Source organism: Thiomonas intermedia (genome assembly GCF_002028405.1).
Taxonomy (GTDB): domain Bacteria; phylum Pseudomonadota; class Gammaproteobacteria; order Burkholderiales; family Burkholderiaceae_C; genus Thiomonas; species Thiomonas intermedia.
Genome location: NZ_CP020046.1, coordinates 2,375,713 through 2,603,192, shown reverse-complemented (window position 1 = coordinate 2,603,192; position 227,480 = coordinate 2,375,713). Strand labels below are relative to the sequence as shown.

Below are 227,480 nucleotides of genomic sequence, written 5' to 3'. Positions count from 1 at the left end.
ACGCCCACGGCGACGTGGTGCCCCCGGGGGAAGGATGGACCCACGCCCCCTACGGCGGCGGGGTCGTGGACGGCAAGCTCTACGGCCGGGCCGCCGCCGTCAGCAAATGCGACTTCACCACCTTCACCTTTGCCGTGCGTGCGCTTGAGGCCCTGGGCGTGCCGCTCAGGGGCGGCATCGAACTGCACTTCACCTACGACGAAGAGTTCGGCGGCACCCTCGGCCCCGGATGGCTGCTTGAGCACGGCCTGACCCACCCCGATCTGGAAATCGCCGCCGGCTTCAGCTATCAGGTCGTCAACGCCCACAACGGCTGCCTGCAACTCGAAGTGACGGTGCACGGCGTCATGGCCCATGCCGCCATTCCGCACACTGGGGTGGACGCGCTGCAGGGCGCCGTGGCCATCCTGAACGCCCTCTACGCCCAGAATGCGATCTATCGCCATCTGCACTCGGCAGTGCAAGGCATCGACCATCCTTACCTCAACGTCGGACTGATCGAAGGCGGCACCAACACCAACGTGGTGCCGGGCAAGGTCATCCTCAAACTCGACCGCCGCATGATTCCCGAGGAAGACCCGGCTGCGGTCGAAGCCGAACTGCGTCGCGTCATCGAACAGGCCGCCGCCAGCGTGCCCGGCATCTCCGTGGACATCCGCCGCATGCTGCTCGCACGCGCACTCACCCCGCTGGCCGGTCACGAGAAACTCGCCGTGCCGTTGCAGCGCCACGCGCAAGCCCTGTTCCAGGAGGACATCCCCATCGTCGGCACACCGCTCTACACCGATGTACGCCTCTATGCCGAACACGGCATCCCCGCGGTCATCTACGGTGCCGGCCCCCGCACCGTGCGCGAAAGCAATGCCAAGCGCGCCGACGAACACATCGTCCTCGAAGACCTCCGCCGCGCCACCCAAGTCATCGCCCGCACCCTGCTCGACCTGCTCGACGACGCCTGACGCTGATGAACCCGGCTGGTGCATGGCGCACCACGCTCACCCCCGGACGCCCCGCGCCGCAGCATCCGCTGCGGCGTTTTCATTTTCGGTGTTTTCCCTAGGGTCAAATATGGATTTTTTGTAGACTATTTGAATAATTTTGTATACAACGTATTCCGTCGCTTATCGCAAAACTTGATTTTTTATTTTCTCAGATGAAGTGTCGGCATTTTCAGATGATTGGTTGAGATGCTTGCCGAACTGGCAGCGGTCAATGAAGTCAGGCCCTCATTGACCGCTGCCTGAGCCCCGCAGCACAGGCACAGATATTGCATACAAAATGGATTGACTCGTTACCCAACTGACGTTGTCAAACCCGAAGAGCCGCCGACCCTCAAGCAGAAAACGGCGGCCTTAACTTTGCGACACACTCGACTGGAGGTGCTTTCTGTGAATGCTTCAACCGACGCCCTGGATGCCGGAGCCCCCACCCCGCCTCACGCATCCTCAACCGACATCCTCATCAAACCCGGCTACAACCCACGCTTGGTCAATGCCGAACTGGCCCCTTTGAAAACTCAGCGTTGGGGTGCCTACAACATCTTCGCGTTCTGGATGTCCGACGTGCACAGCGTCGGTGGCTACATCACGGCGGGAAGTCTGTTCGCCCTGGGCTTGGCAAGCTGGCAGGTGCTGGTCTGTTTGCTGGTGGGCATCGTCATCGTGCAGATACTGGCCAATCTGGTCGCCAAACCCAGCCAGGTGTGCGGGGTACCCTATGCCGTCATAAGCCGCGCATCCTTCGGCGTGCTGGGCGCCAACATTCCGGCCATCATCCGGGGCCTCATCGCCTTCGCCTGGTTTGGCATCCAGACCTATCTGGCTTCGAGTGCCCTGATTGTGGTCATCCTGAAATTTCTGCCGGACCTGGCGCCCTATGCCGATGTCGGACGCTATGGCTTCGTCGGCCTGTCCGCACTGGGCTGGGCGGCCTATATGGTGCTATGGGTGCTGCAGGCCCTGGTGTTCTGGAAGGGCATGGAGGCGGTTCGGGTGTTCATCGACTGGGCAGGTCCTGCGGTCTATGTCGTGATGGCCGCGCTGACTGTTTACCTGGTCGCCAAGGCGGGTTGGGCGCACATCGACCTGAATCTCGGCTCGGTGAAGTTCACCGGTCTGCAGGCACTGCCCGTGATGATCAATGCCATTGCACTCGTGGTCTCGTATTTCTCCGGGCCTCTGCTGAACTTCGGAGACTTCGCCCGCTACAACAAAAGCATGAAAGCGGTGAAGAAAGGCAATTTCTGGGGCTTGCCGGTCAACTTTCTTGGCTTCTCCATCCTGACCGTGATCACCACGGCGGCCACACTGCCGGTGTTCGGCAAACTCATCACCGACCCGGTCGAGACGGTGAGCCACATCGACAGCACCTTTGCCGTGGTCCTGGGCGCGATGACCTTTACGCTGGCCACCATGGGCATCAACATCGTGGCCAACTTCGTGCCGCCCGCGTTTGACTTCTGCAATGTCGCTCCGCAGAAAATCAGTTGGCGCATGGGCGGCATGATCGCTGCGGTCGGCTCGATCTTCATCACGCCGTGGAACATCTTCAACAACCCGACGATGATCCATTACACCCTCGACATTTTGGGCGCCTTCATTGGGCCGCTGTTCGGCATTCTCATCGCCGACTACTACCTGATCAAAAAGCAGCGCATCGACATCGACTCGCTCTACAGCATGGAGCCCGAAGGCCGATACTGGTATGCGGGCGGAGTCAACCTCAAGGCCGTTGCCGCGCTCATTCCAGCGGCCTTGATCGCCGTGCTCATGGTGCTGATCCCTGCGTTCTCCAGCTTCGCCAACTTCACCTGGTTCATCGGTTGCGGGCTTGGGATGCTGCTTTATGTCGTGATCCACGGCACCTCAAAACCTATTCCGCACTGATGAAAATCCTGATCGTCAATCCCAATTCCACGGCCAGCATGACGGCCAAGATCGGCGCCGTCGCCACCGAGGTCGCGGCGCCCGGCACCACGGTCACTGCCGTCAACCCGACGGACTCTCCAGCCTCCATCGAGTGCCATACCGAGGAGGCGCTGTGTGTGCCTGGCCTGTTGCGCTGCATTCAGGATGGGGAAGCGCAAGGCTATGACGCCTACGTCATAGCCTGCTTTGGTGATCCGGGCCTTGAAGCCGCGCGAGAACTCGCCAAGGGTACGGTGATCGGCATCGCGGAAGCCGCCATGCATGCGGCCAGTCTGGTGGCGCCTTCCTTCAGCGTGGTCACCACACTGGCGCGTACCACGGGCATGGCATGGCATCTGGCCGAACGCTATGGCATGCAGCGCTTTTGCAAGAACGTGCGCGCCGCCGACGTTCCCGTCCTCGACCTGGAAGACCCGTCCAAGAACGCCCGGACACTGATTCGCGACGAATGCCTGCGGGCCTTGCAGGAAGACCGCAGCGAGGCCATCGTGCTGGGCTGTGCCGGCATGACCGACCTGTGCCGCTGGCTTTCGGCCGAACTCGACGTGCCGGTCATCGACGGCGTGTCTGTGGCTGTCAAATTCGCCGAATCTCTGGCCACGCTCGGACTGAAAACCAGCAAGCTGGGGCCATGGGCCCCACCGCCCGTGAAGCCGCTATGCGGTCTGGCCCGTATCGCAAGGTAGCCGCCAGGACACTGCCCACCCACTCTCGCGAGGTCGTCGCCATGCCCTCCATCACGCCCGAACCGTCTCCTGCATCGCCCACCGTTTCCGCCGTCGACACGGTACCGCCACCGCCCAAACTGCTCGCCCTCGGCCTGCAGCATGTGCTGGTGATGTATGCCGGCGCGGTGGCCGTACCCCTGATCGTCGGCGCAGCGCTCAAACTGTCCCCCGAGCATCTGGCGCTGCTCATCAGTGCCGACCTGTTCTGTTGCGGTCTGGTGAGCATCATCCAGTCAGCCGGCATGACACGCTGGTTCGGCATCCGCATGCCAGTGATGATGGGCGTGACCTTCGCCTCGGTCGGCCCGATGATCGCCATCGGCACCACACCCGGCATGGGCCTGCCGGACATCTTCGGCGCGGTCATCGCCGCGAGCCTATTCGGCATGCTGATGGCTCCGCTGGCCTGTCGGCTGCTCGGGCTCTTTCCGCCCGTGGTCACGGGCACGGTCATCACCATCATCGGCGTCTCGCTGATGAAAGTCGGCATCGAATGGGCCGTGGGCGGCGCCTGGCTCAAGCCGATGATTCCCGACACCACACCGGGCGCTGCCGCTGGCGCGATGACGGCCAATCCGGCCTATGCGTCGCTGCAAGGGCTGGGCATTGCGCTGTTCGTGCTGATCGTCATTCTGCTCATCAGCAAGTACGGACGCGGCTTTCTGGGCAATGTTGCCGTCTTGCTGGGGCTGGTGGCCGGCTGCGCGCTCGCGGCCTCGCTCGGGCAGATGCATTTCGGCGACGTGGCGCGGGCCGATGCCTTTCATCTCGTCCTGCCCTTCCAGTTCGGCCTGCCGCAGTTCGCACTCGTGCCCGTGTTGACCATGTGTACCGTGCTGCTGGTGGTGTTCGTCGAGTCCACCGGCATGTTCTTCGCCCTGGGCGAGATGACCGGCCGCACCATTGACCGCGCCGCCCTGGCCCGTGGCCTGCGTACGGACGGCCTGGGTACCGTGCTCGGCGGCGTCTTCAACACCTTTCCCTACACCTCCTTCTCGCAGAACGTCGGGCTGGTCGGCGTGACCGGCGTGCGCAGTCGCTGGGTTACGGTGACCGGAGGGCTCATCATGCTGGTGCTCGGGCTCATCCCCAAACTGGGCGCGCTGGTTGCCGCCGTGCCCCAGGCTGTGCTGGGCGGAGCTGGGCTGGCCATGTTCGGCATGGTGGCGGCCACGGGCATTCGCATTCTCGGCGGGGTGGACTTCAAGACGAATCGGCACAATCTGCTGATCGTGGCCTTCGGGATTGGTTTTGGCATGATTCCCCTGGTGGCGCCGCAGTTCTTTCTTCATTTCCCTGCCGCACTTTCCCCACTGTTGCACAGCGGTATTCTGCTGAGCACTATCGTTGCCGCAGGGTTGAATCTGTTTTTCAATGGCTATGTTGCAGACACGGGAGCCTCGCGGCGCGCCGCAGAAGGCGCGGGCAGCCTGCACTGAACCCTTCGCCTCTGTTCCGGCCCAGCCGATCCTCTTGTACGGCCCGCTGCCAGCCACGCATCGACTCCTCTACACTCGACGCATCGTTCTCGGCCATGAGCGCGACAGCTCGCTTTGGCAAGCGCCATTCGGCCATAAAGCAGATCATCGATGAGTCCAGACATCCTCTACTTCAAGACCGAGCTGGGACAGCGCGAAATCGCGAAGCAGAATCTGCTGCACTCGCGGCCCCTGCGCAATGTGTTGCTGATGGTGGACGGCAAGCGCGACGTCATCGCGTTGCAGGCTTTGATCGGTTCGATTTCCGCGCCGCAAGACGCATTGCAGCAACTGCTCGCCCTGGGCCTGATCGCGGCACCCGCGGCCCCGCCGCCCCCGCCTGCGCCGACGCCGGTCGAAGCGAGCGATTCCTTCCTGCATGACGACGACGAGCTGCCGTCGGAACTGAATCTCGATACCCGCACGGCACCCGAGCACACCGACGTCACGGCCGATTTTTCCCGCCTTTACCAACAGCTCAACGGTCTGGTGAGTGCGAATCTGGGAATGATCAAGGCTTACAGCATGCAGCTCAAAATCGAACAATGCCAGACGCCCGATCAGTTGATTGCCCTGCTCCCCGAAATCAAGGCCGCGCTGGTGGCCAAACACGGCGAGGTCAAGGCCGTTGCACTGCTGCGCCAACTGCGTCAGTGATACACCCTCAGCGCGGAGCGAAGAACCAGGCGCAGACCACGATCGAGGCCACCACACCCGCCAGATCGGCCACCAGCGCGCAACCAACGGTGTGGCGCACCCGGCGTATGCCCACCGCCCCGAAATACACCGCCACTACGTAGAAGGTGGTCTCGGTACTGCCCTGCATCGTCGCCGCAAGCAGCGCCGGGTAGCTGTCCACACCGTAGTGCTGCATGGTCTCGATCAGCATGGCGCGCGCGGCACTGCCTGAGAAGGGCTTGACCAGGGCCGTGGGCAGTGCAGCCACGAAGTCGGTGTTCATCCCGAGCCCGTGCACCGCCCAGCGAATGCCTTCGAGCGCATAGCCCAGCGCGCCCGAGGCACGCAGCACTCCCACGGCGCACAACATGGCTACCAGATAGGGCAGCAGGTCGCGGGCCACGCCGAAACCGTCTTTTGCGCCTTCGATGAAGGCCTCGTACACCGGTACCCGCTTGACCGCCCCTGCCAGCAGAAAGGCGAGGATGACGCCGAACAGCACCAGATTGCCAACCAGCGCCGAGACGCTGGCGAGCGCCGCCGCGCTGAGCGTGGCCAGCCCCGCGAGCAGCGCGCCCAGCAGCAGCGCGCCGCCGCCCAAGTAGGCCAGCGCCACAGGATCCCACAGTTTGAGTCGCTGCATCCAGGCCACGCTGAGCAGGCCCGCCAGCGTGGATGCGCTGGTGGCGATGAGGATGGGGAGAAACACCAGCGTGGGGTCGGGCGCTCCCTGCTGTGCGCGGTACATGAAAATGCTCACCGGCAGCAGCGTCAACGACGAGGCGTTGAGCACCAGGAACAGGATCTGCGCGTTGCTGGCCGTGTCCTGACTGGGGTTGAGCGTCTGCAACTCGCGCATGGCGCGCAGGCCGATGGGCGTGGCGGCGTTGTCCAGGCCCAGCACATTCGCGGCGAAATTCAGTGTGATGAGCCCGATGGCCGGATGCCCCTGCGGCACCTCCGGCATCAGCCGCCTGAACAGGGGCCCCAGCGCACGCGCCAGCAGTTCGACCAAGCCCGCGCGCTCGGCGATGCGAAGCAAGCCCAGCCACAGGGTGAGGGTACCGAACAGCAGCACCATGACCTCGACCGAGAGCTTGGCCATGGCGAACAGGCTCTCGGTCATGGCGGCGAACACCGCCGCATCCCCCAGAGCCCAGCGAGCCAGCGCCGCCCCGGCCGACACCAGAAAGAAGCCAAGCCAGAGACGGTTGAGCATCCGTTCAGCCGACGAAGCGCCTTAGGCCCCTGCGTCGCCCAGTCGCGTCAAGGCTTGCGCTTGAACGACTTGCCGCCGGGCATCGGCGCGGCGCGGCGCTTGGGCGCAGTCGACGCATCGCCCGAGTCGAAACGCCGCGCGGGCGCTCGCGTCGCCGGACGCTCCCGGCCGCCCGTATCGCGCACCGGCTCCGCCTTGCTGAGCTGCAATTGCCGTCCGCCCACCCAGGTCTTCTGCAGGGTGCGGAACACATCCTTGGGCATGCCTTCGGGCAGTTCGACGAAGCTGTGGTCGCCGCGAATGGCGATATTGCCGATGTGCTTGTTCTCCAACCCGGCCTCGTTGGCGATGGCGCCGACCAGATTGCGCACCTCCACACCGTGATCGCGACCGACTTCCACACGATAGGTTTCGAAGCGCAGATCGCCCGAGCCATGCGGACCACGCGCCGTGCGCTCGGCGCGCGGCGCGGTCTCCGCAGGCGCCTCATGCGGCGCGGCATCAGCCGCCTCACGCGCCTGCATCAGAGTCTGGGTGAAATCGTCGAGATCGCGGGCTTTGGCGCGCTCACGCGGAGCGCGTGCCGCCGACGTCTCCTCACGTGAGGGCCGCGCGGGACGAGCCGTGCGCGGCTCGCGGGTTTCGCGCGGCTCGCGCTCGCGGCGAGGTGGCGACGATTCTGCACTGTAGGCGGGCTCACTGCCCGGGCGCATCAGCAAAGGCTTGTTGCCCTGCACCATGCGCGCCAGCGCGGCGGCAATCTCGATGGCCGGAATGTCGAACGCCTGCTCGTAACGCTCGACCAGCCGCTGATAATCCTCCAGTCCCTCCTGCTCCCGCGCTTCGGTGATGCGGTCCATGAAGCGGTTGATGCGGCTGTCGTTGACCGCTTCGGTGCTGGGCAGTTGCATCTGCGTGATGGGCTGGCGCGTGGCCCGCTCGATGGCGCGCAGCAAATGCCGCTCGCGCGGGGTGACGAACAGAATGGCATCGCCACTGCGCCCCGCACGGCCGGTGCGGCCGATGCGGTGCACATAGCTTTCGGTATCGGTCGGGATGTCGTAGTTCACCACATGGCTGATGCGCTCGACGTCCAGCCCCCGCGCCGCCACATCGGTGGCCACGAGGATGTCGAGCTGACCGTCCTTGAGCCGCTGCACCATGCGCTCGCGCAACGCCTGCGGCACGTCGCCATTGAGCGCGGCCGCGGTGAACCCGCGCGCCGCGAGCTTTTCCGCCAATTCCTCGGTCGCCTGCTTGGTGCGGGCGAAGATGATCATGCCGTCGAAAGGCTCGACCTCCAGGATGCGGGTGAGCGCGTCGAGCTTGTGCAGACCGCTGACCATCCAGTAGCGCTGCTGAATGTGCGTGGCCGTGGTCGTGGCCGCCTTGATGGTGATCTCCTGCGGATCGCGCAGATAGGTTTGCGCAATCCGGCGGATGGCCGCAGGCATGGTCGCCGAAAACAGCGCCACCTGCCGCTGCGGCGGCGTCTTCTGCAGGATGGACTCGACGTCGTCGATGAAGCCCATGCGCAACATCTCGTCGGCCTCGTCGAGCACCATGTGCGCCAGTTGATCGAGCTTGAGCGTGCCGCGCTCCAGGTGATCGATGATGCGCCCCGGCGTACCGACCACCACATGCGCGCCTCGCTTGAGCGAGGCGAGCTGCGGAATGTAGCTTTGCCCGCCATAGATCGGCAGTACGTTGAAACCCGGCAGATGAGTGGCATAGCGCGCAAAGGCCTCGGCCACCTGAATGGCCAGTTCACGCGTGGGCGCCAGCACCAGCGCCTGGGTATGCCGGGCGCTGCAATCGATCTTCGCCAGGATGGGCAGCGCAAACGCTGCCGTCTTGCCCGTTCCGGTCTGGGCCTGACCCAGGACGTCGCGCCCGTCCAGCAACGGCGGAATAGTGGCCGCCTGAATGGGCGACGGAGTTTCATACCCCACATCGCGCAGGGCTTGCAACAGCGGTTCAGGCAAGCCGAGTTCGGCAAAGGGGGAGTTTTCTTGGGAAGTCATGATGTTGGCCTTGAAGACGGCTAAACCTCCATTGTGCGCGCGAAGGCGGCCCCGATAAGAATCCGGACGAAGGAGCGCAGGCTCCAAAGCCATCGGTACAGCTCCTTTCCACCACCTGCGATGCGGGGTCCTATCGTGAGTAACACGTTGGTTCTGGCAGCAAAAAACAGTGACAAACCGGCGTCTGCCCTGCCGACTCGCGGCGGCATCGGACCCACCCCCATCTTTTATACTCCGCCCCAGTTTGAGATGCACACCCAACGCTGTGCCACCGCCTGCTTGCCTCCATGTCCGTGTCTGATTTCCCCTCACAATCCGCCGATCCTGCCTTCATCCACGAGATTTCGCAGCTCATCGTGACCTCTCTTGGCCTCGACGTCGAAGCCGACCGGATCGATCCGGACGCTCCGATCTATGGCGAAGGGCTGGGGTTGGACTCCATCGACATCCTTGAGATCGCCTTGGTGATTTCCAAACGATTCGGCGTGCAATTGCGGGCAGACGACGCCGACAATCAGCGCATCTTCAGTTCGCTGCGGCATCTCGCCGATCACATTGCTGCCATGAGAGGGGCGTAATGAACCCCGCTGCGCGCGCTGGGTGGCTGCCCCGCGCCTTGATCGGGATCCTGCTTGCCGCCTTTCCGGTCCTGTCCTTCATCGGAGCACGTCTGCCCGAGCCCAACGCATTCGGCGCGGCGGCTGCGACGGCGCCCACCCTGTTGATGGTGACATGGATGGCTTGGCAGGCCGAACGGCGCGCTGTGGCGCTGTTCCTTCTGGTCTTGCTGCTCGGCGCGATGTGGTCTCAGCGCGCTTTGCTGCTACGCCATTACAACCTGGCCTTTCTGGCCGAGTATGCGGGCATGATGGGGCTGCTCGCCTGGGTCTTCGGACGAACCCTGCTTGAAGGACAAACGCCGCTGGTCAGCCGGTTCGCGCTGATGGCCCATGGAACCCTTTCACCCCTGGTGCGTCACTACACACGGGGCGTCACCTGGGCCTGGACTCTGTTTTTCTGTCTTATGGCGTTCACCTCGATTCTGGTGTTCGTCATCACCCCGTTGTCGCTCTGGGCCGTCTTCGCCAATGTCGTGAGTCCTTTGCTCATGCTGGCGATGTTTGTGGGGGAATACCTAGTGCGCCGCATTTTGGTACCGGCACACGAGCGATCAGGGCCCATTGCGGCGATCCGCGCTTATTGGCACTACAACCAGCACCGGCACGCTGCGAAAGTGCAACCGGCGCGCGCGCGAACAAGCGAACTTCGCTGAAGCCCCACGACCAGGCCGCCCATGCCCACCCTGCCCCTGCTCGCCGACTTCAAATCGCCCGATGACCTTTTCGCCTGGCGTCAGGGGCGCCCTGTGCGAGTCAGAGAGTTTCTGTGCGAAGTCGAGCAGCTCGCCGCCGCCATGCCCGAAGGGAGGCACGTTCTCAATACCTGTTCAGACCGCTACGAATTTTGTGTCGGTTTTGCTGCGGCCGTCAGCAGTGGGCGCGTCAGTCTGCTGCCCTCGACACGTACGCCCGATACGGTGGCGCAACTGCGTGAGCTCGCCCCCGACCTGTTTCACCTCGGCGACGCGCCCGGAGGGCTCGATCTGCCGTTCATGCGTTTTCCCGAGCACATCGCTGGCGCCGGTGCCGCGATGCCGGCGATGCCGGCGATGCCGGCGATGCCGGCGATGCCGACGATGCCGGTGGATCAGTGCGTCGCCAAGGTATTTACTTCAGGTTCCACCGGCGCGCCGCAGGCCCATGCCAAGACCTGGGGGGCGCTGTCGCACTGCGTTCAGGCCGGCGCGACAAGAATCCGCGAAGAAGCGCAATGTGGTCCGCTGCAGATCGTAGGCACGGTGCCACCGCAGCACATGTACGGCTTCGAGTCCACCCTGCTGCTGGCGCTGCAGGGCGGCGCGGTGCTCAGCGCCGCCCATCCGTTCTACCCGGCAGACATCGCAACCGCCCTGGCCGATGTGCCCTCGCCGCGCCTGCTGGTGTCCACCCCGGTGCATCTGCGCGCCCTGATGGATTCCGGGGTCAGTCTGCCGCCCATCGCCATGGTCCTCTGTGCCACCGCACCGCTGGACAGTCCACTGGCCACCGCACTGGAACAACATCTCGGCGCGCCCCTGCTGGAAATCTACGGCTCAACCGAAACCGGACAGATCGCCACGCGTCGCACCGCCAGAACGGAACTCTGGACGCTTTTCCCCGAGGTGACCCTTCAGGAAACGGCCCAAGGTCAGATCTGGGCGCTTGGCGGCCATCTGTCCGAGCCGACTGCACTGAGCGACCACATCGACCAGCGCGATGCCCAGCGGTTCCGGCTGCTGGGACGCCATGCCGATATGGTCAACATCGCCGGCAAGCGCAGCTCGATCGCCCATCTCAATCACCAGCTGCTCGACATACCCGGCGTGAAGGACGGCGCGTTTCACATGCCCGACGACGACACTGCCGCAGGCGTCCAGCGACTCATGGCCTTTGTCGTGGCGCCCGGCCTGCCGCAAGACGAAGTGATGGCCGCGCTGCGCCTGCGCATCGAGCCGACATTCCTGCCGCGGCCGCTGATCATGATGGATGCTCTGCCTCGCAACCCGACTGGCAAGCTGCCCCGCACCGTACTGCAGGCCCTGGCGACGGAGTTCGCTCACAGGACGACCGCTCAGCCATGACCTGCACCGAGATTCTGCCCACCTACGGCGCGGATCACCCCGCCTTCCCGGGACACTTCCCGGGGCGCCCCATCGTGCCTGGCGTCCTGCTCCTCGATGCGGTGCTGCAGCGGCTCTGCCTCGTCCGGGGCCTGGACGAAGGTCATTGCCGCATCGTCAACACCAAGTTCATCAGCCCGGTCGAACCGGGGCAATCCCTTCAGCTCAGCCACAGCACCGATGCCACCGGGCAGTGGCATTTTCGCCTGCACACGGTCGATGGCGCGCGTCTGGTCGCCTCCGGCCAGGTGCACAGCATGACCGAGCCCCCACGGCGCGTCGCCAGTCCATGAACGAGCCGGGCGCATCCCCCATGGTCCCTTCGCAAGAGGATGCCCGCAACCCTGGGGGCGATACCTCCTGGATGCAGGAACACGAGCGAAGCAACCGCCACATGCTGCGTCTGATGACCTGGATTTCACTGCGCCTCGGACGCCGCATTGCGCGCGTCGTGCTCAGGGGCATCGCCGTGTATTTCGTGCTTTTCGCGCCGGGTGCCCGGCGCGCCTCGCGCCAGTACCTCAAACGCGTCCTGGGACGTGATGCCAACTGGGCCGACGGCTATCGGCATGTACTAAGCTTCGCCTCGACCATCCACGATCGCGTCTACCTGCTCAATGACCGTCGGGACCTGTTCGACCTGAAGGTCCACGGCGCCGAGGTGATGGAGTCGGTACTCTCCCAAGGAAGAGGCGCTTTCCTCATGGGAGCCCATTTCGGCAGCTTCGAAGTGCTGCGCGCCATCGCAAAGCACGTTGCCGCACCGCCGGTGTCGCTGTTGATGTACCCCGACAACGCCCGCAAGATCAACGCTGCCCTGCATGCCATCAACCCCGCCGCCGCGCAGGACATCATTCCCCTCGGGCGTTTCGATGCCATGCTTCGCCTTCAGGCTCGGCTCGACGCGGGCGGCATGGTGGGCATCCTGGCCGACCGTTCCCTGCATGACGACAGCACAACCACCCTTCCTTTCTTGGGACAGGCGGCGCCCTGGCCCCGAGGCCCCATGCGTATTGCCGCTCTCCTCAAGCGGCCCGTCGTGCTGATGTTCGGCATCTATCGAGGTGGCAACCGTTATGAGGTGCACTTCGAGCGATTGGCGGATTTCTCGGAACACGACCGCAGCGAACGCTCCGACGCCATCGATCGCGCCCTGCAAACGTACGTGCAGCGTCTCGAAGACCGTTGCCGCGAGGCCCCCTACAACTGGTTCAATTTCTATGATTTCTGGAGGGGCCCCGAGGCAGAAGCCGCCGGCCCCGCCGAGCCATGACGAAACGCCCCCTTTCACGCTCAAACCGCTTTGCGCCAGGTGCGCTTCTTCGCGCCGCGTTGATGAGCAGCCTGCTGTGCCTATCGTCCTGGTCGATGGCTGCGGACTGGACGCTCGATACCCTGATGCAAGCCCTGGCCAGCCATCCGGCCAACCGCGCCAGCTTCGTGGAGACCAAGACGCTTGCCATGCTCGATGCCCCGGTCGAATCGTCGGGCGAGCTGCGTTTTGCTGCACCTGACTTTCTTGAAATGCGCACCCTCAAGCCCAAGGCCCAGACCTTGATCCTGCAGGCCAATCAAGTGACGGTCGAAATGGACGGGCGCAGCCATCAGTTCGACCTGCGAGACCATCCCGACATCGCCGTATTGATCAACAGCATCCGCGCGACACTCAATGGCGACCGCAGGGCACTGCAACGCGACTACACCACCACGCTTAAGGGTCCCGCGACTCACTGGAAACTCACCTTGGTGCCGGTCGATGCGAAGGCGCGCACCCGTGTGCGCAGCATCCAGATCGCAGGCCGACAGGGGCAGGTGCAGACCATCGCCGTGCAGCAGGCTGACGGCGACAGCTCGCTGATGACCCTGCGCGAGCAGCCTGTGCCATGACCTCCGCCGCCGTGCAGCCCTGGCCTCCTGCCCCATGATGCCGCGTCGTTTCATCCCGCTGCTGTGCTGGCTGGCGGCATGGGCAGCCGGGCTTGCCGTCATCGTGCAAAGCCGCTACACGGCAGACATGTCGGCCTTTCTTCCGAGCAAGCCCACGGCGCAGGAACAGGTGCTGGTCGATCAATTGCGCGACGGGCTGATTTCACGCCTTCTGCTGGTGGGCATCGACGGCGGTGACGCAAGCACCCGTGCCGCGCTCTCGCGGGCACTCGCCGCCCGGTTACGCCACAACCCGGCTTTCGTCTCCGTGAACAACGGCGAGTCGAACCCTGCGCAGCCCGACGAGACCCTGCTGTTTCAATACCGCTATCTGCTCAGCCCCGAGACCACGCCGCAGGCCTTCTCCGAAGCCGGACTGCACCGTGCCATCTCCAGCAGCATCGATCAGCTTGCCTCGCCCATGGGCGGCAGCCTCAAGGCCCTTTTCCCCGCAGACCCCACGGGCACTCTGCTTCAGCTGCTTGGCACTATGGCCAACGGTACGCAGCCTCACAAGGTGGATGGCGTCTGGGCCGCCAAGGACATGTCTCGCGCCCTGCTGCTGTTGCAGACTCGTGCCGCCGGGACTGATACCGACGGCCAGCAGGCGGCGCTCACGGCGGTGCAAGACGCCTTTGCCGAAGCGCAGCGACAACTCACCCCACAGCAAACGAGGGCCGACTCTTCGGCATCGACCCACGGCCCGACCTCGGTTCGTCCCACTACGTTGGTGATCAGCGGCACCGCCGTTTTCGCCGTGCAATCACGCAGCACCATCAGGGGCGCGGTCGAGCGGGTCTCTTGGATCGGGGGCGTTCTCATCGTTGTCCTGCTGCTCTTGGTCTATCGATCCATATCCGTGTTGCTGCTGGGGCTGCTTCCGGTGCTTACCGGCGTGGTCGCCGGCATCACCGCCGTCAGCCTGGGGTTCGGCGTGGTCCAGGGCATCACTCTCGGGTTCGGCACCACGCTCATCGGCGAGGCTGTGGATTACTCCATCTATTTGTTTGTTCAGTCGGGCCAGCAGAACGCCACGGCCCGCCGCGACTGGCTGCAGCGCTTCTGGCCGACCATCCGCCTGGGCATGCTCACCTCCGTCGTCGGTTTCGCCACGTTGTTGTTGTCCGATTTCCCGGGCCTCGCGCAACTCGGGGCCTACTCCATTGCCGGGCTGCTGGCCGCAGCCCTGGTCACCCGCTTCGTGCTGCCGCTGCTTCTGCCCGCGAACTTCGCCGTGCGCGACCTTCGCCGCACCGGACAGGCGCTCCGTCAGGGAGTGGCGCATCTGCGACGCGCACGCTGGGCGGTGGTCCTGCTGGCCTTGGCTGCGATCATCGTCATCGCACGTCATCGCGATGACGTCTGGAATACGCGTCTATCCGCGCTCAGCCCGATCAGCGCCTCATCGCTGGCGCTCAACGCCGAGTTGCGTTCACAGCTCGGCGCGCCCGACGCCGTGGATCTGGTCACCGTTCATGCGCCCCATCTCGACGCCGCGCTGGCCGCGGCCGAGCGCATCAGCCCGCATCTGCAAGAGCTTCAGACGCAGGGTGTGATTGCGGGCTTCGACAGTCCCGCCCGCTATTTGCCGAGTCAGGCTGCGCAGCGAGCCCGGCAGCAGGCCTTGCCCGATGCGCCACAGCTTCAGGGCCGGCTGGATGCCGCCCTGAAGAACCTGCCGGTCCAACCCTCGGTGCTGGCCCCCTTCGTGCGAGACGTGGCGGCTGCCCGGCATCTGCCACTGCTCACCCGGGCCGATCTGGCGCACACCTCGTTCGCCATGGCACTCGATGGACTGCTGCTGCATCCGCCGACGGGCGGCTGGGTGGCCCTGATGCCGCTGCGCGCGCCCGTCAACGGTTCCATTGACGAAACCCGCGTGCAGGCCGCGCTCGCCGGCACTGGCGCGCAAGTCATCAATCTGGGGGCGGCCAGCACGCGCCTGTATGACGGATATCTGCATACGGCGGCCTGGCTCTCGCTGGCCGGCATCGCAGCCATTGCCCTCTTGCTGCTGATCGCCCTGCGCTCGCCGCGGCGCACCGCCCGCGTCCTGGCCCCGTTGTTGGCCGCCGTGCTGGTCGTGGTGGCGGGGCTGCTGCTGGCCGGCGTGCAACTCACCCTGCTGCATCTGGTGGGCATGATGCTGATCGTCGCAGTCGGTTCGAACTACGCCTTGTTTTTCAACCGGAGCCAGCAGGAGGGAGACGGACCGGAGCCGACCACTCTGGCGTCGTTGCTGTTCGCCAATCTGACGACCGTGGCGGGTTTTGGCCCCTTATTGCTGTCGGGTGTCCCGGTGCTGCAGGCCCTGGGTGCGACCGTAGCCCCCGGGGCCCTGCTGGCCCTGTTGTTCTCGGCCATGCTGTCGGCGCCTGATCGACCGTCAGAGGCAGGGCACAATCCGCCATGACCATGTTCGACAATGCCGCCCCCTCCCTGCCGCCTGTGCCGGCCTGGCGCCCACCGCCCCTGGTGACGGCCTCGGTGCTCCTGCATCTGGGCGCACTGATCGCCATCGCCTGGCGGCCTGGCCTGTGGCCCTGGCTTCTCGCCCTGCTCGCGCTCAATCATCTGGTGCTGACGCTTGCGGGTCTGTGGCCGCGCTGTCACGCCCTGGGCGCCAATCTCAGCCGACTGCCCAGAGAGGCAGCTCTGCGCGGTGAAGTGGCGCTGACCATAGACGACGGGCCGGACCCGGAAGTCACGCCCGAAGTCCTCGACTTGCTCGATCGCCACGATGTGCGTGCCACCTTTTTCTGCATCGGCGAGCGCGTGCAGGCCCATCCGGCGCTGAGCCGGGCCATCGCACGGCGCGGCCATGCGATCGAGAATCACAGCGCACATCACCGTCACCACTTTTCGCTGCTCGGGCCGCGCGGCTTCGCCCGGGAACTGCAGCAGGCTCAGCAAATGATCCAGACCTGCACGGGCGTGAGACCACGCTTCTTCCGCGCGCCCGCTGGGCTGCGCAACCTGTTTCTTTCCCCCGTACTGGCCCAACACGACCTCCGGCTAACGAGCTGGACACGCCGCGGCTTCGATACCCGCGAAACCCGCCCGGCCGTGGTGCTGCGGCGGCTCTTGCGTCATTTGAAGGCGGGCGACATCCTGCTGCTTCACGATGGCCATGCCGCGCGCACGGCGCAGGGCCGGCCCGTCATCCTGGAGGTTCTTCCCGAATTGCTGCAGGCTCTGCGCCAAGCCGGGCTTCAACCCGTGACCTTAAAGGCTGCGTGCGCCGATCGCCCGGCAGACCAGAACGCCCGATCCCGACCTGCCGTGTTGCCGTGAACCATCAGCCGGGTCGATATCCCCTCAAATGAACCGAGTCTCAAAGTCGTCCCCCTGGACATGCAACCCCCAGCCTCTCCCTCGCCTCCATTGCAGTTCGCCGCCGCCACCGTCACCAGCTGCCTGGGTACGGGCCTGGAGCTTCATCGGCTGGCCTTGCGCCAGGGCAGCAGCGGGCTTGCGCCTTGCCGCTTCGAAACCGTCGACCTGCCCACATGGATCGGCGAAGTCGCGGGCGTGGACGAGGTGCGTCTGCCGCGGCAATGGGCCGACTACGACTGCCGCAACAACCGTCTGGCCGAACTCGCCTTGCAGCAGGACGGCTTTGCCGCAGCCGTGCAGGCCGCTGCGGCCCGCCACGGCAGCCACCGGGTCGGCGTCTTCCTCGGCACCAGCACTTCGGGCATTCTGCAAACCGAACTGGCCTACCGGGAGCGCGACGCGCAAGGCGCATTCACCACCGATCTGCACTACGCACAGACGCACAACACCTACTCCCTCGCCGCGTATGTCAGCGCCCGGTTCGGGCTTCGTGGCCCCGCCATGGTGGTCTCGTCCGCCTGCTCGTCCAGTGCCAAAGTGTTCGCGACCGCGCAGCGCATGATTGCGGCGAACATGATCGACTGCGCCGTGGTGGGCGGCGTGGACAGTCTGTGCCTGACCACGTTGTACGGGTTCAACGCCCTGGAACTGCTGGCCCCCGACCCCTGTCGCCCCTTCGATGCCCGGCGAATGGGTCTTTCCATTGGCGAAGCCGCCGCGTTTGTGCTGCTCGAAGCCGCGCCAGCACAAGCCGCCGACGAGGCCGTGCTTCTGCTGGGCGCAGGCGAGTCCAGCGACGCCCATCACATGTCCTCGCCCCACCCCGAGGGACTGGGCGCGCGTCTGGCCATGCAGGCTGCGCTTGCCCAGGCGGGACTGCAGCCCTCGGCCATCGACTACATCAACCTACACGGCACCGCCACCCCCAGCAATGACCGTGCGGAAGGCCGGGCCGTGGCGTCCCTGTTCGGCCCCACCACGCCCTGCAGTTCGACCAAGGGCGCGACCGGCCACACCCTGGGTGCAGCGGGCGGTGTGGAAGCGGTCTTCTGCATGTTGGCGTTGCGTCACGGCTTCCTGCCGGGAGGCACGGGAGCCGACATGCTCGACCCAGCCTTCACGCGCGACACCCCGCTGAACTATCTGTTGCAGCCCGTCGAGACGGCGCCACGGCATGTGATGAGCAACTCCTTTGGTTTTGGCGGAACCAATTGCAGCCTGGTTCTGGCACGAGGAGGTTAGCGATGAGCGTCATGACCCGTCTGACCGCCTCGCTGGACGGCATCGGCCTGCTGGGGCCGGGCCTGCAGAATTGGCCCCAGACCCGATCGATCCTGCGCGGCGAAGCGATATATCTGTCGTGCCGCACGCAGCTGCCCGCCCCCCAGACCCTGCCTGCGGCCGAGCGAAGGCGCGCCACCGCGGCCGTCAAGCTCACCCTCGCGACCGGTCTGGAGGCTGTGGCTGCCGCCGGGATGCAAGCAGCTCATCTGGCCACGGTGTTCACCTCATCGGGAAGTGACGGCCTCAACTGCCATGAGATCTGTGCGGCACTCGCCTGCAGTGATCGCATGATCTCGCCCACACGGTTCCACAATTCGGTACACAACGCAGCCTCCGGCTACTGGGGCATCGCCACCGGGGCGATGGCGCCCTCGACCGTGTTGTGCGCACTCGATGCCAGCTTCGGCGTCGGCCTGCTGGAAGCACTGGTTCAGGTCGCCGTGCTGCAGCAGCCCGTCCTGCTGCTGGCCTATGACACGGGCTACCCCGAGCCGCTGCACAGCGTTCGCCCCATTCCGGACAGCTTCGGCCTGGCGCTGGCCTTGACTCCCAAACGCAGCGACCGCAGCCTGGCCCGGCTCAGCATCCGGGCCGCAGCTCCCTTCACGGACGACCCCGCCAACACCCTGACGAATGCAGACCTCGACGCGCTGCGCCGCTCGATTCCCGCGGCCCGTGCCTTGCCCTTGCTTGAGGCGTTGAGTCGGGGCGAATCAGGCACGGTGGTACTCGATCACCTGCCTGGTCAGGGCCTCGCCGTGACGATCGATCCAAGCTGACCCGCCCCCACGCCATGGTCGCCGCCCTCGATCACACCTGGATCGCCGCTCACATCCCGCATCAGGGTCGGATGTGCCTGCTCGAAAGCGTTCTCACCTGGGATGGAGAGCGCATCGCATGCGTCGCCATCAACCATCGCCTTCCGGATCATCCTTTGTGTCAGCACGGCCGGCTGGGTGCGGCCTGCGGCATCGAATATGCCGCACAAGCCATGGCCATCCATGGGGCGCTGGTCAGCGATCAGGATGCGCCGCCCCGGCCTGGCATGCTGATCAGCGTGCGTGCGGTCGATCTCCATGTGAACCGGCTCGATGACATCCCCCACGATCTTGTCGTCGAGGCGGAGCGCATCAGTGGCGATCTCGGTCTGTTGCTCTATCAATTCAAGGTCTGCGGGGCGGATCGCTGCCTGCTCGAAGGCCGCGCCTCGGTCCTCCTCGACCGCGGCACAACCGTCCCAACAAACGCATCGTTCCTCCATGACTGACTCGACCCCTGTCACACGCCGCGCCCTGGTCACCGGCGGCAGCGGCGGCATCGGCGCCGCCATCTGCCGTCGCCTCGCGGCCGACGGCTATGCCGTCATCGTCCACGCCAACAGCGGACTTGCCCGCGCCCAGGCACTTGCGACGGAACTGCGCGGTCGGGGTTGTGCCGCACAGGCGGTGGCATTCGATGTCACCGACGCCACGGCCACGGCCACGGCCGTCGAAACGATGTTGGCCGACGGGCCAGTGCAAGTCCTGGTCAACAATGCCGGCCTGCATGACGACGCCGTGTTTCCCGGCATGCGCGCCGATCAGTGGCAACGGGTCATCGACGTCAATCTCCATGGCTTTTTTCACCTGACGCAGCCGTTGCTGTTGCCCATGATCCGAACCCGCTGGGGCCGGATCATCAACATCACCTCGGTGGCGGCCATCGCGGGCAATCGTGGCCAGGTGAACTATGCCGCCGCAAAGGGGGCGCTGCATGCGGCCACCAAATCCCTGGCGCTGGAGGTGGCCAGCCGGGGCATCACGGTGAATGCCGTCGCCCCAGGCATCATCGCCACCCCGATGAGCGCCGACCATTTCAATGCCGAGGCTGTGGCCCGTCTGGTACCGATGAAGCGCGCCGGACAACCCGAGGAGGTTGCCGACCTTGTGGGATTCCTCGCTTCCGAGCGCTCTGCCTATATCAGCGGACAGATCATCTCCATCAATGGCGGGATGATCTGACTCGCGCGGCTCTTCCACGCCAGCCATGAGTACCCACACGCCTTTGCCCGTCCACGCGACCGAAACCCTGCTGTTCTTCACCCTGCTGCAACTCACGGTCATCGTGCTTGCGGGTCGGGTTGGTGGCGTGGTGGCCTTGCGTTTGGGGCAGACGGCCGCGGTCGGTGAAATCGTGATCGGCATCCTGTTGGGGCCCTCGCTCCTGGGCCTGCTGGCCCCGAACCTGTTTGCCTTCGTCTTTCACTCCACATCCGGAACGCCGTTGCAGATCCTGTCACAGATCGGGCTGATTCTGCTGATGTTCCAGATCGGCCTGGAGTTCGACTTTGCTCACCTCGGCCATCGAGAGAATCGTCGCGCGGTCCTTTGGATCGGCGTGGCCAGCATGACGGCCCCTTTCGCGCTCGGTCTGGGGTTCGGCGCCGCCAGCGCGTCAACGCTGTCACCTGACGCCCGTTTCGGCATCAGCGCCCTGTTCGTCGCGACGGCGTTTTCCATCACGGCCCTGCCCATTCTCGGACGCATCCTCGTGGACTTCGACCTGCATCGCACGCCACTAGGGGTCATCGCCATCAGCGCGGCAGCTTTCAACGACGTGGTGGGCTGGCTGCTGCTGGCCCTGGTCACCATGCTGGCGGTGAGTGGGTTCCAGCCCGCGGCGTTCGGCCTCAAGGTAGCCCTGGTCGTCGGGTTTGCGCTCATCTGGGTTCTCGCGGTTCGCCCGCTGATGCGCAGAATCATCCGCCGCTTGCAGTCGGACGGCGACGATCTGTCGCCCAATTTGCTGGGCGTGGTGCTGGCCGCCATCTTCGTCTCTGGCATGACGACCTATCAAATAGGCATCTTCGCCATCTTCGGCGGCTTCATGATGGGCGTCATCCTGCACGATCAGGCCCGCCTTGTGCAGGCCTGGAAGACTCAGATCAGTCCTTTCGTCCTGGTGTTTTTCCTACCCATTTTCTTCACCTATACCGGACTGCGCACCGATCTGGGGGGACTGTCCAGCGCGCCGCTCTGGGGCTGGTGTTTGCTGCTCATCGCATTGGCCACCTTGGGCAAGTTCGGCGGCGCCTACCTGGCGGCACGCCGATGCGGCATGAGTCGTGCGCAATCGGGCGTGATGGGTGCGTTGATGAACACCCGCGCGCTCATGGAGCTCATCGTCATCAACGTGGGCTATGACCTCGGCGTACTGTCGCACAACGTGTTCACCATGCTGGTGCTGATGGCGATTTTCAGCACCGTGATCACCGCTCCGTTGCTGCGACTCTGGCTTCCGCACGCGGCGCTTCAGTCGCGCCCGGCGCAGACGATCGGCACCGATCACGGATCAGCCTGAGACCCGGTGCCTCATCCGGCGCGCCACCAACAACGGCAGACGCATCACAAAGCCGAGAAACAGACGGGTGTGCATCCAGGTCAACAGCAGGTTGTCGCGCAAGTAGTTGAAGTGCGACACACCGCCCTCGTCGGCCCGCAGGTAGCGCACCGGGGCGGGCAGGTTGATGGCGGGCACACCGCGCCAACTCAGACGCACCACGGCTTCGGGATCGAAGTCGAACCGACGCATCCAGTGCTGGCGACGCATCACCGCGCGCAGCTCTGCAATGGGGTAGATCCGAAAGCCGTACAGCGAATCGCCGATACCCGCCCAGAGCGTTTCGAGGTTGGCCCAACCGTTGGAAATCTTGCGCCCCTGAACCCGAAGATTGGGTGCGCTGGCGTCGAAGACCGGCACACCCAGCACCATCGCCGGAGGCTGTCGCTGCGACGCGGCCATGAATTCGGGAATGCGTTCGGCGGGATGCTGCCCATCGGAATCCATCGTGAGCGCGTGACTGAATCCGGCTGCGGCTGCGGCCTCCAACCCATGCAGCACGGCGGCACCCTTGCCGTGATTGGTCGGGAGCACGAACACGCGCAACTGCGGATCACCCGCCGCCAGTTCGCGAAGCCCCTGGGCCGTGCCGTCCGTGCTGCCATCGACCACGACCCAGACCGGCGCCCATTGCGCCCGGGCCGCACGCACGGTCTCGTAGACCTTGGCGCCGGGGTTGTAGCTGGGAATGAGCACGAGATGACTTGCACTCGGCGTCGGCCCGCCATAAAGGAGAGTGCAATCACTCATCCGATGGCTCGGGCATGGGCTCGGGCAGCATGGCCCCGGCCAGGCCTTCGCGAAAGTAGGCATCGAGTTCGGCCAGGAAAGCCTGTGCATCGTGCGGCGGGTCGAAACGACGCCCCAGTCTGATGCGATAGGTAATAGGCAGTTGCGGACGACGCCTCAATGGCCAGCCCTTGGCGAGAAAGGGCGAGTCGGTCTCGATGAACACCGTCTGAACCGGCACGCGCGCCTGCTTGGCGATGAGCGCCACGCTGCCACGCAGGGGGCCGATCGGTCGTCGCGCCGTTCGCGTGCCTTCCGGAAAGAGCAGCAAGTGATGCCCGGCACGCAAGTCGGCCACGGCCAGATGAATCATGCTGCGCAGCGCATCGTTGCGGATGTACCGTGCCAGCCTTGCACCCGCACCCAGCGACGGGTTGTCGACGATGCTGGATTTCATGATGCAGGACAACCCCGGCAGGCGCGAGATCACCAGCACCGCATCGATCAGCGAGGGATGATTGGGCGCGACGATCATGGCTGGCTGGCCGCGCAGTTCATCAAGTGCGCCGAGGTCGAAGCGGCAGGCGCCGATCAGCGATAGCGTGCGCAGATAGACGCGAAACGCCGAGTGGATCAGCCAGCGTCCGAACACCAGACCCGTCTTGCGGGGCAACAGGTAGTACAACGGCACGGCCAGCAGGGACCACAGCAGCCCCATCCCTCCCAACAGTCCAAGGCCGAAGAAGACCCGCGACATGTCCCAGACGCCGCGTACCCTCGAATGTGGGCGTGCTTCGTGCGTCATCACGTCCTCATTCATCGCGATTCCCTGGGCAGATCGGCCCGGGCATGCAGCGTATGCCGCTTGCCTCGATTTCCACCAGCAAGTCCTGCCGGCACACGTCGGCCTGAAGCGCGATGGCGCGCACATTCGCCCCCACGGCCCGCCGAAGCTCGGCACGTATCACCGGCCAGTCCGATCCGTGGCGTACATAGACCTTGAAGTGCAGATCAGCCAGAGAGATGCCCGCAGCCCCATGTTCATGCGCCTGTTTCAGTACAGCGTCGATGTTGCGCAGGGTCTCTCGAGTCTGTTCGGCCACATCATGCGCATGCAGGGTGCGATGGCCAACGATGCTGGCGGTCCCCGAGATGAAGAGCAGATGCTGCGAGCCCAAACGCGCCAGACTGGCCCGCGAAAACGTGGGGCTGCGCGGACCATAGTCCCGCGGGTAGTCATAGGCGCTGACCTGGCGGGGGTTCTCGATTGCCGTGGGCGCCTGCCGCGCCGCAATGCCATACACCAGCAACGGTGCACCTGTCGCGGCCCCCAAGGCGCTGGCCGCGGGCACGCTGCCTCCGTCGACCGTGCGTCCGTGTGCCAGGAAGGCATCCTGTCGCCCGATGTTGAACAGACGATAGCGTTCCAGGCCGTGGCTCGTGCCGTTGATGTCGGGAACATGGTTCCAGACTCGCAGCAGATACGGGTAGCCCAGCACGTCCAGCGTGCCGAACAAGGCCGCATAGGCCTCCCGCGCGGCCGCTTGCAGGGGCGGCGTGGAATCCGGCAGCTCGGGCCGGGCATGCTCGGCAATCTCCACCACGCCAAACACCAGATCGGCATTGCCGCTCCACCGCATCGGCCCGGCTCGTCCGTGCTGCAGGGGCCCGCGAGTCAGCCAGGCCTCGCAGACTTCGGGCTGATCCGCGAGCGGCTCAACCCGCACATGTGCCAGACACAGAGCGGCATCGTCGCTGCTGGCGCGCCCGCCCGCCCCGAAACATGCCGCACCCATGCAGGCGTAGGGTGCGGCGGCCGAGGTCTGGGCAAGGCCGTCAGCCGACAGATGGTGCAGTTGCAGCATGGGGATACAGGCTCAGCCCTGACGCATCTCGGTCTGAAGATCATCATGCACCTGAATCTGGCGCTTGCGCAGCGCGCGTGCCGCCAAGGTGCGACCGAGGTGTTTGAGCGAAGCGGCGTAGAAGATCGCCTTCAGCACGGCAATCGAGGGCCAGATCGGCGTCCTGCCAAAAATATCTCCCGCCAGGACAGAAAGAAGAGCCTCCTTCACGCGCAGAACATTGCGTGGCCCCATGAACAGATCGCGCATGGTCGGGTGGTTGACCCGGTAGATGAACCAGGAGAACGCCCGCGGGCCATGACGCATCTGTCGATCGAACAGGGCCAGCGCCTGGCTCGCCTTGGCCGGCTGACGCAGGCAAGTCTCCAGGGCGTCGGCCGCGAAAAAGCCGCCCTGCATCGCAAGCATCACACCCGAGGAGAACACCGGATCGATGAACGCAAAGGCATCGCCAATCAGCACGTAATTCGGCCCATGCGTCTGGCTGCAGCTGTAGGAAAAATTGCCCGTGGCCTCGACCGCGGAGACCCGGGTGGCATCGGCGAGCCGCGCACTCAGCGCGGGCGACATCGCCAGGGTATCGGCAAAGAAAGCCTCAAGCGGCTTGTCCCGCCGCTTGAGGTAGTACGGCCAGACCACGGCACCTACGCTGGTTGTGCCGTCGGCCAGGGGAATGAACCAGAACCAGCCATGCTCGAACCAGAAAATGCTGATATTGCCCTGCGCCTTACCGTCGAGCCGCCGGGCGCCGCTGAAATGGGCGTAGAGGGCCGCGCTGTTGTGTCTGGGATTGCGCGTCTTGGTCCTGAAGCGGCTTCCCAGCACGGTGTCTCTGCCGGAGGCATCGACAACCTGGCGCGCTTGCCACGTGGAATGGCGGCCGTCCTCGTGGGTGGCCGAGACGATCGCCCCCTCGCCGCCAGGCAGGAACTCCACCGCATCCACTTTGCAGCCTTCTCTGACGTCCACGCCCTTACTGCGCGTGTTGCGCATCAGAATCTCGTCGAACTCCGAGCGGCGAACCTGATAGGCCATGGGCATGGACTTATCCCAGGCTTCGGCAAAGGCAAACGTCTGCGTCTCCTGCGCGTGCCACGGAGAAACAAACTCCGCTCCCCATTTCTCCATCGCAATCGCCTTCACGTCATCAGCGACGCCGAGTTTTTCCAGCAGAGGCAGATTGGCCGGCAGCAGTGACTCGCCGATGTGAAAGCGAGGGTGGTGGTCCTTCTCGAGCAAGGCAACTCTAAACCCGCGTGTTTGCAACTGCGTGGCCGCGGTCGTGCCCGCCGGACCGCCGCCGATGACCAGCACATCCACCTGGTGGCGCGCCTCAGAATCGCCCGCAGCGATCAGTTGTTCTTTCATGGTTCCCGTATCGTTTCAAGGACAGTCCGCTGGCCACCACCGAAGGCGCCCTCTCTGACCCGCGGTGGCTGACGGATCGTGCGTGAATTGTAGGGATCGCCTCTACCTCCCAGGACGAGCCCTGCGCTTTCTTGAGACAACCCGGTCGGCAGAAGTTCGCCCGGGCACCGACACCACACCGCAGCCCCCCGCACAGCCAGCCGACATGCGGGATTCGCGATATAACGCACGCTGCAGAAGCACCCTCGTCGTGCGCTGCACCTTCGACGGACGACACAACAACACCCTTGGAGACATCATGTCCGAAGCTCTTGCCACAATCCGCAGCCATACCGGACTGCTCGTGCGTGAACGCACGGTCGCAGGTCCCCGCTTCAACCGCTGGCTGGTTCCACCCGCGGCGCTGGCCATTCATCTGTGCATTGGCATGGCGTATGGCTTTTCCGTGTTCTGGCTGCCCATGAGCAAGCTGCTCGAAGGGACCGATCCCGCCATCTGTGGCTCGATGGGTTTCTGGGCCCAGCTCACCACCTCGACCTGCAACTGGGGAGTTCCTTCCGTAACGCACATCTTCGAAGTGTTCATCGCCTTTCTGGGCATTTCGGCCGCGATCTGGGGTGCATGGCTGGAACATGCGGGCCCGCGCAAGGCCGGTTTGATCGCCGCGCTTTGCTGGGGCGGCGGGCTGGTGCTGGGAGGCATCGGCGTGTCCATCCACCAGCTTTGGCTGGTCATTCTGGGCATCGGAGTTCTCGGTGGCATTGGCCTGGGATTGGGCTATATCACGCCGGTTTCCACGCTGATCAAATGGTTCCCCGACCGACGTGGACTGGCGACCGGCTTTGCCATCATGGGCTTCGGCGGCGGGGCGATGATCGGCGCACCGCTGGCCGTGGCGTTGATGAAGCACTTCGGCGCCAGTGGCACGCAAGGCGTGGCGCCCACGCTGATGGTCATGGGGGTGATTTACTTCGCGGTCATGACGGCCGGGGCGTTTGGCTTTCGCGTACCGCCCGCCGGGTGGAGACCACGGGGCTGGACCCCCAAGGCCCAGGGTGGCAACACCATGATCACCGACCACGAAGTGCACCTGAACAAGGCCTGGAAGACGCCGCAGTTCTGGCTGGTGTGGTGGATTCTGTGCCTGAACGTGACCGCGGGTATCGGTGTGATCGCCATGGCCAGCCCCATGCTGCAGGATGTGTTCGGCGGGCGTCTCATCGGCCTGGATGGTGCCGCAACCCTGGATGCCACGCAAAAGGCCGCGCTGGTGGCCGCGGCCGGAGGGCTGGTCGGCCTGATCAGTCTGTTCAACAGCGGTGGACGGCTGTTCTGGGCCGCGCTGTCCGATTACATCGGCCGCAAGGCGACCTATGCCGTGTTCTTTGCGCTCGGCGTGGTGCTGTATGCCAGCCTGCCCGCGCTGGGGCATACCGGCGCGGCGGGGCTGTTCATCCTGGCGGTCTGCGTGATCATGACCATGTACGGCGGCGGTTTCGCCACGGTGCCGGCCTATCTGGCCGATCTGTTTGGCACGCAGATGGTCGGCGCCATTCATGGCCGCCTGCTCACGGCGTGGTCGGTCGCCGGCGTTGCCGGTCCCTTCCTGATTGCTGCCATCCGACAGACGCAGATCGATGCCGGCGTGCCGAAAAACCTGGTCTATGACCGCACGCTCTACATCCTGGCCGGTCTGCTACTGGTGGGTTTTGTCCTGAATCTGCTGGTCCGTCCTGTTCATGCCAGGCACCGCATGACGGCCGAGGAGCTTGCGCGCGAACGCGCCCTCAAGCACGAGGACCGCCTCACCGGCGACGCCGAACATGCAGCGCGCGGCGGCTTTGGCCTCGGTGGCATCCTGGCCTGGGCTGCGGTCGGCATTCCCTTTCTCATCGGCGTTTACATCGCCCTGCAGAAGGCGGCCGTGCTGCTTTGATGAACTCACGGACGCGGGCGGCGCGGCGACGCTGACGCGGCGCTGGAGCTATCGCGGCGTTTGCAGCCCGGCGCCGCGAACTTCCAGCGCGATGCTGTCGAGAACTTGTCCATGGGCGTCGACCAGCGCGATGCGGTGACGGCCAGGCTGGGGAAACCAGGGCAGCCGGGCACCGCGTCCTAGGTCGCGGCCATCGAGCTGCCAGCGCGCATCGGCCACGACTGCGACGAGCTCGACGCGTTGATGTCGCGGCGGAATGTCGGGATCGAGCGCGAGGATGGTGCCATCCACTGGGGCCATGATGCGCTGGCGTCCTGAGGCGCCGGCCTCCGGCCCGCCGTCAGGTCGCAGGTCGGCACTGAGCGAGGGGGTGTGGGCCCTCGGGCCGAGCACAAAGCGGGGCTGGGCCGTGCCGGGCAGAAACCACTCGCGGCGCGGCGCTTCGCCGTTCGGGTCGAAGTGCACCTGGGCACGCAGCAAGCCCGGCGGCGGCAGGGATTGGCGGCTCGGCGAGGCTGCGTGGAGAGCCCGCATCACTTCCGCCCATATGGGCGCCGCGCCGCTGACTCCGCTGACGTCGTGCATGGGCGCCCCTGCGGCGTTGCCCACCCACACGCCGACGGTATAGCGCCGCGACCAACCCACCGCCCAGTTGTCACGCATGTCCTTGCTGGTGCCGGTTTTGACCGCCGTCCAGAACCGGGTGGCCAACAGACTGTCGGTGCCGAAGGTCGGCGCACGCGCATTGGGATCGGAGAGGATGTCGCCGATGATCCACGCCGCCCCCGGATCGAGCACGCTCCGGGGACGGCTCTGGCGTCCTGGCAGCAGCACGACGGGCGACACCCTGCCGCCATTGGCCAGTGCACGATAGGCGTTGGTGAGGTCGCGCAGCGACACTTCGGCCGCACCGAGCGCCAGGCTGTAGCCGTAGTAGTCACCGGGTTGGGCCAGGGACACGCCCAGCGCCTTGAGTTCGCGGGCAAAGGCCTCCGGCGTCACCATCACCAGGGTGCGTACCGCCGGGATATTGAGCGACGACGCCAGCGCCGTGCGCACGCTGACCCATCCTTTGAAGCGATGGTCGTAGTTCTGCGGCATGTAGAGCCCTGACGCTGTGGGAATTTGCGTGGGGGTGTCGTCGAGCAGCGATGCGGCGGTGAGCCGGTGCTCGGCGAGAGCCTGGGCATAAAGCAGCGGCTTGAGGGTGGAGCCGGGCTGGCGGCGGGCGGTCACGCCATCAACCTCCGTCGCCGTACTGAAGTCGCCCGAGGAACCGACCCAGGCGAGCACCTCGCCGCTGGCATTGTCGAGCACGAGCACGGCGCCGTCCTGCACATTGCGGCCGGACAGCTCGCCCAGGGCCTGCAGCAGCGCCGCCTGTGCCACGCGCTGGATGCGGGCGTCGAGCGTGGACTGAATCTGCGCGGGCGCGCGGCTGCCGGGCTGCACGGCCAGCGCCACCAGCCGACGCCCCAGATGCGGCGCGATGCCCTCGCTCGCCGGAAATGCGCGCCGCTGCAGCGCCGCTGCGGTTTCCGGCACCAGTCCTGCGCACGGATCGTGGCGAGCGTCGGACAACCGCTCCCGTGGCTGCATATCCTGCAGCACGCCGCAGGCCCGTTGCGCCACCTTGGCTGCGGAAGCGTTGGGGGCGCGCACCAGCGCCGCGGTGATCGCGGCCTCGCGTGCGTCCAGCCCCTGGGGGGCCTTGCCGAACAGGGTACGGGAGAGCGCGTCGATGCCCACGATGTCGCCGCGGAACGGCACCAGGTTGAGATAGGCCTCCAGAATCTCATCCTTGCGCCACTGCCGCTCCAACGCGGTCGCGGTCAAGGTCTGGCCTAGTTTCTGGCCCCAGTCTCGTCCGCCGCCGCGCACGCGCAAGTTGGCATCGAGCAGGCCTGCCAGTTGCATGGTGAGGGTCGAAGCCCCCCGCGTGCGGCCATGAAATAGATGCCCCCAGACCGCGGCCGACACGGCCTGCCAGTCAACCCCGCTGTGCTGATAGAAGCGGCGGTCTTCGCTCAGGACCAGCGCCGCACGCAGCGCGGGCGACACCTCGGTGAGCGCAACCCACTGGCCGCGCCGCACGGCGGGATCGGTACGCAGGCGCTGGACCACGACGCCGTGACGGTCGAGGATCAGGGTGTCCGAAGGCCGGAAGTCGCGCTGGACCTCGGCGAAGGACGGCACGGCGGCAGCGGCCGCTGGCTCCGCCAGAAACGGCAGCAGCGCCCAAGCCGCGAACAACGGTGCAAGCCGCAGCGCACGCGGCAGCGGCCGCCTTGCGCCGTTCAAGGCCGCGCCTCCACGCTGAAGCTCGCATGGGGCAACTCTCCGAACATCTCGGGCGCGTACATCGCCTCCACCCGTGTGGGCGGAAGGGCGAAGCGGCCCACGGTGTTCAGTCGCAGGGTGTATTGCAGCCTGAACTTACCCTTGGGCAGATAAGCGTAGTAGCTGCGGAACGCGCTGAAGCTGCGTTCTTCGTAGGCGTTCCAGGCACCGCCTGCAACCTGCCCGCCGCGGGTGGCGATTTCCGAATCGCGCCCCATGCCGCCTCCCAGGATGGACGCACCTCCCGGAATGGGGTCGGAGACGACCACCCAGCTCATGTCGCTGCTGGCGTTGATCTCCAGAGTGACGCGCAGCACATCGCCGCGCGTCCATTTGCCGGGCACGGCCTGCTCGACCGGGTCGATGGTCTTTTTGATGCCGTAGCCCGCATCGAACGCGGCTTTCAGTGGCACCGCCGCCCACGACTGGATCGTGACCCAGGGTTTGCCGCTGCCTTGCTGCTGTAGCTGAAGGGTTTGCGCCGCGCTTGAAGTCCACGAGAGAAACACCGTGTTGCGTGACCCGTTCTGCGCCGCGTTCGGCACGCCGATGCCGCCCGCCGCATGGATCGCGCCGCTGGCCGATGCGGCCGTCGGCCGTGCGACCTGCCTCCAATCCACCACGCCGGTCTCCTGGCCCAGACGGACGCGGGTGATGCCCGCCACCGGCTGCGACTCGAAGGTGCGGGCAAACTGCTGCAATGCCAGCGAACCCCACAGATTGGCCGTGGTGGTGGACCACGCGCCGCGCTGCTGCCGGGTGATGAAGCCGCTCGCCAGCCGCGGCAGCTCGTCGCGCCACGCCGGGTTGTGCATCACCAGCAGCATCAGCCGCGCGGTGTTCACATCGCCGCCGGTCATCAACCACCACCAGTCATCATCTCGCTCGGTGCTGAACACCAGCCGGGTGCCCTGCCAGCTCAGCCGTGCCTTGAGAATGCTCTCGGCCTGCGCCTGGCGCTGCGCGCGCTGCGGCACGTCGGGCATTCGCTGCAGGACGGACAGCCAGTCGATCACGGCGCTGGTCGGCCACTGATTGGGGGCGAGGGTGATGCTCTCCAGCATGCGCGGCTGCGCCTTGCCTGCTCGCGCCAGCGCCTCGATGGCGGCGAGTTTGCGCACCTCGAGATCGGCGCGCGGCGCCCAGAACTTGCGCTCGAGTCGGCCGGCCACGAAGGCGGCCAACCCGGCCTGCATCTGCGCCCTGAGGTGGTCTGGGATGGCGAAGGCAGGGTCGAGCTTGACCGCCTCGTCGGACGCCGCCAGCAGATAAGCGGTGAGCACATCGCTGCCGGTATTTCCATCGCCCTCGCGCACCGGGAAGTAGTTCGCCAGACCGTCGGCGTCGAGATAACTGGGCAGCGACGCCATGACCGCCTGCCAGCGCGCCGCATCCATCAGACCCAAGGCGACGCTGGACTTCTGCTCCAGACAGCCGTAGGGATAGCGGCGCAGCCAATCGCGTACGCCGTCGAGTCCGACCACCAGCGTGGGCTGCAAGGCCAGCTTGACCCCGCCGCGAGGTCGTCCGTGGGCAGTCTGCAGGCCATCGGGCGGCGGTGCCACTTGCAGGTTGAAGCTGCCGTCCAACTGCGTCAGCGTGGCCTGCTGCACGGACAGCGGCACCGCGGCAAGCACCTGCTGCTGCACCTTCAGGGCATCACGCGCGCCGTGCAGGGCGTCGCGGGCGTCGATCTGCCAGGCCAGCGTGTGTGCACCATCGGGCGTGTCGGACAGCGGCACGTCCACCGTCCAGGCCACGTCTCGCGCGGCCTCGGCCGGAATATCCACGGCCTGGGCTTGCAGCCGCAGACCCGCAACCTGCGGGGTGAGGGTCACCCGCATCGGCCGCTGGGTGGTGTTGCGCAGGGTGAAGGGCGCGGTGAAACGGTCGCCTTCGCGGATGAGCGGCGGCAGGCCCGAAAGGATCTGCAAGTCCTGCGTGCTGCGAAGGGTAACCTCGCCGGTGCCGAACTGGCTCAGGCCCCGCTCGGCCACCGCCACGATGCGAAACGTGGTGAGGCTGTCGTTGAGCGGCACGTCCACCACGGCCCTGCCCTGCGCGTCGAGCACGACATCGGGCTTCCACAGCAGCAGGGTATCGAACAGCTCTCGGGTTTCGGTCTTGCCGCCACCGCCTCCGGCGGGCACGGCCTTGAGCCCGTAGTGGCGACGGCCGATGATCTCGGACTGCGCCGTAGCGGTCGCCACACCCCAGTCGCGGCGACGGAGCATGGCCTGCAGCAAGTCCCAGCTCGGGTTGGGCATGAGTTCGAGCAAGGCTTGATCGACCCCCGCGAGCGCCACGTCGGCCCCGGCCGCCGGTTTGCCATCGGGCAGGGTCGCCGTGATGGTGACGCGCGCCTTGCCGCGCACCGGGTAGCTCGGCTTGTCGCTCTGCACCGTGACCTTGAGGGCATGTTCGGCGGTGCCGACGCGGATCTCCGCCATGCCGAAGCGGAAGGCCGGTTTGCTCAAGTCCACCAGGGCGGTGGGCGGGACGTCTTCCTTGCTGTCGCCCCAGAACATGCGCCACCACGTCACCGGCGTTTTGTAGCCCCAGGTGAACAAGCTGTACCAGGGCACGTCGTACAGGCGCCCGCGCAATGCCAGAACACTCACATAGACGTTCGGCCCCCATTCCGGCCGCACTTTCAGGCGCACGGTGGGATCGCGCCCGTCGAGCTGAATCACTTCGGTGTGCATCACGCCTTCACGCTCCACCGCCACCAGCGCGGTGGAGCGGCGGAAAGGCATGCGCACCTGGAACTGCGCCGTCTCACCGGGCTGGTAGGTTGTTTTCTCGGGCAGCACATCCATGCGGTCGTGGTTCTCCCCGCCAAACCACAACTCGCCCTGCCGCGTCACCCAGACGTTGGTGGCCGCTTGCGCATCGCGCCCCTTCGCGTCGGTGGCCGTGGCGATCAGCTCGATCTCGCCCGCTTGGTTCAGCGGCACATTGCAGCGCAGCAGCCCGTGCGCGTCACTCTTGCCACGGCACAGCGTGCCCAGGTCTTTCGTCGAGGTTTGGTTGTCGTACGCGTAGAAGCCGCCCACCATGCGCTTGCGGCTGGTGGTGGTGATGTGCGCCACTCCCTTGACAGCAAGCGCCACGTCCGCCTGCGGCCGGCCTTGCAGGTTCAGCGCCAGCGCCTCCAGCTTGACCTGCTTGCCCGCCGAGACCCAGCGCTCGGTCTTGATTCCCGCGACAACTGCGGCAGGCCAGACCGTCTGGGTGCTGCGCAGGGTCTGGATTTCGCCATTGGGGTCGGCATAGCTGGCTTCGAGCAGCAGCTCGCTGGCCTGGCTGGAGGCTGGGACCTGTTCGATCGTCACTCGTCCCAGCCCCTGGCGGTCTAGAGTGACGGCGAGCTTGTCGGCGACGAGGCGTTCGCTCATGTGCTGCGGCAGAGAAAAGTCGAATGCCTCATAGCCGTTGAACGCGAGATCCCTGCTGCGCAAAAGCGCCGATACCTGCACGGGCAACTGCGCTGCGGGACCGCCCGCGGTGTAGCTCACCTGCACCGAAACGGGCACATCCCCGGGACGGATCAACGGCTTGCTGTCCACCGGGACAACGCGGCCCGTGAACACCGGCAGGCGGAACTCTTCCACGCGGAAGCGGCCGCTTTCCAGCGTCTGGCCTGTATCGCCGCGCTGGAGTCCCACGCTGTACTCCCCAAGCTTGGCCGCCTCCGGCAGGGCGAACTGGCTGCTGGCGCTCTTACCGCCGGTGGGCGTGGGCCGCCATTGCAGCGGCTGTTTGAACGTCTGGCCGCTGCCCACATGGGTGATGGCCAGCGTGTCGGGGAAGGTCTTGGGCAGCACCAACCCTGCCAGGGTTTCAAGGCGCAGGATGTGTTTCATCGACACCGTCTCGCCGGCCCGCAGCAGGGTGCGGTCGAACACGGTGTGGGCGGCGGCGTCTGGCTTGGAGCCCTGGCTGGTGGGCACGTCGAAGCGCCAGGGCTCGAAGCCTTCATTCCAGCGGCTCCAGGCGAACGCCATGTCGGACACGCCATCGTCGCCCGTCGCGCGGGCCGAGACAAAGTAACCCAGCGATTCGCCCTCCTCGTCGTTGCAATAAGGAGCCTCGGGGTCGAGCCCATGCAGGCGCGCGATACCCTGCGCATCGGTGGTCGCCGTGGTGAGCAAGGTGCCTTCGCAGTTGGACACCTGCACTTTGGCGCCCGCTACGGGCCGCCCCTTGTCCAGCGTGGTCACCCAGGCCAGGGCATTCTCGCGGCCGATCTTGACGCTGACATTCAGATTGGTGACCAGCGCCGCCGTGCGCACCACCATCTCGCGATTCGCTCCGTAGCGCGGATCGAGCAGCGCCCGGCCCAGGGTTTTGGAGGCGATCTCGACCACATGGAAGCCGGGGCGCAGCGGAATGCCCACGATCTCGAACGGCCGCGACGCCGCGCCCTCGAGCGCAGGCAGCGCGATCTTGCGCAGGCCAGGCTTGCCGTCCAGCAGCGACACCATGCGGGTCTGCACCCGGTCGGGGTCGATCGCATCGCCATCGCTCTCATGCAACACCGGCGGCAACGGGCCGCTGACCGCCTTGCGCGCCTCCTCGCGTGAAACAAAGAAAGCGCTGAAGCGCTGCACACGTCGGAACCAGGCAAGGGTCTGCGCATCGGTCTGCGGCTGCAAGTCGGACACGGCATAGTCGCGCACCCCCTGCGCCAGTGGCACTTTGCGCAGGGTGACGGGCAGCAAGGCCGGCCCGCGATCCACGCCCTCGGCAAAACGCTCGACGATGCCGAACGGCGACGTGGCAAATTTGGCCAGCGGCGGCATGGCCCCGGTGGCTACCTTGAGCGGAAACTGATCGGCGTTGCACAGCGGCCGTCGATCGACGTCGACGAATTGCGGCGGCAAGACGATCTGCATCGCGACGCTTTCGGCAAAAGGCGGGGCGAAGGTGACGTTATCCACCTCGGCATCGGCTGAGGTCTCGCCTTCCCCGCCCAGCACGGGCGCCACGCTGCGGCCGCCAGCCTGAAGCCGGATGGCTTCGGCCAGCTTGCGCGACACCGGCGCGTTGAAACTCAGGACGAACGGTTTCAGCGGCACGCAACCCGCCTGAACGTTCTCACGCTCACAACTGAAGTTGGCGGCAAACGGCTCGCGCACGCGGTAATCAAACCGCCGCTCCACCTGGTTGGCCACGCCGCCGGGTGTGCGCACGCCTGCGCCGTACACCAGAGTGACGCGCCCCCCGGAAGGAAAGCGGCGGGCACAACGCAAGACGGCCACCTGCCGCGGATGCTGCGCCGCATCGTCGCTCAGCCCAACCGCCTCGAACACGGCCTCGCGTGCCGCACCCGTCACGGTCTCCACGGCAACCTGCTCGCCCAGACCCTCGATGTGGCAGTGCACATGATCGAGCAGACTCTGCAGAGTGGCATCGCCGCTGAGTCTCAGCGCGAAGGTCTGGGCCTCGTCGATGGTGGCGCCGTCGCCCGGCCAGATGCGCCGCACGAACGGCCCGCCGATGTTGAACGTCCAGCGACTGCGACCGCTGATCGACTCGCCCTCGGGGCTGAGGAACCCCGGGACGGCCTGCACCGTGCAGCGCGTGCCGGTGGGCAGATCATCCGCGAACTGAAACGCCCACTCCTTGGCGCTGATCCAGCGGCCACGGCCCTGAGCAGCCTGGGCGTCGTTGCAGCTCACGAGGAGCGGCGCAGCGGACTTGGCATCGCCGAAGTTCACCGCCGGGGCGTCAAACCTGGCCACTACCTGGCGGACCTGCGCCACCTCGCCTTGCGGGCTGAGGCTACTGACCTGCAGCGCGGCGGCTCCCTGGGCTGCACCCAGCAGCAGGCCGAGACCCAGCCAGCATCGACTCCACCGCAGCCTCAAACGCATGACTTGCCTCCGGCCTTCGCAAAGCCATTACTGTATGCGAATGTGGCGACAAAATGTAACCGGATAGACTCCTTACAAGCCGCTGAAAAGCCGAGGCAGCTCGGCCCGCTGCCAGAACTTCCAGCTTTGCGGGCGGCGGATCTGCAAGGTGCGCCAGCGTTGTTCGCCCGCGATTGTCAGGCGTGCTGCCCCCTCTTGCTCAAGCGCCTGCTGGAGAGCCGCTGCGAGTTGCGCATCGAGCTGGCGCAGGCCCTCGACGGGGTCACCGACCAGCCGGGCAGGGGCGTCGAGAATGTGCAGGCGGTCCAGGGCACCCGTGCGTGGCCGCAGGGCCAGGCCACGCAGCGCCGCTTCCAGCGCGGGGTCGCTCAAGACCTGGTCGGGTTCGGCAAGACGCATGGGGCTGCGCCAGTCGGGCGGAAGCGGCCCGCATCCGTGGATCCACAGGGTGTTGACATCCGGAAGGCCGCGTTGCTCGCGCGATTCGTTGACGTCGTGGTGCTGCCAGGTCATCTGCACTTCGGTGAGCAATTGCCGCCAGGGCCGGGCCGCCGGACCGCCGGGCATCCACGCCGCCACGCTTCGTCCTTGTGCCCGCGCCACGCCCGCCGTGACGACCTCGCGCAAGCTGGGGTGCGCGGCATACCAGCGCAGCGGCGTGACCCAGCGGAGCCGCCAGCCAGCGCTGGCAAACAACGGCTCGACCGCAGCGAACAGTTGTTGCGCTTCGTCTACCGTGAGGTCGAGCGCATTGGGGTCGGTGAGCGAAAGACTGTCGCGCCCCAGGCGCAGATGAGCCGGGGTGAGCAGACCGAGCGGCTGATCTTCGGCAAAGTCGTCCGGCACGCCATCGGCCAGCGCGGCCAGGCGTGCCCATGGTGCCTGCTCGGCGTCGGCGCCATCGAGTTGCAAGGCGTGCAGCAGCCAGCGTTCGGACGGCGTCAGCCAGGCAGCCTGGGCGTCGTCGCGCGGCGCTTCCTGCCCCAACACCACGGCCTGGCGACAAAGCGCGGCGGTCGCCGACAGGCCCGGCTCGATCAGCAGCCGACCGAAGGCCGGGGCAGACAGGGGCACATCGGCGAGCAGCAGGTGGAGCATCGGTTCAGGGCCTCACTCGTACCGCAGCGCCTGCGCCGGTTGCACCCGGGAGGCGCTCCAGCTGGGATAGAGCGTGGCCAGCAAGGACAGCACGAGCGAGGCCACGGTGATGGTGGCGATGTCGCCAAACCGCGGATCGCTGGGCATGGTGTGGATCAGGTACACGCTGCGCGGCAGAAACTGGGTATGCAGCACGGCTTCGAGGAAGGAGACGATGGGATCGAGGTTGAACGCGATCAGACAACCCAGCGCAACGCCAGCGAAGGTGCCGAGAAAACCCGTCACCGCGCCCTGCAGCAGGAAGATGGACATGATGGATGCAGGACTTGCGCCCTGCGTGCGCAGAATGGCGATATCCGCCAGCTTGTCCGTGACCGTCATGACCAGCGTGGACACCAGATTGAACGCCGCCACCGCCACGATCATCGTGAGGATGATGAACATCATGCGTTTCTCGATCACCACCGCCTCGAACCAGGTGCGGTTCTGCTCGGTCCAGGGCTGCGCCACGAGGTCTGCAGGCAGTACCCGCTGCAAGTCCTGGGCGATCTGCGGCGCGTCATTCATATTGCGCGTCTGTACCCGCAGCCCGGTAGGGCCACCCGTGCGGAACAGCGCGCTGGCATCCTGCAGATTCACCAGCGCCAGAGTGCTGTCGTACTCGTAGTGGCCGACATTGAAAATACCCACCACGCGCAGGGTGCGCAGGCGGGGAATCATGCCGGCCGGCGTGATCGAGCCGCTGGGAACCACCATGGTGACCTGGTCGCCCAGCGTGACCCCCAGGGCATTGGCCAGTTCATTGCCCAGCACCACCCCGAAGTCGCCCGGCTTGAGCGCAGCCAGACTGCCCGCGACCATGTGCTCGGGAATCTGCGACACCTGCGTCTCCTCGGCCGGTTCGACGCCCCAGACCAGCACGCCCTGCAGCTGGCTGCCCTGCGCCACCAAGGCCTGGCCCTGCACGAACGGCGCCACGCCGGTCACGGCCGCATTGCGCTTGACCTGCTGCGCCACACCGCGCCAGTCGGGCAGCGCCTGACCGTTGACGCTGAAGATCTGGATATGCGGAATGACATTCAGCATCCGGTCGCGCACCTCTTTTTGAAACCCGTTCATCACCGAGATGACCACGATCAGCGCGGCCACCCCGAGCGCGATGCCGCCCACGGAGACGGCGGAGATGAAGGAGATGAAGCCGTTGCGCCGACTGCGCCGCCCACTGCGGGTATAGCGCCAGCCGATGAGCAGTTCGTAAGGCCATGAGAAGGATGCAGACATGGGCAGCAGTGTAGGCGACGGCTGGTTGCAGTATGGCGTGTGTGCCATCGGCGGGAACGGCCCGAGGCCGAGGCACAATGAGGCCTTCTCGCGTTTTCCGACCGCACCCATGCTTCACGCCACCGCCCTGTCCGCCCTGCTCTGCTGGCTGGGCTGTGCCGTCCTCATCGTGCTGGGACGGCGCAGGCACTTCGGTCTGGACGAGACCCAGGGCATACAGAAGTGGCACAAGCACCCGACCCCTCGCACCGGCGGTTTTGCCATGGCGCTGGGCATGGCAGGCGGCATGATGTGGCTCATGCACCTCAACTATGTCAGTGCGCCTTACACCGCTCGTCTGGCCGTCGCCATCGCGCCGGTGTTGCTCGCCGGCATGGTGGAAGATCTGCGCCGCCATGTGCCGCCAGTCTGGCGGGCGCTGGCCACGGTTCTCGCCGCGGGCCTGTCGGTCGGGCTGCTTGGCGCCACCGTCACCCGACTGGGGCTTTGGCCGGTGGATGCATGGCTGCTGGCCTGGCCGGTGCTGGGCTGGCTCATCGCGCTCGTAGCCCTCAGTGCCCTGCCCCATGCGGTCAACATGATCGATGGCTACAACGGACTGGCCGGCATGGTGAGTTTCATGATCTTCGGAGCAATCGGCTACGTAGCATTCAAGGTCAGCGACGTCCTGGTGATGGCGCTGAGCCTCGCTGCCATCGGCGCACTGCTGGGCTTTCTGTTCTGGAACTGGCCGCGCGGCCAGATTTTCCTGGGGGATACCGGCGCGTATCTGCTCGGTTTCTGGATGGCGCTGCTCAGCGTGCTGCTGGTGGCCCGCAACCCGGCGGTCTCTGCCTGGTTTGCGCTGATGGTGCTGATGTACCCGGTGTGGGAGTTGCTCTATTCGCTATGGCGTCGCAAGTTCCGCCAACGCGCCGGCACCGCGCCTGACACGCTGCATCTACATCATCTGGTGTACTGGCGGCTGACGAGGTTGGTCGATCAGGACGATCACCCGGACCCCAGGCTGCGCCGCAATGCCGCAACCTCGCCCTACCTCTGGGCCGTCGCCGCTTTCAGCGTGGGCCCGGCCATGTTGTGGTGGGGACAAACCCATGTGCTCATGATCTGCTGCGTGGTGTTTATCACCCTCTACCTGCTGGCCTACCGTCTGCTGGTGCAGCGGCGGATCTAGGGCAGCTCATACCGCACGCCTCGCGGGTGCGGCCTCAGGGTTGCTCAGGCACTGGGCTGCCAATCGAACGACCAGGCGTTCTGCAACATCTTCTCGAGCCAGAAGGCGCCGATCACGGTCTTGACATCGGTGATCTGGCCACTGCGCACCCATGCAAGCGTATCGTGCGGGCTGGCCTCAAAGACGTCGAGCAGTTCGTTGTCGTCGAGCGCCTGAGCACCGGCCACCAGGCCGCGTGCGAACGCCAGGTGTATGGTTTCGTCGGAATAGGAAATCGCGTTGTTGATCGGGCCGATATAGGCCCACTCGCGTGCGCTGTAGCCGGTTTCCTCGCGAAGTTCACGCTGGGCACAGGCCAGCCAGCTTTCTCCGGCGTCGAGCTTGCCCGCGGGAAACTCGACCATCACCCGCTGCATCGGGGTGCGGAACTGCCGCTCCATCAACACATTGCCGTTGTCGAGTAAAGGGATGATCATCACCGCGCCGGAATGGCGGATGTATTCGCGGGTCACCTGCGCGCCGTTGGCCAGACGCACCAGATCACGGGAGATGTTGAGAAAGGTGCCGCGAAACACCATCTCGCTGTCGAGGGTGTGCTCACGCAGGGCGGCGGCCTGCGGCGCGCGTGCGGGATCGCCGCTCATGGGCGACTCGGCGCGGGGTGGCGCTTGACCATATAGCGCAGCACATAGCCCGGAAAGGCCAGCACCAGGAACATGGCCACGGAGACGGCGTAGAACTCCCAATGCTGCGGATAGTTCTGGCCGATTCGCGCCTCGAGCGCGCGACCGATGAATCCGACCACGAAGAACAGGATCAGCAATTCGAGCAGGCGCAGCCAGATCGATTTGGTCGCTTTCTTCAGCGGAAAAACCAGGAAGAACCGATTGGAGACAAACGGGAGATTCGCGGCGACGAACGCCAGGACGATGACCAGCCAGATGGCGGAATTCTGCATGATGAAACCTTTAGTGCAGGCTGTTGGCGATGGCCTGATAACACAAGGTCATCAGACCGCCAGGCACCAACCCGAGAAACAAGACAGCCAGTCCATTGAGCGACAGCAGAGCCCGCGCGCCGCCCACGCCGTTTGCACGCGTGGCCGACAGCGCCGTGGGCGCATCGAAGTACATCACCTTGACCATGCGGATGTAATAGTAGGCGCCAATGACCGAGAGAATGACCGAATACACCACCAGCCAGACGCGCCCGGTATTGAACAGAATGGTGAGCACTTCGAGCTTGGCATAGAAGCCCGCGAACGGCGGTATACCGGCCAGCGAGAAGAGAAGAAACGTCATGACACCCGCCATCCAGGGGTCGGTCTTGGCCAGACCGGCGAAATCGCGGATGTCCTCGGCTTCGAAACCTTCCCGTGAGAGAAGCAGAATCACGCCAAAAGTTCCCAGCGTCGTGAGCACATAGATCACCATGTAGAACAGTGCCCCGCTGTACGCGGTGGAGGCCGACAGGCCATTGCCGTTGAGCATGCCCGACAGCAGCGCCAACAGCACGAAACCGATCTGGGCAATCGTGGAATAGGCCAGCATGCGCTTGAGATTGGTCTGTGCGATGGCCGCCAGATTGCCCAGGCCGATGGACAGCACGGCCAGCACCACCAGCATGCCTTGCCAGTCCATCGCCAGCGGAAACATCCCTTCCACCAACAGGCGGATGGCCATGGCGAAAGCCGCCAGCTTGGGCGCCGCCCCCACCATGAGCACCACGGCGGTCGGCGCGCCCTGATATACATCGGGGATCCACATGTGGAAGGGCACGGCGCCCAGCTTGAACGCCAGTCCCGCCACGATGAACACCACGCCGAGCACGAGCACGGCGCGGTTGATCGGCTCGACGGCAATCATGCGGAAGATCGTGACCAGATCGAGCGACCCCGTTGCGCCATACAGCATCGACATGCCGTAGAGCAGAAAGCCCGAGGCGAGCGCGCCGAGAATGAAATACTTCATCGCGGCTTCCGTGGACACGGCGTGATCGCGACGCAGGGCCACCAGCGCATACAGCGCCAGCGACAGCAACTCCAGGCCCAGATAAATGGTCAGCAGGTTGTTGCCGGAAATCATGATGAACTGCCCCAGCAGCGACAGCAACACCAGACTGAAGAGTTCGCCGCCCCACATGCCGCGATCAAGGGCATAGCGCCTTGAATAGACCAGGGTCACCGCCGTGGCGATGACCGTGAACAGCTTGAGCAGCATCGCCATCGGATCGACGATGAGCGCGCGCGCCATGGCGAAATCCTGCATGCCCGAGGCGTAGTAAAGGCCGCAGAGCACGCCGAGACCGACCAAGCCCAGCAGGGTCAGCCAGTAGCTCACGCGGTGCTGCGCGTCTTTCACAAACAGGTCGACGAGCATGACCACGCAGGCCAGCACGAGGAGAAGAATTTCCGGATAAATGGCGATCCAGTTCATGGCTGTCGTAGTCACTGCAATTTGGAAGACGCCGCAAACTGCAGCAGATGTTGCACCGAGGCCTGCATCGGGTCGGTGAAGAATTTGGGATACACGCCCATCCAGAGCACCGCGCCGACCAGCACGGCCAACATGAAGAACTCGCGCGCGTTGATGTCTTTCAGCGCGGCAACGTGCTCGTTGGCGACGGGGCCGAAATACACCCGTTTGACCATCCACAGCGTGTAGCTCGCCGCCAGAATCAGCGTGGTCGCGGCAAGCAGACCGATCCAGAAGTTGAACTGCACCGCGGCAAGGATGACCATCCACTCACCCACGAAGCCGCTGGTACCGGGCAGGCCCGCATTGGCCATGCCGAACAGCACGGCCAGGGCCGCGAACTTGGGCATGGTGTTGGTCACGCCACCGTAATCGGCAATTTGTCGGGTGTGCATGCGGTCATACAACACGCCGATGGTCAGGAACATGGCCCCTGAGATGAAGCCGTGCGAAATCATCTGCACCAGCCCCCCCTGCACGCCAAGATCGGAGAACAGGAAAAAGCCCAGGGTGACGAAGCCCATGTGCGCGATGGAGGAATAGGCCACCAGCTTTTTCATGTCGGCCTGCACCAGGGCGACAAAGCCGATGTAGATCACGGCGATCAAGGAGAGCGTGATCATGACGGGTGCCAGCGCATGGCTCGCGTCGGGCAGCATCGGCAGGGAGAAGCGGATGAAGCCATAGGCGCCGAGCTTGAGCATGATGGCCGCCAGAATCACCGATCCGCCCGTGGGCGCTTCGACGTGGGCATCCGGCAACCAGGTGTGCACCGGCCACATCGGGATCTTCACCGCGAAGGCGAAGAAGAACGCGATGAAAATGAAAATCTGGGCCGTCATCGACAAGGGGACGTGGTACCAGTTGGCGATGTCGAAACTGCCGCCCGACTGCAGGTACAGGTAGATCAACGCCACCAGCATGAGCAGCGAACCGAGCAGGGTGTAGAGGAAGAACTTGAAGGCGGCGTAGACACGGCGCGGTCCGCCCCAGATGCCGATGATCAGGTACATCGGGATCAGCGTCGCTTCGAAGAACACATAGAACAGCAAGGCATCGGTTGCGGAAAACACCCCGATCATCAGCCCCGACAGGATGAGGAAGGCGCCCAGGTAAAGATTGACCCGATCCTTGATGACTTCCCAGGCGCTGATCACCACGATCACGGTCATCAGCGCGGTCAGCGGCACGAACCACAGCGAGACGCCGTCGATACCCAGGGCGTAGTTGATGTTGAAGGGTCGGATCCAGGGTACGGACTCGACGAACTGCATGCCCGCCTGCGCGCTGTCGAATCCGCTGATCAGCGGCAGCGTGACGAGAAAGGCGATGAGCGAACCGATCAGCGCCAGCCAACGCGCTGCGTTGGCGCGCTGCTCTCCTTGCACGAAGAGCAAGACGACACCGAAGGCGATGGGAATCCAGATGGACAGACTGAGCAGAGGAAGAGATTGCATTCTTGTATCGCGCTTCGCTGTTATCTGATGAACCAGCCGGACAACAGCTTGCCCGGAACAAAATAGCCCATGAACACCACCACGCCGGCAATCATCGCCAGGGCGTAGTAATAGATGTAGCCGGTCTGCAGAAGCCGCACCAGCCGCGCGCTCCAGCCGACCACGCGGGCCGTGCCGTTGACCAGCAGGCCATCGATCAGTCCGACGTCGCCGCCCTTCCACAGACCGGTTCCCAACAGGCGCGCGGCGGCAGACAGCACATGCTCGTTGAACCAGTCGAAGTAGTAGTTGTGATCGAGAAGGGTGTAGATGGGACCGAGAGCGCGCTGCACGGTACGCGGGAAATTCAGGTTCACCATATAGGCGTAGTACGCGGTGGCGAAGCCGGCGATCGCAAGCCACAGCGGCAGGGTGGTAAAGCCATGCAGCGTCATGGCCAAGGCCCCATGGAAATGCTCGGCCAGATCGGTCATGGCCGGGTGCGCGGCGGCGTTGACGTAGATCGCTCCCTGGAAGAAATGACCGAACAGCAGCGGCTGGATGAGGAAGTAACCCGCCACCGCCGAGGGAATGGCCAGCATGATCAGCGGAAACGTCACGACCCACGGCGACTCGTGCGGCTCGCCACCATGGTGGCCATGCGCGTCATGACCATGGCCGTGGTCATGATGCACCTCGCGGAAGCGCTCCTTGCCATGGAACACCAGGAAGTACAGGCGGAAGCTGTAAAGCGCGGTGACGAATACGCTGGCCACCACGGCGAAATAGGCAAACCCCGAGCCCGCAAGGTCGCTGGCATGCACCGCCTCGATGATGCTGTCCTTCGAGTAGAAACCAGCGAAGAACGGCGTGCCGGTCAGCGCGAGGGTGCCGATCAGGAAAGTGATCCAGGTGATCGGCATGTATTTGCGCAGCCCGCCCATGTGACGGATGTCCTGATCGTGGTGCATGCCCAGAATCACCGAACCGGCCCCGAGGAAGAGCAGCGCCTTGAAGAAGGCATGGGTCATCAGATGGAAGATCGCCACGGAATAGGCCGAAGCACCCAGCGCCACGGTCATGTAGCCGAGCTGCGACAAGGTGGAGTAGGCGATGACGCGCTTGATGTCGTTCTGGATGACGCCGAGAAATCCCATGAAGAGCGCCGTGATGGCGCCGATCACCAGAATGAAGGACAGCGCCGTGTTCGACAGCTCGAACAGCGGCGACATGCGCGCCACCATGAAAATGCCGGCGGTCACCATCGTGGCCGCGTGAATGAGGGCGGAAATCGGTGTCGGGCCTTCCATCGAATCGGGCAGCCAGACATGCAGTGGGAATTGCGCGCTCTTGCCCATCGCGCCAATGAACAAGGCAATGCAGGCCACCGTGATCAGCATCCAGTCGGTGCCCGGCAGGTGCAGCAGCGCCAGCTCCGGTCCCTTAGCGAAAATCTCCGTGTAGTTGAGGCTGCCCGTGTAGGCGGCCAGCAGACCGATGCCCAGGATGAAGCCGAAATCGCCCACGCGGTTGACGATGAAGGCCTTCATATTGGCGAACACCGCCGTGGGCTTGGTGAACCAGAAGCCGATCAGCAGATACGACACCAGACCCACGGCCTCCCAGCCGAAGAACAACTGCAGCATGTTGTTGCTCATCACGAGCATCAGCATGGAGAAGGTGAACAGCGAGATGTAGCTGAAGAAGCGCTGATAACCATCATCGTCGGCCATATAGCCGATGGTGTAGATGTGCACCATGAACGACACGAAGGTCACGACCGTCATCATCAGCGCGGACAGGCCGTCGATCATGAAGCCGATTTCCATAGGCAGCTTGCCCACCATCATCCAGTCGTAAATGGTGGCGTTGAAGCGGGCACCGTGGATCACGTCGTTCAGCACCACGAGCGACAGCACGAACGACAGACCGACCGAGAGCGTGGTCAGCCAGTGCGACGCCGAGCGCCCGATCGTGCGCCCGAACAGCCCGACGATGATGGAGGAAACCAGCGGTGCCAGTGCGATGACCAGCAGCAGGGTGGGGTTCAGCGTGGCTTGCATGGACTCAGCCCTTGAGTTGGTCGAGTTCTTCGACGTCGATGGTGTTGAGGTTGCGGAACAGCACGACCAGGATGGCCAGGCCAATGGCCGATTCCGCCGCGGCGACGGTCAGAATGAAGAACACGAACACCTGCCCGGAAAAATCCTGCAGGTAGTGGGAGAACGCGATGAAATTCAGATTCACCGCCAGCAGCATCAATTCGATCGCCATGAGGATGACGATGAGGTTGCGGCGATTGAGAAAAATACCCACCACCGAAATGGCGAACAGGATGGCGCCAAGCACCAGGTAATGCGCCAGGGTCAATGATCCGAGCATGGCTTACTCCTTGGGTTGGGCAGGCATGGAGACCAGGCGCACGCGGTCGGCGCGGCGGGCCTTGAGCTGTTCGGACACCGGCATGTTCCGCGCATCCTTGCGCTTGCGCAGGGTCAGCGCGATGGCGGCAATGATGGCCACCAGCAGGATGACCGCCGCGATCTCCACCGCGAACAGGTATTGCGAATACAGCACCACGCCCAGCGCACGGGTGTTGGACAGATGCGTGAGCGGATTGTCGGCAGACACCGCTGCGCCGACCTGGGCGGCGCGAGTCATGCCGCCGATCTGAAAGCCCTGCATCAGCACCGCCGCCATCTCCAGCACGATGAGCACGCCGACCAGCGCCGCCACCGGAAAGTAACGCCAGAAACCCTTGCGCAGGCTGTCGAGATTGATGTCGAGCATCATCACGACGAAGAGGAACAGCACCATGACCGCCCCCACATAGACCAGGACCAGCACGATGGCGAGGAACTCGGCTCGCAGCAGCAGCCAGATGGCGGACATCTGGAAAAACGCCAGCACCAGATAGAGCGCGGAGTGCACCGGGTTACGCGCCGTGATCACCCGCAGCGCTGCAAACAGCAGCACGGCGGAGAACACGTAGAACAGGAGGGTTTGAACGTCCATGGTCACAGCAGAGGCTTTGCCGCGGCGAAAACCGCAGGCATTGAAACGGTGGGGAAGTCCGCCAGCGGCCCGCCTTCAACAGCGGCGGGCCTGCGGCGATCAGCGGTATGGGGCGTCGGCCTCCTTGGTGGCGGCGATGTCTTTCTCGTAGCGGTCACCCACGGCCAGCAGCATCTCCTTGGTGAAGTAGAGATCACCGCGCTTCTCGCCGTGGTATTCGAAAATGGGCGTCTCGACGATCGAGTCCACCGGGCAACTCTCTTCGCACAGGCCGCAGAAAATGCACTTGGTCAGATCGATGTCGTAGCGGCTGGTACGGCGCGTGCCATCGTCGCGCTGTTCCGACTCGATGGTGATGGCCAGCGCCGGACAGACGGCCTCGCAGAGTTTGCAGGCAATGCAACGCTCCTCTCCGTTGGGGTAGCGGCGAAGCGCATGCAGACCGCGAAATCGCGGCGACAACGGCGTCTTTTCTTCCGGATACTGCACGGTGATCTTGCTCTTGAAGGCGTACTTGCCCGTCAGCGCCAGACCCTTGAAGAGTTCGACCAGGAAAAAACTGTTGAAGGTGTCACGCAAAGCGGCCATGGGTCTGCCTCACTTCCAGATAGTCCAGGGGGTTTGCATCCAGGCGGCCACAACGACAAGCCAGATGAGGGTGACGGGAATGAAGATCTTCCAGCCCAGGCGCATGATCTGGTCGTAGCGATAGCGCGGGAATGTGGCCCGCAGCCAGAGGAACATGCTGACCACGACAAAGGTCTTGATGCCCAGCCAGATCCACCCCGGAATGAAACCCAGGAAGGCCACCGGCGCATCCCAACCGCCCAGGAACATCACCGTGGTGAGGATGGAGATCAGGATCATGTTGGCGTATTCGGCCAGGAAGAACATGGCAAACGCCATGCCCGAATACTCGACCATGTGGCCGGCGACGATTTCCGATTCGCCTTCCACCACATCGAACGGCGCACGATTGGTCTCGGCCACCCCGGCGATGAAATACACCACAAAGATGGGCAGCAGCGGCAGCCAGTTCCAGGAGAGGAAGTTCAGCCCCATGGACGCAAACGTGCCATGGGTCTGCCCCATCACGATTTCGGTCATGTTCAGACTGCCGGACACCATGAGCACGATGACCATGGCGAAACCCATCGCGATCTCGTAGCTCACCATCTGGGCCGAGGCGCGCATGGCGCCCAGGAAGGCGTACTTGGAGTTGGAAGCCCAGCCGGCGATGATCACGCCGTAGACCTCGAGCGAAGTCAGCGCCAGAAGCAGAAGCAGCCCGGCGTTCACATTGGCCAGGGCGACGTCAGGGCCGAACGGGATGACCGCCCAGGCCGCCAAGGCAGGCATGATGGTCATGACCGGCCCCAGCAGGAACAGCCGCTTGTTCGAGCGGAACGGAATGACGATTTCCTTGAGCAGAAGCTTGAGGCCATCGGCCACCGGCTGCAGCAAGCCGAAGGGCCCCACGCGGTTGGGGCCGATGCGGATCTGAATCCAGCCGATCAGCTTGCGCTCCCAGAGCGTGAGATACGCCACGGCCCCCATCAGCGGCGCGACGATGACGACGATCTTGATCAGATTCCAGACGATCGGCCAGACCATCGGCCCGAGCAGGGAAAGTCCGCCTTGGTTGAAGGATTCGAGCATAGTCAGCAGAATGCGTAGGACCGCGCCAGGCGCGCTTCATCCCCCATGGGAGAGGGAAAACTTGGCGAACTTTGTGAAAACCTCGGATGTTTCATCTCAGACCTTTTCGAGGCTTGCGTTGGCGTCGGCAGGAACGGCAGTCGTCGAACCCACTCGCTCGACCTGTACCGCGCCGAACATCGCGCCCAGCGCGGCGGCCTCGGCCCAGGCGGCAGGAATGCTCAACACGGTAGGTGCCAGCGCAGCATCGCGGCGGGCCGGCAACACCACGGCATTCGCTCCCGACTTCACGCGCACCGAATCACCGTTGTGCAAGCCCAGTTGCTCCCAGAGCGCGGCGGACACACCCACCATGCGCGCGTTGCGCGCATCGCGCGTGCGCTGCAAACTGGGGGCGCGACGCACGATCGCGTCGCTCGAATAGAGGGGTACCGGTGCAAAACGCTCGACGGCAGGAGCGGCGCGGCTCGGCCATTGCGCCGGCAGCGCAAGCGGGCTGGACGCCGACAGGCGCGCCCCGATCTGATCGGCGCCGCCCAGGGCGGCAAACGCCTCGGTGCGAATCTCGGCCGTGCTCTGGTAATCGAAGCCTTGCAGTTCGAACAGATTGCCCAGAACACGCAACACCTTCCAGCCCGGACGGGTTTCGCCCAAAGGCTGCGCGACCGGATTGAAACTCTGCAAGCGGCCTTCGGCGCTCACCAGACTGCCCGCCGTTTCGGTGTAGGGCGCAATCGGCAACATGACATGAGCGTAGCCCTCGGCCGCATTCACGAAAGGGCTGAACGACACGATGAACTCGGCCTGCTTCAACGCCCGGACCAGGACCTCGGGGTTCGCGCAGTCTTCTTCGGGCTCCACCCCGAAGAGCATCATGGCACGCGACGGTTGCGCCGCGATCTGCGCCACATCACGGCCTTGTGCCAAGGGTGAAACCCCCAACAAGGCCGCCCCGACCGTGTTGGCTGCCTCCGTCAAGTCGCCGCAGACACCGCCGACTTCGTGGGCGATCCATTGGGCCAGGGCTCGCAATGCGGCGCCCTGGTCGTGTTGCACGGCGGCATCGCCCAGGAACACGGCCTTGCGCTCGGCGCCAAGCAGGCTTCGCGCGATGGCCTGGGCTTGTTCGCTTGGCGACCCGGCGAACTCGATCGCAGCGGGTGGCGTGATGCCCTTGGCCTGGGCCACGGCGCTGGCCACACCAGCCAGTTCGGCGACCCATTGGCTCGGCGCCGCAGCAATGCGTGTGTGCATGGGCATGAGCCAGTCATCATCGGCCGCGTGCAGCGTGGAAATCTGCGCACCCGCCTTGGCGCCGTGGCGCACCCGTGCCGACAGCAGCGGCTGCTCCTTGCGCAAGGTACTGCCGATGAAGAGCGCTGCCTGCAGCTGCCCGATCTCGGCGATCGGCATGCCAAGCCACGGCACACCGGCACCCTGGGCGTCAGCCGAAAAATCGCTCTGGCGCAAGCGGGTGTCCAGGCCTTTGCTGCCCAGCCCGGTGAGCAGTTTTTTCAGGAGATACAGTTCTTCGACCGTGCTGGTCGGCGCGGCAAGTGCGGCCAGGGCATCACCGCCGTGCTGGGCCAGCACCCGGCGCAGACCCTGCACCGTGAATTCAAGCGCCGTTGGCCAATCGACCGACTTCCACTGCCCGTTCTCGCGGATTTGCGGCGAGGTGAGACGCTCGACGCTGTTGAGCCCTTCGTAGGCAAAACGGTCGCGGTCGGACAGCCAGCATTCGTTGACGGCTTCGTTCTCCTGCGGCAGCACGCGCATGACGCGGTCGCCCTTGACCTGCACGATCAGGTTGGCGCCAACGCTGTCATGCGGGCTGATGGAGGCGCGGCGGGACAGCTCCCACGTGCGGGCGCTGTAGCGGAAGGGCTTGCTCGTCAGCGCACCGACGGGGCAAAGATCGATCATGTTGCCGGAGAGTTCCGAGTCGACCGTACTGCCGACGAAGGCCATGATCTCGGAATGTTCGCCGCGATGGGCCATGCCGAGTTCCATGATGCCCGCAACTTCCTGGCCGAAGCGCACACAACGGGTGCACTGGATGCAGCGGCTCATCTCTTCCATGGCGATGAGCGGGCCGACATCCTTGTGGAAGATGACGCGCTTTTCCTCGGCATATCGCGAGGCGGAGCCGCCATAGCCCACGGCGAGATCCTGCAACTGGCATTCGCCGCCCTGATCGCAGATGGGGCAGTCCAGCGGGTGGTTGATGAGCAGAAACTCCATCACCCCTTTCTGGGCCTGAAGGGCTCTGTCGGAATGCGTGCGCACGATCATGCCCTGAGACACCGGCGTGGCACAGGCCGGCAGAGGCTTGGGCGCCTTCTCCACGTCGACCAGGCACATGCGGCAGTTCGCCGCGATGGTCAGCTTGTGGTGGTAGCAAAAATGCGGCACATAGATGCCGAGCCGGGTGGCCGCGTCCATGACCATGGCGCCATCGGGCACCTGGATTTTTTGACCGTCGATTTCGAGTTCAACCATGATGAAAGCGTCCTGAAGGCGTCCGGTGCGGCGGATCAGACAGAGGCCGGCACGAGGCAGGTCTTGTGCGTGATGTGGTGTTCGAACTCATGGCGAAAATGCTTGACGAACGACTTGACCGGCATGGCCGCGGCGTCCCCCAGGGCACAGATGGTGCGACCGGCAATGTTGTCGGATACCGAGTTCAGCAGATCCAGATCTTCCATCCGGCCCTGGCCGTTTTCGATGCGATGGACCATGCGGTACAGCCATCCAGTGCCCTCGCGGCAGGGCGTGCACTGCCCGCACGATTCATGCTGATAGAAGTAGGACAGACGCATCAGCGACTTGACCATGCAGCGCGTGTCGTTCAGCACGATCACGGCCCCCGATCCCAGCATGGAGCCGGCCTTGGCGATGGAGTCGTAGTCCATGGTGCAGTCCATCATGATGTCGGCTGGCAACACCGGCGCGGACGACCCTCCGGGAATCACGGCCTTGAGCGAGCGTCCCTCGCGCATGCCACCGGCGAGTTCGAGCAGGGCGGAGAACGGTGTGCCCATGGGCACTTCATAGTTGCCTGGCAGCGCCACATCGCCCGAAACCGAGTAGATCTTGGTGCCCCCGTTATTGGGCTTGCCTACTTCGAGGTAGGCCTGGCCGCCGTTGCGGATGATCCAGGGCACTGCTGCAAAGGTCTCGGTATTGTTGATCGTCGTGGGCTTGCCATACAGCCCGAAGCTGGCCGGGAAAGGTGGCTTGAAGCGCGGTTGGCCCTTCTTGCCTTCGAGCGATTCGAGCAGCGCGGTTTCTTCGCCGCAGATATAGGCGCCAAAGCCGTGCGAGGCGTGCAGCTGGAAGCTGAAGCTGCTGCCGCAAATATGGTCGCCCAGATACCCGGCATCGCGCGCCTGCCGCAGCGCTTCTTCGAAACGGTCGTAATCCTCGAAAATCTCGCCGTGGATGTAGTTGTAGCCCACGGAGATGCCCATGGCGAAGGCGGCAATGGCCATGCCTTCAATCACGGCGTGCGGGTTGAAGCGCAGGATGTCTCGATCCTTGAACGTGCCCGGCTCGCCCTCGTCGGAATTGCAGACCAGATACTTCTGCCCCGGGAACTGCCGCGGCATGAAACTCCACTTCAGCCCGGTGGGAAACCCCGCCCCGCCGCGCCCGCGCAGCGCCGAAGCCTTCACCTCGGCGATGACCTGCTCGGGCGTCCATCCTTCGGTCAGGATTTTGCGCAGGGCCTGGTAACCATCGCGCTGCAGATAGCCCTCCAGCGCCCAGTTGTCGCCGTTCAGCCCGGCGAGAATTTGCGGCTGCAGATGGCGGCCGTGGAAGCAGGTCTCCAGACCCGTGCTTTGTCCGAAGGGGCGATTCATTGGGTGCCTCCCTTGGCCGCCTCGGCGCGCAACTCGTCCACCAGGGCGTCCAGACGCTCGGCGCGCATGAAGCTGCACAGGCGGCGATCATTGACCAGCAGCGCAGGAGCGTCACCACAGGCTCCCAGACATTCCGACTCCTGCAGGGTGAACACGCCGTCCGGCGTGGTCTCGCCCAGCGCGACGCCCAGTTTCTCGCTCAGGTACTGCGCCGCGGTGCCGCCGCCACTCAGGGCGCAGGGCAGATTGGTGCAGACATTGAGCTTGAAACGTCCGACCGGGCGGGTGTTGAACATGTTGTAGAAGGTCACCACCTCGTGCACCGCGATCGGCGGCATACCCAGGTGGTCTGCGACGGCTTGTTGCGCCTCGGGCGACACCCAGCCCTGCTCCTGCTGAACGATGGACAGCGCCGCGATGACGGCAGACTGCTTCTGCTCGGGCGGGTATTTGGCGACCTCCTGGTCGATACGCTGACGCGCGGATTCGGACAGCATCATGCTTTGCATTTCACGAGTGACAGGCGAGCGATCCATCAGCGGTCGATCTCCCCGAAAACGATGTCGAGCGTGCCAATGATGGCCACGACGTCGGCAATCATGTGGCCGCGAGACATTTCGTCAAGCGCGGCCAGGTGGGCGAAGCCGGGTGCGCGGATCTTCAGGCGATAGGGCTTGTTGGCCCCGTCGGACACCAGATAGATGCCGAACTCGCCCTTGGGATGCTCGACGGCGGCATAAGCCTGACCTTCGGGCACGCGCATGCCTTCGCTGAACAGCTTGAAATGATGGATCAGCGCTTCCATGCTGGTCTTCATCTCCTCGCGGCCCGGCGCGGCAACCTTGTGGTTGTCGGTGATCACAGGCCCCGGGTTGGATCGCAGCCAGTCCACGCACTGTTTGATGATGCGGTTGGACTGACGCATTTCTTCCATGCGTACCAGATAGCGGTCGTAGCAGTCGCCGTTCTTGCCAACCGGAATATCGAAGTCGAGGCGGTCGTAGACGTCATACGGCTGGGTCTTGCGCAGATCCCACACCACGCCGGAACCGCGCAACATTGGCCCGGTCATGCCCAGATTCAGCGCGCGCTCGGGCGTGACCACGCCGATGCCCACCGTGCGCTGCTTCCAGATCCGGTTGTCGGTCAGCAGCGTTTCGTATTCATCGACATAGGCTGGGAACCGCTTCGTGAAATCGTCGATGAAGTCCAGCAGCGAGCCCTGGCGCCCTGCATTGCGGGCTTCGACCGCGCGGGCATTGCGAATCTTGGATTCGCCGTACTGCGCCATGCTCTCGGGCAGATCGCGGTACACACCGCCGGGCCGGAAGTACGCAGCGTGCATGCGCGCGCCCGAAACCGCTTCGTACATATCGAAGAGATCTTCGCGTTCGCGGAAGGCGTAAAGGAAGATGGTCATCGCGCCGCAATCCAGACCGTGCGCGCCCAGCCACATGAGGTGGTTGAGCAGACGCGTGATCTCCGCAAACATCACACGGATGTACTGCGCACGAACCGGCACGTCGACGCCCAGCAGCTTCTCGATGGCCAGGCAATAGGCATGCTCGTTGCACATCATCGACACGTAGTCGAGACGGTCCATGTAGGGCAATGCCTGGATATAGGTCTTGTGCTCGGCCAGCTTTTCGGTGGCGCGGTGCAGCAGCCCGATGTGCGGATCGGCACGCTGCACCACCTCGCCGTCGAGTTCGAGCACCAGGCGCAGCACGCCGTGGGCCGCAGGATGCTGCGGGCCGAAGTTGAGGGTGTAGTTCTTGATGTCGGCCATCTCAATGCCCCTGGCCGCTGCGCGCGGCAGCCGCGTCGAAACGCCCCAGGCCACCATATCCCGACTCGCGAATGATGCGAGGTGTGATCTCGCGTGGCTCGATGGTGACGGGCTGATAGATCACGCGCTTGCTGTCGGGGTCGTAACGCATTTCGACCGTACCCGAGAGCGGAAAATCCTTGCGGAAGGGGTGTCCGATGAAGCCATAGTCCGTCAGGATGCGGCGCAAATCAGGGTGGCCCTCGAAGATGATGCCGTACAGATCGAAGGCCTCGCGCTCGAACCAGTTGGCCGCATTCCAAAGATCGTTGATGGAATCCACCACCGGCAGGTCGTCATCGGCGCAGCGCACGCGCAGACGCAGGCGCCAGTTGTGGCGCAGCGACAGCAAGTGCACGACCACCATGAACCGCCCCGACTCATCACGCACCGCATTGCCATACTGCGCGTAATCAACGCCACACAGATCGATCAACTGCTCGAAATGCAGCTCGGCTGCATCGCGCAGCGCAAGACACACGTCACGGTAATGGGTCGGCGCGACATCCAGGGTCAGTTCGCCTACGCTGGCCTGCAAGGCCACGATGCGCTCCCCCAGAGTGGCACGCAATGCGCTGTCGAGTTGTTCGAGCTTGCTGGTCATGGCGTCGATAGTGCGAAGTTGGTGAAGGCCGATCAGCGCGCGATCGTTTCGGTTCTGCGGATCTTGTTCTGCAACTGGATCAGCCCGTAGAGCAGCGCCTCGGCGGTCGGCGGGCAGCCCGGCACGTAGACGTCCACCGGCACGATGCGATCGCAGCCGCGCACCACCGAATAGGAATAGTGGTAATAGCCGCCCCCGTTGGCGCACGACCCCATGGAGAGCACCCAGCGGGGCTCGGCCATCTGGTCGTAGACCTTGCGCAAGGCCGGCGCCATTTTGTTGCAGAGCGTACCGGCCACGATCATCAGATCGGACTGGCGCGGACTCGGGCGAAACACGATGCCGAATCGATCGAGGTCATAACGAGCCGCCCCGGCGTGCATCATCTCCACCGCGCAACAGGCCAGACCAAAGGTCATGGGCCAGAGCGAACCCGTGCGCGTCCAGTTAATTAGCTTGTCCGCGGACGTCGTGATGAAGCCCTCTTGCAATACGCCTTCAATACTCATGATGCATCCCTCCTCATCGATTCAGATCAGCGCTGCAGGGCAAACCCGGCGCACGAGTTCATGCCGCAAGGGCTCATTCCCAATCGAGGGCCCCCTTTTTCCACTCGTAGATGAAGCCGATCGTGAGGATGGCGAGGAAAATCATCATCGCCCAGAAGCCAATCTGGCCAATGTCCTTCAGGGCCACGGCCCACGGAAACAGGAAGGCGATTTCGAGGTCGAAAAGAATGAACAGGATGGCCACAAGGTAGTAGCGCACATCGAATTTCATCCGGGCGTCTTCGAAGGCCTCGAAGCCGCATTCATAGGGGGAGTTTTTCTCGGCGTCAGGGCGACGCGGAGCCATCAGATAACCGAGCAGTTGGGGCGCCACACCAACACCAACGCCCACCAGGATGAACAACAACACCGGCAGATACTGCTCAAGGTTCATCGCACTCCATCTCCTGTTGTTGTCTGGGTCGGGCTGGAGCCCTGCCCTTCGATCTTTTGGTGCCGACGGCGAGACTCGAACTCGCACAGCTTTCGCCACTACCCCCTCAAGATAGCGTGTCTACCAATTCCACCACGTCGGCTCAAAAACCGGATACCGCCCGAACACACAACCGCTTGACCTACGCGGCGAAGGCAGCCCAGCGCAACAAACTTCATCAAAAACAGGCCGCAGCGATCTGGAGGATCTTCGCCGGGGTGCAGAGCCATCAGGAGTTACCCATTCCGGACACACACCTACACTTGTTCGCCACGCGGTTCAAAAGCCACAAAAGCCCTCAGGCAGACTCCCCTTAGGCGGACTCAAGAACACGGTGTTTTTATTGTTTGTTACTGGATTCGCAAAACAAGAGAATCTTACATGCTTCCAAGGCCACGAAGCAACACGTGACCGTCGGATTTTGCTCTAACGCAATGCTCAACCCTAGAACAGATTGACAAGTCGCAGAGCCTGTGTTTGCTGCAATGCACCATCACGGGTTTCCGAGGGCGCATTTCGCGCGAATTTAAGGTTTCGCAGGCACTGCCGAAGCCGCACTTGTGGCGGGCGCCGCTGCCTGAGAAGCCTTGGTGGACGCGCCGGGCACGCCAGGAATTTCACTGATTGGCCCCGCCGGTTTGGCGGGCGCTGCAACAGAAGCCACGGGCGCGGGCGCGGCCAGCTTTTCCATCAGCCCACCCTCACCCGAATTGGCGCGATTGCCGAAGTAGGCCATCATCAGCGTAGCGACGAAAAACAGCGTCGCGGCAACTGCGGTGCTGCGACTCAGGAAGTTGGCCGACCCGGTTGCTCCGAACAGGCTGCCGGATGCGCCGGAGCCAAAGGACGCGCCCATGTCGGCCCCTTTGCCATGCTGCATCAAGACCAGAACGATCATTACCAGTGCAGACAGAATTTGCACCACCAGAGTCAATGTCATCAGAATTTGCATTTGTGCACTCATTCGCGCCAGGGCGCCTTACAACGTTACTTCCCAAGAGCAGGACCAAGCCTGCGAATCCATCAGGCGGCTTCAGCGCGCCGCGGCGATGATCGCCAGAAAATCGGCCGCCTTGAGCGACGCGCCGCCAATGAGCCCGCCGTCAATGTCGTCCTGAGCGAACAGCACCTGCGCATTGTCCGGCTTCACACTGCCGCCGTACAGAATTCGCACAGCGCCAGAGGCCTCACCCAGGGTCGTCAGGTGGGCACGCAGCACCGCGTGAACGGCCTGGGCCTGCTCCGGCGTCGCCGTGCGGCCCGTGCCGATGGCCCAAACGGGTTCGTAAGCGAGAACCATGCGGGAGGTCTGCTCGCCAAGCCGCTCCGTGACGGCCAGCAACTGGCGCAGCACGACCGCATTGGTCTGCCCAGACTCACGCTCGTCCAGTGTTTCGCCGACACAGACGATCGGCGTCATGCCGGCCTCAAGCACGCGCATTGCCTTCTCCGCAACGCACTCGTCCGACTCATGATGATCGGCTCGACGCTCGGAATGACCGACGATGACATAGCGGCAACCAAATTCCTGCAGCATCCCCACGGCGACTTCTCCGGTGTGGGCGCCGCTCAGGTGCACTGAGCAATCCTGCGCCCCAACGGCAACCTTGCCGCCTTGCAGTTGTTGCTGCGCCTGGGCCAGGTAGGGATAGGGCACGCAGACGGCCACGTCGCATCGCGCTTCCGCGGCTCCAGCAAGAACCTCGGCCAGCAGCGCGGCATTGCCTGCCAGGCTGCCATGCATTTTCCAGTTTCCGGCAACGAATTGCTGACGCATGTTCTGCTCCTGTTTGATGTCGTGATAGGGCGCGTGGCTCAGGACCAGCGCAGCACAAGTTTGCCAATGTGCTGTCCCTGCTCCATGCGCTGGTGTGCCAGCACGATGTCCTCGGCCAGCAGCACGGCATCGAGCACTGGCCGCACGCGGCCTTGTTCGATCCAGGGCCACACGGTCTGGCGCAGGGCCTGCGCAAGGGCCGCCTTGAAAGCCACGCTGCGCGCGCGCAGGGTCGAGCCGGTCAGCGTCTGGCGTTTTCGCATGAGAAGACCCGCATCGATCTCAGCCTGCACTCCGCCCTGAACCGCGATGACCACCAGCCGCCCCTCTTCCGCGAGACACTGTTGTTCGCGGGCCAAATAGCTTCCGGCAACCATGTCCAGAATGACGTCGGCGCCACGCTGTGAGGTATGGGCCTGGACGACCTCGACGAAATCCTGCGTCCGATAGGGAATGGCGAGCTCGGCACCGAGTTTGACGCACGCCGCGCACTTCTCCTCCGAACCCGCCGTGGCGATGACCCGCGCGCCGCTGGCCATCGCGAGCTGAATGGCCATGGTGCCGATTCCGCTGCTGCCCCCCTGCACAAGCAAGGTCTCTCCTGGCTGCAGCCGACCACGCTCGAACACGTTGTGCCAGACCGTGAACACCGTCTCGGGCAGAGCAGCCCCTTCTTCGGGGCTCAGCCCTTTGGGCAGGGGCAGACATTGCCCCACGGGCGCGACACAGTACTCGGCATAACCCCCGCCCGCCACCAACGCGCAGACCTCATCGCCAATACGCCAATCCGTGCCCGAGAGATCGCCGGAAACAATCTTGCCGCAGACCTCCAGACCGGGAATGTCGGAAGCGCCTTTCGGCGGCGGATACAGACCCTTGCGCTGAAGCACATCGGGCCGATTGACGCCAAAGGCTACGACGCGCAGCACGACCTCCCCCGCCCCTGCCTGCGGCATGGGCCGCTCGCAGAGGTGAAGGACATCGGGCCCGCCGGGCTGGGTGATCTCGATGGCGCGCATGCAACCCGCTTGAATCAGACGCCCGGCTCAGAGTCTGCAGCCGCCATGACGGGAGCCGCAGGCGGCATCGTCGTCTCAACGGCCGGCTCTTCGCCCAGCAGCGCCTTGATCGACAGACGGAAACGACCCTTGTCATCCGTTTCGATGACCTTGACCCGCACCTTCTGCCCCTCTTGCAGGTAATCGCTGACCTTGTTGATGCGCTCATTGGCGATCTGCGAAATATGCAGCAGACCGTCCTTGCCCGGAAGCACGTTCACCAGAGCGCCGAAATCGAGGATTTTGACCACGGCGCCGTCGTACACCTGGCCCACTTCCACTTCGGCGGTGAGATCCTTGATGCGCTGCTTGGCGATCTCGGCCTTGGCGGCGTCGGTCGAGGCGATGGTGATGGTGCCGTCTTCGCCGATGTCGATCTGGGTACCCGTCTCTTCGGTGAGGGCGCGAATGGTCGCACCGCCCTTGCCGATCACGTCGCGGATGCGCTCGGGATTGATTTTCAGGGTGTAGAGTCGCGGCGCGAACTGGGACACTTCCTCGCGTGCACCGCCCACTTCCTGCTGCATGACGCCCAGAATGTGCATGCGCGCCTCGCGGGCCTGCGCCAGCGCCACCTGCATGATCTCGCGGGTGATGCCCTGAATCTTGATGTCCATCTGCAGCGCGGTCACCCCGGTAGCCGAACCCGCCACCTTGAAGTCCATGTCGCCGAGGTGATCTTCGTCACCCAGGATGTCGGTCAGCACGGCAAAACGGTTGCCTTCCTTGATCAGCCCCATGGCGATACCGGCCACATGCGCCTTCAGCGGCACGCCGGCGTCGAGCAGCGCCAGGCAGCCGCCGCAGACCGACGCCATGGACGACGAACCATTGGACTCGGTCACTTCCGACACCACGCGCATGGTGTAGGCGAAATCTTCCTTCTTCGGCAGCACGGCCAGCAGCGCGCGCTTGGCCAGACGGCCATGGCCGATCTCACGACGCTTGGGGCTGCCCACGCGGCCGGTCTCGCCCGTCGCGAACGGCGGCATGTTGTAGTGCAGCAGGAAGCGATCGCGGTATTCGCCGGTGAGCGCGTCGATGATCTGCGCATCCTGGTCGGTGCCCAGCGTGGCCACGGCCAGCGCCTGCGTTTCGCCGCGGGTGAACAGCGCGCTGCCGTGCGTGCGTGGCAGCACCGAGGTACGAATGTTCAGGGGACGCACCGTCCGCGTGTCGCGACCGTCGATGCGCGGCTCGCCCGCGAGAATCTGGTCGCGCACGATACGGGCTTCCATGTCAAACAGAATGCCGTCCACCTTCGGGCCGTCCGCCCCGACGCCCGCCTCAGCCAGCCCGGCATGCACCTTGGCCGACGCCTCGCGCAGCGCCTGGGTGCGAGCCTGTTTTTGCGTGAGCTTGTACGCCGCGCGCAGATCTTCGCCCGCCAGCGCCTGGATGCGGTCGATCAGCGCCTGATCCTTCTCGGGTGCCGTCCAGTCCCAGGCGGGCTTGCCACCATCGCGCACCAGTTCGTGGATGGCGTTGATCGCTGTCTGGAATTGGGCGTGACCGAACATCACGGCTTCCAGCATGACTTCCTCAGACAGCTGATCGGCCTCGCTCTCGACCATCAGCACGGCCGACTCCGTGCCTGCGACAACCAGCTCCAGCCGACTGTCCGCCAGTTCGGCACGACTCGGATTCAGCACATAGCTGCCGTTGACGTAACCCACGCGGGCCGCGCCGACAGGCCCGTTGAACGGCAGACCCGACACCGCCAGCGCCGCGCTCGAGGCGAGCAAGGCGGGAATATCGGCCTCGACTTCCGGGTTGATGGACAACACATGCACCACCACCTGAACCTCATTGAAGAAGCCCTCAGGGAACAACGGGCGGATGGGGCGGTCGATCAATCGCGACGTCAGTGTCTCGTTCTCGCTGGGACGGCCCTCGCGCTTGAAGAACCCGCCCGGAATGCGACCTGCCGCATAGGTCTTCTCGATGTAATCGACGGTCAGGGGAAAGAAATCCTGCCCCGCCTTGGCCGAACGCGCGCCCACGACGGTGGCCAGCACCACGGTATCGTCCATATTGAGCAGCACCGCACCGCCGGCCTGACGCGCGATCTCGCCCGTTTCCATCGTGACTTGATGGCGTCCCCATTGGAATGATTTGACAACTTTGTTGAACATGGCTTACTCCTTGATCGAGGCGCAACGGCAAGCTTCTTCCGCAGGGTCGAAGACCACGACGCGCGGCGCCTGTTGAAAACCTGGCGGAGTGATGCCATTCCAGCGACGCCCGGCGAGCCGACACGTCGGTGGAATGACACGGGTCACACCGCCCCCTTGAAACACACGACGCTCCGCATCAACGGGACGTCGTTCCAGACCTTGCAAATCACGACACCAATACAAAAAACGCCTGTGCCGACAAACTCACACAGGCGTTCTTGCAAAGCAGGCACTTACTTCCGCAGACTGAGCTTGGCGATCAGGGCGCGATAGCGATCGGCGTCCTTGTCCTTCAAGTAGTCCAGCAACTTGCGGCGACGGCTCACCATCTTGAGCAGGCCGCGGCGACCATGGTGGTCCTTGGCGTGCGTCTTGAAGTGGCCCGTCAACTCGTTGATGCGCGCGGTCAGCAACGCGACCTGCACCTCGGGAGATCCGGTATCGCCCGTACCGCGGGCATTGTCGGCGACGATTTGCGCCTTGTTGATATCTGCAACAGACATGTCAGTTTCCTAATGAGAACTCGCGAACGCGGAAGAAACCATTCCACGCCGTGATGGTGAAAAGCTGCGCATTGTAGCCTGAACCCGCAGGTCGTCGGCGTTCGCGCGAATCGCTCCCCACGCCGCCGCGTGCCGCATGGCCCCAAATGTTTCGCAATTTTTCGACGATCGAGTCGACTGTGGCGAAGGGGTCGATTCGCTGCACGAATTGCTTGACGCTGGTGAACGAGCCGCGGCAGCTACGCGGCCAGCCAGCGCAAGCGAATCGTCTTCGTCGGCGACGAAGGACGGCGTTGCGGATTTGTTCACGTCCTGCCCACTTTGTTGTCTTCACGACGAGGGCAGACATCAGGAACGGGTTTACAGTGCGTTAACAAACTTTGATAACGCAACGACCCACGCGCCATGCGCATTCAACTCCTGTCCGACCTGCATCTGGAAACCGAGACGTTCGCCCCCCAGCCCGCGCCCGGCGCGGATCTGCTCGTTCTCGCAGGCGACATCGACGCCCATCACGCGCAGATCGACCTGTTTCGCGATTGGCCGGTGCCGGTCATTTACATCGCCGGCAACCACGAGCACGACCGAAAGGATTTCGATCACACCATCGATGCGCTGCGAGAGCGATGCGATCGCCTGGGCTTCACCATGCTGCACCGCGAGCAGACACGCCTTACCCATCAGGGCCGAACGATCCGGGTGCTTGGCACCACGCTCTGGAACGATTTCGAGCTGTTCGGTCCCGAAGGCATTGAGCGCAGCATGCGCGCCGCACGCTACTTCGCGGAACAGGTGCAATGCGCCACACGCCACGGCCGCCCCATGGGCGTGCCCGAGCTGCGCGAGGAAGGCCTGCTCTGCCGGGACTGGCTCCGAACTCAACTGACCGACCCCGCGCATCACTCAGATCAAGACGATGCCACCTTGGTCATCACCCACTTCGCCCCCAGCCTGCGCAGCAACGATGCGCGTTATCCCGTCAACGCATCGACCGCGAGTTTCTGCAACGCCTACGACGATCTGATTCCGCATTGCACCCTCTGGATGCACGGTCACCTTCACTGCCGCCACGACTACCGGGTGGACAACGCTCGCGTGGTCTGCAACTCCCGCGGCCTGGCGAGCAAGGGCGAGGACAATGATTTCCAACCGCAAGGCGCTTGGGAAATCTAGACGCCAACAGGCCCCGAGACGTCGCGCTTTCTGACCGCTCAGGCCGAACCGGCCTGCGTCAGATCCCATCTCGGCAGAACGTCGAATGCCCCGGCCGCGCGAGCCGCTTGCGGATGAGCTTTCAGACGCAAGGCGCCGGCCAGCGCGATCATCGCGCCGTTGTCGGTGCACCATTCGAGTTCTGGGAAAAACAAGGCCACACCGCGCGCCGAAAAGACCGCTTCGAGCTTCTCGCGCAACTGCCGGTTGGCCCCCACGCCACCCGCCACGACCACGGAACGCCTTCGTGTCACCTGCTGCGCGCGCGCCGTTTTGTGCACCAACACGTCGGTGATCGCCTCTTGCGCGGCAGCGGCGAGGTCGGCCCTGGCCTGCTCGCACAGATTCGACCCCAGGTTTCTCACCTTGGTCAGCACCGCTGTCTTCAGACCCGCGAACGAAAAATCCAGATCGGGACTGTGCATCTTGGGTCTTGGCAGGTCGAATGCGGCTGGGTTGCCAAAAGCGGCCAGCCGGGCAAGCTCCGGCCCGCCTGGATAGCCCAGGCCCAGCAATTTCGCGGATTTGTCGAAAGCCTCGCCTGCCGCATCATCGACTGTCTCGCCCAGCAAGGTGTATTGGCCGAACGCCTCGACATCGAGCAACATGGTGTGCCCGCCCGACACCAACAAGGCCAGAAAGGGAAACCCGGGCGGTTGCTTCGACAGCAACGGGGACAATAAATGCCCCTCCAGATGATGCACTCCGATCAAGGGCTTGCCCAGCGCCATACCCAGCGCCGAGGCCACCCCCGCACCGACCAGCAGCGCTCCGGCCAGCCCGGGTCCGCGGGTGTAGGCAATCGCGTCCACCCGCTCCAGGCGCACGCCCGCCTGCTTGAGCGCGAGATCCGTCAGGGGGAGTAGGCGGCGGATATGGTCGCGCGAGGCGAGCTCAGGCACCACGCCACCATAGGCCTGGTGCATGTCGACCTGCGAATGCAGGGCGTGACCCAGCAACCCCGCTTCGGTGTCGTACAGTGCGGCGGCGGTTTCGTCGCACGACGTTTCAATTCCAAGAACCAGCATGACCGGCAGTCTAGCCTCCCCCTCCCCGCCCCGCCCCGCGAGCTCGTCGCCGCCATCGCAACGCTTTGATGCCATCGTCATCGGCGCCGGTGCCGCGGGCCTGCTCTGCGCTGCGCTCGCCGGCCAACGCGGGAGGCGCATACTGCTGCTCGATCACTGGCCCAAGGTGGCCGAGAAAATCCGCATCTCGGGTGGAGGCCGTTGCAACTTCACCAACCTCCACACGCAGCCAGAAAATTTTCTCTCCGACAACCCGCACTTCTGCAAATCGGCCCTGTCGCGATACAAGCCGCAAGACATCGTGACGCTGCTGCAGAAACATCGCATCCCCTTTCACGAGAAACACAAGGGGCAATTGTTCTGCGACGACTCGGCGGAACAGCTCATTTCCGCCCTGCTCGACGAATGCGCCGCCGGTCAGGTGACGCATTGGCAACCCTGTGCGGTGGAAGCCGTCGAGGCCGCCGCGCCCGGCTTTCGCGTGCGCACGGTCAAGGGTTGGGTGAGTGCGCAAGCCCTGGTCGTTGCCACTGGAGGCCTATCGATACCGCAAATTGGCGCCAGCCCGTTTGGCTATCGGCTCGCCGAGCAATTCGGCCTGCCGATCGTGCCTCCACGACCCGCCCTGGTGCCGCTGGCGTTCGATCCAGCGCAGTGGGCACCCTTTGCCGATCTGAGCGGCGTCTCGCTCGAAGTTGATATCGAGACGGATCACGAGCATCGCACCGCCCGATTCCGGGAAGACCTGCTGTTCACGCACCGCGGACTCAGCGGCCCGGCGATCCTGCAAACTTCGAGCTACTGGCAACCAGGCAACGCCCTGCGCATCGATCTCATGCGCAGGCTCACCGAGTCTGCATGGATTCAATCCAAACAGGGCAATCGCCGCACCCTCGCTGGAGAACTCGGCCAGCACCTGCCACAACGGCTCGCGCATGCACTGTGCGCACAGACCGGCGACTCGGATCGTCGCATGGCCGATTTCAGCGACAAGGCCTTGCGTGCGCTCTGGCAGCATTGGCACACTTGGCCCGTGCGCCCCAGCGGCACGTTAGGCTGGCGCAAAGCCGAGGTCACCGCCGGCGGCGTCGACACACGGGCCCTCTCGTCCTCCACCCTGATGGCGCTGAACGTCCCCGGGTTGCATTTCATCGGTGAAGTGGTCGACGTGACCGGCTGGCTCGGCGGCTACAACTTTCAATGGGCCTGGAGCTCGGCCGCAGCCTGTGCGCAGGCGCTGTGAGCGCGCTTGACGAGTGGCATTTGTCCGGCTTGAATTTTGCGCATATAATCTTCAGGTTTTACCCCTCGATGCGGCAGGCCGCCCGAGTTTGACCCCTGCAGTCCAGAGTTTTCCCCCTGCAATGCGCGCATGGTGCGCCTGGCTGGCACGAAAACACCGCATGAAATACCGCCTGGCCTGCCTACACTTGATTCAAGTTCATCAATGACCACCATTCGCGTTAAAGAAAACGAGCCGTTCGACGTCGCTCTGCGTCGCTTCAAGCGCACCATCGAAAAACTCGGCCTTCTCACCGAGTTGCGCGCCCGCGAGTTCTACGAAAAGCCGACTGCCGAGCGCAAACGCAAGAAGGCTGCGGCGGTCAAACGCCATTACAAGCGCATTCGCAGCCAGACGCTGCCCGAGCGCAAGTACTGATACACCCTGCGTGGCGCGCTGACTTCACTCCCGTTCAGCGCCCCCTGCGGATCGCGTACCGAACAGCCCGCCATCGCAGCGGGCTTTTTGCATTGGACCGACCATGACAATCAAAGACCGTATTCAGGATGACATGAAGGCCGCCATGCGGGCCAAGGACGCACCGCTGCTGGGCACCATTCGCCTGCTGATGGCAGCGATGAAGCAAAAGGAAGTCGACGAGCGCGTCGTGCTGGACGATGCCGCCATCGTGGCGATCATCGACAAGATGATCAAGCAGCGACGCGACGCCATTGCCCAGTTCGCAACCGCGGGACGCCAGGATCTGGTCGACAAGGAAACCGCCGAGATCGGCGTTCTGGAGCTCTACCTTCCGCAGCGGCTGGATGCCGACGCCATCGATGCCGAAATTCGGATCTTGATGGAACAAACCGGCGCCAAGGGCCCACAGGATCTGGGCAAACTCATGGGGCCGCTCAAGGCGCAGCTCGCAGGCCGCGCCGATATGGCGCTGGCCGCGGCACGCGCCAAAGCTTTGCTCAGCGGCGCCTGAGTCCCGGTACGACGCCGTGAACGCCTCTTCCGACGTCATGCCCCGACCCTTGTTGGTGTTTTCCCACGCCAACGGCTTTCCGGCCCCGGTCTATCGCAAGCTGTTCCAGGCGCTGGACCCGGCGTTTCGCGTTCGGGCCGTGCCACTCTATGGGCACGACATCCGTTATCCCGTACGCGACGGCTGGAAGCCGCTGGCGCAACAACTCATCGATTTCATCAAGCACGACTGTCGCGGCGAGCCTGCCGTGCTGGTGGGGCACTCGCTCGGCGACTACCTCAGCCTCATGGCGGCACACGCACACCCCGAATTGACTCGGCAAGTCATTCTGCTCGACTCTCCTGTGGTGGCCGGTTGGCGTGCGCGCTTGCTCTGGCTGTCCAAGCGGACGGGGCTGGGCGAGCGTTTCTCGCCCGCAGCCGCGGCCAAGCGCCGGCGCACCCAGTGGCCCGATCTTGAGGCTGTGCGCGCGCATTTCGCGTCGAAGGCCGCCTTTCGGCAGTGGGATCCTGACATGCTTGGCGATTATTCGGCCTTTGGCACCTCGGCCGATGCCCAGGGCCGGGCCTTGGCCTTCCAGCGCGAGATCGAATACCGGATCTACAAGACCCTGCCCCACCAGCTTGGCGCCCTTGCGCGCCGGCCGTTTCCCGTCCCGGTGAGTTTCATTGGCGGACGTTCGTCACGCGAAATCCGCATGGCTGGCCTGGGGGCTACGGCGCGGCTGGCGCGCAATCGCCTGCAGTGGATCGACGGTTCCCATCTGTTTCCGTTCGAGTCGCCGCGTGAAACCGCGCGGCTCATCGAACAAGCCTACGAAGGGGTCGCCACCGGCCCCTGTCATTCAAGTCTCAAAACCTGCTCCCTATAATGCACTTTTACCGGCATTCGTCGCGGCTATGACCAAATATGTGTTCGTCACCGGCGGAGTGGTGTCCAGCTTAGGCAAGGGCATCTCGTCCGCATCTCTCGCTGCGATTCTCGAGTCGCGCGGCCTCAAAGTCACCCTCATCAAACTCGATCCCTACATCAACGTCGATCCGGGAACGATGAGCCCCTTCCAGCACGGCGAGGTCTTCGTCACCGAAGACGGCGCCGAGACCGATCTGGATCTGGGACATTACGAGCGTTTCATCACCACCCGCATGCGCCGGGTGAACAACTTCACCACCGGTCAGATCTACGACAGCGTGCTGCGCAAGGAACGTCGCGGCGAGTATCTCGGCAAGACGGTGCAGGTCATTCCGCACATCACCAACGAGATCCAGGACTTCATCCGTCGTGGTGCCGGCGACGGCACGGCCGACGCGGTGGATGTCGCCATGGTCGAGATCGGCGGCACGGTGGGCGACATCGAATCCCTGCCCTTCCTCGAAGCCGCACGGCAGATGAGTCTGCGCATGAAGCGAGGTGACTGTGCTTTCGTGCACCTCACCCTCGTACCCTATATTCCGGCCGCTGGCGAGCTCAAGACCAAGCCCACCCAGCACAGCGTGCAGAAGCTGCGGGAGATCGGCATCTCGCCCGACGCCCTGCTCTGCCGCGCCGACCGCCCGATTCCCGATGACGAGCGCGCCAAGATCTCCATGTTCTCGAACGTGCGTGAAGACGCGGTGATCTCGGTGTGGGACGTGGACACGATCTACAAGATCCCGCAGATGCTGCATCAGCAGCATCTCGACGACATTCTCTGCGACAAGCTGGGCCTGAGTGCGCCTGCGGCCAACCTCAAGGTCTGGGACGATCTGGTGCAGGCGCTCGAGCACCCGCAGCACGCCGTGCGCATCGCCATGGTGGGCAAATACGTCGACCTGTCCGACTCCTACAAATCGCTCAACGAAGCCTTGCGGCACGCGGGCATCAAGACCCGTTCGCGCGTCGAGATCACCTACCTCGACTCGGAAGCTCTCGAGCCGGGCAACATCACCCAGCTCGATGGTTTTGACGCGGTGCTGGTGCCCGGCGGATTCGGCAAACGCGGCATCGAAGGCAAGATTCTTGCCGCCCAATATGCCCGCGAACACCGCATTCCCTACCTGGGCATCTGCCTGGGCATGCAGGTGGCCACCATCGAATTCGCCCGGCACGTCGCCGGGCTGCCGCAAGCCAACAGCACCGAGTTCGATCCGGACACGCCCCAGCCCGTCATCGCGCTGATCGACGAATGGCTCGACCGCGACGGCAGTGTGCAGAAGCGTCACGCCGGGTCCGATCTCGGCGGCACCATGCGACTTGGCGCCCAAAGCTCCGATGTGAAGCCGGACACGCTCGCTCACGGCATCTACGGCAATGTGGTGACCGAGCGCCATCGCCATCGCTACGAGGCCAACGAGCACTATCTGGCCAACCTGCAAAAAGCGGGGCTGGTCATCTCCGCCATCACGCAGCGCGAGCACCTCACCGAAATCGTCGAGTTGCCACAGGCCGTGCACCCCTGGTTCGTCGGCGTGCAGTTCCACCCGGAATTCAAATCGACCCCTTGGGGCGGCCACCCGCTGTTCACCGCCTTTGTCCAGGCCGCCCTGCAGCGCCATTCCGCCCAAGCCTGACCCGAACCTCACGCCATGTCCAACGCTCAGAAACTCTGCGGATTCCCGGTCGGCCTCGATCAGCCGTTCTTCCTCATCAGCGGCCCTTGCGTGGTCGAGTCCGAACAGTTGCAGATGGACGTGGCGGGACAGCTGCGCGACATCTGCCGCTCGCTCGACATTCCGCTGATTTTCAAATCCAGCTACGACAAGGCCAACCGCTCCAGTGGCGCCTCTTTCCGTGGGCCGGGCATGGAGCAGGGACTGGAGATTCTGGCCAAGGTGCGGCGCGACATCGGCGTGCCGGTGATCACCGATGTGCATACCGCCGAAGAGGCCCCGCGCGTAGCCGAAGTGGTCGACGTGCTGCAGACCCCGGCCTTTCTCTGCCGTCAGACCGATTTCATCCACGCGGTCAGCAGCCTGGGCAAACCGGTGAACATCAAGAAGGGCCAGTTTCTTGCGCCGGGCGATATGAAAAACGTCATCGCCAAGGCACGTGCGGCCGCGGCGCAGGCCGGACATCCCGACACCTTGTTCATGGCCTGCGAGCGTGGCGTGAGCTTTGGCTACAACAATCTGGTCTCTGATATGCGCGCGCTGGCCATCATGCGCGAAACGCAGAGCCCGGTGGTGTTCGACGCCACCCATTCGGTGCAGTTGCCCGGCGGGCAAGGCACGAGCTCAGGCGGACAGCGTGAATTCGTGCCCGTGTTGGCCCGCGCCGCGGTGGCCGCGGGCGTCAGCGGGGTGTTCATGGAAACCCACCCCGATCCCTCCAAGGCGCTCAGCGATGGCCCCAACGCCGTGCCGCTGCACCACATGCGCGCCCTGCTCGAAAGCCTCAAGGACCTCGACGCCGCCGTCAAACGCCGCGGCTTCCTCGAAACCCAATTCATCTGAATCCACATGAGCGCCTACATCATCGCCCACGTCGACGTGACCGACCCGCAGCAGTACGAGCAGTACAAGGTGCTGTCGTCCAGAGCCATCGCTGCGCATGGTGCGGAGATCTGCATTCGTGGCGGCGCCGTGGAGGTGCTCGAAGGCGACTGGTCGCCCAGCCGCATCGTGCTGCTCAAGTTTCCCGATAGGGCGGCTGCGCGCGCCTTCTACGACAGCGCCGAGTACCACTTGGCAAGGCAGGCGCGCGAGGGGGCGGCCTCCATGCGCATGATTGCCGTCCAGGGCCTCTAGGCCGTGGCCACGCACAACCCCATCCCGAATTCCCTTCCTCTTCTTTCACACTTCCCCGAACAGGAGCTTTCATGAGTGCCATCGTTGACCTCACCGCCCGCGAAATCCTCGACAGCCGCGGCAATCCCACTGTCGAATGCGACGTGGTGCTGGAGACTGGGTTCATTGGCCGCGCCGCCGTTCCGTCCGGTGCGTCCACCGGCACGCGCGAAGCCATGGAACTGCGCGACGGCGACAAGTCGCGCTTCGGCGGCAAAGGGGTGCTGCGCGCGGTCGAACACATCAACACCGAGATCACCGAAGCGGTGATGGGCCTGGACGCCACGGAGCAGACCTTCCTCGACCAGACCCTGATCGACCTCGACGGCACGCACAACAAATCGCGTCTGGGCGCCAATGCCATCCTGGCCGTCAGCATGGCCGTGGCCAAGGCAGCGGCCGAAGAAGCCGGCATGCCGATCTACCAGTACCTGGGCGGTTTTGCCGCGCGCGAACTGCCAGTGCCGATGATGAACGTGATCAACGGCGGGGCCCACGCCAACAACAGCCTGGACATGCAGGAGTTCATGATCATGCCGGTGGGCGCGCCCAGCTTCCACGAGGCCCTGCGCTACGGCGCCGAGGTGTTCCATGCGCTCAAGGGCATCCTGCATGATCGCGGCCTGCCGACCACGGTGGGCGACGAAGGCGGTTTCGCGCCCAACGTGGCCAACCATGAAGCTGCGTTGCAGCTCATCGTCGAGGCCATCGAAAAGGCGGGCTATCGCCCTGGCGAACAGGTCGCCATCGCCCTCGACCCGGCTTCGAGCGAGTTCTACAAGGACGGCAAGTATCACCTCGAAGGCGAAGGCCTGGTGCTCTCCAGCGAGGAGATGGTCGACTTCTACGACAACTGGCTGGGCAAGTACCCCATCGTGTCCATCGAAGACGGCCTCGCCGAACAAGACTGGGACGGCTGGAAGCTGCTCAACAGCCGCCTGGGCAAGAAGGTTCAGCTGGTGGGCGACGACATTTTCGTCACGAATACCTCCATTCTGAAAAACGGCATTGCCGACAAACTGGCCAATTCCATCCTGATCAAGGTGAACCAGATCGGCACCCTGACCGAGACTTTCGCCGCCATCGAGATGGCCAAGCGTGCGGGCTGGACCGCCGTGGTGTCCCACCGCTCCGGCGAAACCGAAGACAGCATCATCGCCGACATTGCCGTGGCCACCAACTCGGGACAGATCAAGACCGGCTCGCTCTCGCGCAGCGATCGCATCGCCAAGTACAACCAGTTGCTGCGCATCGAGGAAAACCTGGGCGAGACCGCCCGCTTCCTCGGCCGCGACGTGTTCTACAACCTGCGCTGATCGCTTGACGCGCGGCCAATCACCATGCGCTGGGTCACCGTCCTGCTCGTGAGTCTGCTGTTGCTGCTGCAGTGGCCGCTGTGGTTCGGCGAACGGGGGTGGTATGCCGTTCAGCGGCTGGAAAATCAACTGGGTCAGCAGGAACAGGCCAATGCGCTGGCCCAGCAGGACAATGATCGCCTGGCCGGAGAAGTGCAGGATCTGAAGGCCGGACTCGGTGGGGTGCAAGACCAGGCTCGGCGGGAGATGGGCATGGTCAAACCCGATGAAATCTTCGTTCAAATCGTGTCGCCAGCGGGAACTGCGAACGCAGCCCCCCGCCAGTCGGCAACGTCAGCGGGCCCATCGTCGGCCACGCCTGCCGTTTCGGCCCATCAGTGACGCTTTGATGTCACTGGCGGTTGGGCCAGGGTGTTGACGAACACCTGCGCCGCATCGATGACATCGAAGGCGTAACCCTGTCCGCAGAATTCGCAGCGCACATCCACTTCGCCCTGATCGGCGAGAATCGACTCGACCTCGTCGCGCCCCAACATCCGCAGCATGCCCGCAACCCTTTCGCGCGAGCAAGTGCAATGAAAACGCGGAGTCTGCGGTTCGAAAACCCTTGCGTCCTCTTCCCAGAACAGCCGTCTGAGAATCTCCTCGGGTGCATGCTGCAACAACTCATCGGACGACAGGGTCGCGGCCAGATGACGGGCGCGTTGAAAGTCCTCGTCGGCTCGCTCGACGTCCTCCGGACTTTGCGACGTCCCGGGCATGCGCTGCAGCAGCAGGCCGCACACGGCTTGATCGTTGCTGGCCAGCAGAAGCAGCGAGTCGATCTGTTCCGATTGCGCAAGATACTGCTCGAGCATGGCAGCCAGCGTGGGCAAGGTCTGCCCCTGTGCATCGGTCAGGGCCACGATGCCTTGATAGGGCTGCAAACCCGACTCGGGGTTGCGCGGATCGAGCGTGATGGCGCAGCGTCCCTTCCCCTGCCCATTGACCAGCGCGCCCAATTCCTTCGGCAGCGGCGCATCGCCCTGCACATCGTCTGCCATTTTGGCGGTAGCCCGAAGGCCGAAATCGGGCTGGCACTCGGCGACGGCAAGCTTCAGGGGGCCGTCGCCCTGGATCTGCAGAATCAGCGCGCCGTCGAACTTCAGACTGCCCGCCAGCAAAGTGCTGGCCGCCGCCATCTGTCCGACCAGCGCGGCGACTTCGCCGGGATAGGTGCGGCGCTTCTGCAGTTCGGCCCAGGTGGACTCAAGGCGGACAAGGACACCGCGCACATGGCCCGTGCCCAGCATGAATTTGACGAGTTGATCGCTCATGGATGTATCAGTTGAAGGTCTTGGGCAAAGCGCTGCGCGCGCTCGACATAGTGTTGGGCGTTGACTTGCAGGGCGGCGATGGCTTGCGGCGTCAATTCGCGCGCCACGCGCGCGGGCGTACCCAGAATCAGCACACCGTCGGGGAACACCTTCCCTTCGGTCACCAGCGCGCCCGCGCCGACCAGACAATTGCGGCCGATCTCCGCGCCATTCAAGACCACCGCGCCAATCCCGATGAGGCTGCCTTCGCCCAGGGTGCACCCATGCAGCATGGCCTGATGCCCGATGGTCACGCGCGCGCCCACGGTGAGCGGATAGCCCGGGTCGGTGTGGAGTACAGCGCCGTCCTGCACATTGGCCTCCTCGCCGATTTCGATGGGCTCGTTGTCACCACGCAGCACTGCCGCAAACCAGACACTGGCTCGTGACAACAATCGCACCTTGCCCATGACGTGCGCCCCCGGCGCCACATAGGCATCGGCCGCGATTTCGGGCCGCCAAGCGCCATATTGGTAAATTGACATGATGAAAAACTCCAGACATGGGTCATGAACTGGCAAATTGCCCGGCTGGAACCGGGTGACGATTTTCCGCCCGCTGCGCAGGCCCTGCCGTCATTGTCGCCGTTCCCTGGCCTGCTTGCCGCTGGGGGCCGACTCGATGCCGAGACGCTGGAACGCGCCTATCGTCAGGGGATTTTCCCGTGGTCCAGCCCAGGTGAACCCCTGCTGTGGTGGAGCACCGATCCACGCATGGTGCTGCAGCCCGAACAATTGCACGTCACGCGGTCTCTCAAGCAATCGGCCCGGCGATTCGCCCGCGCGCAAGGGTGGCATTTTCGGATCGACTCGGCGTTCGAGCAGGTCATGCGGCAGTGCGGTGCCCTGCGTGCCGCCGAAGGCACCTGGATCACCCCCGAAATGCTGCAGGCCTATGGTGCGCTGCACGCTCGCGGCCTGGCCCACAGCTTCGAGCTATGGGAGAACGACGCCCTGCGCGCCGGTCTGTATGGCGTGAGCATCGGCCGCATGTTCTATGGTGAGTCGATGTTCACTCAGGTCTCCGATGGTTCGAAAACGCTGCTGATGGCGCTTTGCGGGTTTTGCCTGCGCCAGGGCATCGGCCTGATCGACTGCCAGCAGCAGACCGAGTATCTGGCGCAGATGGGCGCGACACCGATCCCGCGCGATGGCTTTTTGCGCCACGTCTCCAAGGCCACCCGCCAACCGCCTGTGCCGGGCTGGCAGTATGATGGATCGACCTTTCTCACCGACTGCGCGCGCTGGCTGTGACCCATCCCAAAGAGCTCCCGCTCACGACCCTGCAGTTCTACGCCACGGCAAGCTACCCGTGCAGCTACCTGCCGGGACGCATGGCACGTTCGCAGGTGGCCACACCAAGCCATCTGATCAACGCCGACGTCTACTCCGACCTGGTGCGTGCCGGGTTTCGCCGCAGCGGCCTGTTCACCTATCGGCCGCAGTGCGAGGATTGCCAGGCCTGCCTGCCCATCCGCATTCTCGCTTCACAGTTTTCGGCCAACCGCACGCAGCAAAGAGTGTGGAAGCGGCATGGTGATCTGACGGTACGCGTGCTCAAACTCGGCTTTATCCCGGAGCACTATCAGCTCTATCTACGCTATCAGGCCGCCCGTCACACCGGCGGCGGCATGGATCATGACAGCATCGACCAATACGCCCAGTTTCTGTTGCAAAGCCGGGTGAACACCCGCCTGGTGGAGTTCCGTGCCCCCGCGCCAGCCGGCGAGGCGCTCGGCGCACTCAAGATGGTTTCGGTGGTGGATGTGCTCTCAGACGGGCTTTCCGCGGTCTACACCTTTTTCGAAACGGCAGACACCGCAAGCAGCTACGGCACCTACAACATCCTCTGGCAGATCGAACAGGCGCGCGCCATGCAGTTGCCCCATGTCTACCTCGGCTACTGGATCGCCCACAGCCGCAAGATGGCTTACAAATCCAATTTCACACCGTTTGAAATTCACAAGGAAGGTCGCTGGTTCAATCCGCTTGAAACCAGCGCCTGAAGCGTCCGGCTTTCATGCCAGAGATCTCTCTTTGGCGCGTTGCGCGAACTGCTGTTTGAACGTCGCCTGAGACGGCGTGGACAGATCACGATACGACGTCCACCCCGAGGCGCCTGCGAGATGATGCACGCGCCCGCGCTCTCCGCCCAGCAAGCGCAGAAGCCGCGAAGCCAGCCGGGCACCGGGCCGGTACAGCCAGGGATGGCGGGCGGCATAGCTCCAGATGCGCAAGGCCCAGCGTTCCAGGCCCGGGCGCATACCGCGCTCCAACTGCTGCTCGCGCATTTTGCGCAGCAGATCGGGCAGCGGAATTTTCATCGGGCACACCACTTCACACTGCCCACACAAAGTGGCCGCCTGAGGCAAATCTTGCGTGCTCTCCAGCCCCTGGTAACTGGGCGTCAGGACCGAACCCATCGGACCCGGGTACACCCAGCCGTAAGTATGACCGCCGATCTTCTGGTAGACAGGGCAATGATTCATGCAAGCCCCGCAGCGAATGCAACGCAACATCTCGGCGAATGCACCACCGACCAGACTCGTGCGCCCGCCATCGAGCAGCACCACATACATATGCTCCGGCCCGTCACGGTCGCCGGGGCGGCGTGGCCCGGTCAGCACGGAGAAGTAATTGCTGATGGTCTGTCCCGTGGCTGAGCGAGGCAGCAGACGCATCACCGCGGCCAGATCCTCCAGGGTCGGCAAGACCTTTTCCACGCCGGTCACCGCGACATGCACCCGAGGCAGAATGGTGCACATGCCCTCATTGCCCTCATTGGTGACCAGGGCGACGGAACCGGTTTCGGCCACCACGAAATTGCCGCCAGTGATCCCCATGTCGGCCGACAGAAACTTCGCCCTCAGCACCTCGCGGGCCTCACGGGTCATCTCGGGAATATCGGTCTTGCGGGCCGTGTGGTGAGTGCGCGCGAACAGATCGGCGATCTCCTCTTTGTCCTTGTGCACCACGGGCGCGATGATGTGCGAGGGAGGTTCGTTGCCGTTGATCTGCAGGATGTACTCGCCCAGATCCGTCTCCGTCACCTGAATCGCAGCAGCCTCAAGTGCCGCATTCAGCCCCATCTCTTCCGAGACCATGGACTTGGATTTGATGGCCTGCTTGCAACCGTGGTGTCGGGCGATCTGTACCACAAGATCGGCAGCGTCCTGCGGGGTTTGCGCCCATAGCACAGTGGTGCCGCGGCGTTGCGCCTCGGCTTCGAACCGCTCCAGCCAGACATCGAGCGTCTTCAAGGCAACATTGCGACGATTGACCGCGGCGTCGCGGATCTGCTCGAAGCCGTCCAGCGCGGCGATCGCGGCCGCCCGGCCCGTCACGAACTTGGTCGAGAGCTTCTTGAGGTTTTGCTGCAAACGCTGATCGGCCAGCTTCTGGCCCGAGCGCGCCTTGAAATGCAGAGTCTGTGATTCCATGCTCAGCGCTTCCCTGTCAGTACTTCAGCGATGTGAAGCACCTGCGTTGTGTTGTCGCCCTGCCGCCGCAACCGCCCTTCAATCTGTAGCATGCAGCCCAGGTCGCCCAGAACCACCGCACGGGCCTGGGTGGCCTTGATGCTGGCACACTTGTCATCGGCAATGGCGGCCGAGATATTGCCATACTTGACGGCGAAGGTGCCGCCGAAACCACAGCATTGCTCGCACTGCGCCATCTCGCTCAGACTGAGCCCGGGCACGAGTGCCAACAATTGCCGCGGCTGTTGCTTGATGCCCAATTCGCGCAGGCCCGAGCACGAATCGTGATAGGTCACGTCGCCCTCGAATCGACCCGGCACCTCGGCCAACTTGGCAATACGCACCAGAAAATCGGTCAGCTCGAACAGCCGAGGCTGAAGAGCGGCGAAACGTCGCAGCAGATCGGGCTGGTCTTTGAGCACATCGGGATAGTGAGTCTTGATGGTGCCCATGCAAGACCCCGAAGGAGCAACCACATAGTCGAACGCCTCGAACTCATCGAGAAACTTCTCTGCAAGCGCCAGGATCGTTCGGCGATCTCCCGAGTTGTAAGCCGGCTGGCCACAGCAGGTCTGCGCCATGGGTGCATGTACCTCGAAGTGAGCGGCCTCCAGCAGTTCCACGGCGGCCATGGGAATGCTGGGCCGCATGACATCGGCAAGACAGGTTATGAAGAGTCCAACGCGCTTTTTCATGGCCGCATTATCAACGGGCTGCCTTGTGGCTGGCTGACGCCCGGTCGGGACAGAACGGTCGGGCCGCACGTTTTTTCCGATATACAAAAGTCGATTCCAACATATAAAATTTCTGCGATGCAGCATTCTTCTGTCTCCCGAAAGTCCGAGCCGCTCACCACGCCAGCCGAGCCCGCCATTCAGGTGCTGGGGCGCGCTTTTGCGCTTCTGGACGTCCTGGCGCAGAACCCCGATCCGATGCAACTCAAGGACATCGGCGCCGCGACTGGGCTGCACCCTTCCACCGCGCATCGCATCCTCAATGATCTGGTCGTGGGCCGCATGGTCGAGCGGGTCGATGCGGGGACATACCGCCTGGGCATGCGCCTGCTCGAATATGGCAATCTGGTCAAAGCCCGTCTGAGCGTGCGAGACGCCGCGCTCGGGCCCATGCGCGAGCTTCACCGCCTGACGCATCAGCCCGTCAATTTGAGCGTGCGGCAGGGCGACGAGATTGTCTACATCGAACGCACCTTCAGCGAACAATCGGGCATGCAGGTGATCCGCTCCGTCGGTGGCCGTGCGCCTTTGCACCTGACTTCTGTGGGCAAACTCTTCCTGGCGGCCGACGATATGACCCGTGTCAAGGCCTACATTCTGCGCACCGGACTCGCCGGTCAGACGCGCAACAGCATCACCCAGCCACAGCAGTTGGAACGCGAATTAGGAAAAGTCCGTCACGATGGGTTTGCTCGCGACAACGAGGAACTCGAGCTGGGCGTACGCTGCATGGCAGCCGGCATCTACGACGACACGGGCGATCTGGTGGCTGGCCTTTCGCTCTCCGCTCCGGCAGACCGCCTGATGGAAGACTGGCTCGAGAAGGTTCAGTTGACCGCCCAACGCATTTCCGCCTCGCTGGGCCATAAGGGTTTACGACGCTAGGAGGGTGATCTGGCGTTGGGGAGTGGTATTGACGTGCCCATCAGTGCTGGGCTTACCGCAAGATCAGTCGTCCCCCCCCCGAAGACGGCCGCCAGACCTCAGAAAATCATTCGCCCAAACTGGCGGGCGAGGCTTTTTCCACGAAGGCGGTGCGCACCAGATTCGGATGGTCCTCGACGCGATCAGCCACGGCCCCGGTACGAACCCCCGGATCGTGCAAGGCGTCAAAGCCTTTGGCTTCCAGCCAGTTGCGGATGCGTTGAGCATCGCCAAAATGTGAGTATTTGCCCCAGGCGTCCAGCAGCACCACGATCACTCGCCGTCCTTCGAACTTGGTTTGCAACACCAGGCAATGTCCGGCCTCGTTGATGTAGCCGGTCTTTTGCAGCAGGATGTCCCAGCCCCGATTGAAGACCAGATGGTCGGTATTGCGGAACTGCAAGGTTCTTTGCCCCACATCCACCTCGCTCTCGGGATGCGTGGAGAAGTCCCGGATCAATGGGTAGTGATAGGCGGCCTTCACCAGCAAAGCGAGGTCATGCGCGGTCGACTCGTTCTGTGGCGATAGACCCGTTGGCTCAACGTAGCGCGTTGCGTTCATTCCCAGAGCACGCGCCTTGGCATTCATGGCAGGAATGAAAGCCGCCAGGCCCCCAGGATAGTTGCGCGCCAGCGCATGCGCGGCGCGATTCTCGGAGGACATGAGCGCCAGCTTGAGCAGTTCTTCCCGCGTGAGTTTTGTGCCCGGGCGCAAACGTGACGAACTCCATTTCAAGGTATCGATGTCGGCATCCGTAATCTCGATGACCTGGTCCATGGGCTGATGCGCGTCGAGAATGACCGCAGCCGTCATCAGTTTGGTGAGCGAAGCGATCGGTCGCGCCGTATCGGCATTTTTGCTGAGGAGCACACGCCCCGTTCCCTCGTCGACGACCAAGGCCGAGCCCGAACGAAGAGCCAGCGGGTCGTCGTTTGCTGCCGTCGAAGCGGCGGAAACCTGCAACTTATCGGTCGCCCGCACCACAGAGGATGCGGCGCCTGAAACGAGTGCGGTCTTCAAAATCTGTGGATCCGGACGCTTTGCCGTCACAGTACGAGAGGTCTCCGCGCTTCTCGCCCCACGGGAAGCCTTGTCGCGCCGAATGGCTACGACCCGTTTCGCGGCCGCCGCCTTTTTCACGACGGCGGGGCGCCCGGCCTTACGCACGGGACGAACCGGCCTGACGATCACCTTCCGCGCCGTGCTTGCTTTGACGTTGGACTTATCGCCTTTGGCCTGACGCGCTTGTCGCGTCGGCTGAGTCGGTTTTTTCTGGGATCGGGTCTGATCCACCGAACGTATTGACTCGGAGCTCGATGCCGCAATCGCCGGCAGGGACGTCATCGAGAACGCAAAAAGTACCGCGAGCAGGAGACCCGACCAGGACAACACAACACGAGAATGGGGCAACTGCATGGCGCCAGCGAGACAAGATAATAAGAATGCGACTAGCCTATCAAAGGCCTCAATAACTAGCAAGATCAAAAACTTGGCTTTTGTTTTTCAAGTGAAGAAGTATGTTGCGAGCGAGGACTGACAAAGGACCGACCAATGCAATCGGCCCGCATGGGAAGCGGGCCGATTGCTGGGGTGGGCAACTGTCTGAGATCAGGCCATCTTGCTGTAATTCGACAGACCCGGATTGCCCTTGACGCCGATGAGCTTGGGCTCGTTCACCTTGAGGGGCTTGATCACCTTCTGGTGCTTCAGGTACTCCTCGACGATGTCCCAGATTGGGGGATTGTCCGGCGTCGCGCTGGCTTGCTGCACGGGCGCCCAACCCGCGACCTTGTAGGTCTTCTTCGGGTCGATCGGCTTGCCGCCCAGGCGCATGTCCTGAATACGGTTACCGATCTTCTCCTTCGGCGCGCAGCTGTACTCGAGCGCGCCAAGGCGCACCATGTCGCCGCCCTGCTGGTAATAGGGATCGGGATTGAACAGGTTGTCGCAGACGTCTTCCATCACGTTCTTGACCGTCTCGCCCGTCATCTCGGACAAGGTGCAGTACGGGTAGGTGATGGCCAGCTGCGTCATCATGTCCTCGCGCGTGATCGGCGCTCCAGGAAGAAGACTTCCGCCCCAACGGAAACCCGGGGAGAACGCCAGATCGCCGCCGCGAACGGCCAGCATGGCATCGACGACCAGCTGATCCCAGGTTCCGTTGAAGTTGCCTCGGCGATACAGCACGCCTTCGGTGTGCGCCAGCACTTCGGTCAGTTTGCTTTCGTACGGTGCGCGCACCTTGGCAATCAAGGCTTCCATGTCGGGATCCGCCGGCAGCAGCTCGGAGAACACGGGCAGCAACTTGTACTTGTAGCCGACCATCTTGCCGCCACGGACGTCAAAGTCCATCACGCCCATGAACTTGCCGTGAGAGCCTGCATTGGTGACCAGGGTCATGCCACCAGACGGACGACGGATCTCTACAGCGACCGCCTCGCCATCGTGCGTATGGCCACCGAAGATGCAGTCAATCCCTTCGACCAAAGTGGCCATCTTGCGGTCGACGTCCATTCCGTTGTGCGAGATGACCACGACCAGCTGAGCGCCCTTCTGCTTGACCTCCTTGACCACCTTCTGCATATGATCGGTGTCGATGCCGAAGGTCCAGTCGGGGATCAGATAGCCAGGATTGGCGATAGGGGTGTAGGGAAAAGCCTGGCCAATGATGGCGACTTGAACGCCATTCATCTGCTTCATCACATAGTTGGGGAACACCGGGTCGCCGAAGTCATTGGTCTTGACGTTCTGAGCGACAAAATCGATCTTGCCCTTGAAATCCTTTTCGATAATCTCTTTCACGCGATCCTGGCCGTAGGTGAACTCCCAGTGGGCTGTCATCACGTCCACACCAAGCTTCAGCTGCGCGTCGACCATGTCCTGACCCTTGGTCCACAGCGACAGAGCCGTACCTTGCCAGGTATCTCCACCATCGAGAAGCAAGGCACCGGGACGCGAAGCCTTCAGCTGCTTGACCAGGGTCGCGATATGAGCGTATCCGCCCATCTTGCCGTACTGTTTGGCCGCGCGCTCGAAATCCAGATAGGTGAAGCCGTATGACTCGCGGGTATTGGGCTTGAAGCCCACGCGCTTGAGGTAGTTCGTACCGACCAGGTGAGGCAGGTGCCCATCCATACCAGCGATTCCGATATTCACATTCGGCTCGCGGAAATAAACAGGGCGCAAATGCGCGTGACTATCCGTCATGTGCAAAAAATGCACATTGCCAGTCTTGGGCGGGTTATACAGGCTTTTGACTTCCGCGGCAGTTGCCTCGCGGGTCATGGGAAAACCAGTGGCCGCAGCAGCCGCCAATACGCCCATAAATTCACGACGGGTCAGGCTCATTCAAATATCCTCTTCAAAAAAATAAAAAGCCCGCCAAATCCATAGCGATCAGGCGGGCGCCACTCAAATTGAAGCTTTTTTATTATTAGTTCGCGTTGACGGGCGACTTCGGATCCATCAGAAGCGCCATGACATCCTTCATCTGCTGCTCGGTCAGGATCTTGTGTGCGCCAAAAGACGGCATCCAGCTGCAGGCATTGAAACCGGCAGAGTCATAGATCCGACCCCAGGTGTACTTCAGGATCGCTTCACTGTTACCGCGCAACTTGCCGTAATCCACCAGCGAGGGACCGATATTGCCCTGAGAAGGATCGTTCTTGACCATCTCATGACAGGCCAGGCAGTTACCACCGCTCGGCTTGGAGGGATCGTCGCTCCACTGCATGCCCTTACCGTCCTGAGCAATCTTCAGGCCAGCCTTCCAGTCACCCAGAAACTTGCCATCCTTCGGATAGACAATGCCTGCCATCGCTTCGGATTCCAGCTTTTTGCTGACATCTGCTGGCACCGGCTTGCCCAGATACTCGTACTTGGAGCACTCGTATTGCTGCTTGGTCTGCACCAGTCGGTCGAGTTTGGCTTGGCCCTTCGGTGCAAAATCGTTTTTCAGGACGCTTTGGAACGATGCGGTTTCGAAAGGATTGCCGCTCGTGGAGGCGGATTGATTCATGCCCGCACAGCCGCCAAGAACTCCGGCTGCTGCCGTCATGAGTACGAACAAAGTGGTTCTTTTCATGTTGTCTCCTCAGGTCTCAGCGCTTGAACGACGGCGTGTGCAAAGTCGCGCCGTTCGAATTCACACCCATGTAGGTGATCAGGTCGATGACCGCATTGGACGTCATCTTCGGCATGGGGAAGCGTTGCTGACGGAAGCAGGCCAACATGCGCCACTCGAGCGTACGGGCAACACCTTGCGAGTTCGGATAGGCCGGCCAGGTCGCGTAAGACACAGCGGCGCCCTTCGGCCCGGTGTCGACGAGATCAGGCAGCGCGGAAATCTTGATCCGCTTGTCTTTCTCGGAGTGGCAGGTCGCACAGGAGAAGCTGAAAGGACCACCTCGGTAGAAGAACAGCTTCTTGCCGTTTTCGTACGCCAGTTTCTCTTCGGCCGTGTTCTGGGGAATGGCGATCTTCATGTTGTCCGATTCGTGGGCAACGTACATCGCCATATTGACCAAGGGCGTTGCATTGCCACTTTCCTTGGCAAACGCATCGTGCTCAGCCTCCTGCTCGGTAAAACCTTGAAGGGTTTCCATGCAGGTGATCAGGCGTGATTCCAGGTCCTGCACCTTGCCCGTGTCGGCAAAATAGCGGGGCAGCTGTGCATAGGCGCCTTTGAGCACGCCCGGGCCAAGACCCAGATTGCACTGCTCCATCGAAGCATTCTTGGGACCGCGTTTCTCGGCCCAAAGTTTTTTGCCGTCATCGATGTTGAAATCAGCAGGATTACCGCCCATTTCATTCATCAGGGCAAGGTATTGGTTGCCTTCATTGGTCAGTGAGGCCGCATTTGCCTGGGTGGCAAATCCTCCGACCCACAGCATGGCGGGTAAGGCAACCCCGGCCAAGATGGCCGTCTTTTTTGTACGGTTTCTCATAGTCTCCTCGCAGCGGTGAATAAATCAGAATGCGCGAAGCCGAAAGGCCTCGCGCACAAGATGCATCAGGACACCGTGGTGTCTGCAGTGGACGTATCGCCCTTGTTATCGATCCAGGACACAGTCACCTTGTCGCCGGATTTGCCACCCTTGAAGCGGAACTCCAGGAACGGGTTCTTGGAGATGGCCGTGCCCCAGTCGCAGGTCAGCACGGTCTTGTCACCGCTCTTGCAGGTCACGGACTGAATGAAGTGGGCGGGAATGATCTGGCCAGCCTTGTCTTTCAGCAGGCCGGTTTCTTCGGGGTGGGTCATCAGAACGCGAACGACCACTGCGTCGCCTTCGACGTTCGCCCGCATACGCATCGGGAAAGCCATAGTGTTACTCCTTTATTTGAGTGGATGCCGTTTGGTCAGCATCGGGAGATTTCAATGCAAACGCTGTGAGGGCGATCAACCGCCGCAGCCGCCGAGCGTGACCTTGATTTCTTTTTTGCTGAACAGCAGCTTGTCACCAACTTTCGCAACGGCGTAGACATTCGAGGTCTGAGCCATCTTGATACGGGTCGCCACGTTGGGCACGGACGCATCGGTCATGTTGAACGTGGCCACCAGCGAGGTGGGGTTCTTCTCGACCACGATGCCGAGCTGTGTCGTGCCAGCCGCGTTGCTCTTGACACCCACGGGCACGACGGCGCCGTTTTCAGCGATATCTGGGCCGATGATGGACACATCGGTGCTCTCGGTCATCGTGCCGCCCCAGATCTTGGCCACGTCGGCAAGCGACTTGGCCTCGAACAGGGGAGCGTTCCAGCCCGGGGCATCAGCAGCCAGGGCAACATTGGGCATGAGACCAGCAGTGGCAGCAACACCCAGGGCGGCTGCGCCTGCACCGATCTGCATGACCTGGCGACGAGTTTGATTCATCAGTCTTCTCCTTAAAGTGAACAGGACGGGTCCTGCATTTTGATAACGTGTTACTGCTTCGCGCCGTCGACAATCCACTGCGCAATCATCTTGGCATCGGCTTCGCTGATGGTCTGCGGCGGCATGGGAATGGAGCCCCAAACACCTGAACCGCCCTTGATGATGCGAGTGGTCAATTCGGCGACCATGTCTTTCTTGCCGCCATACTTGGCAGCGACTTCCTTGTAACCCGGCCCGACGAGCTTGGTATCACCCAGGCTGTGGCAAGCCAAGCAGGACTTGTCTTTCAAAAGAGCGACCACCTTGGCACCGGGATTGTCGGCTGCCGCAGCTTTTTCTTTTGCTTTCTTTTCCTGTTCGGCTGCAGACTCGGTCTGCAAGCCACGGATCGGACCCCAGGTGCGGTACTGATCCGCGAGGTTGCCGTTGTTGTTCAGCGCAAAGTCAGGAATGAAGCTGGTGATTTTGGGAGCTGGAGCACAGTTTTTCATGCAATCCTTGTTGTGGGTATCCGGGATACCCCCATTCCCGATCTCCTTGCCGGGCCACATGCCGTGGTTCCAGATCATGCCATTGCGGTTGGGCAGCATGTCCTGAACCTGCTGCACGTTGTCGCGGGTCAGTACGAAGTTGCCAGGCACCACGTTGGACAGATTCAGCAGGTAGGCAACCAGCGCATAGGTGTCATCCCAGGACAGTGAGCCAGGCTCGTTCCATGGCATGGCGCGATGGATGTAGTCGAACAACGTGGAAACCGTGGACAGCTTCTCAATGGTGGTTGCGCCATCATTTGTGTCGGCCAGCTTGGCGACCCGGCCCGTCTTGATGTCCTGCTTGGTGGCCTGGTAGGCCCCCACAAGAGGCGGGAACACGGCATTGGAATCCGCGAAGTCGCCATGGCAGGATGCGCATTTGGCCTCCCACAGCTTGGTACCCGTCGCTACACTGCCGGACCCTGCGGGCAGGCCCTGGAAGTCGGGACGCACATCAATGTTCCAAGCCTTGATCTCATCGGGCGTGGCCGTACGACCCAGAGCGGCGTCGAGTTTCACGTCCTTTGTAGGGACTTGGGGATGGATGGGCGCGCCTGCGGCCTGCGCCAGAGAGGCGCCTCCGGCAAACACCCCACCCAGAATGACCGCCAGCGCGGCTTTACGAATTCGCGAGTTGGACATTGCGAACATCTCCATTTTCTTCAACTTGCCAGGTTTGGATTGCGTTGTTGTGATAGACGGACCGGGTTCCGCGCACCTTGCGCAGTTCTTCGTAGGTGGGTTGCACCATGCCGGTTTCGTCGATCGCACGGCTCTGCATGAAGGCGACCTGCCCCTTCCAAACCCAGGGCACATTAAAACGGGTGAAGGCCTTGCTCTGAATCGGCCCTTCGAGACGCGCGGGCTGCCAGTTCACGCCGCCATCGAAGGAAACGTCGACGCGCTTGATCTTGCCGCGGCCAGACCATGCCAGGCCCGAGACGTTGTAGAGGCCCTTGTCGAGCAGCACCTGGCCGCCCGACGGCGAGGTGATGACGGACTTGACTTCCATCACCGAGGTGTACTGGCGCAGACGGCCGTCCGGCATCAGATCGACGTAGCCCACGGTTTCGTCCTTGGTGGCGAAAGGCTGGGTGCCGAGCTTGATGCGGCGCAGGTACTTGATGTTGGAAACACCCTCGACACCCGGCACCACCAGACGCAGCGGATAGCCGTTTTCCGGACGGAGCATTTCACCGTTTTGGCCATAGGCCACCAGCACCTCACCCGACAGCACGAGCGACATCGGAATGGTGCGGTTCTCGGTGGAGCCGTCGGCACCTTCGGCCATGATGAAGCGCACGCCCTTCAGATCGGCGCCGCAATCTTCAAGAATGTCGATCAGCGGCACACCGGTGAACTCGGAGCAGGACACCATGCCGTGCGTGTATTGCACGGTGGGCAGGGCCACGTTGCCCCATTCCATCGCGGAGTTGGCGCCGCATTCGATGAAGTGGAAGCGCGACACCGGCTGCATGCGCATGATGTCGCCCACGGTATAGACCTTGGGGTTCTTGATGAGATTCTTCTCACCCATCACCATGAAGCGGAAGTCTTCCGGGTTGATGTCGTACCAGCCTTGGTGTGAACGGTTGAAGTGCAGACCCGCCGGCGTGACGATACCAAACATACCCTGCAGCGGCGCGAACGCCACGTTGGCCTGGTTCACAGCAGCCAGACCCGGGCTGATACGCCGCACCAGGTCTTTTTCATACTTGGAGGGCATGCCGTAAGGCGGCTCGTTCACCGGAGCACCCAGAGTGGTGCGCCACTCTTGCTCTTTCAGAATGAACTTGCTGCCCTTATCGCCCTCCCAGTCCGGGCGATCAGCTGCATAGACGTTCGCGGCGCCACCAGCGGCCATGGTGGCGCTGGCCGTCAGGAACGCTTTACGCAAAAAGTCGCGGCGACCTCCCTGAACCTGGGCGATCTGCTCAGCGCTCAGGAAGTTTTCCGGTGCTTTACGCAGCCGGCCTAGCTTTTTTGTGTAGTCACTCATCCTCTTTCTCGCTTAGTAGGCACGTCGAGCCAGGCGATCCGTCTGCGAAACCGATTCGGGATCATCGAGCTCGATGGCAATTTGAGTACACACGGTCCGGCACAACTGCACTGCCTTCTCGCTCTGCACACGGTAATAAACCAGATTGCCGACGCGGCGCTTGGCGACGACACCGGCTTGATACAACACCTTGAGATGCTGGGACACATTGGGCTGGGTCGAATCGACCGAGTCCATGATTTCTGTCACGCTTTTTTCGCCTGTACAGATGGAATTGAGGATGCGCAAGCGCAGGGGGGTGGCGAGGACGCCGAAGAGCTCTGCGGCGGAATCGAACACCCGGTCCGCATCGACCGAGAGATCATCTGCGGGCGACGTCACCAGTTCCGGGAGCGTGTCATTTTGTGGCATATGGATTTGCTTATAAGCAAGCACTGATATTTTTCAAACCATCGTCTGGCTTGTCCACCCTTGTCGGCTAGGAGACCGTCGGACTTGAGCCCGAGGGGCGGGGGTGGCGGCGGTGAGCCGCGCGGTTTATGCGCGGCCAGGCACGCCGCCAGCGTCTTCATCACTTGCACAGGCTCCTGGGCGGCCCGTTGGGGCGCAGAGCAGGTCGTGCGGGGCGCGATCTGGGCGCACTTTCCCTCTTTGCTCGTCACCCGGCGCGCAGCACATGCATGCGCTTGATGTTCCAGGCCATGGTCACGAGGTTCCACTCGCCTCGCGCCTTGTGCAGCCCCGCGCATGCTCATCTGACGCCAGCCCATGACGTGCTTGATGATGCCGAACACGGGCTCGACGGTCTGCTTGCGCAGTTTGTACAGCGCCCGGCCTGCCTGTGTGCACAGGCGGTGGGCCATGTTGGCGACCGGCTCCGCAGTTCGCGGCGCGTCGGGGTCGGGCCCAAACCGTTCGGCCAGGGGCACGTGATGCGACTCGCGCTTCATCGCCAGCAGCGGCTCGATTCCCGCCTGCACGCAGGCGAGCACGTTCGCCTGGCTGCAAAAACCGTTGTCGGCAACGAGGGTCTGCACGTTGCCAAGCGCCCCGGGCAACGCCGCAATCTGCTCGAGCGTGGACACCACTTCGCGCTTGTCATTGCAGGCCTGCGTGACGTGCGCGGTGACCACCATCATCGTCTCGATGTCCACGCCGGCCTGGGCGTTGTAGCTCTGCTCGAAGCCGCCGCCGGACACCGGCATGATGCGCGACTCCTCGTCCGTCAGGTTGACCTGGTCGCTGTCCTGGGGTCCGGCCTGGGGCGGCTCAGGGTCCCGCCCGCGCGGCTTCTTCCCGGCCTCGCGCTGGGCCCGGCGCTTGGCCTCTTTGGTCTCGAACTCCTGCTGCTCCGCTTTGAATCGTTCGGCGGCGCGTTGCGCAATCTTGGCCTTGGCCTGCGCGATGGCGCTCAGGCGGTCCTCGCGGCGCGCGATCTCGGCGGGCACATCCATGCCATCGGGCGCGCTGGAGCGATCATCCTTCTCCGCCCGCGCCAACAGGTCCTGGACTTCCTGGCGCAACTGCGCCTCGATCTTGTTGGCATGCCCCCACGACAGCGCCTTGTGCTTGCTCGCGCTGGCTCGGATCTTGGTGCCGTCCAGCGCAATGTGCCCGAGCTTGAGCAACTTCATCTCGCGCGCCAGCACCAGCACCTGCACGAACAGCGCCTCGATCTCCTTCAGAAAGCGCCGCCGGAACGCGGCCAGCGTATCGTGGTCCGGATGCGTATTGGCCGCCACAAAGCGGAACGCCACCGAGTCGTAGGTCGCGCGTTCGATCTTGCGGCTCGAATGCACCCCGTTGGCATACCCGTAGATCAGCAGTCCCAGCAGCACCGCAGGGTGATGCGCGGCCGAACCCCGGCCCGCGTACTGCTTGACCAAATCGTCCAGATCGAGCCGATCAATCACTTCGACAACAAAGCGCGCGAGGTGATCACTGGGCAACCACTCGTCCACCGACGGCGGCAGAAGGTAGGCCGTGTCTCGATCAACACAAACAAAGCGACTCATCGCGAGGAACTCCTCAATGGACTGTCGCCATTATCTCGGATCGAACCATCAGGCGAAAGCCTGGAAAGTCCGACAGCCTCCTAGGAGTTTCCCTAGTCAGGCGCGTGCAATTGCATCAGGAATTTGCTGGAGGGCAAGCGGGTCTTCCAGTGTAGTGAGGTCGCCAGGGTCGCGCCCCTCGCAGATTGCCTGGATGGCGCGCCGCAACAATTTGCCTGAGCGCGTCTTGGGCAGCGCCGTGACCAGACAGATGCGCTGGGGCCGCGCAATGGCACCCAGTTGGGCATCGACGTGGGTGGCAATGGCCGCTTGCAGCGTCGCTGCGGGAACATCATCCTGCCCCGGGCGGAGCACCACGAAGGCCCAGGCGGACTGGCCTTTGAGCGCATCCTGCACGCCGACCACGGCCACTTCGGCCACTGCTGGATGCGCGCTGATGCTTTCTTCGATCTCGCGGGTGCCGAGCCGGTGACCGGCCACGTTGATGACGTCGTCGGTACGACCGAGGATGTAGAGATAGCCGTCCGCATCCTGGCGCCCCCAGTCGAAAGTCGAATACACCTGCCTGTTGGGGTATGTACTCCAGTAAGTATGAACATACCGGGCATCATCGCCCCAGATGGTTTGCAGACATCCAGGGGGTAGTGGCCAGTCGATGGCCAGGACGCCTTTCTCGCCGACCTCGACCGGGGCGCCATCGGTTTCGTTGCGCAGGCAGACCTTGTACCCGGGCATCGAGACCCCAGGCGAACCGAGACGCGACGCCACCTCCGGAAACCCCTGCGGGGTCGCCAGAATGGGCCAGCCCGTCTCCGTCTGCCAGTAGTTATCGATCACCGGCTTGCCCAGGGACTCGGCCACCCAGCGCCCGGTGGGCTCGTCCAGCGGCTCCCCCGCCAAGAAGATGGCACGCAGGCTGGAGAGATCGTGCCGATGCAGTAAGGCCGGATCATGACGTTTGAGCACACGCATCGCCGTCGGTGCTGAGAACATCAGGTTGGCCCGATATTGCTCCACCGCCCGCCAGAACACGGCGGCGTCGGGACGGATGGGCGTGCCCTCGTACAGGATGGTGGTCATCCCGCAGAGCAATGGCGCGTAGACGATGTAACTGTGGCCGACGACCCAGCCGATGTCGCTGGTGCAGAAGAAGGTCTCACCCGCCTTTCCGCCAAACACCGTTCGCATCGAAAGATGCAGGGCCACGGCATACCCCCCGGTATCACGCTGCACCCCCTTGGGTTTGCCCGTGGTGCCCGAGGTGTAGAGGATGTAGCTCGGATGGGTGGACTCGACCCAGACGCAGGGCACTTGCGCATCGGCGTGCTGCACCCGCAGATCGGCATAGCTGATGTCGCACAAGGCCTCGCGCGCCCAGCCGACCAGTCCGCGATCGACCATGACGACCTGCGCCGGCGGATGTTGCGACAGACGCAGAGCCTCGTCGAGCAGAGGTTTGTACGCCATGATCTTGCCCGCCCGCGAACCCGCATCGGCACTGATGATGGCCTTGGGACGCGCGTCGTCGATCCGAGCCGCCAGGCTCACCGAGGCGAACCCGCCGAACACCACGGAATGCACCGCGCCCAGGCGCGCACAGGCCAGCATGGCGAAAACCGCCTCGGGAATCATCGGCATATAGATCAGCACGCGATCGCCCTGACCCACATCGAGACTCTGCAGGCTCGCCGCCATGACCTGCACTTCGCGGTGCAGGTCGGCATAGCTGTAGATGCGCTCCTCGCCGGTTTCGGTCGACACGTAGACCAGCGCCGGTTGATCGGCGCGCCCAGCGAGATGCCGATCGACCGCGTTGTGACAGAGATTGGTCAAGCCCCCGGCAAACCATGCAGCGAACGGCGGCTTGCTGCGATCGAGCACTGCATCCCAGGGCCGATGCCAGTCGATGGCCTGCGCCTGCTCGGCCCAGAACAATTCTGGCGAATCGACGCTGCGTCGATAAAAATCGACGTAAGTCCCGTCTGCCATGGCGTTATCTCCTGTCGTTGTTTGCAGAGCCAGCCTAGGAAGGGGCCCTGACGCCGGACTGACGCTGCGCCGCGCTCAGATTTTCACGACGATGCGTCCCCGCACGCGGCCATCCAGCAGGGTCTGCGCAGCCGCCGCGGCCTGATCGAGCGGGACTTCCTGCGTGATCCGGTCAAGCATGGAGCCGTCGAGCCGCTCGCTCAGCCTCTGCCATGCCTGGGTCCGGGCGGCTCGCGGCTGCATCACGCTGTCAATGCCGGCCAACGTGATGCCACGGAGAATGAAGGGCGCCACCGTGGTCGGAAAATCCATGCCGCCCGCCAGCCCGCAGGCGGCCACCACCCCGCCCCAGCAGGTCTGAGCACAGGCATTGGCCAGGGTGTGGCTGCCCACCGTATCCACCACCGCGGCCCACCGTTCCTTCTGCAGCGGCTTGCCCGGAGACGACAGGGTGTTGCGGTCGATGATCTCGGAGGCTCCGAGTGCGCGCAAGTAGGCCTCTTCCTGCAACTTGCCGGTCGAGGCTGCGACCGTCCAGCCCGCTTCAGCCAGTAACGCCACCGCCACGCTGCCCACGCCGCCGCTCGCGCCGGTAACCAGCACGCTGCCCTGGGAGGGCGAGACGCCCTGTCGCTCCAGCGCCAGCACGCACAATGCAGCGGTGTAGCCAGCCGTCCCCAAGGCCATGGCCTGACGCGCCGTGAAAGCCTTGGGCAAGGGAATCAACCAGTCCGCCCGCAAGCGTGCCCGCTGGCTCAGGCACCCCCAATGCGTTTCGCCGACGCCCCAACCGTTGAGCAGCCAGCGGTCGCCCGGATGCCAATCCGGGTGCGTGCTTTCGAGGACGGTTCCCGCCCCGTCGATTCCAGGCACCATCGGCCATCGCCTCACGACTGGCCCGCGGTTGGTCAGCGCCAGGGCATCCTTGTAGTTCAGCGTGGAATACTCCACCGCGACGGTCACGTCCCCGTCGGGCAGCTCGCTGTCTTCGCACGGGCCCAATGCAGCCTTGAAGCCCTGATCGGTTTGATCGAGTCGCCAAGCGGTAAACATGTCGGGGTCTCCTCACGGGCGCCCGTGCTGCGCCGCACAATGATTGACACGGAAGTCCAATTTACCTAAATTCGCGCGCTTATGCGTGTCAATCCCCTGTTCGTCCAGATCGCCTTGGCTTGCTGCCTGCTGGGCAGCGCTTCGGCGTGGGCCGATCCGGCGGCGCTGCCTCAGGTCAACCCCGCCCAGCCCTCGGAGCAGGCGGTGCGCGATGTGCAAAACGCCCAACGGGATGATTCCCCCCTTCGCCAATGGCTCACGCAGAACGGGTTTGTCCAGCAGGTCTCGACCCGCGCCTCCGATCTGGTGGTCAATGCGCTGAGCTTTCTCGGCGTGAAATATCGCTATGGGGGCGACTCAGCGCGCAGCGGCTTCGACTGTTCGGGTTTTGTTCGATACGTCTACGAAGAAACGCTGGGCACGGTGTTGCCGCACAATGCCGCGCAGCAGGCTCGGGAAGGCGAAAAAATTCCGGAGAGTCAGCTCAGGCCCGGCGATCTGGTGTTCTTCAACACCTTGCGGCGGGCGTTCTCGCACGTGGGTATCTATATTGGCAACGGCCAGTTCATTCATGCTCCGCGCTCGGGCCAGACCATCCGGGTGGAGAATCTGGACTCGCCCTACTGGGCCAAACGCTTTGACGGCGCACGCCGCATCGTGACAGGACAGCAGACCGAAGTGGCGCAGGACGACGCCACGAGCCCCTCCGCCAATCCGCCCGGGCCGAGCGGCCAGTAGGTCGCAGGGGTCTCGGTGCGCGGCGGGCAACGCCGCAACCCTACCGACAGCATCTCCCAGGAAAAACGGGCCGGAGCCCGTTTTTTATCGCCTGGACGGCGGCAGATCGGTGCAGCTTCCCTCGGCGACCTCGGCCGCCAAGCCGACGGACTCACCCAGAGTCGGATGGGGATGCACGGTGCGGCCGATGTCCACCGCGTCTGCCCCCATCTCGATCGCCAGGGCGATTTCCCCGATCAGATCGCCCGCGTGGGTGCCGACAATGCCGCCCCCCACGATGCGATGAGTGGCCTTGTCGAACAACAACTTGGTGAAGCCTTCGTCGCGCCCGTTGGCAATGGCCCGGCCGGATGCCGACCACGGAAACAGCCCTTTGGTCACGGCGATGCCTTCGGCCTTGGCCGCCTCTTCAGTCAGGCCGACCCAGGCAATCTCCGGGTCGGTATAGGCCACGCTGGGAATCACCCGCGCCTCGAAGGCAGCCTTCGCCAACGCGTCGTCACCCTTGAGTTCGCCCGCACAGACCTCGGCGGCAACATGCCCTTCGTGCACGGCCTTGTGCGCCAGCATGGGCTGACCGACGATGTCGCCAATGGCATGGATGTGCGGCACATTGGTGCGCAACTGCGCGTCCACGGGAATGAACCCTCGCTCGTTCACCGCCACACCCGCCTTGTCGGCCGCGATCTTGCGGCCATTCGGGGAGCGCCCGACGGCTTGCAGCACCAGGTCGTAGCGCTGCGGCTCACTCGGCGCACCCTCGCCCTCGAAGGTCACCCAGATGCCGTCGGGCCTGGCTTCGGCAGCAATGGTCTTGGTCTTGAGCATGATGCGGTCGAAGCGCTTGGCATTGAGCTTCTGCCAGACCTTCACCAGATCGCGGTCGGCACCGGGCATGAGGCCATCGAGCATTTCCACCACGTCGAGCCGTGCGCCCAGCGTGGAATACACGGTGCCCATCTCCAGCCCGATGATGCCGCCGCCGACGATGAGCATGGTCTTCGGCGCGTGGTCGAGCAAAAGGGCCCCCGTGGAATCGACGATGCGCGGATCGTCGGGCAGGAAGGGCAGACGCACGGCCTGCGAGCCTGCGGCCACGATGGCCCGTTTGAACTGCACCGTCTGCGTGGCGCCGGTCTTGTGCTGGCCTTCGCCCTCGGTGAGTTCGACCTGCACATGATGCGCATCGACAAAAGCGCCGTAGCCGCGCACCACCGTCACTTTGCGCATTTTGGCCATGGCCGCAAGGCCACCGGTGAGCTTGCCAACCACCTTGCCCTTGTGCGCGGCAAGCTTGGCCCGATCGACCTTGGGCGGCTCGAACGTCACGCCAAGATCGGCGAAATGGGCCGCTTCGTCGATCACCGAGGCCACATGCAGCAGCGCCTTGCTGGGGATGCAGCCCACATTGAGACAGACACCGCCCAGCGTGGCGTAGCGCTCGACCAGCACCACGCTCAAACCGAGATCGGCGGCGCGGAAGGCGGCGGAATAGCCCCCGGGACCGGCACCGAGCACGAGCACGTCGCAGGTCAGATCGACCTTGCCGCCGTAGTCGGCCGCAGCCTCTATGAGCGGCGGCGCTTCGGATCTTGCTGCGGGCGCCGCGGAAGCCGAGGCCGTCACCGCTTGCGTGGACGATGCCGCCGCTGCGGGCGGCTCGGCAGCGCCTGCCGCCTGCGCTTCAAGCTCCAGCAAAACCACCCCCTCGTTCACCTTGTCGCCCAGCTTCACCCGCACCGCCTTCACCTTGCCCGCCGCGCTGCTCGGAATCTCCATGCTCGCCTTGTCACTCTCCACCGTGACCAGCGACTGCTCCACCGATATCGTGTCGCCAGCTTTCACCAGCACCTCGATCACTTCCACATCCTTGAAGTCCCCGATGTCGGGAACCTTGACTTCGATCATGGCCATGTCGCGCTCCCGGTCAGATCAGCACACGCCGCAAGTCGGCGAGCAGCTCGCCGAGCACGGTGGTGAAGCGCGCAGCCATCGCCCCGTCGATGACGCGATGGTCGTACGACAGGGACAGCGGCAGCATCAGCCTGGGCTGAAACGCCGTGCCATCCCAGACCGGCCTGATCTGCGACTTGGACAAGCCGAGAATGGCCACTTCCGGTGCATTGATGATGGGCGTGAAGGCCGTGCCGCCCACGCCGCCCAGGCTTGAGATCGTGAAGGTCGCGCCCTGCATGTCCGAAGGCTTGAGCTTGCCTTCCCGCGCCGTCGCGGCCAGCTCGCCCATCTCCTTGGCGATTTGCGCCAGACCCTTCTTGTCCACGTCCTTGAGCACCGGCACGACCAGGCCTTGCGGCGTATCGGCCGCGAAACCGAGGTGGATGTAGTCCTTCAGGATTAGGTTCTCGCCGCTGTCGTCCAGCGAGCTGTTGAACGCCGGCATGGCCTTGAGCGCCGTCACGCAGGCCTTCATCACAAAGGCAAGCATGGTGAGTTTCACGCCCTGCTTAGCCATGCGCTCGTTGCTGCTCTTGCGGAAGTCCTCAAGCTCGGTGATGTCGGCCTCGTCGAACTGGGTGACATGCGGAATCATGGCCCAGTTGCGCGCCAGATTGGGGCCGGAGAGTTTCTTGATGCGCGAGAGCGGCTCGGTGCGAACCGAACCGAACTTGGCGAAATCCACCTTGGGCCAGGGCAGCAGATTGAGGCCTCCCAGGGTGCCTCCACCCTTGCCTGCCGTCGCCACCGCCGACGCCGCGGCCTGAGTGACCGCCTGACCGGCCATCACAGCCTTGACGAAGGTCTGCACATCCTCGGCGGTGATGCGCCCTTTCGTGCCGTGGCCCTTCACCTCGGCCAGCGGCACGCCCAACTCGCGCGCCAACTTGCGCACGCTGGGTGAGGCGTGCGGCAGCTGCGCGGCGGAGGCCGCCGGGGTCGGCGTCGGCAAAGACGCCGTCGGTGGCGTGTGCTGGCGCGGCTCGGAGGCAAATCCAACGCCCGCGGCCGCAGGCGGCACGACCGCCACCGATGCCGCAGGGGCTCCGGGCTCGGCCGGCGCCGCTGGCGTGGGCGATGCTGCCGCTGCGGGCGGCTCGGCAGCGCCTGCCGCCTGCGCTTCAAGCTCCAGCAAAACCACCCCCTCGTTCACCTTGTCGCCCAGCTTCACCCGCACCGCCTTCACCTTGCCCGCCGCGCTGCTCGGAATCTCCATGCTCGCCTTGTCACTCTCCACCGTGACCAGCGACTGCTCCACCGATATCGTGTCGCCAGCTTTCACCAGCACCTCGATCACTTCCACATCCTTGAAGTCCCCGATGTCGGGAACCTTGACTTCGACGACGGCCATCTTGCGTGTCTCCTGTTGTGTGTGCGTGCGGCGGTCGTTCAAGCGTAGAGCGAGAACATCTTTTCCGTGTCGATGCCGTATTTGGCAATGGCCTCGGCGAGCTTGGCCGTCGGCAGCGTGCCCTCATCGACCAAGCCTCGCAGGGCGGCCAGCACGATGTAGTGGCGATCGACCTCGAAGTGACGACGCAGTTCGGTTCGGGTGTCCGAGCGGCCGAAGCCATCGGTGCCGAGCACGCGATAACTCCGCCCCTTGGGCAGGAAGGGGCGGATCTGCTCGGCGAACAGGCGCACATAGTCGGTGCTGGCCACGACGGGGCCGGCATGCTTGTCCAGCTGCTGGGTCACAAAAGGTACGCGAGGGGTCTCGGCGGGGTGAAGCAGGTTCCAGCGCTCCGCCGCCTTGCCGTCACGGGCCAGTTCATTGAAGCTGGGGCAGCTCCATACGTCTGCGGCGACGCCCCAATCCTGCTCCAGCAAGTCCTGCGCGGCCAGACTCTCGCGCAGGATGGAGCCCGAGCCGAGCAACTGCACGCGCTGCTTGACCCGAGCCTTGCCCGGTTTGCACAGATACATGCCCTTGAGAATCTGCTCCTCGGTGCCCTTCTGCAGCCCTGGCTGGGCGTAGTTCTCGTTGAGCAGGGTGAGGTAGTAGAAGACGTCTTCCTGGTTTTCGACCATGCGCTTCATGCCCGCGTGGAGAATGACGGCCACCTCGTGGGCGAAGGTCGGGTCGTAGCTGATGCAGTTGGGCACATTGGCCGCCATGATCTGGCTGTGGCCATCTTCGTGCTGCAGGCCTTCTCCATTCAGCGTGGTGCGTCCTGATGTGCCGCCCAGCAGGAAGCCGCGTGCGAGCATGTCGCCGGCTGCCCAGATCAGGTCGCCGATGCGCTGGAAGCCGAACATCGAATAAAAGATGTAGAAGGGAATGGTGATGCGGTTGCTGTGCGAGTAGCTGGTGGCCGAGGCGATCCAGGAGCACATGCCTCCGGCTTCGTTGATGCCTTCCTGCAGGATCTGTCCCTGCTTGTCTTCGCGGTAATACATCACTTCGCCGCGGTCGACCGGCGTGTACTTCTGCCCTTCCGGGGCGTAGATGCCGATCTGGCGGTACAGGCCCTCCATGCCGAAGGTGCGGGTCTCGTCCACCAGAATGGGCACCACGCGGGACCCGAGCGTCTTGTCGCGCAGCAACTGGTTGAGGCAGCGCACATAGGCCTGGGTGGTGGAAATCTCGCGACCTTCGGCCGTGGCCTCGAGCATGGGCTGGAAGATCTCCTTCAGATCGGGCACCGGCAGATGCTCGTCGGCCTTTTCGCGGCGCTGCGGCAGCGGTCCGCCGAGCGCCTTGCGCCGATCCATCAGATAGCTCATCTCGGGCGTATCGTCGGCCGGCTTGAAGAAGGGGAGCCTGGGCAGATCGCCGTCGGAAACAGGAATGTTGAATCGATCGCGGAACTCGCGAATATCCTCGTCGGTGAGTTTCTTCACCTGGTGGGCCACGTTGCGCGCCTCGGCTGCACGGCCCATGCCATAGCCCTTGATGGTCTTGACCAGCAGCACCGTGGGCTGGCCTTCGTGGTGGGCCGCGGCATGGAAGGCCGCGTAGACCTTCTGCGGATCGTGGCCGCCGCGGTTCAGGCGCCAGATATCCTCGTCGCTCATGTGTTCGACCATCTTCAGCAGCCGGGGGTCGCGTCCGAAGAAGTGTTTGCGCACGAAGGCGCCGTCATTGGCCTTCATGGCCTGGTAGTCGCCGTCGAGCACGTCCATCATGACCTGGCGCAGGATGCCGTCCTTGTCGCGAGCCAGCAGCGGATCCCAATACGAACCCCAGATCAGCTTGAGCACGTTCCAGCCCGAGCCGCGGAACTCGGCTTCGAGCTCCTGGATGATCTTGCCGTTGCCGCGCACCGGACCGTCCAGGCGCTGCAGATTGCAGTTGACGACGAAGATCAGGTTGTCGAGCTTTTCGCGCGCCGCCAGACCGATGGCGCCCAGCGACTCGGGTTCGTCCATCTCACCGTCGCCGCAGAACACCCAGACCTTGCGCTTGGACGTATCGGCAATGCCGCGGGCGTGCAGATATTTGAGATAGCGCGCCTGGTAGATCGCCATGATCGGCCCCAGGCCCATGCTCACCGTGGAAAACTGCCAGAAATCGGGCATCAGCTTGGGGTGGGGATAGCTCGACAGCCCCTTGCCCCCGACCTCCTGGCGGAAATGCGAGAGCTGATCCTCGGTCAAGCGGCCTTCCATATAGGCACGGGCGTAGATGCCGGGCGCGCTGTGGCCCTGGAAGTAGATCAGGTCGCCGCCATGCTCGGCCGTGGGCGCATGCCAGAAGTGATTGAAGCCGGTGCCATACATGGTGGCCAGCGAGGCAAACGACGCCATGTGCCCGCCCAGATCGCCCCCGTCCGCCGGATGCAGGCGGTTGGCGCGCACCACCATCGCCATCGCATTCCAGCGCATATAGGCGCGCAGGCGCTCCTCGATCTCGACGTTGCCCGGGCTGCGCACCTCATCGTCGGTGGCGATGGTGTTGACGTAGGCCGTATTCGCGGAGAACGGCACATCGACCCCGTTCTGCCGCGCCTCGGTGATCAGCGACTCAAGGACGAAATGGGCCCGCCCGGGGCCTTCGGCGGCGATCAGCGCATCCAGCGCATCCAGCCATTCGCGGGTTTCCTGCGGATCGGCATCTCCCGACGCGGCGGACAATGAACTGAGGTGCAGTTCGGGTAAGGCAGCCATGGTGTTCTCCTCGTAAGTTTTCTAGAGTATCGCAAACAAATTTTCAAATCACAATAATCAATTCCACTATATGAAATATAAGGCCGACTTTTTTGCGGCTTTTCAATCTCTTCAGGCGGGCTCACGCACGAAGCTGCGCCAACGCAATTTCCCGCCAGGCGATCCGACCCGCCCGCTCGCCTCGACAGCCCAGGGAGTGCGCCCGAACAGGCCCTAGACTGTGCCCGTGGATCATCCCAAGCCCCTTTCCGCCCTGCGTCGCCGTAGCTGGACCCAGCGTCTGGGCCTGCTGCGCGCGCGCGCTTTGCTGCGGCGCATGCAGTCTGACCGCGTGCTGCTGGTGTTGCCTTTGGTCGTTTTCATTCTGTTTCTGGCGGCCATGGCCGCGTTGGTGAGTTACTCCCAGCAAGCCGACCTGCAACGCGACAAAGACAATCTCCAGCGCGACAGCGAGTGGGCGCAGCAACGCATCAGTCTCGACCTCACGCTCGCGCAGGACCAGGTGCAGGCCATCGCCAACAACCTCTCCCTGCATGACGACCGCCCCGGCCCCTTCGATGTCCAGGCGCTGCGTCTGTTGCGGCGCTATCCGCAGATCTTTCTCGTCTACTACGCGCATACCGATGGCACCGTGGTGTTCAAGAAGGGCAATCCCAATCTCGCCACCGAGCAGATCGCCGCCCTGGTGGGCAAGACACTCAAGCGGGCCAACAGCCTGCAACTGGTGCAGCAAGCGCTGATCAGCCAGAGAACCGCCTATTCGACGCCCTTCAAGAGTGTGGACAACGGCTGGCTGCTGGAAACGGCCACGCCCGTCATGCGCAACGATCAGCTCGTCGGCGTCGTGGGGTTGGTGTACTCCGTCGATGGCATCTTGCGCAACTCGGTTCCGGAAGACCTCAACGCCAGCTACGCCGTTTCGCTGCTCGGCCCCGACAACCAGTTGCTCGACAGCGCATCGAGCCAACCCATACGCGACAAAGCGCTTCAATACCGGGCCCCTCTCCCGCCTTTCGAACCCGGCCTGGTGCTGCAGGTCAGCAGCTATCGAAGCAGTCCGAGCTGGACCACCAAGGGCCTGTACTGGAGCGTTTTCCTCCTGTCGGCGCTCACCCTCTGGACTCTGCTGACCAGCTGGAACCAGCTGCGCCAGCGCCTCAGCGCCCAGGAGGCGCTCACCCGCGAAACCGCCTTCCGCCGCGCCATCGAGAACTCGCTCTCCACGGGCATGCAGGCCGTGGACATGCAGGGACGCATTCAGTATGTGAATCTGTCGTTCTGCCGCATGACCGGCTTTGAGGACAGCGATCTGATCGGCAGCCAGCCGCCCTACCCCTACTGGCCGTCGCATCAGGGCGCCGAAATGGCCCTGGCCATTCAGCAAAGCCTCGATGGCCTGGCACCGCCCTCGGGATTCGCGCTCAAGATCCGCCGCAAGAACGGCAGTGAATTCGATGCGCGCGTCTATGTCTCGCCACTGATCGACGTGCGCGAAAAGCAGACCGGCTGGATCATGTCGGTCACCGACATCACCGAACCCACCCGCATCCGCCAGGAGCTGGCCGCGTCGCACGAGCGCTTCGTGGCCGTGCTCGAAGGGCTGGACGCGGCGGTCTCCGTGATCTCGCTGGGCACCGAAGAACCCCTGTTCGCCAACAAGCTCTACCGCCAGTGGTTCGGCGCCTCGGTCCACGGCCACCTGATGCTCAATGGCGGGCAGATGACTTCGGTTGCCGACGACGATCATGTCGACACCGTCGACTCGTTTGCCGGATTGCCCGCCGACGAAATCCTCGACGGACACGCGAACGCTCACGAAACCCACGTCGAAGCCCTCGATCGCTGGTTCGATGTGCGCCAGCGCTATATGCAATGGGTGGACGGCCGGGTGGCGCAACTGCTGATCGCCACCGACATCACCCCGCGCAAACGCGCCGAGGAAACCGCACGCAAGCAAGAGGAGAAGGCCCAGATCACCAGCCGCCTCATCACCATGGGCGAGATGGCCTCGTCGCTGGCGCACGAACTCAACCAGCCGCTCACCGCCATCAGCAACTACACCTCGGGCATGATCGCCCGCGTCAAGACGCACGGCATGGCGCAGCATGAACTGGTGGATGCGCTGGAAAAGACGGGAAGACAGGCGCAGCGCGCTGCCGGGGTCATCAAGCGGGTGCGCGATTTCGTGAAGAAAAGCGAGCCCGCGCGCGTGTCCTGCCGGGTGCAGGACATCGTGCGCAATACCCTGGAGCTGGCCGACATCGAACTCACCCGACGCAACGTGAGGCTGCTCAACTTCGTGGCGCCGGGCATCCCGACCCTGTACGCCGATCCGATCCTGATCGAGCAGGTTCTGCTCAACCTGTTGCGCAACGCGGCCGAGTCGGTGGACAAGGCCGGGCGACAGGGCAATCTGCGCAGCATCGAACTCAAGATCATGCCGGATGCGGAGCGGGTGACTTTCACCGTGAAAGATCACGGCACCGGCATCGATCAAGCCGTGATGGAGCGGCTGTTCGAAGCCTTCTACACCACCAAGGCCGAAGGCCTGGGCATCGGCCTGAACATCTGCCGCTCGATCATCGAGTATCACCAGGGCCGTCTCTGGGCCGAGAATTACTACAATCAAGGCGTGATTGCAGGGTGTCTCTTCAGCTTCACCCTGCCGCTCGGAGCACCCAGAGAGCGGCCTCGGCCGCCCGCCCCTTCCGGCGATTCGGCGCCCCCTGACTTCCTTCCGTCACGCTTCTGACGTTCTGCTTCCCACACCTCTCGATCACACATGAAAACCGCCAACAAAGGTACCGTCTATGTCGTGGATGACGACGAAGCCGTACGCGATTCGCTGCAGTGGCTGCTCGAAGGCAACGACTACCGGGTGCGCTGCTTCGAGTCCGCCGAGAGCTTTCTCGCCCGCTTCGATCCGCGCGAGGTTGCCTGTCTCATCGTCGATGTGCGCATGCCCGGCATGAACGGCCTCGAACTGCAGGACGAACTGCTGCGCCGCGGCTGCTCCATGCCGCTGGTGTTCATCACCGGTCACGGCGACGTGCCCATGGCAGTGGACACCATGAAAAAGGGCGCGATCGACTTCATCGAAAAGCCGTTCAACGAAGTGGTGCTTCGCGACCTGGTCGACCGCATGCTGCAGAAGGCGCGTCTGAGTGCCGATCAGCAGCAGGCCGAAGCCAGCCGCGGCGCCCTTCTGGGGCGGCTCACCGCGCGCGAATCGCAGGTGCTCGAGCGCATCGTTGCGGGCCGCCTGAACAAGCAGATCGCCGACGATCTCAACATCAGCATCAAGACGGTCGAGGCGCACCGCGCCAACATCATGGAAAAGCTCAACGTCAGCACCGTGGCCGATCTGCTCAAGATTGCACTCGGCGCCCCCAAGTAAATCCGGGCATCGCCCTCACATCCAGCCCGCGTCCAGGAACTGAAGAGACCCTGGGTCGGTCCGGGGTCTGTGTGCGCGGGCTTTGACCCCTTCCAGAAGTCCATTCCCATGACAGCCCAACGCATCGACGGCCTTGCCCTCTCCGCCCAGATCCGCCAACAGGTCGCCCAGCGCGCCCAGGCCCGTACCGCCGCCGGACATACGCCCGGCCTCGCCGTCATTCTGGTCGGCGACAACCCGGCCAGCCAGGTCTATGTGCGCAACAAGATCAAGGCCTGTGAGCAAACCGGCATCCGCTCGGTGCTCGAACAATACGGCGCAGACCTGGAGGAGGCCGCGCTGCTGCAGCGCATCGCGGCGCTCAATGCCGATCCGGCGATCCACGGCATCCTGGTTCAGCTGCCGCTGCCACGACACATCGACGCGCACAAGGTGATCGAGGCCATTGCGCCCACCAAGGACGTCGACGGCTTTCACGTGGCCAGCGCGGGCGCGTTGATGGTGGGGCAGCCGGGCTTCAAGCCCTGTACGCCCTACGGCTGCATGAAGATGCTCGAATCCATCGGTCTACGCGATTTGCGTGGCAAATCGGCCGTGGTGGTCGGACGCTCGAACATCGTCGGCAAACCCATGGCTCTGATGCTGCTGGCGGCCAATGCCACCGTCACCATCGCGCACAGCGGCACCAGCGACCTGGGCGCCGTCTGCCGCCAGGCCGACATCGTGGTGGCCGCCGTGGGCCGCGAAAACCTGATCACGGCCGAGATGGTCAAACCCGGCGCCGTGGTGATCGACGTGGGCATGAACCGCAACGCCGCGGGCAAGCTCTGCGGCGATGTGGATTTCGAGGGTGTGAGCGAAGTCGCCGGCTGGATCACTCCGGTGCCCGGCGGCGTGGGGCCCATGACCATTGCAATGCTGCTGGTCAATACCCTGGAGTCGTGCGAGCGGGCCCACGCCCGCCCATAATCATTCCATTGCACCCAACCGGCCCCGAGGCCCTGACCCACGCCATGATGCTTGCTTTGCCCACCGACAATCCGCTGTGCGACTTCAGCGCACTGCCCGACTACGCCGCCGTCAAACCCGAGCACATCGAGCCCGCGCTCGACGCGCTGATCCAGGCGGCCGAGCAGGCTCTGGAGCAGGTCGCCGCCGAGGCCACGCCCCCCACTTGGTCGGCCGTGGTCGAACCGCTGGAACGCGCCACCGAACATCTGGGACGTGCCTGGGGCGTGGTCGGACACCTCAACGCCGTGGCCGACACCCCCGCCCTGCGGTCGGCCTACAACGCCATGCTGCCCCGAGTCACCGAGTTCTGGACCCGCCTGGGCCAAAACGAAGGCCTGCTGCGTCAATACCAGGCTCTGCATGACAGCGCCGAGTTCCCCGGCCTGAGCGCCACACGCCAACGCATCATCGACCATGCCCTGCGCGATTTCCGCCTCAGCGGTGCGCTGCTTGAAGGCCGTGCGCGCAGCCGCTATGCCGAGATCCAGGAGCGCCTGGCCGCGCTCAGCCAGACCTTCTCCGAACATGTGCTCGATGCCACGGCGGCGCATGTGGAGTTTGTCGGCGAAGAAGAGACCGCGGGCATTCCCGCCGATGCCCTGCAGACCGCGCGCGAAGCCGCCGAGCGCGACGGCAAGCCCGGCTACAAGTTCACCCTGCACTATCCGTCGTACATGCCGGTGTTGCAGCACGGCGAGCACCGACCGCTGCGCGAGCGCCTGTACCGGGCCTACGTCACCCGCGCGAGCGAGCTGGGCGATCCGCAGTTCGACAACTCCGCGGTCATGGCCGAAATCCTCGCCCTGCGTGACGAGGAAGCCCGTCTGCTCGGCTACGCCAACTACGCCGAGGTCTCGCTGGTGCCGAAAATGGCCGACACCCCCGAGCAGGTCATGCACTTCCTGCGTGACCTCGCCAGCCGCGCCCGCCCGTTCGCCCAGCGCGACCTCGACACCCTGCGTGCCTTCGCCAAGGACGAGTTGGGCATGACCCAACTCGAAGCCTGGGACATCGCCTGGGCATCCGAGAAACTGCGTCAATCGCATTACGCCCTGTCCGAGCAGGAGGTGCGCCAGTACTTCACCCTGCCGACCGTCCTTGCCGGACTCTTCCGGGTGATCGAGACGCTGTTCGGCGTGAAACTGCGCAAGGTGAAGGGGGACATCCATGCCTGGCACGCCGATGTCGAGTTGTACGAAATCGAGAACGCCGGCGGTCAGAGCATGGGCCTGTTCTATCTCGACCTGTATGCCCGCGACGGCAAGCGCTCGGGCGCCTGGATGGATCACGTGCGCTCTCGCTGGCTGCGTGGCGACGGCATGCTGCAAACACCCGTCGCCACCCTGACCTGCAACTTCCCGTCGCCAGTCGGTGGCAAGCCCGCGCTGCTCAGCCACGACGATGTGCAGACCCTGTTCCACGAATTCGGACACGGCCTGCACCACATGCTGACCCAGGTGGACGACATCGCCGTATCGGGCATCTCGGGCGTGGAATGGGATGCCGTGGAACTGCCCAGCCAGCTCATGGAGAACTTCTGCTGGGAATGGGAGGTGCTGCGTTTTCTCACCCACCACGTGGATTCCGGCGAGCCGATGCCGCGCGCCTTGTTCGACAAAATGATGGCGGCGAAGAACTTCCAGTCGGGCATGCAGACGCTGCGCCAGGTCGAGTTTTCGCTGCTCGACATGCGCCTGCATCACGATCTGCCCACCTTCACCCCGGCCGACATTGAAACCCTGGTGGAAGAAAACCGCCACGAGGTGGCCGTCCTGCAGCCGCCCGCGTTCAACCGTTTCGTCTGCAGTTTTTCCCACATCTTTGCCGGTGGCTATGCGGCCGGGTACTACAGCTACAAATGGGCTGAAGTGCTCTCGGCAGATGCCTACGAGCGCTTCGAGGAGGAAGGCCCGCTCAGTCCCGCGGTGGGCAAGAGCTACCACCAGGCCATCCTCTCGGTCGGTGGCAGCCGCGACGCCATCGATTCGTTCAAGGCCTTCCGTGGACGCGAACCGCGCATCGACGCCCTGCTCCGCCATGGGGGCATGACGGCGCAGGCCGCCTGAGCCGCAACCGGCAGTCTGTGGCGAAAACACCGCGCCGCGTCCCCGGTGCGGTTCAGTCGTGGCACACTTGCCGCTTGCACTTTCACAAGCTGTCCAGAGTGATGAAACCTACCCTACGCAGTGCCTTCATGTATTCCGCCGCCGTTGCGCTGAGCCTGGCGGCCGGAACACCGGCCTGGGCCATTTACAAAATTGTCGGCCCTGATGGCTCCATCACGTTCAGTGACGTTCCACCCAGCAACGGGCAGGGCAAGGCGGTGCAGTCACTATCCGCCCAGGGTGCCCCGGCACCGAGCCCGATCGATCGATTGCCCACGGGCTTGCGCGAAGCGGCACGAAAGTACCCGGTCACGCTCTACACCGCCTCGCAGTGCGGTGCCTGCGATGCCGCACGCGACTACCTGCGACAACGCGGCATCCCCTTCTCGGAAAAAACCATCACGACCAACGCCGACATCCAGGCCTACAAGGCCCTTTCGGGCGGTAGCGACAAGCTCCCGCTGGTTTCCATCGGCAGCACCAAGCTCCCCGTGGGATTCAGTTCTAGCAACTGGGACGTCGCGCTCGACGCCGCGGGCTATCCCAAGAAGAACGAACTGCCTCGCGGTTATGTGGGCCCTCAGCCCGTTGCGCTCGTCCCGCCCCCTGCCCCGCAGGAACCCGCCAGCAAGGCAGCAACCGCTCCTGCAGCACCGTCCGTTCTGCCTCCGCCGAATCCGAACGCCCCCAAGGGCTTCCAGTTCTGAACGGCCCTGAGTCTGGCTTCAAGGCGCTGGCAGAAAAGGCCCCGACAGGTTCAGACAAAATCGCGACGCTGAACGCCTTCCGCCGTGCCGACGAGCGCCACATTGGCGCCACGCAGTGCGAATAGACCGACCGTCACCACGCCGGGAATCTGGTTGACCCGGGTTTCGAACTCGCGCGGCTGCGTGATCTGCAAGCCGTGAACGTCCAGAATCAGATTGCCGTTGTCGGTGATGTAGCCCGAGCGTTCGCGCGGGTCGCCTCCCATGGCGCGCAGACGGCGTGCGACCAGTTCGCGAGCCATCGGCACGACTTCGACCGGCAAGGGAAATTGGCCCAGCACCGAGACCAGCTTGCTCTGATCCACAATGCAGATGAAGCGTTCCGCCGCCTCGGCGATGATCTTCTCTCGGGTCAATGCACCGCCGCCGCCCTTGATCATCGCACCTGAGCCGTCAATCTCGTCGGCACCATCGACATAGATCGAGAGTTGCGCGACCTCGTTGAGGTCGTACACCGTGATGCCCTGCGCGCGCATGCGCTCGGTCGATCGCTCGGAACTCGAGACGGCGCCCTTGATCCGGTCCTTGATCCCCGCCAGCGCGTCGATGAAGAAGTTCACCGTCGAGCCTGTGCCGACGCCAATGATTTCGCCGTGCGGCACGTGGGTGAGCGCGGCCGCGGCGACCTGCTGTTTGAGTTCGTCTTGCGTCATGTCGGGTCTTCACGAAAAATGTCAGTCTTCATTATCGCTGCGCCATCCGGCTCGCGGCGACCTTCCCTGCACTCTATGCCGCTCTCCTATCGCCTGATTCGCCCGATTTTGTTCCGCCTCAATCCCGAATGGGCGCATCACCTCACGCTGAACGGCATTCGCATGGCGCATTCTGCCGGGCTGTCGATTCTGTATGCCCATCCCCTGGTGCGCGACCCGGTGGAACTGCTCGGACTGCGCTTCGCCAACCGTGTCGGCCTGGCCGCAGGGCTCGACAAGAACGGGGAGGCCATCGACGCGCTGGCGGCCATGGGATTCGGTTTCGTCGAGGTCGGCACCGTCACGCCGCGGCCGCAACCGGGCAACCCGACGCCGCGCATGTTCCGACTGCCGCAGGCGCAGGCGCTGATCAACCGCATGGGCTTCAACAATGCCGGGCTCGATGCTTTTTTGCGCCATGTTCGCCGCAGCCATCGGCCCGTGCCCATCGGCCTGAACATCGGCAAGAACGCCAGCACGCCCGTCGAACAGGCCCTCGACGATTACCGCCTCGGGCTGGAAGGTGTCTACACCCAGGCCGACTATGTCAGCATCAACATCTCCTCGCCGAACACCCGCAATCTGCGTCAACTGCAAACGGATGGAGCCTTGCAAGGCCTGCTGCAAGGCCTGGCCGAAACCCGCGAGCGTCTGAGCCAGCAGCACGGCCGTCGCGTGCCCATGCTGCTGAAAATCGCACCCGACCTGGACGATGCCGATATTGACGTCATCGCCGATCAACTGCTCACGCATGGGCTGGACGGCGTCATCGCGACGAACACGACCCTGTCCCGCGAAGCCGTGGCCGGCATGGCCCACGCGCAAGAGACAGGGGGTCTGAGCGGCGCGCCGGTACGGGAGGCTTCTGTGCGGGTTATTGCCCGCCTGCGTCGTCGCCTGGGGCGACAGGTCCCCATCATCGGCGTCGGCGGCATCCTGGCCGGAACCGACGCCGTCGAAAAGCTGCATGCTGGAGCGGACCTGGTGCAACTCTACACCGGCCTAATTTATCGCGGCCCCGAGCTGGTGGAGGAGTGCGCCAGAGCGCTGGCGCATGAGGCCAGCCAAGGGGGACAGCAGTAGAGTGGCTTTGTCCAGCCCAATGAAAAACGCCTGCAAACTGAGTTTGCAGGCGTTTTTCATTGGAAGATCCGGATATGAACCTTGTCGGATGCTGATTTTTATTTTTGTTTCAGGCGCGTCTTGTTCGCCGTGATGTGCTCATAGATTTCGCGGGATCGCTGGGAAAGCGGCCTGCCAAACCCTTCGCGCCAGGGCGAAGACACTTTCACCTGCGGTCGCTTGCGGAATGTGGAAGCCACTTCCTCTGCGTTCTGCATCATCAAATCCCAGGGATCTGCCGATTTTGTCGTGGTGGAGGAGTTTGACTCTTCGAGTTCAACACCGTTGGTTTTGCTTGTGGTCGTCGCTTTTGCCACGTTTACCCCTCTGATGGAACTGTGGGACAACACTGTCTGCCGCATACCACATGCAACAGAAAATGGCCCCGTTAAACACCCGTCCATTATAACCGGAAGTATGCTCCAACGCCCACCCGGTCTGAGCAAAACCCGCAGGGCTTCAGTCGAGGAACGGGGCAAGCCGCTGCAGCACGGCCTCACGGCCCAGCAGGGCCAGAACCGCATCCACGGCCGGCGTCTGCTCCCGTCCCGTCACCATGAGGCGCACAGGCATGGCGAGTTGCGGCATCTTCAGGCCGTGTTGTTTGAGTACGCCTTTGAGCGCTGCGGCAATCGCCTCACGCGTCCATTCCGGCAGCTCGGACAGTTGATGGCGCAGATCCATCAATGCCTGTTTTCCTTGCACTCCCAGATGCTGTTCAAGCGCAGACGCGTCGGGCGTCGTGGGTCGGTAGAACAACAAGGTCTGCTGCGCCAGCTCGGGAAGCGTCTGGGCGCGATCGTGAAGCAGCGCGCAGACGGCCTGAAGCTCCGGGGTTTGCGCGGCGATGCCGTCCCGATCCAGCAAGGGGCGTATGAGCGCGGCCAGCTGATCGGCGGGCGTGTGTTTGATGTAGTGGGCGTTCACCCAGCGCAGCTTGGCTTCGTCGAACTGCGCGGGCGAGCTGCCCAGGTGGTCGAGATCGAACCACTCCAGGAACTGCGCCCTTGAGAAGATCTCCGCGTCGCCGTGGGACCAGCCCAGCCGCGCCAGATAGTTGACCACGGCATCGGGCAGATAACCTTCGTCGCGGTACTGCAGCACGCTCTTGGCGCCATTGCGTTTGGACAGCTTCTCGCCCTGCTCGTTGAGCACGGTGGGCAGGTGCGCATAGCGCGGAGGTGTGGCACCCAGCGCCTGGAAGATATGCAGTTGCCGCGGCGTGTTGTTGACGTGATCATCGCCGCGAATCACATCGGTGATCTGCATGTCGATGTCATCCACCACGACGCAGAAGTTGTAGGTCGGTGTGCCATCGGGGCGGGCAACCACGAGATCGTCGAGTTCCTCGTTGCGGATCTCCACCCGGCCTTTGACAAAATCGTGCCAGGCCACGACGCCGTTCGCCGGGGTCTTGAAACGCCATACCGGCTGGACGCCGTCGGGAACCGGCGGCAGGACCTTGCCCGACTCCGGGCGCCAGGTGCCGTCATAGCGGGGCTTCTGCTTGGCTGCAGTCTGGCGCTCACGCAAGGCATCGAGCTCGGCGCTGGACATGTAGCAGGGATAGACCCAACCCGCCTGGCGCAGTTGATCGAGCACCTCGCGGTATCGCGGCATGCGCTGCATTTGATAGAAAGGGCCTTCGTCGTAATCGAGGCCAAGCCAGTCCATCGCCTGCAGAATGACCTGGACCGCCTCTTCGGACGAACGCTCGGTATCAGTATCCTCGATACGCAGAATGAAGTCGCCTCCATGATGGCGGGCAAACGCCCACGGATAGAGCGCCGATCGGATGTTGCCCAGATGGATGAATCCGGTCGGGCTGGGAGCAAATCGGGTACGGACGCGGTGCGGCTCGGTGGTCATCGTCAAAGTCAGAAAGTCACGGAAAGCAGGAATGCCCAAGACACGCGCTCAGGCCAGGGTCGACAATCCCCGGCTCAGATCGCGCTGAAGGTCGCTCAGATCCTCCAGCCCGACGGCCAGGCGAATCAGCCCCTGGCCGATGCCGGCGGTCTGGCGCTGCGCTTCGCTCAGTCGGCCATGCGTGGTCGTCGACGGGTGGGTGATGGTGGTTTTGGTGTCGCCCAGATTGGCGGTGATGGAGCAGATGCGCGTGTGATCGATGACGTGGAACGCGCGCGCCTTCGCCTGCTGCGCCTCCGTGGCCTTGAGCTCGAAAGACAGCACGGCACCCCCAGTCTTCTGCTGCCGCATGGCCAGCGCATGCTGCGGATGGCTTTCCAGGCCGGGATAGAACACCCGGCCGACCGCTGGCTGCGCCTGCAGCCACTGCGCCATCGCCAGGGCGGCCACGCTGTGCGCCTTCATGCGCACGCCCAGTGTCTCCATGCCCTTGAGCACCACCCAGGCATTGAACGGTGAAAGAGAAAGCCCCACGGTGCGCTGCACCGGCAGCAGCTTGTCGCGGATCGGTGCGGCCTTGCCGCATACGGCACCGGCGATCACCCTTCCCTGCCCATCCAGGTACTTGGTGCCGGAATGAATCACCCAGTCGGCACCGAAATCGAGGGGACGCTGCAAGGCCGGTGAACAGAAGCAGTTGTCCACCGCCAGCTCGGCACCGGCGCCATGGGCCAGGTCGGCCAAGGCGGCAATATCGCAGACCTCGGTGAGTGGATTGGACGGCGTTTCGGCAAACAGAAGCCGGGTGTTGGGACGCAGGGCTGCCGCCCACTGACTCACATCGGTCTGCGAGACGAACGTCGTCTCCACGCCGAATCGCGCGAGTTCGCGGCCGAACAGATTGATCGTGGAGCCGAACACACCCTGCGAGCAGATCACATGATCGCCCGCTTTGAGCAGCGCCATGGCCAGCAACAGGATGGCGGCCATCCCGCTACCCGTGGCCATGCAGGCCTCGGCGCCCTCAAGCGCGGCAAGCCGCTGCTCGTAGCTGGACACGGTGGGATTGGAAAAGCGCGAGTAGACAAAACCCTCCTGCTCCCCGGCAAACCGGGCGGCCGCAGTCGCCGCGTCGGGATGCACAAAACTGCTGGTCAGGAACAGGGCCTCGCTGTTTTCGCCGTATGGCGTGCGCGGCAAGGCCTCGCGTACCGCGAGCGTATCGAGCGCAAGCGAAGGGACGTTTCTATCGTCCGCCGTCATGAAGGCTGCCCCTGCTCTTCAGCCCCCTGAAGACTGAGCCGGCCCGTATTGGGCGCGACAGTGCCCCCCCGGTTCTGACCCTCTTCGGGCGGCAGGGTCCCGGCGATGTAACGGCCGTCGAAGCAGGATGCCTCAAACTCCGTGATGTCAGGGTTGACCTCGCGAATCACCCGCTTCATGGCGTCGAGATCCTGATAGACCAGCACATCGGCGCCGATGATCTGCCGGATCTCTTCGACACTGCGGTTGTGCGCCACGAGTTCCGACGCCGTGGGCATGTCGATGCCGTAGATGTTGGGATAGCGCACCGGCGGCGCAGCCGACGCGAGATAGACCTTGCGCGCCCCGGCCTCACGGGCCATCTGCACGATCTCGCGCGAAGTCGTGCCGCGCACGATGGAGTCGTCCACCAGCAGCACGTTGCGGCCGGCAAATTCCTGGCCGATGGCGTTGAGCTTTTGCCGTACCGATTTCTTGCGCACCGCCTGTCCGGGCATGATGAAGGTTCGCCCCACATAGCGGTTCTTCACGAAACCCTCGCGGTAGGGACGGCCCAGCTTGTGCGCCAGCTGCATGGCCGACGGCCGGCTCGACTCGGGAATGGGAATGACCACATCGATCTCGCTGGGCGGCAGCACCGAGATGACCCGCTGCGCCAGGGTTTCGCCCATGCGCAGGCGGGCGCGATAGACCGACACTCCGTCGAGCACGGAGTCAGGGCGGGCGAGATAAACGTACTCGAAGATGCAGGGGTTGCGCTGCGCTGAACTTGAGCATTGCTCGCTGTGCACCCGGCCTTGCAGGTCGACGAAAATCGCCTCGCCCGGCGCGATGTCGCGCTCGAACTTGTAGCCCGTGCCCTCCAGCGCGACCGACTCGCTCGCCACCATCACCTCGCCGCCCTCGCCCGCCGTGCCAAAGCACAGCGGACGGATGCCGAAGGGATCGCGGAACGCGAGCAGACCGTGACCGGCGATCAGCGCCACCACCGCATACGATCCGCGCAAGCGCTGATGCACCGCGCGCACCGCGGCGAAGATGTCTTCGCTCGACAGCGGCAACCCGTGCGTGCGGCGTTCGAGTTCGTGCGCCAGCACGTTGATCAGCACTTCCGTGTCCGACTCGGTATTGATGTGGCGGTGATCGACATTGAACAGCTCACGCTTGAGCGCCACCGCGTTGATCAGATTGCCGTTGTGCGCCAGCACCAGGCCAAATGGCGCATTGACGTAGAACGGCTGCGCCTCCTCCTCGCTTTCAGCGTTGCCAGCCGTCGGGTAGCGCACCTGGCCGATGCCGTAATCGCCCGGCAGCGCGCGCATATTGCGGGTGCGGAACACGTCACGCACCATGCCCCGTGCCTTGTGCATGTAGAGCTTGGCGCCCGAGCCCGTGACGATGCCTGCAGCGTCCTGCCCACGGTGCTGGAGCAGCAGCAGCGCATCGTAGAGAAGCTGGTTCACGGGTTGTTGCGAGATGACACCGACGATGCCGCACATGGAGTTGATCTTTCAGGAAACGAGAAAAGAGCCGTGCCCGTCAGCCTTGCGGCAAACGGGCAACAAGAGCCGTTGGCAACCAGGGTCGGATCACCAGCAACAAGGACTGCGCCGGCGGAATGAGCACGGCAGTTTTCCACATGGCGCTCTGCGCCAACGCCGTCTGCGCGGCCAGCGCGACAAGCAGCAAGGACAACGCAACACCTTTGACCAGACCGATCAGTGCCCCCATGCTGCGATCGAAAAGGCCCAAACCCGTCGCGCGCAACAGCAAGCGCAGCGCTGACGCGAGTATGCCCGCGCACAGCACCACCACGATGAAACACATCGCATAAGCCGCCAGCAGTCGCATTTCGGCATTGTCGACGGCCAGCAAATACCTTGCACCCAGGCTGGGCGCGAAATGCGCGGCAAACCAGACGCCCCCGATCCATCCCAGCAAAGTGACGATTTCATAGACGGCCCCTCGCAACAGGCTGATCAGTACGCTCAAGCCCACCACGACCAGCAGGAAACCGTCCAGCGGACTCACAACGTCAGCACCGCGCCACCCAGTCCGAGTGCCTGGAGTTTGTGCAAGACCCGCTCGGCCTCGTCGCGTGAGGAAAACGGACCGACTCGCACACGCACGCGCTTGCCTTGAGGTGTATCGACGACCTGGGTGTAGGTCTTGAAGCCCGCCTTTTCAATCTTGGCACGGACAGACTGGGCGGCATGCGCATCGGCAAACGCACCGGCCTGCACCACGAAGCGCGCCTTGGAGGGGGCGGCATCCTCCTGCGCGGCCGATTTCTTGCTCGACAGCGCCGCTTCGGCCTGGGCATTGGAAATCTGATCCGGCGACTTGCCCTCCAGTGCGGCAAGTGCCTGGCGCGCACTGGCCAGCTTCCGGGTCTGTTCAGGCGGCGTGGTCTGGGGCTTGGGCGCAGGCGGGGTCGGGGCGACAACCGCCGGTGTCGGCGGCACCGCCGTGGGTTTGGGCACAGCCGTCGGGGCCACGGCGGGCTTGGAGGCCGCCGCCGGGGCGGGCGCAACCGAGGCGGCAGCCGACTGCACGGGCCTGGACGCCGCGCTTGCCGTTTGCGCCACGGCCGCACGTTCGCCCGCCGGCACCGCGACGCTCGACGCCGCGGGCAGCATGGGTGCGGAAGCGGGCACCGCCAGGCCAGGCGCCTTGGTCTGCGAGGGAATATCGAGCGCGATATTGGAGGGCACCGGCTTGGGCTTGGCGTCGAACACCAGCGGGAACACGATCACCCCCAGCAAAACCAGCGCCACCGCGCCGATCAGACGCCTGCGCGCGCGCGCGCGCAGCGTGTCCTGGCTTTGCGAGTCGGAGTCATCGCCCCTCGGGGAGCGACGGGCGGAATTACGGGGAGCGCCGAAGGTCATTGCGGGGAGGATTCGAGATGCTTGCCATGAAGTCGGGGCAGCCCCTTCTGCATCACACCGCCCACGGTGTAGAAGGAGCCGAACACCACGATTCTATCGGCCAGCTCCGCCGCAGCCGCCGCGGCCCCCAAGGCCTGCAGCGGGTCGGCGTGCAACACGATGCGAGCTTCCGGTTTCAAGACAAGCAGGCTGGCGGCGATCTCTTGGGCCTCGGCAGCGCGCGGCGTGGGGAGGTCGCAGAGATGCCAGACATCGATCAGCGGCACCATGCGGCGCAGCATGCCCGGAATATCCTTGTCAGCCATGGCGCCGAACACGGCGTGGGTCACCGGAAAGTAACCCATGCTGTCGAGATTCTCGGCCAGCACGGCAATGGCATGCGGGTTGTGGCCAACATCCAGCACCAGCGTGGGCTGTCCCGCGAGGACTTGAAACCGCCCGGAAAGCTCCGCCCTCGCGAAACCCTCGCGCACCGCCTGCGCGGCCACAGGCAGAGAGGTCTGCAGCGCCTCCAACGCCGCGAGCACGCCGCTGGCGTTGAGCAACTGATTGGCGCCCCGCAAGGCCGGGAAGGCCAGGCTGTGCCGACGCTGCGTACGCCCTTGCCAGCTCCATTGCTGCGGCAGATGGGTGTAGTGGAAATCCCGCCCTGCCAGCCAGAGGTCGGCGCCGAGGGCCTGGGCGTGGGCCAGCACCGAGGCCGGCGCCTGCGGATCGCTGACGATGGTCGGCTTTGCGGCCCGCATGATGCCGGCCTTCTCGCGGCCGATGGTCTCCCGGTCGGGCCCGAGGTATTCCATGTGGTCGAGATCGATACTGGTGAGAATGGCGCAATCGGTATCGATGACGTTCACCGCATCGAGCCGTCCTCCCAGGCCGACTTCGAGGATGACCGCATCGAGTCGCTCATGGGCCAGCAGCGACAGTATGGCCAGGGTGGTGAACTCGAAATAGCTCAGACTCACCGCTGAACCAGCCGGCCCCGCCGTCAGACGGGCCTGCTCGACCGCGGCGAAATGCGGCAACAGCGCCTGGGCCTGCACCGCCTGGCCGTCGATGCGGCAGCGTTCCTCGAAATGCACCAGATGCGGCGAGGTATAGACCCCGACGCGATAGCCCGCCGCAAGCAGGATGGCCTCGAGCATCGCGCAGGTCGATCCCTTGCCGTTGGTGCCGGCCACGGTGATGACCGGGCAGGCGAACTGCAGCCGCATGGTCTCGCGCACCGCCCGAACCCGGTCGAGTCCCATGTCGATGACGCGTGCGTGGAGCGACTCGGCGTGGGACAGCCAGCCGTCCAGAGTTTGGGGTGTCGGGGACATACGGAACGCCCGCTGCACGCGCGAGCGCGCAACGGGAAATCTGGAAAATCAGGAGACGATCGAATCGGCGGGCTGGCGCAGCAACATGGCCAGCATCTGGGCCAGTTCGCCGCGCAGCTCGCGCCGATCGACGATGCGGTCGACCGCGCCCTTCTGCAGCAGAAACTCGGCGCGTTGGAAGCCCTCGGGCAGTTTTTCCCGCACGGTGTTTTCGATCACCCGCGGACCGGCGAAGCCAATCAGCGCCTTGGGTTCGGCGAGCACGACGTCGCCGATGAAGGCAAAACTGGCCGACACGCCACCCATGGTCGGGTCGGTCAGCACGCTGATGAAGGGCAACCCGGCCTTGGAGAGCTGGGTCAGGGACGCATTGGTCTTGGCCATCTGCATCAGGCTGAGCAGCCCTTCCTGCATGCGCGCACCGCCCGTGGCCGTAAAGCAGATGAACGGCACCTTCTGTTCGATGGCCGCCTGCACCCCGCGCACGAAACGCTCGCCGACGACGGAGCCCATGGAACCTCCCATGAACTCGAACTCGAAGCAGGCCACCACCACCGGCAGGGTCTGAATGGCGCCGCCCATGACGACCATCGCGTCGGTCTCCTGCGTGTTCTCGAGCGCCTCTTTGAGACGGTCGGGATATTTGCGGCTGTCCTTGAATTTGAGCGGATCGATGGGCAGGACTTCCTGGCCGATCTCGAACCGACCCTCGGGGTCGAGCAGGGCATCGAGCCGCGCGCGCGCGCCGATGCGCATGTGGTGGCTGCACTTCGGACAGACGTTCTGGTTGAGCTCCAGATCCGACTTGTAAAGGACGGTCTCGCAAGACGGGCACTTGACCCAAAGTCCCTCGGGTACCTGGCGCCGATCCTGCGGGCTGGTCTGTTGAATCTTGGGGGGGAGGAGCTTTTCCAGCCAACTCATGTCTGTCTCTCCTTAGGCGTCCAGCGCCTGGCGAATGTCTTGGATGAAGCCGCGCGCAACGACCGCAGCGTGCTCTGCGGGCTGCGCCTCCATCAGTTCGATCAGACGCGAACCGATGACCACGGCATCGGCCAGTCGGCCGATCGCGCGCGCGGTCTGCGCGTCGCGAATGCCAAATCCTACTCCCACGGGCACATGCACATGGGTGCGGATGCGGGGCAGCATGGCGGCCACGGCCGAAGTGTCGAGATGGCCCGCGCCCGTCACCCCCTTGAGCGAGACGTAATACACATAGCCGCTGGCGATGCGGCCCACATCGGCCATGCGAGCGTCCGTGCTGGTGGGGGCGAGCAGAAAGATCGGGGCGATATCCACCGCCTTGAGCGCCGCGGCGAAGGCCTCGCTTTCCTGCGGCGGATAGTCGACGATGAGCACGCCGTCCACGCCGGCGGCCTTGGCCGCCGCCACAAAGGCCTCCACGCCAAAACGCTCTACCGGATTGGCGTAACCCATCAGCACGACGGGGGTGACGGCATCCGTCTGGCGGAATTCGCGCACGAAATCCAGCACCTGGGGCAGGCCGATGCCTCGGGCAATGGCACGCTCGGTGGCGCGCTGAATCACCGGCCCGTCGGCCATGGGATCGGAGAACGGCACGCCGAGCTCGATCACGTCGGCGCCGCCCTGCACCAGAGCGTGCATGACCTCGACCGTCACCGAAGGCGCGGGGTCGCCCGCGGCGATGTAGGGGATGAGCGCCTTGCGGCTCTGGGCGCGGAGCTGGGCGAAGCGTTGGTCGATGCGGTTCATGTCGCGGCTCCAGGCTGGCGGGCGAACAAGGTGTCGAAGTTCACGCCCTCGCGCTCGGCCACGGTATTGATGTCTTTGTCCCCGCGCCCCGAGAGATTGACCAGGATGATCTGGTCAGGCCGCATTTGTGGCGCCAGTTTGATGGCATGAGCCAGGGCGTGGCTGGATTCCAGCGCCGGAATGATGCCTTCGATGCGGCACAGTTCGTGAAAGGCGGCCAGAGCCTCGTCGTCGGTAATGCCGACGTACTCGGCGCGCCCGAGGTCATGCAGCCAGGCGTGCTCGGGGCCGACACCAGGGTAATCGAGCCCGGCGGAGACCGAATGCGTCTCCATGATCTGACCGTTGACGTCCTGCAGCAGGTAGGTGCGGTTGCCATGGAGCACGCCGGGGGTGCCGGCCGAAATCGAGGCTGCGTGCCGCCCCGAATCCAGCCCGTGCCCAGCCGCCTCGACGCCGATGAGCCGTACCGACTCATGCGCAATGTAGGGGTAGAAGATGCCCATGGCATTGCTGCCCCCGCCCACGGCCGCGATCACCGCGTCGGGCTGGCGGCCGGTCATCTCGGGCATCTGCTCCAGGCATTCGTCGCCGATGACCCGCTGGAAATCGCGCACCATCTGCGGATAGGGATGAGGCCCGGCCACGGTGCCGATGATGTAGAACGTGTTCTCCACATGGGTCACCCAATCGCGCAGGGCCTCGTTGAGCGCATCCTTGAGCGTCTTGCTTCCCGACTCGACCGGCACCACGCGCGCACCCAGCAGATTCATGCGATAGACGTTGGGCGACTGGCGCTTGACGTCCTCGCTGCCCATATACACCACACACTCCATGCCATACCGCGCGGCAATGGTGGCCGTGGCCACGCCGTGCTGACCCGCGCCGGTTTCGGCGATGACGCGCGGCTTGCCCATGCGCCGGGCCAGCATGGCCTGCCCGATGGTGTTGTTGATCTTGTGCGCGCCGGTGTGGTTGAGGTCTTCGCGCTTGAGGTAGATGCGCGCGCCGCCGAGTTTGTCGCTCAGGCGGGCGGCGTGATAGATCGGACTGGGGCGCCCGACGAAATGCTTGAGTTCGTAGCGGAATTCGGCCAGGAAGTCCGGGTCGTTCTTGTAATGATCGTAGGCCGCCTGGAGCTCTTCCAGGGCGTGGCTCAGGGTTTCGGCGATGAAGCTGCCGCCGTAGGGGCCGAAATGGCCACGGGCATCGGGATAGGCATAGTCAAACATAAGGAGATCTCGTCTGGCGCCAGGCGGGCGATCCGCACCGGCTTGAAGCTACAGGTCTGCAGCGCGGACCGCGGCGATGAACTCGGCGATGCGCTGCGCGCTCTTGAGGCCCTTGGACGCCTCAACGCCGGAACTGACGTCAACGCCCCAGGGACGCAGTTGCCGGATGGCATGCGTCACATTTGCAGCATGCAACCCACCAGACAAAACGAGGGGATGCGCGACGTTTGCAGGAATGCGTGACCAATCGAAGACCTCTCCCCCTCCGCCGTATCCAGGCTGGTCAGCATCCAAAACGAGGGCTTGGGATGTGGAAAAACGAGAAGCAAAGTCTAACAAATTCAAGCCTTCGCGCATCCGCGCCGCGCGCATGTATGGATGGCGGTAACGGGTGCAGTCATCGGGTGCTTCATCGCCGTGAAACTGCAGTAGCGCGGGCCTCACCTGATCGATCACTTCTTCGACAAGGTCCGGTGCGGCATTCACGAACAGCGTGACGACCGACACGAAGGGAGGCAGACTGAGCGCGATCTCCCGCGCCTGCGCCACGCTGACATGACGCGCACTGGGCGGATAGAACACCAGGCCGATGGCGTCGGCGCCAAGGGCCGCGGCCGCCCGCGCGTCTTCCACCCGCGTGATGCCGCAGATCTTGATGCGGGTCCGCGCGAGTGCGGGCGATGAAGAAGGCGTGTCGGACATAAGCAGTCAGATCAGCAGGCCGATCTGGACAGGAGGCGGTGGAAGGCCGAATTCTGCCGGGTAATCCGGTCCGAGGAAATAGAGCCCATCGGCCATAAAGGTGGGCGCCGCCAATCGCCGGTCACCACGCTCCAAAATTTCGGCGAGCCAGCTCACCGGCTTGGCGCCATTGCCGACCGCCAACAGGCTGCCCACGATATTGCGCACCATGTGATGCAGGAAGGCATTGGCGCGCAAATCGAACACCACATAATCGCCGTGCCGCGCGATCTCGATCGCATGCAAGGTCTTGACGGGGCTGCGTGCCTGGCATTCACTGGAACGAAACGCGCTGAAATCATGTTCGCCCAGCAGACTTTGCGCGGCGGCACGCAGAAGGTCGAGATTCAGCGGGCGATGCGTCCAGCCAACGCGTGCCTGATCGATCGCCGGGCGCACGGGGTGTTGGCGCAGGATGTAGCGGTAACGCCGCTGGAAGGCGCTGCGGCGCGCATCGAAAGCCGCTGGCAGCTCTGTCCTTGCCCATTGCACGGCGATGTCCCGGGGCAGAAAGGCATTGACGCCGCGCACCCATGACGACGTCTCGCGCTGCAGCGGCGTGTCGAAATGCACCACCTGGCCGAGCGCGTGCACCCGAGCATCGGTGCGTCCGGCGCAGACCGTGCGGGGGGTGCAACCGAGAAACTGCGCCAGCGCCCGTTCCAGATGGTCCTGCACACCGCAGCCGCCGGGCTGACTCTGCCAGCCGCAATAAAAAGTCCCGCTGTAGCTCAGACCCAGTGCCACTCGGCTCTGAGCCTGAGGGAGCGAGGCGTCAGCGGCCAATCTTGTTCAGCATGTCCTGCGCGCGCTGCTGCAGTTGCGGATCGCCTTCGGCAATGACTTCGCTCAACAGATTGCGCGCCGACTCGGCGTCCCCGATGGCCATGCTCTCGGCCGCAAGCTCCAGGCGCAGGTCGAGGGACGGTCTGGACTCGGTAAAGTGCGGCTCCAACTTGGGCAGGTCGGTGTGCGGCCCGGCGGTCATCTTGACCTCGGCATCCTGCAGGGAGATGCTGCTGAGATCGAAATCGAGCCCAGCATCGTGCCCGGATGTTGGCAACGGTTTGCTCTCTTCCACCGCCAGCGTCGATGCGGGTGCGCCGAAGTCGGACGGCATGTTGAAGTCAAGACCGCCAGACATCAGGAAGTCGCCCTCTGCCGGTTTTGCAGGCTCGGCCGGCACCGCCGTGGCTGCGGGAACGTCGATCTGCGGCAGGGCCGACATGGCCTGGGGCGCGGGTGCGCTTGCCGGTGCGGGCTCGCCCATGGGCAGACTCAGATCGAGGTCCAGATGCTCGGGCATGGCCGCCTTGGGCACGGCCGCCTCCAGGCCGGACAGCATTTCGGTGCTGGGCAAGGTCTGCGGCGTCAAGGCCGCCAGGGCCGTGGGCGTGGCAACCGGAAACTCCGTCTGCGGCATGGTCGAGGGCTGGCCCAGCGTGCTGGGCAGCACCGTGTTGTGATAGAGCGGATTGACCGGGTCGAGGCTGCGACCCAGGTCTTGCGCGCGCTTCCAGTCTTCGCCCACGCCCTGAGTCAGAGCGAACAACTCGGCAGCGCCGACCTCGAAGGAGCGCGAGTCCTTGCGCTTGGCGTAGATCTCCAGCAATTTGAGACGCGCGGCCAGGCGATCCGGATTGGCCTTGACGGCCTCTTTGAGAATCTCCTCCGCCTGCAGGTCGCGGCCGTAGGCCAGATACACATCGGCCTCGGCCACCGGATCGACGTCATTCGTGTCGAGCTGGCTGGAAGAGAACGTGGAACTCATACTGCCATTGCGTGTATCCACCCGTTCGCCGCCGGTACCCCCGAAGAAGCTGTCGGCCACGCTCATGCGGCTGTCGAAAACCGAGACGTCACGCTGAGACTTGGCGGCCTTCTTGCGCTGTGCCAGCCAGGCCAGCAGCAACAGCAGCACCACCAATCCACCGCCGGCAGGCAAGAGCAGAGGGTTGGCCAAAAGGCTGCTGAAGAACCCCTCCTGTTCGGGAGCCGCCGCGGGCTTGGTCACTTTGGGCGCCGCGGGCTTCACGGCAGGCGCAGGTGCGGATGCGGCGGCCGACGTGGCAACCGAAGCAGCGTGAGGCGCGGACGCCGCCTGTGGCGCCGAAGCCGCCTTGGCAGCCGATGCTGCGGCGCTTGGGACAGCCGCGGGTTTCGACGCTGCAGCAGGCAGAGGGCTCTTGACCGGCACGGTCACCGTTTCGGCAGCCTTGCTGGCAACCGTGGCAGCGGGTGCCGCAACCTGCGGCTTCGCCGCCGCGACGGTTTGCGCCTGCTGGGACAGCGCCTTGAGCGCATCGACATTCTTCTGCAGCTGCTTGATCTTTTCTTCGTCCTGCGCGGCCTGCTTCTTGTCGGCGATCTGCTGCGCCTTCTGCGTGCCCGCCGCGTCCGCCTTGCTCAGCTTGAGTTTGTTTTCGGGCTGGGCGCCGGCCGATGCAGGTTCTTGAACCTGCGCCTGCACCTTGCCAGTGGCTTCACGCTGCGATTGGGCGGCCTGCGGCTTGGCCTGGCCGCCCATCTCCGCCAGCCTGCGACGGTAGGCGTTGAAACTCTCGCTTTGTGCCAGAACGAAACGGCGCGCTTCGGGCTGTGTGATGCTCTGTGCCTGTTCGGCCGTGGGCATTTGCAACACTGCGCCTGACTTCACCAGGTTGATGTTGCCGTCGATGAAGGCCGATTGATTGGCCCGGTAGATCGCCGTGAGCATCTGGTCGAGCGAGACAGCCTGCACGCCAGCGGCGTTGGCGATCTTGCCCAGCGTGTCGCCGGGCTTGACCACATACTGACCCGAGGTCATTGCGGGCTTGGCCGCAGGCTTCCTCGCCGCCGGAGGTTCCACAGGCATTTTTTGAGCCGGCATGGGCATGGGCTGCAGCGCCGGCGCGGTCATGGCGGGCGGGCTGGCCACCACGGGCGGCGCGGGAACGGCGGGTGACGGGGTTGCGGTTTGAACCGGCACCTGTGCCGCGCTTGGCGTTCCCTGGAAATTGGGCGGATCGAGCAGCAGGGTGTAATCGCGGCTCAACTGGCCGTTGGCCCATTGGGCGCGAATGAGCAGATCGAGAAAAGGCTCATTGATCGGACTGCTGGAGGTCACACGCAGATAGGAACGCCCATCCGGGCTGCGCTCGAGCTTGATCTGAACGCCGGACAGTGCACTGCTGTAATGAAGCTTCGCCGCCTGAAACGCATCCGGCGGGGCAACGCCCACACGCAGCGACGAAGCCTCGTCGGCGCTGAGCTGGGTGATGTCGATTTCCGCTCGAAGGGGCTGACCCAAGGCCGATTGCACCTTGACCCCCCCGAGGCCGAATGCGTAGGCCTGACCAGCAGTTGCACCCAGGGCGATTGCCAGGGCCAGACGTCGAGTGTTCTGTCGCAGCATGTGGGCTGCCCCCCAATTTTTGATGATGTCGGATGCGCAATTCCCCTGCGGCTGCAGAGATAAATTGCGTCAAATTTCACCATATCATCAACAAATTAGGCTGACAAGTTGAGGCGCCAAGACAGGCCGATGCAAGCCGTGCAACTGTGGCATTCCGGCGATTCCTGGGACGCCGGAAGGCCCAGGCTCAATGACGCTCGAGCAGGATGCGCAGCATGCGGCGCAGCGGCTCGGCCGCCCCCCACAGCAACTGATCGCCTACAGTGAATGCCCCCAGGTAGTCTGGCCCCATGGTCAACTTGCGCAAGCGACCGACGGGGATTTGCATCGTGCCCGTCACGGCCACGGGCGTGAGCTGGTTCATCGTGGCTTCGCGTTCGTTGGGCACGACCCGAACCCAGGCGTTGTCGGCTGCGATCATGCCTTCGATCTCGTCGAGGGGCACGTCCTTCTTGAGCTTGAAGGTCAGAGCCTGACTGTGGCAGCGCATGGCGCCGACGCGCACGCAGAATCCATCGACCGGCACGGCGGGGGAACCGAAGCCCGCGCCCTGTCCCAGTATTTTGTTGGTCTCGGCGCCAGCTTTCCACTCTTCGCGCGAAACGCCGTTGCCGAGGTCTTTGTCGATCCACGGAATCAGGCTGCCGGCCAGCGGCACGCCGAAGTGCTGGGTCTGCGCGGCGTCGAGCGCCTTCTGCTGAGCCAGCACGTCGCGGTCAATGGCCAGGATGGCGGAGGCCGGGTCGTCGAGCAGCGCCCTCACCGAACCGTTGAGCGTGCCGAATTGCGTGAGCAGTTCGCGCATGTGCTGCGCGCCGCCACCCGAGGCCGCCTGATAGGTCATGCTGGTCATCCACTCCACCAGGCCCGCCTTGTAGAGCGCGCCCACGCCCATGAGCATGCAGCTCACGGTGCAGTTGCCGCCGATCCAGTTGGCGCCGCCCTTGGCCAGGGCGGCATCGATGACCGGGCGGTTGACCGGATCGAGAATGATCACGCAGTCATCGCGCATGCGCAGCGTGGAGGCGGCGTCGATCCAGTGGCCTTTCCAGCCGGAGGCACGCAGCTTGTCGAACACCGCCGTGGTGTAGTCGCCCCCCTGAGCGGTGATGATGATGTCGCACCGGCGAAGCTGCTCCAGATCGTGTGCGTCCTGCAGCTTGGTTTCGCTCTTCGCTTCCGCCGGAGCCTTGCCGCCCGCGTTGCTGGTGCTGAAAAACAGGGGTTCGATCAGGTCGAAATCGCCTTCTTCGCGCATGCGCTGCATCAGCACGGAGCCCACCATGCCGCGCCATCCCACCAAACCCACCAAAGTCGTTGCCATCATCTGTTCCGTTGTGTTGTGTTTGCAATGCCGCGATCAGCCCAGCGCGGCTAGCACCGCATCGCCCATCTGCGCGGTGCTGACCTTCTGCGTGCCGGGCGCGTGGATGTCGGGCGTGCGCAGACCCTGCGCAAGTGCCTTCTGCACGGCGGCCTCGATGCGGTCGGCCTGCTCGGCCATCCCCAAGGAATGGCGCAACATCATGGCCGCGCTCAGAATGGTCGCCAGCGGATTAGCGATGCCCTGGCCAGCGATGTCCGGGGCGCTGCCATGGCTGGGCTCGTAAAGCCCTTGTCCCTTTTCATTCAACGACGCCGAAGGCAGCATGCCAATGGAGCCGGTCAACATCGACGCCTCGTCGCTGAGGATGTCGCCGAACATATTGCCGGTGACGATGACGTCGAATTTCTTCGGCGCCTTGACGAGCTGCATCGCGGCATTGTCCACATACATATGGTCGAGCTGCACGTCCGGATACTGCTGGCCGACTTCGGTGACGACGTCTTTCCAGAACTGGAACGTCTCCAGCACATTGGCCTTGTCGACGCTGGTCAGGCGCTTGTTGCGCCCCTGCGCCGCCTTGAACGCCACATGCGCGATGCGCTCGATTTCCGGGCGGCTGTAGCGCATGGTGTCGAAGGCTTCGTCGGCGCCGGGAAAGTGGCCGTCGGTAGCCACGCGCCGACCGCGCGGCTGACCGAAGTAAATGTCGCCGGTCAGTTCGCGCACGATGAGAATGTCCAGGCCCGAAACCACTTCGGGCTTCAGGCTGGAGGCATCAGCCAGTTCGGCGTACAGGATGGCCGGACGCAGATTGGCGAACAGTCCCAGGTTCTTGCGCAAGCCCAGAATGGCCTGCTCGGGGCGAAGGTGCCGCTCCAGGGTGTCGTACTTCCAGTCGCCCACGGCGCCGAACAGCACGGCATCGGCCGACTTGGCCAGATTCAGGGTGGCCTCGGGCAGCGGATGACCGCTCGCGGCATAAGCCGCCCCGCCTACCGGGGCGAATTCGAAGGTGAAATCGAATCCGTCTTGCGCAATGCGCTTGAGCACCTTGACGGCTTCGGCAATGATCTCGGGCCCGATTCCGTCTCCGGGCAATACGGCAATATTCATGAGGAAGTGGTCAGTGGGAAGGTGGAATCGCGTCAAAGGATGCGGTTGTCGAGCCAGGGCATGCGCGCCAGGCGCTCGGCCTCGTAGGCGCGGATGTCCTGTGCATGACCGAGGGTGAGGCCGATGTCGTCGAGCCCGTTGATCAGGCAGTGCTTGCGGAAGTCGCCCACCTCGAAGGCAAGCTCGCTGCCATCGGGCTTGACCACCACCTGCCGCGGCAGATCGATGGTGAGCGAGTAACCGACGAAGCCATACAGTTCGTCGAACAGCCGCGTCACTTGCGCCTTCGACAGCTGAATAGGCAGCACGCCGTTCTTGAAGCAGTTGTTGTAGAAGATGTCGGCGTAGCTGCTGGCGATCAGGGCGCGAAAGCCGTATTGCTGCAAGGCCCAGGGGGCGTGTTCGCGGGACGAACCGCAACCGAAGTTGTCGCGTGCGAGCAGGACGCTGGCTCCGGCATAGCGAGGCTGGTTGAGCGCGAAATCAGGATTGGGTTTGCGCGAGGCCGGATCTTGCCCCGGCTCGCCATGATCGAGATAGCGCCACTCGTCAAACAGATTCGGGCCGAAGCCGCTGCGGCGGATCGACTTCAGGAACTGCTTCGGAATGATGGCGTCGGTATCGACATTGTCGCGATCCATTGGCGCGACAAGTCCTTTGTGGACGACGAATTTTTCCATGGTGTGTTTGCGCGTTGCCGCGGCATTCGGGTGTTATTTCGACTTGTCAGCCGCATTGGTGATGGCTTGGCCACCCGCCTTGAGATCCTGGCCCACACCCGCCACGGTATTGCAGGCGGTCAGGGACAGCAGCGAGGCGGCAAGCAGAAGAAGGGTCAGCAGGGGTTTCATGTTGATCTCCTGAAAAAGACGGGGTGACTCGTCAGAGTTTGCGTACATCGACAAAATGCCCGGCGATGGCCGCGGCCGCAGCCATGGCTGGACTGACCAGATGGGTGCGTCCGCCTGCGCCCTGCCGCCCTTCGAAGTTGCGATTGGACGTGGAGGCGCAGCGTTCACCAGGCTCCAGGCGGTCGGCGTTCATGGCCAGGCACATGGAGCAGCCGGGCTCGCGCCATTCAAAGCCCGCAGCCCTGAAGATTTTGTCCAGCCCTTCGGCCTCGGCCTGCGCCTTCACCAGACCCGAGCCCGGCACCACCAGCGCCTGCCGTACATTCGCCGCGACATGCCGTCCGGCCACCACATGCGCCGCGTCGCGCAGGTCTTCGATGCGCGAGTTGGTGCAGGAGCCGATGAACACCTTGTCGATGCGGATATCGGCAACCGCCTTGTTCGGCTCCAGGCCCATATAGGTCAGCGCACGCTCCATCGCCGAGCGTTTGTTGGCGTCCTTTTCCTTGTCGGGGTCGGGCACGCGGCCGTCGATCGGCAGCACCATTTCCGGCGACGTGCCCCAGGTGACCTGCGGCACCAGTTCACGCGCGTCGAGCGTGACCACGCGGTCGAACGTCGCATCTGCATCGGAATGCAGGCCGCGCCAGTACTGCACCGCCATGTCCCATGCCACGCCGGTGGGCGCGAAGGGACGACCGCGCACATAGTTGACGGTGATGTCGTCCACAGCCACCAGCCCTGCGCGCGCGCCGGCCTCGATGGCCATATTGCACAAAGTCATGCGCCCCTCCATGCTGAGCGCGGCGATGGTGCTGCCCGCAAACTCGAGGGTGTAGCCCGTGCCCCCGGCGGTGCCGATCTTGCCGATGACGGCCAGCGCGATGTCCTTGGCGCGACAGCCTGCGGGCAGCGCCCCGTCCACGCGCACCAGCATGTTCTTCATCTTGGGCGCGAGCAGGGTCTGGGTGGCCAGCACGTGCTCGACTTCACTGGTGCCAATGCCGAAGGCCAGAGCCCCGAACGCGCCGTGAGTGCTGGTGTGCGAATCGCCGCAGACCACCGTCATGCCCGGCAGCGTGGCGCCCTGTTCGGGACCGATGACATGCACGATGCCCTGGCGGCGGTCGTTCATGCGGAACTCGGTGATGCCGTTGGCCGCGCAGTTGGCATCAAGCGTGTCGACCTGCAGCTTTGATATCGGATCGGCGATGCCCTCAGCGCGGTCGGTCGTGGGCACGTTGTGATCGGCCACGGCCAGATTGGCACTCACCCGCCAGACCTTGCGGCCCGCGAGTTGCAGGCCTTCAAAGGCTTGCGGGCTGGTGACTTCGTGCACCAGGTGGCGGTCGATATAGAGCAGCGCGGTACCGTCATCCTCGGTACGTACCACATGCTCGTCCCATAATTTGTCGTACAGCGTACGGCCCATTGGCTTCTCCTGCGTCTGGCGCATCGGGTGCGCAGAACTTGTCATGAACGGTCGATTTTAATGGGCGCGACCCGAACCCGCGCGGGGCTGGGCCTGCATCCACGCGACTGACAGATCGAACGATCCGTCGGTCTGAACGCGCATGGCCTGCCGCGCCTCCTGAGGCGCACGGTCCAGCACGTCGCGGATGGCCTGCACGCGCAGTTCCGGGGTGCGCATGCGCGCCACCCACGAGGCGAAGTCCATGGTCAGGGTCCAGCCATCCGTCCGAGGCGCGGCAAAGCCAGCCTGGTCCAGCATGGCCGCCCATTCCGACACGCGGTAGTCGCGCACATGGGAGGCGTCGCGCAACAACTCCACCGTCTGCAGCAGGGTGTCGCAAAGAGGCGATTCCAAGGCCACGGCGTCGATGACGATCAGCGTGCCTTCGGGGCGGACGACCCGGCGCATTTCACGCAGGGCGGCGGGAACATCGGGCCAGTGATGGGCTGAGAATCGGGTGACCACCAGGTCGAAGCTGGCCTCGGCAATCGGCAGCTTGTCGGCCGGCCCCTGACAAGTCTGCAGTCCGTGCAGGCCGCGGGCTTGCGCTTCTTGCGCCACGATCGCGAGCATCTCAGGCGACAGGTCCAGGGCGGTGACCTGCGCCCCGGCGGCCGCCAGGGCGAAGCTGGCGTGCCCGGCCCCGCAACCGAGGTCGAGTGCGCGGCAGGGGGGCGCTTGCTGCACCATCGCGCCAAGACGCTGCAGGTCCTGTCCCTGCGCGTGCACGGTGCTGGTGAGGTAGGCGGCGGCGGTGGTGCCGAACTGATGGGCGGCCAAATCGTGCTGTTTCATGGAGGTCTCCAAGACGATGCAATCAACGATGGCGCCAAGATAGCCCGACATTTTTCCTGGTACAAGATGAGAAAATATCCTGGTATAAAGACCCACCAGCATAAAGTGCGAACAACCCGCGTGAGCCTGCCTTCGTGAAAGCCACCCTGTCGCCCCCGTCATCTGCCCTCTCTGGAGATTCACCTCAGGGCAGTCGCCTTCTGGGCGAGTTCATCCGTCTGCACCGCAATCGTCTCTCGCCTGCAGCCGCCGGTTTGCCGTCTGCGGGGCGGCGGCGGGCGCCCGGGCTGCGCCGCGAAGAGCTCGCTTCGCTCTGCGGCGTCAGCGCCACATGGATCACCTGGCTGGAACAGGGTCGCTCTGTCGCCGCGTCGGCCAAGACGCTGGAGCGGCTGTCGCACGCGCTGCAACTCAGCACAGCGGAACGGGCCTACCTCTTCGAGCTGGCCCGGCGGCGTGACCCCAGTGAGCCCACGGCACCTCCCAAGGCGGTCGATGTCGTGCTGCGCAGCGTGCACGCGATGGGACATCCGGCCTATGTGCTGAATCAGCGGTGGGACGTGGTGGCCGGCAATGCCCCCGCCGCCGATCTGTTTCTCGACTGGCAGGCCGACGGCACCGAGGCCGATCCGACGGCACCCCCGAATCTGTTCCGCTTTCTGTTCTTCAATCCCCAGGCCCGGCTGCTGATCGAGAACTGGCCCGTTCGGTCCAAGCGCCTGGTCGCGGAATTCCGGGCGGATTGCGGCGGTCGTCTGCACACGCCACCCCTGCGCGCATTGATCGAGGAGTTGAGCGCACGCAGCCCCGAGTTCGACGCACTCTGGAAGCTCAACGACGTGCAGGAGCGCGAAGGCGGAGAACGCGGCTTTCTCCACCCCCGGCATGGCCGCCTGGTCTACGAACAACTGACCCTCCGCGCCGCGCTGCATCCGGACTACAAGCTGGTGATGCTGCTGCCGATCACGGCGGCGTGATCACGGACGGCGCACGCAAAAAAAGACCGCGCACTGCGCGGTCTTGACCGGTCGATGGCGGTCTCGCGACCGATCAACCCGGTTCAGCCCCGTTCGGCGATGGGCTTGACGTCACGGCGCGCCGAGCCGGTGAAGAGCTGGCGCGGTCGGCCGATCTTGTACTCGGGGTCGGTGAGCATTTCGTTGAGCTGGGCGATCCAGCCCACGGTGCGCGCCAGCGCGAAGTTGGCGGTGAACAGCGACACCGGCACGCCGATGGCCTTCTGCACGATGCCCGAATAGAAGTCGACGTTGGGGTAGAGCTTGCGCTGGATGAAGTAGTCGTCTTCCAGGGCGATTTTTTCCAGGGTCATCGCCAGCTTGAACATCGGGTCGTCGTGCAGGCCCAGGGCATCGAGCACTTCGTGGCAGGTCTCGCGCATGAGCTTGGCGCGGGGGTCGTAGTTCTTGTAGACGCGGTGGCCGAAGCCCATCAGCCGCACCGAGGAGTTCTTGTCCTTGACCTCGTTGATGAACTCGCCGATCTTGGCCACGCCGCCCCGGGCCTGGATGTCGTCGAGCATGTTCAGGCAGGCCTCGTTGGCGCCGCCGTGCGCAGGCCCCCACAGGCAGGCCACGCCAGCGGCAATTGCCGCGAACGGGTTGGTGCCGCTGGACGCGCACAAGCGCACCGTCGAGGTGGAGGCATTCTGCTCATGGTCGGCGTGCAGGATGAAAATGCGGTCGAGCGCCCGCTCGATCACCGGATTGGGCTCGTAGTCCTCGCACGGCGTGGCCCACATCATGCGCATGAAATTCGCCGCATAGCTGAGCTTGTTCTGCGGGTACATATAGGGCTGGCCCATGGTGTACTTGTACGCCATGGCCACCAGGGTGGGCATCTTGGCGATGAGGCGGATGGCCGAGATGTCGCGCTGCTCGGGGTCGTTAACGTTGATCGAATCGGGGTAGAACGCCGACATGGCGCCGACCAGGCCGGTGAGCACGGCCATGGGGTGGGCGTCGCGGCGGAATCCGCGCAGGAAGAACTGCATCTGCTCGTGCACCATGGTGTGCTGGGTCACGCGGTCCGCAAAGGCCTTTTTCTGCTGGGCGTTCGGCAGCTCGCCGTACAGGATCAGGTAGCAGGTTTCCATGTAGTCGCACTGCACGGCGATCTGCTCGATGGGATAGCCGCGGTAGAGCAACTCGCCCTTGTCGCCGTCGATGTAGGTGATGGCCGAGCTGCACGACGCGGTGGACAGAAAGCCCGGGTCGTAAGTGAACTTGCCGGTCTGGCCATACAGCTTGCGGATGTCGATCACGTCCGGGCCGATGGTGCCCTTGTGGATCGGCAGATCGATGCTGGGCGAGCCGTCGCTGAACGAGAGGGTCGCTTTGTCACTTGATTGAGTCATTTTCATTTCTCCGGGGACTGTGTAGGGGGGCTCCCGGAGCGGTACTCCGGGGACGGAATGACGCGAAACGCGAACAAGCCGGGCTCACAAGCGCTGCAAGGTGTCAAGCAATTCCCGGACCCGCGGCAGATCCAGCTCCTGAGGAAGCGGGCTGTTGTGCAGGAACAGGTCAAAGAGCGTGTTGTCGTCCAGCGCCAGCAGGGCGTTCAGCGCGTCCACCTCATCCTGGCCGAACGGTGTTTCGCGCTGGGCGAAGTAGCGCTGCAGGATCAGGTCGTTCTCCAGCATGCCGCGACGCGCGCGCCAGCGCAGCCGGGAGAGTTCGGTGGCGTCGGCGAAGGCGGTCGAGGGCGGCATGGGGGCATCAGACGGCGCGGCGCACCATCATCTCCTTGATTTTGCTGATGGCCATCGTCGGGTTCAACTCCTTGGGGCAGACGTCCACGCAGTTCATGATGGTGTGGCAGCGGAACAGGCGGTAAGGGTCTTCCAGATTGTCGAGCCGATCGCCGGTGGCTTCGTCGCGGCTGTCGGCGATGAAACGATAGGCCTGCAGGAGACCTGCCGGACCGACGAACTTGTCGGGATTCCACCAAAAGCTCGGACACGAGGTGGAGCAGCTCGCGCAAAGGATGCACTCGTAAAGACCGTTGAGCTCGTCGCGCTCGGCCGGCGACTGCAGACGTTCCTTCTCGGGCGGCGGCGTGTTGTTGACGAGGTAAGGCTTGATCGAGTGGTATTGATTGAAGAACTGGGTCATGTCCACGATCAAGTCGCGGATCACCGGCAGGCCCGGCAGGGGTTTGAGCACCACCGGCTCCTTGAGGGTGAGCAGGTTGGTGATGCAGGCCAGGCCGTTCTTGCCGTTGATGTTCATCGCATCCGAGCCGCAAACGCCTTCGCGGCAGGAGCGGCGGATGGAGAGGGAATCGTCCACCTCCCACTTGATGCGCTGGATGGCGTCGAGCAGCATCTTGTCGGTGTGCTGCAGCGTCACCTCGACGTCCTGCATATAGGGCTTGGCGTCCTTGTCGGGGTCGTAGCGGTAAATCGAGAATTTCATCTTGCGCGTATCGCTCATGTGCGCTCCTCTTGCCCGCCGTGTGCAGGCGGTTGATCCATCAGAAGGTTCGGGCCTTGGGTTTGAAAGGCTCGACGGTCAGGGGCTTGAGCTGCACCGGCTTGTAGCTCAGGCGGCTGCCCTCTCGCCACCACAGCGTGTGCTTGAGCCAGGCCTCATCGTCGCGCCCGGTGTGGTCGTTGTGATAGTGCGCGCCGCGGCTTTCCTTGCGGGCCTCGGCCGACACGATGGTGGCCTTCGCGACTTCGATGAGGTTGTCGACCTCCAGCGCCTCGATCCGGGCGGTGTTGAACACCTTGGATTTGTCCTTGAGGTAGATGCGGTCGACCTGGCCCGCAATGTCGGCAATGGCCTGCACGCCCTCCGCCATGAGGGTCTCGGTGCGGAACACGCCGCAATGGGTCTGCATCGCCGTGCGGATGGCATCGGCCACCACATGGCTGCCGTCCCCGCTCTTGGAGGCGTCGAGCTGGGCCAGGCGCGCGAGCGAGCGGTCGGCGGCGTCCTTGGGCAGCAGTTTGTGGCTGCGCTGATGAATGCCGCTGTTCACGATATGGTTGCCCGCCGAGCGTCCGAACACCAGAAGGTCGAGCAGGGAGTTGGTGCCCAGACGGTTGGCGCCATGCACGCTCACGCAGGAGCATTCACCGATGGCGTAGAGCCCGCCCACCACCGCCGCGGGGTTGTCACCCTGCGGCATGACCACCTGACTGTGGATGTTCGCCGGGATGCCGCCCATCTGGTAGTGGATGGTCGGCACAACCGGAATGGGCTCCTTGATCGGATCGACGTTGGCGAAGCGGATGGCGATCTCGCGGATCGAAGGCAGCCGCTTCATGATGGTCTCGGCGCCCAGGTGATCGAGCTTGAGCAGGACATGGTCCTTGCGCGGTCCGGCGCCCCGGCCCTCCTTGATCTCCTGGTCCATCGAGCGCGAGACGAAGTCGCGCGGCGCCAGGTCTTTGTAAGTCGGGGCGTAACGCTCCATGAATCGCTCGCCGTTGGCGTTGAGCAGAATCCCGCCCTCGCCGCGAACGCCCTCGGTGATCAGCACGCCGGCACCGGCCACGCCGGTGGGATGGAACTGCCAGAACTCCATGTCCTGCAGCGGAAGGCCCGCCCGCGCGGCCATGCCCAGGCCGTCGCCGGTATTGATGAAGGCATTGGTCGACGCGGCGAAGATGCGCCCCGCCCCGCCGGTGGCCAGCACCGTGGCCTTGCCCTCGAAAATCGTCACGTCGCCCGTTTCCATTTCGAGCGCAACCACGCCGAGAACGTCGCCCTCGGCATCGCGAATCAGATCGAGCGCCATCCATTCCACGAAGAAATGCGTGCGGGCCTCCACGTTCTGCTGATAGAGCGTGTGCAGCATGGCGTGACCGGTGCGGTCCGCCGAGGCGCAGGCGCGCTGCACCGCCTTCTCGCCGAAGTTGGCGGTATGACCGCCGAAGGGTCGCTGATAAATGGTGCCGTCCGGGTTGCGGTCGAACGGCATGCCGAAATGTTCGAGCTCGTACACCGCGCTGTTGGCCTCGCGGCACATGAACTCGATGGCGTCCTGGTCGCCCAGGTAGTCCGACCCTTTGACGGTGTCGAACATGTGCCAGTACCAGTCGTCCTCACTCATATTGCCCAGGGAGGCGGCCACCCCGCCCTGCGCGGCCACCGTGTGCGAGCGCGTCGGAAACACCTTGGAGAGCACCGCGACGTCCAGCCCGGCCCTCGCCAGTTGCAGGGCGCAGCGCATCCCCGAGCCCCCTGCCCCCACCACCACCACATCGAATTTGCGATTACTGACCTGCATTTACGCTCTCCACAACACTTGCAGGGCCCAGCCCGCGCAAGCCAATAGCCACAGAATGGTGCCGATCTGCAGCAGCAGTCGCACGCTCACCGGTTTGACGTAATCCATCCAGATGTCGCGCATGCCCACCCAAACGTGATAGATCAGCGCCAGCACGGTCACGAAGGTCAGGAGCTTCATCCACTCCTGGGCGAACAACGCGTGCCAGCGCGCGTAGTCCAGCGGTCCGGGGGAGAGGAAGTAGACCAGCATGACGACCGCGAAAACCGCGATCACCGCAGCCGTCACCCGCTGCGCCATCCAGTCGCGCAGGCCGTAATGAGCCCCGACGACGAGCCGCTTGTTGCCGATTTGATGGTGTTCCATCTCAGTACGCTCCCAGGAGCTTGAGCCCGAACAGTGCCGTCAGGCCCAGCGACACGATGAAGGTCGCCAGCGCCAGCTGAAACCCCTGCCCCTTGCTCACGGCATGAAATGCATCCATCCACAAATGCCTCACCCCTGCAACAAGGTGGTGCACCAGGGCCCAGAACAACCCCAGCAGGATGAGCTTGACGAGCCAGTGGGAAAGAAACTGCGCCATGGCGGCATGGCTTTCGGCGCTGCGCAGGCTGGCATCAAACGCCCAGAGCACCCAGGGCAGGGCCAGGAACATCACCGCGCCGCTGACACGATGCAGGATGGAGACCCAACCGGCCAGCGGCAAACGATAGCTCGCAATCTGGCTGATGTGAATGTTGCGGTAAACCGGCCGTGCCGGTGGCGAAGCAGGCTTTGACATGACACTGTCCTCGTTGTGAACGTCGTTCTTGCAGGATTTCAGGGGGGCGCGCTTCAGGTTGAGACCTTGGGCGGAAAACGATCCTGTGCTTATTTTGAGTCTATTGCATTGCAGCAAAACGACGCGCCGGTCGCCCCCGCGGCAATACAAGCCAAATGAATGCGAACCCCATCGTCCCTAATTCAATTCATTGCGATAGTGATGATGTCGGGTGTTGTACAGCCCGCGGCGGTACTCCGCCGGAAGCTCACCATAACTGAATGAGAGCCGCTCCACGAGCAGCAAGGCCTCCGCCTCGCGAACCCGAAGCAGTTGCGCCTCCTGCGCACTGGCATTCACCGCGCGCAGTTTCTCTTCCGCCCGCACCATGCGGGTGGAAAACTCGGATTCGAACAACGCGTAGAGAGGACCGCGATAGCTCTCCAGACGTTCCGCCGTCAGCGCTCGGAAGGCGGGCCCGGGAAGATAAATGTCCTCGAACACCACCGGCTCGCCCGCGAGCAGCAGCAGGCGGCGGATCTGCGTCACGCTCTCCCCCGCCTTGATCCCCAGGGTGCGCGCCACCTCCTGCGAGGCACGCGCGCGCCTGCATTCGAGGAACTGCCGCTCCATGGGCTGCGGCAGGGGGCGCTCGCCTTCAATGATGGCATCGGGCACGAGGCGCAGGAAACGGAATTTCACGCGCTCTTCATGGTGCGTGGATACAAACGTGCCGCGCCCCTGTCGGCGCAGCAGCAGGCCTTCAGCCGCCAGTTCGTCCACCGCCTTGCGCACCGTGCCCTGGCTGACGCCGAATCGCCGCGCCAGATCGGCTTCGCTGGGAATGAGTTCTCCGGGCTTCCAGTCGCCCTGCTGGAGGCTGCGGGTGATCAGTCCCTTGATCTGCCGATACAGCGGGCTGAAGCTCGGATTGGCCGAGCTGGCGGCTTGCAGCTCGGGCGCTGGATCGGGGGCTGTGCGGGTCGCCATCATGTCGTGCATTGCAGCATAGGCCGCACCGGCTTGTCCAGCGTTTGATAAAAAACATCTTATATAAGATAGATGAGTGATTGACGAGGGCTGAGGCCCGTCCTACACTGCCCTGCATACTGCGGTGCACAAAGGCCGCTGCCCTACCGCGGCAAGACGCCTTGCCGTCGCGCCAGGTCAGCCTGGTCCGATCACCTGCAGCGGCGGCCCTCACAAGGCGGTCGCCCCCATCAACCGACAACGACCCAGGAGTTTCCCCATGTCCAAAGCCCCCGTACGCGTCACCGTCAGCGGAGCCGCCGGCCAGATCGGCTATGCGCTGCTGTTCCGCATCGCTTCCGGTCAGATGCTGGGCGCAGACCAGCCCGTGATTCTGCAGCTCCTGGAAATTCCCGACGAAAAGGCGCAGAAGGCGCTGGGCGGGGTGATGATGGAACTGGAAGACTGCGCCTTCCCGCTGCTGGCCGGCATGAGCGCGCATGGCGACCCGATGACCGCCTTCAAGGACGTGGACTATGCCCTGCTGGTCGGCGCCCGCCCGCGCGGCCCGGGCATGGAGCGCCGCGACCTGCTGTCGGCCAATGCGCAGATCTTCACGGCCCAGGGCAAGGCGCTCAATGCCGTGGCCAGCCGCGCGGTCAAGACGCTGGTGGTCGGCAACCCGGCCAACACCAATGCCTATATCGCCATGAAATCGGCCCCCGATCTTCCCGGGAAGAACTTCACGGCCATGCTGCGCCTGGATCACAACCGCGCGCTCAGCCAGCTGGCCGCCAAGACCGGCAAGCCCGTGGGCGACCTCGAAAAGGTCTGCGTCTGGGGCAATCACTCCCCGACCATGTACGCCGATTACCGCTTCGCCACGGTCGGCGGCCAGTCGGTGAAAGACATGATCCACGATGACGCCTGGAATCGTGACGTTTTTCTGCCGACCGTGGGCAAGCGGGGTGCGGCCATCATCGAGGCCCGCGGGCTGAGTTCCGCGGCCTCGGCCGCCAATGCCGCCATCGACCACATGCGCGACTGGGCGCTGGGCACCCAGGGCAAGTGGGTCAGCATGGGCATTCCGTCGGACGGGTCTTACGGCATTCCCGAGCAGACGATGTTCGGCTTCCCGGTCACCTGCGCGGGCGGCGAATACCAGCTCGTGCGCGATCTGCCGATCGACGCGTTCTCGCAGGAGCGCATCAACAAAACCCTGGCCGAACTCGAAGAAGAGAAGGCCGGCGTCCAGCATCTGCTCTGAACCCGCCATGACCCACCCGACCGCTGGCGCGCAGCTGCGCCTGGCCTTGACGCAGGAAAGCCCGCTGCAGATCGTGGGCACGATCAACGCCAACCACGCCTTGCTGGCCCAGCAGGCGGGCTTCAAGGCCATTTACCTCTCCGGGGGCGGCGTGGCGGCCGGCTCCCTGGGCATGCCCGATCTGGGCATCAACACCCTCGATGACGTGCTCACCGACGTGCGCCGCATCACCGATGTCTGCGATCTGCCCCTGCTGGTGGACGTGGATACCGGCTTTGGCCCGAGCGCCTTCAACATCGCTCGGACCGTCAAGAGCCTCATCAAATTCGGCGCCGCCGGCCTGCACATCGAAGACCAGGTCGGTGCCAAGCGCTGCGGCCACCGCCCCGGCAAGGAAATCGTCAGCAGTGGCGAAATGGTCGATCGCATCAAGGCCGCGGTCGACGCCCGTAGCGATCCCGACTTCTACCTCATCGCCCGCACCGATGCCATCGCCGTCGAGGGACTGGACGCGGCCATCGCCCGCGCCCGCGCCTGCGCCGAAGCCGGGGCCGACGCCATCTTCGCCGAGGCCGCGCTCGATCTCGACACCTACCGCAAGTTCGGTCAGGCGGTCGGCGTGCCCCTGCTGGCCAACATCACCGAGTTCGGCGCCACGCCACTGTTCACCGTCGATGAGCTGCGCAGCGCGGGCGTGGCCATGGCGCTCTACCCGCTTTCAGCGTTTCGCGCCATGAACAAGGCGGCGCAGACCGTGTATCAAACCCTGCGGCGCGAGGGCACGCAAAAGGCCGTGGTGCCGCTCATGCAAACCCGCACCGAGCTGTACGAAAGCATCGGCTACCACGCCTACGAGCAACGGCTGGACGCCATCTTTTCCGGCAAAAAGCCATCGTGAACCCAACGGCATTCCGAGGAGACACCCATGAGTGATGACGCAGCGCCCGCAGGCATGACCTTCAAGCCGAAAAAATCGGTAGCACTGTCCGGGGTCACGGCCGGCAATACGGCCCTGTGCACAGTGGGGCGCACCGGCAACGACCTGCACTACCGCGGCTACGACATCCTCGACTTGGCCGAAGCCTGCGAGTTCGAAGAAGTCGCCCACCTGCTGGTCCACGGCAAGCTGCCCAACACCGCCGAACTCGCGGCCTACAAGACCAAGCTGCGCCGTCTGCGCGGCCTGCCCGCGGCCGTGAAGACCGCGCTGGAACAACTGCCGCCTTCGGCCCATCCGATGGACGTGCTGCGCACCGGCGTGTCCGTGCTGGGCTGCGTCATGCCCGAGAAAGACGACCACAACGAGGCCGGCGCCCGCGACATTGCCGACAAGCTCATGGCCTGCCAGGGCTCGATGCTGCTGTACTGGTGGCATTTCGCCGCCAACGGCCGCCGCATCGACGTCGAGACTGATGACGACTCCATCGGCGGTCACTTCCTGCACCTGCTGCACGGCCACAAGCCCGGCGCGTTGTGGGAACGGGCGATGCACACCTCGCTCATTCTCTACGCCGAGCACGAGTTCAACGCCTCCACCTTCACCGCCCGCGTCATCGCCGGCACGGGCAGCGATCTGTTCAGCGCCATCACCGGCGCCATCGGCGCCCTGCGCGGACCCAAGCATGGCGGCGCCAACGAAGTGGCGCTCGACATTCAGCGGCGCTACGCCAGCCCCGATGAGGCCGAGGCCGACATCCGCAGCAGGGTCGCCAACAAGGAAGTGGTGATCGGCTTCGGCCATCCGGTCTACACCATCGCCGATCCGCGCAACAAGGTCATCAAGGAAGTCGCCCGGCGGCTTTCCGCCGATCAGAAGGACATGCGCCTGTTCGACATCGCCGAGCGGCTGGAGACGGTGATGTGGGACGTGAAGAAGATGTTTCCCAATCTCGACTGGTTCAGTGCCGTGAGCTACAGCCTCATGGGCGTGCCCACCGCCATGTTCACCCCGCTGTTCGTCATTTCCCGCACCAGCGGTTGGAGCGCGCATGTGGTGGAACAGCGACAGGACAACAAGATTATTCGGCCCAGCGCGAATTACACTGGCCCGGAAAATTTGCAGTTCGTGCCGCTCTCACAGCGTTCCTGAGCCCCGTCACGCGCACGCTACGCCATGCAGACGCGCCAGACCCGTCACTCACGCCGACCCGGAGCGGTTTTTCCCGTGTTCCGTCGTTCGTGGAGTGTCTGATATGAAGCGCAAGTTCTCCCTTCTCTCCGGGCTCGTGGGCCTGTCCTGCGTGCTGAGTCTCTCGGCCCATGCCCAGGGCGCCACCGACAAGACCGCGCAGCCCGACCCGGCGGTGTCCGCCAAGACCGCCGCGCCCGCGCCGACCGTGGTGGCCGCCGCAGCCACAACCACCCCCGCCTTGCTCAATCCGGCTGCCCCACCCGCAGGTACCGAGAATGGCTATCCCGACGTGAACCCCGTGTTCGCGCTGAAGGCCGGACACTTGGTGTGCGGCAGTCGTCGCATTCCGATGGATGTGAAGGTCGAGGGCACCAACGATGGGGCCGTGTTGATCACCTGGAACAAGAAACACTACGTCCTCAAGCGCAAGCCCACCTCGACCGGCGCCTACCACTTCGACGATGTCAAGGCCGGCTTCGTCCTCATTCAGATCCCGACCAAAAGCATGCTGTTCGACAAGAAGAACATGACGCGATTGGCCGACGATTGCGTTCCCTCGCCCTGACGGGCTTCTCTCTCTCCATCCATGTCCTCAGCGATTTCCAACGTCCGCCCCAATCCCGATCAGGTTCTGATCGACATAGTTGATTACGTCCTCGACCCCAAGCGGGCCGACACCGCGCTGGCCTTCGACACCGCGCGCAACTGCCTGATCGACACGCTCGGATGCGGTTTGGAAGCGCTGGAGTACCCGGCCTGCACCAAGTTGCTCGGCCCCATCGTTCCCGGCACCGTGGTGCCGCACGGCGCCAAGGTGCCCGGCACCTCGTTCCAGCTCGATCCGGTGCAGGCCGCGTTCAACATCGGCGCAATGATCCGCTGGCTGGACTTCAACGACACCTGGCTGGCCGCCGAATGGGGGCACCCGTCTGACAACCTGGGCGGCATCCTCGCCGTGGCCGACTGGCTGAGCCGCAACGCCGTGGCCGCGGGCAAGCCGCCACTGACCATGCGCGACGTACTCACCGCCATGATTCAGGCGCATGAGATCCAGGGCGTGATCGCACTGGAGAACAGCTTCAACAAGGTCGGCCTCGATCATGTGGTGCTGGTCAAGGTCGCCACCACCGCAGTGGTGGCGCGCATGCTGGGCCTTTCCCGCGACGAGATCATCAACGCCGTCTCGCTGGCGTGGGTGGACGGCCAGAGCCTGCGCACCTACCGTCACGCCCCCAACACGGGCAGCCGCAAGAGCTGGGCCGCCGGCGACGCCACCAGTCGCGGTGTGCGTCTGGCGCTCATCGCCAAGACGGGCGAAATGGGCTACCCCAGCGTGCTGAGCGCCAAGACCTGGGGCTTCTACGACGTGCTGTTCAAGGGCCAGCCGTTCAAGTTCCAGCGGCCTTACGGCAGCTATGTGATGGAAAACGTGCTGTTCAAGATCAGCTTCCCGGCCGAGTTCCACAGCCAGACCGCGGTGGAAGCCGCGATGACGCTGCACCAGCAGCTGGGGGCCGCAGGCAAGACGGCTGAAGACATCGCCGCCATCACCATTCGCACCCACGAAGCCTGCATCCGCATCATCGACAAGAAGGGTCCGCTGAACAACCCGGCCGACCGCGACCACTGCATCCAGTACATGGTGGCGGTGCCGCTGCTGTTCGGCCGCCTGACGGCCGCCGACTACGAAGACGCCGTGGCCGCAGACCCGCGCATCGATGCCCTGCGCGACAAGATCAGCTGCGTCGAAGACCCGCAATACACCCGCGATTACCACGATCCCGAAAAGCGCTCCATCGCCAACGCCCTGACCGTCACCCTCAAAGACGGTTCGGTGCTGCCCGAGGTGGCCGTCGAGTATCCCATCGGTCACAAGCGCCGCCGCGCCGACGGCATTCCCCAGCTCGAAGCCAAGTTCCGCACCAACCTGGCACGGCGCTTTCCGGGCAAGCAGCAAAAGGCCATTCTCGACGTGTCGCTGGATCAGAACTTGCTTGAATCCATGCCCGTGCACGACTACGTCGATCTGTACGTCATCTGAACCCGGAGAACTCCATGCCAGCCCAAGCCGCCAGCGCCACAGCCGCGCACGCCTACGCCAAGACGCGCAAAACCTTCAAGACCGCCTCGGGCAAGTCCGCCCAGTTCTACTCCCTGCCCCAGCTCGCCAAAGAGCTCGGCGCGGATCTGTCTCGCCTGCCGGTCTCCATCCGCATCGTGCTCGAGTCGGTGCTGCGAAACTGCGACGGCAAGAAGGTTCTGCCCGAGCACGTCAAGCAGCTCGCCGCCTGGAAGCCCGGCGCCGCCCGCACCGAGGAGATTCCCTTCGTCGTCGCCCGCGTGGTGCTGCAGGACTTCACCGGCGTGCCCCTGCTCGCCGACCTCGCCGCGATGCGCAGCACGGCCGAGCAGATGCACAAGAATCCCAAGGCCATCGAGCCGCTGGTGCCGGTCGATCTGGTGGTTGATCACTCGGTCATGATCGACGACTACGGCACCAAGAAGGCGCTCGACCTGAACATGCAGATCGAATTCCAGCGCAACAAGGAACGCTACCAGTTCATGAAGTGGGGCATGCAGGCCTTCGACACCTTCGGCGTCGTGCCCCCGGGCTTCGGCATCGTGCACCAGGTCAACCTCGAATTCCTCGCCCGCGGCGTGCACAAGACCCAAGACGGCGTGGCCTATCCCGACACCCTGGTGGGCACCGACAGCCACACCACCATGATCAACGGCATCGGCGTGGTGGCCTGGGGCGTGGGCGGCATCGAGGCGGAAGCCGCCATGCTCGGCCAGCCGGTCTATTTCCTCACCCCTGACGTCGTCGGCGTGGAGCTCAAAGGCAAGCTGTGCGGTGGCGTGACCGCCACCGATCTGGTGCTCACGATCACCGAAATGCTGCGCAAGGCCAAGGTGGTGGGCAAGTTCGTCGAATTCTTCGGCGAGGGCACCGCCAGCCTGTCGGTCACCGACCGCGCGACCATCGGCAATATGGCGCCCGAATATGGCGCGACCATGGGTTTCTTCCCGGTGGACGACAAGACCATCGACTACTTCAAAGGAACCGGCCGCACCAAGGCCGAGATCGAGCTGTTCGAGGCCTACTTCAAGGCACAAAAGCTGTACGGCGTCCCCAAGGCTGGCCAGATCGACTATTCGCAAACCCTCACGCTCGACCTCGGCACCGTCGCCCCCTCGCTGGCCGGACCGAAGCGCCCGCAAGACCGCATCGAACTCGGCGGCGTCAAGAGCCAGTTCGAGTCGCTGTTCGCCAAGCCTGTGGCCGACAACGGCTTCAACCAGCCGGCCGGACGCCTGCAAGAGAGCTTCAAGACCAGCGATGGCATCGACATCGCCGACGGCGACGTGCTCATTGCCGCCATCACCTCGTGCACCAACACCTCCAACCCCAGCGTGCTGCTGGCGGCCGGCCTGCTGGCGAAGAAGGCCGTGGAAGCCGGGCTCAAGGTCAAGAAGCACATCAAGACCTCGCTGGCCCCCGGCTCGCGCGTGGTCACCGAGTACCTGGAAAAGGCCGGCCTGCTGCCCTACCTGGAAAAACTGGGCTTCAACGTCGCCGCCTACGGCTGCACCACTTGCATCGGCAACGCCGGGCCGCTGGCACCCGAGATCGAGAAGACCGTGGTGGACAACAACCTGGTGTGCACCGCCGTGCTGTCGGGCAACCGCAACTTCGAGGCGCGCATCCACCCGAACATCAAGGGCAACTTTCTCGCCAGCCCGCCGCTGGTGGTGGCCTACGCCATCGCCGGCACGGTGCGCCGCGACCTGATGACCGAACCGGTGGGCTATGGCAAGGGCGGCAAGCCCGTCTATCTGGGCGACATCTGGCCCACGGGTGACGAAGTCGCCAAGCTGATGAAGTTCGCGATGAACCCCAAGGTGTTCCGGGAAAACTACGCCCAGGTCGCCACGCACCCAGGCAAGCTCTGGAAAAAGATCGAAGGCGTCAAGGGTCAGGTTTACGACTGGCCCAAGAGCACCTACATCGCCGAGCCGCCGTTCTTTGCCGGGTTCGGCATGGAGCCCGCTGCGACCTCGCTGCAGGTGCGCGGCGCCAAGGCGCTTGCACTGTTCGGCGATTCCATCACCACCGACCACATCTCTCCGGCGGGGTCGATCAAGGACAGTTCGCCGGCCGGCCAATGGCTGTTGGCCAACGGCGTGCTCAAGGCCGATTTCAACTCCTACGGCTCCCGCCGCGGCAACCATGAGGTCATGATGCGCGGCACCTTTGCCAACGTGCGCATCAAGAACCTGATGATCCCTGCGGCCGCAGACGGCTCGCGCGAGGAAGGCGGCGTCACTCTGTTCCAGCCCTCGGGCAAGAAGATGTTCATCTACGATGCTGCGATGCAGTACATCGCCGATGGCACACCCACCGTCATCTTCGCGGGCGAGGAATACGGCACGGGTTCCAGCCGCGACTGGGCGGCCAAGGGCACGCAGCTCCTGGGCGTGAAGGCCGTGGTGGCGCGCAGTTTCGAGCGCATTCACCGCTCCAATCTGGTCGGCATGGGCGTGTTGCCGCTGCAGTTCCTCGGCAACGATTCGTGGGAGTCGCTGGGCATCAAGGGCGACGAGACCTTCGCCATCGAGCTGGGCGACAGCCTGCGCCCGCAACAGGACGCCCTGCTGATCATCACCCGTACTGACGGCAGCAAGCAGGAGGTCAAACTCAAGCTGCGCATCGACACGCCGATCGAGGTCGACTACTACCAGCACGGCGGCATCCTGCCCTTCGTGCTGCGGCAACTGCTGGCGGCCTGAGTTTCCGGCTGAGTTCCCAGCAAGGCGCCGATCCGGCTCCGGGCTTCCAGCATGGCCGACACCGCGCCGATACCCGACGTCCTCGTGGTCGGGTCCGGCCCGGCGGGCGCCATGGTGGCACGGGATCTGGCGCGGGCGGGTGCGCGGGTCCGCATTCTGGAACAAGGCTCCGGCCCGCCGCCCGGCACCCAGCTGCTCGGGCTGCTGCGCCGCAAGGAGGCCATGCACATCGCGCCCGGCGTGGTGCTGCTGCGCAGCCTGCGCGTGGGAGGCGGCTCGGTCACCTTCTTCCATACGGCCACACGCCCGCCGCTGGCGATGTTCGCCCGTCACGGCATCGACCTTTCGCCCGCACTCGAACGGGTGCTGGCCGAATGTCCCCACGAACCGTTGCGCGAGGATCTGCTCGCCCCCATCCCTTCCCTACTAATGCAGGCGGGGCGGTCGCTCGGGCTGCCCTGGCAGCGCCTGCCGAAAATGATCGATCCCTCGCGCTGCGGGCACGGCCACTGCCCGCCCGAGGCGTTCTGGTCAGCGCACACCCTGCTGGAGCAGGCCGTCGCGCATGGCGCCGAGCTGCGCACCGGCGTGCAGGCGACGCGGGTGCTGTTCGAGCAGGGACGGGCGATCGGCGTCGAGGCGCGCGATCACGGCGCGATGCAGATCTTCCGCGCCGGACGCGTCATCCTGAGTGCGGGCGGCATTGCCAGCCCGGCCATCCTGCAGCGCAGCGGGATAGAGCAGGCGGGCCATGGTTTCTTCTGCGACCCGTTGCGCATCGTCATGGCCCATGTGCCGCTTGCAAGGCAGTCGCACGACATTGCCATGTCGGCCGGTTACTTCGACACCGAGGCCGGCTACATGCTGTCCGACATCACCATCCCGGCTCATTTCTTTCGCGCCTTCACCTGGGCCGCCGGCCGGCCCGATCAGTTGCTCAACTACGGCCACACCGCGATGATCATGGTGAAGATCCGCGACGACATCGAAGGACGCATCGACGCGCACGGCCGCCCCTGGCGGCGTTTCGGGCTGGGCGACAAGCTGAAGATGCGCACGGGTGTCGAGCAGGCCCGGGCAGTGCTGAAGGCGGCGGGCGCAGGCAGGCCTTACGTCTCACCCTGGGTCGCGGCGCATCCGGGCGGTTCGGTGCGGCTGGGCGAATTGCTCGACGAACGCCTGAGCTGTCACAGCCCGAACCTGCATGTGTGCGACGCCTCGGTCATTCCCGAGCCGTGGGGACTGCCGCCCACCCTCACCCTGCTGGCGCTGGGCAGCGATCTCGCCTGGCGTCTATCGCGCGAAGGACGATAGCGCCTCGCGCCAGGCAGCCTCGTCGAACCCGACCAGCAACGCGCCGCCCGCCTCGACCACCGGACGCCTGATGGCGCTGGGGTGCTGCGCCAGAACAGCCACCGCGCTGGCGGCATCGTTCACCGCGGCCTGCGTAGCCGCATCGAGCTTGCGCCAGGTGGTGCCGCGCCTGTTCAGCAGCGCCTCCCATCCGACGGCATCGGCCCAGGCCGCGATCTGGCTCGCGTGGGGCGGGGTCTTCTTGAAATCGATGAATTGATAGTCCAGGCCTTGCGACTGCAGCCACTGCCGCGCCCGCTTGACGGTGTCGCACTGGGTCAGGCCATAAACCTTGAGAGTGGGCATCGCGCTCATGCCGACGTCTTGTCGCGCCGGAAAATCCACTGATCGGCCTTGGAGGCTTCGGGCACGAAGCGGTAGCCCTCGCTGTCGAAGGCCTTGAGTCGTTCCACGTTGGAAAACCGGTGTTTGATGACGTAACGCGCCATGAGCCCGCGCGCGCGCTTGGCGTAGAAGCTGACCACCTTGTAGCCCTTCTGCGGCGTTCCGTCCTGAAACACGGGCTGCACCACACGCGCCTGGAGCACGCGTCGATCGACGCTGCGGAAATACTCGTCGGAGGCCAGATTCACCAGCACGGGCTCGCCCTTGCCGTCGGCCCATTCGGCGTTGAGGTTCTCGGCGATCTGCGAGCCCCAATAGGCATACAGATCCTTGCCCTGGGCATTGGGCCAGGCCGTGCCCATCTCAAGGCGGTAGGGGCGCATCAGATCGAGCGGACGCAAGACGCCGTAAAGACCGCTGAGCACGCGCAGATGCTGCTGTGCCCACTGCAGATCCTTCTCGCTCAGGCTGTTTGCATCCAGCCCTTCGTAGACATCACCGTTGAAGGCCAGCACGGCCTGTTTGCTGTCCTCGGGCGTGAACTGCGGCTTCCAGTCAGCGAACCGGGCGGCATTGAGCGCGGCCAGCTTGTCGGAGATGCCCATGAGCGCACTGAGCTGCTGCGGGCTCTGTTTGCGCAGACCGTCCACCAGCGTCTTGGCCTGCCGGATGAACTGCGGCTGAGTGGCGAAGGCGGTCGTCGGCGGGGTGGTGTAGTCGAGCGATTTGGCGGGGGACAGGACCATCAACAGCATGTCGGTTCTCACAAAGTCTGAGGGCAGCGCCAGTGTATCGACGGCCCTCCCCGCGCGGATGGCGCTGGCGAGAAATCGCCCGGCAGCCCGGGCTTTCTCGCTCGCCTCAAGGCTATCTGCCCCGCAGATCCGGCTGCGCGCTCAGGCGGCGACGGCGTCGGCCGTCTGCGGCATCGGCGTGCGGATCAGATAGTCGAAGGCGCTGAGAGCGGCCTTGGCGCCGTCACCCGCCGCAATGACGATCTGCTTGTACGGCACGGTCGTCACGTCACCCGCGGCCATCACGCCGGGCACCGAGGTCTGACCCTTGGCATCCACCACGATCTCGCCGAATCGGCTCAGCTCGACCACGCCCTTGAGCCATTCGGTATTGGGCACCAGGCCAATCTGCACGAACACGCCTTCGAGCGGCAGGTGATGGCTTTCGCCGGTGGCGCGATCGGTATAGCTCAGGCCATTCACCTTGCCGCCGTCACCGGTGATCTCGGTGGTTTGCGCATGCGTGTGGATGGTGACGTTGGGCAAGCTGCGCAGCTTGCTCACCAGCACCGCGTCCGCACGCAGTTCGGGTGCGAATTCCAGCAGGGTGACATGCGCCACCAGACCCGCCAGATCAATGGCCGCCTCCACGCCCGAATTGCCTCCGCCGATCACGCTCACCCGCTTGCCCTTGAACAGCGGGCCGTCGCAGTGCGGACAGTAGGCCACGCCCTTGTTGCGATATTCGGCTTCGCCCGGCACGTTGACCGTGCGCCAGCGGGCGCCGGTGGAGAGAATGACGCTGCGGGACTGCAACTGTCCGCCACTGGCGAATTCGACCGTGATCATGCCGCCTTCCTCCTCGGCGGGAATGAGTTTTTCGGCGCGCTGCTGATTGAGAAGATCGACGCCGTACTCCCGCACATGCGACTCCAGCGCAGCGGCAAACTTCGGGCCGTCGGTCTCCAGCACCGAGATGTAGTTCTCGATGGCCAGCGTGTCGTTGACCTGCCCGCCGAAGCGCTCGGCCGCCACCCCCACGCGTATGCCCTTGCGCGCTGCGTACACCGCGGCGGCCGCACCGGCGGGCCCGCCGCCGACGATGAGCACGTCGTACGGCTCTTTGGCGTTGAGCCTGGCGGCATCGCGTTGCGCGGAGCCGCTGTCGAGCTTGGCCACGATTTCGGCGACATCCATGCGGCCGCTGCCGAACAGTTCGCCGTTCAGATACACCGTGGGCACAGCCATGATCTGCCGCGACTCGACCTCGCCCTGGTACAGCGCACCGTCGACGACCACGGTCTGCACCCGGGGGTTGAGTACGGCCATCAGCGAGAGCGCCTGCACCACGTCCGGGCAGTTATGGCAGCTCAGCGACATATACACCTCGAAGCGATAGTCGCCGTCGAGCTGGCGGATCGCCTCGAGAGTCTCGGGCTCGACCTTGGGCGGATGCCCCCCCGTCCACAACAACGCCAGCACCAGCGAGGTGAATTCGTGGCCCAGCGGAATCGCGGCAAACCGCAGATGCTGCGTCGGCCCCGAGACACGCTCCAGGGCGAAGGACGGGCGACGCGCCTCGGTGCCGTCGAACCGCACCGAAATCTTGTCGGAAAGACCCGCGATCTGCTCCAGCAGGGTGCGCATCTGCGCGGCGTTGTCGCTGTCGTCCAGCGACGCCACGAGCACAAAAGGCTGGGCCACGCGCTCCAGGTAGGCCTTGAGTTGGGAAAGCAGGGTGTCGTCGAGCATGGCGTGCTCCTTCGGGGTGCAGTTGGGAGAGGCCACTGCGCACACTGGCAGACCGCCGCGCGCAGTGCACCGCTTCAGAAAATTGTCCACGGGCCCGGCGGCATGCCGCGCCCACCTCGCCGCTCGCGGCGAGGGCCGGCAATCAGATCTTGCCGACCAGATCCAGCGAAGGCTTCAGCGTGGCCGCGCCTTCCTTCCACTTGGCCGGGCAGACTTCGCCGGGGTGCGCAGCCACATACTGCGCGGCCTGGACCTTGCGCAGCAGTTCCTTGGCGTCGCGGCCAATGCCGTTGTCGTGGATCTCGCACAGCTTGATCACGCCTTCCGGGTTGATCAGGAAGGTGCCGCGCAGCGCCAGGCCTTCTTCTTCGATCATGACGTCGAAATTGCGGGTCAGCGCGCCAGTCGGGTCGCCGATCAGCGGGTACTTGACCTTCTTGATCGCTTCGGAGGTGTCATGCCAGGCCTTGTGGGCGAAATGGGTGTCGGTGGACGCGCCATACACTTCCACTCCGAGAGACTTGAAGGTGTCGTAGTTGTCGGCCAGGTCTTCAAGCTCGGTCGGGCAGACAAAGGTGAAGTCAGCGGGGTAGAACACCACGACCGACCACTTGCCCTTCAGGCTGTCTTCGGTCACGTCGAAGAACTTGCCGTTCTGGAACGCGGTGGCTTTGAAGGGTTTGACTGAGGTGTTGATCAGAGACATGTGAAACTCCTTGAGGTTGCTGTTGACGGCCCGCTGAGAGAGGGCGACTTGGAAGGTTTTACCTTCATTTATGTTGCGGTGCACACTCTAGGGGTTTGCCCCCATATTCGTCCAATGGACTCTTTTAATTCTGGCCATAGAGCCCCCCTATTCCGTAGATCGAGGCCACACGTTGCGCGACGCAACATGGCGTCCGCATGCCCTTGTTCGTCTCACCTTGCCGTGCTGCCATGAACCCTGCAACGACCTCGATCACCTATATCGGCCTGGGCGCCATGGGCACGCCGATGCTGGGCCATCTGCTGCGGCTGGGCTGTTCCGCCAGGGTCTATGCCCGCAGCGAGAGCAGCCGCGCCGCCGCCGCCGAGCTCGGCGTCACGGTGTGCTCCACACCGGCAGAAGCCGCGCAGGGCGCCGACTTCATCTTCACCAACGTCACATCGACCGAAGACGTGCGAACCGTGCTTTGCGGCCCTGACGGCGCCATGCATGGCGCCCGGCCCGATGCCGTTTGCATCGACCACAGCACCATCGCGGCCGAAGGCGCGCGCGAGATCGGGCAAACGTTGCGGACTGCCGGACTGCACTTTCTCGATGCCCCCGTCTCGGGCGGTGTCCGCGGCGCGCGAGACGCCAGCCTGAGCCTCATGGTGGGCGGCGATGCCGAGGTTTTCGCACGGGCGTTGCCGTTGCTGCGAGCCCTGGGCCCGAATGTGAAACACGTCGGCCCCAGCGGCAGCGGGCAAGTGGCCAAGGCCTGCAATCAACTCATCCAGGTCGTCACCATCGAGGCCATCGCGGAAGCGTTGCTGTATGCGACGCGACAGGGTGTGGATGCCCAGGCGGTGCTCGACGCCATCGGCACGGGCTTCGCCGGCAGCCGCATGCTCGACCTGATGGGACCGAAGATGGCCGGACGCGATTTCGCCGCGGGCATCGAGGCCCGCCTGCATGCGAAGGACTTCGGCCTGATCGCGGCATCGGCGCAGGCGGCCGGACTGCATCTGCCCGCACTGGAGCAGGTGCAGCGCCAACTCGGGGTGCTGATGCAGTCGGGCTGGGGTCGCGACGACACCTCCAGCCTGCTGCGGGTGCTGGAGCTGCAGCAGGAGGCATTCAACCGGCCAGCGTGAGGTCTCGCGCTTCGTCGGGAGCTTCGCTTACCGGCTTGCGTACCCCGATCAGATCCCACAGACGCGTGTGCAATGCAGACCCCGTCTGCGCCAAGGTATCGAGCACCGAAAAGTGATGAGCGCCGGGCACGACCAGGGTCTTGCCCGAACCCGGGCGGTGGCGATGCATCAATCTGGCCTGTGCGTGGAAGGCCTCCGACTCATCCCCCCCTACCGCCAGGGCCAGGGGCGCCGGGCCCGAGGGCGGCAGCCATGCCGGTGACATGGCACGCGCGCCATGCTGGGTCAACTGAAGATCACGCTGCAGGAAGGCCGTCTTTCGAACCGCTTCGAGGTCGTAAACGCCCGACAGTGCCAAGGCACCCGATGGGATCTGAGCCGGCAGGTCATCGCCATACCAATCGAAGCGGCAAGCCAGCATCATGGCGGCCAGATGAGCACCGGCCGAATGACCGGCCAGGACGATGCGCGAACGGTCCACGCCAAAATCTTCCGCCCGGCGCCACACCCAGGCCAGCGCCTGCACCACGTCGCGCACGATCTGCTGCAGCGTCGCACCAGGCGCGAGCGCGTAATTCACGACGACCACATGCACGCCGCGCGCCACGAACGGTGGTGCCAGGAAACTGTGATCGGCCTTGTCCAGCGAGCGCCACCAGCCACCATGGATGAACACCAGACAAGGTGCCAGCCCGGTCGCCGCCGGCGCAAACCAGTCCAGCGTCTGGGTGATCGCATCGCCATAAGGCAGGTCGAGCAGACACGGCCAGTTCAGGCGCGCCTCCTGGGAATCGCGCTTCCAGCGCGCGAGATAGTCTGCCCAGTCGGGCACCAGCTCACGATTATTGAATTGGCGGTCGAGCACCGCAGCGTCGTAACGCATCATCCCACCCCATCGGGTCCGAGTACGGATTTGTCACGGCCCGATGGTAGGGCGGGAAGTCGCACCTCACTATCGAAGATACCGTTCGTTACCAATCCGCTTGCATCGAGCCATGACCCCGCATTCGTCGCGTCGGTTATGATTTTGGCTTTCGGGCCGATAGCTCAGCTGGGAGAGCGCTGCGTTCGCAATGCAGAGGTCGGGAGTTCGATCCTCCTTCGGTCCACCAAAATTCAACGCCCAACGGTTCTCAGTTGGGCGTTTTCATTTGTGCTTCCCGCATGACACGCGGGGTTCCCGCAGATTCTGCGTGTGCGCCCGGGGTTCTATGGCCTGGCAGGAACATCCCCGGTTACCCTCCGTTCCGCCCTCTCTTCGCTCGAAATCGGCGCTAACTTCTTCGCCTTAGCGCACGCAGTTCGCCCTGTGGATCATCGGATTGCAAGTGCGTCGGCACCAGCAGTTGCCCCGAGGTGTTGCCTAGCCAATCCGGCTCTCCGGGCCCCTTTTTCTTGCCCAAGACCCCCTGCCGCGCAAGGCTGCGGCCATCCGTCCCGCGCGCGGCAACCCAATGCCACCCAAGACCCAGGCCCAGGCCCACACCTGGGCTTTTCATTTGCGCGTCGCACGCCCCGCGATCGTGAAAGAATTGTGACCTTCTGAAATAGGCCCGGCGCACAGTCTGGGTTCGCTCACATGCCTACCGAACAGGTCCGCTCCTACCTTCTCGATCTCCAGAGCCGCATTCTCCAAGCCCTTCAGTCGGCGGACGGCGAGCCCTTCCGCCGCGATGCTTGGACACGCCCCGCCGACTCGCCCCTGCAGGGCGAGGGCATCAGCAGTCTGATCGAATTTGGCGGTCTGCTGGAACGCGGCGGCTGCAATTTTTCGCATGTGCGCGGCCCCAAACTCCCCCCATCGGCCACCCAGCACCGGCCCGAACTGGCGGGGGCGCCTTTCGAGGCGCTGGGCATCTCGCTGGTGTTCCACCCGACCAACCCTTACGTGCCGACGGTGCACATGAATGTGCGCATGCTCATGGCCAGCCCCGAGGGCCTGGCGCCAGTGGCGTGGTTCGGCGGGGGCATGGACCTCACGCCCTATTACGGCTTCGAAGAAGACGCCCGCCACTTTCACCGCACTTGCAAGACCGCGCTGGCACCGTTCGGCGACGACCACTACCCGCGCTTCAAGGCCTGGTGCGACGAGTATTTCTTTCTCAAGCACCGCAACGAGCCGCGCGGCATCGGCGGCGTGTTTTTCGACGACTACACCGAAGGTGGCTTCGAACAGGGCTTCGCCCTGATGCGAGCGGTGGGCGATGCCTTTCTGCCTGCCTATCTGCCGCTGATCGAGCGCCGCCGCGCCATGCCTTATGGCGAGCGCGAGCGCGACTTCCAGGCCTACCGCCGCGGCCGTTACGTCGAGTTCAACCTGGTGTGGGATCGGGGCACCCACTTCGGCCTGCAGTCGGGCGGCCGCACCGAATCCATCCTCATGTCCATGCCGCCCATCGTGAAATGGCGTTACGACTGGCACCCCGAAGCGGGCTCGCCCGAGGCGCAGCTTTACGACGTCTTTCTCAAGCCGAGGGACTGGGCGGCTGCATGAGCGATACCGCAACGACGCCCCGGCGCATCGGTCTGCTGGGCGGCAGTTTCGACCCCATCCACAACGCGCACCTGCAACTCGCCGAGAGCGCCTGCACCGAGCTGACGCTCGACGCGGTCTGGTTCATCCCCGCCGGGCAGCCCTGGCAGCGCGATCCGCTGGCGGCAAGCCCGCAGCAGCGCTGGGACATGGTGAGCCTCGCCATCGCCGGTCGGCCCGGCCTGCGCGCCTGCGACATCGAGCTCAAGCGCCAGGGGCCGAGCTACACCATCGATACCGTACGCGCACTGCGCAGCGCGCATCCAGACACTGAGTTCACCTTCATCCTCGGTGCCGATCAGCTGCGCAACCTCCCGACCTGGAACGGCTGGGACGACATCGTGGCCCAGGTCGATCTCGCCGCGGCGCGACGCCCGGGTTATGACGACAAGGCGCCGCCCGATCTGCTCGACACATTGGCCGCCCACGGCCATCAGTTGCACCGCCTGTCCATGCCCGAGATCGACCTTTCCGCCACGCGCATCCGCCGCAGCATCGCCCAGGGCGAGTCCCTTGCCGGGCTGGCGCCCGCCGCTGTGGCACACTACATTGATCAACATCGCCTTTACACGCACGCCTAACGCACTCATCAGCATGGATATCCGCAAACTGCAACGCACCATCGTCGACGCCCTCGAAGACGTCAAGGCTCAGGACATCGAGGTGTTCAACACCGAAGAACTCACCAGCCTGTTCGACCGGGTCATCGTCGCCAGTGGCACGTCCAACCGCCAGACGCGCGCCCTGGCGAGCAGTGTGCGCGACAGCGTGAAAGCCGCAGGGTTCGAGGTGCGCAACCCCGAAGGCGAAGAAACCGGCGAATGGGTGCTCGTGGACTGCGGCGCGGCGGTGGTGCACATCATGCAGCCCGCGATCCGCGCTTACTACAAGCTCGAAGAACTGTGGGGCGCCAAGCCGGTGCACCTCAAGCTCGGCGGCGCCAAACGTGTGGGTGCGAAAGTGGCCGCCAAGGGCCCGGACAGCCGCCCCGACAAACCCGAAGACGAAACCAAGGTTCCTGCGCGCAAGACGGCTGCCAGCAAGACGGCGGCCCGCAAACGCCCCGCCGCCAAGAAAGCTGCGGCAACTACCGCCCCCACCCGCACCTCGCCGTATGGCGAAACCAGTGCCGAGAAAAAGCGCGTGACCCGAGTGGTCGGCACCGCGGCCGGCGCGCGTTCCGCCCCGGCGGCTCCGGCCCGCAAACGGGCACAAGCTGCGGAAGTTCCCACGGCCGCCAAGCGCCCGGCTGCGCGCAAGACCGCTTCCGCCAAGGTGGCTGCGGCCAAGCGTCCCGCGGCCAAGACCCCTGGGGCCAAGCCCCCCGCCAAACGCGTTGCAGCCAAGAAGCGGGCTTCCTGAGGTGCCGGTGGCCAGCTGACCCGCCGACGGGCCACGCATGAAACTCTGGCTGCTCGCCGTGGGCCAGCGCATGCCGCGCTGGGTGGATGAGGCCTATGCCGACTATGCCAAGCGCCTGCCTCCCGAGACCCCCTTGCTGCTCAAGGAAATCCGGGCGGAAGCGCGCAGCTCCAGCCTCAGCGCCGAAGCGGTGATGGAACGCGAGGCCCAGCGCATCGAAGCGGCCGTGCCTGCGGGCGCGCGCCTCGTCACCCTCGATGAACGCGGCCAGCGTCTGACCACCGAGGCGCTGGCTCAAGTCCTGCAGCAGTGGCGACAGGACGGCCGCGACGTCGCCCTGGTCGTGGGTGGGGCCGACGGTCTTGCCCCGCGCCTCAAACAAAGGGCCGACACCTTGCTGCGACTCTCCGATCTCACCCTGCCGCACGGTCTCGTGCGGGTGTTGCTGGCCGAGCAGCTCTACCGCGCCCACAGCCTGCTGACCGGGCATCCCTATCACCGCGCCTGAGCGCCGGCTGCCGCCCTGGCCCCAACGATAATGACGGCTCATCCTGCCTGACTCATCATGCTGCAACCCACACCCGACTCCCTCTGGGCCGATGTGCTCGCCGTGCGCGAGCGACAACCGCTGGTGCACAACATCACCAATTTCGTGGTGATGAACTACAACGCCAATGCGCTGCTGGCCCTGGGCGCCGCGCCGGTGATGGCGCATGCGCGCGAAGAAGTCGTCGACATGGCGGGCATCGCCCAGGCGCTGGTGCTCAACATCGGCACACTCGAGCCCGACTGGATCGAGGCCATGCGCATGGCGCTGCAGAAGGCGTGCGCCCGCGGCATTCCCGTGGTGCTCGATCCGGTGGGTGCCGGGGCCACGCCTTATCGCAATCAGGCCGTGGCCGAGCTGCTCGCCGCAGGCAACCCCACAGTGCTGCGCGGCAACGGCTCGGAGGTTCTGAGCGTGGCCGGCGTGGCGGCCGCCACCCGCGGGGTGGACAGCTCGGCCGCGTCGGACGATGCCGTGCAGGCGGCCTGCGCCCTGGCGGCTCGCCTGGGCGCGGTGGTCTGCGTGAGTGGCGCGACCGACCATGTGCTCGCGCCGGACGGTCGCCATGCGCGTCTGTCCAACGGGCACGCGTGGATGACACGCGTCACGGGCGTGGGCTGCTCGGCCAGCGCCCTGATCGGCGCCTTCGGCGCGGTGCAGCCCGACGCCTTTCATGCCACGACCGCCGCCATGGCCTATCTGGGCGTGGTTGGCGAAGTCGCCGTCGAACAGGTCAGGGCGGATGGTCGTGGCGTCGGCCAATTGCAGATCGCCCTGCTCGACGGTCTGCAACTCCTGGACGCCGAAACCTTCCGCGCCAGGCTGCGCCTGCAAACCGGTGACTGAGCGATGACCGAGCCCAGGCGCCGCTGGCCCCTGGCCGTGCTTCGGCTGCATCTCGTCACCGACGCCGCGCTCTGCGGCCCGCGCGGGGTGGAGGCCGTCGTGGCCGAGGCCGTGCGGGGTGGGGCGACCTGCGTGCAACTGCGCGAGAAGCACCTCGACACGCGGCCTTTCATCGAGCGTGCCCGCGCGCTCAAGGCCCTGCTTGCACCGCTGGGCGTGCCCTTGATCGTCAATGACCGGGTCGACGTGGCGCTGGCCGCGGGCGCCGACGGCGTCCATGTCGGCCAGAGCGATATGCTCCCGCAAGACGTACGTCGGCTGATGCCGCACGCGCTGATCGGTCTGTCGGTGGAAAGCGCCGATCAGGTGCGCGGGGCACCTGGCCAGTCGGTGGACTATCTGGGCATCAGCCCCGTGTTCGCCACGCCGAGCAAGCATGACACCGCCCCCGCCCTCGGACTCGACGGTCTGCGCACGCTGCGCGCCCTCACCGATCTGCCCCTGATCGCCATAGGCGGCATCGATCTGGGCAATGCCGCGCAAGTCATGGCCGCTGGCGCCGACGGGCTGGCCGTGGTGCGCGCCCTCTGCGCCGCACCCGACCCGGCCGAGGCCGCGCGCACGCTGCGCCAGTTCACCGATCCACACGCCCTGCACTGCCGCGATGACCACGACTGAAACTCCGCCCGAGATCCTCCCCGTTGCGCGCTACGCCCGCGTGCTCAGCATCGCCGGTTCCGATAGCGGGGGCGGCGCCGGCATCCAGGCCGACCTCAAGACCATGGCGGCGCTGGGTTGCTATGGCATGACGGCCATCACCGCCATCACGGCGCAGAACACGCTGGGCGTGCGGGCCATCCAGGCGCTGCCGCCCGAATTGCTAGCGCAGCAAATCGACGCGGTGGTCGAAGACATCGGGGTCGATGCGGTGAAGATCGGCATGCTGCACGACGTGGGCGTGGTGCGGGTGGTGGCCGATGCCATCCGCCGCCACCGCTTCGCCCATGTGGTGCTCGACCCGGTGATGGTCGCCACCAGCGGCGACAAACTGATCACCGAATCCACCGTGGACCGTCTGGTGGACGAACTCTTTCCCCTCGCCACGCTGATTACGCCCAACCTCGACGAAGCGGCCTGGCTGCTCCGGCTGGACGCCATCGGCATCGACGGACTGGAAGACACCGCGAACATGCTGCAGGCGCTGGGGGCTCCCGCAGTGCTGCTCAAGGGCGGGCATCTGCCCGGCAATCTGCTCATTGACCTGCTGCTCCAGCCCGATGGCCAGAAGATGCGATGGGAGGCGCCGCGCATTCCCACGCGCAACACCCACGGCACCGGCTGCAGCCTGTCGTCGGCCATTGCCTGCCATCTGGCGCTGGGCGCACCGCTGGTCGAGGCGGTGGCGCAAGGCCGCGACTTCGTGCGCCGCGCGCTGCTGGCCGGAGCTGATATGCAGCTCGGCCATGGCCACGGCCCGCTCGATCATGGCCACGCCCCGCGGGCGACGATGCGTCAGCCGCTGTAGAAAACCCTGTCAGCAGCTTTTCTGCAGCTGCGCTTCGCGCCAGCGCAGCACGCCCGCTGCCGCGAGCGTAAAGGCCAGGCTGGGCAGGGCCGAACCCTCATTCGGCCACCACACGGTGCCCAACTGAAAGATCCCGATGCCCAGCAGCCAGACCGCCATCGGCCCCCAGCGCCAGTCGCCCTTGGGCGGCAGGCCCGGCGCGAGCTGCGCGATCACCACGCCGAACAAGGGCACGAACACCGAGCTCAGGGTGAGCAGGAAGGGCTCCAGCGCATGCATGGGCAGCGCCAGCGCGGCCGCGGTGGCCAGGACCACCAGCGTCATGCCGGTGCGGCGGATGGTCCAGTTCGCGCGGAGAAAGTTGGTCGATACCGCGCCCGAATGCACGTCGCCGTAGGCGTTGTCCACCTCGTCCACCAGAATAAAACCGAGCGCAATCAGCCCGCCCTGGGCCAGCAGCAGGGTGCTGAGCATGTCGATCTCGCCCGGCGAGACGCTGATGACCAGCACGCCCAGCGCGTAACACCAGATGTTCGCCGCGGCATAGCCGATCCAGGTGCCGCGCGCCGTCGCCCCGGCGTGCCGGCCGTAGCGGGCGTAGTCGGCCACCAGCGGCAGCCACGACACGGGCATCGCCACGACGAGATCCACTGCCGCGAGCAGGCTCATCGAGCCGTCGCCCGGACGTGCCCACAGCGCGTCAAAGCCCAGGTGCCAGGCCTTCAGCCCGAACTGGTAGGTCAGCCACATCAGGGAGGCGATGATCAGCGGCATGGCTGCGCGGCTGACGAAACGCCGCACCAGACCGATCATCCGCCCACTGGCCAGCACCAGCAGCAACCCGCCCCAGGCCAGCGTGGCCGCCACGGGCACCCAGGTGCCGCGTACACCGAACACCTGATCGACGATGGTGCGGGTACCGTCGCGCATGACCACGAGTTCGAACGCCGTCCAGCCCAGCAGTTGCACGACATTGAGCGCCACGGGCAGCATGGCAAAACGCTGCCCCAGGGTGCGACCGATCAGGGCCGAACTCGACAGGCCGTGCCGACTGCCGATGCCCGCCACCCAGGCCAGCAGCCCTGCCCCCAGCAAGGAACCCAACGCGATCGCCCCCGCCGCCTGCGGCAGACTCAGCCCCGGACGCAGATAGGCACCCACCTGCATGACCAGCAGCCCCACCCCCAGGCTGAACCAGAGCGCCAGCGAGTCGCCAAAGCTGAAAACCCGCTCCTGGGCGGGCACGGAGGTGTGGGAAGCATGGGCCGCGTCGGCCGAAGGGGTATGAACTGCCATGACAGGATTCCTGCGTGCTCGCGCAGAAACCCGGCAAGGCGCGGCGCCCGATGGGCACCCGCCGTCCATGCTTCCCTGCGCGAGGATGACCTCAATCAGGTTCGAAGGGACTCTCTCAGCGATGCTGCAAACGCACAGCCCGCACCCCTAGCGTGGCACCGCAGGATTGAGGCGCTTTGCGGATTGTAGGCAGCATGACGCCCCCGAGCCGCCTCACGGCGGCGCCGGAGCACGGCTATGCTGTCCTGCCCGATCTGTGTTCGCCCATGCGCCCCCGCCCCCTGAACCTTGCCGCACGCCTGCTCTGGGCTGCCCCCTATTCGCTGCTGGGGCTTCTTGTTGCCGCGCCGGCCTGTGCTTTCGGCGCCCGTCTGCGTCGCCGCGATCACACCCTGGAATGCACCGGCGGAAGGCTGGGACGCTGGATGCTGCGTCTGCCCAATCGCCATCGCCTGGTCGCGCTGACCCTGGGCCATGTCATCCTCGCGGTGGACACCGCCGCCCTGCAAAGGCTGCGAGCGCATGAGCGGGTGCATGTGCGGCAATACGAACGCTGGGGCCCGTTCTTCGGCCCGGCCTATCTGCTGGAAAGTCTGTGGCAGGCCTGGCACGGGCGCGATGCCTACCTGGCCAATCGCTTCGAACGCGAGGCCTACGCCAAGGGGGGCCCCTTCGGCTCCGGACGGTAGACCTGCGCAAACCGCCCCTGCTCGACCACGCCGTAGTCGCCCGGCGCGTATTGCAGCAGCCAATCGCCTGACTTGCCGTGCAGCAGGTCGCCGCCCGCGCTGCGCGCCATGCGGAACGGATGCGTCATACGCCGCGCCAGCACCGGAATGGGCTGGTTGACGTAGGGCCCGTCCTGCCCCATCGCGGCGTCTCCGAGCGTCTGGTAGCGCGCCTCGAAGCGGGCACGCGACACGCTCCAGCGGTCGCCGGTGGCGCCGGTGAGAATGGCGTCGCCCGCGGCGTAGCGGTTCGGCCCTTCGCGGCTGCTCAGTTCACCCGCCTTCGTGGCGAACTGCACCTGCACGGTCTCGTGCTTGATGTAGCTGGCCGCCTGAGGGTCGCTCCGCAGATCCACATCGCGCAGCAGGGGCGGCTGCGCATCTTCCGCAGACGCGCGGATCTCATCACTTGCCATCGAGCACCTCCCAGCGCTCCAGGGCGTGGAGCAGTTCCTCGTCGATCTGGGCGTAGCGCTCCTGCATTTCGCTGATACGCCCGGTGGCCGAGGTATAGCTGGCCGGGTCGGCCAACTGATCGGAGAGCGATTTCTGCTCGGCCTCCAGCGCGGCGATGCGGCCGGGCAGTTCCTGCAGTTCGCGCTGCTCCTTGTAGCTGAGCTTGCGTCTGGCCGGTGCCGCGGGGATGGCGGGCTCGGTCGGCGTGGGTTTGGTCTGCGCCGCGCCGCGCTTGTCCGAGGCGCCGGCCGCCGACTTGGTCAACTGCGCCTGCAAGGCGCGGGCGCGCTGGGACTGGGTGAGCCAGTCGGTCACGCCGCCCTCGTACTCGCGCCAGCGGCCCGGATCGTCCGGCGTGCCTTCGCACACAAGGGTGCTGGTCACCACGTTGTCGAGAAAACGCCGGTCGTGGCTGACCAGGAAGACGGTGCCGGGAAAATCCTGCAGCAACTGCTCCAGCAGTTCGAGCGTGTCGATGTCGAGATCATTGGTCGGCTCGTCGAGCACCAGCACATTGGCCGGGCGGGCGAACAGGCGAGCGAGCAACAGTCGATTGCGCTCGCCGCCGGAGAGCGACTTGACCGGCGAGTTGGCCCGCGCCGGCGAAAACAGAAAATCGCCCAGATAACTCATCACATGCTTACGCTGCCCGGCCACCTCCACCCATTCGCTGCCCGGGCTGATGGTGTCGGCCAGGGTGGCGTCGGGGTTGAGCACGGCGCGCATCTGGTCGAAATACGCCACCTGCAGCCGCGTGCCCTGGCGCACGGTGCCGCCGTCCGGCGCGACCTCGCCCAGAATGAGTTTGAGCAGGGTGGTCTTGCCCGCGCCATTGGGGCCGATGAGGCCCACCTTGTCGCCCCGCAGAAGGGTGGCGGAGAAATCGCGCACGATCACCCGCTCGCCGTAGGCCTTGTCGACGTGCTGCAACTCGGCCACGATCTTGCCGCTGGACTGCCCGCCGTCCACGTCGAGCTTGACTCGCCCGAGCGAGTCACGCCGGGCCGCGCGCTGGCTGCGCAGCGCCTCCAGCCGGTTGATGCGGCTGACGCTTCGGGTGCGCCTCGCCTCCACGCCCTTGCGGATCCAGACCTCTTCCTGCGCCAGAAGCTTGTCGGCGCGCGCATTCATCACGGCCTCGTCGGCCAGCTCCTGCTCCTTGCGCGCCTCGTAGGCCGCGAAATTGCCCGGATAGCTGCGCAAGGTGCCGCGATCGAGTTCGATGATGCGGGTGGCGACATCGTCGAGAAAGGCCCGATCGTGCGTGATCAGGATCAGGCTGCCGCGAAACCCGGTGAGCAATTCCTCCAGCCAGGCGATGGCGTCGAGGTCGAGGTGATTGGTCGGCTCGTCGAGCAGCAGCACGTCGGGGGCCGCCACCAGCGCCTGCGCCAGCGCCACCCGCTTCTGCATGCCCCCGGAAAGACTGTCCACGCGGACGGCGCCGTCGAGCTGCAGCCGCTGCAGGGTTTGATCGACCCGCGTCTCCCAGTTCCAGCCGTCCAGCAGTTCGATACGGGTCTGCAAGGCATCGAGATCGTCGTCCGGCGCGTGTTGCTCGAAGCGGTCACGCAAGGCCCGGGCCTCGGCCACGCCCTCGCTGACCACGTCGAAGACCGTGGCCCCGGCGGCAAACGTCGCCTCCTGCGGCACATACACCCGGCGCAGACCCTGCTGCACCTGCACCAGACCATCGTCGGGCGGCTCCAGCCCGGCCAGAATGCGCAACAGCGAAGACTTGCCCGTCCCGTTGCGACCGATCAGGCCCACGCGCTCACCGGTCTCCAGGGCCATGGCGGCATGATCGAGCAGGGCCACATGGCCAAAGGCGAGCGACAAATCCGAGACGGAGAGAACGGCCATGCGTAGCGCTTCTTGCAAAAGGAGGGGCGCTCATTGTGCCAGCGGCGCGACGCTACCATGCGCCGATGGACTCCCTGCGTGCTGAACTCGCCGTGCTCGCCGCCCGCCTGATCGTCGAAGAGGGTCTGGACTACGGCACGGCCAAACGCAAGGCCGCCAAGCGGCTTCTGGGTCATCGGCCCGCCCACGATCTGCTGCCAAGCAACGACGAAATCGAGCAACAGGTTCGCGAGGAACTGGCGCTTTTCCATGCCGATACGCAGCCGTCGCAACTGCTGCAACTGCGACGCGCGGCGCTGACGCTGATGGAGGAATTTGCCGCGTACCACCCTCATCTGGCGGGGGCCGTGTGGCATGGCACGGCCAACGAGCACTCCGATCTGCACGTGCTGCTGTTCACCGACGACACCAAGGGGGTGGAGATCCACTGCATCGACCGCGGCTTTTCCGTGCAGGTCGGCGAAGCGCCGCACTATGCCGGCCGCGGACGCATCGAGCAGTTGACCCTGGCCTGGCCCCCGCACGAACGCGAGGGCTTCCTCGCCCATCTCAGCCTTTACCCGGACAAGGACATCCGCGGTGCCCTGCTGCCCGATGCGCAGGGCCGCACACCCCGAGGCACGCTCTCTGCGCTTCGGCAACTCTTGCAGCAGCCTGCAGCCCTCGACGATAACCCGCCACATTGAGCCAGTTCGCCTTGCGTGCACAATGCCTACAGTCTGACCGCTACGCCCTAGGCCATGAACAAAGTCAATATCTGGATCTCCGCTGCCATCATCCTGCTGATCGCCGTTGTAGTGGGCAACGCCTGGTTTCAACGTGAGCGCAGCGTGCCCATTACGGTCGAGAACAATGCAGTTCAATCGTTTTATGCCGACAAACTTGCCGATCTACAAGGAAAAGACATCGATCTTTCGCAATACCGTGGCAAGCCCCTGGTGATCAATTTCTGGGCGAGCTGGTGCCCGCCCTGCATTGCAGAAATGCCCGATTTTTCCGAGTTTTACAAGCAGAACAAAGACAAAGGCATAGAAATGGTCGGCATTGCGCTCGACAACCCAACAGCGGTGCGAGCCTTTCTGAAGGGGCATCCAGTGAGTTACCCCATCCTGCTCGGGGGCATGAACGGCATCGCTCTCAGCACCAGCCTGGGCAACAAGCAAGGCGGACTACCCTTTACGGTCGTTCTCGACGGCAAGGGCGATGTGGTCTTCCAGAGGCTGGGAAGAACGTCTCTGGACGAACTGAAAGAAGCCGTGCCTACGGCGCACTGAACCGCCCTCCCGCCCCGCCCCCTACTCGATTTCGTATCGGACCGTTTCTCCATGAGCCAGCCACGCATCCTCGTTCTCCATGGACCGAACCTCAACCTTCTGGGCCAACGTGAACCGCACATCTACGGTGCGACCACGCTGGAAGACATCAATCAGTCCCTGCAGACTCTGGCTGCGGAGCTGGCCGTGGAGGTGCGGGCCTTCCAGAGCAATCATGAAGGCGCACTGATCGACCGTCTGCATGCGGCCCGAGGGGATGGCACGCGCTACATCGTGATCAATCCCGCGGCCTATACCCACACCAGCGTGGCGCTGCGCGACGCCATCGCGGCGACCGATCTGCCGTTCATCGAGGTGCATCTGAGCAATGTGTACCGCCGCGAACCCTTCCGCCATCACTCCTACTTTTCCGATCTGGCCACCGCCGTCATCAGCGGCTGCGGCGCGCACGGCTATGTTCTGGCCTTGCGCCACGCCGTGGCTGATCTTGGGAATCGTAAAAATTGATGGTCTAATGCGACACTTATCAGCGACTTAACGACAGATCATGGATTTACGCAAACTCAAGACTTTGATCGACCTGGTCTCCGATTCCAACGTCTCCGAGCTGGAGATCACGGAAGCGGAGGGCACGGTTCGCATCGTCAAGGCGCAGCCCCAGCCTATCGTGCAATACGCCCAGATGCCTGCCCAGGCGCCGGTGCATTACGCGCCGGCCCACGCCGCGCCCATGCCCGCTGCGGTCCCGGCTGCTGCGCCTGCCGCGGAAGGGCCGCCGGCCATCGAAGGCCATGTGCTCAAGTCACCAATGGTCGGTACGTTTTATCGTTCCTCATCGCCTGGTGCCGCGCCGTTCGTCGATGTCGGCGATACGGTCAAGGTCGGGCAGACCCTGTGCATCATCGAGGCCATGAAAATCCTCAATGAGATCGAATGCGACAAGGATGGCGTGGTGAAGGCCGTGATGAGCGAGAACGGCCAGGCCGTGGAGTTCGGTCAACCCCTGTTCGTGATCGAGTAATGGCTTTTGCAGGAAAGCACCGGGGCCTTCCCGGTTTTCTTGATTTCCCCCGGGGAACGGGCCGGGCGCGTGCAATGGCACGCCCGAAGCGCCAGATGAGCGCCGGTCTCTGACCGCCACCCCTGCGCTACGCGGGCGATTTCGCCCTTCCCAGCACTTGAACGGACAACGCGCATGTTCAAAAAAATCCTCATTGCCAACCGTGGCGAAATCGCCCTTCGGGTGCAGCGTGCCTGCCGCGAGTTGGGCATTCAGACCGTGGTGGTCTATTCGGAAGCCGACCGAGAAGCCAAGTATGTGAGGCTCGCCGACGAGGCGGTCTGCATCGGTCCGGCGCCGTCGGCGCAGAGTTATCTGCATATGCCGGCCATCATCTCGGCCGCGGAAGTGACCGATGCCGAAGCCATTCACCCGGGTTATGGCTTTCTGTCGGAAAACGCCGACTTCGCCGAGCGGGTGGAGAAATCCGGCTTCGCCTTCATAGGGCCGCGACCCGATTCGATCCGACTGATGGGCGACAAGGTCAGCGCCAAACAGGCCATGATCCGCTCGGGCGTGCCCTGCGTGCCCGGCTCGGAGGGCGCGCTGCCTGAAGATCCGCGCGAGATCACGCGCATCGCGCGATCCATCGGCTATCCGGTCATCATCAAGGCGGCGGGCGGCGGCGGTGGCCGCGGCATGCGCGTGGTGCATACCGAGGCGGCGCTGATCAATGCGGTCACCATGACTCGCAGCGAAGCCGGCGCAGCTTTCGGCAATCCGGCGGTCTATATGGAGAAATTCCTGCTCCAGCCGCGGCATATCGAAATCCAGATTCTGGCCGACACCCACGGCAACGCGGTGTGGCTGGGCGAGCGTGACTGCTCGATGCAGCGCCGTCACCAGAAAGTGCTGGAAGAAGCGCCGGCGCCCGGCATTCCGCGCCGACTCATCGAGCGCATCGGCACGCGCTGCGCCGATGCCTGCAAGAAAATCGGCTATCGCGGTGCGGGCACGTTCGAGTTCCTGTATGAGAACGGCGAGTTCTACTTCATCGAGATGAACACCCGCGTGCAGGTCGAACACCCTGTCACCGAACTCATCACCGGCGTCGACATCGTGGCCGAGCAGATCCGCATCGCCGCGGGCGAGAAGCTGAGCGTGCGCCAGCGCGGCGTGCAGTTCAACGGTCACGCGATCGAGTGCCGCATCAATGCCGAAGACCCCTACAAATTCACCCCGTCGCCGGGCCGCATCAGCGTGTGGCACACCCCGGGCGGCCCTGGCGTGCGCGTCGATTCTCACGCCTATGCCAATTATTTCGTCCCGCCCAACTATGACTCGATGATCGGCAAGATCATCGTGCATGGCGCCACGCGGGAACAGGCCATTGCGCGCATGCGCATCGCGCTGTCAGAGATGGTGGTGGACGGCATCCAGACCAATATCCCGCTGCATCGCGAGCTCATGGTGGACGCCCGCTTCATCGAAGGCGGCACCAGCATCCACTACCTCGAGGAATACCTCGCTGCGCGGCATCCTGCCTGAGATACCCATGACTTATCGCGAAGTCACCCTTCCCGTCAGCGAAGAGCAGGCCGAACTTCTCTCCGATGCCTTGATGGAGCTGGGCGCCTTGAGCGTAAGCGTCGAGGACCGCTTCGGCGACACGGCGCAGGAGCAGGCGCTATATGGCGAGCCCGGCATGCCCCCGCCCAAGGGCGCGTGGGCGCAATCGCTGGTGCGCGCCTTGTTCGCCGACGAGGCCCAGGCCGACGCCGCGCTGGCCGCCCTGCTGGCCGAAGACATCCTGCCGGACCTGCGCGAGGTGCGCCAAAGCACGGTCGAAGATCAGGACTGGGTGCGGCTGACGCAATCGCAGTTCCAGCCCGTATCGATCGCGGACGCGCTGTGGATCGTGCCGAGCTGGCACGAACCCCCGGCCACCGACGTGCCCATCATCCGCCTCGACCCCGGGCTGGCCTTCGGCACCGGCACCCATCCCACCACGCGGCTGTGCCTGGAATGGCTGGCGCGACAAACCCTGCAAGAACATAGCGTGCTCGACTACGGCTGCGGCTCGGGCATTCTGGCCATCGCCGCCGCCAAATTCGGCGCCGGGCCCGTGGTCGGCGTGGACATCGACCCCGATGCCGTCACCGCCACCAAGGCCAACGCCTCGGCCAACGACGTCACCCTGCAGGCCGATCTGCCCGATGGCGTGCGCGATGCGCGTTTCGACATCGTCGTCGCCAATATTCTGTCCGCGCCGCTCAAGCTGCTCGCGCCGGCGATTGCCGCCCATGTGAGCCCTGGCGGATGGCTGGTGCTCAGCGGCATTCTCGACCGCCAGGCCGAAGAACTGATCGCCGCCTACTCGCCCTACGCCACGCTGCAGATCGACAAGACGCTGGACGGCTGGGTCTGCCTCGCCGGTCGCACCCATCGCTGACCCAGGCATGGCACAGGCCACTCGCTGCCCGCACTGCCAAACTGCCTTCAAGGTGGTGCGTGACCAGCTCTTGCTGCGCGAGGGCTGGGTGCGATGCGGCCACTGCGGCGAGGCCTTCAATGCCCTCGATCACCTGATCGATCTCACGCCGCCGACGCAACCCCAGCCCTCTTCCGAGCCCACGTCTGCTCCTGCGGAATCTCAGGCGGAAACCTCAGCTGCCACGCCGCAATCTGGCACCGCGCCCTTGGCCACTGGCCTGCGCTGGAGCCCGGTAGCGCTGGAATCTCCGGCCTATCCAGGCCTCATGCCACTCACGACCCCGGCTTACGATGCCGCGCCAACTTCGACGTGGTCCGCCCCGGAGCAGCAGGGCGTGCCGCTGCCTCCGGAGGCGGTGATCGAAGACCTTGCGAATGACATTGCCCCCCGGATGCGACGGAGCACGACTCGTCAGCCACCAGGCCCGAGCCAACCGCCGATGCGGCGGAGGCCGTGGAGTCTGCGGCCACCGAGGACGCCGCGCCGCTCTCGGCATTCAATCTGAACGAGGCGCTGAATTACCGTTTCGACAGCGAAGAAGAGCGCGATCCCGCCGCCAGCGCGCCTGAGGCTCAGGCCATGGCGCCGGAGCCGGAATTCCTGCGTAAAGCCCGGCGCCAGGCCTTCTGGAGCAGCACGTCGGCGCGGCTCGCGCTCGCCGTGCTCAGCCTGGTTCTGCTGGGGGTACTCGCGGCGCAGGCCGCGCTGCAGTGGCGCGATACGCTCGCGCAGCAATGGCCCGCCAGCCGTCCCTGGCTGCAACAGCTCTGCGCCATGACCACCGGCTGCGAATTGGCCGCCCCACGCGATCTCGACGCTCTGGTGATCGACTCGTCGGGTCTGAGCCCGGCGGCCCAGGGCCTGCAGCTCACGGTTCTGCTGCGCAACCGTATCGACCGCGCCGTGGCCTGGCCTGCGCTGGAACTGACGCTCAACGATGCGCAAGGCGGCATCGAACAGCGCAAGGTGGTGCAGCCCGCGCAATACCTTCCTGCAGCGCAGGCCAGCGAGCAGACCTTGCGGGCAGGTCTGGCCGCCGGACAGCAGGTGCAACTCACGCTGCATGTCGCGGTGAGTGGCGCCGCGCCCTCGGGCTACAAGCTGGTGCTGTTCTACCCCTGAGGGCTTGAGGCAACGCTGAACACGGCGTCGAGGGCTGCCTGGTATGTATCGCTCAGCATGAGATCGTCCCAGGGCAGCGCGGGCTGACTGGGCAGCAGATCGAGGCGGCGCTGCGCGCTGCGCGCATCGAGCGCCCATAGCCCTTGGCGCAGCGCCTGATCGAGTTCGCGCAACAACCTGTCGAGCGGCCTTCCGCCCTCGATCACGCTTTGATTGCACACCAGCATCACGTCGCATCCCGCCTGCAACCCCTGAAGTGCCGCCTGACTGAGGCTCTGCCCGCTGGCTCGCGCCGCGGCCATGCCCAGATCGTCACTCAGAATGGCGCCGGTGAAGCCGACGCGCTCGCGCAGCACCTCTTGCAGCCAGACCTTGCTGAAACCGGCGGGCTGCGCATCGACCTCGGGGTAGATCACATGCGCGGGCATGACCGCACGCAGCCCGGGCGCGAGCCACTGGTAGGGCGCGGCGTCGGCGGCCCAGATGGCGTCGAAACCGCGGGGATCGCGGGCCACGTCCAGATGGGTGTCGGCGCGCACGAAACCGTGGCCGGGGAAATGTTTGGCGCAATGGGCCATGCCGGCACGCGCCAGACCCAGCATCAGGCTCTGCGCCAGCACCGTCACCACGCGGGCGTCGGCGTGAAAAGCGCGATCACCGATGACGGTAGAGCCGCCCCAATCGAGGTCGAGCACCGGTGTGAAGCTGAAATCGACGCCGCAGGCCCGAAGCTCCGCAGCCAGAACGAATCCGCACGCGGCCGCGCGCCGCATCGCACCCGGCGCATCGACCATCCAATGCGCGCCAAGTTCGCGCATGGCCGGAAGGGGCGTGAACCCGTCGGTGCGAAAACGCTGCACCCGCCCGCCTTCGTGATCGACCGCGATCAACAGATCAGGGCGCACCGCCTTGATCTGCGCACAAAGTGCAGCAAGTTGCTCGCGGCGCTCCCAGTTGCGCGAAAACAGCACCACACCGCCCACCAGCGGGTTGCGCAGGCGCTTGCGGTCGGCCGCACTCAATTCGAGCGCGGCCACGTCGAGCATCAGCGGAGCGTGCATCATCGGCATCATGAAGTCAGGTGTTGAGGGAAGCGGTCACTTCGGCAACGACCATGGCCAGCGCCGTGTCGGCCTCATCGGAGACCGAGACGAGAAAACGCAGCGAACGCGCCTCGCACCAGTCTTTGAGCGCTTCGTGCAGCACGATGATCGGCTGCCCACTGGGCAGTTTGAGAATCTCGCAGTCGCGCCAGCGCATAGGGCTGTGGATGCCCAGACCGATGGCCTTTGAGAACGCTTCCTTGGCTGCAAACCGCGTCGCCAGATAGTGAATGCCGCGTTGCCGCACCTTGGCGAAGCGCCGGTGGTATTCGACGATCTCTTCGGCGCCGAGCACGCGCTGGGCGAAGCGGTCGCCGTGGCGCTGCACGGCGTCGCCCATGCGGGAAATGGAGCAGACATCGGTCCCGATGCCGTAGATCATGCAGGCCTCGCCCAGCCTCAGTTCGCCCGCGCGTCAGCCGCCGCGCGGGCGATCGCCGCCTGGAAGTCGCGGACCGATTGCTTCAGCCCGACGAACACCGCATGACCGATGAGCGCATGGCCGATGTGCAATTCGCTGACTTCAGGCAGGGCCGCGATCGCCGGGGTGCTTTGCAGGCTCAGGCCGTGCCCGGCATGGGTTTGCAGCCCCAGGCTGCGGCCCCGTTTCAGGCCCGCGGCGATGCGGTCGAACTCGTGCTGCTGCGCGGCGGCGTCCGAGGCGTCGAAGGCATTGGCGTAGGCACCGGTATGCAACTCGATACAAGGCGCTCCGGCCCGCGCACTGGCCTCGATCTGCTGGGCACTGGGTTCGATGAACAGGGACACGATGCAGCCGCAATCGGCCAGACGGGCGCAGGCCTCGCGCACGCGTTCGAACTGGCCGACCACATCGAGGCCGCCTTCGGTGGTCACTTCCTGCCGGCGCTCGGGCACCAGGCAGACCCTTTGCGGACGCACTCGGCAAATGATGTCGAGCATCTCCGGCGCGAGCGCAGACTCGAAATTCAGCGGCGCCGAGATGACGGCCTTGAGCCGCTCGACATCGGCATCACGGATGTGGCGGCGGTCTTCGCGCAGATGGAAGGTGATGATGTCCGCACCAGCCTCCACCGCCTGCTGCGCCGCCATCACAGGGTCGGGGAAACTGCCGCCGCGCGCGTTGCGCAGCGTGGCGACATGGTCGATGTTCACCCCGAGCAGCGGCGCAGCGTCGGGGGCGGTAGCCATTGGGTTCATAACTTGTGGAGATCAATGAGAAGCTGGCGGGTGCGCAGCATCTGTCCTGAAAGATGATAGTGAAGCAGGCTGCGCATCAAGGTCTTGGCGGTGCGCGCCAGGGCGATGTCGCCCTCGGCGGGCGGACCTTCGCGCAGCGCCAGCAGCACTTCGCCGCGGACGGCCTGGACATCGGATGAGGGGCAGGCCGACACGCCCTGGTCGGGATCGACGCGGTAATAGGCATCGGGCAGCACGGGCTCGGAAGTCGAACCTTCGAGGTGCAGCTCGGGCAGGAACCCGAGCTCGCGCAGGAGCGCGAACTCGAAGCTGCGCAGCACCGGCTCCAGTTCGGCAGACGACGCCTGCGGACGCTGGGCGAGCGCCGCGATGCCCGCGTGATACGCGTCGAACAAGCCTTCGTGGGCGTCTTCGCGGGCCAGCAGGCGCACGAGCAATTCGTTGAAATAGAAGCCGCAAAGCAAGGGCAGGCCCGACAGCGGCGCCAGCCCTCCCGCCCAATCGGCGCGGGTCAGGGTACGAACCTCGCCGCGGCCACTCCAGCTGGCATGGCAGGGCTGAAAGCCCAGCAGCACGGCGCGCAGCGCGGACGTCGGCCGCTTGGCGCCCTTGGCCACCAGGGCCACACGACCATGGCGGCGGCTGAAAACGTCGAGCAGAAGACTGGTTTCCTTCCACGGGTAGCTGTGCAGAACGTAGATCGGCTCGTCCTGCACCCGTTCCACCGAGATGCCACGCCGGGAAGTGCGCGGCAGGGGTCGGGCCACCGGCCCGGCGCCCAGCTCAGTCCTCATAGCCGAAGGCGCGCACGGCAGCCTGGTCGTCGGCCCAGCCCGAGCGGGTCTTGACCCAGACCTCCAGAAAGACCGGGCCGTCGAACAGGACCTGCATGTCCTGCCGCGCTTCGGTGGAGATGCGCTTGAGGCGTTCGCCGCCCGCGCCGATCACCATGGCCTTGTGTCCGTCCCGATCGACAATGATGGCCGCGGAGATGCGGCGCAGTTGGCCCTCCTGGGCAAACTGCTCGATGACCACGGTGCTGGTGTAGGGCAGTTCGTCGCCGGTCAGGCGGAACAGCTTCTCACGCAGGATCTCGGCCGCCAGGAAGCGCTCGCTGCGATCGGTGAGGGCATCCTCTTCGTAGCCCCACTCGCCTTCATGCAGATAGGGCTCCATGATGGCGAGCAGTCGGGGCGCATCGGCTTTCTTTTGTGCCGACATCGGCACGATCTCGGCGAACGGGCGAAGCTGCCCCAGTTCGGCCAGCCAGGGCATCAGCTTTTCTCGCGGAGTGATGCGATCGAGCTTGTTGACCACCACGATCACCGGCCGGTCGTCGGGCAGAACTTCGAGCACGGTGCGGTCCTGCGGCAGGATTTTTCCTGCCTCCAGCACCCAGAGCACGAGATCCACTTCGCTCAAGGCGCCTGTGACGGTGCGGTTCATCGCCCGGTTGAGGGCATGCATGTGCTGGGTCTGAAAGCCCGGCGTATCGACAAAGGCGAACTGCGAAGCCCCGAGCGTGGTAACGCCGAGGATGCGATGGCGCGTGGTCTGCGCCTTGTGCGACGTGATGCTCACCTTGGCGCCCACCAGCGCATTGAGCAGTGTGGACTTGCCGACATTGGGCCGCCCGACGATGGCAACGGTACCAAAACGGCGCGGGGAATTCGGGGGCGTGGAAGTCATGGCGATTGAGACACTTTCGACGGCCGCCGCGCGGCCGCTTGACGGCGATTGTGCGCCGGGGCGGAGGGCGCCGCCGCACTGGGTGATTCCATTTGGGCTGTCGGCTGCGCGCGTTCATCCACCAGCACGGGCCGGTTGCCCCCCCGCTGCGGCTTGGTGCCGCCGCGACCGATGCGCTCGATCATGCGCGTGGCGGCGTCCTGCTCGGCACGGCGGCGGCTGTCGCCCTCGCCTTCCACTTTCAGGCCCAGCGCGGCCACCGCGCACTCCACCTTGAATTGCTGCTGGTGCGCGGCCCCACGCACGTCCAGCACGACATAGCTCGGCAAGGGCAACCGCTGCCCCTGCAGAAACTCCTGCAGCTGCGTCTTCGCATCTTTGCGAACGACATCGGCGTCCAGCGATTCCAGCAGGGAGGCGAACAGACGTCGCATCACCTCCTGCGCCATGTCGAATCCGGCTTCGAGATAGATCGCGCCAAGCAGCGCCTCCACGGCATCCGCAAGGATGGATTCACGCTGGGCGCCGCCGCTCTGCAACTCGCCTTCGCCCAGACGCAGGAATCGGCCCAGTTCCACCGTGCGGGCCACTTCAGCCAGAGTCTCGGCGCGCACCAGCGCCGCACGAAGTCGCGAGAGCTGGCCTTCGTCCTGCCTTGCCGCCTGGTGATAGAGCCAGGCGGCCGCGGAAAGGTTGAGCACCGAATCGCCGAGAAACTCCAGACGCTCGTTGTGATCCGCCCCGAAGCTGCGGTGCGTGAGCGCACGCTCGAACAGTTTGCGGTCGCGAAAGGAATAACCCAGCCGCTTTTCTAAAGTCGTGCTCACCCGTGAATCAGTGCGAATGCCCGGCGTACTTGATCAGCAGATACACCGGTCCGGCGATGTGGATCTCCTTGTTGTAAGCGAAGGAGATCACCACCTTGTCGTTGACTTTGGTGATGTCGAGATCCTGCGCCGTGACGGAGGAGATGTAGTCCACATCGGCCATTTTGGAATAGGCCGAGCGAATGTCGGCCACGGTCGGTCCAGCCTTGGCCGCCTGATCGACAGCCTTCTGGATGGCGAAGTACTCGGTCGCCGTCGGTACAGCCTGGGCGCCGATGACCACGAAGAACGCGAGGATCGCGCCCCAGAAAATCAGCCCGATGAGGGTGATGCCCCGCTGCTTGTCATGCTGCTTCATAGTTGCCCCGCTCTCCCAAACCGGCCATGACGATCAATGAATCAGCCCGATGTTCTTGGGCGCGCTGAAATTCATCCACACCACAAAAGCCTTGCCGATGATATTGCGCTCGGGGACGAAACCCCAATAGCGCGAGTCCAGGGAGTTGTCGCGGTTGTCGCCCATCACGAAATAGTTGCCCGCCGGGACCTTGCAGACGAAGCCTTCGGCGTTGTAGTGGCACATGTCGCGGTTCGGAAAGTTGTCGGGCCCGCCGATGACGTAGGGCGGCGCCATCGGGTTGATCATGATGCGGTGCTCGTGCGATCCCAGCTTTTCCATGTATTGCTTGTAGTACGTCATGGTGCCGGGATCGAAATAGTCGGACAGCGGCTTTTCCTGCACCGGCTGGCCGTTGATCACCAGCTGCTTGTTTTCGTAAGACACGGTGTCGCCGGGCAGACCGACGATGCGCTTGATGTAGTCGATTCGCGGATCCTTGGGCAGACGGAACACGATCACATCGCCGCGCTTGGGCAGTTCGCCCGGCGTGAGACGGCTGTCGAGCAGCGGCAGGCGCAGGCCGTACTCGAACTTGTTCACCAGAATCAGGTCGCCAGGCACCAGCGTCGGCTCCATCGAGCCCGAAGGGATCTTGAACGGCTCCGCCACGAAAGAGCGCAGCAGGAAAACCACCAGAATGACCGGGAACAGGCCGGCGGTCCACTCAAGCCACCACGGCTGGCTCTGCAAACGGTCGCGCGCGGCTTCGATGTCGGCATCGGTGGCCACGGCGCCATCGGTGGCCAGTCCCTGCTTTTCGAGGGCACTACGACGCTCCTGCAACTGGGCGACGGCTGCCTTGGCGGCACGGCGGCGTTGCGGGGCGAAATACCAGCGCTCGGCGAACCAGAACGCGCCGGTGACGACCAGAAGGATGAACAGCAGGAGAGTGAAATTGACGCTGGGCGCGGTTTCCATACGGTGCGTTGGGGAGAGAGTGTGGATCAGTCTTCGACTTGCAGAATCGCGAGGAAGGCCTCTTGGGGCACTTCGACAGAACCGATCTGCTTCATGCGTTTCTTACCCGCCTTCTGCTTTTCCAGCAGTTTGCGTTTGCGGGAAATGTCCCCCCCGTAGCACTTCGCGAGAACGTTCTTGCGCAGGGCCTTGATTGTCTCACGCGCGATAATGTTGGCCCCGATGGCCGCCTGGATGGCGACGTCGTACATCTGGCGCGGAATGATCTCGCGCATCTTGGCCGCCACCTGACGACCGCGGTACTGGCTCTGGCCGCGGTGCACGATGATGGACAGCGCGTCCACCCGGTCGCCGTTGATCAGCATGTCGACCTTCACCACATCGGCGGCACGATACTCCTTGAACTCATAGTCCATCGAGGCATAGCCCCGCGATACGCTTTTGAGCTTGTCGAAAAAATCGAGCACGATCTCGGCCAACGGCATGTCGTAGGTGAGCATCACCTGGCGACCGTGATAGGCCATATTGAGCTGCATGCCCCGCTTCTGGTTGGCCAGGGTCATCACCGGGCCCACGTAATCCTGCGGCATGTAGAGATGCACCGTGACGATGGGTTCGCGGATTTCGGCGATGCGGCCCTGATCGGGCATCTTCGATGGATTCTCGACCTCGATCACCTCGCCATTGGCCAGCATGACCTGATAGACCACCGAGGGCGCCGTGGTGATGAGGTCTTGGTCGAACTCGCGCTCCAGACGCTCCTGCACGATCTCCATGTGCAACAGGCCCAGAAAGCCGCAGCGGAAGCCGAAACCCAGCGCCTGGCTCACTTCAGGCTCGTAGCGCAACGCGGCGTCGTTCAGCTTGAGCTTCTCCAGGGCATCGCGCAGCTGGTCGTATTCGCTGGCCTCGGTCGGATAGAGACCGGCGAACACCTGCGGCTGGATTTCCTTGAAGCCTGGCAAGGCCTCCTCGGCAGGGCCGAGGTTGTTGGGCAGCTTTTTTTCGAGAGTGATGGTGTCGCCGACCTTGGCAGCCTGCAACTCCTTGATGCCCGCAATGATGAAGCCCACCTCTCCCGCGCAGAGCACGTCGCGCTGGACCGACTTGGGCGTGAACACGCCCAGTTGTTCGGCGTTGTAGGCCGCATGAGTGGCCATCATCTTGAAGCGCTCGCCCTTCTTCAGGCTGCCGTCGACCACGCGCACCAGCATGACCACGCCGACATAGGTATCGAACCAGGAGTCGATGATCATGGCGCGCAGCGGCGCATCCGCACGGCCCTTGGGCGGCGGCATGCGGGTGATGACTGCATCGAGAATGTCGTCGATGCCCATGCCAGTCTTGGCACTGCAGGGGATAGCGTCGCCCGCGTCGATGCCGATGACTTCCTCGATCTCTTCTTTGGCCCGCTCCGGGTCGGCCTGCGGAAGATCCATCTTGTTGAGCACGGGAACGACTTCGACGCCCAGATCAAGCGCGGTGTAGCAATTGGCCACCGTTTGGGCTTCCACGCCCTGACTGGCATCCACCACCAACAGCGCGCCCTCGCAGGCTGAAAGCGAGCGACTCACTTCATAGCTGAAATCGACATGCCCCGGCGTATCGATCAGATTGAGGTTGTAGGTGTTGCCGTCCCGCGCGGTGTATTGCAGCGCCGCCGTCTGCGCCTTGATGGTGATGCCGCGCTCGCGTTCGATATCCATCGAATCGAGCACCTGCGCCTCCATTTCGCGATCGGACAAACCACCGCATCGCTGAATAATGCGATCAGCAAGCGTCGATTTGCCGTGATCAATGTGGGCAATAATCGAAAAATTACGAATGAGATTCATGCAATGGCCCGCTGGGGCGAACGGCTGAAGCCCCGCTGGCACACCCTGCGGGCTGAACGGGAAACTTGGGAATGAACAAGAAAAAAGGCGCGACAAGCGTGACGCGCCTTCCAACAAATCGATTTGGCAACTGCTGATGCTTGTTGGACCGTCATTCTAACCCGGGGGCACATCCCTGCCCGGCAAGACCTCGTGCCCCCGACCCAGCTCAGTTCTGCGGCCGCAGCAGGATGTAGAGGCCGGCATCGCCTCGTCGCACGAGCACCGCCACCTGTTTGCCGACGGGCAATTGCGCACTGAGCGCGTTGAAATGGGCCGCGCTGTTGACGGCGGTATTGCCCACCGCCATGACGACATCCCCCACCCGCAGGCCGTCGCGCTGCGCCCCGTCCCGCACGGCCTCCACCAAGACCCCGCCGCTCACGCCAAGCTGGCGCTTCTGGGCATCATTGAGATCGATGACCTTCACCCCCAGCGCATTGGCCTTGCTGACGGCCTCGGGCTTGGGCTCTTCGCCCTGCTTGGTGCCGGGCTTCTTGTCCATCACCCATTCGCCCACCCTGACGTTGAGGGTCAGCGTCTTGCCCATGCGCAGCACCTGCATGGGCACAGCGGTGTCGGGCTTGGTCTCACCCACCAGACGGGGCAGGTCGTTGGCACGCTCTACAGGTTTGCCATTGAAGCTGGTGACGATGTCACCGACCTGCACACCGGCCTTGCCTGCCGCCCCACCCTTCTCGACGACACGTACCAGAGCGCCCCGGGCCTGCCCCAGACCCAGCGATTCAGCCAACTCGCGACTCACGCTGTCGATCTGCACTCCGATCTTGCCACGCACCACATAACCCTGCTTCTTGAGCTGCTCGACCACGCGCATGGCTTCGTCGATGGGAATGGCGAACGAAATCCCCATGAAGCCGCCCGTGCGGCTGTAGATCTGGGAATTGATGCCGACGACGTTGCCTCGCATATCAATGAGCGGGCCACCGGAGTTGCCCGGGTTCACGGCCACATCGGTCTGAATGAACGGCGTGTAGTCACCGGTATCCCGGCCCTTGGCACTCACGATGCCCGCCGTGACGGTGTTCTCGAGTCCGAACGGCGAGCCGATGGCCACCACCCATTCACCCACCTTCACCTTGGAGGAGTCGCCGATCTGCACCGCAGGGAGCGGCGACGGGGCGTCGATCTTCACCAGCGCCACATCCGTGCGCTTGTCGGCGCCGATGAGCTTGGCGGTGAACTCGCGCTTGTCGGTCAGCGTGACCATGATCTCATCCGCGCCATCCACAACATGGGCGTTGGTCATGATGTAGCCGTCCGGGCTGATGATGAAACCGGACCCCACACCCGTGGGGCGCTCTTCCTCTTCGTCCTTCGGGCCGTTGTTGCCGCCCTTCGGAACATCGGGCGACGGAATGGGCACACCGAAAAACCGCCGCAGCAGTTCGCGGGTCTGCTCATCCATCTGCTCCCCGCTGCCCACGGGCACCTTCTTGTAGGTGCGGATATTGACCACGGACGGGCCGGCCTTCTCCACCAGCCCGGTGAAATCCGGCAGTCCGCAAGCTACACAAGCCTGTTGGCCCTGCTGTGGCGCCGCACCCGCTGCCTGCGCGGGCGCAGCCACGCCCGCCATGACCAACAGGCCTGCACCCAAACAGGTCTTGATGATTTTTTTCACCGATTTCTCCCTGACACTACGCACCTGATTCCAGGCATGGCACTGCAATAGCCGATTCTTGAACTCTGCAACCAGCATACGAAAAACATGGCGATCGTGCTGCGGCGAGGCGCACAGCCTCGCCCGCTACGGCTACTGCACGCGCACGACCGCGTCGCTGATGCGTCTGAGCGTGCGCTCGGGAACGGCGCCCATGACGGTCAACCAGGACTCGCCGATGCGGCGCGATAACGCCAGGGTGCCGCCAACACGTTGCTCGGGGGGCACGGGCTCGGCCAGATCGGCCGCGGGCTGCACGAAGATCGAGACCGAAGCCAGACCATCGCTGAGCAGCCACTGCAGCACTTCCGACGATTTTCCCCCCACCGACATGCTGCGGCGGAAGACGCCAACGGTCTTGAAACCAGGGACATGGGAAGACAAGGCCCAGCCCTGCGAGCGCAGGCTCACAGGCACCACCTTCATCTTCTCCACCGCATAACCAGGGGGCTGGTGCAGGCTCTCGCGCACCAGGTTCTGGCGTGGATGCACATGAATTTTGAGCTCGGTGAACGCGACCTGATCAATGACATGGCCGTCCGCATCGAGCGTTTGCGCCTTCACCAGCAGCTGCGAATCCGGGAGCGACCAAAGCCGATAGCCCCAGCGCAGATCATCCCGGGGCAAAAGGGTCGACATCCGGCATTCGTAGCCCGCACATCGCTCCAGCCCGCCCCGCTCGAGCTTGTAGTTGCGGTCGACTTCGCCATCAGTCGACTTGAGCAATCGCGGAAAACTGGCCTGTCCAGCCTGATTGTCGATCAGGGTCAGACGATAGTCGGGCCAGCTCGTGCGCACCTGATCGTTGAGTGAAACCATGATGCGACGCTGACCGTCCAGCGTTTCGATTCGTTCGAAATGGCCCTGCGGCAGCACATAGTGAACCAGGCTGGAGGTGCTGATCTCCTCCCCGCGCTGGGTGATGAACACGCCGCTGTAATTCAGCGAACGGGCGGCCGTGCTCACGGTCTGAAGCCACTGTTCCAGCCCCTGCCTGGGTGGCGCCCCGGCCTCGAGCGAAACCTGCGGACCAGTCGCTAACGGAGGCCGGTCCACGGGCTGCTCCGCGAAGGCCGGGGTCAACGGCAGGGTCGCCATGAGCATGCCGCCTATCGCGACTCGGCGGACGCGCCCGACCAGGCCAGCCTTCCAAGCGATGGCGTTTGACCGCACAAAGACCAACGGCACGCCTGCCATCAGTGCGACGCGGCTGGCGCAGCCTGGCGGCTTTCAGCCATCCTCAGCGTTGCCGGGGCCACGGGCATCATGCCACCGGCCATCTGCTGGTGCGCCAGAAGGTATTCGACCATGGGCATTTGGGTCGAAACCGGCACGATCTGGGCCCCGCCCTGCGCGCTGCGGGTTTGAAGATCCGCCTGGATCAAGTCTGCACGGGCCGACGGTCCCAAAGCCGCCCCCCCTTGGCGATCGACCACGGGCAATTGCCCCACCGCAGACCCGCCCCCAACCGAAGCGAGAACCTGTCGCTGCGCCGATGCGGGCTGAGCTTGCTGTCCCGCGTTCTGCAGCCCGGGCAAAGCCACCCAGGCCATGACCGCGACACCCGCAACCGCCGCCATGCCCGCGGCCATTCTCGTGCTCCAGTGCGGACGCCGATGCCGCGCGACCTGGGCCGACTCACCCGCAGCCGATGCGACGAGGGGCTGCGGCTGGAGCACGATGGGCTCGCGCGCAATGGCTGCGCTCACACGCTGGAGAAAATCGCCTTCGTTCGGCAAGGGCGTCAGATCGGAGGAGCGCAAGACATCGCCGATCTGGGCGTAGATCAGCCAGTCGCGCCGCGACGCATTGTCTGCAGCCACGGCACGGACAAAGTCCGCCGACTGTGGCGACAGCCCGCGGAAATCATCCTCGCCATCCATCATGGCGGAGAGTTGCTCGCGCGACTTGTCCTGATTCATTTTTGTCTCCAGCAATACGGAACCGAAACCTCAACACCGAAACCTCACCAACGCTTGCCGCCCTTGTGCTCAATCACGGGGCGCAGACGCTCCGCGATGGCCTCACGGGCACGAAAGATGCGCGAACGCACCGTCCCGATCGGGCATTGCATGGCTTCGGCAATATCCTCATAACTCAAACCTTCGATTTCGCGCAGAGTGATGGCCATTCGCAAATCTTCCGGCAGCGACTCCATGGCAGCATTCACCGTTTGCACGATTTCCTTCGAGACCAGAATGGATTCCGGCGTTTCGTGATTGCTTAGTAGCTCGGTCGGGCTAAAAGTTTCTTCATCATGCCCGGAGGCATCGCCTTCCGACACCGTGGGATCGCGAATGTCGTCGGAAATGGCTTTTTTGGCCGTATTGACCGCGATGCGATACAGCCAGGTATAAAACTGGCTCTCACCTCGAAACTGACCGATCGCCCGGTACGCCCGCAGAAACGTCTCCTGCGCCACATCCTCCGCCAGCGCCGGGTCACGGATGAAGCGCAACACCAGCCTGTAGATCCTGCGCTGATACTTGGCCACGAGGAGGTCGAAGGCCTTCTGCTGCCCTGCCTGGACCTGCTGGACCAGCACGGCATCGCTTTGAACGTCTTGCTGCACCGGGGTCAGTGAGACAGCGCACCCAAGCGCAGTCGCAATTCGCGAAAAATGCCGGGCTGAATATCGCTGGAGACGGGCAGGACCACGCGTCCCTTGGCCGTCAGCCCCAGCACCAGCAGAAGTCCGGGCAGCACCATGCCCCGCACCTGGAGCACATCTTCCAGACCATCGCCTCGCTGAAGCTTCCAGCCTCGTTCATCATGGAACAGGGTGAAGGGTCGGATGGTCCAGTAGGGATACTGCGCCGCAAGAATGGCCAGAAAAATCGCCGCAGCGAACGCCGCCATCAGATTGAGCGAATCCGTATCGCGCCAGACCCAGACCGTCCAGCCAGCGGCCAGCAAGGCCGCCGCACTGAAAAGGCCAAGCAACAGATGCCAGCGGCCGAAGCGCTCGACCCGGATCTGCAAGGGTGCGAGGGTCTTCATGCTGCTGCGCGGCGACGGCAGAAAGGAACGGAATGGCGCACTCAGACGCGCTTGAACAGCAACGATCCGTTGGTGCCACCGAATCCGAAGTTGTTCTTCAGCGCGTAGTCGATGCGCAAGTCGCGCGCCGTGTTGGCGCAGTAATCGAGGTCACACTCGGGATCGGGGGTCTGCAGATTGATGGTTGGCGGGCAGACCTGATGATGCAGCGACAGCACCGTGTAAACCGACTCCACGCCCCCCGCTCCCCCGAGCAGGTGCCCGGTCATGGACTTGGTGGAGTTGACCACGAGTTTGTAGGCGTGGTCGCCGAAGGCCAGCTTGATGGCATCGGACTCGTTCTTGTCGCCCAGAGGCGTCGAGGTGCCGTGCGCATTGACCATCTGTATTTGATCGGTGGACACACCGGCGTTCTTCAGCGCGAGCAGCATGCTGCGGCGGGGACCGTCGGTATTCGGCGCGGTGATGTGTCCGGCGTCACCGCTCATGCCGAAGCCGACCAGTTCGGCATAGATTTTCGCGCCGCGCTTGACCGCGAGGTCATAGTCTTCGAGCACCATCACGCCAGCGCCCTCGCCAAGGACGAAGCCGTCGCGGTCCTTGTCCCACGGACGGCTCGCTGCCTGAGGATCGTCATTGCGGGTGGACAAGGCTCGGGCTGCCGCGAAACCGCCAACGCCCAGAGGCGAGACCGTAGCCTCGGCGCCGCCAGCCACCATCACATCGGCATCACCGGCCTCGATCAGGCGTGCGGCCAGACCAATGGCGTGCAGACCCGTGGTGCAGGCCGTGACGACCGAGATGTTCGGCCCCTGAAAACCGTATTCGATGGATACGTGCCCCGAGATCATGTTGATGATCGACGCCGGCACGAAGAACGGTGTGACCCGGCGCGGGCCGCGGTCGAGGAGTTCTTTGTAGGTGTTTTCGATCAGCGGCAAGCCGCCGATTCCTGAGCCGACCAGAACACCAACGCGCTCGGGGTCCAGCCCAGCCTGGTCGATGCCACTGTCGCGCACAGCCTGCATCGATGCGGCGATGCCGTAGTGGATGAAAGTATCCATATGCCGCGCTTCCTTGGCGGCAATGTATTGCGTCACGTCGAAATCACGGACTTCGCCTGCGATTTGCACGGAATAGGCCGAGGCATCGAACTTGGTGATCCGTCCGATGCCAGATTTGCCAGCGAGCAAATTTGCCCAGTTGTCATCCAGCGTGTTGCCCAGAGGGGAAACAGCGCCAAGGCCAGTAATCGCAATTCGTCGGCGAAGGGTCATGTGAAATCAGGCAGGCCGCGCCGGCGCAGACGCAGGGACGCGAGCAGAAAAGGGTTTGAAACAGGATCGCACAAGACGCAAGTCCGGCCAACAGCATCCGGCCCTGCGAATAGGCGACACATCAGGCCTTGTAATGCGCCTTGGCGTAGTCGACAGCCAGTTGCACGGTGGTGATCTTCTCGGCGTCCTCGTCCGGAATCTCGATGTGGAACTCGTCCTCCAGCGCCATGACCAGTTCGACGGTGTCCAGCGAATCGGCGCCCAGATCATCCACGAAGGATTTTTCGTTGGTTACCTGATCTTCGGCAACGCCCAGTTGTTCGGCGATGATCTTCTTGACGCGCTGTTCGATGTCACTCATTGAAACCTCCAGTGGAAATGTGAAAATTTTAGCAAGCGCCGAAGCTGACTTGGCGACAGGCCGAGAGCATAACCCCGCCCGACGACAACGTCGTGCGTTTCGGCAGGTGTTATTGCATGTACATGCCACCGTTCACATGCAGAACGGCGCCGGTGATATAAGCCGCCAAGGGCGAGGCCAGGAATGACACCGCGTGCGCGATCTCTTCGGGCTTGCCCAGGCGACCCAGGGGAATGCGCGCCAGCATAGGCTGGGTTTGCGCCTCGGTCAGTGCCCGGGTCATGTCGGTATCGATGAACCCCGGCGCCACACAGTTGACCGTGATGTTGCGGCTGCCCAGCTCCTGCGCCAGCGCCCGGGTCATCCCCGCAACACCGGCCTTGGCCGCCGCGTAATTGGCCTGGCCAGGGTTGCCGGACGCGCCGACCACCGAGGTGATGTTGACGATGCGGCCGTAACGCTGCTTCATCATGGTGCGCATCACGGCACGCGACATGCGGAACACACTGCTCAGATTGGTCGAAATCACGGCATCCCAATCGGCATCGCTCATGCGCATGGCGAGCATGTCGCGGGTGATGCCGGCATTGTTCACCAGGATCTGCAGCCCGCCTTCGGCCTTGACGATCTCGTCGACCAGACTGGCACCAGCCTCGGCGTCATTCACATCGAGTACGGCTCCTCGCCCGCCGAAGGCTTGCAGGGCCTCGGTAATGGCTTTCGCCCCGGACTCCGAAGTCGCGGTGCCGACGACGCGAGCACCCGCAGCCGCCAGATCGGCCGCAATGGCAGCGCCGATGCCGCGCGAGGCCCCGGTCACCAGGGCGATTTGGCCCGTAAGCGGCCGGGAAGAAGCGTCAGAAGAGGAATTGCTCATGCCAGGGCAGTTTGAATGGAAGGAATCACTGATCGGTCGTCCAGGGCAAACGATTGCAAGGCGGGATCGATCCGGCGCGTCAGGCCATGCAGCACTTTACCCGGTCCGCATTCGACCAGGGTGGTGCATCCGGCCCGAGCCATGGCCTGCACGCACTCGACCCAGCGAACCGCATGGCAGGCCTGACGGGCCAGCGCATCGCGAAGATCGTCCGGGTCGGTGGGTTGGGCGACGTCGACGTTGTTGATCAGGGTGATGTGCGGCGACTTCAGCGCAACGCCGCGCAGGTAATCGCGCAGTTGCTCGGCCGCGCCCTGCAGCAGGCTGCTGTGAAAAGGGGCCGAAACCGCCAGAGGCAACGCACGTTTGGCACCGGCGGCCTTCAGAACTTCGCAGGCGCGGCTCACGGCGGCCTGCGTGCCGGCGATCACGACCTGCCCTGGCGAATTGAAATTGACGGCCTCGACCGCTTCTCCGGTTTCGCGCGCCGCCAGTTCGCAGCCCGCGCGTACGGCGGCATCGTCCAGGCCGAGTACGGCGGCCATACCCCCCGCGCCGACGGGTACCGCATCCTGCATGGCCTGGGCACGGAAGCGCACCAGCGGCAAGGCGTCGGACAGCGTCAGGCTTTCAGCCGCAACCAGGGCGGTGTATTCGCCCAGGCTGTGCCCGGCGACAAAGTCGGGCTTGCGCCCGCCTTCGGCCAGCCAGAGGCGGTACAGGGCAACGCCGGCCGTCAGCATGACGGGCTGGGTGTTCGTGGTGAGATTGAGCTGTTCGGCAGGCCCTTGCGCCATCAGGGCGGCCAGATCCTGCGACAGGGCGGCGCTGGCCTCCTGCAAGGTCTCGCGCACAACGGGATGATCGGCCACCTTGTCGAGCATGCCGACAGACTGGGAACCCTGGCCCGGGAAGACGAAAGCGAATGTCATGGTCGTATGAAATCAGGTCACGATGCCGTGGTCATGGCGGATTTTTTCACGCCTTCTCTTCTCAGTACTCGACGACTGCCGCGCCCCACGTCAGTCCGCCGCCCACGGCCTCGAACAACAGCGTATCGCCCCGCCGGATCTGGCCCGCCCTGACGGCAACGTCGAGCGCCAGGGGGATCGAAGCGGCCGACGTGTTGCCGTGCTGATCGACGGTCACCACCACTTTGTCCGCGGGAATGCCCAGCTTCTTGGCGGTGTGCGTCATGATGCGGATGTTGGCCTGATGAGGCACCATCCAGTTGACGTCCACAGGCTCGCGCCCTGCCTTGGCGAGGGCTTCGCGGGCAACGTCCTCGAGCACATGCACGGCCTGCTTGAACACCGCTTGCCCATCCATCTTCAGGAAGGGGCTTCCCGTGATGGCGCCGCCCGACACGCGGCCTGGCGTGCAGAGGATGGAAGCCTGTCGGCCATCGGCGTGCAGGGCACTGGCCAGCAGACCGGGCTTCTCGCTGGCGCTGAGCACCACGGCACCCGCGCCATCCCCGAACAGCACGCAAGTGGTGCGGTCGTTGAAGTCGAGAATGTGGGAAAACACTTCCGCGCCGATGACCAAGGCGTGCCGCGCCATGCCGCTGCGCACGAACTGATCGGCCACGGTGAGGGCATACACGAATCCGGCGCACACGGCCTGGACGTCGAAGGCCACCCCTCCGGCCGCACCCAGGCGTCCCTGGATCAACGCCGCATTCGATGGGAAGATCATGTCGGGCGTCGACGTCGCCACAATGATCAATCCGATGTCGCCAGCGTTCAGCCCTGCCGCGTCGAGCGCACGGCGCGCCGCCTGTTCGCCCAGATCGACGCTGGTGGTTCCGGGATCGGCGAAGTGGCGAAAACGAATGCCGGTCCGCGCGACGATCCATTCATCGCTGGTTTCGACGCCGCGCTTGGCCAGATCCGCGGCCAGTTCGTCATTGCTGATCTTGCGTGGCGGCAGTGCACTGCCAGTACCGGAAATGCGGGAAAAGGAAGGCATGGAACAGATCGTTCAGAAAGGTGCGGGGCAAGACGCTCAACTTGCCGGAGCAATGTCGGCGCCCCGGGGTGATGACTCGTGCATCACTTCGAGAATACGTTCAGTATGCCGCACGACATCGCCTTGGACCGCCTCGTGCGCGCGCAGCAGCGCCTGCTCGAAGCCAAAGGCGTCCGCAGAGCCGTGGCTCTTGACCACCAGCCCGCGCAAACCCAGCAGGGCCGCGCCGTTGTAACGGCGATGATCGACGCGCTTGCGGAATCGCTTGAGCACCGGCAGGGCCGCCAGTGCCATCAGCTTACTCAAGGGCGTCCGGGTGAATTCCTCGCGGATCATGCCCGAGAGCATTTGCGCCAGGCCTTCCGAGGTCTTCAGCGCGACATTGCCCACGAAGCCGTCGCACACCACGATGTCGGTCGTGCCCTTGAAGATGTCGTCACCCTCGACGTTGCCGTGAAAGCGCAGACGTCCGAGGGCATCGGCTTCGCGCAACAGCTCGGCCGCGCGCTTGATGGTGTCGTTGCCCTTGATCACCTCTTCGCCGATGTTGAGCAGTCCGACGGTAGGCTGGGCCTGCCCGCCGGTGGCGGCATAAGCCGTCCCCATGACGGCGAACTGCAAGAGATGGAGGGGCTCGCAATCGACGTTGGCCCCCAGATCGAGCATCAACGTGCCTTTGCCCTTCTGGTTGGGCAGATAGGTTGCAATGGCCGGACGCTCGATGTCCAGCAGGGTCTTGAGCAGATAGCGGGCGAGCGCCATCAGGGCGCCGGTATTGCCGGCCGACACGCAAGCCTGGGCACGCCCATCCCGAACGAGTTCGATGGCTCGTCGCATCGAGGAATCGCGCTTGCGACGCAGCGCAATTTCCACCGGATCGTCCGAGGCCACTACCTCGCTCGCGGGCACGAATTCCGCACGCGGGTGATCTTTCAGACGCAGCGATTCCAGCAGTGGCAGCACCGCGTCGGGTTGCCCAACCAGAATGACCCGGCCCTCGGGATGTTCCTGCAGAAATCGCACGCAGGCAGGCAAGGTCACCTTCGGACCATGATCCCCGCCCATCAGATCGACAGCCAGAGTGGAACTCATGACACGGCCAGCGCCAACATCGGAGATGAAAACGACATTCCACCGCCCAACAGTCGCAGGCGATGCTTGGTGCGCGAGGGCAAGCGCTTACTCGTCAGACTTGGTCTTGACGACTTTGCGCCCACGGTAAAAACCGTTCGGGCTGATGTGGTGACGCAGATGCGTTTCGCCCGTCGTGGGCTCGACTGCCAGCGGCGGCGCACTGAGGTGCTGGTGGGCACGGTGCATGCCACGCTTCGAAGGTGATTTCTTGTTTTGCTGGACGGCCATGGCAATCCCCTGTGAAAAAGCTAATCATTATATGCGAGGGCCAATGACGGCCGCAAAAGTCGTCAGGACTTCTTCGACCTGTCCATCAGTTCACGCAGATGGGCGAAGGGATGCTGGCGTTCAACAGCCTCCTCGCCCACCGGGCTGGCGTGTGCAGGCTCGGCCCCCGCCCCCTGCGGGCAATGCTCATGCATGGGCACGATCGGCAAGGCCAGAATGAGTTGGTCTTCGATCAGGTCGAGCACATTCACCGGCTCGGTGGCGGGCAGCGCCTCGTCTTCCGCCTCAAGTTCGGCCTGGGTCAACTCCGGCTCGTTGGCCACCAGACGAAAGTCAACCTTCTCGTCGATCGGGTACAGCATGCCGTGCAGACAGCGCTGACAGACCAAGGGCAACTCGGCCCGAACCTGTAGACAGACCATGGGCTGAGATCGCACGCCCACGCGCTCACGAAGGTAGCCCCGCAACGACCAGCTTACGGGCGGGAGCCCCTCCTGCGGTCCGGACAACTGGACCTTCAGCCGCGGCATCAAACGCCATTCGACACGACCCTGCAAAACCCCGCCGCTGCGCGCGAAGTCGAACAAAGCCAAGGCACGAGGTGGCAGCGAGGTTTCCAGTGGGGTCAAGGATGGCGTTTGGGACATGGGCTCAGTTTACCGACTGCAACAACTCCCGCAGACTTCGGCGAAGCCTGCTCTTACACTGAGGAGTATGCCGTGAAAACGGCCGCACCGCACCGACGAATCAAAACAGGACGAGACAGATGAACAGCATTGCACAGTGGTTCCCGATGGGCTGGGAGCCGTTTCTATTCGGCGGTATTTTCATCGGACTGGGCGTGAGTGTTCTGTTCTGGCTGACGGGCCTGATCGGCGGCATCAGCACGGCTTACACCGCGGTGTGGTCGCTCGTGTCGCGCCATCCCTTCTTTCAACACGAAAAATTCGTCTCGACCCGTAACTGGCGCATGATGTACGGCCTCGGCCTGATCCTCGGCGCGATCGTGTTCACGTTCACGCTGGGCCACGGCGAAGGCTTCGTCACCCACGTCCCGCTCTGGCAGTTGCTCGTCGGCGGAATCGTCGGCGGGTTTGGCGCCCGCATGGGCGGAGGCTGCACGTCGGGACATGGCATCTGTGGCGTGGGCTCCGGGCAGTTGCCATCCATTCTCGCGGTGATCATTTTCCTGTGCACGGCCATCATCACGGCCCATGTGGTCCACGCCCTTGGAGGATTCTGAAATGCAGCGCGTCCCTCCTCTCGCCGTGATGCTTTCGGCGCTGTTCGCCGGTGGACTGTTTGGCTTCGGCCTGGCCTATTCCACCATGGTCAAGCCCGAGAGCATCCTGCAATTCCTGATGCTCAAAAACATGGGGCTGCTGCTGGTCATGGGCGGCGCCGCCGGTGTGACCTTCGTCGCCTATCACCTGCTGCCGCGCCTGATGAAGCGACCCGTGTTCGGCGTGGCCTTCGGCAAACATCCCTCGCATCTCGATGCCCGCACGCTCATCGGCGCCGCGATCTTCGGCGTGGGCTGGGGATTGAGCGGGGTCTGCCCGGGTCCGGCCATTGCCGGTCTGGGCGTAGGCAACTGGCCGCTGCTGCTGAGCGTGGTCGGCATTCTCATCGGCGCCTGGCTGCATGGCCGATTCTTCGGCAAGAACTGATGGCATCGAGCGCAGCCCCCGATCTGATCCTGGCCTCGACCTCGCGCTACCGGGCCGAGTTGCTGCGGCGTCTGCGTGTGCCGTTCGCCACGCGCGCCCCCGAGGTGGACGAGGCCCGGCAAAGCGGCGAATCGCCGCTCGGCTTGGCACAGCGGCTGGCGGCTGAGAAGGCGGGCGCCGTGGCGCGCACGGCACCCGGCGCCTGGGTGATCGGCTCCGATCAGGTCTGCATGCTCGGCGATGAAGCGCTGGGCAAGCCGGGCTCGCATGAGGCGGCGCTTGCGCAGTTGCGGCAACTCACCGGGCGCGAAGCGGTGTTTCACACGGCCGTCTGCGTGATTTCGCCAGATGGCAAAACCCAGATTCGCAACTGCCCTACCGAGGTGAAGTTCAGAACCTTGCGTGATGACGACATCGAGCGCTATCTGAATCTGGACGCGCCCTACGACTGCGCGGGCAGCGCCAAGTCGGAGTCGCTCGGGCCTGCGCTGCTCACGCGGATGCGCAGCGACGACCCCACCGCATTGATCGGCCTGCCCCTGATCGATCTGTGCGACATGCTGCGTCAGAGCGGCTTCGACGTGCTGGCCCGGGCACGGCCGTAACGCCTCGCCCGCAGCGACAGGCCCTAGCGCAGCGTTCCGCCGAGGTTGGAGAGTTCGCGCACCGCGCCCATGCCCAGCGAAGCGCCGAAACGCTTGGCCAGGCGCTCGGCGACGTTTTCCTGCAAGGTGTAATCCACGATGTCGGGCGCCTTGATCTTGTCGCGAGCGATCTGGTCCACATCGCCATAGCCGTCGGCCAGACCCTGTTTCACGGCGGATTCACCCGTCCAGACCAGGCCTGAGAACGTCTGGTCATTCACCTTGAGACGAGCGCCACGGCCTTTCTCCACCGCGGCGATGAACTGCTTGTGGATCTGCTCCAGCATACCCAGCGCGTAGGTCTTCTGGTCTTCAGGCATGGGCGTGAAAGGGTCCATGAATCCCTTGTTGGCACCCGCAGTCAACAGGCGGCGCGTCACCCCCAGCTTGTCGAGCAGGCCGGAGAAGCCGAACCCGTCCATCAAGACGCCGATGGAGCCCACCAGGCTGGCGGGATTGACGTAAATGTCGTTGGCCGCCGCGGCCACGTAGTACGCGCCCGAGGCGCAGACCTCTTCGCACACGGCATAGACCGGCTTGTTGTACTTGGCGCGCAGCCGCTCGATCTCGGCAAAGATCTGGCTGGCCTGCACCGGGCTGCCCCCCGGACTGTTGATGCGCAGAATGATCCCGCGGGTCTGCGGATTGGAGAATGCATCCTGCAAGGCCGCGTTGATGTTGTCGGCGCTCGCCTGCGAATCGATGGCAATCTCGCCGTTGAGTTCGATCAGCGCCGTATGCGGTCCGGTCGTCGTCGTATCGCCATACTCGGCGATCAGGCCGCCAAAGAAGATCAGCGCCACGATTCCGAGCATGACAAAGCGGAAGAAGATCGACCAGCGTCGGGCCCGGCGCTTTTCGTTCACCACCTCGAGCACGAGCTTTTCGAGCACTTGCCGCTCCCATGCGCCTGGCGGCGTGGACGGTTCGGGACGTTGCGGAGGAAGCTCGGGAGGCATGGCGCTCATGGTGAAGGAGTGGAGAACTGCGAAAACCTGGGGAATGGGCAGGATAGCAGCGCCCGATCAGCACAACCGGTCTCGACTTTCACGGCAGAGGCCAGCGCATGACCGCGCGAGGTCGGGATGAGGCGGCGCTTCAGCCGCGTTGGCGCAAATAGTCGCCAAGTTCGTCAATCGAATGCACCAGACCGGTCGGCGCGAGGGACTGCAGCTGCGACACGTCGTGGGCGCCGTAGCTCACGCCAATCGCATCGCACTGTGCGTTGATCGCCATTTGCAGATCATGTGTGGTGTCGCCCACCATGACGGTGCGCTGTGGCGGACTGGCCAGCTCGGCCATGAGCTCATGCAGCATCGCCGGATGCGGCTTGGAAAACGTCTCGTCCGCGGTGCGGGTCGCATCGAACAGGCCGCGCAGCTCGGGGCGATCCATGGCTCTTGCCAGTCCGATGCGGGACTTTCCAGTCGCCACGGCCAGGTTGTAGCCCGCCGATTTGAGCGTGTGCAGCAGGTCCAGCACACCGTCGAACAGCGCCAGCTGCCCGTCAAGCGCGAAATAGTGCTTGCGATAAGCCGCCGCCAGCCGAGGGTAGTCGCCATGCGGCAATGCCGGCGCGGCGTGGCGCAGCGCGTCCTCCAGACCCAGGCCAATGACGTAGGACGCATCCTCGCGGCTGGGCACGGGCAGGCCGAGGTCTTGGCAAGCCTGCTGGATCGCCCCGGTGATGGCCGCGGTGGAATCCATCAGCGTGCCATCCCAGTCGAACACAATCAGGTCGTAGTTCTGTCGGTGCATGGCGCGGGCATGGGTTCAGGAAATCAGGACTGCACGCATTGTGCCCGCAAAGGATGAAGCCATTGCACCCAGCTCTCGGGCAGCGGCGCCTGCAACTCCAGCCGCTCTCCCGACGCAGGGTGGGCAATGGCAAGGGTGTGGGCATGCAGGAACATGCGGCGCAAAGGCGGCAACCCCATCTGCCCGCGCGCCAGGGCCGCATTCAGGCTGTCGTCCCCATACTTGTCGTCCCCCACGATGGGATGCCCGCTGTGGGCCAGATGAACCCGGATCTGGTGGGTACGTCCCGTCAGCAGCTTGGCCTGCATCAGCGTCAGTCCATCCCATGCGCCCAGCCCCGCCACCGGAAAAAGCTCTTGCGGGCGAAACTGAGTGCGCGATGCCTGCCCCTGCTCCGCATCGACCCGCACGCGCCGTTCGCCGTTGGCGAGCAGGTATTTGTGCAGCGGCGCCTCAACGGTGACCGCCCCGCGCGTCCACAGCCCGGCCACCAGGGCAAGGTAGCGCTTGTCGGCCTGGCGCTCGCGTAGCGCGGCATGCAGCGCCGTCAAAGCGCTGCGTTTCTTGGCTATGAGCAGCAGGCCCGATGTGTCGCGGTCGAGCCGGTGCACCAGTTCGAGGAACTTGGCGCTGGGGCGCGCCGCCCGCAGGGCTTCGATGACACCGAAACTCACCCCTGATCCACCGTGCACCGCCACGCCTTCGGGTTTGTTGATCGCCAGAAGGTGATCGTCCTCGAACACCACGGGGAATTGCAGGGCGGGTACCGCGCGAGGCGCGTCGGGCTGCGCCACCCGCACCGGCGGAATCCTCACCTGATCGCTGGACTGCAGCTTCTGCTCGGCCCGGGCCCGGCCACCGTTGACCCTGACCTCGCCCGAGCGGACGATGCGATGAATGTGACTGCGCGGCACCCCCTTGAGGTGGCGCGCAAGAAAGTTGTCCAGGCGCTGCCCCTCACCCGCGTCACCGACCTGGAGGAGTCGAACCTGAGGGGAAGACGCGGTGTGCATATAATCGGGCGTGAAGTCGTGAAGTTGAAAGAAAGAATTTTGGCAATAGTTCCGCGGGGTTGCGTGTTGTTTTACATGATGCAACCGCGCGACCTGCCAAGAATGGACAGACTGCCTCCTGACAGGTTTTCGTGCCAGTATCGCGTACACGCCCCGATTCGGGTCGATGCGAAACCGGCGAATCTGCCGTGACAGGGCAGGCATTCTAGATTCAGCTTCACACGGCCTGTTTTGCCGCGCGACCGGTTCCGGTTGGGGCAGCTCAGACCGACTTCATCGAAATGAGCGTTGGCCCAAAGCCTGAGTGATGCCGTCGCGCAAATGCGTCTGACGCCCGCGACGACCGCCCGGCTTTGCCATCCTGGATCTGGAACCCTTGAATCGACTCTTCGCCTTCGACCGCATTGCAGCGCTGATCTCGCGCTGTGAGCTTCCGTCGCCGACGAAATCCGCTTGTGCTCGCCTGCCGCGAAATCTCTCCTCCCCCGCTGTTGCGCTCGATTGTTGCAACAGCCTGTACGCCGCCACGCCTGGGTCAAACGCCCGGCATCGCGAAGACGGCGCGCACCGAGGTAGACCGATGGGCGGGGCCTTTTGCATGAGTACCGTCTGATTCTGCCCGCCAGGATTGCCGCGCATTCGTGGCAAACCCGGCCTGGTTTTAGCTCCAGCGATCAACGCATGGGGGTGCTTAGGCACCCGCTTTGTATCGGCCGCATGATGCGGCCAGGAGCTTTGACATGAAACGCATGTTGTTCAACGCCACGCAGTCAGAAGAATTGCGCGTGGCCATCGTCGATGGGCAGAAACTGCTCGACATCGATATCGAACAAGCCGGGCGCGAACAGCGCAAGGGCAATATCTACAAGGCCGTCGTCACGCGCGTCGAGCCCTCGCTCGAAGCCTGTTTCGTCGACTACGGCGAAGAGCGCCACGGTTTTCTGCCCTTCAAGGAAATTTCGCGCCAGTATTTCAAGGAGGGCGTCTCGCCTTCCCAGGCCCGCATTCAAGATGTGATCCGCGAGGGTCAGGAAATGCTGGTGCAGGTAGAGAAGGAAGAGCGCGGCAACAAGGGCGCCGCACTCACCACGCTCATTTCGCTCGCCGGCCGGTATCTGGTGCTCATGCCCAACAACCCGCGCGGGGGTGGCGTGAGCCGCCGCATCGAAGGCGAAGATCGCCAGGAACTGCGCGAGGCGATGGACCAGCTCCAGTATCCCGAAGGCATGAGTCTGATCGCCCGCACCGCCGGCATCGGGCGTACCGCGGAAGAGCTGCAGTGGGATTTGAACTACCTGCTCAAGCTGTGGAGCGCCGTGCGCGACGCTTCCGAGACGCAAAAGGGCGCGTTCCTGATCTATCAGGAATCGTCGCTGGTCATCCGTGCCATTCGCGACTATTTCACCAGCGACATCGGCGAAATCCTGATCGATACCGAGGACGTGTTCGAGCAGGCCCGGCAGTTCATGCTGCACGTCATGCCCGACACGGTCGATCGGGTCAAACGCTACCGCGATGATCTGCCGCTGTTCTCCCGCTTTCAGATCGAGCAGCAGATCGAGACGGCCTATTCCCGCACGGTCAACCTGCCCGCTGGCGGCGCCATCGTCATCGACCACACGGAAGCGCTGGTCGCGGTGGACGTCAACTCCGCGCGCTCCACCCGTGGCAGCGCCATCGAAGATACCGCTTTGCGCACCAATCTCGAAGCCGCCGACGAAGTCGCGCGCCAGATGCGGCTGCGCGACCTCGGCGGCCTGATCGTGGTCGACTTCATCGACATGGAAGAGCCGCGCAACCAGCGCGCCGTCGAAGACCGCCTGCGCGACGCCCTGCGTCAAGACCGCGCCCGCGTGCAGGTGAGCAAGATCTCCAAATTCGGCCTGCTCGAACTCTCGCGCCAGCGCCTGCGCCCCGCCCTTTCGGAAGGCGCCTATGTCACCTGCCCGCGCTGCAACGGCACCGGCCACATCCGCGACACCGAATCCAGCGCCCTGCAAATCCTGCGCATCATCCAGGAAGAGGCCATGAAGGAAGGCACGGCCGCGGTGCACGTGCAGGTGCCGGTGGAAGTCGCGTCGTTCCTGCTCAATGAAAAGCGCGCAGAGATCACCAAAATCGAACTGCGCCAGCGTCTGTCGGTGCTGCTGATTCCGAACAAACACCTCGAAACGCCCAACTACAAGCTCGAACGCCTCAAGCACGACGACCCGCGTCTGGACAATCTGCCCACCAGCTACAAGATGGCCGACGACATCGAGGAAGACACCGCCATCACCCGTCGCGAAAAAGAGCAGCGCCCGCGCCAGGAAGCCCTGGTGCGCGGCATCACCCCGGAAGGACCGGCCCCCGTCATGCCCGTGCCCGCAGCCGACAAGGCGGCGGCTCCCACGGCCGCAGCGCCGATCCCCGCTGCCGTGCCCGCTGCCGCCCTGCCCGATGCCCATGCAGGCGGTTTCTTCGGCTGGATCAAACGCCTGTTCTCCGGCGAGCCCCAGCCCGCTGCAGCGTCTCCCGAGACGCCCGCCTCCGTACCGGCCCTCACCCCAGCACTGACCAAGGCCGATGGGCAGGGCGGACGCGGATCACGCGGCGCCTCGGGCCAGAACGGCAACCGCCGCCGTGGCGGCCGGGACCGCCAGCGTGAAGGACAAGGCGAGTCCCGCCAACGCAGCAACCCCGGTCCGAACGCCGAGGCCTCCGAAACGGCCGCAGCAGAAACCGCCACCTCGCGCAACCGCCCGCCCCGCGGCCAGCAAGGCCAGACCGAGCGCGGCAAGCGCGAGCGCACGCCGGAAGAGGCCGCCGCACGCAAGGAACGCACGCAGACTACACCGCCCCCCGCCGACGCGGCCCCCGAGGCCGCGGCCGCGGAAGGCACGGGACGCGCGTCCGGCAACGGCCGTGGCGGTAATCGACGCCCACGCCGTGAAGCCGCTGAAGCCGCGCCAGATGTCGAACTGATCGATGTTTCCTCGGCTGCCGCAACCCAGGCCGTGACCTCGGGCGCCGACGAAGCCGCGCCCGCGCTGGACGCCAGCGGCGAGGCCCAGGCCGAACGCAAGTCGCGCAGCCGCCGTGGTCGCGGACGCCGCGGTGGGCGCCGTGAAGAGGGTGCCTCGGATGAGAACGGCGCGCTCGCTGCCGAAACGCTTGATTCGACCGCCGAAGCCGATGCAGCCGATGCCGGAGAAAACGCGGGCCGCAGCTTCGGCACCCTGGCCGCGCCGTTGGCGTTGGGTACGGTCGCCGCGGTCGCCGTAGCTCAGGCCGAGGAAACAACGCCGCTGGTGCTCAAGCTCGACTCCCTCGATACCCCCGAGGCCGCTCCTGCCGCCGAACCCGTGGTCACCCAGACGGCACCCGCAGCCGAGGTCGAACCCGTGTCCACTGATCTCGCAGCCGCCGAACCCGCGGCCGAGACCGCGCCGGTGGCAGTGCCGCAAACGTCTGCGCGCACTTCAGGCCCCATCGAACCCGCACCGACTGCGGCAGCGGCGGCGGCGACGACGACCCACTATGTGTTGCCGATCGATGCCCTGCAGGCCACGGCGCAGGCCGCCGGTCTGCAATGGGTGCAGTCCAACGCGGAGGCCATCCGCCGTGTGCAGGCTGAGTTGGCGGCGCTGCCCACGCCCATCCGCGTGCCCCGCGAGCGCAAGCCCGCGCCCAAGCTCGACGACGGCCCGCTGATCCTGGTGGAAACCGCCCGCCCGCTGCCCCAGCTGCAACTGCCCGAGAACAGCCCGCAGAGGTCTTGATCGCCGAGTGCGTGCGGTTCAGGTCGATGCGTCGTCCGGGTTCGCACGCAGTCCCTGGCTCACGTCGGGATACCGCAGCCGCGCTCCGAACTCGGCCTTCATGCGCGTGTTGTCGAGCCGTCTCGACTCGCGCATGAAGCTGAGCATCATCGGGCTCAGTCCCGCCTGCTGGGCCTCCGCGCGGGCCACGCGCGGGGGTCGGGGCATGCCATACAGATCAGCCGCCAGATCGAAGTAATCGCCCATGTGCAGCGTGCTGTCGTCGCACACGTTGTAGACCCGGCCCGGCTTGGAGCGGTCAAGCGCGAGAAGGCATAGGCGGGCGAGGTCATCGGCGTGAAGGTGATTGGTGTAGACGTCCTCGTCGGGTTTCAGAACGGGCAGACCCCGCTCGATCCGCCCCCTGGGAGATCGGGACTGCGCGTCATAAATGCCGGGAATACGCAGCACGCCCACGCGCCAGCCCCGCGCAGAGCCCGCGCTGCGCCAGAGACGTTCGGCATCGCACCGGCGCTGCGCGCGCTCGGTCTGCGGCCTGCACGGACGGGTTTCAGGCACCGAATCGCCCCCGCAATCCCCATACACGCCGGTGGTGCTGGCATAGACCACGCGCAAGGTTTTTTTCCCGGAGCCAGATAAGATGCCCGACTGTTTCAGTCTGGAAATCAAGTGGCGGCTGCGCAGATCGCGTGCCCCGGACGTTTCGCCTGGCGGGGCCAGCATCAAGACCCGCTGGGGAGCGAGCTGCGCGAGACGCCAGAGGGTCTCGGGCTGATCGAGATTGCCGACGATGGGCACAATGCCTGCGGCGCGCAAACGCTCCAGCCGCTGGGGTGACGAGGTCAGCGCCAGCAGCCGGTAGCGGGTGCGCGCCAGGGCGGCCACCCGCATGCCGATGTCGCCACAACCCACGATGAGCAGCCGGGCACGGCCGCGTCCAGAGTTATCGTTCACCGTTCATACCCCGTCATTTTGCTCATGAGTCATCTCGTCACCGTTCAACCCAGCGGCCATCAGTACACCGCCGAATCGGAAGAAACCCTGCTCGCCGCCGCCATCCGCCAGTCGGTCGGCCTGCCTTACGGCTGCCAGGACGGCGCCTGCGGCTCCTGCAAGTGCAGGCTGCTCGAAGGCCAGATCACCCTGGGGACCCACCAGCTCAAGGCACTGAGCGAGGCCGAGCGCGCGCAGGGCTTCATTCTCGCCTGCCGCGCCAAGGCGCTCACCGATGTGGTGATCGAAAGCCATGAGGTCGTCGGTGCGGGCGAATTTCCGGTGAAGAAGATGCCGGCCAGAGTCAGCAGCATCGAGCACCTGGCTCCCGATGTGGTGCGGGTCATGCTGCAACTGCCCGCGGCCGACCCGCTGCGCTTCCGCGCCGGGCAGTACGTTCAGTTTCTGTTGCGCGATGGCGCGCGACGCAGCTACTCGATGGCGAACGCGCCGACCGAGTCGCCTCAGATCGAACTGCATCTGCGCCACATGCCCGGCGGCAAGTTCACCGATCATGTGTTCAACGCGATGAAGGAGAAGGAGATCCAGCGCATCGAAGGGCCGTTCGGCAGTTTCTTTCTGCGTGACGACCCCGAACACAGGCCGATGATCTTTCTGGCCTCCGGCACGGGTTTCGCGCCGATCAAGGCCATGCTGGAACAGATGCGCGCCAACGCCGACGGGCGTGCCGTGACGCTCTACTGGGGCGGTCGCAAGCGACACGATCTCTACCTGCACGACTGGATGCTGCAGCAGTGCGCGGCCATGCCGCATCTTCGCTTCATTCCCGTGCTTTCAGAGCCCGAGTCTGGCTGGGCCGGGCGCACCGGATTCGTCCATCAGGCGGTGATGGCCGACCTGCCCGACCTTTCCGGGCACGCGGTCTACGCCTGCGGCGCCCCCGTGATGGTCGAAGCCGCGCGGCGCGATTTCACCCAGCAATGCGGTCTGTCCGAAGAGGCCTTCTTCGCCGACGCCTTCACCACCGAAGCCGACAAGGCTGGCGCAAAAGCCTGAACGCGACGCCGCAAATTAAAACAGGCCTGCAGAGGCAGGCCTGTTTGATGCGGGTAGCGCTTACTCGCCCAGATAGGCGGCGCGCACGCGCGGGTCGTGCAGCAACTCTTCGGCCGGACCGGACATGGTCACCTGCCCCGAATCCATGACGTAGCCGCGATCGGCCAGCCCCAGCGCGCGCTTGGCGTTCTGCTCGACCAGCAGAATGGTCACACCCTGCTTGGAGATGTCTTCGACCACTTCGAAGATCTTGTCGACCATGATGGGCGACAACCCCATCGACGGCTCGTCGAGCAGCAGCACTTGCGGACGACTCATCAGCGCGCGGCCCATGGCCAGCATCTGCTGCTCGCCGCCCGACATGGTGCCGGCGAGCTGGTCGCGGCGTTCCTTGAGACGCGGGAAGATGCCGTAAACCTTGTCGATGTCGCTGTCGATCTCTTTGTCGTTGCGGGTATAGGCGCCCATCTGCAGATTTTCCTGGATGGTCATTCGGGTGAATACCCCACGACCCTCCGGCACCATGCATAGACCTTGACGCACCAGATCGAAGGCTCCCTGGCCATTGATGGTCCGGCCCGCGTAGTGAACTTCGCCGTCGGTGATGGGCTGCAGGCCCGTGATGGCCTTGAGGGTGGTCGTCTTGCCAGCCCCGTTGGCCCCGATGAGGCTCACCAGTTCTCCCTTGTGCACTTCGAGGTCGACGCCTTTGACCGCCTGGATACCGCCGTAAGAGACTCGCAGGCCCGTGATTTTGAGGACGGTTTCGGACATGCTCAGTGCTCCCCTGCGCCCAGATAGGCTTCGATGACTTTTGGATTTTTCTGCACGTCGGCGGGCACGCCCTCGGCAATGATCTTGCCGTAATCGAGCACGGTCACGCGGTCGCACAGCCCCATGACCAGCTTCACATCGTGTTCGATGATGAGAATGGTGCGTCCATCCTTCTGGATCGCGGTGAGCAGTTCGCGCAACTGGAGCTTCTCCGTCGCATTCATGCCGGCCGCGGGCTCGTCGAGCGCCAACAGTTGCGGATCGGTCGCCAGGGCGCGGGCGATTTCCAGCCGACGCTGGTCGCCATACGACAGCGTGCGGGCGCGGAAATCGGCATAACGCTCGATGCCCACATAGGCCAGCAACTCGCGTGCCCTGTCCCGGATCGACCGCTCTTCATCGCGGAAATGCCGGGTGCGGAACACCGCGCCGATGAGCGCGCTCTTGGTGCGCACATGCCGGCCCACCATCACGTTTTCGAGTGCCGTCATGTCCGGGAACAGGCGGATGTTCTGGAACGTCCGCGCGATGCCCTCGCGCGCCACCTGATGCACAGCCGCCGGTTTGTAAGGCTTGCCGGCCAGGATGAAATCGCCCGAATCCGGCGGGTACAGCCCGGTGATGACATTGAAGAACGTGGTCTTGCCCGCCCCATTGGGACCGATCAGGCCATAGATCTGACCGCGGTCGATCTGGATGCCGACATCATTGAGCGCCTGCAGGCCCCCAAAGCGTTTGGATGCGCCACTCACGCGCAGAACTGAAGTCTCGCTCATGCTTTGCCTCCATCCTGCAGCGGGGTGGGCAGCTTGGTGAAACTCTTGCCATGTTCGGGCGCAGGCCACAGGCCTTTGGGGCGCATGATCATGATCACGATCATGGCCAGCGCATAGATGAGCTGACGCAGAATGCCGCTGTCGATGTATACATGGCCGAAGGCATGCTGCTGCCAGTCGGAGATGAAGCCCATATAGCGCAGAGCTTCGGGCAGCACCGACAGAATGACGGCCCCGAGAATGACGCCCGGAATGTGGCCCATGCCACCGATCACCACCATGGCCAGCACAATGATGGACTCGAGCAGCGAGAACGACTCGGGCGAGACAAAACCCTGGAAGGCCGAGAACATGACCCCGGCCACGCCCCCGAAAGTCGCCCCCATCGAAAACGCCAGAAGCTTCATATTGCGGGTATTGATGCCCATGGCCTTGGCGGCGATTTCATCTTCTCGCATCGCCATCCAGGCGCGGCCGATGCGCGAATCCTGCAGGCGGTAGCTCAAAATCACCACGCCCACCACCAGAATCAGGAACAGGTAGTAATACTGCGCCACCGAGGGTATGGTGAAACTGCCGATGTCGATGTTTTGATTCAGATCCCAGCCGAACAAATGAATGCCGTGAATCCCTGAAATACCCTGCGGGCCATTGGTGATGTTCACCGGCGCGTTCAGGTTGTTCATGAAAATGCGGATGATCTCGCCAAAGCCCAACGTCACGATGGCCAGGTAATCGCCGCGCAACTTGAGCACCGGGGTGCCCAGCAGAATGCCAGCACTGGCCGCCAAGGCCGCAGCCAGCGGAATCACCAGCCAGATCGACACGTCGAAACCATTGGGGAACATCGCACCCAGCGCATCGAAATTGCTCGTGAGCTGGTTGGACGACAGCAGCGCGTACAGATACGCCCCCACCGCATAGAACGCGATATAGCCCAGATCGAGCAGCCCGGCGAGGCCGACCACGATGTTCAGCCCCAGCGCCAGCATGATGTAGAGCATGGCAAAAGCCGCAATCCGCACCCAGGCGTCGCCTGCGATCTGCAGCACCATGGGCAGCGCGATGAGTGCTGCTGCACCCGCGATGATCCAGACCCAATTCTTCTGTTTTTGCATGTTCGGTCTCCTCAAGCGCGATCGGCCACGCGCTCACCCAGCAGGCCTTGCGGGCGTAGGGTCAGCACCAGAATCAACACGATGAAGGCGAAAATGTCCTGGTAGTTGCTGCCGAACACCCCGCCCGTGAGGGTGCCGATATAACCGGCTCCCAACACCTCGATCAGCCCCAGCAGCACCCCGCCCAGCATGGCTCCGGAAAGGTTGCCGATGCCGCCCAGCACAGCGGCGGTAAAGGCCTTCAGGCCCGGCGTGAAGCCCATGTAGAAGTTGGCCGTTGCGAAGTTGGCAAACCACATCACCCCGGCAATGGCCGCAAGCATGGCCCCGATCACGAAGGCCGAAGAGATCACGAAATTGGGGTTCACGCCCATGAGCGAGGCCACGCGCGGATTCTCCGCCGTGGCACGCATCGCCCGGCCCAGCTTGGTGTGATTGACCAGCCAGGTCAGGCCCGCAAGCAGCACCGCGGTGACCACCAGAATCATGATCTGCACCGGGGTGATGACGATGCCGCCGACGTTGATGACGTTGCTGGGCAGCAACCCTGCGGGGAACACCTTGTAGTCGCGTCCCCAGATGATCATGGCCAGCGTTTCGAGCAGGATGGACATGCCGATGGCCGTGATCAGCGGCGCCAGCTTGGGCGCGTTGCGCAGGGGTCGGTAAGCCACCCGCTCGATGACGTAGTTGAGCAGGCCCGTTGCCAGCATCGCGATGACCAGGGCGATGACCACCGTCAGCCAGCCCGGCAAATGGGGCGCGAGATGATCGAGCAGCTTGAACACGCTGTATGCCGTGAGAGCCCCCACCATCATCACGTCCCCATGCGCAAAATTGATGAGGTTGACGATGCCGTACACCATGGTGTACCCGAGAGCGATCAGGGCATACATGCTGCCCAGAACCAGACCATTGACGATCTGCTGAAGAAAAATATCCATGCCTGCAATCTCCTGACGAGCGGATGGCTAGTAAGTAACGGCCAGACTCTTTTGGAGCGGCCGGGGTGAAACGTATAAATCGGTTTGATAAGCAAGGCGCATGCCGAGATCGCCGCACCGGTTGAGTGCATGCATCCTGGGAATCGTGAGTGCAGGTGGCGCGCCTCCGAGCGCACGCGATACGGGCCGTTTTTTGGGCACGGCATCACCCGGCAACGACGCTGCCGGGCGGGGGTGAACAGGCTTCATGGGCTTATCTGGGGGCCGGGCTGTCCTGACCCCCTGTTTTTTTGGCTGGCGCGATGATAACCGCCTGCCTCGGGTCACCCGGCATCGGGTCAACCCGCAGTTTGAGGCGTCTCAGTCGCTGGGTGGCGCGGTCGCAGCACTGTCGCTTTCTGTGCCGGAAGGCGACACCACACTGCCGCGGGTATTGCGCTCCGCCAGTTCCTGCAGTCGCCGGGCGATGCGCTCCTCCACCCCACGAGTCGTGGGCTGGTAGAAGTGCGGCGGCGTCATGCCGTCGGGAAAATAGGTTTCGCCGGCAACGAAAGCGTCGGGCTCGTCGTGGGCATAGCGATAGTCCCGGCCATAACCCAGGTTCTTCATCAGTTTGGTCGGTGCGTTGCGCAGATGCAGCGGTACCGGCTGGGTGCCCTGGTCGCGGGCAAACGCACGCGCGGCGTTGTAGGCCTTGTAGACCGCGTTCGACTTGGGCGTGACAGCCAGATAGACAACGGCTTCGGCCAGCGCCAACTCGCCTTCCGGACTGCCCAGCCGCTCATAGGTCTGGGCGGCTTCGAGCGCGAGGGTCAGGGCCTTGGGATCGGCCAGGCCGATGTCTTCCACCGCCATGCGAATCAGGCGCCGCGCCAGATACCGGGGATCGGCGCCGCCTTCGAGCATGCGCGCGAACCAGTAGAGCGAGGCGTCCACATCCGATCCGCGGACCGATTTGTGCAGCGCCGAGATCAGGTCATAGGTCTGCTCGCCTCCCTTGTCGAAGCGCAGCAGGGTCGCGCCCAGGGTCTGCTCCAGCAGTTCCGCGGAGAGCACCTCTTGCGTGGCGCGTACCGCGGCCTGCAGCGCCAGTTCGAGTGCCCCCAACAGGCGGCGGGCATCGCCGTCGGCATGGCGGATGAGCCGCTCCTGAGCCGCGACCTCGATCGCTCCGACCTCGGTGCCCTCGAGCGCGCGCTGCATCAGCAGTTGCAGATCGCCGGCATCAAGCGGCTCGAGCACATAGACCACGGCGCGCGACAACAAGGCGCTGTTGACCTCGAACGACGGGTTCTCGGTAGTCGCGCCGATGAAGGTAAACAGCCCCGATTCGACATGCGGCAGGAAGGCATCCTGCTGGCTCTTGTTGAACCGGTGCACCTCATCGACGAACACGATGGTCGACCTTCCCCGCTGCAGCGCGGCCTGCGCCTGGGCGACAGCGTCGCGGATGTCCTTCACCCCGGCGAGCACCGCCGACAGAGGCAAGAAATCGGCATCGAAGGCATCGGCCATCAAGCGCGCCAGCGTGGTTTTGCCCACGCCCGGAGGCCCCCAGAACAGCATGGAGTGCAGGCGGCCCGTCTCAAAGGCCACGCGCAACGGCTTGCCGGGCCCCAGCAAATGGCGCTGTCCCACCACCTCGTCGAGATGATGGGGGCGCAAGCGCTCGGCCAGCGGCGCATGCGCCCCCTGTAGTTTGGGCAAACGGTCGGGAGCGGGCAGATCCGCGTCGTCGAACAGGCCTGGACTGTCGCTCACGGCGCGCCCCTCCGCGCTGCGCGCTGCGGGATGAGCGCTTGGGAACGGCCCGGCGCGCTCACGGCTTTTCCCTCCGCGCTGCGCGCTGCGGGATGAGCGCTTGGGAACGGCCCGGCGCGCTCATGATCAAGGCTGCTGGATGACCGAGGCGCCCTTGGGCGGGGTGAAGCGGAAGCTGCCGGACGCGAAGGTCGGATTGGTCTGCATGGCGGTAAAGCGCATGGTGGAGATTTGACCGAAAGCATCGCGCAGTTGAAGCTCGACGACTTCAGGGCCGCGGGGCGTGCTGCGCAGGCCGATGCGAATCCAGTCGAAGTTGCTGTCCTTCGCCTTGGGCGTGGCCTGCACCCATTGCAAACCGGCGGCATCGGCCTGGGCCTGCAGGGTGAACAGCCGGGTCAGGTCGGTGCCGGCGAAGATGGCCGCGGGCGTGCCCTTGAACGCCTGCGTGACCGGCGTGATCGTCACCTGATCGAGGTCGTGGTCATAGGTCCAGAGCTGCTTGCCGTCGCTGACGATGATCTGGGTGTAGGGCTTGGTGTAGTCCCAGCGGAAGCGGTCGGGACGCTCGAACGCAAACTGCCCTGCCGCGGGCGCCTGCGCCGGCCCCTTGGGATTGCTCACGGTCTGCGTGAACTGGGCGCTGCCGCCCCGCGTCTGCTGCAGCCACTGCTCGAGCAGTTGCACCGAGTTGGCCGCGAAGGCCGCAGGCAGACAGACGCCGAGCAGGCCGCCCGTGAGAAAAAGCCGCAACAGCGAGGTGCGCCAGCGCGTGTTCATGGAAGTCATTGCCCTTGTCTTTCGTCTTGAAAATTCCGCCGGAGAAGCGTCGCTCCACACGTCCAGACCCCTTCCGCACCCATCACTCCGACCGCACCGGCACCAGGATGTCGCGATTGCCGTTGGCCGTCAGCGCCGACACCAGTCCGGATTGCTCCATCTGTTCCAGGAGTCGGGCAGAACGGTTGTAGCCGATGCGAAGATGACGCTGCACCAGAGAAATCGACGCCTTGCGATGCTGCAGCACGATTTGCACGGCCTGATCGTAGAGCGGGTCGCTCTCGCCATCCGCCTGGCCCGCACCGCCCAGTGCGCCGCCGGCACCTTCCAGATCTTCCTCGCCCGTGAGAATGCCGTCGAGATAGTTCGGTCCGCCTCGGCTCTTGATGTCTTCGACCACGCGGTGCACTTCGGCGTCGCTGACGAACGCACCATGCACCCGCTGCGGCATGCCCGAGCCGGGCGGCAGGTAAAGCATGTCGCCCATGCCCAGCAGGCTCTCCGCGCCCATCTGGTCGAGGATGGTGCGCGAATCGATCTTGCTCGACACCTGAAAGGCCATGCGGGTGGGAATATTGGCCTTGATCAGCCCGGTGATCACGTCCACGCTGGGTCGCTGGGTGGCCAGGATGAGATGGATGCCCGAAGCCCGAGCCTTCTGCGCCAGACGCGCGATGAGCTCCTCGATCTTCTTGCCCACCACCATCATCAGATCGGCCAGTTCGTCGATGACGACCACGATGTTGGGCAGCTTCTCCAGCGGTTCGGGCGACTCGGGGGTGAGGCTGAAGGGATTGGTCAGGGGTTCGCCGCGCGCCCGGGCCTCCTGCACCTTGGTGTTGTAGCCCGCGAGATTGCGCACGCCGAGCTTGCTCATGAGCTTGTAGCGACGTTCCATTTCGCCCACACACCAGTTCAACGCCTGGGCCGCCTGCTTCATATCGATCACCACGGGCGCGAGCAGATGCGGAATGCCGTCGTACACGCTGAGTTCGAGCATTTTCGGATCGATCAGAATCAGGCGCACATCGCTGGGTTCGGCCTTGTACAGCAGGCTCAGAATCATGGCGTTCACGCCGACGGACTTGCCCGAACCGGTGGTGCCGGCCACCAGCAAATGGGGCATCTTGGCCAGATCGGCCACCACCGGGTTGCCCACGATGTCCTTGCCCAGGCCCATGGTCAGCATCGAGGCGGCTTCGTGGTAATTGTTGGAGCCGAGAATTTCCGACAGCTTGATGGTATGCCGCTTGGCATTGGGCAATTCCAGCGCCATGGTGTTCTTGCCCGGAATGGTTTCGACCACCCGGATGCTCACCAGCGACAAGGCTCGCGCCAGATCGCGCGACAGGTTGACGATCTGCGAGCCTTTCACGCCGGTGGCCGGCTCCACCTCGTAGCGCGTGATCACCGGGCCGGGATAGGCCGCCACCACGCGCACCTCCACGCCGAAATCCTTGAGCTTCTTCTCGATGAGGCGCGAGGTGAACTCCAGCGTCTCGTGGCTGACCGTCTCAGCCTGCACCGCCGGGGCGGCATCGAGCAGACTCAGGGCTGGCAGGGCCGAGTCGGGCAATTCATTGAACAGCGGCTTCTGCTTTTCCTTGAGGACGCGCGGCGAAGGCGGCACAAACGCCACCGAGGGCTCGATGAGCACAGGGGCCAGCACCTCCCGCTCCTCCACCAGAGGCCGCTGCAGCTCGACTTCCTTCTCGCGCTCCTGCATGGCCTGCTGGCCCGCAAGCACATCGTCTTCGCGCCCGCGCCGGTCGCGCTGCCAGGTCCACAGCCGCTCGATCCAGCGGCCCAGATGTTCGGCCGCATCGGCCCACGAAAAATGGCCGACCCAGCTCAACGAGAACAGAAAGACGGCCAGCAGCACCAGCGTCCCGCCCGTGTCGCCCAGCAGGGTGTCCATCACCATGCCGCAAGCATGGCCCAAAAGGCCCCCGGCATCGCCAGGCAGGCCGGCGGCCAGACTCCACAGCCGCGTCGATTCCAGCGCAGCACTCGACAGCGGCAACAGCAGCAGCCCCGCAACTGCGGCCAGGGGCTGCAGCTTGCGCCATCGGCTCGCGGCCCCCGGCGCCTCTACCTGCGCCGGTTCGGCCTGCGTTCTGCGCCACAGCCGCAGCAAGCCGTACAGCCCCAGGGGAATGAGCCAAAGCGCCGAGAATCCGAGCAGAAAATAGGCGATGTCGGACAACCAGGCCCCGACCACGCCGACCCAGTTGGCCACATGGCCGTCGGTGCCCGAACTGGACCAGGACGGATCGGATTTGTGAAAACTCAACAGGCTCAGGCTGAGCAGGACCCAGCCGATGAAGGCCGCCGTCAGACGGACTTCGCTGGCAAAGCGCTGCAGGCGGCTGCGCGGTTCAGGACGGGAAGCCGTCGCGGCGGGGCGGCGGCGTGTATCGATTTTCGGCATGGGGGTGTTCAAAATCCAGGGTGATGCATCGCACCAGCCCTTGTGAAGGACGGCAAGGCGGATTGTGCCGCCCTTGCACACCGCATGGGCCGCAGGCCGTCAGAGATCAGCAGGGGAGACACCCGAGGACACGGGCGCCCTCCCGGAGGATCACAGCAATGTGGAGAGATGTTCGCGGATCAGCATGCTGCCATCCTCGCGCTCGACCACAAAACCCTGCTGCTCGAAGTCTTTCATCACCCGGCTGACCATCTCACGCGAAGCCCCAACCATCTTGGCCAGATCCTGGCGCGACAGCTTGTTGCGGATCACATGCTCGTTCTGCATCACGTCGGTGAGTTCCATCAGCGCGCGCGCCACGCGGCCATAGACATCCATCAGCGCCAGCGATTCAATCTTGCGGTCGGCCCGTCGCAGACGAAGTGCCAGCCCCCGCATGATGGCGAAGGACATGCTCGTGTTCTCGGGCAGGCACTGCAGAAAGGCCACGCGACCGAGCATCATCACATCGGTCTGGACTTCGGCCTGGACCGTCGCGCTGTGCGGCTCGCCGTCGATCAGGCTCATCTCACCAATGTAGTCGCCGGCATGCAGCACGGCGATGATGACTTCACGGCCCTTGGCGTCCATGCTCACCACCCGCGCCCGGCCCGACAGCAGGATGAACAGGGCGTTCGACTTGCTGCCCTGCTCGACAATGTTTTCCCCGCGCTTGTAGCGGCGCTTGACGATGGATTGCGAAATCGACCAGGCCTGCGATTCGGTGAGCACGGCAAACAGCGGCACGCGCCGAACCAGGTCAATATCGGTGATTTGCGACATCAGTTTCTCCAGTTTGCACAACGGCAGGACGCTCTCGAATCACAGGGGAACGCCGCAATCCAATTAGCCTTGCAGCAAGCGCCCTATGCCCGGCGCACCTAAAATCTTACGCATTGCGCGGTTGCGTGCCGCATGTCCAGCCATCAGGCGACAAGGCGGGCGCTTCCCTCTTTTCATTCGCTCAAGCCTCAAGTTTCTCACACATCATGACATCGAAACACGCCAAAGTACTCATTCTGGGCTCCGGCCCCGCCGGTTACAGCGCCGCCGTCTACGCGGCGCGCGCCAATCTCAACCCGCTGCTCGTCACGGGGCTGGCACAGGGCGGCCAGCTCATGACCACCACCGAAGTCGACAACTGGCCCGCCGACGTAGATGGTGTGCAGGGCCCAGACCTCATGGCCCGGTTCCAGGCGCATGCCGAGCGATTCAACACCGAAATCGTGTTCGATCACATCCACACCGCGCACCTGAGCGAAAAACCCATCCGCCTGGAAGGCGACAGCGGTGTCTACACCTGCGACACCCTGATCATCGCCACGGGAGCTTCCGCCAAGTATCTGGGACTGCCTACCGAAGAGGCCTTCATGGGCAAGGGCGTCTCCGGGTGCGCCACCTGCGACGGCTTCTTCTACCGCAACCAACCTGTGTGCGTCGTAGGTGGCGGCAACACGGCCGTCGAGGAAGCCCTTTATCTGGCCAATATCGCCAGCAAGGTGACCGTGATCCATCGCCGCGACAAGTTCCGCGCCGAACCCATTCTGGTCGACAAGCTGATGGCACGCGCTGCGGAAGGCAAGGTTGAACTCAAGCTCTGGAGCGAGCTGCAGGAAGTGCTTGGCGACAACAGCGGCGTGACGGGTGTGCGCATCCGCAACAGCCAGACCGGCGCAAACGAAGACATCGCGTTGAGCGGCTGCTTCATCGCCATCGGCCACCAACCCAACACGGACATCTTCAAAGGTCAGCTCGATATGAAGGACGGCTACATCATCACCCGCGGCGGCAACGAGGGCATGGCGACTGCGACCAGTGTGCCCGGCGTCTTCGCGGCCGGCGACGTGCAGGATCACGTCTACCGTCAGGCCATTACCAGCGCAGGCACGGGCTGCATGGCCGCACTGGACGCGCAGCGCCACCTGGAGAATGTCGAGTCCTGAGATCCCTCTGGCCTGCCTTTTGGTCAGGTCAGAGGCCGGCCTGCGATGGCCCGGCCTGGAAAAGCCGTGGACAAGCCAAGGTTTCCGGCTATAATCTTTAGCCTTTGTTCTACAAAATTTCGAGGTGCGCCATGGCACGAGTGTGTCAAGTGACAGGTAAAGGGCCGATGGTCGGGAACAATGTGTCCCACGCGAACAACAAGACCAAGCGCCGCTTCCTGCCCAATCTGCAATATCGCCGTTTCTGGGTCGAGAGCGAGAACCGTTTCGTGCGTCTGCGCGTGACAAGTTCTGGCCTGCGCACCATTGACAAAAAAGGCATCGACGTCGTCCTCGCCGAGCTGCGCTCGCGTGGCGAGATCTGATCGCCCTTCTCTCCTAGAACTGCACGGAGCCCACTATGGCAACCAAAGGCGGACGCGAAAAAATCAAGCTGGAATCCTCTGCGGGCACCGGCCATTTCTACACCACCACGAAAAACAAGCGCACCACCCCCGAAAAAATCGAAATCATGAAATTCGATCCGGTCGCGCGCAAGCACGTGAACTACAAGGAAGGCAAGATCAAATAAGCTGATCTGCGTTTCAGAAGCCTGAACGATCCGCTGTCTCTGTCGCGCCTTAACAGGCTTGCGGCTAGAACAGCGGATTTTTCATGGGCGTCCGTGTCATCCCGGCATCGCTCCAGCGAACTTGTCCGGGGACGCCCCGACGAGGCATCACGGCCCCATCCGCCTGGGAACAGGCGAGCCGGGACCGACCTTCAGGCGGCCGGCGTATAGCGCCGTAGCCGTAAAGACAACTCTCTGAGCGCCGTCACGCCACTGTCTTCGGCGCGGTGGCACCAGTCCTGCAGTTTGAGACGCAGCTGCTCGCCGTTCAGATTGGTCTGCTCCCACACGGCCTTGAGCTCTTCGCGCATATGCAGCAGCTTGCCAAGGTTCGGGCTGGCGTTGGCTGCGGCATCTACCAGGGCACGGGAGCGGTCGCACAGAATTTCGCGCTCGACCCCGATCCAGCGCCGGGCGGCGCGCAGGGTAGGCAAATTGCTGGCGGCGCCCTGCTCGGCAGCGCGGGCGAGTTCCGATTTGAGCGTCGTTCTCAGCCCTGCCGCATAGCGCGCCATCACTTCATAGCGATTGGCAATGACGGCCTGCAAGGTGAGCTGGTCCACCTCGGCGCGCACATCACCCAGGCGAAACTGCGGCGGCAGTTTGCGCGGCTTGGCCAGACCCACCCACGACAGGGCGCGAATATAGGCCCAGCCAATATCGAACTCCCACCATTTGACCGAAAGCTTGGCCGAAGTCGGATAGGTGTGGTGATTGTTGTGCAGTTCTTCGCCACCGATCAGCAAACCCCAGGGCGAGATGTTGTGGCTGCTGTCCCGCGCGGAGAAGTTGCGGTAGCCCCACCAGTGCCCCAACCCATTGATCACCCCGGCCGCCCAGATCGGAATCCACAGCATCTGCACGGCCCAAACCGTGGCGCCGATGGCGCCGAACATCAACACATCGAGAATGAGCAGCAGCCCGACACCCTGCCAGACGAAGCGGGAATAGAGATTTCGCTCCAGCCAGTCATCGGGCGTGCCGTGGCCGAATTTGCTCAGCGTCTCGGCATTTCTTGATTCGGTGCGATACAACTCAGCCCCACGCAGCAAGACCGTATCGATGCCCCGCGTGACCGGACTGTGCGGGTCTTCGGCGGTCTCGCATTTCGCGTGATGTTTGCGGTGGATGGCCACCCATTCCTTGGTGACCATGCCCGTGGTGAACCACAGCCAGAAGCGGAAAAAGTGAGAGGCTGCAGGATGCAATTCCAGCGCCCTGTGCGCCTGCGCCCGGTGCAGAAAAATGGTGACGGACGCAATGGTGATATGGGTGGTGATCAGCGCGAACGCCACGATCTGCCACCAGGAGGCTTGCAGCAGGCCGTGTCCGGCCCAGGTCAGAAACACATCAAACATCAGAAACTTTCAGATCGATACAACGCGATTGGAACCCTGCCCACGGCAAAAGTTGCGTGCATTATCGGAGTTGTGATGCCCCAGGCGCACAGGGCAAACGCGAAGCTCTCGTCAGTTCGCAACCACGACTTCGGTCTCGGCGCCCGCGGGGCGAGAAGACAGGGCGCGTCGTTGCAGCACGGCGGCATAGAAACCGTCGGTCGCATGGCGATTCGGCAACAGTTGCAGATCGCCCTGCGTCACCAGATCGTCGCCTTCCACGCCCTGCTGGCGCAGCACCGAGTCGGCCGGGACGCGCTCGAACTCGGGATGCGCGGCCAGAAAGGCGTTGACGACCGCGCCATTCTCTTCGGGTAGCACGCTGCACGTGGCGTAGACCAGACGACCGCCCGGCTTCACCAGTGTGGCGGCAGCCTGAAGAATATCGGCCTGTTTTGTCGTCAATTCGGCCACATCTTCCGGCTTCTGCCGCCATTTCATGTCGGGATTGCGCCGCAAGGTGCCCAAGCCGGAGCACGGCGCATCCACCAGGACGCGATCCACCTTGCCGGCGAGACGCTTGACCCGCTCATCGCGTTCGTGCGCAATGGCCACCGGGTACACATTGGACAACCCGCTGCGCAGCAGACGCGGTTTGAGCTTGGCCAGCCGGTAGTCGGCCACATCGAAGGCGTAAAGGCGCCCCGTGCCGCGCATCATTGCGCCCAGGGCCAGGGTCTTTCCGCCCGCCCCGGCGCAGAAATCGACCACCATCTCGCCGCGGCGCGGCGCCAGCAGCAAGGGCAGCAGTTGACTGCCTTCGTCCTGCACCTCCACCCAGCCTTCGCGGAACACGGTGAGATCCTGCAGGGCGGGCTTGCCCTCCAGGCGGATGCCCCAGGGCGAATAGGGCGTGGCGCGCGCAGGCAGATCGAGACGGGCAAACACATCGAGCACGGCTTCACGCCGCGTTTTCTGCACATTCACCCGCAAATCCAGCGGAGCGGGACGCAGCAGCGACTGCGCCAGCGCCGGGTATTCCGCGCCATAGTGGGCCTGCAAGGCCGCTGCAAGCCATTCCGGCAGACTCCAGCGAACCGCTTCGGGCAGCGCCATCGCGTCCTGGGCGAGCACACGTTTGCGCCACTCCAGCTGCTCGGACGTGAGTGCCGCATGCAGCGATTGCGCGTTGCCCGACCATCCCAGAATGGCCAGCCGCACCTCCATGGCCCCGCCGATCCCCTCGTCGCCGGCGGCAAGCGTCTGAAACAGGCGCAGATGCCGCAACACCTGATAGACCGTGTCGGCCAGAACCTGGCGATCCGTCTTGCCCAGTTGCGGCTTGGCGCGGAACAACCGCGACAGCACCGCATCGGCCGCGGCGTCGAAACGCAGCATCTCGCGCAGCACGTCGCGTGCGGTGTAAAGCAGATCACGCGGTTTCATGGCGCACTTTCAAGAGGAAGATTCGGCGGCCGGCTGGATGCGGGCACGCAAACCGTCGATCTGCACCCGCCCTTCCAGCATGGCCCGCACGACAGGAGGGTAAATGCGATGCTCCTCGAACAGCACGCGCGCGGACAGCATCTCGACCGTGTCGTCATCCAGAACGGGCACCGCGGCCTGCGCCAGAATTGGCCCGTGGTCGAGCGCATTGCTCACCAGATGCACGGTGGCGCCGTGCCATTTCACGCCCTCCTCCAGCGCCCGGGCATGGGTGCGCAACCCGGTGAAGGCCGGCAGCAGGGACGGATGGATATTGACCAGACGGCCGGCGAAGCGGTCGACGAAGGCCGCTCCCAGCACGCGCATGAAGCCGCACAACGCGATCACGTCGGGTTGCAGCGCATCGATCGCCTCGGCCAAAGCCAGGTCGAACGCCTCGCGGCTGGCAAAATCGGTATGTGCAATCACTTGCGTGGGCACACCAAACGAGCGCGCGACCTCCAGCCCGGCGACACCGGCCCGGTTGCTGATCACCCCGCGCACGCGAATCCCCCAGCCCTGCTCGCGCTCGGCCTGAAGAATGGACTGCAGATTGCTGCCGCGCCCGGAAATGAGGAGAACCAGATTTTTCATCGGCGCGCAGTGTAGCCGCCAAGCCGGCCTCCCCGGCCAGGCGCCGAGCGCGGGGCGAGACACGAGAACCCCGCGCCGCGTGAATAATGATGCGTTTATTTTCGCCACGCCCCACCATGAAATGCCCCTTTTGCCAGAGCGACGACACGCAGGTGATTGAAACCCGCGATGTGGAAGACGGCACTGCCCTGCGCAGGCGGCGGCGCTGCGGCCATTGCGACAAGCGCTTCACCACCTATGAACGCGCCGAAGTCAGCTTTCCGGTCGTGGTGAAAAAAGACGGTCGGCGCACCGACTACGACCGCGACAAACTCCGCGCCTCTTTTCTGCTGGCGCTGCGCAAGCGGCCCGTCAGCGCGGAGGCGGTGGACACCGCCATCGGACATGTGGAACAACAGCTCCTGCAAAGCGGCGCCCGCGAACTGCCCGCGGCCCAGATCGGCACCTGGGTCATGGAAGAACTCCGCGCGCTCGATGGCATCGCCTATGTACGCTTTGCGTCCGTCTATCACAGCTTCAAGGACCTGAGCCAGTTTCTCGACGTGCTGCAGGAGATGCAGCCCACATCACCCCCCTCCAAGCCCCGTCGCGGCAAACCCACGGCATGAACGCCACCAACCCATCGCAGCCTCAGGGCCCTTTCAACGGGGAAGATCAGCGTCACATGCGGCGGGCGCTCGATCTGGCGCGCGGGGCGATGTACCGTACCAGCCCCAATCCGCGTGTGGGCTGCGTGCTGGTGCGCGACGGGCAGGTGCTGGGCGAGGGTGCCACGCAGGCGGCGGGGCAGGATCATGCCGAAGTGCAGGCGGTCAAACAGGCCTGGGAGCGCGGCCATGTCTTGCCGGGCGCCACGGCCTACGTCACCCTGGAGCCCTGCTCCCACCATGGCCGCACGCCCCCTTGCGCCGACCTGCTGGTGACGCAGGGCGTGGCCCGCGTGGTCGCCGCGATGGTCGATCCCAACCCCCGGGTGGCAGGCCAGGGCTTGCAGCGCTTGCGCGAAGCCGGCATCGAAGTCGATGTCGGGCTGTTCGCCGATGAGGCACGCGAGATCAACCCGGGCTTCATCGCCCGCATGGTGCGCGGCACACCCTGGGTGCGGTTGAAGGTAGCCGCCTCGCTGGACGGCGTCACCGCCCTGCCCAACGGTGCAAGCCAGTGGATCACCGGCGAAGCGGCACGCGCCGACGGTCATCACTGGCGTGCGCGGTCCTGCGCCGTGCTCACCGGCCTGGGTACGGTGAGAGCCGACGACCCCCAGCTCAATGTGCGGGCGGTGCCCACGCCGCGCCAGCCCATCCGCATCGTCATCGACAGCCGCCTGGAATGCCCGCCCACCGCTCGCCTGCTACAGAGCGCCGATTCGCCGCTGTGGATCGTCCACGCCCTGCCGCCGGAGCTGGCCGCGCCGCGCCTGGCTGCGCTGCGCAGCGCAGCCATCGGTTCGCTCGACCTGCAGGACATCGCCCTGCCCGCCGACCCCGACAAGCCGGGCAAGACCGATCTGCGGGCGCTGATGCAGGTGCTCGGCCAGCGCGGCATCAACGAACTGCACTGCGAGGCGGGCGAAAAACTCAACGGTTCGCTGCTGCGCGCAGGCGTGGTGGACGAGCTGCTGCTGTATCTTGCGCCCCAGTTGCTGGGCGAGGGCGCCGGATTGGCGGCGCTGGGGCCGTACCGATCGCTGACCGAGGGATTGGCGCTGCGATGGCACGCGGTCGATCCCGTTGGGAGCGATCTGCGCATCCTCGCCCGTTTTCCCTCATCTTCTTTTTCCCACTGAACCGTCATGTTCACCGGACTCGTCACCACCGTCGGCAGCATTGCCAGCGTCGTTCCTCTCGGCTCTCAAGCCAGCCACGGCAAACGCGTGCACCTGCAGGTCGATCCTGCCTGGCTGCAGGGCGTGCAACTCGGCGAGAGCATCGCCGTCAGCGGCGCCTGCATGACGGTGGTGGATCTGCAACTTGACGCATTCGCCATCGACATCTCGGCCGAAAGCCTGGCGCGCACCGCAGGGCTGGACGCCCCCGGCGCGCTGGTCAACCTGGAGCAGTCGGTCTCCCTCTCCACCAAGCTCGGCGGCCATCTGGTCACCGGCCACGTGGACGGCGTCGGCCGGGTGGCCCGGTTCGAGCCCATCGGCGAGTCGTGGCTGCTGGAGGTGGATGCGCCCTCCGCTTTAGGCAGGTTCTTTGCGTACAAGGGCTCCATCGTGGTCAACGGCGTCAGCCTCACCGTCAACCGAGTGGAAGACCTGCCGGGGCATTGCCGCGTCAGCATCAACCTCATTCCCCATACCCTGCAGCACACCAACCTGCACCAGTTGCGCGAGGGCAGCGCGGTCAACCTCGAAATCGACCTCATCGCCCGCTACGTCGAGCGCATGCTGGGCGCGGCGGAGGGCGTGCGGCATGTGTGAGCTTTTTGCCTACTCCAGCCGCGTGCCCGCGCGGATTCGGATTGCCTTTCGCGAATTCGCGCGCCACGGCGGCCCGCATGCGGGCAACCCCGACGGCTGGGGCGCCGCGTACTACGACGGGGTCGATGCGCACGTTCTGCGCGAGGCGCAGCCCACGCTGTCCAGCGCCTTCGTCCCGGTGCTCGAAAAGCACGACTTTCACAGTCCGCTGGTGATCGCGCACATCCGTCGCGCCTCGCGCGGGCCGGTGGCGCTCGTCAACACCCAGCCCTTCGCCCGCGAACTGTTCGGACGGCGGCACATCTTCGCCCACAACGGCGATCTGCCCGACGTCGAACGCGCCCTGCCCCTGGCCCACGCGGCGCACCGCCCCATGGGCCAGACCGATTCCGAGCACGCGTTCTACGTCCTCATGCAATCGCTGCTGGCGCTCGATGCGGCCGGCGAGAGCGGCGACCTGAAACGCCGCATCGACGTGGTCTCCGATTTCGCCGCCCGCATGCGGGCCATCGGCGCGGCCAATTTCCTGTTCTCCGACGGCGACCTGCTGTTCGCCCATGCCCATCGCCGCCGCAGCCACCCGGGCGATACCTGGGTGCCGGGCCTGCACATGCTCGTGCGCGAGGCCGCCAGCGACCATCAAATGCGCGCCTCCGGGATGCACGTCCAGGGCCGCGACGACAAGCCCTCACCCGCGGTGATGCTCGCCAGCGTCCCCCTCACCCCCGAAGATTGGGAGCCCCTGCCCGAAAACACCCTGCTCGTCGTGCAGCAGGGCCGACTGATCGCCCGCCTCGGCGCCCCGGGCAGCGTCTGAGCCAGCCGAGACTTCCGTTGCAAACGGACACAGGCCCGGCACGGACCGCTGATAAAGTCTTGCCGACCGCCCTGAGACCCCGAGACTCGCCCCACGTGCGCATGAAACCACTCCGATCCCGCCTGCTTCCCTTCTTCGCCCTCGTCTGGCTGGCCCTGATTCCCCGCCTGAGTTGGGCGCTGGGGCTGGGTGACGTATCCGACTGGGCCCAGTCCACCTGGAATGCCGCCGTCACCACCACCAAGACCGGCCAGGACGACCTGTACTTCAGCGGCTACACCTGGCACGACCCCGGCACCTACACCGAGGCCAAGCGCGCGGTGCTCAACAAACACGCCTGGGGCATCGGCTGGGGCCGCCATCTCACCAATGCCGACGGCAACGAAGACATGGTCTACGCCATGGTCTTCTCCGACTCGCACTGGAACGCCGAACCCGTGGTCGGCTATGCCCACCAGTGGATGTATTTCAACGACTCCCCAGTGGGTTTCGGTCTGGGCTACACCCTGGCCGTCACTTCGCGGGCCGACATTTTCAAGAACATCCCCTTCCCCATCGCCCTGCCCATCGCCTCGGTGCGCTTCGGCAAACTCTCCATCTACGGCACCTTCATCCCCAAGGTGAACAACAAGCTCAACAACGGCAACGTCGCGTTTTTCTTCGGACGCTACGAGTTCTGATTGCCCCGGCAACGCCGGGCGCTGCCGGTAGCGGCACCAAGCGCGCCTGCCGCCGCGCTTTTACAATGGCTGGCTTTTCGCCGCGTCCCTTCATCATGCCCCTGTCCCCCGTTCCCGACATCATTGCCGAGCTCAAGGCCGGGCGCATGGTCATCCTGGTCGATGAGGAAGACCGCGAAAACGAAGGCGATCTGGTCATCGCCGCCGAGCACATCACGCCGCAGACGATCAATTTCATGGCCACGCATGCGCGCGGCCTGATCTGCCTGACCCTCACCGCCCAGCGCTGCGCGCAGCTCGGCCTCAAGCACATGGTCGAGCGCAACGGCTCGTCCCACGGCACCGCCTTCACCGCGTCCATCGAAGCGGCCGAAGGGGTGACCACGGGCATTTCGGCAGCCGATCGCGCGCGCACCGTGCAGGCCGCAGTGGCACGCCAGGCCCAGCCCAGCGACATCGTGCAGCCAGGCCACATCTTCCCGCTGATGGCCGCCGAAGGCGGCGTGCTCATGCGCGCCGGCCACACCGAGGCCGGCTGCGACCTCGCCGCCCTGGCCGGGTTGGAGCCGGCCGCCGTGATCTGCGAAGTGATGAATGCCGACGGCACCATGGCGCGGTTGCCCGATCTCGAACAATTTGCCGCGCAGCACGATCTGAAGATCGGCGCCATCGCCGATCTCATCGAATACCGCAGCCGCACCGAATCGCTGGTGCAGCGCGTGGGCGAGCAGGCGATGCAAACCCCTTTCGGCGCCATGCGCTGCGTGGCCTACACCGATCGCGCCGGTCATGGGCTGCATCTCGCGCTGGTCCATGGCGACCTCGCCGATCAGAGCGCGCCACTGGTGCGCGTGCACGAGCCTCTGTCCGTCCTCGACCTGCTCGACACCGAATGCCAGCGTCATTCCTGGAATCTGCCGCAAGCCCTGCGGCGCATCGCGCAGGAAGGCAGCGGTGTGGCCGTCTTGCTCAACTGCGGCGAATCGGCCGCGCAATTGCAGACCCGGTTCGAGCGGCTGATGCAGCCCGTGGCGGTGCCGCCGAAATCGGGGGTCACCGCACTGCGCGACTACGGCATCGGCGCCCAGATCCTGCGCGATCTCGGCATACGCCAGATGCGACTGCTCGGCCAGGCGCGCAAGATGCCCAGCATGGTGGGCTACGGTCTGGAAATCCTGGGCTTCGAGCCCGCGCCGCAATCCCGCTGCACCGCCACGCCCAGCGCGTAAGCTGTCGGCTTCAAAGGGTCGGCTCGCGCAGCTTGTCGGCGCGCCGACCTTCACCGCCTTTTTCACTGTCCCACCCACGCCATGCAAAACGTCCAGAACCGCATTCTTTCCGAACAACTCGACGGTCGTGATCTGCGCATCGCCGTGGTGCAGGCCCGCTTCAACACCGCGCTGACCGACCGGCTCACCCAGTCCTGCCTCGATGAACTCGAGCGCCTGGGCGTGAACGAGGACGACATCGGCCTCTACACCGTCCCCGGCGCGCTCGAACTGCCGCTGATGCTGCAGGCTCTGGCCGAGAGCGAGGCCTTCGACGCGCTCATTGCCATCGGCTGCGTGATCCGGGGCGACACTTACCACTTCGAAGTCGTCTGCAACACCAGCGCGGCCGGCATCAGCCAGGTGGCGCTCGACTACAACATGCCGGTGGCCAACGGCGTGCTCACCGTGGAAAACGAAGCGCAAGCCGAAGCCCGCATCGACAAAGGCGCCGAATGCGCCCGCGTCGCAGTGGAAATGGCCAATCTGTTCATCGACATCAGCGACAACGACGACGAGGCCGCATGACCGCACCCACCGCCCCCAAAAGCGCGCGGCGCAAATCGCGCGAACTCGCGTTCCAAGGCATTTACGAATGGCTCATCGCGGCCAGCGACACCGGCGCCATCGAAGCCTTCCTGCACGAGCGCTACCCCACCATCAAGCTCGATGACGAGCACTTTCAATCCCTGCTGCACGGCGCGCTGGCCGACGCCGGTGCGCTCGACGCGCTGATCCAGCCGCACATCGACCGCCAGACCAGCGAGCTTTCCCCCGTGGAACATGCCCTGCTCCTGATGGGTGCGTTCGAATTGCAGCGCCACCTCGACGTGCCCTATCGCGTGGTCATCAACGAAGCGGTCGAACTCGGCAAGGTATACGGCGGCACCGACGGCTACAAATACGTCAACGGCGTGCTCGACCGCATCGCGGCCGTTCTGCGCAAGACCGAGCTCGAAGCCACCAACCAGTCGCATCCGCAAGAGTCACCCGCCACCGATCACAGCCCCCCGCCCAACCCCTACGCGAACGTGCCCGTCAGCCACAAGGCCAAGGCCCCGCCGCGGCGCACGGCAACTTCGTCCCCCCGGCGCGCCAGCGCCAGCCCGCGCCCGCCGCGAAAAGACTGATCCTCCCCGAAGAGCCACCATGCGCTTAGCCCAACGCAACCAGTCCATCGAACCCTTCTACGTCATGGACGTGGTGCGCGCCGCCGCGCAGCAACAGACAGCCTGGGAAGCGCAGGGCAAGCGCATGATCCACCTCAGCGTGGGCGAGCCCGACTTCACCGCGCCCGAGCCCGTCATCGAGGCCGCCACCCGGGCCTTGCGCGACGGCCGCACCGGCTACACGCTGGCACCCGGCCTGCCCGCGCTGCGCGAACGCATCGCGCAGCACTACGCCCAGGTGCACGGCCTGGCCATCGACCCCTCGCGCGTCTTCGTCACCGCGGGAGCCTCGGGCGCCCTCACCCTGGCCAGCCTGCTGCTGTTCAATCCGGGCGACGAAGTGCTCATGCCCGATCCGAGCTATCCGTGCAACAAGAACTTCGTGGCCGCCGCCGGCGCGCGGGCCCGCATGCTGCCTGCTCCCGCCGCGCAGCGCTTTCAGCTCACGGCCAGCGAAGTCGAGGCCGCCTGGACCCCGCAGACCGCAGGCGTCCTGCTGGCCTCGCCCTCCAACCCCACCGGCACCTCCATCGCGCCGGACGAGCTGCGCCGCATCGTGGATGCGGTGCGCGCCCGGGGCGGCGTCAGCCTGGTCGATGAGATCTATCTGGGCTTGAGCTATGACGACGCTCAAGGAAACGCAGGGCCGCCCCAAGTTTCCTTGCCCCCCGCGGGGGGCGGGTCAGCAGGCCGACCCAGGGGGCCCACTCATGGCCAGACCGCGCTGGCCGCAGGCGACGACGTCATCACCGTCAACAGCTTCTCCAAATACTTCCAGATGACCGGCTGGCGGCTGGGCTGGCTGGTCGTGCCGCCGGCGCTCGTCGCCCCGCTGGAGCGCATGGCCGGCAACCTGTTCATCTGCGCCAGCAGCGTCGCCCAGCATGCCGCCCTGGCCTGCTTCGAAGCCGACACCCTGAAGGAATACGAACGCCGCCGCGCCGAGTTCAAGCAGAGGCGCGACCTCATCGTGCCCGGCCTTGAAGCACTGGGCCTGCGCGTGCCCGTGCGGCCCGATGGCGCCTTCTATGTCTACGCCGACTGCTCGGCCTACAGCGCCGACAGCTGGGATTTCTGCTTCGATGTGATGCGCGACACCGGCGTGGTGCTCGTGCCCGGCAAAGACTTCGGCACCGCCGAGCCCCAACGCTACTTCCGCCTGAGCTATGCCAACAGCCTGGCCAACCTGCAGGAAGCCCTCGACCGACTGAGGGGCTATCTGGAGCGCAAGGCGGCATGAAGGTCGCCCAGTGAACCTGCAGCAACGCATCCTGCTCATCGCGGGCCCCAATGGCGCTGGAAAAACCACCTTCGCAAAGGTCTTCCTGCCTGAAGCGGATTACCGCGACTTCATCAATGCCGATCTCATTGCCTCGGGCTTATCCCCATTCGATCCCGACAGAGCTGCCCGACGCGCCGCGCGCCTGATGCTGGAAGAAATGGACCTGCGGGTGAAAGACGGCAGAAGCTTTGCCTTGGAAACCACCCTCAGCGGGCGCGGCTATGCCGCACAAATTCCAAAGTGGCGTGCGTTGGGCTATCACGTCAAACTGGTGTTCTTATGTTTGCCCAATGCGGAGATGGCGATACAGCGCGTGGCTGCACGTGTGGCGCAAGGTGGGCATGCCATCCCTGAAACCGTCATCCGACGGCGTTTTTCAGCCGGATCACTGAATTTCCATAAGCTCTACAAGCCCCTGGTGAACGCCTGGGCACTTTATGACAACTCGGGAGATCTACCCATACTGATCAGCAGCGAGGACAACTCATGACCCTCTCACCACCCAAGCGCACCGCGCCTTCTGTCGACCCCGATCTGCAAAAAGTCGAGCTTGCACTGCGCCGCGCAGCCCAAGGCGCGCGTGAGCTCGCGCTGCGTACCGGAACGCCTTGCTATGTCTGGCGCGATGGCAAGATGATCAATATTGGCAGTCCGAAGGCGAGCCCAACCGCTCACAGCGACGCTTCAGAGAAAGCATGAACCCAACGGCCGCGCCTTCGGCGCAACCTTCATGCATCGCCGTTTTCCACTGGCCCGTGCGGGTGTACTGGGAAGACACCGACGCCGGCGGCATCGTCTATTACGCCAACTATCTCAAGTTCTTCGAGCGCGCGCGCACGGAATGGCTGCGCAGCCTCGGGCTGGCGCAGTCCGAACTAGCGGCGCAGGCCGGGCTGGTGTTCGTCGTGGCCGAGGTGCACCTGCGCTACGCCGCCCCCGCGAAGCTCGACGATGTCTTGCAGGTCCAGCTCCGGGTGAGCGACATCGGCACGGCCAGCCTCAGCGTCATCCAACAGGCCTGGCGGTGCGACGCGCAGGGCTGCGCCACTCAGTTGCTTTGCGAAGCCACCGTGCGCGTGGGCTGCGTGAGCGCAGCCGCCATGCGGCCCGCCCGCATGCCCAAGGATGTCCACGAACGCGTCATCCGATGGACGGCGGCGAACGCTTCAGCCTCCTGAGAAGGTGTGAACAAATCCGCCATGCCCGCTCATCGTGCCCAAAGGTCGCCGCTCGGCCACGCCGGATTCATTCACACCTCCTGAGCCGTCGCACCGCACCGTCGTGAACCTTTCTCCCGCGGCGCTGTCTTCTTGGGGGCACCCTCGCCCGTTGCGGGATTTGTTGTAATGCAGCCTGTTGCATCCGGCCCTTGTCGTGCCGCGCCGCTCCCTTCCACTACCCTCAGCCAGATCTCCCTATGGATCAAAACTTCTCCATCGTGTCCATGGTGCTCGGCGCCAGCATCGTGGTGCAGCTCGTGCTCGCGCTGCTGCTCTCGGTTTCGCTGGCGAGCTGGACCGTCATCTTCCGCAAGTATTTCGCCATCAAGTCGGCGCGCATCAAATCGGAGGACTTCGAGCAGGAATTCTGGTCGGGCACCGGGCTGAACGATCTGTACCAATCGGCGCTGAGCAGCGGCCGTCACGGCAGCCCGCTGCAGCGCATCTTCGCCTCGGGCATGCGCGAATACCTCAAGCTGCGCGAGCGCCATGTGCTCGACGGCTCCACGCTGGTGGATGGCGCCCGCCGCGCCATGCGCGCCGCCTTCCAGCGCGAGATGGACGCGCTCGAAGCCAATCTTTCCTTTCTGGCCTCGGTCGGCTCGGTCTCGCCCTATGTCGGCCTGTTCGGCACGGTGTGGGGCATCATGCACGCCTTCGTCGGCCTGTCCAATCTGCAGCAGGTCACTCTCGCCACCGTGGCGCCCGGCATCGCCGAAGCGCTGGTGGCCACGGCCATCGGTCTGTTCGCCGCCATTCCCGCGGTGATCGCCTACAACTTCTTCGCCCGCGACATCGACCGTCTGGCCAATCGCTACGAGTCGTTCACCGAAGAGTTCTCCAACATCCTGCAGCGCCAGAGCGCGCCCGCACCCAGCGCCGCGCAATCAGCCACTGCAGCAAGCGCTGGACGCGCCGGCCCTGCCACCGGCTTTGGTGGAGGACGCTGAGCATGATGTCCCCGCGCTCACGCTGTTCGCTGTCCCCCATGGAGGCCTGAGATGCCCGCCATCCAATCCAGCAGCCGCGGCCATCGCTCGCGCCGCGCCCTGGCCGACATCAATGTCGTGCCCTATATCGACGTCATGCTGGTGCTGCTGATCATCTTCATGGTCACGGCGCCGCTCATCACGCCCACCATGGTCAAGCTGCCGACCGTGGGCAACGCGCCTCAGGCGCCCAGCACCCTGGTGCAGGTCACCATCCAGAAGGACGACACCCTTCAGGTTTCGCTGCGCGATCCCAAGAACAAGGCGTCGCAGGCCAGCCCGCAACCGGTCAGTCTCAAGGACCTGCCGCAAACCGTACAGCAACTGGCGTCGCAGGCCGGTCTCAGCCTCGACGCCATGCCGGTGCTGATCGCAGCCGACAAGGACGTGAAGTACGACGCCGTGATGCGCGCGCTCAACCTGCTCAAGCAGCATGGCGTGGAACGCGTCGGCCTGGCTGTGCAGTCCAATCCTTCCTGAAGCATCGGGTATGAGCACGGCACGGTTTCCTTCGACTGAACCCACGGCGTTGCGGCCACCGCACGAGCGGGGCACGCTGCGTGCCTTCGGCCTGGCCGCGCTGTTCCACTTGCTGCTCATCGCCCTCATCGCCTTCGGCGTGCACTGGAAGAGCCATCCGCCCGAAGCGGTGGAGGCCGAACTGTGGTCCCCCACGGTGCAGCGCGCCGCGCCCCGCCCCACCGCGCCGATGGAGCGCAAGGCGCCCCAACCACAACCGCAGCCCACCCCGGCACCACCACCGCCCCAGCCGGTCGCCACACCCAAGCCACAGCCCCAGGATCAGCAGGCCGACATCGTCTTGAAGCAGCAACGCGAGGCCGCGCTGAAGAAACAACAGGCGCAACAGCAGGCCCTGCTTGAGAAAAAGCTGGAGAAGGAGCAGAAGAAACTCGCCGAGGAGAAGCTGCGCCAGGCCGAACAGAAGAAGCCACAGGAAGAGAAACAACGCCTGGCGCAAGAGAAGCAAGAACAGCAGGACAAGCTGCGCCAGGAAAAACTTGAACAGCAGCAAAAGCTCGCTGAGCAGAAGCGGCAAGAAGCGTTGAAGCAGAAGAAGCTCGAGCAGCAGCAGGCGCAGCTGGCCGCCTCGTCGCGCGACGATTACATGAAGCAGTTGATGAAGCAGGCGGGCACCGGCGCGGCCACCAGCACGGGCACGGCGCCGCAGAGCTCGGGGCCGTCGGGCACCTATGGCCCACGAATCGCAGCGTTGATCAAACAGAACACCATTTATCCCGCCTCACTGTTGGCACAAATCTCGGGCGATCCTCGCGTGAGTATTTCGGTGACTCTGGATACCAATTCCGGCACCGTGCTCGAAGCCAAGGTCGAACGATCAAGCGGAGTCGCAAGTTGGGATCAAGCGGCTTTGGACGCAATCAATCGGGTTCATCGCTTTCCGCCCCAGAGCAGTGGCGAATGGCCCCGCACAATGATCGTCAATGCCGGGCCGCGCGATCCGGGCTGATCAGTAATCAATCTCCGCCCGGCCGTCCTTCGAAAGCTGGGCCAGCGCGCTGAGCACCGGGTCGGTGGTCGGCAGGCGGTAGCCCGCCACGCTCAGGCGCACCTGGGCGCCGGCGCGCTCGATGTCGAGCAGCAGCGGCAATCCTTCCTCGCAGGCGTGCTGGCGGGCGAGTCCCACCAGCGGTTCGGCCGAGCTGCTGCCGTTGAGCTTGAGACGGATGCTCTTGCCCAGGCGCGCGCGGGCTTCTTCCAACGTCCACACCGCATCGGCGTTGAAGCGCAGTCCGCCGTTGAAGCGGTCGATCTGCGCCTTGCCGCGCAGCACCAGCAGGGCGTCGTCGCGCAGGCGGTCGCGCACGGTGTCGAGCAGGCTTTCGCCGATGACGATTTCCATCGCGCCGGAGCGATCTTCCAGCGTGAGGATGGCGATGCGCCCGCGCTGCGACTGCACCAGACGCACACCGGCGGCGATGCCGGCGATGAGCACCGGGTCGCGCGAATCCACCAGATCCATCAGCGCGGTCGGGGCGAAGCGCCGCACTTCCTCGGCGCTGGCGTCGAACAGGTGGCCGCTGAGGTAGTAGCCGATGGCGGTTTTCTCATTCGAGAGCTTGGTGCGCAGATCCCAGGGCTCGACCTCGGGCAGCAGCGGCTCGTGCGCCGGGTTGTGGCCGCCATCGGCGGCGTCGGCGGCGAACAGGTCGAACAGCCCCGCCTGCTGCCGGGCGGCCTCGCGCTGCGCGGCGTAATCCATGGCCGTTTCCACCGCGGCCAGCACGGCCGCGCGCTCGGGATGCAGGGTATCGAAGGCGCCTGCCTTGGCCAAAGCTTCGAGCACGCGCTTGTTGAGGCGGGTGCGATCCACACGTTCGGCAAAGTCGAACAGCGAGCTGAAAGGCCGTTCCTGACGGGCCGCGATCATGGCTTCCACGGCGGCCTGGCCATTGCCCTTGATGGCCCCCAGCGCGTAACGGATGGTCTTGCTGTCCACCGGGTCGAAGCGCCACTGCGAGGCGTTCACATCGGGCGGCAGCACGGCGATGCCGCGCGCCTGCGCATCTTCCACCAGCACCTTGAGCTTGTCGGTGTCGTCGAGGGCGATGCTCATGTTGGCGGCGAGGAATTCGGCGGGGTAGTGCGCCTTCATCCAGGCCGTCTGCACCGCGAGCAGCGCGTAGGCGGCGGCGTGCGATTTGTTGAAGCCGTAGCCCGCGAACTTCTCCATCAGGTCGAAGATTTCGTTGGCCTTCTCCGGTTTGATGCCGTTTTTCGCCGCGCCTTCGGCGAAGATGCCGCGGTGCTTGGCCATTTCTTCGGGCTTTTTCTTGCCCATGGCGCGGCGCAGCAGGTCGGCGCCGCCGAGCGAGTAGCCGCCGATGACCTGGGCCACCTGCATCACCTGCTCCTGATAGACCATGATGCCGTAGGTTTCCTCCAGCACCGGCGCCATGCGCGGGTCGGGGTAGGCCACGTCTTCCTTGCCCGCCTTGCGTGCGCAATAGGTGGGAATGAGGTCCATCGGGCCGGGGCGGTACAGCGCCACCAGGGCGATGATGTCCTCGAAGCGGTCGGGCCGCGCGTCGCGCAGCATGCCCTGCATGCCGCGCGATTCGAGCTGGAACACAGCCACGGTGTCGCCCTTGGCCATGAGTTTGTAGCTCCTGGCGTCGTCCAGCGGAATGTCTTCGAGGCGAAAACCGGCGCGGTCGGGGTGGTTGCGGCGGATCAGCTCGGCGCCGAGTTCGAGAATGGTCAGCGTGGCCAGGCCCAGAAAGTCGAACTTCACCAGTCCGGCGGCTTCGACATCGTCCTTGTCGTACTGCGACACGGCGTCGGTGCTGCCCGGCTGCGCATAGAGCGGACAGAAGTCGGTGAGCTTGCCCGGCGCGATGAGCACGCCGCCCGCGTGCATGCCGATGTTGCGCGGCAGCCCTTCGAGCTGCTGGGCGAGATCGAGCAGCTGTCTGACCTCCTCTTCCTCCTCGTAGCGCTGGGCCAGCATGGGCTCCTGCTTGAGCGCGTCGGCGATGGTGATGTGCTGGCCCGGCTTGGCCGGGATGAGCTTGGCGATGCCGTCGCAGAAGGTGTAGCTCAGATCGAGCACGCGCCCGACGTCGCGCACCGCGGCGCGCGCGGCCATGGTGCCGAACGTGGCGATCTGCGACACGGCCTCGACGCCGTACTTCTCCTTCACGTAGTCGATGACGCGGTCACGGTTCTCCTGGCAGAAGTCGATGTCGAAGTCGGGCATCGACACCCGTTCCGGGTTGAGGAAGCGCTCGAACAGCAGGGCGTATTCCAGAGGATCGAGATCGGTGATGCGCAGGCTGTACGCCACCAGCGAGCCCGCGCCCGAGCCCCGCCCCGGCCCGACCGGGCAGCCATGGTTCTTCGCCCAATTGATGAAGTCGGCCACGATGAGGAAGTAACCCTCGAAGCCCATCTTGGCGATGATGCCCAGCTCGTACTCCAGCCGTTCCTGATAGCGCGGACGGGCGGTCTCGCGGCGGCCCGCATCGGGGTAGAGCACGGCCAGCCGCTGCTCCAGCCCGTCCTGAGCCTGCTGGCGGAAGAACTCGGCCGGCGTCAGCCCCTGCGGCGTGGGGAACAGCGGCAATTGCGGCTTGCCCAGATCGAGCACCAGATTGCAGCGCTGCGCCAGGGCCACGGTGTTGGCAAGCGCCGAGGGCACATCGGCGAACAGCGCCTCCATCTCGGCCTGCGACTTGAAATACTGCTGATCGGTGAACTTGCGCTGGCGGCGCGGGTTGCCCAGGGTTTCGCCCTCGGCAATGCACACCCGCGCCTCGTGGGCATCGAAGTCGTCGGCCTTGAGAAACTCCACCGGATGCGTCGCCACCACGGGCAGGCCAAGCTCGGCCGCCAAGGGCACGGCCGCCTGCACATGCGGCTCGCAGGCGGCATGGCCGCTGCGCTGCAGCTCGATGTAGAAACGGCCGTCGAACACGGCCGCGTGCTGGCGGGCCAGGTCGCGCGCGGTGGCTGTGTCGCCCTGCAGCAGCGCCTGGCCAAGGGCACCTTCATGCGCGCCCGAGAGGGCGATCAGGCCCTCGGCCAGACCGCCTTCCAGCCACTCCCACTGCACCACGGCGCGTCCGCGCTGCTGATTGCCCAGCCAGGCCCGGCTGAGCAGATCACAGAGATTGAGATAGCCCGTCCGGTTCTGCACCAGCAGCAGCAAGCGCGTGAGCTGCTCGGGGTTGCGGGCGCTGCCCAGCAGCACGTCGCAGCCGATGATCGGCTTGACCCCGGCGTCCAGCGCGGCCTTGTAGAACCGCACGGCGGCGAACAAATTGTTGAAATCGGTGATCGCCAGCGCCCCCTGCCCGTCACGGGCGGCTGCAGGCACCATATCGTCCACGCGCAAGGCGCCGTCGACAATGGAGTACTCGGTATGGGTGCGGAGGTGAACGTAGGGCATCGGGGCATTTTAGGCAACGCTGTTCACCGTAGAAGCCAGCCCAGGGCGCGCTGATCACCCGGCGCCCGTCTCCGCAATCAACACATCGGCAGGGATGCCAAGGCTTTTGTGCAGTCTGCGGATCATGGCCAGCGTTAGCGGGCGCTTGCGGCTCAGGACTTCGTAGACCCGGTTGCTTTTACCAATGATCGGCTCAAGGTCTTTGACGGACAGGCCACTCTGCTCCATCCGGAATTTGATGGCTTCAACCGGATCGGGCGCGGTGATGGGGACGTGCTTGGCCTCGTAGGCTTGCACCAGCGTGGCCAGGATGTCCAGGCGATCCCCCTCTGGCGTGCCCAGATCAGGGTCAGAGTCCATCAAGATCGAAATCTCTTTGAGTGTGGCCTTGTAGTCTGCTTCTGTGTGAATGGGGCGAATGTCCATATCTTCCTCCGTGGTCGGTCAGGCCGACTCGATGGTTTCTGCGTCCACTGCGTCGTACTGCTTGTGAGTGCCGACGAACTTCACATAGACGATCTGCAACTTGTACGCTACGGCCACGATCAGCCGGTAGTCATTGCCTTTGATGTTGAAAGCCACGCGACGGTTCTTCAGCACACTGGCGCTGCGGGACTGCGCCTTGATGTCGGCGGGCTGAGTCCAGGTCGCGCTCGAGGCTTCTTCGTACCAAGCTTTCAGCGGCTGCTCGGCGTCGGGATAGCGCTCCCAGAAGGCCCGAAGGGTAGACACGGCAATCACTCGCATGGGCGAAATTTAGTCCCAATATGGGACCAAGGCAAGTGGCCTCTGAACATAGCCCGCGACGCCCCTTGAAACCTCGACCCGGCTCGCCGTTCAGACCTGATCCGCAGACGGCATGATTCATTCGATCGCCTTTATTTCAACTTTTACTGCTTTCATTTTCGCTCTTTTCCGCCCATCGTTCTTGCAAATTCCCGCTCTGCTATGGTGTCGGCCAAGGCAGCGACGACGGCCTATTTCACATACCGGAGACCCCGCACGATGATCAACAGCTACCTGCCCGCATGGCCCCTGCATCCTGATGGGGTGTTCTGGGTGGGGGCCGCGCTGGTACTGGCCACGCTCACGGGGGAATCGGTGTATCGCTTTCTCAAGTGGCCGAGGCTGGTGGGCTATGCGGCGGCGGGCATGATTCTGGCCGCCGGCGGCGCCGGGCTCAATGTGTATGAGCTGCAGAACAGCGCCCGCGCCATCGTCGACACGGCCCTGGCGGTGCTGCTTTTCGAGATTGGTCACCGGGTGAATCTGCGCTGGCTGCGCGCCAACCCTGCCCTGCTGGGCATGAGCCTGCTCGAATCGGCGCTGGGCTTTGGCGCCGTGTGGATCACGCTGGTCTTTCTGGGTTTCACGGCGCTGCAGTCGGCCATCGTGGCCGGGGTGCTCATGGCCACCTCGCCTGCCGTGGTGCTGCGTATCAGCAGCGAGTTCAATGCCCGCGGGCAGGTGACCGAGCGCCTGCTGCTGCTCTCGGCGATCAACACGTTCTACGCACTTCTGATCTGCAGCCTGCTGCTGGGCATGATGGACGCCGACGGCCCGCAGGGAACGGCCGCCTCCGCGCTGCATCTGCTGTACCTTCTCGGCGGCTCGGTGCTGGCCGCAGCGCTGCTGGCCTGGGCGGTGAACTGGGTGGAGCGGCATTTCGACTTTCGCGACGAAGGCGGCGCGCTGATGCTCGTCGGCCTCATCGTGCTCACCCTTTCGCTCACCCGCATGCTCAACTGGTCGGCCCTGCTCACCCCCCTGCTGGCCGGCGCGCTGCTGCGCTGGCGCAGCCCACGGCCGCGGCTGTGGCCGCGCCACTTCGGCACGGCGGGTGGCGTGCTCATGGTGCTGCTCTTCCTCATTCTGGGCCTGAGCCTCAACGCCCGCATTCTGCTGGCCGGCGGCTTGGCGGCAGCGTTGGTCATCGTGGTGCGGCTGGCGGCCAAGCTGGCGGGCGCGCTGGCGTTCGGCCGCGTCAGCGGCGCGAGCTGGCGACAGTCTGTCGCGCTCGGTCTGTCGCTCAACCCGGCCTCGGGGGTGAGTTTCGTGCTGGCGCTGAGCTTTCTGGGCAGCTCGGCCGGAGCGACGCTACACCCCATGCTGGCCGTCGCGTTCAGCGCCATCGCCATGCTCGAACTGCTCGCCCCGCTGCTCACCCGCTGGGCGCTGGGCTACAGCGGCGACATCGCCCCAGGCCCGGGCAGCCGCGCCACCGGAGGAACAGCATGAATCTGGGGCCCTTCACCCAATCAGACGCGCTGAGCATCGGCGTGGAGCTGGAGCTGCAGATCGTCAACCGGCACAACTACGACCTCATGCCCTGCGCGCCCGACCTGCTGCGCCTGCTGCAAGGCCGCAAGCTACCCGGCGTGGTCACCCCGGAAATGACCGAGAGCATGATCGAGCTCGCCACCGGCATCTGCACCGGCTACGACGACGCCCTGGCCCAGCTCACCGAGATTCAGGGCGCGCTGGTGGAAGCCGCCAACAAGCTCGACGTAGGCCTGGCCGGCGGCGGCACCCACCCGTTCCAGCACTGGGCGCAGCAGCGCATTTTCGACAAACCGCGCTTTCTCCAGCTCTCCGAGCTGTACGGCTACCTGAGCAAGCAGTTCACCGTGTTCGGCCAGCACGTGCACCTGGGCTGCCCCGACGCCGACACCGCGCTCTATACCCTGCACTGCATCTCGCGCTTCATACCGCACTTCATCGCCCTTTCGGCCTCGTCGCCCTATGTGCAGGGCGAGGACACCGGGTTTCACTCCGCGCGGCTGAACTCGGTCTTCGCCTTCCCGCTCTCCGGCCGTGCACCCTTCGCCCTGAGCTGGGAAGATTTCGAGCGCTACTTCGACAAAATGACCGCCACCGGCGTGGTCAAGAGCATGAAAGACTTCTATTGGGACATCCGCCCCAAGCCCGAATACGGCACCATTGAAGTGCGCGTGATGGACACCCCGCTCACCATCACCAAGGCCGCGCGCATCGCCGCCTACATCCAGACCCTGGGCGCCTACATTCAGCGCGAGCGGCCCTTCGAGCCGCAGGAAGACGACTACCTCGTCTACACCTTCAACCGCTTTCAGGCCTGCCGCTTCGGCTTCGACGGCACCTTCGTCGACCCCGCCACCCGCGAACACCGCACCCTGCGCGAAGACCTCATCCGCACCCTCGTCAAACTCGAAGGCCACGCCACAGACTGCAAGTCAGACGTCGCCCTGCGCGAGTTACTGGCCGACGTCAGCGCCCGCGGCAACGATGCCGAGTGGATACGCGAAGTGTTTTCGCGCGAGCATCACCTGCCCGAAGTGGTGCGGCAGCAGGCGGGGCGGTGGATGGCGCCAAGCACGCCCATAACCTGAACCGCCTGGCTGGCAAGCTCGGAGAGGTTCAGATCAACGATTGGTAGAGCGCCAGGGTCTGATTGACCATGGCCTCCACGCTGAAGCTCTGCAATACACGGGCCCTGCCCGCCTCGCCCAGCCGATGCGCCAGTGCCGGATCGGCGAGAACCTGGTTCAACGCGGCAGACAGAGCCGCGGCATCCCCTGGTTGAACCGTCAGCGCGCACAAACCCTCTGGCGCCAAGGCATTGACCCCGTTGTGCAACCAGGTGTTGACCACCGGCTTGCCACACACCATCGCCTCGGCCTGCACGATGCCAAAGGCCTCGGCCGTGGCAATGGAGGACAGGCAATACACGTCACAGGCATGAAAGTAGGCGGGGAGATCCGCCTCGGGAATCTCCCCGGCGAAGTGCACCTGGGCGCCCGTGCTGCTTGCAAGTTCGCGCAGCTCGGCGCTCATCGGCCCGCTGCCGCCCAACAACAAAACCGCCGGCACCGCCGCCATGGCCCGGATCAAAACATCGAAGCCCTTGTAATACACATGCCGCCCGAGGGCGAAAACCAGAGGCTTGTGACCGTGCTGGGCACGCAGCGCCTCGGCCTTGCGCTGCACGGCCTCGGTCAGCGCGAGAGGCCGGGTATCGATGCCGTAAGGAATGACGTGGCGCTTCTCAAAGGGAACGAAGCGGTCCATCTGCGTCGAGTTCAGGTGCGCCTGCGTCGCCCCCACCACGGCGTCTAGCCGCTTGAGCAGGTGCGGTGCAAGCCGCTGGTACAGCGGCCCCAGAACCCGCTGGCGCACGATGTCGCTGTGCCAGCTCACCACTTGCGCTGGCTCGCCCGGCACCAGACTCGCCACCACATGCGCGAAGGGGTCGGGCCAATGCTGATGCACCACGTCAAACCGCCTCGCCCTTGCTAATTGCCGGGCTCGCCCAATCATCGCCGGGGCAATGGCCTGACTGCCCAAGTGCCCCCAAACACCCACCGGCTCCA

The 227,480-nt window shown here is 64.5% G+C and carries 216 protein-coding genes, 2 tRNA genes, 2 pseudogenes and 1 riboswitch (2 of these 221 only partly in view); of the genes and pseudogenes, 91 read left to right on the top strand and 129 right to left on the bottom strand.

What is annotated here, in order from left to right; all coding sequences use genetic code 11:
* From BVH73_RS12195 to BVH73_RS12175, 5 genes are all read left to right on the top strand, one after another.
* Nucleotides 1-959, top strand: partial view of a M20/M25/M40 family metallo-hydrolase gene (locus BVH73_RS12195; protein ID WP_079419035.1) — the 3' portion only. Its footprint begins 307 nt before the window's first position; only the last 959 of its 1,266 coding nucleotides appear in the window; its start codon lies beyond the left edge, outside the window; its stop codon occupies nt 957-959.
* Nucleotides 960-1,373: 414 nt separating this feature from the next.
* On the top strand, nt 1,374-2,885 hold the full coding sequence (locus BVH73_RS12190) for an NCS1 family nucleobase:cation symporter-1 (RefSeq protein ID WP_079420592.1): 1,512 nt from the start codon (nt 1,374-1,376) through the stop codon (nt 2,883-2,885).
* A complete protein-coding gene (locus BVH73_RS12185) occupies nt 2,885-3,613 on the top strand; it encodes an aspartate/glutamate racemase family protein (RefSeq protein ID WP_079419033.1) in 729 nt (242 codons plus the stop codon). The genes BVH73_RS12190 and BVH73_RS12185 overlap by 1 nt, the downstream gene beginning before the upstream one ends.
* Before the next feature lie 41 nt (nt 3,614-3,654).
* The gene (locus BVH73_RS12180; RefSeq protein ID WP_079419031.1) at nt 3,655-5,094 is read left to right on the top strand and encodes a nucleobase:cation symporter-2 family protein; all 1,440 of its coding nucleotides are present in this window, start codon (nt 3,655-3,657) and stop codon (nt 5,092-5,094) included.
* A gap of 150 nt (nt 5,095-5,244) precedes the next feature.
* The gene (locus BVH73_RS12175) at nt 5,245-5,790 is read left to right on the top strand and encodes a hypothetical protein (RefSeq protein WP_079419029.1); all 546 of its coding nucleotides are present in this window, start codon (nt 5,245-5,247) and stop codon (nt 5,788-5,790) included.
* A gap of 7 nt (nt 5,791-5,797) precedes the next feature.
* Here the strand turns inward: BVH73_RS12175 and BVH73_RS12170 are convergent, their stop codons facing one another.
* Nucleotides 5,798-7,030 carry a nucleoside recognition domain-containing protein gene (locus BVH73_RS12170; RefSeq protein WP_079419027.1) on the bottom strand — a complete coding sequence of 411 codons (1,233 nt, stop codon included), beginning with the start codon at nt 7,028-7,030 and terminating at the stop codon, nt 5,798-5,800.
* Between the two features lie 47 nt (nt 7,031-7,077).
* On the bottom strand, nt 7,078-9,054 hold the full coding sequence (locus BVH73_RS12165) for a DEAD/DEAH box helicase (RefSeq protein WP_079420590.1): 1,977 nt from the start codon (nt 9,052-9,054) through the stop codon (nt 7,078-7,080).
* A 287-nt stretch (nt 9,055-9,341) separates the two neighbouring features.
* Between BVH73_RS12165 and BVH73_RS12160 the strand changes: the two genes are divergently transcribed.
* The 13 genes from BVH73_RS12160 to BVH73_RS12105 all read left to right on the top strand — a co-directional run bounded on the left by BVH73_RS12160 (nt 9,342) and on the right by BVH73_RS12105 (nt 21,658).
* Nucleotides 9,342-9,632, top strand: coding sequence for a phosphopantetheine-binding protein (locus BVH73_RS12160; RefSeq protein WP_079419025.1), 291 nt, complete (start codon nt 9,342-9,344; stop codon nt 9,630-9,632).
* The gene (locus BVH73_RS12155) at nt 9,632-10,327 is read left to right on the top strand and encodes a COG4648 family protein (protein WP_079419023.1); all 696 of its coding nucleotides are present in this window, start codon (nt 9,632-9,634) and stop codon (nt 10,325-10,327) included. Before BVH73_RS12160 ends, BVH73_RS12155 begins: the two co-directional genes overlap by 1 nt.
* A gap of 21 nt (nt 10,328-10,348) precedes the next feature.
* Nucleotides 10,349-11,734: an AMP-binding protein gene (locus BVH73_RS12150; RefSeq protein ID WP_154048483.1), complete on the top strand. Its 1,386-nt coding sequence runs from the start codon at nt 10,349-10,351 to the stop codon at nt 11,732-11,734.
* A complete protein-coding gene (locus BVH73_RS15835) occupies nt 11,731-12,066 on the top strand; it encodes an ApeI family dehydratase (RefSeq protein WP_154048482.1) in 336 nt (111 codons plus the stop codon). The genes BVH73_RS12150 and BVH73_RS15835 overlap by 4 nt, the downstream gene beginning before the upstream one ends.
* Before the next feature lie 20 nt (nt 12,067-12,086).
* Complete coding sequence (locus BVH73_RS12145) at nt 12,087-13,046, top strand: lysophospholipid acyltransferase family protein (protein WP_218919029.1); 960 nt, start codon at nt 12,087-12,089, stop codon at nt 13,044-13,046.
* 62 nt (nt 13,047-13,108) lie between these two features.
* Complete coding sequence (locus tag BVH73_RS12140; RefSeq protein WP_169836773.1) at nt 13,109-13,660, top strand: LolA-related protein; 552 nt, start codon at nt 13,109-13,111, stop codon at nt 13,658-13,660.
* A 34-nt stretch (nt 13,661-13,694) separates the two neighbouring features.
* Nucleotides 13,695-16,112 (top strand): MMPL family transporter, encoded by a 2,418-nt coding sequence (locus tag BVH73_RS12135; RefSeq protein ID WP_079419019.1) that lies wholly within the window; start codon nt 13,695-13,697, stop codon nt 16,110-16,112.
* Between the two features lie 2 nt (nt 16,113-16,114).
* Complete coding sequence (locus BVH73_RS12130) at nt 16,115-16,993, top strand: polysaccharide deacetylase family protein (RefSeq protein WP_079420586.1); 879 nt, start codon at nt 16,115-16,117, stop codon at nt 16,991-16,993.
* 60 nt (nt 16,994-17,053) lie between these two features.
* The gene (locus BVH73_RS12125) at nt 17,054-18,277 is read left to right on the top strand and encodes a beta-ketoacyl-[acyl-carrier-protein] synthase family protein (protein ID WP_079419017.1); all 1,224 of its coding nucleotides are present in this window, start codon (nt 17,054-17,056) and stop codon (nt 18,275-18,277) included.
* 11 nt (nt 18,278-18,288) lie between these two features.
* Nucleotides 18,289-19,098 (top strand): beta-ketoacyl synthase chain length factor, encoded by an 810-nt coding sequence (locus BVH73_RS12120; protein ID WP_079420584.1) that lies wholly within the window; start codon nt 18,289-18,291, stop codon nt 19,096-19,098.
* A 14-nt stretch (nt 19,099-19,112) separates the two neighbouring features.
* Nucleotides 19,113-19,586 carry a hotdog family protein gene (locus BVH73_RS12115; RefSeq protein WP_079419015.1) on the top strand — a complete coding sequence of 158 codons (474 nt, stop codon included), beginning with the start codon at nt 19,113-19,115 and terminating at the stop codon, nt 19,584-19,586.
* Complete coding sequence (fabG, locus tag BVH73_RS12110) at nt 19,579-20,319, top strand: 3-oxoacyl-ACP reductase FabG (RefSeq protein ID WP_079419013.1); 741 nt, start codon at nt 19,579-19,581, stop codon at nt 20,317-20,319. Before BVH73_RS12115 ends, fabG (BVH73_RS12110) begins: the two co-directional genes overlap by 8 nt.
* Nucleotides 20,320-20,344: 25 nt before the next feature.
* Nucleotides 20,345-21,658 (top strand): cation:proton antiporter, encoded by a 1,314-nt coding sequence (locus BVH73_RS12105; protein ID WP_079419011.1) that lies wholly within the window; start codon nt 20,345-20,347, stop codon nt 21,656-21,658.
* Here the strand turns inward: BVH73_RS12105 and BVH73_RS12100 are convergent.
* The 4 genes from BVH73_RS12100 to BVH73_RS12085 are packed head-to-tail and all read right to left on the bottom strand — an operon-like array spanning nt 21,650 to nt 25,659.
* Nucleotides 21,650-22,447 (bottom strand): glycosyltransferase family 2 protein, encoded by a 798-nt coding sequence (locus tag BVH73_RS12100; protein ID WP_245800336.1) that lies wholly within the window; start codon nt 22,445-22,447, stop codon nt 21,650-21,652. The genes BVH73_RS12105 and BVH73_RS12100 overlap by 9 nt on opposite strands.
* Nucleotides 22,440-23,246, bottom strand: a complete 807-nt coding sequence (locus tag BVH73_RS12095; protein ID WP_079419007.1) for a lysophospholipid acyltransferase family protein — start codon at nt 23,244-23,246, stop codon at nt 22,440-22,442. Before BVH73_RS12095 ends, BVH73_RS12100 begins: the two co-directional genes overlap by 8 nt.
* A complete protein-coding gene (locus BVH73_RS12090; protein ID WP_245800335.1) occupies nt 23,239-24,291 on the bottom strand; it encodes a chorismate transformation FkbO/Hyg5 family protein in 1,053 nt (350 codons plus the stop codon). The genes BVH73_RS12095 and BVH73_RS12090 overlap by 8 nt, the downstream gene beginning before the upstream one ends.
* A 12-nt stretch (nt 24,292-24,303) precedes the next feature.
* Nucleotides 24,304-25,659, bottom strand: coding sequence for an NAD(P)/FAD-dependent oxidoreductase (locus BVH73_RS12085; RefSeq protein WP_079419004.1), 1,356 nt, complete (start codon nt 25,657-25,659; stop codon nt 24,304-24,306).
* A 298-nt stretch (nt 25,660-25,957) separates the two neighbouring features.
* Between BVH73_RS12085 and BVH73_RS12080 the strand changes: the two genes are divergently transcribed.
* Nucleotides 25,958-27,595 (top strand): OFA family MFS transporter, encoded by a 1,638-nt coding sequence (locus BVH73_RS12080; RefSeq protein WP_079419002.1) that lies wholly within the window; start codon nt 25,958-25,960, stop codon nt 27,593-27,595.
* Between the two features lie 48 nt (nt 27,596-27,643).
* Here the strand turns inward: BVH73_RS12080 and pbpC are convergent, their stop codons facing one another.
* From pbpC to BVH73_RS12060, 4 genes are all read right to left on the bottom strand, one after another.
* The gene (gene pbpC / locus BVH73_RS12075) at nt 27,644-29,896 is read right to left on the bottom strand and encodes a penicillin-binding protein 1C (protein ID WP_154048481.1); all 2,253 of its coding nucleotides are present in this window, start codon (nt 29,894-29,896) and stop codon (nt 27,644-27,646) included.
* The gene (locus tag BVH73_RS12070; RefSeq protein ID WP_079419000.1) at nt 29,893-35,814 is read right to left on the bottom strand and encodes an alpha-2-macroglobulin family protein; all 5,922 of its coding nucleotides are present in this window, start codon (nt 35,812-35,814) and stop codon (nt 29,893-29,895) included. The genes pbpC and BVH73_RS12070 overlap by 4 nt, the downstream gene beginning before the upstream one ends.
* Before the next feature lie 72 nt (nt 35,815-35,886).
* Nucleotides 35,887-36,912 carry a hypothetical protein gene (locus BVH73_RS12065; RefSeq protein WP_079418998.1) on the bottom strand — a complete coding sequence of 342 codons (1,026 nt, stop codon included), beginning with the start codon at nt 36,910-36,912 and terminating at the stop codon, nt 35,887-35,889.
* Between the two features lie 12 nt (nt 36,913-36,924).
* Nucleotides 36,925-38,193 (bottom strand): lipoprotein-releasing ABC transporter permease subunit, encoded by a 1,269-nt coding sequence (locus BVH73_RS12060; protein ID WP_079418996.1) that lies wholly within the window; start codon nt 38,191-38,193, stop codon nt 36,925-36,927.
* Between the two features lie 109 nt (nt 38,194-38,302).
* Between BVH73_RS12060 and BVH73_RS12055 the strand changes: the two genes are divergently transcribed.
* Nucleotides 38,303-39,367, top strand: coding sequence for a glycosyltransferase family 4 protein (locus tag BVH73_RS12055; RefSeq protein WP_079420578.1), 1,065 nt, complete (start codon nt 38,303-38,305; stop codon nt 39,365-39,367).
* 44 nt (nt 39,368-39,411) lie between these two features.
* Here the strand turns inward: BVH73_RS12055 and BVH73_RS12050 are convergent, their stop codons facing one another.
* From BVH73_RS12050 to BVH73_RS15830, 23 genes are all read right to left on the bottom strand, one after another.
* Complete coding sequence (locus BVH73_RS12050) at nt 39,412-40,011, bottom strand: NUDIX domain-containing protein (protein ID WP_079418994.1); 600 nt, start codon at nt 40,009-40,011, stop codon at nt 39,412-39,414.
* Nucleotides 40,008-40,325, bottom strand: coding sequence for a DUF2818 family protein (locus BVH73_RS12045; RefSeq protein ID WP_079418992.1), 318 nt, complete (start codon nt 40,323-40,325; stop codon nt 40,008-40,010). The genes BVH73_RS12050 and BVH73_RS12045 overlap by 4 nt, the downstream gene beginning before the upstream one ends.
* Before the next feature lie 10 nt (nt 40,326-40,335).
* On the bottom strand, nt 40,336-41,802 hold the full coding sequence (gene nuoN, locus BVH73_RS12040; protein ID WP_079418990.1) for an NADH-quinone oxidoreductase subunit NuoN: 1,467 nt from the start codon (nt 41,800-41,802) through the stop codon (nt 40,336-40,338).
* Between the two features lie 11 nt (nt 41,803-41,813).
* On the bottom strand, nt 41,814-43,298 hold the full coding sequence (locus tag BVH73_RS12035; protein ID WP_079418988.1) for an NADH-quinone oxidoreductase subunit M: 1,485 nt from the start codon (nt 43,296-43,298) through the stop codon (nt 41,814-41,816).
* A gap of 20 nt (nt 43,299-43,318) precedes the next feature.
* A complete protein-coding gene (gene nuoL, locus BVH73_RS12030; RefSeq protein ID WP_079418986.1) occupies nt 43,319-45,340 on the bottom strand; it encodes an NADH-quinone oxidoreductase subunit L in 2,022 nt (673 codons plus the stop codon).
* Between the two features lie 4 nt (nt 45,341-45,344).
* On the bottom strand, nt 45,345-45,659 hold the full coding sequence (nuoK, locus tag BVH73_RS12025; protein WP_055450845.1) for an NADH-quinone oxidoreductase subunit NuoK: 315 nt from the start codon (nt 45,657-45,659) through the stop codon (nt 45,345-45,347).
* 3 nt (nt 45,660-45,662) lie between these two features.
* Nucleotides 45,663-46,292, bottom strand: a complete 630-nt coding sequence (locus BVH73_RS12020) for an NADH-quinone oxidoreductase subunit J (RefSeq protein WP_079418984.1) — start codon at nt 46,290-46,292, stop codon at nt 45,663-45,665.
* A gap of 99 nt (nt 46,293-46,391) precedes the next feature.
* Nucleotides 46,392-46,880 (bottom strand): NADH-quinone oxidoreductase subunit NuoI, encoded by a 489-nt coding sequence (gene nuoI / locus BVH73_RS12015; RefSeq protein ID WP_079418982.1) that lies wholly within the window; start codon nt 46,878-46,880, stop codon nt 46,392-46,394.
* Between the two features lie 9 nt (nt 46,881-46,889).
* On the bottom strand, nt 46,890-47,951 hold the full coding sequence (gene nuoH, locus BVH73_RS12010) for an NADH-quinone oxidoreductase subunit NuoH (RefSeq protein WP_079418979.1): 1,062 nt from the start codon (nt 47,949-47,951) through the stop codon (nt 46,890-46,892).
* Between the two features lie 96 nt (nt 47,952-48,047).
* The gene (gene nuoG / locus BVH73_RS12005; protein WP_079418977.1) at nt 48,048-50,453 is read right to left on the bottom strand and encodes an NADH-quinone oxidoreductase subunit NuoG; all 2,406 of its coding nucleotides are present in this window, start codon (nt 50,451-50,453) and stop codon (nt 48,048-48,050) included.
* 35 nt (nt 50,454-50,488) lie between these two features.
* The gene (nuoF, locus tag BVH73_RS12000) at nt 50,489-51,817 is read right to left on the bottom strand and encodes an NADH-quinone oxidoreductase subunit NuoF (RefSeq protein WP_079418974.1); all 1,329 of its coding nucleotides are present in this window, start codon (nt 51,815-51,817) and stop codon (nt 50,489-50,491) included.
* Nucleotides 51,814-52,314 carry an NADH-quinone oxidoreductase subunit NuoE gene (gene nuoE, locus BVH73_RS11995; RefSeq protein ID WP_079420576.1) on the bottom strand — a complete coding sequence of 167 codons (501 nt, stop codon included), beginning with the start codon at nt 52,312-52,314 and terminating at the stop codon, nt 51,814-51,816. The genes nuoF and nuoE overlap by 4 nt, the downstream gene beginning before the upstream one ends.
* Nucleotides 52,315-52,352: 38 nt before the next feature.
* Nucleotides 52,353-53,606, bottom strand: coding sequence for an NADH-quinone oxidoreductase subunit D (locus tag BVH73_RS11990; RefSeq protein WP_079420574.1), 1,254 nt, complete (start codon nt 53,604-53,606; stop codon nt 52,353-52,355).
* 1 nt (nt 53,607) lies between these two features.
* Nucleotides 53,608-54,249 (bottom strand): NADH-quinone oxidoreductase subunit C, encoded by a 642-nt coding sequence (locus BVH73_RS11985; protein WP_079418972.1) that lies wholly within the window; start codon nt 54,247-54,249, stop codon nt 53,608-53,610.
* A 32-nt stretch (nt 54,250-54,281) separates the two neighbouring features.
* On the bottom strand, nt 54,282-54,758 hold the full coding sequence (locus BVH73_RS11980) for a NuoB/complex I 20 kDa subunit family protein (RefSeq protein WP_013106540.1): 477 nt from the start codon (nt 54,756-54,758) through the stop codon (nt 54,282-54,284).
* Between the two features lie 73 nt (nt 54,759-54,831).
* On the bottom strand, nt 54,832-55,191 hold the full coding sequence (locus BVH73_RS11975) for an NADH-quinone oxidoreductase subunit A (RefSeq protein WP_079418970.1): 360 nt from the start codon (nt 55,189-55,191) through the stop codon (nt 54,832-54,834).
* Nucleotides 55,192-55,248: 57 nt separating this feature from the next.
* A tRNA-Leu gene (locus tag BVH73_RS11970) sits at nt 55,249-55,333 on the bottom strand.
* Nucleotides 55,334-55,756: 423 nt separating this feature from the next.
* On the bottom strand, nt 55,757-56,182 hold the full coding sequence (secG, locus tag BVH73_RS11965) for a preprotein translocase subunit SecG (RefSeq protein ID WP_079418968.1): 426 nt from the start codon (nt 56,180-56,182) through the stop codon (nt 55,757-55,759).
* 81 nt (nt 56,183-56,263) lie between these two features.
* On the bottom strand, nt 56,264-57,007 hold the full coding sequence (tpiA, locus tag BVH73_RS11960; RefSeq protein ID WP_079418966.1) for a triose-phosphate isomerase: 744 nt from the start codon (nt 57,005-57,007) through the stop codon (nt 56,264-56,266).
* A 38-nt stretch (nt 57,008-57,045) separates the two neighbouring features.
* Nucleotides 57,046-58,026 carry an NAD(P)H-quinone oxidoreductase gene (locus BVH73_RS11955; RefSeq protein ID WP_079418964.1) on the bottom strand — a complete coding sequence of 327 codons (981 nt, stop codon included), beginning with the start codon at nt 58,024-58,026 and terminating at the stop codon, nt 57,046-57,048.
* Between the two features lie 14 nt (nt 58,027-58,040).
* Nucleotides 58,041-60,200, bottom strand: a complete 2,160-nt coding sequence (gene pnp / locus BVH73_RS11950; RefSeq protein WP_079418962.1) for a polyribonucleotide nucleotidyltransferase — start codon at nt 60,198-60,200, stop codon at nt 58,041-58,043.
* A gap of 275 nt (nt 60,201-60,475) precedes the next feature.
* Nucleotides 60,476-60,745 carry a 30S ribosomal protein S15 gene (gene rpsO / locus BVH73_RS11945; protein ID WP_079418960.1) on the bottom strand — a complete coding sequence of 90 codons (270 nt, stop codon included), beginning with the start codon at nt 60,743-60,745 and terminating at the stop codon, nt 60,476-60,478.
* Between the two features lies 1 nt (nt 60,746).
* Nucleotides 60,747-61,094: a hypothetical protein gene (locus BVH73_RS15830; RefSeq protein ID WP_154048480.1), complete on the bottom strand. Its 348-nt coding sequence runs from the start codon at nt 61,092-61,094 to the stop codon at nt 60,747-60,749.
* 56 nt (nt 61,095-61,150) lie between these two features.
* Here BVH73_RS15830 and BVH73_RS11940 point away from each other — a divergent pair, with 56 nt between their 5' ends.
* A complete protein-coding gene (locus tag BVH73_RS11940) occupies nt 61,151-61,918 on the top strand; it encodes a metallophosphoesterase (RefSeq protein ID WP_079418958.1) in 768 nt (255 codons plus the stop codon).
* Between the two features lie 38 nt (nt 61,919-61,956).
* Here BVH73_RS11940 and tsaD read toward each other — a convergent pair whose 3' ends face one another.
* Complete coding sequence (gene tsaD / locus BVH73_RS11935; protein ID WP_079418956.1) at nt 61,957-62,985, bottom strand: tRNA (adenosine(37)-N6)-threonylcarbamoyltransferase complex transferase subunit TsaD; 1,029 nt, start codon at nt 62,983-62,985, stop codon at nt 61,957-61,959.
* On the opposite strand from tsaD, the gene BVH73_RS11930 reads away from it, so the two are divergent.
* The 9 genes from BVH73_RS11930 (at nt 62,984) to ftsB (ending at nt 70,659) form a co-directional block, all read left to right on the top strand.
* Nucleotides 62,984-64,228: a BaiN/RdsA family NAD(P)/FAD-dependent oxidoreductase gene (locus BVH73_RS11930; RefSeq protein WP_079418954.1), complete on the top strand. Its 1,245-nt coding sequence runs from the start codon at nt 62,984-62,986 to the stop codon at nt 64,226-64,228. The two genes, tsaD and BVH73_RS11930, sit on opposite strands and share 2 nt — an antisense overlap.
* Nucleotides 64,229-64,432: 204 nt before the next feature.
* On the top strand, nt 64,433-64,645 hold the full coding sequence (gene rpsU, locus BVH73_RS11925; RefSeq protein WP_013106552.1) for a 30S ribosomal protein S21: 213 nt from the start codon (nt 64,433-64,435) through the stop codon (nt 64,643-64,645).
* Between the two features lie 103 nt (nt 64,646-64,748).
* Nucleotides 64,749-65,198 (top strand): GatB/YqeY domain-containing protein, encoded by a 450-nt coding sequence (locus BVH73_RS11920; protein ID WP_079418952.1) that lies wholly within the window; start codon nt 64,749-64,751, stop codon nt 65,196-65,198.
* Between the two features lie 16 nt (nt 65,199-65,214).
* Nucleotides 65,215-66,069: an alpha/beta fold hydrolase gene (locus BVH73_RS11915; RefSeq protein WP_425444122.1), complete on the top strand. Its 855-nt coding sequence runs from the start codon at nt 65,215-65,217 to the stop codon at nt 66,067-66,069.
* 28 nt (nt 66,070-66,097) lie between these two features.
* Nucleotides 66,098-67,747 (top strand): CTP synthase, encoded by a 1,650-nt coding sequence (locus BVH73_RS11910; protein WP_079418948.1) that lies wholly within the window; start codon nt 66,098-66,100, stop codon nt 67,745-67,747.
* A gap of 15 nt (nt 67,748-67,762) precedes the next feature.
* Nucleotides 67,763-68,629, top strand: coding sequence for a 3-deoxy-8-phosphooctulonate synthase (gene kdsA, locus BVH73_RS11905; protein ID WP_079418946.1), 867 nt, complete (start codon nt 67,763-67,765; stop codon nt 68,627-68,629).
* A gap of 6 nt (nt 68,630-68,635) precedes the next feature.
* On the top strand, nt 68,636-68,923 hold the full coding sequence (locus BVH73_RS11900; protein ID WP_079418944.1) for a DUF1330 domain-containing protein: 288 nt from the start codon (nt 68,636-68,638) through the stop codon (nt 68,921-68,923).
* A gap of 71 nt (nt 68,924-68,994) precedes the next feature.
* Nucleotides 68,995-70,278, top strand: a complete 1,284-nt coding sequence (gene eno, locus BVH73_RS11895) for a phosphopyruvate hydratase (RefSeq protein ID WP_079418942.1) — start codon at nt 68,995-68,997, stop codon at nt 70,276-70,278.
* Nucleotides 70,279-70,302: 24 nt separating this feature from the next.
* Nucleotides 70,303-70,659 (top strand): cell division protein FtsB, encoded by a 357-nt coding sequence (gene ftsB, locus BVH73_RS11890; RefSeq protein WP_079418940.1) that lies wholly within the window; start codon nt 70,303-70,305, stop codon nt 70,657-70,659.
* Here the strand turns inward: ftsB and hslO are convergent.
* Both hslO and BVH73_RS11880 read right to left on the bottom strand, forming a co-directional pair.
* Complete coding sequence (hslO, locus tag BVH73_RS11885) at nt 70,653-71,594, bottom strand: Hsp33 family molecular chaperone HslO (protein WP_079418938.1); 942 nt, start codon at nt 71,592-71,594, stop codon at nt 70,653-70,655. The two genes, ftsB and hslO, sit on opposite strands and share 7 nt — an antisense overlap.
* The gene (locus BVH73_RS11880) at nt 71,591-72,118 is read right to left on the bottom strand and encodes a gamma carbonic anhydrase family protein (protein ID WP_079418936.1); all 528 of its coding nucleotides are present in this window, start codon (nt 72,116-72,118) and stop codon (nt 71,591-71,593) included. The genes hslO and BVH73_RS11880 overlap by 4 nt, the downstream gene beginning before the upstream one ends.
* Before the next feature lie 24 nt (nt 72,119-72,142).
* Here BVH73_RS11880 and aat point away from each other — a divergent pair, with 24 nt between their 5' ends.
* Both aat and BVH73_RS11870 read left to right on the top strand, forming a co-directional pair.
* Nucleotides 72,143-72,886 carry a leucyl/phenylalanyl-tRNA--protein transferase gene (gene aat / locus BVH73_RS11875; protein WP_079418934.1) on the top strand — a complete coding sequence of 248 codons (744 nt, stop codon included), beginning with the start codon at nt 72,143-72,145 and terminating at the stop codon, nt 72,884-72,886.
* A complete protein-coding gene (locus BVH73_RS11870; RefSeq protein WP_079418932.1) occupies nt 72,883-73,638 on the top strand; it encodes an arginyltransferase in 756 nt (251 codons plus the stop codon). The genes aat and BVH73_RS11870 overlap by 4 nt, the downstream gene beginning before the upstream one ends.
* 12 nt (nt 73,639-73,650) lie before the next feature.
* Here the strand turns inward: BVH73_RS11870 and BVH73_RS11865 are convergent, their stop codons facing one another.
* Together BVH73_RS11865 and BVH73_RS11860 are read right to left on the bottom strand one after the other, a co-directional pair.
* Entirely contained in the window at nt 73,651-75,072 is a 1,422-nt protein-coding gene (locus BVH73_RS11865; RefSeq protein ID WP_079418930.1) for a LutB/LldF family L-lactate oxidation iron-sulfur protein, read from the bottom strand.
* 2 nt (nt 75,073-75,074) lie between these two features.
* Nucleotides 75,075-75,806 carry a (Fe-S)-binding protein gene (locus BVH73_RS11860; RefSeq protein ID WP_079418928.1) on the bottom strand — a complete coding sequence of 244 codons (732 nt, stop codon included), beginning with the start codon at nt 75,804-75,806 and terminating at the stop codon, nt 75,075-75,077.
* 117 nt (nt 75,807-75,923) lie between these two features.
* Here BVH73_RS11860 and BVH73_RS11855 point away from each other — a divergent pair, with 117 nt between their 5' ends.
* Nucleotides 75,924-76,730, top strand: coding sequence for an IclR family transcriptional regulator (locus BVH73_RS11855; protein WP_079418926.1), 807 nt, complete (start codon nt 75,924-75,926; stop codon nt 76,728-76,730).
* A 106-nt stretch (nt 76,731-76,836) separates the two neighbouring features.
* On the opposite strand, the gene pbpG is transcribed toward BVH73_RS11855, so the two are convergent.
* The 12 genes and pseudogenes from pbpG to acuI all read right to left on the bottom strand — a co-directional run bounded on the left by pbpG (nt 76,837) and on the right by acuI (nt 90,231).
* Entirely contained in the window at nt 76,837-78,186 is a 1,350-nt protein-coding gene (pbpG, locus tag BVH73_RS11850; protein ID WP_245800334.1) for a D-alanyl-D-alanine endopeptidase, read from the bottom strand.
* A gap of 192 nt (nt 78,187-78,378) precedes the next feature.
* Nucleotides 78,379-80,118, bottom strand: a complete 1,740-nt coding sequence (gene soxB, locus BVH73_RS11845; RefSeq protein WP_079418922.1) for a thiosulfohydrolase SoxB — start codon at nt 80,116-80,118, stop codon at nt 78,379-78,381.
* Nucleotides 80,119-80,203: 85 nt separating this feature from the next.
* Nucleotides 80,204-80,854 (bottom strand): sulfur oxidation c-type cytochrome SoxX, encoded by a 651-nt coding sequence (gene soxX, locus BVH73_RS11840; RefSeq protein WP_079418920.1) that lies wholly within the window; start codon nt 80,852-80,854, stop codon nt 80,204-80,206.
* Nucleotides 80,855-80,870: 16 nt separating this feature from the next.
* A complete protein-coding gene (gene soxA / locus BVH73_RS11835) occupies nt 80,871-81,716 on the bottom strand; it encodes a sulfur oxidation c-type cytochrome SoxA (RefSeq protein WP_079418918.1) in 846 nt (281 codons plus the stop codon).
* A gap of 65 nt (nt 81,717-81,781) precedes the next feature.
* The gene (gene soxZ / locus BVH73_RS11830) at nt 81,782-82,093 is read right to left on the bottom strand and encodes a thiosulfate oxidation carrier complex protein SoxZ (RefSeq protein WP_079418916.1); all 312 of its coding nucleotides are present in this window, start codon (nt 82,091-82,093) and stop codon (nt 81,782-81,784) included.
* 75 nt (nt 82,094-82,168) lie between these two features.
* Nucleotides 82,169-82,642 carry a thiosulfate oxidation carrier protein SoxY gene (soxY, locus tag BVH73_RS11825; RefSeq protein WP_079418914.1) on the bottom strand — a complete coding sequence of 158 codons (474 nt, stop codon included), beginning with the start codon at nt 82,640-82,642 and terminating at the stop codon, nt 82,169-82,171.
* A 50-nt stretch (nt 82,643-82,692) separates the two neighbouring features.
* Entirely contained in the window at nt 82,693-83,817 is a 1,125-nt protein-coding gene (locus BVH73_RS11820) for a c-type cytochrome (protein ID WP_079418912.1), read from the bottom strand.
* Nucleotides 83,795-85,174: a sulfite dehydrogenase gene (gene soxC / locus BVH73_RS11815; RefSeq protein WP_079418910.1), complete on the bottom strand. Its 1,380-nt coding sequence runs from the start codon at nt 85,172-85,174 to the stop codon at nt 83,795-83,797. The genes BVH73_RS11820 and soxC overlap by 23 nt, the downstream gene beginning before the upstream one ends.
* Before the next feature lie 12 nt (nt 85,175-85,186).
* Nucleotides 85,187-85,585, bottom strand: coding sequence for an ArsR/SmtB family transcription factor (locus BVH73_RS11810; RefSeq protein ID WP_079418908.1), 399 nt, complete (start codon nt 85,583-85,585; stop codon nt 85,187-85,189).
* A gap of 247 nt (nt 85,586-85,832) precedes the next feature.
* A pseudogene (locus BVH73_RS11805) lies at nt 85,833-87,189 on the bottom strand (IS1182 family transposase).
* Between the two features lie 96 nt (nt 87,190-87,285).
* Nucleotides 87,286-89,178, bottom strand: coding sequence for a propionate--CoA ligase (locus tag BVH73_RS11800; protein WP_079418906.1), 1,893 nt, complete (start codon nt 89,176-89,178; stop codon nt 87,286-87,288).
* Between the two features lie 75 nt (nt 89,179-89,253).
* Entirely contained in the window at nt 89,254-90,231 is a 978-nt protein-coding gene (gene acuI / locus BVH73_RS11795; protein ID WP_079418904.1) for an acrylyl-CoA reductase (NADPH), read from the bottom strand.
* 81 nt (nt 90,232-90,312) lie between these two features.
* Between acuI and BVH73_RS11790 the strand changes: the two genes are divergently transcribed.
* A complete protein-coding gene (locus BVH73_RS11790) occupies nt 90,313-90,969 on the top strand; it encodes a C40 family peptidase (RefSeq protein WP_079418902.1) in 657 nt (218 codons plus the stop codon).
* Nucleotides 90,970-91,053: 84 nt separating this feature from the next.
* On the opposite strand, the gene lpdA is transcribed toward BVH73_RS11790, so the two are convergent.
* Genes lpdA through aceE form a run of 3 tightly spaced genes read right to left on the bottom strand, consistent with a single transcriptional unit; the run spans nt 91,054 to nt 97,035 of the window.
* Nucleotides 91,054-92,883: a dihydrolipoyl dehydrogenase gene (gene lpdA, locus BVH73_RS11785; RefSeq protein ID WP_079418900.1), complete on the bottom strand. Its 1,830-nt coding sequence runs from the start codon at nt 92,881-92,883 to the stop codon at nt 91,054-91,056.
* Nucleotides 92,884-92,896: 13 nt separating this feature from the next.
* Nucleotides 92,897-94,276: a dihydrolipoyllysine-residue acetyltransferase gene (aceF, locus tag BVH73_RS11780; protein ID WP_079418898.1), complete on the bottom strand. Its 1,380-nt coding sequence runs from the start codon at nt 94,274-94,276 to the stop codon at nt 92,897-92,899.
* Between the two features lie 38 nt (nt 94,277-94,314).
* Nucleotides 94,315-97,035 (bottom strand): pyruvate dehydrogenase (acetyl-transferring), homodimeric type, encoded by a 2,721-nt coding sequence (gene aceE, locus BVH73_RS11775; protein ID WP_079418896.1) that lies wholly within the window; start codon nt 97,033-97,035, stop codon nt 94,315-94,317.
* Nucleotides 97,036-97,261: 226 nt separating this feature from the next.
* Between aceE and BVH73_RS11770 the strand changes: the two genes are divergently transcribed.
* From BVH73_RS11770 to BVH73_RS11750, 5 genes are all read left to right on the top strand, one after another.
* Entirely contained in the window at nt 97,262-99,787 is a 2,526-nt protein-coding gene (locus tag BVH73_RS11770; protein WP_079420573.1) for a PAS domain-containing sensor histidine kinase, read from the top strand.
* A 30-nt stretch (nt 99,788-99,817) separates the two neighbouring features.
* Nucleotides 99,818-100,432 carry a response regulator transcription factor gene (locus BVH73_RS11765; RefSeq protein WP_079418894.1) on the top strand — a complete coding sequence of 205 codons (615 nt, stop codon included), beginning with the start codon at nt 99,818-99,820 and terminating at the stop codon, nt 100,430-100,432.
* A 108-nt stretch (nt 100,433-100,540) separates the two neighbouring features.
* The gene (gene folD, locus BVH73_RS11760; protein ID WP_079420571.1) at nt 100,541-101,401 is read left to right on the top strand and encodes a bifunctional methylenetetrahydrofolate dehydrogenase/methenyltetrahydrofolate cyclohydrolase FolD; all 861 of its coding nucleotides are present in this window, start codon (nt 100,541-100,543) and stop codon (nt 101,399-101,401) included.
* A gap of 47 nt (nt 101,402-101,448) precedes the next feature.
* Nucleotides 101,449-103,509, top strand: coding sequence for a M3 family metallopeptidase (locus BVH73_RS11755; protein ID WP_425444143.1), 2,061 nt, complete (start codon nt 101,449-101,451; stop codon nt 103,507-103,509).
* 101 nt (nt 103,510-103,610) lie between these two features.
* Nucleotides 103,611-104,255, top strand: a complete 645-nt coding sequence (locus BVH73_RS11750) for a glutaredoxin family protein (RefSeq protein ID WP_245800332.1) — start codon at nt 103,611-103,613, stop codon at nt 104,253-104,255.
* A 50-nt stretch (nt 104,256-104,305) separates the two neighbouring features.
* On the opposite strand, the gene rpiA is transcribed toward BVH73_RS11750, so the two are convergent.
* Complete coding sequence (gene rpiA, locus BVH73_RS11745; protein WP_079418890.1) at nt 104,306-104,968, bottom strand: ribose-5-phosphate isomerase RpiA; 663 nt, start codon at nt 104,966-104,968, stop codon at nt 104,306-104,308.
* A 75-nt stretch (nt 104,969-105,043) separates the two neighbouring features.
* Between rpiA and BVH73_RS11740 the strand changes: the two genes are divergently transcribed.
* Nucleotides 105,044-106,090 (top strand): quinone-dependent dihydroorotate dehydrogenase, encoded by a 1,047-nt coding sequence (locus BVH73_RS11740; RefSeq protein ID WP_079418888.1) that lies wholly within the window; start codon nt 105,044-105,046, stop codon nt 106,088-106,090.
* 98 nt (nt 106,091-106,188) lie between these two features.
* On the opposite strand, the gene BVH73_RS11735 is transcribed toward BVH73_RS11740, so the two are convergent.
* The 19 genes from BVH73_RS11735 to BVH73_RS11645 all read right to left on the bottom strand — a co-directional run bounded on the left by BVH73_RS11735 (nt 106,189) and on the right by BVH73_RS11645 (nt 126,135).
* On the bottom strand, nt 106,189-106,446 hold the full coding sequence (locus BVH73_RS11735; protein WP_079418886.1) for a hypothetical protein: 258 nt from the start codon (nt 106,444-106,446) through the stop codon (nt 106,189-106,191).
* Nucleotides 106,447-106,588: 142 nt separating this feature from the next.
* Nucleotides 106,589-107,998 carry a glutamate--tRNA ligase gene (gltX, locus tag BVH73_RS11730; protein ID WP_079420567.1) on the bottom strand — a complete coding sequence of 470 codons (1,410 nt, stop codon included), beginning with the start codon at nt 107,996-107,998 and terminating at the stop codon, nt 106,589-106,591.
* 48 nt (nt 107,999-108,046) lie between these two features.
* On the bottom strand, nt 108,047-109,261 hold the full coding sequence (locus tag BVH73_RS11725) for an O-succinylhomoserine sulfhydrylase (protein WP_079418884.1): 1,215 nt from the start codon (nt 109,259-109,261) through the stop codon (nt 108,047-108,049).
* The gene (gene purF, locus BVH73_RS11720; protein WP_079418882.1) at nt 109,258-110,760 is read right to left on the bottom strand and encodes an amidophosphoribosyltransferase; all 1,503 of its coding nucleotides are present in this window, start codon (nt 110,758-110,760) and stop codon (nt 109,258-109,260) included. Before purF ends, BVH73_RS11725 begins: the two co-directional genes overlap by 4 nt.
* A gap of 40 nt (nt 110,761-110,800) precedes the next feature.
* A complete protein-coding gene (locus BVH73_RS11715; RefSeq protein ID WP_079418880.1) occupies nt 110,801-111,292 on the bottom strand; it encodes a CvpA family protein in 492 nt (163 codons plus the stop codon).
* Nucleotides 111,289-112,152 carry an SPOR domain-containing protein gene (locus BVH73_RS11710; RefSeq protein WP_079418878.1) on the bottom strand — a complete coding sequence of 288 codons (864 nt, stop codon included), beginning with the start codon at nt 112,150-112,152 and terminating at the stop codon, nt 111,289-111,291. Before BVH73_RS11710 ends, BVH73_RS11715 begins: the two co-directional genes overlap by 4 nt.
* The gene (gene folC / locus BVH73_RS11705; protein ID WP_079418876.1) at nt 112,149-113,474 is read right to left on the bottom strand and encodes a bifunctional tetrahydrofolate synthase/dihydrofolate synthase; all 1,326 of its coding nucleotides are present in this window, start codon (nt 113,472-113,474) and stop codon (nt 112,149-112,151) included. Before folC ends, BVH73_RS11710 begins: the two co-directional genes overlap by 4 nt.
* A 48-nt stretch (nt 113,475-113,522) precedes the next feature.
* Entirely contained in the window at nt 113,523-114,398 is an 876-nt protein-coding gene (gene accD / locus BVH73_RS11700) for an acetyl-CoA carboxylase, carboxyltransferase subunit beta (RefSeq protein ID WP_079418874.1), read from the bottom strand.
* 12 nt (nt 114,399-114,410) lie between these two features.
* A complete protein-coding gene (gene trpA, locus BVH73_RS11695; RefSeq protein ID WP_079418872.1) occupies nt 114,411-115,208 on the bottom strand; it encodes a tryptophan synthase subunit alpha in 798 nt (265 codons plus the stop codon).
* Entirely contained in the window at nt 115,205-116,440 is a 1,236-nt protein-coding gene (gene trpB / locus BVH73_RS11690) for a tryptophan synthase subunit beta (protein WP_079418870.1), read from the bottom strand. The genes trpA and trpB overlap by 4 nt, the downstream gene beginning before the upstream one ends.
* Before the next feature lie 48 nt (nt 116,441-116,488).
* Nucleotides 116,489-117,142: a phosphoribosylanthranilate isomerase gene (locus tag BVH73_RS11685; RefSeq protein WP_079418868.1), complete on the bottom strand. Its 654-nt coding sequence runs from the start codon at nt 117,140-117,142 to the stop codon at nt 116,489-116,491.
* Nucleotides 117,143-117,148: 6 nt separating this feature from the next.
* Nucleotides 117,149-117,922, bottom strand: coding sequence for a tRNA pseudouridine(38-40) synthase TruA (truA, locus tag BVH73_RS11680; RefSeq protein WP_079420565.1), 774 nt, complete (start codon nt 117,920-117,922; stop codon nt 117,149-117,151).
* A gap of 34 nt (nt 117,923-117,956) precedes the next feature.
* Nucleotides 117,957-120,575: a motility hub landmark protein FimV gene (locus BVH73_RS11675; protein ID WP_245800331.1), complete on the bottom strand. Its 2,619-nt coding sequence runs from the start codon at nt 120,573-120,575 to the stop codon at nt 117,957-117,959.
* A 187-nt stretch (nt 120,576-120,762) separates the two neighbouring features.
* Nucleotides 120,763-121,899, bottom strand: coding sequence for an aspartate-semialdehyde dehydrogenase (asd, locus tag BVH73_RS11670; protein ID WP_079420563.1), 1,137 nt, complete (start codon nt 121,897-121,899; stop codon nt 120,763-120,765).
* Nucleotides 121,900-121,935: 36 nt separating this feature from the next.
* Nucleotides 121,936-123,015, bottom strand: a complete 1,080-nt coding sequence (gene leuB / locus BVH73_RS11665; RefSeq protein ID WP_079418864.1) for a 3-isopropylmalate dehydrogenase — start codon at nt 123,013-123,015, stop codon at nt 121,936-121,938.
* A gap of 32 nt (nt 123,016-123,047) precedes the next feature.
* Nucleotides 123,048-123,695, bottom strand: a complete 648-nt coding sequence (gene leuD, locus BVH73_RS11660) for a 3-isopropylmalate dehydratase small subunit (protein WP_079418862.1) — start codon at nt 123,693-123,695, stop codon at nt 123,048-123,050.
* Between the two features lie 33 nt (nt 123,696-123,728).
* Nucleotides 123,729-123,866, bottom strand: a complete 138-nt coding sequence (locus BVH73_RS11655) for an entericidin A/B family lipoprotein (protein ID WP_079418860.1) — start codon at nt 123,864-123,866, stop codon at nt 123,729-123,731.
* Between the two features lie 31 nt (nt 123,867-123,897).
* The gene (gene leuC / locus BVH73_RS11650) at nt 123,898-125,298 is read right to left on the bottom strand and encodes a 3-isopropylmalate dehydratase large subunit (protein WP_079418858.1); all 1,401 of its coding nucleotides are present in this window, start codon (nt 125,296-125,298) and stop codon (nt 123,898-123,900) included.
* Nucleotides 125,299-125,355: 57 nt separating this feature from the next.
* Entirely contained in the window at nt 125,356-126,135 is a 780-nt protein-coding gene (locus tag BVH73_RS11645; protein WP_079420562.1) for a class I SAM-dependent methyltransferase, read from the bottom strand.
* A 146-nt stretch (nt 126,136-126,281) separates the two neighbouring features.
* On the opposite strand from BVH73_RS11645, the gene BVH73_RS11640 reads away from it, so the two are divergent.
* The gene (locus tag BVH73_RS11640; RefSeq protein WP_079420560.1) at nt 126,282-127,112 is read left to right on the top strand and encodes a helix-turn-helix domain-containing protein; all 831 of its coding nucleotides are present in this window, start codon (nt 126,282-126,284) and stop codon (nt 127,110-127,112) included.
* Nucleotides 127,113-127,195: 83 nt separating this feature from the next.
* On the opposite strand, the gene gltA is transcribed toward BVH73_RS11640, so the two are convergent.
* The 7 genes from gltA to BVH73_RS11605 all read right to left on the bottom strand — a co-directional run bounded on the left by gltA (nt 127,196) and on the right by BVH73_RS11605 (nt 133,156).
* Nucleotides 127,196-128,509 (bottom strand): citrate synthase, encoded by a 1,314-nt coding sequence (gene gltA / locus BVH73_RS11635; protein ID WP_079418856.1) that lies wholly within the window; start codon nt 128,507-128,509, stop codon nt 127,196-127,198.
* 84 nt (nt 128,510-128,593) lie between these two features.
* Nucleotides 128,594-128,866, bottom strand: a complete 273-nt coding sequence (locus BVH73_RS11630) for an FAD assembly factor SdhE (RefSeq protein WP_079418854.1) — start codon at nt 128,864-128,866, stop codon at nt 128,594-128,596.
* Nucleotides 128,867-128,873: 7 nt separating this feature from the next.
* On the bottom strand, nt 128,874-129,590 hold the full coding sequence (locus tag BVH73_RS11625) for a succinate dehydrogenase iron-sulfur subunit (protein ID WP_079418852.1): 717 nt from the start codon (nt 129,588-129,590) through the stop codon (nt 128,874-128,876).
* 40 nt (nt 129,591-129,630) lie between these two features.
* Nucleotides 129,631-131,394, bottom strand: a complete 1,764-nt coding sequence (gene sdhA / locus BVH73_RS11620; RefSeq protein ID WP_079418850.1) for a succinate dehydrogenase flavoprotein subunit — start codon at nt 131,392-131,394, stop codon at nt 129,631-129,633.
* The gene (gene sdhD / locus BVH73_RS11615; RefSeq protein ID WP_079418848.1) at nt 131,395-131,760 is read right to left on the bottom strand and encodes a succinate dehydrogenase, hydrophobic membrane anchor protein; all 366 of its coding nucleotides are present in this window, start codon (nt 131,758-131,760) and stop codon (nt 131,395-131,397) included.
* A 1-nt stretch (nt 131,761) separates the two neighbouring features.
* Nucleotides 131,762-132,175, bottom strand: a complete 414-nt coding sequence (gene sdhC, locus BVH73_RS11610) for a succinate dehydrogenase, cytochrome b556 subunit (protein WP_079418846.1) — start codon at nt 132,173-132,175, stop codon at nt 131,762-131,764.
* A gap of 177 nt (nt 132,176-132,352) precedes the next feature.
* Nucleotides 132,353-133,156 (bottom strand): GntR family transcriptional regulator, encoded by an 804-nt coding sequence (locus tag BVH73_RS11605; RefSeq protein WP_079418844.1) that lies wholly within the window; start codon nt 133,154-133,156, stop codon nt 132,353-132,355.
* Nucleotides 133,157-133,403: 247 nt separating this feature from the next.
* Here BVH73_RS11605 and BVH73_RS11600 point away from each other — a divergent pair, with 247 nt between their 5' ends.
* From BVH73_RS11600 to BVH73_RS11570, 7 genes are all read left to right on the top strand, one after another.
* Complete coding sequence (locus tag BVH73_RS11600; RefSeq protein WP_079418842.1) at nt 133,404-134,390, top strand: malate dehydrogenase; 987 nt, start codon at nt 133,404-133,406, stop codon at nt 134,388-134,390.
* A gap of 7 nt (nt 134,391-134,397) precedes the next feature.
* On the top strand, nt 134,398-135,288 hold the full coding sequence (gene prpB, locus BVH73_RS11595) for a methylisocitrate lyase (protein ID WP_079418840.1): 891 nt from the start codon (nt 134,398-134,400) through the stop codon (nt 135,286-135,288).
* Nucleotides 135,289-135,315: 27 nt separating this feature from the next.
* Complete coding sequence (prpC, locus tag BVH73_RS11590; RefSeq protein WP_079418838.1) at nt 135,316-136,479, top strand: bifunctional 2-methylcitrate synthase/citrate synthase; 1,164 nt, start codon at nt 135,316-135,318, stop codon at nt 136,477-136,479.
* A 103-nt stretch (nt 136,480-136,582) separates the two neighbouring features.
* Entirely contained in the window at nt 136,583-137,086 is a 504-nt protein-coding gene (locus tag BVH73_RS11585; RefSeq protein ID WP_079418836.1) for a hypothetical protein, read from the top strand.
* Between the two features lie 21 nt (nt 137,087-137,107).
* Nucleotides 137,108-138,562, top strand: a complete 1,455-nt coding sequence (locus BVH73_RS11580; RefSeq protein WP_079418834.1) for a bifunctional 2-methylcitrate dehydratase/aconitate hydratase — start codon at nt 137,108-137,110, stop codon at nt 138,560-138,562.
* A gap of 14 nt (nt 138,563-138,576) precedes the next feature.
* The gene (gene acnA, locus BVH73_RS11575; protein WP_079418832.1) at nt 138,577-141,312 is read left to right on the top strand and encodes an aconitate hydratase AcnA; all 2,736 of its coding nucleotides are present in this window, start codon (nt 138,577-138,579) and stop codon (nt 141,310-141,312) included.
* A gap of 51 nt (nt 141,313-141,363) precedes the next feature.
* Nucleotides 141,364-142,626, top strand: coding sequence for a GMC family oxidoreductase N-terminal domain-containing protein (locus BVH73_RS11570; protein WP_079418830.1), 1,263 nt, complete (start codon nt 141,364-141,366; stop codon nt 142,624-142,626).
* Here the strand turns inward: BVH73_RS11570 and BVH73_RS11565 are convergent.
* The 4 genes from BVH73_RS11565 to ahpC all read right to left on the bottom strand — a co-directional run bounded on the left by BVH73_RS11565 (nt 142,606) and on the right by ahpC (nt 146,202).
* Entirely contained in the window at nt 142,606-142,980 is a 375-nt protein-coding gene (locus BVH73_RS11565) for an arsenate reductase (protein ID WP_079418828.1), read from the bottom strand. The genes BVH73_RS11570 and BVH73_RS11565 overlap by 21 nt on opposite strands.
* Entirely contained in the window at nt 142,977-143,765 is a 789-nt protein-coding gene (gene yaaA, locus BVH73_RS11560; RefSeq protein ID WP_079418826.1) for a peroxide stress protein YaaA, read from the bottom strand. Before yaaA ends, BVH73_RS11565 begins: the two co-directional genes overlap by 4 nt.
* A 141-nt stretch (nt 143,766-143,906) precedes the next feature.
* Nucleotides 143,907-145,496: an alkyl hydroperoxide reductase subunit F gene (gene ahpF, locus BVH73_RS11555; RefSeq protein WP_079418823.1), complete on the bottom strand. Its 1,590-nt coding sequence runs from the start codon at nt 145,494-145,496 to the stop codon at nt 143,907-143,909.
* A gap of 142 nt (nt 145,497-145,638) precedes the next feature.
* The gene (gene ahpC, locus BVH73_RS11550; protein ID WP_079418821.1) at nt 145,639-146,202 is read right to left on the bottom strand and encodes an alkyl hydroperoxide reductase subunit C; all 564 of its coding nucleotides are present in this window, start codon (nt 146,200-146,202) and stop codon (nt 145,639-145,641) included.
* A gap of 230 nt (nt 146,203-146,432) precedes the next feature.
* Between ahpC and BVH73_RS11545 the strand changes: the two genes are divergently transcribed.
* Entirely contained in the window at nt 146,433-147,335 is a 903-nt protein-coding gene (locus BVH73_RS11545) for an NAD(P)-dependent oxidoreductase (RefSeq protein WP_079418819.1), read from the top strand.
* On the opposite strand, the gene BVH73_RS11540 is transcribed toward BVH73_RS11545, so the two are convergent.
* Nucleotides 147,319-148,218, bottom strand: a complete 900-nt coding sequence (locus BVH73_RS11540) for an alpha/beta hydrolase (RefSeq protein ID WP_245800330.1) — start codon at nt 148,216-148,218, stop codon at nt 147,319-147,321. The genes BVH73_RS11545 and BVH73_RS11540 overlap by 17 nt on opposite strands.
* Nucleotides 148,219-148,371: 153 nt before the next feature.
* Between BVH73_RS11540 and BVH73_RS11535 the strand changes: the two genes are divergently transcribed.
* The 8 genes from BVH73_RS11535 to thiD all read left to right on the top strand — a co-directional run bounded on the left by BVH73_RS11535 (nt 148,372) and on the right by thiD (nt 154,148).
* A tRNA-Ala gene (locus tag BVH73_RS11535) sits at nt 148,372-148,447 on the top strand.
* Between the two features lie 467 nt (nt 148,448-148,914).
* On the top strand, nt 148,915-149,829 hold the full coding sequence (hemF, locus tag BVH73_RS11530; protein WP_079418815.1) for an oxygen-dependent coproporphyrinogen oxidase: 915 nt from the start codon (nt 148,915-148,917) through the stop codon (nt 149,827-149,829).
* Nucleotides 149,826-150,449, top strand: a complete 624-nt coding sequence (gene nadD / locus BVH73_RS11525) for a nicotinate-nucleotide adenylyltransferase (protein ID WP_079418813.1) — start codon at nt 149,826-149,828, stop codon at nt 150,447-150,449. The genes hemF and nadD overlap by 4 nt, the downstream gene beginning before the upstream one ends.
* A 13-nt stretch (nt 150,450-150,462) precedes the next feature.
* On the top strand, nt 150,463-151,230 hold the full coding sequence (rsfS, locus tag BVH73_RS11520; protein ID WP_079418811.1) for a ribosome silencing factor: 768 nt from the start codon (nt 150,463-150,465) through the stop codon (nt 151,228-151,230).
* A gap of 37 nt (nt 151,231-151,267) precedes the next feature.
* Nucleotides 151,268-151,738 (top strand): 23S rRNA (pseudouridine(1915)-N(3))-methyltransferase RlmH, encoded by a 471-nt coding sequence (rlmH, locus tag BVH73_RS11515; RefSeq protein WP_079418809.1) that lies wholly within the window; start codon nt 151,268-151,270, stop codon nt 151,736-151,738.
* A 57-nt stretch (nt 151,739-151,795) separates the two neighbouring features.
* Nucleotides 151,796-152,623 (top strand): hydroxyethylthiazole kinase, encoded by an 828-nt coding sequence (gene thiM, locus BVH73_RS11510; RefSeq protein WP_079418807.1) that lies wholly within the window; start codon nt 151,796-151,798, stop codon nt 152,621-152,623.
* A gap of 3 nt (nt 152,624-152,626) precedes the next feature.
* The gene (gene thiE / locus BVH73_RS11505) at nt 152,627-153,301 is read left to right on the top strand and encodes a thiamine phosphate synthase (protein ID WP_079418805.1); all 675 of its coding nucleotides are present in this window, start codon (nt 152,627-152,629) and stop codon (nt 153,299-153,301) included.
* Nucleotides 153,288-154,148: a bifunctional hydroxymethylpyrimidine kinase/phosphomethylpyrimidine kinase gene (thiD, locus tag BVH73_RS11500; RefSeq protein ID WP_079418803.1), complete on the top strand. Its 861-nt coding sequence runs from the start codon at nt 153,288-153,290 to the stop codon at nt 154,146-154,148. Before thiE ends, thiD begins: the two co-directional genes overlap by 14 nt.
* A gap of 9 nt (nt 154,149-154,157) precedes the next feature.
* Here the strand turns inward: thiD and BVH73_RS11495 are convergent, their stop codons facing one another.
* Nucleotides 154,158-155,444 (bottom strand): purine-cytosine permease family protein, encoded by a 1,287-nt coding sequence (locus BVH73_RS11495; RefSeq protein WP_079418801.1) that lies wholly within the window; start codon nt 155,442-155,444, stop codon nt 154,158-154,160.
* 55 nt (nt 155,445-155,499) lie between these two features.
* Nucleotides 155,500-155,603: riboswitch (TPP riboswitch) on the bottom strand.
* Between the two features lie 35 nt (nt 155,604-155,638).
* On the opposite strand from BVH73_RS11495, the gene BVH73_RS11490 reads away from it, so the two are divergent.
* On the top strand, nt 155,639-156,133 hold the full coding sequence (locus BVH73_RS11490) for a signal peptide prediction (protein ID WP_245800329.1): 495 nt from the start codon (nt 155,639-155,641) through the stop codon (nt 156,131-156,133).
* Here BVH73_RS11490 and BVH73_RS11485 read toward each other — a convergent pair.
* Both BVH73_RS11485 and BVH73_RS11480 read right to left on the bottom strand, forming a co-directional pair.
* Entirely contained in the window at nt 156,097-156,588 is a 492-nt protein-coding gene (locus BVH73_RS11485) for a PGDYG domain-containing protein (protein ID WP_079418799.1), read from the bottom strand. The genes BVH73_RS11490 and BVH73_RS11485 overlap by 37 nt on opposite strands.
* Nucleotides 156,578-158,422, bottom strand: coding sequence for an ATP-binding cassette domain-containing protein (locus BVH73_RS11480; RefSeq protein WP_425444142.1), 1,845 nt, complete (start codon nt 158,420-158,422; stop codon nt 156,578-156,580). The genes BVH73_RS11485 and BVH73_RS11480 overlap by 11 nt, the downstream gene beginning before the upstream one ends.
* Before the next feature lie 134 nt (nt 158,423-158,556).
* Between BVH73_RS11480 and BVH73_RS11475 the strand changes: the two genes are divergently transcribed.
* The 8 genes from BVH73_RS11475 to BVH73_RS11440 all read left to right on the top strand — a co-directional run bounded on the left by BVH73_RS11475 (nt 158,557) and on the right by BVH73_RS11440 (nt 164,381).
* A complete protein-coding gene (locus BVH73_RS11475; protein WP_079418795.1) occupies nt 158,557-159,177 on the top strand; it encodes a hypothetical protein in 621 nt (206 codons plus the stop codon).
* A 54-nt stretch (nt 159,178-159,231) separates the two neighbouring features.
* Nucleotides 159,232-159,765, top strand: coding sequence for a TlpA disulfide reductase family protein (locus BVH73_RS11470; protein ID WP_079418793.1), 534 nt, complete (start codon nt 159,232-159,234; stop codon nt 159,763-159,765).
* Between the two features lie 51 nt (nt 159,766-159,816).
* Nucleotides 159,817-160,272: a type II 3-dehydroquinate dehydratase gene (gene aroQ, locus BVH73_RS11465; RefSeq protein WP_079418791.1), complete on the top strand. Its 456-nt coding sequence runs from the start codon at nt 159,817-159,819 to the stop codon at nt 160,270-160,272.
* A gap of 40 nt (nt 160,273-160,312) precedes the next feature.
* Nucleotides 160,313-160,786 carry an acetyl-CoA carboxylase biotin carboxyl carrier protein gene (gene accB / locus BVH73_RS11460; RefSeq protein ID WP_079418789.1) on the top strand — a complete coding sequence of 158 codons (474 nt, stop codon included), beginning with the start codon at nt 160,313-160,315 and terminating at the stop codon, nt 160,784-160,786.
* A 174-nt stretch (nt 160,787-160,960) separates the two neighbouring features.
* Nucleotides 160,961-162,313 (top strand): acetyl-CoA carboxylase biotin carboxylase subunit, encoded by a 1,353-nt coding sequence (accC, locus tag BVH73_RS11455; protein ID WP_079418787.1) that lies wholly within the window; start codon nt 160,961-160,963, stop codon nt 162,311-162,313.
* Between the two features lie 7 nt (nt 162,314-162,320).
* Nucleotides 162,321-163,217: a 50S ribosomal protein L11 methyltransferase gene (prmA, locus tag BVH73_RS11450; RefSeq protein ID WP_079418785.1), complete on the top strand. Its 897-nt coding sequence runs from the start codon at nt 162,321-162,323 to the stop codon at nt 163,215-163,217.
* A 7-nt stretch (nt 163,218-163,224) separates the two neighbouring features.
* Nucleotides 163,225-163,764, top strand: a complete 540-nt coding sequence (locus BVH73_RS11445; RefSeq protein ID WP_079418783.1) for a zinc-ribbon domain-containing protein — start codon at nt 163,225-163,227, stop codon at nt 163,762-163,764.
* On the top strand, nt 163,713-164,381 hold the full coding sequence (locus BVH73_RS11440) for a DUF3426 domain-containing protein (protein ID WP_079418781.1): 669 nt from the start codon (nt 163,713-163,715) through the stop codon (nt 164,379-164,381). The genes BVH73_RS11445 and BVH73_RS11440 overlap by 52 nt, the downstream gene beginning before the upstream one ends.
* Here BVH73_RS11440 and nagZ read toward each other — a convergent pair.
* The 22 genes from nagZ to BVH73_RS11330 all read right to left on the bottom strand — a co-directional run bounded on the left by nagZ (nt 164,372) and on the right by BVH73_RS11330 (nt 183,550).
* Nucleotides 164,372-165,454: a beta-N-acetylhexosaminidase gene (gene nagZ / locus BVH73_RS11435; RefSeq protein WP_079418779.1), complete on the bottom strand. Its 1,083-nt coding sequence runs from the start codon at nt 165,452-165,454 to the stop codon at nt 164,372-164,374. The genes BVH73_RS11440 and nagZ overlap by 10 nt on opposite strands.
* 4 nt (nt 165,455-165,458) lie before the next feature.
* Nucleotides 165,459-165,866, bottom strand: coding sequence for a holo-ACP synthase (gene acpS / locus BVH73_RS11430; protein WP_079418777.1), 408 nt, complete (start codon nt 165,864-165,866; stop codon nt 165,459-165,461).
* Between the two features lie 17 nt (nt 165,867-165,883).
* Entirely contained in the window at nt 165,884-166,663 is a 780-nt protein-coding gene (locus BVH73_RS11425; RefSeq protein WP_079418775.1) for a pyridoxine 5'-phosphate synthase, read from the bottom strand.
* On the bottom strand, nt 166,660-167,457 hold the full coding sequence (gene recO / locus BVH73_RS11420; protein WP_079418773.1) for a DNA repair protein RecO: 798 nt from the start codon (nt 167,455-167,457) through the stop codon (nt 166,660-166,662). Before recO ends, BVH73_RS11425 begins: the two co-directional genes overlap by 4 nt.
* The gene (gene era / locus BVH73_RS11415; RefSeq protein ID WP_079418771.1) at nt 167,447-168,352 is read right to left on the bottom strand and encodes a GTPase Era; all 906 of its coding nucleotides are present in this window, start codon (nt 168,350-168,352) and stop codon (nt 167,447-167,449) included. The genes recO and era overlap by 11 nt, the downstream gene beginning before the upstream one ends.
* On the bottom strand, nt 168,349-169,179 hold the full coding sequence (rnc, locus tag BVH73_RS11410) for a ribonuclease III (protein WP_079418769.1): 831 nt from the start codon (nt 169,177-169,179) through the stop codon (nt 168,349-168,351). Before rnc ends, era begins: the two co-directional genes overlap by 4 nt.
* Nucleotides 169,180-169,186: 7 nt before the next feature.
* Nucleotides 169,187-169,537, bottom strand: coding sequence for a DUF4845 domain-containing protein (locus BVH73_RS11405; RefSeq protein WP_079418767.1), 351 nt, complete (start codon nt 169,535-169,537; stop codon nt 169,187-169,189).
* A gap of 33 nt (nt 169,538-169,570) precedes the next feature.
* Complete coding sequence (gene lepB, locus BVH73_RS11400; protein ID WP_079418765.1) at nt 169,571-170,497, bottom strand: signal peptidase I; 927 nt, start codon at nt 170,495-170,497, stop codon at nt 169,571-169,573.
* A gap of 26 nt (nt 170,498-170,523) precedes the next feature.
* Nucleotides 170,524-172,332 (bottom strand): translation elongation factor 4, encoded by a 1,809-nt coding sequence (lepA, locus tag BVH73_RS11395; protein ID WP_079418763.1) that lies wholly within the window; start codon nt 172,330-172,332, stop codon nt 170,524-170,526.
* 208 nt (nt 172,333-172,540) lie between these two features.
* Complete coding sequence (locus tag BVH73_RS11390; RefSeq protein WP_425444141.1) at nt 172,541-173,971, bottom strand: DegQ family serine endoprotease; 1,431 nt, start codon at nt 173,969-173,971, stop codon at nt 172,541-172,543.
* A 177-nt stretch (nt 173,972-174,148) separates the two neighbouring features.
* On the bottom strand, nt 174,149-175,153 hold the full coding sequence (locus BVH73_RS11385; protein WP_245800328.1) for a MucB/RseB C-terminal domain-containing protein: 1,005 nt from the start codon (nt 175,151-175,153) through the stop codon (nt 174,149-174,151).
* A gap of 98 nt (nt 175,154-175,251) precedes the next feature.
* Nucleotides 175,252-175,977 carry a sigma-E factor negative regulatory protein gene (locus tag BVH73_RS11380; RefSeq protein ID WP_079418759.1) on the bottom strand — a complete coding sequence of 242 codons (726 nt, stop codon included), beginning with the start codon at nt 175,975-175,977 and terminating at the stop codon, nt 175,252-175,254.
* Between the two features lie 44 nt (nt 175,978-176,021).
* Nucleotides 176,022-176,627 carry an RNA polymerase sigma factor RpoE gene (gene rpoE / locus BVH73_RS11375; protein ID WP_079418757.1) on the bottom strand — a complete coding sequence of 202 codons (606 nt, stop codon included), beginning with the start codon at nt 176,625-176,627 and terminating at the stop codon, nt 176,022-176,024.
* 5 nt (nt 176,628-176,632) lie between these two features.
* Entirely contained in the window at nt 176,633-177,055 is a 423-nt protein-coding gene (locus BVH73_RS11370; protein ID WP_079418755.1) for a hypothetical protein, read from the bottom strand.
* A gap of 41 nt (nt 177,056-177,096) precedes the next feature.
* Nucleotides 177,097-178,332: a beta-ketoacyl-ACP synthase II gene (gene fabF / locus BVH73_RS11365; protein ID WP_079418753.1), complete on the bottom strand. Its 1,236-nt coding sequence runs from the start codon at nt 178,330-178,332 to the stop codon at nt 177,097-177,099.
* A gap of 121 nt (nt 178,333-178,453) precedes the next feature.
* Complete coding sequence (acpP, locus tag BVH73_RS11360) at nt 178,454-178,693, bottom strand: acyl carrier protein (RefSeq protein WP_013106675.1); 240 nt, start codon at nt 178,691-178,693, stop codon at nt 178,454-178,456.
* Between the two features lie 109 nt (nt 178,694-178,802).
* Nucleotides 178,803-179,570, bottom strand: a complete 768-nt coding sequence (gene fabG, locus BVH73_RS11355; protein ID WP_079418751.1) for a 3-oxoacyl-ACP reductase FabG — start codon at nt 179,568-179,570, stop codon at nt 178,803-178,805.
* Nucleotides 179,567-180,502, bottom strand: coding sequence for an ACP S-malonyltransferase (gene fabD, locus BVH73_RS11350; protein WP_079418749.1), 936 nt, complete (start codon nt 180,500-180,502; stop codon nt 179,567-179,569). Before fabD ends, fabG (BVH73_RS11355) begins: the two co-directional genes overlap by 4 nt.
* A 61-nt stretch (nt 180,503-180,563) precedes the next feature.
* A complete protein-coding gene (locus BVH73_RS11345; protein ID WP_079418747.1) occupies nt 180,564-181,541 on the bottom strand; it encodes a beta-ketoacyl-ACP synthase III in 978 nt (325 codons plus the stop codon).
* A 36-nt stretch (nt 181,542-181,577) separates the two neighbouring features.
* A complete protein-coding gene (gene plsX, locus BVH73_RS11340; RefSeq protein WP_079418745.1) occupies nt 181,578-182,633 on the bottom strand; it encodes a phosphate acyltransferase PlsX in 1,056 nt (351 codons plus the stop codon).
* A gap of 87 nt (nt 182,634-182,720) precedes the next feature.
* Nucleotides 182,721-182,903, bottom strand: a complete 183-nt coding sequence (rpmF, locus tag BVH73_RS11335) for a 50S ribosomal protein L32 (protein ID WP_079418743.1) — start codon at nt 182,901-182,903, stop codon at nt 182,721-182,723.
* A 62-nt stretch (nt 182,904-182,965) separates the two neighbouring features.
* The gene (locus tag BVH73_RS11330; RefSeq protein WP_245800327.1) at nt 182,966-183,550 is read right to left on the bottom strand and encodes a YceD family protein; all 585 of its coding nucleotides are present in this window, start codon (nt 183,548-183,550) and stop codon (nt 182,966-182,968) included.
* Between the two features lie 119 nt (nt 183,551-183,669).
* On the opposite strand from BVH73_RS11330, the gene BVH73_RS11325 reads away from it, so the two are divergent.
* From BVH73_RS11325 to BVH73_RS11315, 3 genes are read left to right on the top strand one after another with little or no spacing between them, the layout of a single operon-like run.
* The gene (locus BVH73_RS11325; RefSeq protein WP_079418741.1) at nt 183,670-184,146 is read left to right on the top strand and encodes a YeeE/YedE family protein; all 477 of its coding nucleotides are present in this window, start codon (nt 183,670-183,672) and stop codon (nt 184,144-184,146) included.
* A 1-nt stretch (nt 184,147) separates the two neighbouring features.
* Nucleotides 184,148-184,573 (top strand): DUF6691 family protein, encoded by a 426-nt coding sequence (locus tag BVH73_RS11320; RefSeq protein WP_245800326.1) that lies wholly within the window; start codon nt 184,148-184,150, stop codon nt 184,571-184,573.
* Nucleotides 184,573-185,178, top strand: a complete 606-nt coding sequence (locus BVH73_RS11315) for a Maf family protein (RefSeq protein ID WP_079418739.1) — start codon at nt 184,573-184,575, stop codon at nt 185,176-185,178. The genes BVH73_RS11320 and BVH73_RS11315 overlap by 1 nt, the downstream gene beginning before the upstream one ends.
* Before the next feature lie 23 nt (nt 185,179-185,201).
* On the opposite strand, the gene BVH73_RS11310 is transcribed toward BVH73_RS11315, so the two are convergent.
* The 3 genes from BVH73_RS11310 to BVH73_RS11300 all read right to left on the bottom strand — a co-directional run bounded on the left by BVH73_RS11310 (nt 185,202) and on the right by BVH73_RS11300 (nt 187,988).
* Nucleotides 185,202-186,185: a S49 family peptidase gene (locus BVH73_RS11310; RefSeq protein ID WP_079418737.1), complete on the bottom strand. Its 984-nt coding sequence runs from the start codon at nt 186,183-186,185 to the stop codon at nt 185,202-185,204.
* 130 nt (nt 186,186-186,315) lie between these two features.
* The gene (locus tag BVH73_RS11305; protein WP_079418735.1) at nt 186,316-186,975 is read right to left on the bottom strand and encodes an HAD-IA family hydrolase; all 660 of its coding nucleotides are present in this window, start codon (nt 186,973-186,975) and stop codon (nt 186,316-186,318) included.
* Nucleotides 186,976-186,998: 23 nt separating this feature from the next.
* Entirely contained in the window at nt 186,999-187,988 is a 990-nt protein-coding gene (locus BVH73_RS11300; RefSeq protein WP_079418733.1) for an RluA family pseudouridine synthase, read from the bottom strand.
* A 740-nt stretch (nt 187,989-188,728) separates the two neighbouring features.
* On the opposite strand from BVH73_RS11300, the gene BVH73_RS11295 reads away from it, so the two are divergent.
* Nucleotides 188,729-191,749, top strand: coding sequence for an Rne/Rng family ribonuclease (locus BVH73_RS11295; protein ID WP_079418731.1), 3,021 nt, complete (start codon nt 188,729-188,731; stop codon nt 191,747-191,749).
* 18 nt (nt 191,750-191,767) lie between these two features.
* Here BVH73_RS11295 and BVH73_RS11290 read toward each other — a convergent pair whose 3' ends face one another.
* Nucleotides 191,768-192,703, bottom strand: coding sequence for an SDR family oxidoreductase (locus BVH73_RS11290; protein ID WP_079418729.1), 936 nt, complete (start codon nt 192,701-192,703; stop codon nt 191,768-191,770).
* Between the two features lie 24 nt (nt 192,704-192,727).
* On the opposite strand from BVH73_RS11290, the gene BVH73_RS11285 reads away from it, so the two are divergent.
* Nucleotides 192,728-193,759 (top strand): CDP-6-deoxy-delta-3,4-glucoseen reductase, encoded by a 1,032-nt coding sequence (locus tag BVH73_RS11285; protein ID WP_079418727.1) that lies wholly within the window; start codon nt 192,728-192,730, stop codon nt 193,757-193,759.
* A 60-nt stretch (nt 193,760-193,819) separates the two neighbouring features.
* On the opposite strand, the gene BVH73_RS11280 is transcribed toward BVH73_RS11285, so the two are convergent.
* The 8 genes from BVH73_RS11280 to BVH73_RS11245 form a co-directional block, all read right to left on the bottom strand.
* Nucleotides 193,820-194,533, bottom strand: coding sequence for an ABC transporter ATP-binding protein (locus BVH73_RS11280; protein WP_079418725.1), 714 nt, complete (start codon nt 194,531-194,533; stop codon nt 193,820-193,822).
* 2 nt (nt 194,534-194,535) lie between these two features.
* Nucleotides 194,536-195,309: an ABC transporter ATP-binding protein gene (locus BVH73_RS11275; protein WP_079418723.1), complete on the bottom strand. Its 774-nt coding sequence runs from the start codon at nt 195,307-195,309 to the stop codon at nt 194,536-194,538.
* Entirely contained in the window at nt 195,306-196,427 is a 1,122-nt protein-coding gene (locus BVH73_RS11270; protein ID WP_079418721.1) for an ABC transporter permease subunit, read from the bottom strand. The genes BVH73_RS11275 and BVH73_RS11270 overlap by 4 nt, the downstream gene beginning before the upstream one ends.
* Nucleotides 196,428-196,438: 11 nt before the next feature.
* Nucleotides 196,439-197,371 carry a branched-chain amino acid ABC transporter permease gene (locus BVH73_RS11265; RefSeq protein ID WP_079418719.1) on the bottom strand — a complete coding sequence of 311 codons (933 nt, stop codon included), beginning with the start codon at nt 197,369-197,371 and terminating at the stop codon, nt 196,439-196,441.
* A 360-nt stretch (nt 197,372-197,731) separates the two neighbouring features.
* Nucleotides 197,732-199,132, bottom strand: coding sequence for a replication-associated recombination protein A (locus BVH73_RS11260; RefSeq protein WP_079418717.1), 1,401 nt, complete (start codon nt 199,130-199,132; stop codon nt 197,732-197,734).
* 126 nt (nt 199,133-199,258) lie between these two features.
* A complete protein-coding gene (lolA, locus tag BVH73_RS11255) occupies nt 199,259-199,912 on the bottom strand; it encodes an outer membrane lipoprotein periplasmic chaperone LolA (RefSeq protein ID WP_245800325.1) in 654 nt (217 codons plus the stop codon).
* 82 nt (nt 199,913-199,994) lie between these two features.
* Complete coding sequence (locus tag BVH73_RS11250; protein ID WP_079418713.1) at nt 199,995-202,343, bottom strand: DNA translocase FtsK; 2,349 nt, start codon at nt 202,341-202,343, stop codon at nt 199,995-199,997.
* A 150-nt stretch (nt 202,344-202,493) separates the two neighbouring features.
* Entirely contained in the window at nt 202,494-203,165 is a 672-nt protein-coding gene (locus tag BVH73_RS11245) for a Crp/Fnr family transcriptional regulator (protein ID WP_079418711.1), read from the bottom strand.
* 206 nt (nt 203,166-203,371) lie between these two features.
* Here BVH73_RS11245 and trxB point away from each other — a divergent pair, with 206 nt between their 5' ends.
* From trxB to rpmG, 3 genes are all read left to right on the top strand, one after another.
* On the top strand, nt 203,372-204,325 hold the full coding sequence (gene trxB, locus BVH73_RS11240) for a thioredoxin-disulfide reductase (RefSeq protein WP_079418709.1): 954 nt from the start codon (nt 203,372-203,374) through the stop codon (nt 204,323-204,325).
* A gap of 131 nt (nt 204,326-204,456) precedes the next feature.
* The gene (gene rpmB / locus BVH73_RS11235) at nt 204,457-204,690 is read left to right on the top strand and encodes a 50S ribosomal protein L28 (RefSeq protein ID WP_013106704.1); all 234 of its coding nucleotides are present in this window, start codon (nt 204,457-204,459) and stop codon (nt 204,688-204,690) included.
* A gap of 35 nt (nt 204,691-204,725) precedes the next feature.
* Entirely contained in the window at nt 204,726-204,896 is a 171-nt protein-coding gene (rpmG, locus tag BVH73_RS11230; protein WP_013106705.1) for a 50S ribosomal protein L33, read from the top strand.
* A gap of 191 nt (nt 204,897-205,087) precedes the next feature.
* On the opposite strand, the gene BVH73_RS11225 is transcribed toward rpmG, so the two are convergent.
* The 3 genes from BVH73_RS11225 to purN all read right to left on the bottom strand — a co-directional run bounded on the left by BVH73_RS11225 (nt 205,088) and on the right by purN (nt 208,351).
* Nucleotides 205,088-206,293 carry a DesA family fatty acid desaturase gene (locus BVH73_RS11225; protein WP_079418707.1) on the bottom strand — a complete coding sequence of 402 codons (1,206 nt, stop codon included), beginning with the start codon at nt 206,291-206,293 and terminating at the stop codon, nt 205,088-205,090.
* Nucleotides 206,294-206,404: 111 nt separating this feature from the next.
* Nucleotides 206,405-207,718, bottom strand: coding sequence for an RsmB/NOP family class I SAM-dependent RNA methyltransferase (locus tag BVH73_RS11220; RefSeq protein WP_079418705.1), 1,314 nt, complete (start codon nt 207,716-207,718; stop codon nt 206,405-206,407).
* 9 nt (nt 207,719-207,727) lie between these two features.
* Nucleotides 207,728-208,351, bottom strand: coding sequence for a phosphoribosylglycinamide formyltransferase (gene purN, locus BVH73_RS11215; RefSeq protein WP_079418703.1), 624 nt, complete (start codon nt 208,349-208,351; stop codon nt 207,728-207,730).
* A 116-nt stretch (nt 208,352-208,467) separates the two neighbouring features.
* Between purN and nrdR the strand changes: the two genes are divergently transcribed.
* From nrdR to tolA, 15 genes and pseudogenes are all read left to right on the top strand, one after another.
* Nucleotides 208,468-208,959, top strand: a complete 492-nt coding sequence (gene nrdR / locus BVH73_RS11210) for a transcriptional regulator NrdR (RefSeq protein WP_079418701.1) — start codon at nt 208,468-208,470, stop codon at nt 208,957-208,959.
* Complete coding sequence (gene ribD, locus BVH73_RS11205; protein ID WP_079418699.1) at nt 208,956-210,137, top strand: bifunctional diaminohydroxyphosphoribosylaminopyrimidine deaminase/5-amino-6-(5-phosphoribosylamino)uracil reductase RibD; 1,182 nt, start codon at nt 208,956-208,958, stop codon at nt 210,135-210,137. Before nrdR ends, ribD begins: the two co-directional genes overlap by 4 nt.
* Nucleotides 210,138-210,143: 6 nt before the next feature.
* Entirely contained in the window at nt 210,144-210,776 is a 633-nt protein-coding gene (locus BVH73_RS11200; RefSeq protein WP_079418697.1) for a riboflavin synthase, read from the top strand.
* Nucleotides 210,769-211,593 (top strand): class II glutamine amidotransferase, encoded by an 825-nt coding sequence (locus BVH73_RS11195; RefSeq protein WP_079418695.1) that lies wholly within the window; start codon nt 210,769-210,771, stop codon nt 211,591-211,593. Before BVH73_RS11200 ends, BVH73_RS11195 begins: the two co-directional genes overlap by 8 nt.
* A gap of 101 nt (nt 211,594-211,694) precedes the next feature.
* Nucleotides 211,695-212,273, top strand: coding sequence for a peptide ABC transporter permease (locus BVH73_RS11190; protein ID WP_079418693.1), 579 nt, complete (start codon nt 211,695-211,697; stop codon nt 212,271-212,273).
* A gap of 95 nt (nt 212,274-212,368) precedes the next feature.
* Nucleotides 212,369-213,502 (top strand): bifunctional 3,4-dihydroxy-2-butanone-4-phosphate synthase/GTP cyclohydrolase II, encoded by a 1,134-nt coding sequence (gene ribBA, locus BVH73_RS11185; RefSeq protein WP_079420552.1) that lies wholly within the window; start codon nt 212,369-212,371, stop codon nt 213,500-213,502.
* Between the two features lie 81 nt (nt 213,503-213,583).
* Complete coding sequence (ribH, locus tag BVH73_RS11180) at nt 213,584-214,069, top strand: 6,7-dimethyl-8-ribityllumazine synthase (protein ID WP_079418691.1); 486 nt, start codon at nt 213,584-213,586, stop codon at nt 214,067-214,069.
* A pseudogene (nusB, locus tag BVH73_RS11175) lies at nt 213,997-214,503 on the top strand (transcription antitermination factor NusB); the annotation flags it as partial. The gene ribH and the pseudogene nusB, both read left to right, overlap by 73 nt.
* A gap of 187 nt (nt 214,504-214,690) precedes the next feature.
* Complete coding sequence (locus BVH73_RS11170; RefSeq protein WP_079418687.1) at nt 214,691-215,950, top strand: aminotransferase class I/II-fold pyridoxal phosphate-dependent enzyme; 1,260 nt, start codon at nt 214,691-214,693, stop codon at nt 215,948-215,950.
* 10 nt (nt 215,951-215,960) lie between these two features.
* A complete protein-coding gene (locus BVH73_RS11165; RefSeq protein ID WP_079418685.1) occupies nt 215,961-216,482 on the top strand; it encodes an ATPase in 522 nt (173 codons plus the stop codon).
* A complete protein-coding gene (locus BVH73_RS11160; protein WP_079418683.1) occupies nt 216,479-216,691 on the top strand; it encodes a hypothetical protein in 213 nt (70 codons plus the stop codon). The genes BVH73_RS11165 and BVH73_RS11160 overlap by 4 nt, the downstream gene beginning before the upstream one ends.
* Nucleotides 216,688-217,170: a tol-pal system-associated acyl-CoA thioesterase gene (ybgC, locus tag BVH73_RS11155; RefSeq protein WP_079418681.1), complete on the top strand. Its 483-nt coding sequence runs from the start codon at nt 216,688-216,690 to the stop codon at nt 217,168-217,170. Before BVH73_RS11160 ends, ybgC begins: the two co-directional genes overlap by 4 nt.
* Before the next feature lie 239 nt (nt 217,171-217,409).
* Nucleotides 217,410-218,162, top strand: a complete 753-nt coding sequence (gene tolQ, locus BVH73_RS11150; RefSeq protein WP_079418680.1) for a protein TolQ — start codon at nt 217,410-217,412, stop codon at nt 218,160-218,162.
* Nucleotides 218,163-218,213: 51 nt separating this feature from the next.
* A complete protein-coding gene (locus tag BVH73_RS11145; protein ID WP_079418679.1) occupies nt 218,214-218,681 on the top strand; it encodes a biopolymer transporter ExbD in 468 nt (155 codons plus the stop codon).
* A 10-nt stretch (nt 218,682-218,691) separates the two neighbouring features.
* The gene (gene tolA, locus BVH73_RS11140; RefSeq protein WP_079418678.1) at nt 218,692-219,690 is read left to right on the top strand and encodes a cell envelope integrity protein TolA; all 999 of its coding nucleotides are present in this window, start codon (nt 218,692-218,694) and stop codon (nt 219,688-219,690) included.
* Here tolA and dnaE read toward each other — a convergent pair whose 3' ends face one another.
* From dnaE to BVH73_RS11125, 3 genes are read right to left on the bottom strand one after another with little or no spacing between them, the layout of a single operon-like run.
* Nucleotides 219,691-223,131: a DNA polymerase III subunit alpha gene (gene dnaE, locus BVH73_RS11135; protein WP_079418677.1), complete on the bottom strand. Its 3,441-nt coding sequence runs from the start codon at nt 223,129-223,131 to the stop codon at nt 219,691-219,693. It lies immediately after the preceding gene.
* A gap of 54 nt (nt 223,132-223,185) precedes the next feature.
* Complete coding sequence (locus tag BVH73_RS11130) at nt 223,186-223,557, bottom strand: helix-turn-helix domain-containing protein (RefSeq protein ID WP_079418676.1); 372 nt, start codon at nt 223,555-223,557, stop codon at nt 223,186-223,188.
* An 18-nt stretch (nt 223,558-223,575) separates the two neighbouring features.
* Entirely contained in the window at nt 223,576-223,878 is a 303-nt protein-coding gene (locus BVH73_RS11125; protein WP_079418675.1) for a type II toxin-antitoxin system HigB family toxin, read from the bottom strand.
* A gap of 258 nt (nt 223,879-224,136) precedes the next feature.
* On the opposite strand from BVH73_RS11125, the gene BVH73_RS11120 reads away from it, so the two are divergent.
* The gene (locus BVH73_RS11120) at nt 224,137-225,369 is read left to right on the top strand and encodes a cation:proton antiporter (protein WP_079418673.1); all 1,233 of its coding nucleotides are present in this window, start codon (nt 224,137-224,139) and stop codon (nt 225,367-225,369) included.
* Nucleotides 225,366-226,499, top strand: a complete 1,134-nt coding sequence (locus tag BVH73_RS11115) for a YbdK family carboxylate-amine ligase (protein ID WP_079418671.1) — start codon at nt 225,366-225,368, stop codon at nt 226,497-226,499. The genes BVH73_RS11120 and BVH73_RS11115 overlap by 4 nt, the downstream gene beginning before the upstream one ends.
* A 28-nt stretch (nt 226,500-226,527) precedes the next feature.
* Here the strand turns inward: BVH73_RS11115 and BVH73_RS11110 are convergent, their stop codons facing one another.
* A protein-coding gene (locus tag BVH73_RS11110) for a glycosyltransferase (RefSeq protein WP_079418669.1) crosses the window boundary here: on the bottom strand, nt 226,528-227,480 show its 3' portion. The gene runs 166 nt beyond the window's last position; only the last 953 of its 1,119 coding nucleotides appear in the window; its start codon lies beyond the right edge, outside the window; its stop codon occupies nt 226,528-226,530.

Coding starts and splice junctions, on each gene's coding strand:
- BVH73_RS12185 (WP_079419033.1), top strand. CDS start 2,885: ATGAAAATCCTGATCGTCAATCCCAATTCCACGGCCAGCATGACGGCC.
- BVH73_RS12180 (WP_079419031.1), top strand. CDS start 3,655: ATGCCCTCCATCACGCCCGAACCGTCTCCTGCATCGCCCACCGTTTCC.
- BVH73_RS12175 (WP_079419029.1), top strand. CDS start 5,245: ATGAGTCCAGACATCCTCTACTTCAAGACCGAGCTGGGACAGCGCGAA.
- BVH73_RS12170 (WP_079419027.1), bottom strand. CDS start 7,030: ATGCTCAACCGTCTCTGGCTTGGCTTCTTTCTGGTGTCGGCCGGGGCG.
- BVH73_RS12165 (WP_079420590.1), bottom strand. CDS start 9,054: ATGACTTCCCAAGAAAACTCCCCCTTTGCCGAACTCGGCTTGCCTGAA.
- BVH73_RS12160 (WP_079419025.1), top strand. CDS start 9,342: ATGTCCGTGTCTGATTTCCCCTCACAATCCGCCGATCCTGCCTTCATC.
- BVH73_RS12155 (WP_079419023.1), top strand. CDS start 9,632: ATGAACCCCGCTGCGCGCGCTGGGTGGCTGCCCCGCGCCTTGATCGGG.
- BVH73_RS12150 (WP_154048483.1), top strand. CDS start 10,349: ATGCCCACCCTGCCCCTGCTCGCCGACTTCAAATCGCCCGATGACCTT.
- BVH73_RS15835 (WP_154048482.1), top strand. CDS start 11,731: ATGACCTGCACCGAGATTCTGCCCACCTACGGCGCGGATCACCCCGCC.
- BVH73_RS12145 (WP_218919029.1), top strand. CDS start 12,087: ATGGTCCCTTCGCAAGAGGATGCCCGCAACCCTGGGGGCGATACCTCC.
- BVH73_RS12140 (WP_169836773.1), top strand. CDS start 13,109: ATGAGCAGCCTGCTGTGCCTATCGTCCTGGTCGATGGCTGCGGACTGG.
- BVH73_RS12135 (WP_079419019.1), top strand. CDS start 13,695: ATGATGCCGCGTCGTTTCATCCCGCTGCTGTGCTGGCTGGCGGCATGG.
- BVH73_RS12130 (WP_079420586.1), top strand. CDS start 16,115: ATGTTCGACAATGCCGCCCCCTCCCTGCCGCCTGTGCCGGCCTGGCGC.
- BVH73_RS12125 (WP_079419017.1), top strand. CDS start 17,054: ATGCAACCCCCAGCCTCTCCCTCGCCTCCATTGCAGTTCGCCGCCGCC.
- BVH73_RS12120 (WP_079420584.1), top strand. CDS start 18,289: ATGACCCGTCTGACCGCCTCGCTGGACGGCATCGGCCTGCTGGGGCCG.
- BVH73_RS12115 (WP_079419015.1), top strand. CDS start 19,113: ATGGTCGCCGCCCTCGATCACACCTGGATCGCCGCTCACATCCCGCAT.
- fabG (WP_079419013.1), top strand. CDS start 19,579: ATGACTGACTCGACCCCTGTCACACGCCGCGCCCTGGTCACCGGCGGC.
- BVH73_RS12105 (WP_079419011.1), top strand. CDS start 20,345: ATGAGTACCCACACGCCTTTGCCCGTCCACGCGACCGAAACCCTGCTG.
- BVH73_RS12100 (WP_245800336.1), bottom strand. CDS start 22,447: ATGAGTGATTGCACTCTCCTTTATGGCGGGCCGACGCCGAGTGCAAGT.
- BVH73_RS12095 (WP_079419007.1), bottom strand. CDS start 23,246: ATGAATGAGGACGTGATGACGCACGAAGCACGCCCACATTCGAGGGTA.
- BVH73_RS12090 (WP_245800335.1), bottom strand. CDS start 24,291: ATGCTGCAACTGCACCATCTGTCGGCTGACGGCCTTGCCCAGACCTCG.
- BVH73_RS12085 (WP_079419004.1), bottom strand. CDS start 25,659: ATGAAAGAACAACTGATCGCTGCGGGCGATTCTGAGGCGCGCCACCAG.
- BVH73_RS12080 (WP_079419002.1), top strand. CDS start 25,958: ATGTCCGAAGCTCTTGCCACAATCCGCAGCCATACCGGACTGCTCGTG.
- BVH73_RS12070 (WP_079419000.1), bottom strand. CDS start 35,814: ATGCGTTTGAGGCTGCGGTGGAGTCGATGCTGGCTGGGTCTCGGCCTG.
- BVH73_RS12065 (WP_079418998.1), bottom strand. CDS start 36,912: ATGCTCCACCTGCTGCTCGCCGATGTGCCCCTGTCTGCCCCGGCCTTC.
- BVH73_RS12060 (WP_079418996.1), bottom strand. CDS start 38,193: ATGTCTGCATCCTTCTCATGGCCTTACGAACTGCTCATCGGCTGGCGC.
- BVH73_RS12055 (WP_079420578.1), top strand. CDS start 38,303: ATGCTTCACGCCACCGCCCTGTCCGCCCTGCTCTGCTGGCTGGGCTGT.
- BVH73_RS12050 (WP_079418994.1), bottom strand. CDS start 40,011: ATGAGCGGCGATCCCGCACGCGCGCCGCAGGCCGCCGCCCTGCGTGAG.
- BVH73_RS12045 (WP_079418992.1), bottom strand. CDS start 40,325: ATGCAGAATTCCGCCATCTGGCTGGTCATCGTCCTGGCGTTCGTCGCC.
- nuoN (WP_079418990.1), bottom strand. CDS start 41,802: ATGAACTGGATCGCCATTTATCCGGAAATTCTTCTCCTCGTGCTGGCC.
- BVH73_RS12035 (WP_079418988.1), bottom strand. CDS start 43,298: ATGCAATCTCTTCCTCTGCTCAGTCTGTCCATCTGGATTCCCATCGCC.
- nuoL (WP_079418986.1), bottom strand. CDS start 45,340: ATGCAAGCCACGCTGAACCCCACCCTGCTGCTGGTCATCGCACTGGCA.
- nuoK (WP_055450845.1), bottom strand. CDS start 45,659: ATGCTCGGATCATTGACCCTGGCGCATTACCTGGTGCTTGGCGCCATC.
- BVH73_RS12020 (WP_079418984.1), bottom strand. CDS start 46,292: ATGGACGTTCAAACCCTCCTGTTCTACGTGTTCTCCGCCGTGCTGCTG.
- nuoI (WP_079418982.1), bottom strand. CDS start 46,880: ATGGCCGCTTTGCGTGACACCTTCAACAGTTTTTTCCTGGTCGAACTC.
- nuoH (WP_079418979.1), bottom strand. CDS start 47,951: ATGCTCGAATCCTTCAACCAAGGCGGACTTTCCCTGCTCGGGCCGATG.
- nuoG (WP_079418977.1), bottom strand. CDS start 50,453: ATGGTTGAACTCGAAATCGACGGTCAAAAAATCCAGGTGCCCGATGGC.
- nuoF (WP_079418974.1), bottom strand. CDS start 51,817: ATGAATCGCCCCTTCGGACAAAGCACGGGTCTGGAGACCTGCTTCCAC.
- nuoE (WP_079420576.1), bottom strand. CDS start 52,314: ATGCTGTCCGAATCCGCGCGTCAGCGTATCGACCAGGAGGTCGCCAAA.
- BVH73_RS11990 (WP_079420574.1), bottom strand. CDS start 53,606: ATGGCCGACATCAAGAACTACACCCTCAACTTCGGCCCGCAGCATCCT.
- BVH73_RS11985 (WP_079418972.1), bottom strand. CDS start 54,249: ATGACCAGCAAGCTCGAACAACTCGACAGCGCATTGCGTGCCACTCTG.
- BVH73_RS11980 (WP_013106540.1), bottom strand. CDS start 54,758: ATGAGTATTGAAGGCGTATTGCAAGAGGGCTTCATCACGACGTCCGCG.
- BVH73_RS11975 (WP_079418970.1), bottom strand. CDS start 55,191: ATGAACCTTGAGCAGTATCTGCCGGTGTTGTTGTTCATCCTGGTGGGC.
- secG (WP_079418968.1), bottom strand. CDS start 56,182: ATGCAAATTCTGATGACATTGACTCTGGTGGTGCAAATTCTGTCTGCA.
- tpiA (WP_079418966.1), bottom strand. CDS start 57,007: ATGCGTCAGCAATTCGTTGCCGGAAACTGGAAAATGCATGGCAGCCTG.
- BVH73_RS11955 (WP_079418964.1), bottom strand. CDS start 58,026: ATGCGCGCCATCGAGATCACCCAGCCCGGCGGGCCCGATGTCCTTCAC.
- pnp (WP_079418962.1), bottom strand. CDS start 60,200: ATGTTCAACAAAGTTGTCAAATCATTCCAATGGGGACGCCATCAAGTC.
- rpsO (WP_079418960.1), bottom strand. CDS start 60,745: ATGTCTGTTGCAGATATCAACAAGGCGCAAATCGTCGCCGACAATGCC.
- BVH73_RS15830 (WP_154048480.1), bottom strand. CDS start 61,094: ATGTCTGCCCTCGTCGTGAAGACAACAAAGTGGGCAGGACGTGAACAA.
- BVH73_RS11940 (WP_079418958.1), top strand. CDS start 61,151: ATGCGCATTCAACTCCTGTCCGACCTGCATCTGGAAACCGAGACGTTC.
- BVH73_RS11930 (WP_079418954.1), top strand. CDS start 62,984: ATGACCGGCAGTCTAGCCTCCCCCTCCCCGCCCCGCCCCGCGAGCTCG.
- tsaD (WP_079418956.1), bottom strand. CDS start 62,985: ATGCTGGTTCTTGGAATTGAAACGTCGTGCGACGAAACCGCCGCCGCA.
- rpsU (WP_013106552.1), top strand. CDS start 64,433: ATGACCACCATTCGCGTTAAAGAAAACGAGCCGTTCGACGTCGCTCTG.
- BVH73_RS11920 (WP_079418952.1), top strand. CDS start 64,749: ATGACAATCAAAGACCGTATTCAGGATGACATGAAGGCCGCCATGCGG.
- BVH73_RS11910 (WP_079418948.1), top strand. CDS start 66,098: ATGACCAAATATGTGTTCGTCACCGGCGGAGTGGTGTCCAGCTTAGGC.
- kdsA (WP_079418946.1), top strand. CDS start 67,763: ATGTCCAACGCTCAGAAACTCTGCGGATTCCCGGTCGGCCTCGATCAG.
- BVH73_RS11900 (WP_079418944.1), top strand. CDS start 68,636: ATGAGCGCCTACATCATCGCCCACGTCGACGTGACCGACCCGCAGCAG.
- eno (WP_079418942.1), top strand. CDS start 68,995: ATGAGTGCCATCGTTGACCTCACCGCCCGCGAAATCCTCGACAGCCGC.
- ftsB (WP_079418940.1), top strand. CDS start 70,303: ATGCGCTGGGTCACCGTCCTGCTCGTGAGTCTGCTGTTGCTGCTGCAG.
- hslO (WP_079418938.1), bottom strand. CDS start 71,594: ATGAGCGATCAACTCGTCAAATTCATGCTGGGCACGGGCCATGTGCGC.
- BVH73_RS11880 (WP_079418936.1), bottom strand. CDS start 72,118: ATGTCAATTTACCAATATGGCGCTTGGCGGCCCGAAATCGCGGCCGAT.
- aat (WP_079418934.1), top strand. CDS start 72,143: ATGAACTGGCAAATTGCCCGGCTGGAACCGGGTGACGATTTTCCGCCC.
- BVH73_RS11865 (WP_079418930.1), bottom strand. CDS start 75,072: ATGGAATCACAGACTCTGCATTTCAAGGCGCGCTCGGGCCAGAAGCTG.
- BVH73_RS11860 (WP_079418928.1), bottom strand. CDS start 75,806: ATGAAAAAGCGCGTTGGACTCTTCATAACCTGTCTTGCCGATGTCATG.
- BVH73_RS11855 (WP_079418926.1), top strand. CDS start 75,924: ATGCAGCATTCTTCTGTCTCCCGAAAGTCCGAGCCGCTCACCACGCCA.
- pbpG (WP_245800334.1), bottom strand. CDS start 78,186: ATGCAGTTGCCCCATTCTCGTGTTGTGTTGTCCTGGTCGGGTCTCCTG.
- soxB (WP_079418922.1), bottom strand. CDS start 80,118: ATGAGCCTGACCCGTCGTGAATTTATGGGCGTATTGGCGGCTGCTGCG.
- soxX (WP_079418920.1), bottom strand. CDS start 80,854: ATGAAAAGAACCACTTTGTTCGTACTCATGACGGCAGCAGCCGGAGTT.
- soxA (WP_079418918.1), bottom strand. CDS start 81,716: ATGAGAAACCGTACAAAAAAGACGGCCATCTTGGCCGGGGTTGCCTTA.
- soxZ (WP_079418916.1), bottom strand. CDS start 82,093: ATGGCTTTCCCGATGCGTATGCGGGCGAACGTCGAAGGCGACGCAGTG.
- soxY (WP_079418914.1), bottom strand. CDS start 82,642: ATGAATCAAACTCGTCGCCAGGTCATGCAGATCGGTGCAGGCGCAGCC.
- BVH73_RS11820 (WP_079418912.1), bottom strand. CDS start 83,817: ATGTCCAACTCGCGAATTCGTAAAGCCGCGCTGGCGGTCATTCTGGGT.
- soxC (WP_079418910.1), bottom strand. CDS start 85,174: ATGAGTGACTACACAAAAAAGCTAGGCCGGCTGCGTAAAGCACCGGAA.
- BVH73_RS11810 (WP_079418908.1), bottom strand. CDS start 85,585: ATGCCACAAAATGACACGCTCCCGGAACTGGTGACGTCGCCCGCAGAT.
- BVH73_RS11800 (WP_079418906.1), bottom strand. CDS start 89,178: ATGGCAGACGGGACTTACGTCGATTTTTATCGACGCAGCGTCGATTCG.
- acuI (WP_079418904.1), bottom strand. CDS start 90,231: ATGTTTACCGCTTGGCGACTCGATCAAACCGATCAGGGCTTCAAGGCT.
- BVH73_RS11790 (WP_079418902.1), top strand. CDS start 90,313: ATGCGTGTCAATCCCCTGTTCGTCCAGATCGCCTTGGCTTGCTGCCTG.
- lpdA (WP_079418900.1), bottom strand. CDS start 92,883: ATGGCCATGATCGAAGTCAAGGTTCCCGACATCGGGGACTTCAAGGAT.
- aceF (WP_079418898.1), bottom strand. CDS start 94,276: ATGGCCGTCGTCGAAGTCAAGGTTCCCGACATCGGGGACTTCAAGGAT.
- aceE (WP_079418896.1), bottom strand. CDS start 97,035: ATGGCTGCCTTACCCGAACTGCACCTCAGTTCATTGTCCGCCGCGTCG.
- BVH73_RS11765 (WP_079418894.1), top strand. CDS start 99,818: ATGAAAACCGCCAACAAAGGTACCGTCTATGTCGTGGATGACGACGAA.
- folD (WP_079420571.1), top strand. CDS start 100,541: ATGACAGCCCAACGCATCGACGGCCTTGCCCTCTCCGCCCAGATCCGC.
- BVH73_RS11755 (WP_425444143.1), top strand. CDS start 101,449: ATGCTTGCTTTGCCCACCGACAATCCGCTGTGCGACTTCAGCGCACTG.
- BVH73_RS11750 (WP_245800332.1), top strand. CDS start 103,611: ATGAAACCTACCCTACGCAGTGCCTTCATGTATTCCGCCGCCGTTGCG.
- rpiA (WP_079418890.1), bottom strand. CDS start 104,968: ATGACGCAAGACGAACTCAAACAGCAGGTCGCCGCGGCCGCGCTCACC.
- BVH73_RS11740 (WP_079418888.1), top strand. CDS start 105,044: ATGCCGCTCTCCTATCGCCTGATTCGCCCGATTTTGTTCCGCCTCAAT.
- gltX (WP_079420567.1), bottom strand. CDS start 107,998: ATGACCACCGAGCCGCACCGCGTCCGTACCCGATTTGCTCCCAGCCCG.
- BVH73_RS11725 (WP_079418884.1), bottom strand. CDS start 109,261: ATGACGGCGGACGATAGAAACGTCCCTTCGCTTGCGCTCGATACGCTC.
- purF (WP_079418882.1), bottom strand. CDS start 110,760: ATGTGCGGCATCGTCGGTGTCATCTCGCAACAACCCGTGAACCAGCTT.
- BVH73_RS11710 (WP_079418878.1), bottom strand. CDS start 112,152: ATGACCTTCGGCGCTCCCCGTAATTCCGCCCGTCGCTCCCCGAGGGGC.
- folC (WP_079418876.1), bottom strand. CDS start 113,474: ATGTCCCCGACACCCCAAACTCTGGACGGCTGGCTGTCCCACGCCGAG.
- accD (WP_079418874.1), bottom strand. CDS start 114,398: ATGAGTTGGCTGGAAAAGCTCCTCCCCCCCAAGATTCAACAGACCAGC.
- trpA (WP_079418872.1), bottom strand. CDS start 115,208: ATGAACCGCATCGACCAACGCTTCGCCCAGCTCCGCGCCCAGAGCCGC.
- trpB (WP_079418870.1), bottom strand. CDS start 116,440: ATGTTTGACTATGCCTATCCCGATGCCCGTGGCCATTTCGGCCCCTAC.
- BVH73_RS11685 (WP_079418868.1), bottom strand. CDS start 117,142: ATGTCCGACACGCCTTCTTCATCGCCCGCACTCGCGCGGACCCGCATC.
- BVH73_RS11675 (WP_245800331.1), bottom strand. CDS start 120,575: ATGCTGCGACAGAACACTCGACGTCTGGCCCTGGCAATCGCCCTGGGT.
- asd (WP_079420563.1), bottom strand. CDS start 121,899: ATGGCAACGACTTTGGTGGGTTTGGTGGGATGGCGCGGCATGGTGGGC.
- leuB (WP_079418864.1), bottom strand. CDS start 123,015: ATGAATATTGCCGTATTGCCCGGAGACGGAATCGGGCCCGAGATCATT.
- leuD (WP_079418862.1), bottom strand. CDS start 123,695: ATGGAAAAATTCGTCGTCCACAAAGGACTTGTCGCGCCAATGGATCGC.
- BVH73_RS11655 (WP_079418860.1), bottom strand. CDS start 123,866: ATGAAACCCCTGCTGACCCTTCTTCTGCTTGCCGCCTCGCTGCTGTCC.
- leuC (WP_079418858.1), bottom strand. CDS start 125,298: ATGGGCCGTACGCTGTACGACAAATTATGGGACGAGCATGTGGTACGT.
- BVH73_RS11645 (WP_079420562.1), bottom strand. CDS start 126,135: ATGAAACAGCACGATTTGGCCGCCCATCAGTTCGGCACCACCGCCGCC.
- gltA (WP_079418856.1), bottom strand. CDS start 128,509: ATGACTCAATCAAGTGACAAAGCGACCCTCTCGTTCAGCGACGGCTCG.
- BVH73_RS11630 (WP_079418854.1), bottom strand. CDS start 128,866: ATGCCGCCCTCGACCGCCTTCGCCGACGCCACCGAACTCTCCCGGCTG.
- BVH73_RS11625 (WP_079418852.1), bottom strand. CDS start 129,590: ATGAGCGATACGCGCAAGATGAAATTCTCGATTTACCGCTACGACCCC.
- sdhA (WP_079418850.1), bottom strand. CDS start 131,394: ATGCAGGTCAGTAATCGCAAATTCGATGTGGTGGTGGTGGGGGCAGGG.
- sdhD (WP_079418848.1), bottom strand. CDS start 131,760: ATGGAACACCATCAAATCGGCAACAAGCGGCTCGTCGTCGGGGCTCAT.
- sdhC (WP_079418846.1), bottom strand. CDS start 132,175: ATGTCAAAGCCTGCTTCGCCACCGGCACGGCCGGTTTACCGCAACATT.
- BVH73_RS11605 (WP_079418844.1), bottom strand. CDS start 133,156: ATGCACGACATGATGGCGACCCGCACAGCCCCCGATCCAGCGCCCGAG.
- BVH73_RS11600 (WP_079418842.1), top strand. CDS start 133,404: ATGTCCAAAGCCCCCGTACGCGTCACCGTCAGCGGAGCCGCCGGCCAG.
- prpB (WP_079418840.1), top strand. CDS start 134,398: ATGACCCACCCGACCGCTGGCGCGCAGCTGCGCCTGGCCTTGACGCAG.
- prpC (WP_079418838.1), top strand. CDS start 135,316: ATGAGTGATGACGCAGCGCCCGCAGGCATGACCTTCAAGCCGAAAAAA.
- BVH73_RS11585 (WP_079418836.1), top strand. CDS start 136,583: ATGAAGCGCAAGTTCTCCCTTCTCTCCGGGCTCGTGGGCCTGTCCTGC.
- BVH73_RS11580 (WP_079418834.1), top strand. CDS start 137,108: ATGTCCTCAGCGATTTCCAACGTCCGCCCCAATCCCGATCAGGTTCTG.
- acnA (WP_079418832.1), top strand. CDS start 138,577: ATGCCAGCCCAAGCCGCCAGCGCCACAGCCGCGCACGCCTACGCCAAG.
- BVH73_RS11570 (WP_079418830.1), top strand. CDS start 141,364: ATGGCCGACACCGCGCCGATACCCGACGTCCTCGTGGTCGGGTCCGGC.
- BVH73_RS11565 (WP_079418828.1), bottom strand. CDS start 142,980: ATGAGCGCGATGCCCACTCTCAAGGTTTATGGCCTGACCCAGTGCGAC.
- yaaA (WP_079418826.1), bottom strand. CDS start 143,765: ATGCTGTTGATGGTCCTGTCCCCCGCCAAATCGCTCGACTACACCACC.
- ahpF (WP_079418823.1), bottom strand. CDS start 145,496: ATGCTCGACGACACCCTGCTTTCCCAACTCAAGGCCTACCTGGAGCGC.
- ahpC (WP_079418821.1), bottom strand. CDS start 146,202: ATGTCTCTGATCAACACCTCAGTCAAACCCTTCAAAGCCACCGCGTTC.
- BVH73_RS11545 (WP_079418819.1), top strand. CDS start 146,433: ATGAACCCTGCAACGACCTCGATCACCTATATCGGCCTGGGCGCCATG.
- BVH73_RS11540 (WP_245800330.1), bottom strand. CDS start 148,218: ATGCGTTACGACGCTGCGGTGCTCGACCGCCAATTCAATAATCGTGAG.
- hemF (WP_079418815.1), top strand. CDS start 148,915: ATGCCTACCGAACAGGTCCGCTCCTACCTTCTCGATCTCCAGAGCCGC.
- nadD (WP_079418813.1), top strand. CDS start 149,826: ATGAGCGATACCGCAACGACGCCCCGGCGCATCGGTCTGCTGGGCGGC.
- rsfS (WP_079418811.1), top strand. CDS start 150,463: ATGGATATCCGCAAACTGCAACGCACCATCGTCGACGCCCTCGAAGAC.
- rlmH (WP_079418809.1), top strand. CDS start 151,268: ATGAAACTCTGGCTGCTCGCCGTGGGCCAGCGCATGCCGCGCTGGGTG.
- thiM (WP_079418807.1), top strand. CDS start 151,796: ATGCTGCAACCCACACCCGACTCCCTCTGGGCCGATGTGCTCGCCGTG.
- thiE (WP_079418805.1), top strand. CDS start 152,627: ATGACCGAGCCCAGGCGCCGCTGGCCCCTGGCCGTGCTTCGGCTGCAT.
- thiD (WP_079418803.1), top strand. CDS start 153,288: ATGACCACGACTGAAACTCCGCCCGAGATCCTCCCCGTTGCGCGCTAC.
- BVH73_RS11495 (WP_079418801.1), bottom strand. CDS start 155,444: ATGGCAGTTCATACCCCTTCGGCCGACGCGGCCCATGCTTCCCACACC.
- BVH73_RS11490 (WP_245800329.1), top strand. CDS start 155,639: ATGACGCCCCCGAGCCGCCTCACGGCGGCGCCGGAGCACGGCTATGCT.
- BVH73_RS11485 (WP_079418799.1), bottom strand. CDS start 156,588: ATGGCAAGTGATGAGATCCGCGCGTCTGCGGAAGATGCGCAGCCGCCC.
- BVH73_RS11480 (WP_425444142.1), bottom strand. CDS start 158,422: ATGGCCCTGGAGACCGGTGAGCGCGTGGGCCTGATCGGTCGCAACGGG.
- BVH73_RS11475 (WP_079418795.1), top strand. CDS start 158,557: ATGGACTCCCTGCGTGCTGAACTCGCCGTGCTCGCCGCCCGCCTGATC.
- BVH73_RS11470 (WP_079418793.1), top strand. CDS start 159,232: ATGAACAAAGTCAATATCTGGATCTCCGCTGCCATCATCCTGCTGATC.
- aroQ (WP_079418791.1), top strand. CDS start 159,817: ATGAGCCAGCCACGCATCCTCGTTCTCCATGGACCGAACCTCAACCTT.
- accB (WP_079418789.1), top strand. CDS start 160,313: ATGGATTTACGCAAACTCAAGACTTTGATCGACCTGGTCTCCGATTCC.
- accC (WP_079418787.1), top strand. CDS start 160,961: ATGTTCAAAAAAATCCTCATTGCCAACCGTGGCGAAATCGCCCTTCGG.
- prmA (WP_079418785.1), top strand. CDS start 162,321: ATGACTTATCGCGAAGTCACCCTTCCCGTCAGCGAAGAGCAGGCCGAA.
- BVH73_RS11445 (WP_079418783.1), top strand. CDS start 163,225: ATGGCACAGGCCACTCGCTGCCCGCACTGCCAAACTGCCTTCAAGGTG.
- nagZ (WP_079418779.1), bottom strand. CDS start 165,454: ATGATGCCGATGATGCACGCTCCGCTGATGCTCGACGTGGCCGCGCTC.
- acpS (WP_079418777.1), bottom strand. CDS start 165,866: ATGATCTACGGCATCGGGACCGATGTCTGCTCCATTTCCCGCATGGGC.
- BVH73_RS11425 (WP_079418775.1), bottom strand. CDS start 166,663: ATGAACCCAATGGCTACCGCCCCCGACGCTGCGCCGCTGCTCGGGGTG.
- recO (WP_079418773.1), bottom strand. CDS start 167,457: ATGAGGACTGAGCTGGGCGCCGGGCCGGTGGCCCGACCCCTGCCGCGC.
- era (WP_079418771.1), bottom strand. CDS start 168,352: ATGACTTCCACGCCCCCGAATTCCCCGCGCCGTTTTGGTACCGTTGCC.
- BVH73_RS11405 (WP_079418767.1), bottom strand. CDS start 169,537: ATGAAGCAGCATGACAAGCAGCGGGGCATCACCCTCATCGGGCTGATT.
- lepB (WP_079418765.1), bottom strand. CDS start 170,497: ATGGAAACCGCGCCCAGCGTCAATTTCACTCTCCTGCTGTTCATCCTT.
- lepA (WP_079418763.1), bottom strand. CDS start 172,332: ATGAATCTCATTCGTAATTTTTCGATTATTGCCCACATTGATCACGGC.
- BVH73_RS11390 (WP_425444141.1), bottom strand. CDS start 173,971: ATGGCGGGCGTGGCTGCGCCCGCGCAGGCAGCGGGTGCGGCGCCACAG.
- BVH73_RS11385 (WP_245800328.1), bottom strand. CDS start 175,153: ATGGCGACCCTGCCGTTGACCCCGGCCTTCGCGGAGCAGCCCGTGGAC.
- BVH73_RS11380 (WP_079418759.1), bottom strand. CDS start 175,977: ATGAATCAGGACAAGTCGCGCGAGCAACTCTCCGCCATGATGGATGGC.
- BVH73_RS11370 (WP_079418755.1), bottom strand. CDS start 177,055: ATGAAGACCCTCGCACCCTTGCAGATCCGGGTCGAGCGCTTCGGCCGC.
- fabF (WP_079418753.1), bottom strand. CDS start 178,332: ATGACCCTTCGCCGACGAATTGCGATTACTGGCCTTGGCGCTGTTTCC.
- acpP (WP_013106675.1), bottom strand. CDS start 178,693: ATGAGTGACATCGAACAGCGCGTCAAGAAGATCATCGCCGAACAACTG.
- fabG (WP_079418751.1), bottom strand. CDS start 179,570: ATGAGCAATTCCTCTTCTGACGCTTCTTCCCGGCCGCTTACGGGCCAA.
- fabD (WP_079418749.1), bottom strand. CDS start 180,502: ATGACATTCGCTTTCGTCTTCCCGGGCCAGGGTTCCCAGTCTGTCGGC.
- BVH73_RS11345 (WP_079418747.1), bottom strand. CDS start 181,541: ATGCCTTCCTTTTCCCGCATTTCCGGTACTGGCAGTGCACTGCCGCCA.
- plsX (WP_079418745.1), bottom strand. CDS start 182,633: ATGAGTTCCACTCTGGCTGTCGATCTGATGGGCGGGGATCATGGTCCG.
- rpmF (WP_079418743.1), bottom strand. CDS start 182,903: ATGGCCGTCCAGCAAAACAAGAAATCACCTTCGAAGCGTGGCATGCAC.
- BVH73_RS11330 (WP_245800327.1), bottom strand. CDS start 183,550: ATGTCCCAAACGCCATCCTTGACCCCACTGGAAACCTCGCTGCCACCT.
- BVH73_RS11325 (WP_079418741.1), top strand. CDS start 183,670: ATGAACAGCATTGCACAGTGGTTCCCGATGGGCTGGGAGCCGTTTCTA.
- BVH73_RS11320 (WP_245800326.1), top strand. CDS start 184,148: ATGCAGCGCGTCCCTCCTCTCGCCGTGATGCTTTCGGCGCTGTTCGCC.
- BVH73_RS11315 (WP_079418739.1), top strand. CDS start 184,573: ATGGCATCGAGCGCAGCCCCCGATCTGATCCTGGCCTCGACCTCGCGC.
- BVH73_RS11310 (WP_079418737.1), bottom strand. CDS start 186,185: ATGAGCGCCATGCCTCCCGAGCTTCCTCCGCAACGTCCCGAACCGTCC.
- BVH73_RS11305 (WP_079418735.1), bottom strand. CDS start 186,975: ATGCACCGACAGAACTACGACCTGATTGTGTTCGACTGGGATGGCACG.
- BVH73_RS11300 (WP_079418733.1), bottom strand. CDS start 187,988: ATGCACACCGCGTCTTCCCCTCAGGTTCGACTCCTCCAGGTCGGTGAC.
- BVH73_RS11295 (WP_079418731.1), top strand. CDS start 188,729: ATGAAACGCATGTTGTTCAACGCCACGCAGTCAGAAGAATTGCGCGTG.
- BVH73_RS11285 (WP_079418727.1), top strand. CDS start 192,728: ATGAGTCATCTCGTCACCGTTCAACCCAGCGGCCATCAGTACACCGCC.
- BVH73_RS11280 (WP_079418725.1), bottom strand. CDS start 194,533: ATGTCCGAAACCGTCCTCAAAATCACGGGCCTGCGAGTCTCTTACGGC.
- BVH73_RS11275 (WP_079418723.1), bottom strand. CDS start 195,309: ATGAGCGAGACTTCAGTTCTGCGCGTGAGTGGCGCATCCAAACGCTTT.
- BVH73_RS11270 (WP_079418721.1), bottom strand. CDS start 196,427: ATGCAAAAACAGAAGAATTGGGTCTGGATCATCGCGGGTGCAGCAGCA.
- BVH73_RS11265 (WP_079418719.1), bottom strand. CDS start 197,371: ATGGATATTTTTCTTCAGCAGATCGTCAATGGTCTGGTTCTGGGCAGC.
- lolA (WP_245800325.1), bottom strand. CDS start 199,912: ATGAACACGCGCTGGCGCACCTCGCTGTTGCGGCTTTTTCTCACGGGC.
- BVH73_RS11250 (WP_079418713.1), bottom strand. CDS start 202,343: ATGCCGAAAATCGATACACGCCGCCGCCCCGCCGCGACGGCTTCCCGT.
- BVH73_RS11245 (WP_079418711.1), bottom strand. CDS start 203,165: ATGTCGCAAATCACCGATATTGACCTGGTTCGGCGCGTGCCGCTGTTT.
- trxB (WP_079418709.1), top strand. CDS start 203,372: ATGACATCGAAACACGCCAAAGTACTCATTCTGGGCTCCGGCCCCGCC.
- rpmB (WP_013106704.1), top strand. CDS start 204,457: ATGGCACGAGTGTGTCAAGTGACAGGTAAAGGGCCGATGGTCGGGAAC.
- rpmG (WP_013106705.1), top strand. CDS start 204,726: ATGGCAACCAAAGGCGGACGCGAAAAAATCAAGCTGGAATCCTCTGCG.
- BVH73_RS11225 (WP_079418707.1), bottom strand. CDS start 206,293: ATGTTTGATGTGTTTCTGACCTGGGCCGGACACGGCCTGCTGCAAGCC.
- BVH73_RS11220 (WP_079418705.1), bottom strand. CDS start 207,718: ATGAAACCGCGTGATCTGCTTTACACCGCACGCGACGTGCTGCGCGAG.
- purN (WP_079418703.1), bottom strand. CDS start 208,351: ATGAAAAATCTGGTTCTCCTCATTTCCGGGCGCGGCAGCAATCTGCAG.
- nrdR (WP_079418701.1), top strand. CDS start 208,468: ATGAAATGCCCCTTTTGCCAGAGCGACGACACGCAGGTGATTGAAACC.
- ribD (WP_079418699.1), top strand. CDS start 208,956: ATGAACGCCACCAACCCATCGCAGCCTCAGGGCCCTTTCAACGGGGAA.
- BVH73_RS11200 (WP_079418697.1), top strand. CDS start 210,144: ATGTTCACCGGACTCGTCACCACCGTCGGCAGCATTGCCAGCGTCGTT.
- BVH73_RS11195 (WP_079418695.1), top strand. CDS start 210,769: ATGTGTGAGCTTTTTGCCTACTCCAGCCGCGTGCCCGCGCGGATTCGG.
- BVH73_RS11190 (WP_079418693.1), top strand. CDS start 211,695: ATGAAACCACTCCGATCCCGCCTGCTTCCCTTCTTCGCCCTCGTCTGG.
- ribBA (WP_079420552.1), top strand. CDS start 212,369: ATGCCCCTGTCCCCCGTTCCCGACATCATTGCCGAGCTCAAGGCCGGG.
- ribH (WP_079418691.1), top strand. CDS start 213,584: ATGCAAAACGTCCAGAACCGCATTCTTTCCGAACAACTCGACGGTCGT.
- BVH73_RS11170 (WP_079418687.1), top strand. CDS start 214,691: ATGCGCTTAGCCCAACGCAACCAGTCCATCGAACCCTTCTACGTCATG.
- BVH73_RS11160 (WP_079418683.1), top strand. CDS start 216,479: ATGACCCTCTCACCACCCAAGCGCACCGCGCCTTCTGTCGACCCCGAT.
- ybgC (WP_079418681.1), top strand. CDS start 216,688: ATGAACCCAACGGCCGCGCCTTCGGCGCAACCTTCATGCATCGCCGTT.
- tolQ (WP_079418680.1), top strand. CDS start 217,410: ATGGATCAAAACTTCTCCATCGTGTCCATGGTGCTCGGCGCCAGCATC.
- BVH73_RS11145 (WP_079418679.1), top strand. CDS start 218,214: ATGCCCGCCATCCAATCCAGCAGCCGCGGCCATCGCTCGCGCCGCGCC.
- tolA (WP_079418678.1), top strand. CDS start 218,692: ATGAGCACGGCACGGTTTCCTTCGACTGAACCCACGGCGTTGCGGCCA.
- dnaE (WP_079418677.1), bottom strand. CDS start 223,131: ATGCCCTACGTTCACCTCCGCACCCATACCGAGTACTCCATTGTCGAC.
- BVH73_RS11130 (WP_079418676.1), bottom strand. CDS start 223,557: ATGGACATTCGCCCCATTCACACAGAAGCAGACTACAAGGCCACACTC.
- BVH73_RS11125 (WP_079418675.1), bottom strand. CDS start 223,878: ATGCGAGTGATTGCCGTGTCTACCCTTCGGGCCTTCTGGGAGCGCTAT.
- BVH73_RS11120 (WP_079418673.1), top strand. CDS start 224,137: ATGATCAACAGCTACCTGCCCGCATGGCCCCTGCATCCTGATGGGGTG.
- BVH73_RS11115 (WP_079418671.1), top strand. CDS start 225,366: ATGAATCTGGGGCCCTTCACCCAATCAGACGCGCTGAGCATCGGCGTG.